Genomic DNA, 230,686 nt, shown 5'->3' on the forward strand with positions numbered 1-230,686 from the left:
ACTGTCTATACGATGAATGATGGTGGCATGGGTAGCATCCGATTTACCGATAATGATGATACCAGCGTTTATCAAAGAGACTTGGTTAATGCTGAGTGTACAGATGAAGATGGTGTACCAATATTTATTTCACTCAACTTGAACACTGGTAATAAGCTATATGAATTAGACATGTTTAAGGGTGATTTTAATCCGTTAAAAAGATTTCCTACGCCACATGATTTGCGTTCAATCAGGTAAGTAAGTTACTTTTCCACTCAGACGCTCACCCCACTCGCGGACGGCTTTACATAATGCTTGTACAACCAAATCACTTTTATCACCTTAGAAAAGTGAAAAGTCTTAACGCCTCATTAATATGCACAACGCTTATCTTAATGCTGTTACTAAGCGGTTGCTTTTCATTGTTAGGACCAGGACCAAATTCTTTAATAAGAAGGGCACTTAACTCGACAAAAACCAAGCAGGCTATACTGTTTTTAAAAGGCGGTAATGCAACCGCAGATGATTCTCTACAAATATCGATTAAAGACGCTAGTGATAGCTTAAATGAGACCGAAGTAGGCAACACTTTTACGACCGACTCTGATCATGGCAAAGCTATTCTCAACGCTTCAGCAATAAGCTTGTACTGGAAAGATAACGATCACTTGGTCATCAGCTACGATAAGCGGTTAAGAACATTCTTTAAAAACAAGAATGTGGAAGACGTTGAAATTATGTATCAAGCACGTTAGCTGTTGACGAAATCACCATACACTTCGACCATTCAGGCCATTTGCTATAATTCCACAAGAACGGTTCGCAAGGTTTGTTGTACCAGAGATCGGAGCTAATGACTTGTTATAATTGGTTTAAACCAGATTTCGGAGCAGAGCTTTGTTAATATACCACGGAGCAAGGAGGTAGGCACACATCTGTTTGGGCGGGTTACCGGCCTCAAGTAAGGTTTTCATTCACAAGCCCGTACCCTCATTCTACATACATATGGCTATCATATGCCGGTCGGGGTTAGCCGTTACGCAAATAGCGTTACTTTTTTTGGTTGTAAACTTGGTTGCGTTGGTTACCGGGTTATGGGACTAAGCGAAACTAAACGTAAAAATTCGTGAGTGCAGCTGAAAAGGTGTGACAAAAGTCAATGTTAAATTGTGTCATATCACTTCGTTTGGGGTGGGCGTTGCTGCTCATTTTTGTACAGGCGCTGCCATTAAAAGTGCCGGTACATTTAATCTTAAACAGAAAGACATGAAAAACCAAACAGGCAATACCGAGCCTATCTATTTTCAGGATGCTACTACACTCGCTCAATTGATCCGCAACCGCGAAATATCGCCAGTGGAGGTGATGAAAGCTCATCTTAACCGTATTGAAACCCTTAACCCCAAAGTGAACGCCATAGTTACAGTTGCTGCCGATGCCCTTACCGGCGCCAAGGCTGCCGAAGCTGCCCTTATGAGCGGCAAAGCAATAGGCCCGCTGCACGGCGTACCTTTTACGGTAAAAGACTCTATTGATACGGCAAACGTTCTAACGCAACGAGGTTCGCCCATATTTAAAGGGCGCACGCCCAATGCTGATGCCACCAGCGTTGCCCGCATGAAGCAGTCGGGCGGGATACTTTTGGCCAAAACCAACCTTCCCGAATTCTCTTACTGGATTGAAAGCGATAACCTACTCAGCGGCCGGTCAAACAACCCTTGGGACTTGACCCGTACACCGGGCGGATCAAGCGGCGGCGAGTCGGCAGCTATTGCAGCAGGAATGTCTCCGCTGGGCCTGGGTACCGATCTGGCCATTTCAGTACGTGGCCCGGCAGCCCAAACCGGCATTGTTTCGCTTAAACCTACGCACGGCCGCATACCCATGACCGGTGTTTGGCCACGAGAGCCCCGCCGCTTTTGGCATGTAGGCCCCATGGCCCGCACTATCAGCGATTTAAAACTGGCTTATGGCATACTTGCCGGGCCTGATGGCCAGGATGCTTTTGCCAGCAGCACCGTTAAGTTTGATGCCGGTACCGGCAACTTGCCCAACCGTGCGTTGCGGGTTGGCTGGATGACCGGTCCGGGCTTTGGCCCTGTTGACCCTGAGGTAGCCGCTACGGTGGCAGCCGCTGCCGAAGCTTTTAAAAGTTTAGGTGCACAGGTTGAGCAGGTGCGCATCCCTGCACTGGAGCGCGACTTTGCGCTGGACGTTTTTAACCGCATCCACGTGATGGAAATGAAAGAGGCATTTAAACAAGCTATTACAGGCCGCAGCGAAAATGAAATTTACAAAATGGCCAAAACCATGCTTTCGCTACCCGAAACCTCAATGAAAGATTTTATTGAGGCTGAGCAAGCCGCCGAGCGTTTGCGCGATGGTTTTGCCCAATACTTTGAACAATACGATGTACTGCTTACCCATGTGCTGCCCATCCCGGCGCATAAACACGGCGAGAGCGAATTTGTGATTGACGGTCAAAAAGTAGACGCCACCTATTTGCAGGGCGCTACCGTACCGCTTAACGTTACCGGTTTACCCGGCATTGCCATGCGCTTTGGCACCAGCCGTGAGGGCTTGCCTATTGCCATTCAGTTGGCAGGCAGCTGGCTGGCCGAATCTACCATATTGCACGCGGCTGCAATGCTCGAAAGCGTTAGTGAGGTCCGCAATTTGCATCCAAGTATTTAATGCTAACAAACCGCTATTGTAGTACTACAAACCCTTTCGTACCTATACCGAAAGGGTTTGTTTATTTCTTTACAAATGATGTACGCACGCGGCTTAACGTTTCCCTGGATATTCCTAAATAGGAAGCAACCATATGCAGCGGTACTTTATTAAAAACTTGTGGGTAAGTTTTTTGAAACTCCAGGTATTTTTCTTCTGCCGAATTACTGATCAGCGAATAAATACGCCGGTTACTCATCTCCAGGCTCCGGGCAAAAAGCTGCTCCTGAAAACTTTTAAGGGCAGGTATAGTATTAAGCAGTTCTTCCCATGCCGGTTTACTCCACAATACTACCGTGCTTGCAGCCAGGGCCTCAATATTGTAATCAGAGGGCTTTTCATGGTTATAACTTTCCTGGTCGGTTATCCACCAGTTGTCTATACCAAACCTGAGCGTATGGTCGGCACCATCGGGGCTAAACCGGTATAACCTAAAACAACCGCTGGTAATAAAACAGTTGGTTTTCCAAACCTCGCCGTCATGCAGTATAGACTGCCATTTACGTATCTTCTTTTCAGTACTGGCAGCGCGAATCAGCTCCATCTCCTCATCCGAGATAACAGTCCAGCTACGCAGATATTTTGCAAATACGTCAAACATAAGGCAGGCAAATGTAAATAATAGACGCGTTAAAACGTATTGCCCAACAACTTACGCTTCTACTTCTTTTTACTGTCCGGTGCTGCTATAATAACCTTGGCGCGCTGGTAAAAACTTTGCACATCCATTTGCTGCTCAACTTCCTCAATCGCTTTCATAAGGTTATTTTGGGTATCAATCAGTTGTGTTGTTGCAGCAACCATTACCTGCCAAACGGGTTCCATTTGCGCTGTTAACAATTCGCCTTTGGTAGTGAGCTGTATCAGCCGCTTACGTTCATCGGTTTTATCTTTGGCAGACTTAATGAGTTTTAGTTTCTCCAGTTCTTTTAAAAGCCCTATGGTAGATGGATGGCTATACCCTATTTCGGCAGAAAGCTCTACAACGCTTAGCTCCTTCCGGTGATACAAAGTATATATAACCGGGAACCATTTAGGCTCAAAGTCAATCCCGTGTGCCTGGTAAATCTGCGCACTGTCTTTTCGCATGCGTTCGGCAAGCCGTTGCAAGCGGGTGGCAATGGCTAAGACGCCCGACTCATCAATTACACTCATAATTTTTAGTTTTCGGCTAAATGTAATTCAAAAAACATGGTGTCGGTCAGCATCAGCGGAAAATGTGCAAGCAGATCTTTTTTATTAATTTGCTGAAAGCCGTTACGCTCATAAAAACGGTGTGCGGCCTTTAATGGCGCAACCGTACCGAGTTGTATATGCCCGATGTTTACACTACGGCAATACTGCAGCAATACATCCAGCAGTTGTTGAGCCGTGCCCCATTCCTTGCCCCGAAAGTCTTTTTTAACAAACATCTTACGGATGCATCCAGATTGTTGACCGGTATTTATTAAAGCGATAGTGCCCACCAATTCATCATCCACAAACGCGCCCCAAAAGCAGCCGCCACCCAAATGATAATGGGTATCAATATCTAAAAGATCGGGCTGCTGGTTGATGGTAATGCTTAAGCCAAATTCTGCTTGCTGAATATTTAATATGAGGTCAATAATCTGCCGGCAGCATTCGTTGTGAATGGGTTTAATATGGAGTAAAGAATTCATATAACAAACCTACGTAAAATTTTACGTAGTTTACTACATAAATAGCGAACTACGATTGGTTTATTTAGTTAAGCTCAAATTGGATAGCTGTCGGCAATTCTTTTTTAACCTAAAGCCATAGCCACCATCTAAAAAGCCGCTCTTTGGTGGAGCGGCTCTTTGTTAATCTAAAATGGGCTTAGTGATGGTCACCTCCCGGCTGTCTAATAGTGGAACAATCTGCCCGACTACAATACTTTGAAAATGCGATGATTCCCGGTGCTCGGCCAGAGCGCTTTCATCAATATAACCTTCAAACAGCACGATCGTATCCGGATCAGCAGTGCCCTGATGAACCTGATAAAAAAGATTGCCCTTTTCTTGACGGCTTGCTTCAGCCGCTTGTTTTAATAAAGCCAATACCTGACCAGTCTGGCCTTTTTTAACCTGCCATTTGGCAAATACATGGATATGATTTGTACTCATCACAGTAATGTTTAATTTTCTAAAATAGCAACTATCTTTTCTCCAACACCTTTTGCTGATGCCGGGTTCTGACCGGTAACAAGGTTACCATCGGCAATGCTATTGGCAGACCATGGGGCAGCGGCATGAAACTTAGCCCCTTGTTCGGTTAACGCAGTTTGCAGGTCGAATGGTACATCAGCTCTGGCATAGCTATCTTCTTCTTCGGTAGTGAACGATGCTACCTTTTTACCTTGAACCAGGTAAGATCCGTCACTTAATTTAACATTGAGCAAAGACACCGGTCCGTGACAAACGGCTCCTACCACGGCACCGCGTTCAAAGGTTTCGGCAATCACATTTTTAAGCAAAGGTGCGTCGGCCATATCAACCATGGGCGCTAAACCGCCCGGAATAAAAATGACATCATATGGTTTTACATCAATCGTTTCCAGCTTTACCGCTTTTTGCATAGCAGCCCAGCCCTCTCCTGTCAAAAATTTAAGATTTTCCGGATCGTCTGCCAGGTTAAGTGCATCCAGATATGGGGTATCGCCGCTTAAACTGGCGAAGTCTATCTCATAGCCGGCCTCTGTAAACACAGCGTAAGGGTGCGCCACCTCTGGTAAAAAGGTTCCTGTTCTTCTGTTATTAGAGCCGATGGCGTTGGCGTTAGATACGATGATTAAAATTTTCTTTTTCATGACTGTAAGTTTTTGTTGAATAACTACAAAGCAAATGTGCGTTGAAAAAGAAGGGTACCGTAAGGAAGCAAATCACTTTTATGGTGTGATTTAAATCACAAATTTAGCCGGCATACAGGCGGCTGAGGGTTTCACGGCTTACACCCAGGTATTCGGCAATGAGCTTTTTCGGGACCTGCTGCAGCAGTTGAGGGTATAATTTAGAGAAAGCATCATAACGTTGCTGCGGTGTGCTGGAAAGCAACAGCTTGATACGCTGCTGTTGGGCCAAATAGCCGTTAGTGAGCTTAACGCGGTAAAAATATGCCATGGCGTGCAACTCTTTAGACAGTTGTTCCCTCGTTTCTAAAGTTGAGCACAGCACTTCTCCGGGCACCAGGCACTCAATATACATCGTTGCCTTAACCTGTCTGAAAAAGGCTTCATAATCAGACATCCACCAATCAGGTTGGGCAAACTGGACAATAAACTCTTTATCCTGGTCGTCTACGTAAAACACTTTGTAAACACCTGACAAAACAAGGTATTCATGCTTCACATCCTCTCCCTCGTTAACCAGATACTGATGTTTGCGCACTTTTTTTAATGTAAAAAAGGTGCTGACGTATTCCAGTTCCGGGTCGGTCAAGGTAGCGATCTGCGTAATATGTTTTTTAAGTGGGTCCGTTAGCATTGCCGAACGAAGGTAGCAAGGAGAGGTTTGAATTGCAAGGTCCGGCTTAAAAGAGCAATTTAATTACGTAGCTACTAACCAGCAACGGCCGCGCTATTTAAAAGCTTACGTTAAGATCAACATCAAAAATGGCACAAGTAGCTCCAACAGCAACTATTTACGTTTACTGATCTTGTTTAAAGTGATTTGCCTTTGAAGGTTGCATTTAAATCTGGTGATGGTATTAGCCTGAAGCTCTCTATGTTTGGTTGACCTGCCCTGCACGCGCTGGCGCCACATTTTAAAACTGGATAGTTTCATTTCTCTGCGCATCAAATCAATCACGTTTTTTTCGGTTAAACCAAACTGCGCCAGTATGGCGTCAAAGGGTGTCCGGTCTTCCCATGCCATTTCAATCACCCTGTCCACTTCAGTAATGGTTAACGGCTTACCCGTTTTACTATCTCTCATGCCTATACAACAGATTAACATCTGAAGTGTTGGTGCAATTAGCTTGCAAGCATAGAGATAATGATTTTAAGATTACACGCCTCCAACTTAAATAAGTGCTAAACAGTCGTTTAAAACTTTCTACCTTTTACAAATCGCCGCTAACTAATTTATAAAACCGACATAAGAGTGCCCTTGTGCATCAATGTCATCCATCAAAAACAAGAAGTTATTAAAGCCTTTACGCTTTAAATACAAATTGCCGCTTTACACTACTGCGCAGTTGAACTTTAGTTATCTAAACGCTTTAAATGTTTTCTAAACTGCGCAACAAATATACGCGGTACAATACAGGCACCTAAAAATGGGATGGGCACGGTAAAAAGATGAGATGCAATTCGAAATATAGCCTCTTTATGGTAATAAAGCGATAACAGCTTGTCAATCCCGAAACAAAGCATCAGCAAGAGGTTGATAACTATCCAAAATTTACTTACCCAAACAACTTCGTGCTTAAGTAAGCCAATATAGCCGGTAAGTACCATGACCACTATCCATATAAATTTACCGATGTATCTGCCCTGTGGCGGCAATGTGCAGTGCCATGATAGATAGTAATGCCCGATGAAACTGAATATCGTCAGGATCAACATTACTATAACTTCCCGTTTGGTTAATCTCATTGTAAATGCACTACGCTAAAGTTACATTAGCTAAAATACTTAATTAGCGCAACATGCATGGCTATTTATTGACGCTAAAATTCATGATGGTAAACCCGTTTTTGATCACGCCGCTGGTGTTAAAGCTTTGAATTTTATTGTTTTGGATAATCATCAATACTGGTGTGGATGATGTTATATCGTAAAAGCTTTTAGATGATAAAAAGAATATTGGGTAATTAGGCTTTAATGCCGCTTCGTAGTTACGTTGTTCTTTCATCAAGTCGCCTGGGGCAAAAGCGATGGTTTCATCAACAAACTTAGATTCGGCCAGGCTTTTAATATTAGCTGTCGCGTCCCAGCAATGAAAACATGTCGGGCTATATAAAAACACGGCATACCGCTTTTTCGGATCGAATTTTTTGAAGCGATTTAAAAAGGTGGCCGATACATCCAGCCCGGTTAAATCCTGGTTATTGATAGCCTTTTTATTAATTAAAGGATTTGAATAAGATACCGATGATGCCGTAAAAGCCACCAGCCCAACCAAAGCGATGGCGGCTAACTTATAATTGCGGTATGCTGCTGATTCGGCCGGCGGAAAGCGATACAAAAAGTACGAGCCGCTGATGATAATCACGTTGCGCAATACAGTGGCCCAGGGCGGCATTTGTAAAAACTTAATCGACCCAAAACAACCGCAGTCTTCGATGCCCTTGGTTAAATACACTTCTAAAAAAACAGCAGTAAATAACAAAGTCGATATCATCATGATTAGTGCTGAAATTTTGGTTTCGATGTTAAACCATAAAAACAAACCTAAAATGATTTCTAACGGCGGGATGATGATAGCAGCGTAGGCTAAAAACCCAATATCATAACCCTGTATTAATCCAATAAACGCCTGCGTATCAACAGCCTTTGCCGTGCCCGAAACTATAAATATAGCGCCTAAAATAAACCGGATAACAGTTTTCATGCAATGTGTAAAATTAAGTTTGGAGCTTGGCCTTACTTCTTTATTTTAAGGCTCACTTTAAAAAAGTAAAACCACAAAATTAAAATAAAAGAGTACACCGCAATAGTAAAAACGTAGTGATGCATGCTATCGATGTAGCGGAAGTGATTAAAACTAAGTACAGACAATACAATACACCTGATCCAGTTTAAAATAAATATTCCGGATAGCCCTGCTAAAATGAACTGCGCCGAAGTTTTAAAGGGTGCGCCGTAACAGATAATAAATCCAACATAAAACACATACAGCTCAAGAGCATTACAACCGTCTAAAACTTTCAGGTTATACATACCGTCTATCAAAATCATTGGCGCAGATGTATGATAGGATAACGACAACACATGATCGGCGTATATTAATTTAACAACCTTATAGGTTAAAAAGGTTAAAGAATTGGTAAGCGGAGGATCGAGTACTTGACGGGGCTGTAAATAAAAGTGGTACAAAAATATCCATGTTAAATAAAAAAAAAGTGCCTTTACTAAAAACAGTAAGGCACTTTTAGGAATATTTTTAGTTACCGTATTTAAAATGTTCAAACCTGGCAAAATGGTTAGTTGACGGTACTCATTAACAATTACACAGTCAGATCAGATTGTTGTTTCTTTTTGATTATTAAGAAAGCACCTAAACCTGCACCGGCAATAATTAAAAAGATAAGACCAGAGTTTATTGGCGCTCCAGGAGAAAATCTGCAATTAGTAATTGAGTGTTTTGTATACGTACCGCCGCTGTAAATGTATGGACAAATAGTTTTGTTGCCATCAGCTGGGCTGTCGCTATAACCACAAGTATAAGTTCCTGCGCCAGAGTTTGGTGGATTTACAACGAAACCATTAGATGGATTGCTACAATCAGTGTTGTCACAAGATGGAGACCCAGTTGGCTGCGTACAGCTTAAGCTCTGAGCACCAACACCTGCAAAAGATGTAGTGAAGGTTGTAAAGGCCAAAACCAATAAAAGAAGAATTTTTTTCATAAAAAAGGTCGGTATATATTAGTACTTTAAACTCCAATAATCTGTATAGCAAATTTATAACAAAGAATATTAAAATGCAAATAAGTTGCTTTTTTTTTAACAAAAGTCTTATTTGGTAATAAATTTATCATATTTAAATGATATGCTTTAAAAAGCTGATCAAAAGTCAATTTATTTCTTGCTTAATAAATCAAGCTATCTTTCCTATCACTTATACGATTAAAACATAAACGGGTTACATTGAGTAAATTAAAAGATTGAGCTTCAATAAATCCGTAGGTACAAAACGTAGAATTATTTTATAAAACCGGCGGCACAATATCCTTAAGAGCAAACACTTAAACTATAATTAAAAAACTCTTTACGCTTGACTTGCCAACATCCTTCAATTTCCATCATAATATTAGAATATTTATCGCTATTGCACCTTTTGCCTCAAACCCGATATATATACATGCGTGAATAAATAAATAGGTTGTTTATAATTTTTTAATATATTGCAGCACCAATTGTAGCCGAAACGCAGCCCTTACGATTTTTTATAACTGTTGATCAGACATTTATTCGCGGTCTACGTCGCTACTTATAACTAATAATTTAAGTTATAGTCATGATGAAGCAAAGTGATGAAGAACTAATGGCACGTGCGGCTAGCGGTTGCCGTAATGCCTATGCTTTATTGTATTCGCGCTACGTTAACCAGCTTTACCGTTATGTTTTCCTGTTTTGCAAATCAAAAGAAACCAGCGAAGAAATTGTGCAGGATGCCTTTTTAAAGATTTGGGAAACCCGCGAAAAACTACAGACCATTAACTGCTTTAAAGCCTTTGTTTTTCGCATCACCAAAAACATGCTGCTTGATTACTACCGCCGCCGCAAAACAGAAATAAAAGCGTTTGAGGTGCTGGCTATGCAGCCCGAAACCGGTTCCGAATTTTCGGATAGTAAACTCATTTACAGTCAGCACTGCCTGCTCATTCAACAAGCCATCAGTAAACTGCCGCCCAAGCGCCGCGAAATCGTGGAGATGCGCACCCAAGAAGACTTGTCGTTAGATGAAATTGCCGGCCGCCTGGCTATTTCCAAGTCGGTAGTAAAAAAACAACTATACCAGGGCATGGCCTTCGTGCGTACGTACATGCATGGCGAGGTCAGCATCCTTATCATCTCCATCTGGTTATATTTGCATCATTAGTCTGTATCTATTACCGCTAATACTGTTTTCTCCACGGTCATTGATAATATTTAATACGCAACTGTAGCTTGTAAAAAATATTTTTATCCCGAGGGGTCCGATTGCTTAGGCTATTCGTCTTCTCTTTAAATGAACCGAAATTCTGCAGAAAAATTCCTGAAAAAATACGCAGCCGGTGATTACACCGAAGCCGAGCACGCGGAGTTTTTAAACTGGCTGGATTCGGCTTCTGATGCCGACACAGAAGAAATTTTGCAGCAAATGGCTCAGCATTTTGAGCATCAGCCGGCAGACGAGCACGAACCCAATACATTGTTAGTATCGGGTATCGAATCACAGTTGGATAAAGCCGACCAGCGTAAAAACCGGCGGTGGTACTCTTCCATTATTAATTGGGCTGCCCTACTTGTAGTAGTGTCTGGCGTAGGTTTATTTGCCTACACAAGTTTCTTTAAAACACCCGAAACAAAATTGATAGCCCGGCAACAAAAAATTGTACCTGGCACTAATAAGGGCTACTTGCAACTGGCCAGCGGTCGTCGCATTGTATTAAACCAGGCCGCTAACGGTTTGCTGGCGGTTGAGGGCAACATCCGTATTTATAAAACAGGCGACGGGCAATTAAAATACATCCAAAAAGGACGTAGTAAGCAACACGGCGCTAATGTGCTGATGACCCCACATGGCGGGCAATACCAGGTAACCCTGGTTGATGGTACCCATGTATGGCTTAATGCAGCATCATCCATCAGGATACCGTTAAGCTTTAACCCGCAAGAACGCCGCATAGACCTTACCGGCGAAGGTTATTTTGAGGTAACCAAAAATAAGCATAAACCTTTTACAGTGTGTGTTGACCGCATGGAGGTTAAAGTATTGGGTACCCACTTTAATGTTTGCGCCTATGCCGACGAGCCGAGTATCAATACTACACTTTTAGAGGGTTCGGTAAAAGTCTATAAAAACGGCAAGTGCAAAATGATAGTACCAGGCCAGCAGGCCAGGGTAACTGATGATATTAAAGTGTGCAGCGTAAATGTGCAGGACGTAGTAGAGTGGAAAAACGGCAACTTCAGCTTCTCTCACGAAGATATTCAAAGTATTATGCGCAAGCTATCGCGCTGGTACGATGTGGAGGTGAGCTATGTAGGCAAACCGACGCACGAAGGCTTTGTGGGTATGCTGCCCCGCTCATCAGAGATTAGCGAGGTACTTAACATGCTCGAATTAACCAAAGTAGTTCATTTTAAAATTGACGGAAGGAGGATCATCGTAATGAAGTAATTTTTTTACCTAAAAAGTAGATGATCCAAAAAAACGAAGGCCCGCAGTGCAGCGAACACCACGAGCCGGAGTATGGATTAACTATGGAATGCTTAAGTATTAACAACCAATTTATAAACCCAAACTTTTCAAATATATGAAAATATATGCTCTTAAAAGGCATAAGGGGCCTGCTATTGCCCGTAAAATCCTGTTAATAATGAAGTTAACCCTAATTTTGCTTGTTACTGTTTTGATGCAAATATCGCTGGCAGGCAGAGCGCAAAACGTAACATATACGGCAAAATCGGCTCCGTTATCACAAGTGCTGGCAGAGATACAGCACCAAACGGGTTACCACTTTTTATACACCGACCAAATGCTGGCCGATGCCCACCCGGTTGACGTAAATGTAAAAAACGAACCACTGAAAGAGGCACTGCGCCAATGTTTTGACGGGCAGCCTCTGTCTTACAGCGTTAAAAATAAAACCATTGTACTGCAGCGTAAAGAAATAACTATGCTGCCAGCATTGCCCGAGGCTCGGGACGTAAAGATTACCGGTACGGTAACCGACGAAACCAACCAGCCTGTTCCGGGGGTGACGGTAAAGGTGCTTAACTCAAACGCCGCTACCCAAACCGATGTACAGGGTAAGTATAGCATTAATGCCCCCGACGCAAACGCTACGCTGCAATTCTCGGCCGTAGGGTTTGCTACGCAGCAAGTAAAATCCGCCGGTACCACCTTAAATGTTACGATGAAGGCTGTACCTAACTCACTGAGCGAGGTAGTAGTAATTGGTTATGGTGCCCAGCGTAAAGGAGATGTAACCAGTGCCGTGGCTACCGTTAAATCAGAAAACTTCGTAACCGGCCCGGTTACCGATGCTGCCGCGCTGTTAAGAGGCAAGGTGGCTGGTTTAAACATCTCTAGCCCATCCGGCGACCCTAATGCCCAGTCGCAAATCTTATTACGTGGTACCAATACTATTAACGGTGCCAACACCAGTGTGCTGGTAATTATTGACGGTATTCCGGGAGATTTGCTAACGGTTTCGCCTGAGGATATTGCCGAAATTTCGGTACTTAAAGACGGATCTTCGGCCGCTATTTATGGCGTTAGAGGTTCTAACGGTGTAATTATCGTAACCACCAAATCGGGCAAAGGCCGGTCGGGTGCACACATTGATTACAGCGGCAACGTAAGTGTTGGTCAGATTACCCGCCGCCCTAAGCTTTTGACAGCGCAAGACTATCGCGACCAGATTGCCTCCGGAACGCGTGATGCATCGTATGATAAAGGGGCATCTACCAACTGGCTGGATGCTATCCTGAAAAAAGCACCGGTGTCTACCCTACAAAATGTAAGTTTAAGCGGTGGTAATGCCCAAACCAATTATACGGCTTCGGTTAACTATCGCTTTTTAAATGGTATGTTCTTACGGTCAAACCACGCACAGTTTACCGGCCGTGCAGACATCAACCATTCTATGCTCGACGGTAAGCTTAAGTTTAATTTTGGTATGATACAGACCAATTTTAACAGCTTAGGTTTTAATACCTACGATTACCGCCAGGCCCTGCGCATGAACCCCACTGCACCTGTAGTAATGCCTGATGGTTCTTACTACCAGGAGCCAAATAACTTTGAGTACCAAAACCCGGTATCTGATGCTTACAACACCGATGCTCCTAACAGCGCATTTAGCAGCAGGTACAATACTACTATATCTTTCTTGCCAGTTAAAGGTTTACGAATAGCAGCAACAGGTTCTTATACCAAAGCGGGATATCAAAATCTTTCTTACCAAAACCAACAAAACATTTCTACCCTGCGCGACCAGCAATTTGGTATAGCCAATGTTAACCAGGGACAAAGCATAAGCCGCTTCCTGAACTTATCAGCAGAGTATACCCGTTCTTTCCGCGATCATCGTTTTACTGCACTTGGCGGTTATGAATACCAGGATTACGACAGTTTTGGTTCTTCAATCGCTAATCACGGCTTTCCTACTGATATCTTTGGCTATAACCAGATTCAGTTAGGTACGGCTCAAAAAGTTGGTCAGGATGTGATCAATAGCGGCAGAACACAAACTAACCTGATCAGCTACTTTGCACGCGGTACCTACAGCTATAAAGAAAAATACCTGTTGCTGGCCAGCTTGCGTATTGACGGTGCCAGTCAGCTTTATGGTGCCAATAAACCTTACGGTAAGTTTCCTTCTGTACAAGCAGGCTGGCGTATCACCAACGAAAACTTCATGAAAAATCAGACCTTGTTTGATGATTTGAAGTTGCGTGCAGGTTACGGTGTTACCGGTAATCAGCCCTCTCAGGGATTTTTGGCGGTAGGCTTGTTAGGCTATGACCGTTACGTGCTGTACAACGGCCAATGGATACAGACTATAACGCCAAGCCAAAATGCTAATCCGGCATTGCGCTGGGAAGAAAAGCACGAAACCAACGTTGGTTTAGACTTCAGCATGCTTAAGAACCGGATTTACGGTACTGTCGATTTGTACAACAGGCGCATCACAGGCTTGCTGTATAATTACCAAGTACCCAGCCCACCCAACCTGTACCCTACTACCCAGGCTAACGTAGGCACCATGAACAACAAAGGTATTGAGGTGTCTCTTAACTTTGTAGCTGTTAAAACCAAAGATTTTAACTGGACAAGCACCATTAATTTCTCAACCAATACCAATAAACTCGTAAGCTTATCTAACGACCTTTACCAGGCAACGCTGCCTTATTTTACCGCGGGGGGCACTGGTCCGCCGGCAACCACCTTTACCCACATTGTACAAGTTGGCAAAAATATAGGCGATTTTTACGCTTTCAAGGTAGTGGGCGTAACTAACGATGGCTTCTGGATATACCAGGAACCTAATGGTACTACCGTGCCTTACAACCAATTTAAACACTCATTTGAAGACAAGCAAGTGGTTGGTAATGGTTTACCTAAGTATTATGCGGGCTGGAACAACACTATCAATTACAAAAACTTTGACTTTAGTGTAACCATGCGTGGCGCCTTCCACTTCCAAATTGCCAACTTGCAACGGGCTGATTTTGAGTTGCCGGGCATCATGAACTATAACCGTTTTGCCACTGCTTATGATAAAGTTTTTGGTACAGCAGTATTAAATAAAAACGTAGCACAGGAGTTTAATAGCTACTACATCGAAAACGGTGATTTTTGGAAGATTGACAACATCAACATCGGTTATACCCTTAAAAACCTGCGTTCTAAATACATCCATAATCCCAGAATTGCTTTTTCAACCCTCAACACCTTTATCATTACCAAATATAAAGGCAATGACCCCGAAGTTAGCACGGCTGGCTTAACACCCGGGGTAGATTACCGCGATGTTTACCCGTCGCAGCGAACTTATAACCTTAGTATATCAGCAAGTTTCTAAAGGATCCACCATTAAGAAAATTGAAATGAAAAAAGTATATTTTTTTAGCACGATTATCCTCATCCTGGTGGTGGGATACTCATGTACTAAACTGAACGACAATAACTACAACACCATAGTATCCAGCCAATTTAATCCCACGCCCAGTGATGTAGCTGCGCTGGTAGGCGTACCGTACACCACATGGCGTAAACTGGAACTGGGCCGCAGTGCCAACGCCATTTGGCGTACTAATGAGCTGGCTGGTGACGAAACAGTAATACCGGCGAGGCCAAATGGCTGGGTAGACGGTGGTATTTACCGCCGTATGCACGAGGCCAAATGGACGGCAGCTGATGACAACAGCAACGTAATTTGGACCAACGCATACCAAGGCATCACCAATTGTAACAGGTTGCTGTACCAGTTAGATAACAATCTTATTCCGGTTACCACTGGTAAAGAAAACCTGGTTGCAGAGCTTAAAGTATTGCGTGCATCGTTCTATTATGCACTATGTGACTTTTTTGGCAATGTGCCTATCATTACAAAGTTTGATGTGCCATCAGGCTTTTTGCCCGACCAAAGCACGCGCACAGATGTATATAATTTTATCGTTAGCGAAATTACAACCAACTTACCGTTGCTGAGCACCAATAATGATGGCACCACCTACGGCCGTTTTAACAAATGGGCAGCACTGGCACTGTTAGCTAAAGTATACCAAAACGCACAGGTATACACCGGCACTGCCCGTTGGACCGAATGTATTGCCGCCTGCGACCAGATCATACAGTCTGGCTTATACAACCTGGAATCGGTGCAGGCCAATGTGTTTGCTACCAATAATGCCGGTTCAAAAGAGATTGTATTTGCCATACCTTTTGACAATCTGTATACATCTGATGGTGAAACTGCCTGGACCCTGCACATGGAAACTTTGCAGCCCGAAAATCAGGCTACCTACAATTTCCAAAACACACCATGGGGAGGCATTTGTGCTGAGCCGCAGTTTATCAACACTTTTGACCCGGACGACAATCGATTGAAAAGCAATTGGATACAAGGACAACAGTTTACTGCCAGCGGTGCTGTTTTAATGGGAACGATGGATAAATTTAGCGGTAAGCCGTTAGCCTATGTTAACGATTTGCCAGGCGTAGATTCATCACAGGAAATACATGGCTACCGCCTGGGTAAATACCAGATACAGACTGGCGAGTTGGTAGGCATGAGCAATGATTTTCCACTATTTAGATACGCCGATGTGCTGATGATGAAAGCTGAAGCCGCTTTACGCAATGGCGATGGCAACACGGCAGCTACGCTGGTTACACAGGTGCGTCAGCGCAACTTTGTTAGTACACCGGCTAAGGCAGCCGTTACCGGAGCACAGTTGGCCGGACCAACAAAGTACGATTACGGCTTAAGAAACCACAATACCACTACACACGAATCTGTTTCCGATATTCAATACGGTCGCTTTTTGGACGAATTGGGCTGGGAATTTGCACAAGAGGGACGCCGCCGGCAGGACATGATCAGGTTTGGCTGTTTAACTACCAAATCTTGGTTATCGCACTCGCCCAACGGCTCATACCGCACGCTGATGCCTATACCTACCAGCGCTTTGCAAACTAACTCTAAGTTGAAGCAAAACCCGGGCTATTAATTTATTTATTCCAATCATTCGTACCACCGCAAAACAACAGCTATAGTTTTGCGGTGGTTTAATAACATACTGCTTATTGATACAATATTTACCAAATAACCACTTACATTCTACATGGCATCCCCGCATCTCAGCAAGTCTAAAAAAACGGTATTCAGGCTAATCGCTTTTATAGTACCGTTTGCCCTTTTAGCTTTGTTAGAGGGTGCTTTACGTTTAACCGGATACGGGCATGATACCTCACTATTTGTACCCTTACCGAATGATGTATCTAAAATGGTGATGAACCGCTATGCATCCGAGCGTTATTTTTCTGACACGGTTAACGCTACGAAAGGATATTACGAGCCCTTTAATAAACAAAAGCTACCGGGCACCTTGCGGCTGTTTGTTTTAGGCGAATCCACCGCTGCAGGCTATCCTTATTTTCATAACGGCTCGTTTCATCGTTGGTTGCAATACCGCTTAAACCACGAGTTGCCATCGCAGCGGGTAGAGGTCGTTAACCTAAGTTTAACGGCCGTAAACTCGTACACCGTACTCGATTTTGCCAAACAGCTTACCCCCTTTCAGCCTGATGCGGTGATGATTTATGTTGGCCACAACGAGTATTATGGCGCTCTTGGCGTAGCCTCTACCAGCCGGATAGGCAGCAACCCCACCATGATTGCCATGCTGCTCAAGCTCCGCAGATTGCGCTTGGTGCAGTTGATAGACAATTGGCTTTACCGCCTCAAAACAGGCAGCGGCAAACCGACCGATAACCGCGAAAACCTGATGAAACGCATGGCGGCTAAACAGTCCATTGCCCAAAACAGCGCCGATTACCAGGCAGGTATCCGCCAGTTTGATAACAACATGACCGCGTTGAGCCGTCTTTTTGCACAAAACAAAATCCCTGTCTTTATCAGTACGCTGGTGAGTAACCAAAAGGACTTAAAACCCTTTATCAGCGCAGGCACTGGCAGTGCATCGGCCAATGCTGCGTTTGCCGCAGCCGAACGCGCCTACAACGCCGGGCAATTTGATTTGGCCCGCAAAGAATACATTGCCGCCAAAGAACGCGATGAGCTCCGTTTCCGGGCACCGGAGGCCATAGATCAGATTATCCGTAAACTGGCCCAGAGCAATCCATACCTGCACCTGGTAGATGTGCGTACCGCTTTTGAGCAGGCTTCGCCCCACGCTATTTTAGGGCACGAAACCCTTTTAGAGCATGTACACCCCAACCTTTATGGTTACGCTTTAATGGCCGATGCGTTTTATCGGTCGCTTAAACAATATCACATTATAAAGCCGCAACCTCAAAACGAAATGACCTTTGCACAGCTGTGGCATCAAATGCCGGTTACCCAGGTTGATTCGCTGTTTGGCGCTTACCAGGTAATGATGTTGAAAGCCGGCTGGCCGTTTAACCAGCCTATACCGGCCGGTTACCAACGGGAGCAAACCGTTGCCGCGCAAATTGCCGGACCACTATCGGTAGGGAATATTACCTGGAACCAGGCCAACGATGCCCTCTTTAAAAACGGCATGGCCACCGGCGACAAGAAAACCGCATTGAAAGCAACCGAAGCAGCTTTGCTCGAAAATCCGGAAAATAACCAGTACTATTTATATGCTGCCAGGCTGAATTTTGACTTGGGTAACTACCCCGAATCGGAGTTTCACTTTACGCAGGCTAACCGCTTATTCCCGTCGTTCGAAAGTGCGCAAAACCTGTTTCTGTTCTACATTAAAGCCGACCAGCCTCAAAAAGCCCTGGCGACCCTTGATGAAGTGATAGAAAAAAACACCACCACACGCAACTTTGAGCCTTACCGCTCTATGTTAACCGGCATTGTGAGTAACCAGCAAAAGATAAATCAGCCCGGTGCACGCATGGCCATTGCCAATGATTACGCAAAAATGGGCGAACCCGGTCTGGCCGAAAAATACCGCAAACCATGAAAGCACCATTGAAAGAAAACCGGGACCTTGGTTTGCTGGTTGGAGCAGCGTTTATGGTAATAGCCCTTTACAAATGGCACAAGCACTCGTTGGCCATGCCATGGTTTGCCGCTATAAGTGGTGTATTAATATTTTCGGCATTGATAGTGCCGCAATGGCTCACATGGCCACGCAAAGGCTGGGAAGCCTTGGGCAAAGCGCTGGGTTACATCAATACACTGGTACTATTAACGCTGGTTTATGTAGTGATTGTAACGCCGTTTGGCCTGATAAGCCGGCTACTGGGCAACGACCCGCTCAAATTAAAAACAGGCCCAACTGCCGATAATTACTGGAAAATGATTGATAACGACCAGACACAGCTGGAACAACAATTTTAATGCTATGGGTATTTTAAGCGAATTTTGGATTTTTATGAAAACGCGTAAGCGCTACTGGCTATGGCCTTTTGTGCTTGTGGTACTGCTGCTTAGTCTTTTTTTGTTTGTGGCGCAAAGCACCGCCTTATCCACCTTTATTTACGCTTTGTTTTAGGCCAATGTACATCCTGGGTATATCCAGCTTTTATCATGACAGTGCTGCCTGCATCCTTAAAGATGGCATATTGATGGCCGCTGCCCAGGAAGAGCGTTTTACCCGCATTAAAAACGATGCGGCCTTTCCTGAAAAGGCCATCAAATACTGCCTCGATTACTGCAACATTACCCTGAAAGAAGTACAGCACATTGTTTTTTATGAGAAGCCCTTTCTAAAATTTGAACGGCTGGTAGAAACATTTTTTGCATTTGCTCCACGAGGATTAACCGCCTACCTGAAAGCCCTGCCCATTTGGGTGAAACACAAGCTTTTTTTAAAACGGGTAATAACTAAGGCACTAAAAAAAATAACACCCGACTGGGTGCCCGGCGCCAACACGCTGCTGTTTACCACCCATCACCAGTCGCATGCGGCTTCGGCATTCTTTCCATCACCTTTTGAGGAGGCGCTGGTTTTAACGCTGGATGGTGTTGGCGAGTGGGCAACCACCTCGGTAGCCGTTGGCTCGGGTAAACAGTTAAAAATGGTTCGGGAGATACGATTTCCGCATTCTATTGGGTTGCTTTATTCGGCTTTTACCTATTACCTGGGTTTTAAGGTAAATTGTGACGAATACAAGGTGATGGGCCTGGCACCCTATGGTAAACCGATATTTAAATTGCTTATTTATGAGCATTTGATAGATGTAAAACCTGATGGTTCTTTCAGGCTCAACATGCATTATTTTAATTATGCCACCGGCCTTACCATGACCGGGCGGCAATTTGACCAACTGCTTGGCCAGCCGCGCCGCAAACCGGCCGAAGCGCTCAGCCAGTTCCATATGGATGTGGCGGCATCCATTCAGCAGGTAACCGAAGAGATTATGCTTAAACTGGCGTTGGCCATGCACTCGGCCTATCCGCATCAGAACCTTTGCCTGGCTGGCGGGGTAGCCCTTAACTGCGTAGCCAATGGCCGTTTATTGCGCGAAGGTCCGTTCAAAAACATCTGGGTACAGCCCGCCGCCGGTGATGCAGGTGGTGCCTTAGGTGCAGCTTACTATACCTGGCACCAATACCACCAGCAACCCCGCCCGGCCAACAACACCACCGACCAAATGCAACAGGCCCTATTGGGGCCGGATTATACTCCTGATGACGTAAAACTGGCAATAGACAATGCCGGGCTTGAATACGTTACATTACCCGACGATGCTTTTTACACCGGGGTTGCCCGCCTTATTGCCGCCGGAAAGGTAGTAGGTTGGTTTAACGGACGGATGGAATTTGGCCCCCGAGCCCTTGGCGCCCGCAGCATCCTGGCCGATCCGCGCCATCCGGAAATGCAGTTGGTTTTAAACCAAAAAATTAAATTTCGCGAGTCGTTCAGGCCCTTTGCCCCTGCTGTGCTGTCTGATCATCAGCAAGAGTATTTCGACTTGGCCAAGCCGAGCCCTTATATGTTATTCACTGCCCCAGTAGCGGCTAAACAACGGGTTGATGCTAATGAAAGTACGTCCCAAACCGGCCTCGAAGCATTAAAGACTTTACGCAGTACCATGCCTGCCGTAACGCACGTTGATTATTCTGCACGTTTGCAAACGGTAACTCCGGAGCATACCGAATTTTACCGGCTCATTCAGGCTTTTTACCAGTTAACCGGCTGCCCGCTGTTAGTTAACACCTCCTTCAATGTAATGGACGAACCCATTGTTTGCTCTCCTGCCGATGCCATACGTTGTTTTTTGAGCTGTAACATGGATGTTCTGGCCTTCAAAAACATTGTTGTTTACAAACCGGATTCCCGACCTGACTATATTGTTCAAAATCATCAGCGATAACAGCATTATCTTTAAAAAAGCTGCATAAGGTTTATCTGCAAAACTTATTATAACGACATTTGTCGCTGTCAATTTGAATACAAACGTCATTATCTCCGAGAAGCTCCTTGATACTGATTGAGCACTTCTCAAACAAAATCCTGAAGTCAAAGACGCCTGTTTGATGTATCGCTTTTATTTCTTTACTTAGATAATAATATTCCTTTATCACTATGAACATATTTCGACCATCCATCAAGCTGGTGCTGCCCGCACTGATGCTGAATACCTTCTTTGTAAGCGCGCAGAAACTGCCTAACGTTCAAACTGCCAGCATATATGCGCCGACCGATATTAAAATTAACGGCAACACCAACGAATGGAACAATAAGTTTCAGGCGTATAACAAGGCGGTCGAAATATATTATACACTCTCTAATGATGATAAAAACCTTTACCTAACGGCCAAGGCCAAAGAGCGGGAGATTATTGACAAAATTATAAGAGGCGGCATTAGCCTAATTATCAGCCGGGAAAATGACAAGAAGAGTAAAAATACGCTTTCGGTAACTTATCCTGTACTTGAAGGCCCTGCTATGTGGGAAGTGGCCGATAAGTTTGCCCGGCAAAGCATCAATTATAAAAATAAAGAAACGCTCAACATCAACGATTTAAACACAGCGTTTGCCAAACGCGAAAAGCTGATCGGCGTTACCGGCGTAGCTGCCATCCCAGATTCGGCCATTTCGGTTTACAACAGCGACGGTATTAAAACAGCATTCCTGTTTGATGATAAATTGACTTATACTTACGAGTTAGCTGTGCCTATCAAATATTTAAACTTACCAGGCAACAGCGGAGGCAAGTTTAGTTATCAAATTAAAATTAACCCCGACCCAGGTTTCAAAAAGCCCATTGTTATTACCGCCAATATGCCGCCTCCACCCCCTCCGGTAATGGAAGGAACCCTGGCAACTACCGACTTTAAGGGGAGATATACCTTAGCGAAGAAACCTTGATTAGCATTATTTCCATACTCAGCAACCCATCAGCACCGAACAGGAGAATGACTATAAATAAATATCTTGTTCTGGATGTTTATTGAGAAGCTATTAACTAAGCTGCTTCTAATATAGCTATTGTAAACTAAAATCTTTGAGCTAATTGTAGGCTGGAACAATAACCGCCCTGCATAGCAAACTAACGTTAAGCATGCTCGCGTAAGTCGAACGGACGCAGTCAGTAAACAAAAAGGCCGCCCTGTCAATCACATTGACAAGACGGCCTTTATTAATTTATATTAATCCTGTTACTTCTTTTCAGGGTAAAGGACAAGTTTAATCAGGTTGTTACCACTCATGTACTTGTTGGCAGTTTCTTTGGTAGATTGTACCGTTACTTTCTGCAAATCGGTAATATGCTGCAATACGGCATCCGGGTTTTCCTGGTTTTGTGAAGCTAATGAAAGCTTGCCAATCCAGAAACTATTTTCTTTAAGCTGCACCTCCGTCGAGCGTTTCTCTTCGGCAGCAAACTTTTGAATGTCTGTGGCCTCAGCACCGTTTTGCCTAAGTTTTTCGATTTCTTCCATCGAGGCGTTAATCAGCTTTTCTACGTTAGCCGGTGCGCAGGTAAAGTAAACGGTGACGCTGTAGCGGCTTTGCGGCAACTTGTTGTACACGGCACGTACCCCCGGCGAGTATACACCGCCTTCTTTTTCGCGCAGACGCTCGGTAAGCTTAATATTCAGAATTTCCTCCAGCGCATCAATCTGCAGATTGTTGTCTTCGTTGTAAGCATAGTCTCCGCTAAACACCAGCTGTACAGTGCTCTTGTCGCCAATACCGCGGTAAACTTCTTTGGTTATTTTACCGGCAGGTGCATGGATGCCCAGGTTTTTGTAGGTTTCTTTGCTGTTGGTGGCAGGCAGGCTGCCTAAGTATTGCTCCAGCAATGGCTTAACTTTTTCTACATCAAAGTTGCCCACCAGCGTAAAGGTAAAGCCCGACGCATCGGCAAAGCGGGATTTATAAAAGCTGAAAGCTTTATCCTGGTTAGCCTGGTCGAGCAGCGCAGCGGTAACGGGCATGCGGCGGAGGTTGTGGTTACCCAATGTAGCAGCTACGGTGTCCTGGTATACGCTGTTTGGGTCGAGGCTGCGGTTGGCCAGAAACGATTTGGTTTGCGTAATGTTAGATTGCCATGTGTCGGCGTCTTTGCGCGGCTGGGTAAAATACAGGTAAATTAATTGCAGCGCGGTTTCAAAATCTTTTGGCGCGGCATATCCATTAATGCCTTCAGTAGCTTCGGCAATATAAGGCGATACTGCAACGTTTTTACCGGCCAGCATTTTGCCTAACTGTATTTGGGTAAAGTTGCCTACTCCGCTGCTGTTTACCGAACTTGCAGCTAAACTGGCCGACGGATAATCGGCATCGCTGGCTAATGAGGTTCCGCCAAAACTGTAACCGTTAATCAATATCTGGTCGTTTTTAAAGTCGGTTGGCTTTAACACTACCTTAACGCCGTTGCCCAGCTTAAGCGTGGTGGTGCCAATGGCGGCATCTTTGGTTTCGCTAACTACTTTGCTGCCGGTTGGGGTTTTAGCCAGTAAAGGCTCTTTGCTAACCTTATCTACATAAGCGCTTACCTGGTGGCCGGCTTCTTTAACCCAGCTTAACAGTGTTTGCTCGGTAGGCAGGTTAGCTTTATCTTTTTCGGGCGCCTGTACCACGATAGTACGGTTTTGGTCGCTAATGAATTTACCGGCCATGGCGTTAATATCGCTCAGCTTAATTTTGTCTATGTTGTCTTTATAAAAAGCATATTCAAAATCAAGTCCGGGCATGGCCTCCCCTTTTAAAAAGTTACGCTGGTACTCTTGTACAAAACGGGCTGATGGGGTTTTATCCTTTTCTTTATAGGCATTCTCCATACCGGTCAGCGCATCTTTTTTGGCTCGCTCAAACTCGGTTGCGGTAAATCCGTACTTACGTGCACGTTCTACCTCATTAAGCGCCGTAGTTAGAGCCGTTTTTAACTCGCCGGTGTTTTTAGCTACGGCAATGGTAGTAAAGGCATCCTGGTTACCTAAAAAACCGCTGTAGCTTGCCTGTGCAAATAAATACGGCGGATTAGGTTTTGCAACAGCTCGGCCATACGCGCGTTCATCATCTGGTTAAACAGGTTTACGCGGATATCCTGCAGATACTGATTTTTGGTTTTAGATACGGTTGACGGGTGCTTTACATAAATCTGCACTACATTGTACGGATACTCTTTATCAGTCACAATTTTTACTGCCGTACCCGCCGTAGATGGCACCTGGTATACCAAGCGCGGCTTTTCTTTAGCCGGGTTTTTAAGTTCAGCAAAATTTTGCTTAATCAGTTCCTCTACCTGCTTAGGGTCAAAATCACCAACGGCAATAACGGCCTGCAAATCCGGGCGGTACCAGTCGTGATAGAAAGCTTTGATAGTTTCGGGCTTAAAGTTTTTCAGGATCTCTTCTTTACCTATCGGCAAACGCTCGGCATAGCGCGAGTTGTTCAGCAATACCGGAAATATCTGGCGCTGCATCCGCTCGCCGGCATTTTTACCACGCAGGCGCTCCTCTTCGAGTACTACGCCACGTTCCGAATCAATTTCTTTACTATCAAAACTTACCATGCCCGCCCAGTTGGCCAAAATGGTAAAGCCCTTTTTAAAAACATTGAGGCTGTCTGTAGGCAGCGGCAATTGGTATACGGTTTCGTCAAACGAGGTGTACGCGTTAAGGTCGGCCCCAAACTTAACGCCCGCTTTTTGCAAAAAGTTAACCAGGTCATTCTTCGGGAAATCGCGCGTGCCATTAAAGGCCATGTGCTCGGTAAAGTGCGCCAAGCCCCGCTGCTCGTCAGTTTCCAGAATGGAACCAGCCTTATTAACCAGGTACAGTTCTGCACGGTTTTTAGGCTGGGTATTTTTGCGGATGTAATAAGTAAGTCCGTTGGGCAGATGACCGATAATTACATTGGCATCAACCGGCAATAGATCGCCCTGCGACCGGCTGGCTACTATCGGCTTTTTTTCTTTAGATGACGATACCGGTTTTTTGGATTGGGCAAAAGCTCCGCCGGTAGCCATCAGCAGAGCTAAAGCAGCAAGCTTGCTGCCATTATTTAAATTCATATAGGGTGGTTATTTGGTTTAGGACACTAAGATATTGGCTTTGTTACAACAAACTTAAGCTGATTTTAGATAGTTGCTTATTTTTATGATGTTAGTAACGTATTAGTGATTGGTGAGTGATTTTTAAATCTGTGTGAAGGTGTAAAATTTTAAATAAAAAGCACAACGGCGTCCACTGATATGATTACTATCATTAACTGGTTTAAAAAGAATGTTTTTGTTCGTTTTATTGGTTAAGGCAATCGTTAATTCTCTACCTTAAAGTTGCGTATGTTTAATCCATCATCAACCATAAAATGACCGCGCAAGAATATTTATCGATTTGGACTTCAACAGGAGACCAAGTTTCTCCTAACAGCCGACAAAAGCTTACAATCTTTAAATTTCAGCCATTTACTATTGATTATTTGGAGGTCGGCCTGCCCAAAGATGCTGCGCCATACTTGTCTTTTGCTGGTGAATGTGATGATGTATATGCACGCGTAACGAAGTTAGAAGATTTGTATGCACTATGCCCCGAACGTGATAAATATATTGTGATAGGTTCGGACGAAAGCGGAAATCCAATTGCTATTAATATACAAAAGAATGATTTGATAGAGTGGTTGGATCATGAGGATTGTTTTGCACCGGGCTACTGCAACCGGTCAGTGGAATGCTTACTTCAATTCCTCATTTTTTACCGGGATTTTATAAATGATATTATCGAATGCAATGGTCCCGAAGCATACATGGATGCCAATTTTACTGACAAACAGTATGATGTCATGAAAAATCGCATGTATATGGTTGACCCTGACGCTTTTAAAAAAGATCGCTTTTGGAAAGGAGTTTTGGAAGAGTTGTTGGTTAATAGGGACTACTATCAAAATCAGTAAGCGGTCTTGTTCTTATTAGATTTGAATCTAAGTGCTCCTGCTTACTGACCTGCTTATCTTAACATTTTATTGATTGAATGAAAATTACCATCGTCCTGCTTTCTGCCGCTTTAATCTTAGCTGGCTGTTTTGCAGACCCTTACGTAAGAGACATTTCTACCGAGCGTCCTGAACCAAAAAATATTTTGGGTACCTACAAGTTTAAGGAACAGAGCATTACCACCGAAGCTAATGCTTTACCAGCAAAGGAACCCAAGGCTTCGTCTATTACACTGTTTGCCGACGGCCATTAAAAAGCAGTAAATCTACCTAATGTTTTTAAAAACAGCGACTCTAAAGAGCCTGATTACGTGTCGGCCGAAGGAAAATGGCAGATAGACACAGCACAAGTGTCTTGGGAGCATTCTACCACTTACTACGGAATAAAGTTAACGGGAATAATCGAAAGTTTTGCCTCCTATAAACTAATGGGTAACGAACCACCTTACCAGTTAATGATCATGTATGACGACCCAAGCCTGGGTATGGTTATGATATTCAATAAACAACAGAAGTTTACTTGCCTTACCCGGCTATCGCCATCAGATAAGCCAGTTCGTTTATCTGGCTGGCTGCCTCCAAAACATGCTGATAGGGTTTGCCGGCCAGGCGCACGTCCTGTACACGCGTTAAACCTTTTAACCTGACGCTGCGTTTTTCGTGCGCGCTTACCTCATCGGCTAGTAAAGCATACGTTTCCTCGGCCACAATAAAATTGTTGTTTAAATTTTTTGTTTCGCCCTGTAAACGTGAGGCAATGTTAACCGGCAACCCCATCACCGATAGTTGCTGGTGAGCATCTAACCCAAATTGCCCAATCATTACCTTACCGGTATTCAGGCCCACCCCAACTTCGAGCGGTTGCCCGTAATAAGGCACGCCATAAATCCGGTTAAACAGGTCCATGGTTTCAAAAAGTTTATGCCCGGCCTGGTAAGCCTGTGCAGCAGCTTCGCGAATACCGGTACCTAAACCAAAAACAGCGTAAAGACTATCGCCGGCCATGGTTATTGTTTTGCCGTTATAGCTTTTAATGATCTGGTTAAATACCGAAAACAAACGGCGAACACCCGTAATTACCTCCCTTACCGGCCGTGCCTCCATCCACGAGGTAAAACCCCGGATGTCTAAAAACATAACGGCCAATTCGTGTTCCTGGTCATCTTCCGGCCATCCGGCTGCGCACGGATTAGGTTGTTGCAAAGCCTTTTGTGATACTTCTATCGCCTGACATTCTTCCGAAAAAAGTCCGTCTTTTAAAAATTGGGTATATAAAACTGTTGAGTTTTGATCTGAATTTGGAGTGTTGGTAGAGTTGGCTTGCATTGTTGTTAAGTTTAGTTGTTACTAACTAAGACGCTAAGCTTCCAAAAACATTTTAAATAAAATCACAAAAAAACAGAGCTGATAATTTACTGACCAAAATGGTAAGCTTAAATGACAAAACCGGCACTCTAAAGCGTTAGTTACACACTGGTTGATCGTGATAAATTAATTCGACGTTATCTTCGCGTCACCAAAAATCTACCAAGATCAATTCGGGTGTGTATGTTGCACAGGCCAAACCTTTGCTGATTAATACCCTATAAAGACTTGAGAGTAAGAATGTTTACCATATTGCTTAACAGCTATTTATAAAAATAAAGCTAAATTTGATTCTTTAAATTAAGCAAAATGCCTAAACCACTGCGTATTAACATCATCATTATAGCGCTTATAACAATGGCCGGACTAATAGCCGGCTGTAAAAAAAACAACCCTCAAGATGAAATACCGACTACCACTAAGCCAGTATCAACGCCCCTGCCCGACCTGGCCATGTTTGTAAATACTTTTGATAGCAGTTCGGGTACAACTACCTATTTCCTTAATGCTGCTACCGGTAATGTACTTACCCAATACACTTACCCGGCGCAAACCAACACTACCTGGTGCCAACCGGTGGCAGGCAACGGCTACTTATATAATTCAAGCAATAACAAAATAGATGCTATTAACATGAACACCGGTTCTGTAGTATGGACAGATGACGTGACTAACGTTAGCGCACCCATATTGCACGACGATACTTTCTACGGTGTATACACGAACGCTAATGACTCTTATGGCATTTATGCGCTGGATGCCACCAAGCCATCCAAAACTTTTTTATGGAAGTATGAGGTAAACAAAGCGGTTCAGACCCAGTATCCGGGTAATATCAACGTTGAAATTAAATATTACAACGGCTTAATCTATATCGCTGCTGCATACAAAAACATTGCTGCTGTAGATGCTAAAACGGGCGTACTTAAATGGCAGATGAATACGGTTAATTACGTAAGCAATTCGTTAATTGCTTTAAACAATGGCTTCATCATCAATGAGGATAAAGTGATTGATGCCGCCACAGGCCAACAAATATGGATGGCAAAGCCTGCAGCCCTTCCGCCTACCTTTACCGGTAATCAGGAACTAGCCAAAATAGAGTATGTTACCAAAGACTTGTATTTTGTAGCCACTACACACTATCCATCATCGCCGGGTAACAGAAAGTGCTTTTTGAGTGCGATTGACAAAACCACGGGTAACGAAAAATGGCATACTAATTATGGAGGTGGCTATAGTAACTATGACACCATAAATGCCGTTACTCAGGTTTGGAATAACCAGTTGCTCATTAAAAAACTGGTATATACCGGCGCAGGCAAGTATGGCGCTAACGTAGATGAACGTTACCTGCTGATGGACATAGCAACAGGCCGGATTATTGTAACCCTTAGTGATACAGGAGCCGGAACAACCAGCGGTGCATACATCATCAACAACGATATCTTTTTTTGCAAAAGATGGGAATCCACGTTGCACGGGGTCTTTGGCCCGGTATCTCCACCGGCTAACTATGTTTTTACTAACGATTTATTAACCGGCAAACAAAAGTGGAACAACAACAAGTTACTGGAGAATTACCAAGGCACTGCCTACAGTTGTGTTGTAACTGGCGGCAAAGCCTATTCGCCGCTTATTCATTAACTGTTAGTTGCTAAATTGAAATCTTGATTGTGTAGCTACCTGTGGCAAGTGGTTGGACTTGTTAAAGTTCATAAATGCATTTTTAGCTCATCTTTGACGTATATCTTTTTGCTAAAGTTAAATGGACTGAACTACGCTGGTAATATTTTAGGCCGCATTTAAACGCTTGATCATTAACCTGATATACTACTTTTTGATTATTTTGAAAACATTAACTGCTTTGCCCTGCAAAAGATGCATAGAGTAGATACCAGGTATCACTGACGATAAGTCAAGCTGCACAATGCCTGAACTATTGCTGAATTTATTACTCCATACTTTGTTGCCGTTTATTGTTGAATAAATATTTACTTCTGACATTGGCACAACGGCTTCTCCAAGATTTACGTACAAAACGTTCTCAACCGGATTGGGATATGGAATGCGGTTACCCGGATCATTAATAAAGCGCTCAACCACACCCTGACAGGGCTGATTAGTACTGACCAGCAGCCTGTTAGTACCTTTAGCCAAAGGCAAACTAATTGTGTTACTGCTGGTATTAAACACACTACCGTTTAGTGTAAGCGTATAGTCTGTTCCGCCCTGTAAATTAACGTTAAGCATGTTATTTTCTTTGTTTACTACCGCGTAAACTGCCAAATCTTTAGGCTCAGTTATCTTTAATTCAAAACATTGTTTATAATCCGGCTCTCCCTGCACCGTAATACAAAGATTATAAGTGCCTGCAACTAACGACGGAACCGTTACCTGTTGCACAAACGAAAAAGTCTTATCGATTCCGTTACCGGTTAATGTGCCTGTGTAAACTAACGACTGTGCTGCAGTGACACTGATTGTTCCGTTTGCCTGGCCTTTACAGCTAACATCCGTTGCCGACACCCTGAAGTTATCGGCCGGTAAAACATACTTTACTTTAACCTCAATGGGTTCGGTTTCAGTGCTATAGTCATCAACGCGCAATCTGGCTTGGTAAGAACCACTCTCTGTGACTGTAAATGTAGCGTTGTCTGTATTTTTTACAGTAACGCCGTTGCGCAGCCATTCATACACATAACCTTGCCCTTCGGTAGCCTGAAGCTTAACCCTGCTGCCTTTAGCAAAGGTAAGCGGCCCATCTGCAGTTAATACAGGTTTCGGAATAAACCTGAAACCATCAATCTTTGCTGCACCGGCTGGAGTAATGACAGAAGCCGCCCCGTTTGCAGCCACTCCCACTGTCGCAGTGATATTGGTAGAAGAATTTACTGTAAATGAGTTTGCCCGGGTATCAGCAAAAATTACGTTCTTCACTTCATAAAAATTGCTGCCGGTTATAGTTACCTGAGAGTTTTCGCCCACTGTGGCCGGTTTAATTGAAGTAATTTGAGGCGGAGGGATAAACATAAAATTAGCAATACTTGCTTTACCTGCAGGGCTGCTCACCTCTATCGGTCCGCTTGCACCATTCCCAACAATCGCAATTATTGTATTATCGGTAAGAATCTGAAAACTGGCAGCAGCCTGGTTACCAAAACTTACGGCTGTTACGGCACTCAAGTTTGTGCCGGTAAGTGTTACCGCAGTTGCTGGCGCACCACTCGCCGGAGCAACCGAATTGATAGCTGGGAGTGTCAGAAAGGTGAAGCCCTTGCTACCTGCCCAACCAGATCGCGACGTCACCTCTATAGGTCCGCTTTTACCGGTTCCCACATTGGCGGTAATTATTTCGGCCGATACAACCTTAAAAGAAGCTGCGGGGACACCGCCAAAGGTAACATCGCTTACACCAGTAAAATTAAAACCCTTAATAGTTACCGGTGCACCGGCTGCAGCACTTAGTGGACTAAATGATTCGATAATCGGGGATTCGATAAATATGAAGCCATCATAGCTTGCTGTACCTTTAGGCGTTTTAACAGATATTACACCACTTGCTCCTCTTCCTACAACTGCTGTAATTAATTCAGTTGAATTGATGGTAAATGATTGAGCAGACACGCCGCCAAAGCTTACCTCAATAAAATCCTTAAAATTCGTGCCTTTAATTAATATGGTGCTACCTGTATTTCCTTTAAGCTCGCTTACCGATGTGATGGTTGGTTTGTCGGATATGTAAGTGAAGCCAGCCAGCGTAGCTGAGCCGCCAGGGTTGTTAACCACAATATCGCCCGAAGCGCCATTGGCAACAACAGCGCTTAAGGTAGTTGCAGATATCAGTTTGAAAGATGCTGCCGGGATGCCGCCAAAACTCACCGATGTTACAGCGCCTAAGTTAGTACCTGTTAAAGTAACGGCAGTCCCTGTTTTAGCGCTCATTATACTGGCGGAAGCCAGTACGGGCGGGTTGTAAAAAGTAAATGATTGCTGAGCTGTAGCTGTACCACCCAACGTAGTTAACGCAAAATAACCTGAACGAGCATTTTCGTCTAAAACAGCGGTAAGGGTAGTTGCAGATTCTGCTTTAAAATTAAGAACAGAACTACCGCCTAACGTTAGGCGCGTTGCGCTGGTTAGGTTTGTGCCGGTAACTGTAATCTTTGTACCTGCCCCACCTTCCAGCGGAGAAATGCCACTAATAGTTGGTGATGAAACAAACTGAAACCCCGGCAATGTGGCAGTACCGGCAGGCGATACAACTTTAATATCGCCGGAGGCACCTCTGCCCACTATTGCGGTAATACTAGTTGCCGATTGTACATTAAAAAAAGTTGCCGCCACCCCGCCAAATGATACGGCTGTAGCACCGGTTAAATTTAAGCCAGTGATGGTTACCGATCCGCCCACACCGGCAGACATGGGCTGGCCGCCCGTTACAGATGCCGACAGTTTAACTGATTTGGCAAAAACGCCGCCACACTCATAAGCAACAATCACTTGATCATCAATAACACACATCCCCGAATTTGATATCTCGCCGGCAGATATTTTGTAATTACCTCCTACGTCTTCCCAGTCACTACCATTGGCATTAAGCCTGGCCACCGATAGTTTACCCTCGTTTGCCGAAGTATAAGTTACGTATGGTGTACTGCCATAAAAAGCAAGTTCCGCTTCGCTTCTGCCTCCATAACCAAGCACGCGTTTTCCAAGCTGAGACCAGCCGGTTTTTGCATCATTAAATTTATAAAGACCTAACTTATAAGAATCTTCTAAAAGCAAGTACAAAGATGACTGGTAAAACTTAAGTGCAGAAATTCTGAAAGACTGCCCGTAGGTAAAAGGCACTTCCACCATTTTTTCCCAAACGGCTGCGCCGGTTTTGAGGCGCATAATTACTACCTTATAATTAAGTGAATTGTAATAAGCCGCGTATACCGCGCCCTGGTCGGCAGCCAGGGTTACTTCTTTTGCTGTTGTGGGTATAAAATTGGCATCGCCGGCTACCTCCCAGGCACTACCATCTTCTTTAAGGCGCATCACCGTGCCTTTGTCATAATTGTTGTATGCCTGGTAGGCAACGTATGGTACATTACCATTTAAGGTTAATGATAACTTGCTATTATCAGATACAGCTTCGGTAAATGTCGGGTTGCCTACCACTTCCCAGTCGGTACCGGCAGCGTTTAATCTTTTTACGGTAGCCCGTTCAGAATCTCTATAATAAACGTAGGGTTGTGTTCCATTCATCGCGATGTCCATTTCATTAACCCAAGACTTGGAGACTGACGACGAACCTACTTTTTCCCAGGCAGCCTTTACTTTGTCATAGCGGGTAACGTATAAGTGCTGGTTATCACTAAAATCTGTATAGGCAAGATACGGAGACGTGTCATCGCTAACCATCTTCATGGTCCATGCGCTGCCTGGTAAAAATGAGGTAGTGCTGGCTTTTTCCCATCTGCTGCCATCATCGCTCAGTTTCGACGCCACTGCCCTGCTCAAATAACCGTAATCACGATAGACCAAAAAAGGTTTGGTACCTATAAAGTCGAGCGAGATGCCAGTAGCCTGCCCACTACTGAAAGCCTGATTGCCTACCCAGGACCATTTCGTACCCTCGGCGTTTAACTTTACCACCGACAGCCTGTAATCCTGACTTTGATCAGTGTAGGCCACGTACAGCGTCCCGTTGTTTGATTTCATTACCACGTTGCTTGCCATGCCTAATGAAACACCAGACTGCCCCAATGGCTCAAAAGATTTATTTGCCTGATTGTATTTAATGACTGATATTTTATCGGATAGTAAGGCGTCTGAAAAGGCTATGCATGGTACAGACCCCCAAAAGGCCAAACACGTATTTGTACTCGATCCCGAATTTATTGATGTGGATGCTAATGTTTCCCATTTGGTCTCTGCATCGTTTAAACATTGCAGCCTTATTGTAGAATAAAGGCTGTAATTTTGATAAGCAACGTAAGGCTTATTGTTGTAAAAAGCCAAAGAAGGGAAAGCCGCTTTATTTTCACTAAAATTGGCATTACCCACTGTTTCCCATTTGGTTTCGTCTGCACTTAAGCGCACAACCGATACCTTATCGCCAGCAAGTACATTTGTATAAATTAAATAGGGTGTATGGTTGTTTATAACCATCGACATATAAACCACCTGCGCCTTGGCCGCTGCAGTGTCACCCACCGTTTCCCATTTTGCAGCACCTGATTTTAACCTTTTTACATAAATACCCCCTAAACCATAGTAAGCAATGTACATATCGCCCTGATCTATCTTCATATTGAAAAGTGTAGGCACGTCAAACTTAGAGATATTAAAAGACGCACCGTACTGCACCCATCCCTTCCCTGTTTCAGAGGGCTTCTGTATGCTAAGCTTTTCATCACTGTACATAGCCACATACGGAACATCGTCTTTTAGCGTCATGGTAGAACTTAAAACCTTTCCAAAATCGAGCTGCTCGGATTCGTCAGGTCCTAATGGCTGCCAGGATTGTGCATAACTAAAAGCAATGGAAAAGGTAAGCAAGCAAAAAATTGCAGCAAAAAGAGGTGTTCTCAAACCTGCGAAATTATAATAAGATTAGAATGATATTAGCTTTGTAAATATATATACTTTTATTGACTAGCTGTAAATCACCATGATGCCATACAACGGCCATGGCGAGTAAGCCATTTTAGCAAACTAAAGCGTTGTACGTAAACTTGCTCAACAAGTTTACTGACGGCCTTTATCAAATAGGCATGATTTGAATTTTTAAATATGATTTTGAAAGAAGAAGAGCAATGCTATGTGTTTTCACAAATTTGACAGAATTTAATTTAAAAATTGACATTGGGGACTCCAAAAAAATTTAAATCATTGAAAAACTGATCAGCGTTAATTTTTGAAAATCAAACCAGCGACAAGTTATCTTTTACTAATTCGTAACATACCGTTGTAAGTTGATATGTATAACTTCCCTTTAAAATCCTGGGCAATTTGATAAATGCCTGTACTCGGCACCTTCGAATTTTCGGAATGGTACACCTGCCAGTCATTCGCGCGGTCAAAACGTACCAAGCCCGACTCGTTAGTTCCCATCCATAATACTTTTTCAAAAGGATCATAAAAAATGGAATTAAGGTGGTTTGATGGCAGGCCAGAATTATGATCATTATAATGCGTCCAGTTCCCGTTTTTGTCCAGTTTGGCAACGCCTTCACTGGTCCGGTCGCGGTTTTTACTTGGGGCATAATCATACAAACTAAAGTAAATATTACCTTCTTCATCTTCGGCAGCACCCGTTATGCAAATACCCTTTAGCGGCGTTTTGGACTGGTTTAACGCCGTAACCTTTTTTTGGTCGTCAATCATAATACTCCCGCTAAAGGTGCCAATCCATAAACGGCTTTGCTTGTCGCGGTAAGCATAATTAACCCGGTTTGACGGCATTACAGATACTGCACGTTTATCAATTTTTTCATATTTACCCTCTTTGTAAATCACTAATCCCTTATCATCGCACAACAACATTTCATTAGCAGCAGTAGGAACAATATCATATACGCCACCAATCCCTACGTTAGCGGTATTAAGCTTCTCGAAAGTTTTTCCATCAAACTTAAATATAGCATCGGCCGCCCCTATCCAAATATTGTTAGCCTTATCCATTGCCACTGCATTAATGGTCTGATTGGGCGTAAACGGAGAATTGGTTTTATCAAATGTCTTAAAAACACCATGCTCAAACCGAGTCAAACCGTCCAGCGTAGCATACCAAATGTCATCGTCGTTTCTGACCATTACATGCTGACTCATATCCTGAGGTAAAGCCGAATTTTCTTTTTGCCAGACATTAAACTGGTAGGCAGGCAAATTTTTATTGGTGTACTTGTAGGATGTATTGTAAATTTTTACCTCCCCACGGCTGGACATATTAGCTGTAATTTCTTCCTGATTTACACGCTCGATAGTGCCGCTTATACGATCATTAGCCAACCTGAACATCACGTTGATTGATGCTGTGGTTGGTTTTCCGTTTTCCATAGCCGGGAACCACTTACAGGCGTTTAGCCCGTCGATGATATCCTGGCTTATCTTGCTTTTGGTTGGGTCGGAATAACTGAGTGTACAACCTCGTCCCTGCGAGTCTACCAAAACCTGAAACATAACTGCACCGCTTGCGCCTTTAAGGTTATAGTTACTGTTGATTTTATCAGCAATTTGATTAAAACTTACCGAATCATAAGTAGCCTTGGGGCTGCCGCAGTCCAGGCAAAAAGCATCGGTTTTACAATTATCGAGCTTTTGAGTAAACAAATGTTGTGCACTGACAGCAAAGGGCTGCAAAATAACCGCAAATGGCACGGTCAGAGTTAAATAAAATGAGCGGATAAGGTTTAACATCGTTTCAAATATATTAATGCTACCGCATTTTTTTGGCACCCGGTTCGGAAATATAAGATTGTTTTAAACAGATTTTTATTGCGCTACAGTAACCCGGCTTAACGAATGCACCTCATTCGCAAGCTCGCCAACTTCTTTCACCTCCTCCCAGCACAATGGCTGACTGATAGCGATTGGCAACTGGCTAAAGCCTACCAGCGCAGGGCCGTCCAGTTCGTTATACAACCGCTGGATGTCACCCGGGTGGGCAGTTTGCTGAATAAGCCAATGTCCCTGGTGCTGCATAATGGTTTGGGCCTGGTGGCGGCGCAGGATATTTAAGGTTTCGCCGGTGCAGGATGATAAGCGATAAACGGCGTACTGCATAATAGCCCCGAACGATACCGTAACTTCCAGCACGCCGATTATTTTTTGAAGGCGTAGTACCATATGGTCTGCTTTGGATGCCGGGATGCGTACTTCAAGTGTAATCAACACCACTTCGCGCACATCCGTACGCGCCTGCGACAGGCTGACAACCGGGTAATTGGGTCTTGAAAACGTTTGGATAATACGACTCAGGATGCCGTCCTGGTCATGGCAGCTTAAACTGAACAATTTGGTGGTTAACGCTTCTTTTTTCATAGCAAAAAAAAAGCCTCCCTACTTTCGTGGGAGGCTTGCTTTATATCGGTTTGTTTTTTGATTATAGCATCAGTGCCTCCCGGTTTGAACAAACGGCGATAATGACAACAATAATAATGTTGTTAATCATGATGCTATTTATCGCAGTGCTGTTCATTCGAAGTGGTTGCAAGTACGTAATTAACTGCGGGTTTTACAAGCGGTTATTTATTATTTACGCTGCAAACCGTTTATAATATTGATATTTTATTCTGATGATACCTGATTATTCGCTTTTGGGTTTTAGTGTAACATCCAGGTAAACCGAATGGCGGCCGTACGAATCGTAAAACGGTTTGTAAGGCACACCATCTATGGTAAACTGCAGTTGCTGCGGGTTACCTTTAATGGTCTGGCCAAGATCCTGCGCGTTCAGCGTTACCTTGCGCCATTCTTTCCGGGCTTCGGGCTCTTGTGCGGCCAGCAGGATGGGGCCGTAAAATAAGCTGGCAATATTCTGCTGGTCCATCACCGGGTCGAGGTGAAACTGGAAAGGCATTTTCAGGTCGATATGGTCACCACTTTTCCAGTTGCGGGCTAATTTAAGGTAACTACCGGGCGTGGCCTGCATTTTTTGCGGCTTACCGTTAACAGTTACATAAAAGCCTTTAGTAGCCCAGCCCGGTACACGCACATACATATCAAACTTACCATTGCCTTTAATAGTAAGCCGGGTATGGTCTTCTTTAGGGAAAGCGGTCGTTTGCTCTACCACAACGTTCCGCTCCGGCCAACTCAGGGTCGACGGGATGTAGAGGTTAACGTACAGCGACTGGTTATTCCGGCTTTTAAAATAAATAGTATTTTGCAGCTTGGTGTTACTTTCCAGCGCGGTGCCGTTGCAGCAGGTAAACCCGCTCATCTTGGCATTGCTGAACTGTTTGGTTACCCCCGGCCTTAACGATACATGGTAGGTATTGGCCGGACTATCCTCGGCCACCGAGGCCAGGATATGATTATATAAGGCACGCTCGTAATAATCCATCAGTTCGGCCTGCGGGTTGTACATAAACAAATCGCTGGTGAGCTTGAGCATGTTGTAGGTAGCGCAGGTTTCGTTCTGACCGCCAGCCGAAAACCCGTTTTGGTACAAGGTACCCGGCTCACTGATAAAACACTCGGCATTGGCCGGGTTGCGTGCCCCGGCAACACCGCCAATGCTGTACATGTAATCGCTTACGGCTTTATGCCAAAAGTTATCGGCCACTTTATAATATTCCGGGTTGTTTGATGCCCGGTAAGTTTCGATACTGCCAATAATTTGCGGTATATGCTGGTTGGCATGCAGCCCCCTAAAGTTATCCAGGTTTTTAGCCAAGCCGTTAGAGTGTTCTTTGTCGCCAAAAAACACCCGGATGTTATCAAACAGTTGTGCGGTTTTTAAATACTCCGGGTTATTGGTAACGCGGTATAAACGGGCCATTACCTCGTTCATGCCGCCAAACTCGCCGGCAATGTAGGTGTTCCACATTTTGATGAGCGTGTCTTGCGGCAATTTGCTTAGGCGGGCATACACCCAATCGCCCATGCCGGTAGCTACGCTGAGCGCCTTTTTGTTACCTGTTACCTCGTACACATCCAGCAACCCGGCTAAAATTTTATGCAGGGTATAGTATGGCGCCCAAATCCTGTCGTTCTGGCCGCCGTACTTGGCGCCATGCTCCAGCATAATAAACTGGTCGGGCGGATAAGCGCTGATAAAGCCTTTGCCCCAGTTATTGTAATCAGTGCGCAGGCCTTTGTCGCTCAAGTCAGAATCGTACGCCGACTTACCTGGCCCAACAGGTACTTTGGCTGCGTCAGATACGAACGGACCACCGGCCGTTTTTGGCTTGCCCGACATTTGCGACAGATTATACAGCGCATTCGCCATATAATCCATTTTTTGGGCAAATTTAGCTTGCAAGGCCTTATCATAACCCGTACCGGCATAAGCCTGTGCAATGGCGGTTAGGTAGTGACCAGTGGCATGACCGCGCAGTTTGGTATCCTGGCTGTCCCATACGCCCAAAGGTTTGGCACCGGCAGGCTGCTTTTGGCCGAACGCCTCGCGAAACATGTACAGGAAAGAGTTAGGGTCGGTTTCGGCCAGTGTTCTCACAAACTTATCGCGGTTTTCGATAAACCGGGTGTTATGGCCGGAGGCATCAGTATGTAGTGCGACCTGATTTAGTTTAAATGCTTCGAGTTTGGCGGCAGGTGTGGTGGTCTTTCCGGCCTCGGTTACAATAACGGTAGCTTTGGGCTGTAGCGCCGTGCCGGGTATGCGGCCCGTTACGGTATACTGGCCGGGCTGTGCTACCGCGCTGTTACTGGTCGGGTTAGGCCAAATCACCCGTACTTTAGGGCCGTTAACGCCGTTTTGGTAAGTACCCGGCACATACTCGGGCAGGCGAGGTAAGCTGCCCGCTTCGGTTTGTACGGTTACATCGGCTACTTTGGTTAGATAGGCGTTGTATAATTGCGGGTCGGTCGACGGGAAGCGCTCCAGATCATCCTCAGTTTTGGGCGAAGTATTAACCATTACTTGGCTATTGCCCGAGGCACGGTTGTAAATACCGGCCACCTGACTACCGCTAAGCGGAACACGATAAATGCGAAAATCGTGCAGCAAAGCGTTCAGGTAACCGCCATCGGCCGTTAACGATTTACCGATGTAAAGCTGTTTTTTGAAAGATGGTTTACCAAAAACCGAAGCCAATTCTTTAGGTGTGCCTTTGGTTTGTGCTGATACTTTGCCGTTAATATAGGTGGTGATGGTGCCCGAAGGTATATCGGCCACCACGGTTAAATACGTCCATTGATTAACCGGAACAGGCGGCGTTGCCGTTGCGGATTTGTTGCTGTTTTTTGCCGTGAGCATGGCTGCGTCAAACCCTGGCTTTGCCGGTGTACCGGCGGGCAGGGCAAAGAAGTGGCGGCCGGCATCCTTGCCAAAATCAAACCAGTATTGGCCCGGCTGGCCCGAACGCAGGTTAATCCACCCCGAAATACTGATGGATTCCAAATCGGTTAAAGCCTCGCCCGGCAGGGTAATAAAGGCGTTAGTTCCGTTTAAGGCGAGCACCTTGCCAAAGCGGTCATTGGCCACAAATAGACCATCGCCCTGCAGCTTGCCGTGTAAGGTATTGCGCGACCAGTCTTTAACATCGCCGTTAAACACGTAACGTGCTACCAAGTCAGTTTCGCCTATGCCGTCCAGTATCTGGTCACCGTTTTGGGCCTGTGCGCTATTAGCCAACGGCAGGAAGATAACCATGAAAAACAGTAACCGAAATATATGTTGAGGTACTTTCATATTGTTGTTGTCTGTAAAACCTATTTAGGTTGGGTATTATTATTAACCGGGTTTGTTTTCTGCAACTGCTGTTGTACCTCGGCCTCGCTCAAGGCGTAATCGTACATTTTAAGCGATGCGAGGTAACCGGTGTAATTCTCGCCAGCATCTGATGCACCGATGATGAATTTGGCATTTTTAATGGCGGATGGTACTGTCATCATCTGCAAGTTATCTACCACACCGTCCACATAAATTTTCTCTACCATGCCGTCAAACGTAAGCACCAAATGGTGCCACTGGTTTGCTGCGGGTAGATGCTTAAACGGCATACCAAAATGATAGTCGAGGTGGGTAGCAGCGCCAAAAGGGGCGCTGTTAAATAATAGGGCATTGTACGAGTTAGCCAGCCGCATCACCTCGGTGAACGAGGGTACCTCCATGGTATAGTTATACCAATTTACAAAGTCTTTACTGTACCAAACGGTGGGTGCGCCCGAGGCCAGCATAATATTATAGGTAGTGGCGTAGATGTAATAAATATCGCCAAACTTTTTGATGGTAGGGTCGGCAAAATAGCCGGGCAACAGCGGATTGAGCCTGGCATTAGGCGCCGGGACACCTATGCCTGTCGTTGGCGTTTGAGCAATACTGTTAGCGCTAACCAAACACATGGCCAATGCCAGTGCTGTAGTAAACTTTGTTAATGCGCTATATTTTTTGCTCATATGCTATTACTCAGCTAAAATAACCAACGGCTCTTATGCATCCTGCGGAAAGCTAACCTAAATGCAACTGGTAGCTGGCAGCAAACGCCGACTAATGCGCTTCTATTTTCGGAAAACAATGCAGGGGTGGCTGGTTACGTCAAAATAAGCATTATTTTAAAAGGAGCTTATCTTAAAAATTACCCGTCACTAACTTTATCTTAACTGAAAAAGCTGCCAACATCAAAGAGCGGTTTAAACCCGTCAAATACGCTTCCGCGTTCTTGATATATCCATTTTGACAATTAATATACATTTATTTAAAAAAGTGTAACGTTTCAAAATTAGTGGCGTCTTATGATTAAACAACCAGAAAACAGGCTCTCATCAGCCCACCTAAATTAAAAATATCATGAAAACATTACACACCTTCTGCTTAGCATTCATTTTATTGGCCACCACCATTTGCGCCAAAGCCGACGAACCTACTGCCGCTAAATTTACCAGGTTGTACACTTTGTCATCATACGTTAATACCATAGTTAAAGGCCAGGTTGCGGGCTTCGAAGCTGCCCTCGACCCATCAGTTACCTTTAGCGTGATGCGCGGACAAAAAGTTGTAACTTACAGCAAAGAAGATATGCTCGACTTTATTAAAAAGAATAAAGGCGTAGTACAAAACTGCATCACAACCACTACTCAAATTCAAAGCAATAGCGATATGTGCGTGATGAAAGTAGATATGAAATACGAAAACTTTACCCGCAGCAACTACATCACCATGGCTAATACCGGCGACGGCTGGAAAATCACCAATGTGCACTCTGTGTTTAAATAGTAATAATCGTTTTGTTTTGTTCAGTTTAGTTGAAGATAATGGGCCGCTGTGAGAGCGGCCTTTTTTTTGTTTGGTGTTGGTTGAGTTTACAACACCAACCGTTAAAACTAATTTATGCTAATCTACAATTTGAAGTAAAGCTGCCCTGTAATGTATTGATAGGTACATACAAATAATACGATAGACAATGGCGAACTGGTTAAGTAGAACAAAAGCGTTATTCCTTTACTTTCACGCACGAAATCCTTTCGTTTAAACCAGAGTATAGCAATTACAATTGAAGCTATCGTAGAAATCAGGAGCCCATAAATAATATCTCCATAATTTTCATCATATTCATCCTGCCGCGCCCAATAAGTGTGCAACCAAATAATCACTATCAATAAGATGATTATGGTTCTGTAGATGAGTTTTCGGATAGTCATTTGTTAAGATTGTAGTAGTCAATCAGGCCGAAGTGGTATTTTTTTATTATTCACCGTAATATTGTTTTTCGTTAGGTCTTAAAATTCTTTTTTACACAAATGACATTTATAAACTGCCTTATTTTTAGAAAGCTGTTTGATTAATGCATAAATCACATTAACGGTACCAATAATAATTAATACTACGCCAAGGATAAATCCTAAAGCAATTATACGGTCAAATTCATGCTCGTCGAGCATTGCGGTGACGAAATAGCAGCCCAAAAGAATCGTTAAACAGCCTAATATCAAACGCTTATAATACCTGGCCTTATCAGCATGTTTAATGTAGTAACTTTTGCACTTAGGGCATTCAACATTGGTAATTACGGGCATTTTTCAGGATTAATTTAACATCTAATCAATCAATGTTTAAAAAAAAACAATTAGCATCAATAATAACTATCCAACAATCATAATCAGGAACTGCGCAAGCGTAACTGTTCGTTTCAGATAACCTAATCGTTTATAAGTTTTGTGTAAAAGCAAAGTAGTTACCAATGAAGCTAAACCTACAATAATACCCACGTACGCCATCAGCCCCAATAATATGCGCCAATATGGAGTATCGACAGCCGGCGCGGCTAAAAAAGGCATCCCCAGAAATATTATGGCTACCGTATTGACCAGCAATGCCATTATCGTTTTTGCTGATAAAATATCGCTGCTGGTGGATTGCTGGTTCATTATTGTAAGTTGGCACGGATTTGCTCTTTAATCATTGAATTTAAAAAAGGTAACCTCATCTGGCAATAAGAAAACGTTGTTGGTAACTTGTACATTAGCAGGGATACATGATAAAGCAATATGTCTGTTATTTTCTGTATGGATTTATTGTCTTCTGGATGAATCTTTTCATCTGGGGATTTTCGTACGGCACTACAGATTTCAGGTTGTATATCACTTTCATTTTTTCGTTCCTGCTGTTCGTCGTGGCCTCAGCATGCGCACTTTATAATGTCAGAATTTCGGCCATTTTAGGATGTATCGGTATTCTTGGTTCAACCCCGTTTGCAGGTTACTTAGTTTTTGATGAATTACGCGATGGCAAACCAATGTTTTTGGAGCATTTGTCATCATCATCGGTTTATCATTGTCATTTGTATTGAGCTCTTTGATAACGGTAAGGGTGTTGAACCACAAGAAAGCTTTGCATACAGTTATCATTAATTGGCGTATAAAACTTGCGCTTACGCTGCTTCCTTTTTGTATAATTATGTGGTGGATAATTAGTATTTACAAGCCGTAGTAATTAATTTTAATTGGTAAAAATGAATTATCAGAAATAATTAGCACACAAACTTTAGAAGCAACAGAGTTACTAATTTAGTTTATCAGCCAATTTACCAGAGGGCACAGATACATCCAGCCTTGCAAAAATTATTACCGATCACCCTACTCATTCCTACGTAATTCTTAACTTGGCCATCACCAAACAAACCCATTATGCAACGGCGTCATTTTATCCAGTTAGGGGCTTTAGGCTTAAGTTCGGTTATCAGCAGCAGGCTTACGTTTGCGGCAGCACCGGGCGAACGTATCATTAATCAACCTGATATGGCCTGGGCCTTACTAAATAACCAGTGGGTAAAACTGACTGGCACGGGGCAACAAGGCTTTACTTACCTGGATACCCGGGTATGGATTAAGCCGGATGGTAACGCACAGTCGGTGTATATTAATTCGCCGCAGAGCGCGTTGCAGGCGGTTAAACTGGGCTGGAAGTATGATACCACCCGTTATCATCAATCACTGGGCGACCATTGGGAACGCAGCTACGGCGACCTATCCTGGAAAGCCCCCACTGCCGGCATACGTTACCCTTGGTACATTTTACTACACGACGGTGCCAATACGGCTTGTTTTGGAGTAAAAACCGGACCGGCTACGCTGTGCTGGTGGGAAGCTGATGGCAACAGCCTTAGCCTGGTGATGGACACGCAATCGGGCGGGATGCCGGTAAAGCTGGGGCAACGTGAGCTGCACGCGGCCAGCATTGTTACCTACCAAAACAAACCCGGCGAAAACGCTTATGCCGCGCTCACCAGTTTTTGCAAGGTGATGTGCCCTAAGCCGCGGTTACCCAAACAACCGGTGTATGGCATTAACGACTGGTATTTTGCCTACGGCAACAACTCCGAAAAAACCATCCGCGAGCAAACGGCCGTCATGGCATCGTTCGTAACGTCAACCACTAACCGGCCGTTTTCGGTGATTGATGATGGCTGGGAACAGGCCGACGATTTTTCGATCTCGAATGCCAAGTTTCCGGACATGCACCAGATGGCCGAAACTATTAAAAGTTTGGGCATGCGCCCCGGCTTATGGACCCGGCCACTCATTGCCCGGCTGGACGACCCGGCCCATTACCTGGCCCCCCGCATACTTGGCCGCAATAACGCTAAAGACCCCATATTAGACCCTACCGTGCCGGAAACGCTCGAACGCATCCGTAAAAACCTGAAGCTGTACCGCAACTGGGGCTATGAAATGGTTAAACATGATTACAGCAGCCTGGATATTTTTGGACGCTGGGGCATGCAAATGCAAAATGGCTTTACCCAACCCGGCTGGCACTTTTACGACCAAACCCGCACCAACGCCGAAATTACTGCTGACCTGTACCACACCATTCGCGAAGCCGCCGGCGATATGTACCTGATTGGCTGCAATACATTGAGCCACTTGTCGGCCGGGGTGTTTGAATTGAACCGGATAGGCGATGACACCAGCGGCAAAGAATGGCCGCGCACCAAAAAAATGGGAGTAAATACTTTGGGCTTTAGGCTGCCCCAACACAACACTTTTTATGCAGCCGACGGCGACTGCGTAGGCCTGACCAAAGACATCCCCTGGGAAAAAAACAAGCAATGGCTGCAGTTACTGGCCGAAAGCGGATCGCCGCTTTTCATATCGGCAGATACCAGCTCGCTTACAGCCGAAAAGAAAGCAGCCATCAAAACTGCCTTTGCACAAGCAGCGAAAATACAGCCCACCGGCGAACCACTGGACTGGATGACCAACCCCTTCCCTACACAATGGAAACTGAACCATCGCACCGTAACTTTTAATTGGGATAAATAGCCCAATTTAAAAGATGAACAATTTTAGTTTTGAGTTGTCGACCTTAAATGAGTTCGGCATTTGTTAAAGAAGAAGATTACCAGCCCTTAAAAGAGGTAGCCCCTAACATGGCCTCGCTGCTTATTTACTTAAAGCGCGAAAATTGTTACCCGGTGTACGAATTGCACACCCGTTTTAGCCAGAAGCACGAATTGGAAGTACACGAAATGAGCGACGGTCTGGGCTATGCTATTAACCAAGACCAGCAATGGCAGGTTGTACTGGATTGAGGGGTGTTTAGTTTACGGCCCGGCAAATTTTCAGCATCTGCATTTCGCCTGGTAGATGCTAAGTCAGCTATTATTGCCTCACCAAGTGTAAAATAATGTAACGGGCGAGCTGACCGACATCAGCACTACGAGCATTGCTTTAATTACATATAAAAACGCGAAGTTTATACTTTAGATTGCAACACAACGCTACTCAACTTGATGCACAAGCCTGTGCATTTACTGTAACCTACTCTTCCTTACATCACCTTTTTAAACGAGGCGATTAATCCGGTTTTATCGTAGATGAGCAGGTTGCCTTTTTTGTCTACCTTATAAATTTCGTTAGGTTCGTTAACATTAATATAAATACCTTTGCTCTTCTTCAGTTCTACGGCCGACTCGGGATTGATTTCGGGCATATCGCTCACTTGTAATTTTTTACCGGCAAAGGCAATGGGCTGTATAAACACCTTGCCATTATAGCTGATAATCTCGTAGGCTATTTGCTGGCCCTGCTCAGTTTTCAGGCCTTCATCATACCAAACACCCAGCAAATGCCCTGTTACCCCTGCGGGGGCTGTAGGGTGTGCCAAGGGTTTTATGGTGTCGGTAGGTTTGGCAGCAACGCTGTCGGCTTTAGGTTTTTCTTTAGACTGACAGGCGGTAAACGCCATACCTACGGCAATGGCCAAGTTTGCGAGTTGTTTTCTCATTTATAACGCAAATATAGTTGATGCCATTTAAAAGCCGGCAGTATATCTCCATTTACACTCCTATAAGTGCTATATAACATATTTCAAACCAAATAAATAAATGTTTGTAAATAGGATGACCAATCACCTCCTAAATACATCATCTTGAATACTGATACGCTAAAAAAAGAACCCGCCAAAAAGGGAAATCTTTTGAATAATTTGTTGCTCATTTTTTTTCTTGCGCTTTTTTTGTGCGCCGAAGGCTGGTTCGCCTACCGCCTGCATACGCTTTCCGGTCAGCAGGAGCAGTTAAAAAAAGACTATTCTGACGCCAACAACATCACCCTGGGTTTATTTTCGATAGAGGAGTGGCACGATGAAATTGCAGGCATCCTTAACCACCAGGTTAAGCATTTTACCTTTACGGCCAAACAAAAAAGGCAGCTGCAAAAAGAGGTGGAGGATATTATAATTACCCTCATTAACAAAGCCGAGGCCATGATAACGCAGCCCAAAAAGAAAAGCATCGGCGGTAAACTCACCAAGTTTGCAGTAAAAACCTTTGTTAAAACCGACAAGATTAAAGCGCAGGTGCCTGCCTTTGCCCGCAAAATTATTGCCCAGGTAGATAACCCGGCCAATAAAAACCAGCTGAGCAAAATGGCCATGAGCAAAGTGAATCACCTGGAGCACACGCCCTACCTGGACAGCACCATTAAGGCCAACCATAAAATTACCGATCCTATTTATAAAAGATATGCCGTAAACGACCGCGATGCCCTTAACCAGAAGCTCAACCGCTCGCTGGAGCAAATCCGGGTTACTATGTACAAATACTCTACTTACATGTTAGGCTGCGTGGTGGTGGTTTTACTGCTGTGGTGGTTATTGCGCAAGCGCACCGAGCTGCATGTAACGCTGTTCATCATGTCTCTACTGTTTGCATTCATTTTGCTGGCAGTTGGCTTAACCGCCTCCATGATTGAGGTAGACGCCCGCATTAAATCATTGGATTTTATGCTGTTGGGCCAGCACGTAGTTTTTAAAGACCAGGTGCTGTTTTTTCAGAGCAAGAGCATAATGGATGTGGTACACGTGCTGATTAGTCAACCCAAAATAGACTCAATACTGGTAGGTGTGTTGATTATGGTTTTCAGTATCCTCTTCCCTATCATCAAGCTATCATCAACGGGTATACATCTACTCAGCAAAAAAAACATAGCCGAAAGCAAGTTCATCAAATACTTTGCATTCCAGTCGGGCAAGTGGAGTATGGCCGATGTGATTGTGATTGCCATTTTAATGACCTACATTGGCCTTAACGGACTGTTAGAAAGCCAATTGGCACTGTTTAATATTAAAAGTGATGCTTTAACCATCATCACCACCAACAATACAGCACTGCAACCCGGCTATATCATTTTTATCTGTTTTGTGCTGTACGGACTTATTCTATCTACCATTTTAAAGTTTATTACTCCGCACGATACACATTAAGTTACGCATCAGCATTTAAGATTATCCTAATCCACTCAATCAAACAATCGTGACCGACCATACCTCTTATAACACCCCATCAGCCGCTGGTAAAGGCAACATCATTTTGATGATTGTGCTTAGTGCGCTGCTTTGCATTGAAGGCTACTGCGGCTACCACCTCAGTGAGCTGTCTTTACAACAAGAACGGCTAAAAGAAGATTACAGCACCATTAATAATATCACGTTCGGCATATTCTCTATTGACCAGTGGCGCGAAAAGATTATGAACGTAGTGAACGGCCGGGTAGAAGATTTTAAACTGACCCGCCAGCAACGTAAGTCCATGCAAACCCAGGTTGAAAACCAATTGCATGCCTTGGTAGCCAAAACAGCTGCCACCATGAACAAGCCACAAAAAAGCCTGATGGGTAAGCTTAAAAAACTGGCTTTTAACGCCGTGGTTGACGTAGATGATATACAGGCGCAGGTACCCACTTTTGCCCGCACTATTATTACCAAAGTAAACAGCCCTGCCAGTACACGCCGGCTCAAAAATATTGCCACCAGCAAACTCGACCAGTTAGAGCGCCAAACTTACGACAGTACGGGCGAGGTGCATGCCGTGCTGGTGACCAAAATATACCGTAAATACCAGGTAAAAAGCACAACCGAACTTAACCAAAAGCTTACCCGGCAACTGGAAGATATCCGTACAGTGACTTATAATTACGCCTATATTATGTTTGGGTGCGTGGTTGTGGCCATTTTATTATGGTGGTTTTTGCGCAGCCAGGTACACTTACAAACTGTATTATTTATTCTGTCGCTGCTGATTGCCTTTGTGCTTTTGGCGGTAGGCGTAACGGCATCGCTTATTGAGGTTGATGCCCGCATTGGCTCCATGAGCTTTGCCTTATTGGGCGAAAAGCTGGGTTTTGAAAACCAAGTGCTGTTTTACCAGAACAAAAGCCTGCTCGAAGTTATACAGGTACTGGTGGCCCAACCTAAACCGGATGCAGTACTGGTAGGCGTATTGCTGTTTGTGTTTGTGATTGTACTACCTATCCTGATACTAGTAGCCACCGGCATACATGTACTGGCCGGCGACCGGCTGGCCGAAAATAAAGTATTGAAATACCTGGCCTTCGAATCGGGTAAATGGAATATGGCCGACGTGATGGTAGTTGGTATCGGGATGACCTACATCGGCCTCAACGGTATCCTTAAAAGCCAGCTTAGCAACCTTAACATTCACAACGAGGTGCTCACTACCGTAACCACCAACGACTCATCATTGCAACCCGGCTTTTTAATTTTTGTGGCCTATGTGGTTTACGAAATTGTACTCATCAGGATGTTTAAGCATATTACCTCACTTAAACAGCAAAACTTGGCCCTTGCGCAATAAACACAGGTAGATTAAACCGCCGGACTGCAAATCCGGCGGTTCAATTATTTACAGCAATTCGCAATGATAACTGTATGCAGCCTTGTTCTATTAAACAGCATCGGGCAGTAGTTTTACCGGGTCAATATTGTACTCCAGTTTCCAGCGGTTTACTACCGGTTCTTCTAATGGCAACTGGCGGTATTCATCTGGTGCCATAATGGGCACACCGTAAATAATGGGGTAATTGCGGCGGCAGGTGGTGCAGCGCAGCAGTCCCTCAATCACGTTGTAGTCAAGGTCTTGTGCGAGTATTTGTAATTGCAGGTCCTGCTTATCAAACGGGCAGCACAGTTTAGCAATGGTACTTAGTTTCATGATTTTGAAATATTTTCTGTTAAAGCGTTATGATATAATTTAACTTTTGACAAAGGGTCGTCGGCACTCATAATTCCGGAAATAACGGCCACCCCGTCGAAAGGAGTTTGCTGGCGAAGCATAGTCATGTTGGCCGGTGTAATGCCGCCCGATACAAACAAGGGCAAACCGGTCATGCTTTTAGCCTGCCGTACGGTTGCCGGCATCACGATATCGCAACTACCCGCTGATGGCGACGGAAACATAGCGCAAAACGATACATAATCCAACAGGTTCTCATCAGCCCATCGCACTACATCCAGGTTGCCCTGGCAGGTAATCCCGGCTATAAAAAGCTTATCAATTTTTTGCTTGATGAGTGCATAATCGGCCGGGATAGCATCAAAATGAATACCGTCGAGATAAGGCGACTGCAATAGCAACTCCCAATCGTTATCAATCAGCAAAGGCACGTTATGCTGGCGGCAAAGCTGGCCAACGGCCTCAATGCACTGCAGCTTATCATCACCGGGTGTCCAGTTGTTCCACAACTGCACAGCTTCGAGTTTGCCCTGCAGGGCAGATGCCAGTTTGGATAGCAGCACTGCCCTATTCATGGCCGGATCAATCACCAGGTAAACGCCGCCGGTTATTTTTTTATGATTTTTTACTTCCATCCCTGTTGGTAAGCTTTAAAAAATGCGGCCCAGTAAGGGTCTTTTTCGTAATAAGGCAGTGGTTGCGCTACGTTTTCATTATCAATCAGATGGCGGCCTTGCCCCTGCGGGATGAACTCACCTATGACGGTTGCCTTAATTTGCTTTGAGCGAAGCGCAGCCAAAACTATATGTTCGGCTCCGGGCTTTACCGCCATCACCATGGCCCCGGCACCAATGCAAAAGCGTGGGTCGATATCAAATAGTTGGGTTATTTGTTGCTGAGCATGCCCGATGGGCAACAACTCGTTGTAAACATTTACCCCCAGGCCCGATGCAGTTGCCATTTCGTACACGGCACCCAGCACGCCGCCTTCAGTTACGTCGTGCATAGCCGTCAGGTGCCCAGTTGCTGCGGCGGTCAGGGCGTCGGGTAACGAAGAGGTTTGCTCAAACAGCGAGCAGCAATCCTCATATACCTCTTTTCCCAATTTTTGCTTTACCGTTTCCGGAAAACTCATGGCCAGTATAGCTGCGGATGACAGGGCGCACTCTTTGGTAACAATAATGAGGTCGCCGGGTTGTGCCTTACTGCTGAGCAGGATGTTGTTTAAAGGTGCGGTTAGCAGCATAGTGCCGCCACCGGCAATGGTGGAGTTTTGCCCCTCAATACTGCCGGTATGCCCGCCGGTAATGGCCACGCCAATGGCTTTGCAATAGCGATGCACATGCTCCCAGTAAACTACAAAATCCTGCTGGGTAAGTGTGGGCGGCAAATTGAGCACCATTTGGGCATACATGGGCGAAAAGCCGGTGGTGGCCATATCATTAGCCATTAAGTGCACTGACAACCAGGCCGACTCGGCCAGCCCGAGCGACGGGATAATCGAGAGCGGGTCACTGGTGAGAGCCAGCCCCATCCCATGGCCTATGTCAACCACCGACACATCTACCCCAAAACCTGGTCCCTGGCTTACCTCCGGCCGGGTAAAACCCAATCGTGGCAAAATCAATTCATCAAAACCTCCGCCCGATATTTTTCCGGAAAATTGAGACATATTATATTTGATGATTAATCCAGAAACTTAACATACAGACCAAAAAAGTCGCCCACGGGCACGCTCCATTGCTGCACCGGGAACCACTCGGGCAAGCCGGTACAGGTCCACTCCAGGCTGTAATTGCGTCCCGTTAAAGCCTCATCAATTTTTTGAATGAGCATGGCAGGCGTGTAAAAGGTAGCCGTTACATAAAACGGGTTTTTACCAAACATTTGCTGCACCCGGCGGCGCAATACCTTGGGCGAATTGCGGTTCATCATCCCGAAGGCAATACCGTGTTTACCTACCCGCGCCGCCTCGCGGATTACCTGGACGGGGTCGCGGTAATACTCAAAAGTGGTGATGAAAGCCACGGCATCAAACGTGTGGTTTTTAAAAGGCATGTAATGCGAGTCGGCATTCACCAAATCGCCTTTAAACAGGTGCACAGCCTGGCCCAGCATAAACGGCGATAAATCGCCGCCGGTAGCCTCGATGCCTATTTCGTGCCACCAGCGGGTAAAGCGGGTAGTGCCGCAGCCAAACTCCAAGAGTTCTTTTACCCGCGGGTCTTTTTTAAGCAGCTGCCCCATAACCTTTTTTTGCCATACTTCGGCGCGTTTGTAACGGCCCTCGTACCATTGCTCGTAAGTGTCGGTGTGTTCGCGGTTAAAGAACCACTCTTTGCGCCCCTGCCAGTTGGTCAGGCTTTTGGTCATGACTCCAAAATCTCCTTTTTGCTTCAGTTCCATGGTTAAAATAGCTGTAAAAAGTAAAAGCCTTGCTACCGGCACCGCATCAACACGGCAACGGAAACAAGGCTTTATCTATAGGAACCAGCAGCCGCAAGGCCACCGCAAAGCTTAGATATTATGCCCATGCATCCCTACGCCGGTATTATCCGTATCAGGTTATCGGGTGTTATCTCAGCCTTTGCTATTTTGCAAAAGCACCCCGTGCAAGTATGCAGGCAAGGTATGCATTGCGGCTAAACAATGCAAGTACTTTTATTTGAAGTTTATTGAAGGAGTGCTTATTTGACGAGACTGTTTGTTGCCGGCGACTTGAATTAGATTTATTGCCTATATTTAAGCTGCTGAAAATCTTTATCAGACATGAAAAAAACCTTATCACTCATCGGTATCCTGTTTGCATTAACCGCCTGGACTTATTACGTCAAAACCGAATCGCCAACGCTACAAAAAGTAGCATCCCAATTAGACGGCATGAAGCGGGTGAGCTATCACTACCGGTTAGAAATCAACAATGTAAAAGACAACAATTTTTCTAAAGACTCGTCCGACTGCTATTTTGAGTTTGACCAGCAATCTAAACTGATTAGCCGTTTTAAGGCAGGCGATAAAGGTTATCAGCAGATTTATAACGGGACTGAACGTTTTACGCTGGATAAAACAGAAAAGACCTACGAGATAGATGATGACAGCAACCAGGAGCGCTTTAACAGCTTAATTATAATGCTAAATGCCATACCTATGCTAAAGCGCTGCCTGGATGACGTTATTGCCAACGACTCGATTAGCAAAACAGAACGCGACACGGTTTTAACCGGCAAAAAATATAAGGTGATTACTTTAGGCCTGCCTGGCAAAGGTTTAGATTATTATCACAAGTTCGAATCATACAATCCGAAAATTACCTTTTTTTACGACCTTATCGTTGATCCGGCTACTAACCTGCCCTACCAGGTAATTAGTCATAATAGCTCGGAAGGTAACACTTACACAGTGCGTACCACTTTCACTCACATCAATTTAACTCCGGCTGTGCCGCAGGCAAATACTTGGTATTACTCCAGTTACGAAAAAGAGTATAAACGCGCCAAAAAGAAAGAAGCCATTCCGTTGATTGCCGTAGGCAGCCTTTTTCCTGCCATTGCTTTGCCGCAAATAGGAAATAAAACTACAGCACCCGTAACGCCAACAACTAAAAACAAAGTTGTCTTGCTCGATTTCTGGATAAAAAACTGCGGCTACTGCATGGAGTCGTTTAAGTACCTGAAAGGGCTGCAAAGCAAGTATGGGCAGCAAAACGTGCAAATTATCACCGTTAATGCTAACGACAGCCGCGAGGATGTAGACTTTTTTTATAAGCGCGAAAAGCCGGCTTACCAAATGTTCTATAAAGGACAAGCTTTAGCTAAAAAATTAGGGGTAGACTACCGTGGTTACCCTACCGTAATATTGGCTGGCACTGATGGCAAAATAGTTTACGCCGGTAATTTTGATAAGGAAAAGATTGCACAGCTGATTGACAAAATGTTGTAGTTATAGGTCCGTATTTCGATGGTTTTTAGTCACAAATCCACCCAACAGCATCAGTATCATCATAGCTTTGCCGCTTTGTATCGTACTGCAACGACATTAGATGCAAGTAATTTTTTAACTCATTTTTTACTGCGCAAATAGGCTGCGCAGTGCAGAAATTACTTTGTCCTTGTTAGCACGAAAGTCAAGATTTGATACAAGCTTTTTACAAATTATTTACGCCGGTTAAGATAGCTTTGTTACCTACGGCATTAAAATCCGGCGTATGATTACAGCGTCGCGAGACCTTGTTAAAAGCCATCAGCCAGTTAATTGAAACAGATAAAGTCTTTCGGGCTTACTTTACTTGATCAATGCCGATATAAATTATGCAAAATAACCTATTCCTTAAAATGCTCAGACACCTCCGGCACGAAGAAGAGGTGATGCTGTTTGGCAATGTGATAGAAATAAGCCAACCCGAAGAAACCGAGGTTGTAAACTATCTCGAGGCAGAATACGAACGCGAATCCCTGGACTACCCTTACTCGCCGCCGCCTTTTAGCCGCGAAGCAGCACTGTGGGCCGCAAAAACTATCTACCTTGCCGCACAACTCATTCTTTATCGCGAAAGCAAAGTGACCCAGGTGCGCGAGCTCCTTTGCCATTACCCGATGGAGATGGATGCTTCGGCTATCCTGTCGGCCGACCTTTGCCTGCGATTTTTGCCCGATATCATCAGTCAGTTAAGCGTTATTGACCCTGATGATGGTTTGATTTTGCATTTGCTGGAATTACTTACCGCCTGGCATTATTCGGGCGTGCGCTACCCGCTACATCCTCAAAAAATTAATCCGAATGAAGCTTATGCTGATCGGTGCTTGAAACAACTGTATACCGACCGTATTATAAAACATACGCGATTACCGCTGGCTACGCATCCTTTTTTTACCGTTTCCGTAAGCGCAAGCCTGGGCATGTTTGCCGCCGATTTATGGAAAGACTTTAAACCTGAACACATCAATGAATAATCATATCCAAAGGCTTAACGCCGTACTCTCTTCTGTAAAAGAAACCTTTGTTGGTAAAAACGAAATTGTTGACCTGCTTGGTGTATGCCTCATCGCCAATGAGAATGCCTTTTTGCTGGGCCCACCCGGCACGGCCAAAAGTGCCATTGTACGGTCGTTGTCTAACTGTATCATCGATGGTAAAAACTTCGAATACCTGTTAACCCGCTTTACCGAGCCTAACGAAATTTTTGGCCCCTTTGATATCAGGGCGCTTAAAGACGGTAACCTGATTACCAATACCGAAGGCATGATGCCCGAGGCCTCTATGGTGTTTTTAGATGAGATATTTAACGCCAACAGCGCCATACTCAACAGCTTGCTGCTGGCACTTAACGAAAAAATTTTTAGGCGCGGCAAAGAAACCCGCAACCTGCCTGCTTTAATGTTTATTGGCGCCAGCAACGTGCTGCCCGAGGATGATGCACTCAACGCCTTGCTCGACCGATTTTTGGTGCGGGTAAAGTGCGATTACGTAGATACCGATTTGCTGGAGCATGTGCTGATGGCGGGCTGGAATTTCCAGAACAAAGAAGGTATTGAAAAGCCACAAATTACACCAACCGAAATAAGGGAATTGCAATCGCTCAGAAAAACGGTAGACCTCTCGCCCATCAGAAAGCAATACGTGGACTTAGTTCATAACCTGCGTAATACGGGCATCAAGGTATCCGACCGCAGGGCAGTAAAAATACAGAACCTACTGGCAGCCAGTGCTATTATTTGTGGCCGGCAAGAAGCCATTACCTCCGATTTGTGGGTATTAAAATATATCTGGGATACTGAGGAGCAGATAGAAATACTCTCGGGCATGGTGAATCTGATTATCGAAAAAGAAAGCCCGGCCAATGCACACCCGCAGGCGGTTTTAAATAACGCACCCAACGCCGAAGAGCTGATGAAAGAAGTAGTGCACCTAAAAGGCAGATTCGAGAATGACAACCTGTCTTTTGAAGAGCAAAACGTAATTAAAGATAAGCTGCGTTACATACAAACCCGCAGCAACTGGATAAAAAACGACGAGCACAAGCAGCACATCCAAACCGAAATTGAGTTACTATGGCACAAAATACTGCAGGCAGTGTAGTTTATTACCTGCGGCTAAACATCCGCAGCAAAGAGCACCTGGGCGCTATTCGCCACTGGAAAAACCTGAAGGCGGCACACGAGGATGATAACATTTGGGTAAAGGATTTTACAGCCGAGCAAATTAAAGCTGCGGAGGTGCTTAGCCTGCCCGAAAAGCAAATGTACGAGGCACGCGGCGGCAAGCTATTTTTTAAGGATGCTTACCTGCCCGAACGAAACATACCGGCTTTGCTATGGTCACCCATTGACAGGGCTTTGCCTGTTAAACTACCGGCTTATAATCATAATTATTTCGGCATACCCGACAAGGTAGCCGTGAAACTGGTGCAATCAGATCATGAAAAAATTGCTGCGGCGATGCTTGTTCCGCTTGGCCAGCTCCGGAGCTATGCAGATACGGCACCTGCCATCAGGTTAAGAAATATCAGGTGGACGATTGTTAATCAACAGGATGCATTTGTAGTTGGCCATCCGCTTTTGCCGCTGCAGGCCAGGGTATACTACACCGAGGGCGACTTCATGATTCCGGCCGGTTACAATTTTGATTTGTATGCGCTTTCATCGTCGTTAAACACGCTGCTTAACCCCAAAAGTTTATTTTGGATTGTGTTTAATCCCGACTCAAGCTATTTTACTATACCCAAAGCGCAACTGAGGCCCTTAACCATAGGCTCATGCCGCGTTAGCCTTAAACAATTACCGGAGGCTTTATAAATGACTTATCAGGACTATTTTCAGCCTTATCAGGACTACTTTTGGCAGTGGGAAGACCACAAAGAAGTGGTGGCCATTCCGGGCGGCAACACCATTGCCTACCGCGAACTGGTTGAGTCGGTTTTACAGCAGCTATCCATACAGGGTATTCCGCCTTTTGGCTCGGTGCTGTTGGCCATTATGGCAACCAACGCTAATGGTACAATGGATATACACCACGTACGTACCATCATTGCGCCTGATGTAGAGCGCGGCGATCAATCAGCAGAGCAGGCTTTTGCATTTCTGGAGATGCTATCTAAGTTACCGAGTGATTACAAACTGGGCACCAACCGGCTCATAGTTTTGCAAACTATATTTGAGTCGTGCCATAATCGGCTGTCGGCCAGGGCGGCAAAGCGTATTTTGAGCGATTACCGCACTATTAGAGCCGACCATCAGCAACCAGAGGCAAAACCCAAACTTAAAAAAGACCGCTACAAACGCGATCTGTTGCCTATTGCCTTGCTAAGCAAAAACTTTCCGGATGTGCCGACCCTGCTGTCTAAAGTAAGTTCGGCATTAAATGTAGACGAAGAACTTAAAGATTTAAACAGCAACCTACAGCAAAAAAAGAAAGATGACTGGTTGCAGCTACTTACCGACGAGCATGCCACCCGCCCGATTGGGGTGCTCATTAAGCACCTGTGGGGTGCGTTGCATATCCCGCTGCATAACTCATTACCCAGCACACAGCCACTGGGTGGTGTTTCTGATTTAACCAACAAAGGCGATTTTGATAAACTGCTGATTTCGGAATTTGCCAATGACGACTTGGTATTTCTATCAAGATTGGCCAATAACGAGGCGCTGTATCTTAACCGTGAGGTACCACCCATCAGCAATAATTTAAAGCGCGTTCTAATTATTGATGTTTCTATCAAAACTTGGGGAACACCTAAAACAGTTGCTTACGCGGTAATGCTGGCTATTGCCAGGCACCCTAAAACTGATATTGAGTGCGTTGCATTTTCGGCAGGTAATACCTGCCAGCCGGTTACCTTTAACACGGTTGACGATTTGATTGTAAGTTTGCGGCATGTAGACAGTTGCCTGCACCCCGCCCGCGGTTTGGAAAGCTTTATTGCAGCGTATAAAGGCAAAGCCGAAGTATTTTTTATCTCGGCAGCAGATAACATGCAGTCGCCGGAGATGCTGAAACTGATGAGCGACCATCACGATTTTTTCAGTTACTGGATATATATTACCACAAGGGGCAGAGTATCGTTGTACAGGCGGCAGCAAAACAATAAAAAGCATGTTCAGGATTTCCAGTTGCCGTTAGAAGAATTATGGAACCAGCCCGAGCGCAGCAAACAAGGTGGCCCGAGTGCTACCCGGTTACCTATTCTGCTTAAAATGCCTCAAATTCCGGGTACAATGATGAGCACTGCTGATGATGAAATTTATTTGCTGAGCACAGATAAAAAGCTTTACCGATTGTATGATGTAGAATCGAAGAAAAACGAAAAAGGCTGGGAACTGGTAGTTCAGGACCTCCCCTTTACTTCAGCAACCGGCGCAATGGGTTTAACTGACGACGGTACCCACGTTTTGCTTGTTTTTGCGCAAAAAGACAGAAGAATACTTTTGCTAAACCTAAGCAATAATGATCGGAAAATATTCCGGTTTGAGGTTTGGAGATATGCCTATAACGATTTTGTATTTTACGATAACCAATTTTATTACGTATTGCGCGAAAATAGCTGGGCTATTTCGCTCGACGGAACAATTACTAATAGCGCGGTACTCCCGAAGGTGATTTTAGAAAACCAGCAATCGCGCCAGAAAGACTTAGGCGTACTGCAGCAAAAGTTTTTTGATGCCTGGAAACAATTAAAAAACGTTCAGCAGCTAACCATTAATGAGAAAGGCAACTTTGTTTTTAATACGCACGAGTTGTACGTAAACAGTAACGGCATAATAAAGATGGATTCATTGTTTTCGAAAACAATAATACAGGCCGAAAAAATATCCAAAAGCAATTTTCTTTTCGCCGATGGCAGCATCATCGAAATTAAAAGCGCAGGTTATTTTATTTTTAAAAGCAGCGATAAAAAAATACCGCACATTTATGTGCCTGCCGTGTTAGATAGCAGCTTAGGCATAGCTACTGCCGGGGCATTTGCTGGCAACCCTTATTATTATAAATCGCCAAGGGTTAACATATTTTTAAAAGCAGTGGGCAGTAAGCCACTTGAAATAGTAAAGATTATTAAAGAGTTTACAGGTGTTGGTTTAAAAGATGCTAAAGCTTTGGTTGATCATGCCCCGCAATCCGTATGGCAAAATGCATCGCATCGTAAAGCGGCCGATTTTAAATTTAAGCTGGAGCAGGCAGGTGCTATAGTTACTATAGAAAGCATGGAAAACGACCCGAACGCCACCACAGAAATTTTGCACCCAACGCTGTTTTTTGAGCGATACATTCATCCATTTATCAAAACCATAAAAAATGGAACTAAAAATTAAACCGGCTGCATTAAGCAAATACCCGCTGTTGGGCGTGTTTATTAAAGGCTCTTCTATTCGTTATTGGATGGAACAGGTACAGCTGATGGGGCTATCGCTCCAAGATGTGGAAGCCTATGCCATACCCGGAACGGTCGCTAATACGGTTGCCGGCTGTTTGCTTATTACTACGCAAACCATCCGCGAAATTTACAGCAACGAATATTGCCAGTCGGTTTACCATACATTGTTTATTCCCGAAAAATCGCAGTTATTTCCGGCCATCGCCGTTGACGAAATACAAACACTTTTTGCCGGCAAAAAGTACTTTTTTCATCCGGTATATGGTTTTTGCGAACTTACCGAACCGATTGACTGGACGACCCTGATTGAGGCGCCGGTACACGTACCAAGGCAATTAACTATGCCCGCCGAAAAAGTGTTTATACCCGGCGAAATCCGGAGTTTCCAGGTGGAGCCTGTTGTACCCGAAGCATTCATCAAGCAGTTGCAGGATGCCGTTCCGGAGGAAGAGGATGAATCAAAATCTTTAACTAAGGCCGAGCAAATGAAGCTGGCTATGTACAAGAATCTTTTTGGTGATACCACGGGCAGTGGCGGTATACTTGGCGGAGGTGGTATGGGCATACTTGGTGGTTTAGGCTCCATGTTTGGCGGCTTGTTTGGTGGTGGCGCTAATTTTGGCGACACTATACAAAACGACTATCACGACCTGGAAAAACGAAACCAGAGCGAGGTTGACCGGTTGCTGGATCTATTTAAAACAGACCCTGATGAAGCGCTTAAACGCGCCATCCCTATAGACAATGATGGCACTAATCGCGGCTCAGGTTCGGGTGGTTTAAATTTAAATAACCAATGGTCCAACCTGTCGCTTGGTGGCAGTTACGGCAGCAGCGGACGCACGGGCGGCGGTTCGGCCAGTATTGGCAGCAAGCAGATCGAATTACAGGCTCAATACGAAAAAACGGCTCAGGATTTAATTAAGCAAAAAGACTATTACAAAGCTGCTTTTATTTACCTAAAGTTACTTAAAAACTATACGAAGGCGGCAGAGACGCTGGTTGAGGGCGGCTTTTATGCCGAGGCGGCAGCCATATATCTGCAATATTTACAAGACAAACAAAAAGCAGCCGAATACTACGAGAAGGCGAATGCTACCCTGGAGGCGATAGAACTTTACAAAGAACTTCACAATTATGAAAAGGTAGGCGACTTATACCTCACCTTGAGAAAGAATGACAAAGCTATGGAATACTTTGAGAAGGTGGTAGACCATTACCGGTACCGTAACCAGTATTTGAAAGCCTCACTCATTCGTAAACAAAAGATGAACGATATAGCCGGCGCTCAAGGCTTGTTGATAGACGGTTGGCGCAGCAACCATGACGCTTTTAACTGCCTGAACAATTATTTTAACAATATTGAAGACAATAAGCATTATGCTGTTGAACTTAACAGGTTGTACAAAGACGAAGTAAGCGCCACTAACCGCGAAGTATTTTTAAGGGTGTTGAAGCACGAATACAGTAAACAAAATGAATTATCGGGAACAATTAGGGATATGAGTTACGAAATTATATCCGAACATATAATGATAAACCCGGCCGTGGCTCAGGAACTGCAAAACTTTAACCCGCCCGACAGGCAGCTTAATAAAGATGTTTTCAGGTTTAACACTTCAAAATAAACAGTGGTTATACAGCTTTAGCAATACCCGAAAGCGATTGCTGAGATGAGTTCGTAAGTTTTGAAAAACAAATTGACAGAAAAAAATAAAGCCTTCCCCGCTCTTGCAGCTGGGAAGGCTTCAACCTAAACCTTATCACAATTTGTCGGCGAAGATTGCCGACACCACAAATGTGCAACAAACATGCCCATTTTGCAAATCGCATTTAATGATGGGCTATTAATAAAATTTATAACACAAATGTTACATTGCTTCTACCCATTATGACAATCGTTATATTTAACTGATTATCATGTAATTATACAAAACAAATCTATTGCCGGTTAGCTCATTCTTTCAACCAAAATCGCCACATTAAAGTTTTCTAATATAGATTTTACCATACGTAGACTTAAACGCATAGGCCGGTCCTTTGCCTGGTTGGGCCGTTATCGAGTTTAAAAAGTTCTGTTGCTGATGATCAGTCAGCTCCAAATTTAAATTTGAGTATATTTTTCCATACACTGTGGTTGCCTTAATTTGCCCGGCACGCGCTTTATCTAACGAGGCATCAATACCGCCGTAAACAGCATCAATAGTAACCGGGGCGTTAAAATTAGCCAACTCTACCATACCGTAAACCGAACTTATCTCGGTAGGCGTTCCGGCAGGTACTTTCACTTCAATTTTAATATCGATGTCTGTCCCGGTTGAGTAAGAATTAACGCTGCCAGCTTTACTTTTGTAATCTTTAAACTCAGCTTCGCTTTTAAATACTGTTTTTTTTCCGGCCTCCCAAACCGTGTAGCGGCGCGGCAGCTTATCCATATCTTTAATACGGCTGCTTATTTGCAGCACACCATTATTATTTTCATCCTGCAGTAAAAAAGCACTGTCGCTTTCGCCATCATTGATGCTTACTTTGGCTACGATTGATACTTCTTTCTGGTCCCAGGTGCTTACGCGCACCACCGGATAGTCAAACTTTAACAGTAGCTTCTCTCCTGATTTTAAAGAATAACTGCGGTTGATGACCGTTTGGGCAATGGTCGCCCCATGCGCCAGCAGCAGGGCCAGCACGGTTAATATTGCTTTCATGAAAAATTAATTTTAGTGATTGATGAGATTACATCGTTTTGCGCAGGTAAACCTTGCCGTAAGTAGAGCTCAGGCTGATGTCGGAACCGCCACCGTTCAGGGTGCCTTCAATATGGCCGGTGTATTCTACCATTTCGTCTTCCGTACGTTTTTTAAGGTCGATTTTCATATCCGAACCGGCAAACACTTTACCATAGGTAGTATTGAGCTTTAAATTAGCTTTGGTAGCCAATGGTACCGATACGTCTACTGTTGAATATATGGAAGCAATAGTGATCGGACCGGTAACCTTGTCTGTAAAACGGACTTTAACTGATGCGTACAGGGTATTAACACTTACCGGACCACTCACCTCATCCAGCTCTACCGCATTGTTTTTAGAGGATATGTCGATTTCTTTTTGGATATTTTTAAACGTGGCGTTACCCGAATGGTGCAGATCTTGCCAGTTGTAAGAAATAGCCAGACCTTTGGGCACTTTAATAGTTACCTTACCCATGCTTGGGTCAACGGCGGCAACCTCTAAATCTGTCCCTTTTTCGGTTGTACTGAGGCCGATACCGGTATTATCTTTTAACCCGGAGCCGCTGAGCAGCATCAAACCGGCAGCCCTTTCATCAGCAAGCTGCTTGCTTTGGCTCGAGAAAATAATTTCTTTACCGTCATAACCCTCTACGCTAACCGAGGGCATTTTGATAACCAGGCGGCCGGTGCTTTTGGCTATTTTGTATTCCTGGGCATAAGCCTGGCCCGTTAATAACGCTCCGATGAGCAGGACAAATAGTTGCTTTTTCATGTTGTATACGTTGAGCTTGAATAATTTATGAAGTTGACTTTTTTAATTTTGTTATAAACGGTGCGTGCCTGATGAACCGCGAAGCTCGAAGATGCCGTTATAGGCCGATTCTTTAACCGCATCTATCGTGCTGTCTTGCTTAACCAAGGTTTCGAGTTGGTTGAGTATGGCCGACTCGCGCATTTTGGTTAACAGGCTAATCAGCGCAATTTGTACCACCGGGTCCTGCTGTTTTTTGAGCGAGCTTACGAGTTGTTTTCTGACGTAGTTTTCGCGGTAAAACTTGGCCAAACCATCCATAGCTGCCAGCCGCACGTTCGAGTTAGGGTCGCTGTTTAGGGTTTTAACCAGCACATCTACCACATCGCGGCTTACGGCGCTACCACGGTCCATCCGCGAAAGTGCAGCAATACGACCAGCCGGCGATTCCGGGTTTTCCAGTTTTGCGAGCAGTACCTGCTTTACCTGCATCCCTCCCGGCTTACGCAATTGCGAACCGACCTGATTTTTCCTAATGGCCATATCCTGGTCTACGTCATTAAAGGTGTGAGGTTTAAGCGGTGACTGGTTTTGAGCCAGCATATCGGCGGGGGTATACTTTGTTTTTGTAACAGCCGTATCGCTAAGATTTTTTGGCGTGTTCTTGGTAAACTCCTGCGGCTTACCCTCCGGTTTTTGTTGCATCTTCCATAAAATAGCCACCGCAGCCATTAACACACACGCTGCCGCCAGCCAGCGTATCGCCCTAAACGACACCACGATACCGGTTTTGGGCGCTGGTTTACTTTCTATCACCTCCGGCTGTTTTATCTGCTGCAAAATGCGGTCCAGCACTGCCGGGTCGGGCATACGGTGATTGAGTTCTTCGCTATGTTTGTCTATAAACTTTTCTAACTTACCTTTCATACAATCCCTCCTTTAACATATCCAGTATTTTGGTCCTGGCCCTTAAATATTGCACCCGTGCCGTGCTGGCCGCCATGCCCAGCAGTTCGGCAATTTCAACCAACGGAATGTGCTCTACCGCATGCAGCTGAAACACCGTGCGGTAACCTAAAGGCAACCCGGCGATGGCCTGGCTAACCCGGCTCATGGTGTACTTAAAATCCTCTTCGTCAACCGTGGCTTCCTCTGGCATTACCGTATGGTCGGTATCCAGTTCGGTAAGCTGCAACCGCCTGCGGCGTAATGAGCTGATGGCTTTGTTAATACCAATCCGCTTTACCCAGGGGCCAAAGCGTTCGGCATCCTGCAGTTTGCCAATGGCGTGGTAGGCTTCCACAAAAGTTTCCTGCAACAAATCCTCTGCCTCGCCGGTATGATCTACGTACCGGCAAATGGCATTGTACACATTACGGGCATGCTGCTCATATAGCCGGGTATAGGCATGGGTATCCCCCTGTTGGCACCTGGCTATCAAATTTTGCGGCGTACTCATGTGTTTTCTAATACCTTTTTTCTGGTCAGCTAATATACTGTCGCATTAAATGCCTAAACGTTTCATCAATCGTTACAGAATTTTTATTTTTTTTAATGGTTTCTTCGTTGGCTTCTCGATGGTCATCTAAAAGAATTAGTTAGCAGGTGATGATACTGCAAACTATTTCATCAAGCAATTATGATATTGAAGCGCTGAAACAATAAAAAACCCTCCATACATCTGCAGGAGGGTTTTAATGAGATTATTGAACTACATACTCAACGGTATGCGCTTCCCAAGGTGCAGGAATTTCGAGCTTGTCAATCATCCTTTCTACCACTATGCTTGGAACTACCGCCTCGCGGCTACTGTTTTGTTGCAGCAACTGCGCGTAAGGCACTTCGATGTAAATGATTTTCACCTTCATTTTGTACGTCATAAACAGCTCTGTTAGCTGCATCCGCATCTGGCGGGTAATGTTGGTGGCGTTCCAAACGAAGGGCTGCTTTTTGCGCAGGTAAGTACGGGCCAGTTCTTTCGCTTCCTGGACAACCCGGCCATTGCCCGATTTATCTGTTGGGGCAATGCCTTTTTGCAGCCGGATATCATCTAACGAAACCACAGGCATGTTGCGGTAATGCCGCCAAACGTAATTGTCCTTTCCGGCGCCCGGCAGTCCGCTCATCAGTATCACCTCTGCCTTATGCTCTTTAAAAGGAACGTAATCAGGATAACTTTCCTCGTGTTGCAGGTAATACACTTTGGCCTCTTCGGTAGCAAATGCTCGTGCTGTGCCCCAGCATTGCTGCTCCTGGCAGAGGGCTTCAAAGCAGTCAATTTTATACAACATTTCGGCCTTATCAGCGCAGGTACGGCCCAGCACATCGGCACGGGCCAGCAGCGCCAGCCAAGCCGTATTTACTTCCATACCGGCCGTAATTGCGGCTTTAACCGGGTCGGGCTTATCAAACACCCAAAGCGGCAAGCCATGGTACCGTACCAGGCCAACCACCTGCTCCCTGATGGCAAAAGGCGCAGGCACCTCCCGGTAAAGTATCTGCCTTGCGGTTAAAGCGCCTTTTTTGGCATGCCCTTTAGAAGTGATGCGACCATCGGCTTCGGTAACGGTAGTGCTGTACTTTTCTACATCATGCAATAAAGCAGCAGTCCACAAAATCTCCTTTTGCTGCGGTGCTAATGCCTGGTAAGCAGGCTGTGCAATCAGCGCATCAAGCACCATACGGATATGTATTGCCACATTGCCCTCGGCGTGGTAAACAGGGTCCTGCGGTACATCGTTCATCCGTTTCACCCAGTCAAACCGGTTTTCTAAATAAGCCCAGTGTTTGTTATCGCTAAACTGCCACATGGTTACCTCCCTCATTCAGTAATTTGGCCCGGCGCCAGTTGCGCGTCCAGTGCTCATCGGTTTTAATGTGCCCTTTGCGCACGTATTTAAATACATTGTGCGAAAACTCATCAATACTATAGCCATCCGCATTGCGGGTAACTATACCTTCCATCGTTACCGGCTCGCTGGTAAAAGCGTCGTGAGGCTGCAAAAGTCCGGGGCCCGAGGCCATATCCTTTACGTTTTTTTCAAACGTCAGGCAATCAGCCGGTGTACTTGTTATTTTCAGCACCGGCACAGTTGGCAAATTGAGCATTGCAGCGTAAAATCGGGTTTCATCCCAACTTAGCCAGCGATTGTGCTCGCGTATGGCAAATACATAAAAGTGATTTTGCAGGTGCCGGTACTCGATGGAATGTACTGCATATAAATTCTCCAGAAATATTTCCAGCGAACCTAAATCGTGCTTTACCAGTTGCCAAAAACGGCGTAAACTTTCTGTCCAGGGCGATACGGTAGGTGCCGCGTGCGAACGGGCAAATACGCCGTACCTGTTCAGGCAGTTGTTTTCGCCATCCAGTTTTTCGGTATGTATAAGGGTCGAAATCTTTTGCAGATGCGCCCAGTAGTCGTGCTGTATCCTGTCATCGCTGGTAGTGCCCGGCGAAAACGGATAATGGTACGTACGACCATATTTTTGAGAAATAGCCATGTTGTCGTCATTAAAAAATAGAAATAAGAATTGCCTTTCCTCTCCATCGGGATGCGGAGAAGATTACTAATAATTAGTATGTGCAGGCAATTACATGACGCAAGACTTTAAAACGATTTGTTGCTGCAAATGTAGTGATTAAACCGCTAAAGCACTGTTAACTAACTATTTTTTAATGACCAGTTCTTCTTTGGCAGCCCATAAGGCGATATCCTGCTTGGTTAAAGCTGCGGCCATCAGGTTAGGAAACTTGTCGGGCGTGCAGGCAAAAACAGGTACCCCTAAATCCGCCAGAAACTGTGCGTTACGGTGGTCGTACGACGGTGCGCCATCATCATTTAAGGCCAGTAGTACCACCAGCTGCACGCCGGATGTAACCAGCTCAACCATACGCTTACGCATCTCGGCCACATTGCCGCCCTCGTACAAATCGGTTATCAGCACCATCACGGTATCGGCCGGACGGGTTACAATTTGCTGGCAGTAGGTTAAGGCGGCGTTAATGTCGGTACCGCCGCCTAACTGGACACCAAAAAGCAAATCTACCGGGTCGGATAAATCATCGGTCAAATCGGCCACGGCTGTATCAAACACCACCATTTTGGTTTTTACAGCGGGGATAGACGCCATTACGCTGCCAAATATGCCCGAGTATACCACTGACGAGCCCATCGACCCGCTTTGGTCGAGGCATAAAATTACATCCTTGAGCGACGACCGCTTACGGCCATAACCCAGCCGCGTTTCGGGAATGACGGTTTTGTATTCGGGCTGATAGTGTTTCAGGTTTTTTAAGATAGTGGCTCCCCAGTTAATTTCGTTATGGCGCGGCCGCGTATTGCGGACGCTGCGGTTTAAGCTGCCGGTGATGGCTTGCCGGGTAGGCTCTGCCAGTTTTTTCATCAACTCATCTACCACACGGCGCACTACTTGCCGTGCAGTATCTTTGGTTTTGTCAGGGATTACACGGCTCAAAGTCATGAGCGTGGCTACCAGGTGCACATCGGGCTCTACGGTTTCAAGCATCTCTTTTTCAAACAGCATCTGGGTAAGGTTGAGCCGCTTTAAAGCATCCTGTTGCATCACCTGCACCACGCTCGATGGGAAAAACGTTCGTATATCGCCAAGCCAGCGGCTTACATTGGGTGATGATGCGCCTAAGCCACCCTGGCGGTCGTTATCATACAAAGCCTCCAGCGTACGGTCAACTTTGATATCAGCCTCAGTTAGTTCGTGTTGTGTACCTTCCTGCTGATGGCCGCCCAGTATGAGGCGCCATTTGCGCAGGTGGTGTGATTCGGTTTCTGCCATTGTGGTTTACAGTTTAATCCCTAAAAGTTCCATAATTACGGGTATGCCCATTTTGGCCCTGTCGGCATCAAAGCCTGCTCCTGCCAAGGCCTGCTGCTGATTGCCACCACCCGAACGGGCCTTCTCCCCAAGCTTACGCCGCTCGGGTGCCGAAAAATTGGCAAAAGTGCGCCGTAACAGGGGCAGCACCTGCATAAAGGCATCTTCATTTAAGTTTGACACCCAGCTATCAATCAGCTGCCATAGGTTTTGATCGAGCAGCAGCAAGGTGCCGCTGCCCCGTAAAAACCCCTCAAGCCATGCAGCCGCTGTTGCCGGGGCCGCAGCAGACGACATTGCGTAGCTAAAATGCTGTACCAATTCTTCAGTCAACAGTTCCTTGCTGTCGTGCAATAAGCGGGTGCTGTAACCACCAATGACCGGCGATGTATTTTTATTATCAACCAATATATGCAGCACCTGTTGCCATTGTGCTATCAGCTCGGTCTGCTGCAGCAAATTCAGTCCGTCGTTTAATTGGTAAAACAGCTCGAGCAGGCGGTTGGCGGCATCTTCATCAATAGCCACACAAGCACTGGGCAAACTAACGCAAATACGGGTAACCATACTGCCTATAATGCCCTGCACCATGGCCGCATCCGTTTTACGCACGTTGCCGTAACGGGCTACGATGATGAGGTTGGGTATTACCTCCATCAGTTCCATCACATCTGCCGATGCTGCCGCCAGGTTGTTTAAACGCTCAATCAACTCGTCGATGGAATCAGGCAGTTCTGCCGGGATGGCTTGCTCGAGCAAACGGCTTACAGCTTTTAAATCAGTAGCTGCACGACCGGAGTTTAATACGCTGTTGCCAGCAGCCTCGGCCACAGTGTTGCCCAAGTTACCGCGTTCTACAATTTCTACCGAAAAACCAGGGTCCCATTGCAGGCGCCATTGTTCTTTAAAAGTGCCTTTGCCCGAGGTATGCTGCGGTTTACCCCAGTGAATACCCAGCAGGTGCAGGCGGTGCAAAAATACACTGCGTTCCAGGTCGGTATCCTTGCGCAGGTCGAGCGTGTAATCTTTAAAATCGGCCGTGGCTGGCAGCCTCAGTTTCTTTTGATGCTTTTCGATGTCCAGCTGCAGGGGCGGTTTGGGTATATCGGTGGGCACTTCACCAATTTGGTTACCTACAATTAGCTCCTCATGTACCAGTTTAAGCAAGATGCTTTCGCCGTTGCAAAGCACTGTCAGTGTGGCCTCGTTCAGTTCTTCTAAACCGGCTTTAGGCAAACCACGCAGCGCAGCCAGCGAGCCAGCCAACCTTACGGCCTCAATAATATGCGCTACCGAAGTATCCATTTGCTGTTTCCGGAACAGCTGCGCTACACCAGCCAGCCACAAAGTGCCATCGTCATGCGGATGATGCCACACGTGATTATACCAACCCGGCGAGTTGATGCCTGCACCATAACCGCTGTAAAAGCTTAATCGGTTAAACGTCCAGGGTATCCAGGTGCATTCGGTTTTGGTTTTAGGCAAACCTTTCAGCAACTCGTTATCTTCTTTTTGCGATACTTTGGCCTTTAGTGCCGGTACATGCCATGCCCCGCAAATAACCGCAATGGTATGAAACATCTCTTTTTCGGCCTGGCGGATGGTGCGGCGCATGTAGGCCTCACGCAGTTGCTCCAGCCGCTCATTTTTTTGCGGCAGATTTTCGCGCAGGGCCTGCATGGCTTCGGTAACGGCATCAAATACCTCATCGTTATTGAGGCGATACTCAAAGGTATGCTCCCACCAGTTTTCGCTGTCGGTAAAGCCGGCAGCATGTGCCAGATAACTGATCGGATTTCTACGAATATCTTCAACAGCAATCGCTTCCTCACTGATGGTTGCCAGTTCTTCGGCAGGCGCTTCTGGTGGTAAGGGAGGCTGCTTTTCAATCAGCATCTGGTTGCCCGCCGGCAAATCCATAAAACGTACATGGATTTGATGCGTACGGGCATACAAAATGGCCTGCCACTCGGGTGAAAAATCGGCGAAAGGATAAAACACGGAATGCTGCGGGGCGTCGGGCTGATAGCACAACAAGGCCACCGGCGGCTTTAATCCCTCGTTACCTACCCATTGCAACATTGCATCAGCCTCGGGCGGACCCTCCACCAATACAATGTCGGGCTTAACATTTTCGAGAAAAGCCTTGACGTTGCGGGCCGAACCCGGACCATGATGCCGTATACCTAAAATATGAACTGCCATGCTTACTGCTGATTACAAGTCGCGACAAGCACGGTAAATATCGCTCCATTCATCACGCGGCTTCACCACGGTTTCGAGGTATTCCTGCCAGATGAGCTTGTCCTGCACCGGGTCTTTGATTACCGAACCGATAACGCTGGCGGCCAGGTCGGCCGCCTTTAAGCGCCCATCGCCAAAATACGCCGCCATAGATAAGCCGCTGTTGACTACCGAGATAGCCTCGGCCGTACTTAGCGTGCCCGATGGTATTTTGATTTTGGTTTTGCCATCTAAAGTTACCCCGCTGCGCAACTCGCGGAAAATGGTAACCACCCGGCGAATTTCCTGCAAGGCAGGTGGTTCGGCCGGTAGCTCCATCACCTTTTCAAAGCTCTCTACCCGACGGCGCACAATATCAATCTCCTCTTCTACGGAGTCGGGCAAGGGTAAAATAACGGTATTGAAACGACGCTTCAGGGCGCTCGACAGCTCGTTAACGCCTTTGTCGCGGTTATTAGCCGTGGCAATTACGTTAAAACCTCTTACCGCCTGCACTTCGGTGTTCAGTTCGGGTACGGGCATCGTTTTTTCGGAAAGGATGGTGATCAACGTATCCTGCACATCGGCACCGATGCGGGTGAGCTCTTCTACCCTCACAATCTTACCATCTTTCATAGCACGCATGACCGGGGTTTCTACCAGTGCCGCGGCTGACGGGCCCTGGGCAATCAGTTGCGCATAGTTCCAGCCGTAACGGATAGATTCTTCGCTGGTACCCGCCGTTCCCTGGATGATGAGGGTGGAGTCGCCGCTTACGGCTGCTGTAAGATGTTCGCTCACCCAGCTTTTGGCCGTACCGGGCAAGCCGTACAGCAGCAGGGCACGGTCGGTAGTAAGTGTGGCCACGGCAATTTCCATTAACCGGCGGTTACCGATGTATTTAGGTGACACCTCGAAACCGTTGCTCAGCTTGCCGCCCACCAGGTAAGTAACCACGGCTTGAGGCGACAATACCCAGTTAGTTGGGCGTTTACCGCTATCCTGCTTTTTTAATTCTTCGAGTTCGTGAGCAAATAACTGCTCGGCGTGTTGACGTAATATTTGTGACATTGCGGAGGTTTTATATGTTAAATACCTGGGGTATCTGCTGTTTTAAGGTGAGTAGTTTTTGTAGATATTGCCGGTTCTTTTCCCACAAACTTTGCAGGTAAGGGTCTTTAGCTTCAATACTGTCAAGCTGCTTCTGTATTGCAGCCGGCATTATCGAAACGAATGTACTTAGGATAGTACGGCTATATTGATACGGATAATTGACCATAAAACGCAAAGCCTCAACTGCAAATGCCGGGCTCCATTCATGGTTGATGTGCAGCGCTTCCTGAATTACGGTTTTAGGATCGTCTTTTATAAAACGCATCAAATATTCATCTTGTTGCCGGGGCGACAGTTGATATAATAAGTGGGGATTAAACTGCTTTTGGTTCAAGACAAGCAGCAGCCATTCTGTACTTTTAAAATGCACGACAGCATTGCATAGTGCCTGAACTTTATCCGACGCGTACTTTTCAAAATATTCGGCGACTTGTTCGCGATTGGTCTGCAAATGACGCTCCCAAAACGAGGGTGTTACCGAGCTGATTAATTGGTAGAGAATATACTCTTCGTCGCTCATCTTCACATCCGGGCCGGCCAACTTTTCAATACCGGTGCTGAAAATTTGTGGATTCAGGTCGGCAGGCAAGTGAAACTGCAAGGTGGTTTTGCTAACTAAGCCCAGCAGTGCCTTTTCTTGCTTCAAAGTCACCGAGTGGCTCAACGCCTCTTCGTACAACCGTACGATGGACGAACCTGCCAGTTGTTTAAGTAAACGCTGCACCTGCTCTTTTACCTTTTGGCTTTTTTCATTTAATAAAGATTCGAGCCAGGGCAAATCTGCTACCGAGAGATTATTCTGTAAAGTTTTTAAAAGTTCGGGCTTGGTGGCAGCGCTCTCCTGTGGCCAGGTTTGTTGCAGCCACTCCAAACCTTTGGCCGCATCATCCTGCCTTACTTCGCGCAGTACCCGGAGTCGATCGTCGGCTTTACCGGTACGCCATAATTCTTCATTGGGTGTAACAGTAAAATACTCCCAATCTTTATTGTATTGGCTTAACCATGCACCGCGGTTGCCGCTGCAGTTAATAGATAGCTGTCTGATGGCGCCATGTTTGGCGGCTTTATCCAGCACAACCGGGATCATCCCTGGTGTGAGTAATTGATTACTGTACTCACATTGTGTTAACCAGAGTTGTAAGAGCGGCAAGTTATCTTCGTGCAAAATGGCAGTTAGCAACTGCGCGGCGGCAGCCGAACAATACGGCTTTGTATCGGCTCCGGCCGGTGCAAAGCTAAGTTCGCTTTTTTGCAGCGGCATAAAGCCGCATTGCCGGTAATTATAAACGACGGCTGCCTTTTGCAAAAACCGGCTTTCTTTGTCCTGCTCACCGGCCGACTCTATAGACTCGGCTATGTTTGCCAACTCCTGCGGCCATTCGTTGTTGCCGGACGATGGTTTATCCGTTCCCAGCATAGCGGTATGTACGATATCTTCCCAGATTTTCATTAGCCTAAAAATTGATAAGTGTTTTGATACCACACGCCCAGCGGCCGGTAAACGTTTTCTTTGCCGATGACGGCCATGGGCAAAGCTTCGCCACCACTCAGGGCCAGTAACTTGTATATCGACTTAAAACCGTCAGCTATCTTACACAAGTACCCCTGGTTATCCTGCAGCCACCATTGCTTTTGAAATTGCACCGGCTTTAAATCAGCTACTACTATGGGCATGGTATTGCCGAAAGGCAACTTTGTGTTTAACATCGCTTCGTATTCTGCCACCTGCGGCCAGGTGGTGCACGCCCTATGTGCTACCGACTGTGGCGGGTTAATGACTGTATGGTTTTTGATCAGGCACCGGTAAGGCACTGCAGAAGGGAAATAAACTAATTCTGCTTTGATGTACGACCCCGGCATCAGCGATACCTGGTTAACCTGCCCGCGGGCACTGAACTGCAAAAACAAGGCGTATTGACCAGACTGGATGCCATACAGCCAGTTTTCTTCGACGCTAAGCTGCTGCTCTTCGCGTACCTCTTTGCCAAGCACCAGCCAGTTGTCATGTATACCCTCCTGCTGTCGCAGCTCGTCCTGGTTAACCGTAAATCCAATGGCCGCCCGGATATCGGCCTGTAAATCCGGGTTCATATTACCAATGTGCTGATAGCCTTCGGTAACAAGGTATATTTGCAGCAAGTTGTCCATAAAACTACTTTGCCAGCCCTCGTTCCAAAACGGGGTAGCGGCCAGTTGGCGCACCATGGCGGCTAAACCCGGCGCTTGGGCATCTACCATGCGGCGTGCCATGTTTTCCCAAAATGCGGCGCCCTTTTCGGGCAGGGAGATGATACCGTTGCGAACAATATCTTTTATCCACATCAACAACTCCTGTATACCGGCATTTACCTTTTGTTCGCGGGCCTGCTGGCGCTTAGCCAGGGCGTTTTCGTCAACCGGCTTTTCAGCTTTTTCGGCTTTCTTTTCTTCCTTTTCCGAACGCTTACTGAGCCAGTCGCTTACCCAGCCAGGCATATTGGCAGTCTGAAAAAGGCCCGGCTGCCTGCTGTTTAATAGCAACAAGCCCAGACCATGCTTGCACGGAAACTTACGACTGGGGCACGAGCATTTGAACGCCACATTGGTTAAATCTACCTGGGTTTGGTAGGGCTTGCTGCCGCTGCCTTTGCACTCGCCCCAAAGGGCTTGCGCACTTACGCCCAGGCTTACCCACTTGGCGGGTGTGGCCAAATCGCGCCCGGCTTTTTTCGAAGCTTCGTCGGGCGCGAGTGAAAATATCTGGTCTTCGGTTAATTGCAATGGTTAATGCTTTACAGGTTAGGTTTACTTACCGGTTTTAAAAGTAAAATATTTAGTGATGGATGTAAACAAAAGATGAAAACTTTATCTACCCGGCAACACCTCCTTTTATAACGGCTGACGAATAGATTTAACCGCGTTGCCGCGCTCGAGGCTGTGATGGTTAAGCCATTGCTCTTGCTGCTGAGTAATCAAAGTTTCGGTTTGCCAGGCCATCACTTTAGCTTGCAAACGCTGCAGGCAAAGCTTTTTGTTTTCGAGCTGCGAGCGGCTATCCATAGCCAACACCTGTATGCCCGATGGCACGTGGGTGCCACGCACGGCAGTTTCTACTTTGTTTACATGTTGTCCGCCCGGACCGGAAGCCCTGCAGGTTTCCAGTTTGACTTCGGCATCCCGCCAAACCGGCAACTCGTTTAACGGCAATATGCTGATGCCCACAAACCAGTTTTTGCGCTTATGCTGCCTGCGAAACGGACTGGCCGATATCCATTGTACGGTGCCCTGCCACTCGTTGATATAGCTGTCTAAACCAACGCCCTCTGCTGTAAATGTGACTGACTTAAAAGTATTTGGCCCATCGGCCTCTACCCTGTCTAAAACTTCGGTTTTTATATTTTGCTGATGCGCTTGTGCCAGCATCAGATGCTGTACCCTGGCTACAGCCCGGCAACATTCGGCCGGGCCTTTACCAGAGGTAATTTGTATAATCATTTTTTTCATGAGGCTTATTCTTTACTCATTCTTACTATTTTGGGCGTAAACCGGCCCTGCACATCTACCAGCGCATGCTGTGCCTCCATCACCTGATCGATGTTCTTGTACGCCATCGGGTTTTCTTCTACACTGCCGCCAATCAGCGTTACGTCGGCTTTGTCCAGCAGCTTTTTCATGGCCGATACCGTGATGCTGTCTTTGGCTTTTTGCCGGCTCATGGCCCTGCCTGCCCCGTGCGAGGCGGAATACAGCGACTCTTCGGTCCCCTTTCCGCTTACCAAATAAGCCGGCGTGGTCATGCTGCCCGGAATAATGCCCAGCTCACCTTGATATGCTGGTGTGGCACCTTTGCGGTGAACAATTACCTCTTGCCCATCGGCCAGTGTGTCCTGCCAGGCAAAGTTGTGGTGGTTTTCTACCGTGCATAACCCTTTGAGGTCTAAAGCTTTTAACAGGTTAGCATGAATGCGCTCATGACAGGCGCGCGCATAATCGCCGGCCAGTGTCATGGCCAGCCAGTACTCCTGCCCGGCTTCCGTTTGCATGTCCAGCCAGGCCAGCGGCTGTGCATGGCGGGGTAATTTACAGGTATTCATGGCCAGTTGGGTATAGTGCTTAGCAATAGCAGCACCTAAGCCCCGGCTGCCCGAGTGCGACAACAGTGCCACGTACCTTTTGGCAGGCAGGTGCAAGGCATTGTTTTCAGCCAGTTCTATCACGCCAAACTCCACAAAGTGGTTACCATTGCCCGAGGTGCCCAACTGCCTCACCGCTTTGCCATGCAGCGGCCGTAAAAAAGCTAACTCGCGAAATATTTGGCTATCCAGCACCTCGTGTTCCTGCCGGGTGTCCAGTCCGCCTTCCATTCCAAAGTGTGTATGGTTTTTAAGGGCCTGTTTGGCCTGGTAGCCGTAGCGATTAAAATAACTGTCGCTCTCGTCAACAATGGTCAATGCCATACGGCAGCCAATATCCATCCCTACGGCATACGGAATTACCGCCTGCCGGGTAGCCAGCACGCCGCCAATAGGCAAGCCAAAGCCCATATGGGCATCGGGCATCAGCGCCCCTTTAACGCTTACGGGCAGTTGCATGGCCAGCTCCATTTGCTTGTGAGCGGCTTCCTCGATGTGTTTGCCACCATAGGTTTTGTAATGCAGCGGTTCGTTTAGCAGTTCGTGTACACTGAATGGAACTTCGGCAGGTTTGCCGATGATTTTTTCGGCTATTTTACCGGCAACCGGGTCGGTTAAATATTTTTCCGGCTGATTTTTAATATCTGTAAGCAAAGCAAGCAATGCCTCATGCGTGTGGTGCTTGAAATGCTTAGAAGCAATACCTATGACCAAACTGCGAAGCTGGTTATCGGTATAGCCTATTTTACTTAATTCTTTTATTTTTAAATTGCCCATGTGAGGGATACGTGTTTTTATCCGGCGATGAACAGGTATTCCTCTGCCTTGCCGGAAAGTTGACTAATCACCGTAGCGCTTGCAACAGGATTGGCAGCGTATTTCCCATAATTTGGAAACTGCATAATCATCCCAATGCACGCCAAACGGTGCGTTTTTTTAAATTAAATTTGATGAATGGGTCTTTAATCCATCCCGGAGAATGGGATATACCCTTTTGTGGCAGAATTACGTTACCACACTAACAGGTAGACCAAGGCAATACACAGTCGTTGCAACAGGCAACAAACCATGAAGTGTTTTCAGTAAAATAAAAACAGAATGCCGGCAGCCGGTTAGGCCAAAAGCGAAAGGGGCGATATTTGAATACGTGCAGTCATGATTCCTTGATGTTTAAAAAGATTTATAAATAAGGAATTGGTGCGAAGGTAAAACAAGTTTTTAAATATCCTGCAAATTATTTTGCAGACAGCTTACTGATGCTCCTGCTTTGTACGTTTCCAGATGAACCCGTCTAATATATAATGTGTGGATTGCGGCAATGACAGCAACGGCACCAGCAGCGCCAAGGCAGCAGAATCATGAATGAGAGGCAGATTTTTAAATATGGCAAATACCGGAGTATGCTCGCGCCAAACCAGTCCATCCCACAGGCCTTCTTCTACGTAAGCCAGCAGCACCAAACCCAACACAAAAATAAGAACGCCGGTGTAAGGCTTATAAACTGCTTTCAGCATTGTACGCTCGGCAAGGGCTCTATTCTTTACGCGCTGTTGCTCCGTAATCCAGATAAGGGCCATGTAAGGTATACCGTGCGAAACGACGTTGAGGGTGGTAAAGGCCATATCCCCGTTGTAATAAATGATGCCGAAATACCAGGATAATAGCGTGCCTGCAACGATGAGGTTACGAGGCAGATTAATTTTCCGGACACGCGCCAGCATCTGTAATTCTTTCAATGCATAAACTGCAATAACGCACCCATAGATATAGCCGCTGAGCTGCAGCAGGAATTCTGATTTAAACACCAGAAAATCACCATCTACAAACCAGTTGAACTGCCTGCCTCCAGCCAGGTGCCAGTAAAGCAAGGGATAAATAGTAGCTGTGTAAACGGCAAGCGCGTCAATAGAGCGGTGCAATTTTGATTGGCGCTCGTGCCTGCTGTACAACCGCATAAAACCGTACTGCTGCCTGATAAAATGGAACACGGCTAGGTAAGCCAGTATGCGCCAGAATATCAACCCGTCGACCGCATACAACAACACACCCGCAACGTAACACAACAGCGGGATAACCAACAACATGGGCCGCTGCTTTACCGACGACGAACGGAAATAAGTGCGATACAGCGTACTGTAAACGTGGGCCACATCCACCATCACCACTAACAGTACCCAATAGACCAGCGGCATGGTAGCGGTACTTTTAAACACACCAGGAAAACTGGCCACCAACAACAAAGCCAAGAACGGTGGCGAAAGGACGAACAAACCATCTACCCAGACCGAACTTAACCACGGCTGCTCTAAAGGTTTACCGGCGCTACTCATTTTTGTAAAACCTGTTTAGCTGCGCGTATGCCTTGATGAAAAGCTTCTTCAAACACCGATACGCCACTTAGATCGGTATGCGCAAAATAAATTTGATTGCCCAGTGGCTGGCGGGCTGCTGCGCGCCCACTGCCCCATATATAGCCTACTGCAGGACTGATCATGCCGTGCCCCCATAGCCAAAGATCGGCTTCCTCGATATAGGGAGTGATGCCGGGATGCATTTTTTCCATTTCGGGCATGATGATGTCCAGCCATTGTTCGCTGGTACGGGCATAAGCCGCCAGCCGGGCCACCCGTGGCTCCTGGTTGCTTAAGGGTAAGTAATAAGTAAGCACCCGTTTGTTACCTACTGCACTCACATTTTGCTGATTGGCATTTACATACCCTACTGATGCTGTACCATAAACCACATTATCCCAGCACAAGGGTGCGCCTTTAGCATAAGGTAAATCGTTCACCGACAAGTTAGCAATTAGCCAGGGGCTATAATGTAAGATATCAGCGTTGAAACCCGGCCGGTCGATGCCTTTCAACAATCGCTGGTTCACAAACTGGGGAGATGCCAGGATGACTTTTTCCGCATATAGCGTACTGGTTTGATGTTGCTGAACATCGTACACCGTCACTTCTACCCTGTTTGTTTCGGGTTTTATGGCGTAAGCCATCCGGCCAGTTTTAATATGGTCTTTCACCTCATCGCGCAGGCGGCTCATCAACCAGCCGTTGCCCTCGGGCCAGGTAAGCACTGCATTGTCTTCGGCATTAGCCGCCTTGCCCTTACGGGCCGCAAAATAATGCAGACCGGCCCAGGCAGATACCTTGCCTGCCAAAGCTCCATAATCGTCTTTACAGCAATAGTCCAGGTACCATAGCAGATACTCAGATGTATAACCGTTATTCTTCAGGTAATCTTTAAAGGAAATTTTATCCAACCGGCGGTAAGTATCATCGGCCGAACTTTCATCGAGCGGTAGGGTGAACGCATATTTGCCGTCGCTGCCTTTGGCCTGCCTGTAATCGTTAATCAGCTTAAAAAAACGCGTAATCTGCTGCTTGTCAGCGGCTATTACGCCAAAATCGGGCACCAAGCCTTCCTGCCATTCGCCGTTAATTAGTAAACGCTCCTCCGGGTCAAAGCACAAATAATACTCGTTGTAAAACGGCAGCCCTTTTGTGTTAAACCCCGTAATTACGTTATGCTGCTGCAAAAAATCAATCAGCAGGCAGTCGTTATTATTTACAATGGGCAGGTAATGCGCTCCCAAAGGATATTTAGAAACTGGGTTGCTGCCAAATGCGGCGTTGCCGCCGGCATGGTCTTCCAATTCCAGCACTTCAAAATCGTGCTCGCCCTGCATTTTTAACCACCGGGCAGCCGATAAGCCTGATATACCACTGCCAATAATTAAAGTTTTTACGGTACGTGAGGGGGATGATGGAGCCGGTATTTTGAGCTTGTCGCGCAGTACGTGCCCGGCCTTATGGTTGGGGCCACGCAGTTGAACTTTGATATGTTTATAGGCCTGCTGGTTACCGCTTACTTTTTGAACGCAGTTTTGCAGCATTACCCCGCCTACCGATAAACCGGCGCGCAGCAAAAACGAGCGGCGGTTGATACCGCTCAGTAATCCGCCTCGCTTATAAAACGGTAGACCACTCATCTTCAAAATATTTTACCAATATCTGGTTATTAAGCCGGTTTACGCTGGCTGGCAACCGGGCCATATCCCGCGGAAAGTACAGCATTTGCTGTAAGGTGCCTTTAGACATAAACCGCAAGCCGGGCAAATACGTGTTGGGCATTTGGTAACTGGGCTTGTACATGGCCATGATGTATCCCCACTCGCCGAACGAGGGCACATAATTATGGTAAGGCACCGTATGCAAACCGACAGATTGCAGCGTTTTTTCGACCGTCCAGTATGATTTAGGAGCCACAAATGGCGAGGTAGACTGCACTACCATAATACCCTGCGGCGAGAGCAAACGCTTGATGATGCTATAAAACTTGTTGGTATAAAGCTTACCTACCGAATAATTCGACGGGTCAGGAAAATCAATAATAATGGCATCGTAACGCGTTTGCTGCATCCGTGCCCAGGCAAAAGCATCGGCACTAATTACCTTTACCTTCGGCGATAGCAGCGAACGCTGGTTAAGCCGCAGCAGCATTTCGTTAGAGCGGAAAAGCTCGGTCATGCCCTTATCCAAGTCAACCAGGGTCACGCTTTTGATCTGCGGATATTTGAGTATTTCGCGCACGGCCAGGCCATCGCCTCCGCCCATTACCAATATGTGTTGCGCCTGCGGCAAAGCCTGTAACACCGGGTGTATAAGCGCCTCGTGGTAACGGTATTCATCTACCGAGCTAAACTGCAGGTTACCGTTTAAAAACAGCCGCAAGTCGCGGCCGCGTTTGGTTAATATAATGCGCTGGTAAGGTGTGCTTTTAGAGTAGATAATAGTGTCGGCATAATTCATGCTTTCGGCAAAACTGGTAATGGTGTCAGCCAGTATAAAGCCAGCAAGCAGAGCCACCAAGCTGATGATGGAGGCACTCCGCAGGTACCGCATGGATCTAATTTCTTTGGAAAACCCCAGGCACACCAGCAAAGCTACACCCACATTGAGCATACCAAATAAATAGGCTGTACGCACCAAACCCAGGTACGGAATAAGTATAAGCGGAAATACGAGCGATGCAATGAGCGCCCCGATATAATCGAAAGTAAAAACTTTAGAAACCAGGTCTTTAAACTCGTATCGGTCTTTGAGGATGCGCATCAGCAACGGAATTTCGAGCCCTACCAGTATGCCGGTAACCGATACCAGGCCGTACAGTACCGGCCTGAATGCGCTGACACTCTCGAAAACCATGAACAGGATGGTTGAACTGGTGCCACCCACCAAACCCACCAGAATTTCAATCTGAATAAACCAGGACAACAGGTTTTTATCGAAATATTTAGATAACCACGACCCGATACCCATCGAAAACAAGTAAACACCGATGATGGTAGAAAATTGCGTAACCGAATCACCTAACAGGTAACTGGCCAGTGTGCCGGCAATCAGTTCGTAAATCAGTCCGCAGGTAGCTATAATAAATACCGAAACCAGCAGCAGTACAGGAAGCCTTTGATTCATACGCTTTTATTTATGATTAAAGCCTGCACCGTACCCCACCACATGGCGATGGCCGCCAGTACTGTGATACGCTGTATTTTTAATTACGTTACTACTCTCCCAGTAAGCAATGCCGTTTAGGGTAGCGTAGGTAAACCACCCGGCAACGGCCAGGACAATGATGATGTAAAATTTATTGAGTTTAATCTGCTCGTATTTCATGGCGGTTAGTCTTCGGTGTCGTAAGGTGAGTAATCGCTGTTTGCCCAGCGTTGCTTTTCAAATTGCTGCATGCGGAACCAGCAATAAAGCGGGTACATGCACAAAAACAAAAGGGTAATGAAGATATTGCGCCACAAAATCACGTTTTCGGTAATGACAATTCTAATATTGGCCACCAACCTATTGCCCGCAGATGGATAAACGTTGAGATGATAAGTGCCTTTGGGGATACCCGATAGCAGCACGTTAGCCCTCTGATCGCCCTCCGACCAGTTTTCGCCATCCTCGTAACCATGGTAATATTCGATGCTTTTGGTCACTTCCCAGGTTTCGTTGGTTTTGTCATTTACCAGCACAATGGTTGCTTCGGTCCAATTATTATCCACTTCCGAACTGATGTCAAACTCGAGCGGCGTAGCGTTATCTACTTTAAACGCCTGTGTTTTGATGGGTTTAAACTCGATATTTTTATCGGCATCGGCAACGTACTGATTATTATTTTGGTTGTTTAGCGCACTATTGGTTACACCAAATCTGATGGCCGTATCAATTATTCCCGACACTATTTTTGCGGTGTCGCTGCTGGTTTGCGAGCCGGTAGTGAGCGGTAAAACCTCATCAAATATTACTGCACTTGGCCTATCAATACTCAACACCAGGGCCACCACCAGCATCAGCAAGACGATGAAAGGCGTTATCCAGGCAATCGACTTCCAGCGGGCGTAGTGCACAGACGGCTCATTGGGCTGCACACTAAGCTTAGGCGGAAAATTAGCTAATGGCAGTTTAAAGGCATCGGCTATTTCGCGAGCCTCCATGTATTCGCCTTTGTACCAGCTAACTATCGATTGGGCTTTCTTGTCTTGCTCTTTCACCAGCAGATAGGGCGGCGCAATAAATTCTGAAGCGCGTATTTTTTCGTCCAGTACGTTCCAGTCGTATTCGCCTAATAAGCCGGTAATAACAGGAGTATATTTGTTAAACAAGCTATACTCAATACCGTTACACTCGGCGCCATGCTCATCACTATAAACCTTTTCCAATTCAGGAAAATGCTCAATACCGGCTATAAAATTCCACTGGCCCTGGTACTCTGATAAAAATGCGTAGCCCTTGGTGTAATTGTAAAGCATATACTCGCGCCAAGCGTACTTAGTTCCGTTCTCTACCTTTTCCAGGTAGCCTATAACTTTATATGGCAAACCTTTCAGTTCAGCCTCAGTACCTAAAGGTATGAGTGGTTTTAGCTTTGGCTTTGGGGCAACGGTATGCACCAGGTGAAAGCCGCTTTCGGAGTAATTGATGTAAGAATCGCAAACGCTGCAAACAAAGTAATCGCACGATGATGCGTCGTACAGCGTAACGTTGTGCTTGCATTTGGGGCAGGTAATCTGCTGCTCCGGGGGAAATGCTTGTAACTTTACGGCAGCCATAATTATCGTGTAATTTCCCTCTTACCGGTTTCAGCACCCTTAAAAAACTCCAGTGTATCCTGGTAAATAGCACGAGCCTTAGCACTATTATCTTTCTGGTAATTCGATAAAAAAACATCGAAGGTAGCCATCTGGTACTCGGGCCAGGTGTGGATAGACAAATGCGACTCGGTTAAACAGATCACTGCCGTAAATCCCCCGCTCGGAAAATCGTGGTAGACCTCGCCAACGTTATACAGCTGGTATTTGGTAATCAGCTGATTGAAAAAAGCTTTGCAGTCCATTGAGGTTTGCAATAAAGAGGACTGAACAGTGGTAAATTCAGCCAGGATGTGAAGGCCAGGTCGGTAATGCATTTAAATCAATTAATCAGGCATTAAAGATATTTAAATAGTTAAGTCCTGTAAAATGATTGACCCAAGTATTTTAAACATTATTAATGATTTTACAGGGCTTAAAGATGGCTAACAGTGCTGGCCATCGCTTGTGCAAGTTTCAGCCGGAAATTATTGCCCGTTTACCGGCATGCCTGCTAAACACATAGTGTAGGTATAGGTGTATTTTCTATCCAGCAAGCAATATTGCTGACGCGGTATGGCTTCTGAGCTATCATAGCCGCCTATGCCGTGCTGGGCCAAATTAATATCCAAATCTACTTGGTTAGCGAAACGCAAACCGACCATCTAAGACTGCCCAATTAAATTTTCGCATTAGCCTTGCAAAACACTACCTTTGCGGCGCTTTTGGTTCCCGGAACGTCGTATTCTGGGATTAAAAGGGAATCCGGTGTAAGTCCGGAACTGTCCCGCAGCTGTAAGTTCTATAAAACCGGAGCCCAATCTTTAGTCACTGTACGCCAACGCGTATGGGAAGACGGGCCGAGGGGAACAAGTCAGAATACCTGCCTTTAGCTTTACTTATTCATAGCTTTCGCGGATTGAAGCTGAATGAAGATACTTTTCGTGTTTTTCATTTTTAGTGTACAATTTTCGGTTTGCTGTGGGGCTAAAACTCACATCACACATGAAATTATTGAAGCTTAACACGCCTTGGCGTAATGGCTTTTTATGGCGTTTAAAGTTGGCAGCAGCCCTTGGGTGGTTGATAGCCGGCTATGCCCTGCCGGTGTGTGCCCAACAGAAGCCGACAGATACACTGCGCACCCAACAGTTACAACCCGTTGAGATAACAGCCAAAATCAGTGCGCTGCCTGCCGCCTCGCCTACCCCTGCCCAAATACTGAAAGGCCCCGCTCTGCAGCGCCTCAACAGCCTATCGGTAGCAGATGCCATTCGTTATTTTTCGGGCGTGCAGTTGAAAGACTACGGCGGCGTTGGTGGCCTTAAAACGGTAGATGTGCGCAGCTTGGGCAGTAGCCAGGTGGCCGTGTTTTATGATGGAGTACAATTAGGCAACGCCCAGAATGGCCAGGTAGATTTAGGCAAGTTCTCGTTAGACAACCTGGGCAGCGTGGAATTGTATAACGCGCAAAAAAGCAGCATTTTTCAACCCGCACGCGGCTTGGCTGCCGGTAGCGCCATCTACCTTAATGCACGGCAACCAGAGTTTAGTGCAGGCAGTGCTAACACTTATAAAGCCGGGTTTCGCATTGGGTCTTTCGGCTTAATCAACCCTACTTTTTTGTGGCAGCATAAAATAAGCGGCCAGGTATCAGGCAGCATCAGCACCGAATTTATGCAGGCTAACGGGCGTTACAAATTCAGGTATACCAATGGCGTGTACGACACGACTGCCATCCGGAACAATTCGGACATTCAGTCTTTTAGGGCCGAAGCCGGCTTGCAGGGCCACTTGCGCGATAGCAGCCAATGGGATGTAAAAATTTATCATTACAACTCCGAGCGGGGACTACCCGGCGCCGTGGTGGCTAACAAGTTTGATTACACCCAGCGCGAGTGGGACCGCAACACGTTTGTGCAATCCTCCTATCACCTCAACGGCAAAATATACAGCCTGATGCTGCATGCAAAATATGCCGACGATTACCTGCGCTACCTTGACCCGGAGATTGTAACCCTGAGCGGCTTGTCAGACAGCCGCTATCATCAAAAGGAAGCCTATTTTTCTGCAGCCAATCTTTTTCAGATCAATTCATTCTGGATGGTGTCTGCCTCAGCCGATTATCAGCGCAATACTTTAAGAGCCAATATTTACCGCTTTGCCTACCCTACCCGTAATACCTGGCTCACTGCACTGGCTACCCAGTTTTACTGGCCCCGGTTTACCCTGCAAGCCAATGTGGTGAGCACTTGGGCTACCGAAACTACCGAGGCATTTGATGCTGCCCGGCCTATGCACAAGTATACGCCTGCGCTGCTGTTATCGTGGCAACCATTGGCTACAGGCACCTTTAGACTGCGCGGCTTTTATAAAAGCCTGTACCGCCTGCCTACCTTTAACGAGTTGTATTACACCTTTGTGGGCAGCGCCGATTTACAACCCGAGTTTTCGCGGCAATACGACGCCGGATTTACCTATCAAAAATACTTTAACCAGGGTGCATTAAGGCAAGTTAGTGTGCAGTACGATGCCTATTACAATCAGGTTAGCAATAAAATACTGGCTGTGCCGGGGCAAAACCTGCGCCGATGGGTGATGGAAAACATTGGCCGGGTAAATATTAAGGGCATGGAAACTAACGCACAGCTTACCTGGCTCGTGCATAACAATGTGCTGCTTAATACCGCCCTAAGTTATACCTACCAACAAGCCCGTGACGTAAGCGAAGGCAGTTTTTCTAACGGGCAAATTCCTTATACCCCTATACATAGCGGCTCGGCACGTGCTGGTTTGCTTTGGCAACGGTGGAGCATCAATTACAGCTACATCTATACCGGGCAGCGTTACAGTCAAAAAGCCAACATCCCCGAAAACTATGTAGCCCCCTGGTACACGCACGATGCCTCGCTGATTTGGCAGCCCGCTTACCATGGGCACCAGCTTAATATAGCGGCCGAGGTAAATAACCTGCTTAACCAGTATTACGACGTTATTAACAACTTCCCGATGCCGGGGCGCAATTACCGTTTAAAATTCAGCATCAACATTTAACGCATGAACAAACCATTCAACAGATACATATTTTTAACGTTTGCGCTGCTTGGGTTACTGGCTACATCGTGCCGCAAAGATGCACCGCCTACAGCCGAGCAGGTAAGCACCCTGTTTATCCCTAACCCGGCCAGCGTAGTAAAAGGTATTTACTTATTAAACGAGGGAAATTTTAATGCCAATAAAGCTACGCTCGATTATGTGAATTACACCACCGGGCTATACCGCAAAAACATTTACAACCAGGTTAACCCCGAGGTTACCAAAGGCCTGGGCGATGTGGGTAACGACATGGCCGTTTACGGCTCCAAGCTGTATGTGGTAGTCAACAACTCTAACAAAATAGAAGTGTTGAATGCCAAAACCGGCAAACGCATTACGCAGATTGATTTGCTTAACTGCCGATATATCACCTTCCGGCAAAACAAGGCTTACGTGAGTGCCTACCTGAGCGCCATTGGTAATGCTAATGCACCCAACGGCATAGTAGCCGAAATTGACACCGCCAGCCTGCAAATTGAACGCCGGGTTACCGTGGGCCGCCAGCCTGAGGAAATGGCCATTATCAATAACAATTTGTATGTGGCTAACTCGGGCGGCTATAGTCCGCCCAACTACGAGCGTACCTTATCGGTGGTAGACTTAGCCACATTTACCGAAACCCGCCGCATTGATGTGGCCATTAACCTCAATCAAATTAAAGCCGACCGTTACGGCGACTTGTACGTTACCTCGCGTGGCGACTATTTGAGCATTCCGCCAAAATTGTACGTTGTAAATGCACAAAGCGGACAAATCAAAAAAGTGATCGACCTCCCCGCCCGTACTATTACCCTTGATGATGACCAGCTATACATCATCAGCACCAACAGCGGCAACGCCCAACCAAAGTATAACTACCAGATTTTAAACGTGAACACCGAAACGCTGCTCAACCAGCCCTTTATTACCGACGGCACCGATCTAAGCATTTCCCAGCCTTACGGACTGGCCGTTAATCCGGCCACCAAAGAGGTATTGGTAACCGATGCCCGCGATTATGTAACACCGGGTACACTTTACTGCTTTGATGCCAGCGGCAAACAGAAGTGGAAGGTTACCACCGGCGATGTGCCGGCTCATTTTGCATTCATTTATTAATTATATAGTATATCCAACATGAAGATTAAATTTTTACGTTACTCCCCGTTTGCCTTTGTAGCATTAGCCGGCACTTTGTTATTGGGCTCGTGTAAAAAAGACAAAGACAGCCGCACCGGCGAAATTGAAAGCACTGCCGGCGTATATGTACTTTGCGAAGGTAACTTAGGCAAGGCCAACAGTACCATAACTTATTATAATACAGCTACTAAAACGGTTGACAACAATTATTATAAAACCGTTAATGGCACCAACCTGGGCGAAACCGCTAACGACCTGCAGCGTTATGGCAGCAAAATTTATTGTGTAGTAAGCGGTTTGCAGGGCACTGCGCAATCGTTTGTAGATGTGCTGGACCCCAAAACCGGAAAATCCATCAAACGTATCTCTTTCAATACCACTAACGATGGTTACATGCCGCGCAAAATTGCCTTTTATCAAAACAAAGCCTATGTTTCGAGGCTTGATGGCAAGGTTAGCCGTATTGATACAGCCAGCCTGAGTGTGGATGGCGAATTGGTGTTAAGCGAAGCTTTGGAAGGAATGGCAGTTTCGAAAGGAAAATTGTATATCGCTAACTCTGACTATAGCTATCTTTATAAAAACGGTAAGAACACCGTTGTAACGGTGGTTGACCTGGCCAGTTTTACTAAGATTAAAGATATTACTGTAAGCTGGAATCCAACCAAAGTGGCAGCCGCCCCTAATGGAGACATTTATGTGGCTTGCGATGGAAATTACGCCAACCTGAAACCATCATTAGATCGTATCAACACCATTACCGATACCAAAGTAAGCAGCAACACTGATTATGCCGGCTATGGCTCTTTAACCATTGGCAGCAACAATGCTTTTGTAACAACTTCATCATCAGTAATTCGTTCGCTTGATGTTTCGACAGGTACACCGGGTAATAATTTTATCACTGACGGTACAACGGTAGCATTAACTTACGGCCTTACCATCGACGGTTTTAACAACGATTTATATGTGTTTGATGCCATTAGCTATGCCAGCTCAACCGGCAAAACTTATTGTTATCGCACCGACGGCCGAAAAAAGTTTGAGTTTGCAACCGGCCAGTTGCCTAAAGCAGCCGTATTTGTTTATAACTACAGATAACAAACATGAAATTTAATCATCCTGTTAAGCGTATTCTACTGGCTGCCTTTTGCATGGCAGCGTTACTGTCATCCTGTAAAAAGGATGACGGTGATGTTACAGAAACACCCAATGTTGGCAGGCCGGTTACCGCTGGCAGTAGTGCTTATGTTACGCAGCTTTTTAGTTACAACCCGGCTCCAGGTCAGTTAATCAATACAACAGGCGGCAACCCCGATGCAGCTAAAAATGTGCTGAACGGCAAACAGGGCTTGGTAACTTTGGGCGCTTATGGCGGCAACCTGGTGCTGGGTTTTGACCATACCGTTATTAATCGCGACAACCAGGATGATTTCGTTATTTACAACAATGCCGCCACCGGTTTTGCCGAGCCGGGGGTAGTTTGGGTAATGGCTGATGATAACCGTAATGGCCAACCCGACGATACCTGGTACGAGCTGGCCGGGGCCGCTCAAAACTTACCTGGCTACAGCCGCAATTACGCCATTACCTATGCCCGACCAGCTATGGCAACTGCCGATGTGCCCTGGACAGATAACCGCGGCAATAAGGGCGCTGTTGAAACCAACACTTACCACCAGCAGGCTTATTATCCGGATTGGATTACTGCCAATACGTACACTTTAACAGGTACGCTGTTGCCATCGAGCAATATCAACGACACCAACCCAACTTACATTACCAGTAATGGGTTTACGTTTGGCTATGCGGATAGTACGCCGGGCGGCGACAAGCTGGATATTGCTAATGCCACCGATGCGCATGGCAACAAAGTAGCGCTTAAAGGCATCGACTTTGTTAAAATACAAACCGGCATTGCCTACAACCTAGGCTGGCTGGGCGAACTCTCTACCGAGGTGTGTGGTGTAGCCGATTTAAGCTTGGTGAAGTAGTTAATAAAAGTCGGGTTATAAAACGACGAAAGGCTGTCCATGCACATGAACAGCCTTTTGTCGTTTATAGTTATTACGTTGGTTATAGATGTTTTATCTTAGTGTAACCGCACGCGTCCCGAACAGGGCTTTATCTAACGAGAAACCTCCTGCGCCGGCTGCCACCAGCAATATCATAATACACAAATAAACGGCAGGCAACTCATACGACCCTGCACCTTTAGGGTTTACAAATGGGTCGCCTATTTTAACTGCATGCGTGTATACGGCTACCAACATGGTAACCAGCAAACCTAAACTGGCCAACCGGGTAACCAGGCCTAAAATAAGCGCGATGCCGCCCACAAACTCGGAGATAGCAGCCAGCGCCTGAAATACCGAAGGGAAAGGCGAATCTGGCCCCATCCACCCCATCGGGTTCTGTATCTTTCCCCATCCGTGCAAAATAAAAGCATAACCGCACACCAGCCTGATGAGCAGCAGCGCAATATCTACCGATTGCGGAAAATTATAGGGGGCAAAAAATCGTTTCATGACATCAGGTTTTATTGGGTTAGTGGTTGAGCTTCAAACTTAGCAGATATAAGTTGCAAAACAAATTTAACCACGAGGTAATCATTGTTTAACCCATTGCTATTTCACAATCAAAGTTTGATACAAAACAGGGTTTACTTCTTTTAAAGCCGGATTGGTGTCATCCGTTTCGGGCGTATTGCAGCCATTGTTAATGGTGACGATATAACTGCGTTTGTACGTCAACGGCGTGTTTTGAAATCCTAACATAATCATTTCCTCTTAAATCCGAAGCTATCCTATTTAGGACGAGCAATGCATCATCCCCACCTACACGCAAACAATTGAATATTTAAATACTTTTGTTTTACATAAACACTGTACCCCATCTGTTATGACCATTAACTATTTTGAGTTTTACAATATACCTGAGTCTTTCCATGTAGATGCTGCCGCACTTAAAAAGCAGTTTTACCAGCTAAGCAAGGAGTACCATCCCGACTTTTACGCCAACGAGGATGAGGCCAAGCAACAGGAAATACTGGAAATATCTACCCTGAACAATAAGGCTTACCAAACCCTGAGCGACCCCACCCGCAGGCTCGAATACATACTGAAACAGCACGATTTGGTGAACGAAGGCGCCAAGCCGCAACTGCCGGGCGACTTTTTAATGGAGATGATGGACCTCAACGAGCGCCTGATGGAGGCTGATGATGCCCAACAGATAGCAGATATACGTGCCGAAGTGCTTGATGTGGAAAATAATTTGATCGAACAGCTACAGGCTTTGACTGCTGACTATGAAACACTTAATGACACCGCCAAAGAAGACCGGCTGAATGGCGTGGCAGATATTTACTACAGACAAAAATATTTGTTGCGAATTAAGGAGAGTTTAGATACATTTGCGTCCCGCTTCTGAAGAAGTGGTGAACAACAGGCCCAGATGGCGGAATCGGTAGACGCGCTGGTCTCAAACACCTGTGGCTGCAAGGCCGTGCCGGTTCGACCCCGGCTCTGGGTACCTGAGTAAATATCCGTCAGTCGCAAGACTGGCGGATATTTCATTTAAACGCATTCTAAGGCGTTTTTTAAGTTGCTTGATCTGGTATGCTGAAGTATTCTGCTCCGAGTTTGCTCCGAGATGAAAAACCAAAGCGAAATGTACAGCTTCAGTTCTAAACTGTGGTACAACAAACGTTGTATATCTAAAAAAACCGGTGATGCATCTATTTACATTCAAGTAACTATAAATAGAGTTCACGACGAATTTCCCTTAAAGCTTAGGTGGCCTGCCGATAAAATCGATTTGGACAAAGGCGAACTTGTGCGCAGGCGAAAACCTGACCCTGACGTTGACGATTACAACCTATTAATCAAGATTGAGCAGGCTAAACACACAGAAATTTTGCGTACGTACCGATTGCGAAAAGCTCACATCGATATGGACAAGTTCAAAAGTGAACTAATGATCTTTGATAATAGGGAAAGTTTCTCGGGCTTTATGTTTCGTTTTAATAGACAACGTTACGAAGACAAACTCATTGAGCGTAAAACGTTCCAAAATATACGATCGACGGTTAAACTTATGATGGAATTTGATATGAGCTGGAGGTATGATACCCTTTGCATCTCATTCATGGATCGCTTTAAGGCTTTCTTACGAAACAAAGAATATCATAAGAGTAAAAACTATACACCTGGCCAGATATGGACAAAAATTCGTGACGTAAAGTCCCACATGGAGTTTGCATCAAAAGAACCGATGGTCTATATAAATCAAGATGTTATCTCCTATCCTAACCCGGAACCGGAGTGGGAAACAACATTTTTGAACCGTGATGAAATTGGCAGATTGATTAAAGTCTACAATAGTGAACCCTTAAACGGCCCGGATTATCAAATATTAAGTGCGTTTCTATTTACGTGCTTTACCAGCCTTCGCATATCTGATGTTTACCGTATTAATAGCGAATGGGTGATTGGAGAAAGCTTCATCAAATTTATACCCAAAAAAAATTACAAAAAAAGAAAGAGCTTAACCATACCAATCATGCCACTGGCCATGAACCTAATACTAAATTTAAAGGGCAAGTATTTTGAGTTGCCCTCACAACAAGAATATAACCGCACTTTAAAGCAATTGGCAAAAACGGCTGGCATACATAAAAAACTTACCAGCCATGTTGGTAGGCATACGTTCGGCTTCTTATTCATGACTACTATTGGAAACTTAAAAGCTTTGCAAGAAATTTTAGGTCACACCAAAATTGCCACTACCGAACGCTATGCCCACTTAGATGAAGACTACAAACTTGAGTCAGTAAAACAAATGCAAGGTAGGTTTACTGATTTGCTTATGTGGAAGGCAAAATAATATTTATGCATTAACCTCATCCTTAATCTGCATACGCCGGTTTTGCGATTCCTCAAACGCCCGGTTACTGAAAATAACCGGCTGGCTTTGCACTGCAGTCGCAAAATCATCGAACTTGCTGGCCAAAGCGTCAAAGGCGCCGGCAAACTCGGAACGGGAAACACCGGCAGCACTGGCGGCGCTCCTATCGTCATTTGCCAATGATAGATTACTCAGGCGCCGCTCCCTGTTATAAGTTGCATCCTGGATACGGTTTAGGTTAAGCTGCCGGCCACCGGATGACATTAGCGCATCAACCAGGCCACGGTTATTGGCGTAGGTCGACCGGCTTAAAATCGGCTCACCACCTTCCATCTCGCCCAAAATTAAACCATATGGGTTAACGAGCTTCAGACCGCCGGCGCCGTGGCTCGGGCCGTCAGGAGCAAAACCACCATTGGCAAACTTTTTACCGCCCGAATCGCCTTGCGTAATTCCGACAGCCTGAGCCAGGCCGGAAGCAATAATATTGGCAATACTTAATCCCGATCTTACTTTTGCCATAGCAGCCAGGCCCGATGCAACACCAGGCCCGACAATAGGGCCGAACTGCAAAACAGACTGCGCATAATAAGCAGCGATTTCAATACCCTCCTGCGCCAGGATCCGGCCAACAGCAATAGCTTTCTCCACGGCCAGCTGAGCCATCATCACACCTTTGCTGCGTCCAAAAACACTAAACAGTAAGGCTACGCCGTTTTCTGCTAATTGGGCTTTCTCATCAGCTATTTGCTGTTGAATCCGCGCATAATCCTGGTCAGTTTTAGTCTGCTGCTTAATGGTAGCCAGGTGTGCATCGGCCACCCTTTTATCATTTTTAATTTTACCGTCAGCCAGCAATGTTTCAAGATCCAACGTATCCATACCGAATACTTGCCGAATATCATACAAGTCTTGCAGGCGCTTTTGCTCGATATCATATTCTTGTTGCGCCTTTTCTTCAGGAGTTAACTCGCTGTTATTATTATCGTTTTTTTGTCGCTGCGCATCGTTATTGACGGTTTTTTCCATTGAGTTATAACTAAACTCAGCTTTTGCACCGTCTATCTCGTTATCCCGCAGCTTTCCAGCTGCGGTAATATCTTTGCCAAGACCTTTACGATCAGCATCTGTAGCATATTTACTACCACTTAACTCTTTTAATTTATCTACCAGCTTTTGATATTTATTATTGATCACCTGGAGCTGGGCATCCAGGTTACCTGCAGTACCTTTTGTTGCAGCGGCGATCAAGGTATCCACTTCGGCCTGGGTATCCTTTACATTACGTTGAAACGTTTTAATTTCTCGCGCTGATTTTTCCGCTTCCTTTTTTGCTTTATCGGCCGCTATTTTAGCAGCCGCGGCCGCATCACGCGCTGCCTGATCAGCCCTAATTTTACTCATCTTGGCCTCATTCAGGTTTTGCGAATCAATGGTTTCCTTTAAGGCTTCACCCTCAGCGATCAATGTTTTCCAATGTTTGATCCTATCTTCCAAGCCGGCTTCGGGTCTCCAGGACATTCCCATTGGTTTATCCGGCTTCATCCGCTTTTCCATTTCGGCCAACTCTTTTTTGAGTTTAACCAGGTCTATATTATTACCATCATAAAGTGCCTTTTTATCAGACGCACTCATTTTGTTGTACCTGGTCATGGTATCAGCGGCTGAGTTATTAGCAAACTCCTGAAGCTTCTGCTCAGTAGTCATAAATGCATCAGCAAGGTTAGATAGAAACTGGTTGATGTGATTTGTTGCCCAGTACGTGAAACCACCAGTATTTTGGCCCATCCGCGTCAATACACGTTCCCAGTTATCGCCCATATTGGAAATATTCCCCCCTACCGACTCCGACATTTTTTTCATACCGTCAGCAACACCGTCCATCTTACCGAAATTCATCAGTGCTTCCTTAATAGCTTCCGCACTGTTTTTAACATCTACAGTCATTCCTTTAAACGAAAGGCTAACCATATCGCCGTTTTTTTTAGCGGTAATGCCGAGTTCCTTCAAGCGTTCAAACTCGCCGGTAACGGCATCCAGGAGGGCTTCGGTAAGCTGGTCGAATGATTTACCCTGTGACGAAGCAAGATCACCCATAGCACGCATTTCGGCCATTGTCGGCTGCATGCCGCGGTTTACCAGTTTAACATAACTTTCGGTAAGCTCAGATAATTGGAATGGTGTTTCGGCTGCAAACTTTTGCAAAGAATTTAATGCCCTGAAGCTGGCACCCTTGCTGCCCAAAGCGTTTGTTAACACGATATCGAGCTTTTCAAATTCTGTATAGGTATGCACCACTTCCATGGCAAAACCTTTCAAAGCAGCCATACCATTACTGAATGCATCTGCCAAAAGATTACCGGAAAACACCGGACCGCTGCCGGAAAAGAAGCCCTTGATTTTAGCTAAAAAGCCTTGTGCCTCCTGTCCGGTACTGTTGATCTCTTGGCGCAGCGCAGCCTGCGCGGCCGACATTTGCCTAAGCTGCCGGATCCGCTCTTCGTAAAGTGCCGGGTTATCTTCCCTGCGCATGCGGCTTAGCTCGGAGCGCAGGGCATTAACCGTACCGGTAACCTCCCTGAGCGAGGTTTGTGCCTGCTGACCATTGATCACCAGGTTAATAATGGATTGTTCTCTGTTGTTCATTATAGTGGGTTTAGGTTGATTGAGCCGCTTAAACTGTTCTCAATTTCAGTGGCCAGCCGACGGCCGAATATTTCTTCGTAGAGTTCTGAAAGGCGCAGCACCTGGTGGCGATAGGTTTTGCTGTACCAGGCTTTGCGCTGCCGGCCATGCCGGCCTACCATCCTGCCCTCGGTATTGCGGTAAACATCGAACCGGCGATTAAGCACCTGCTCGCCCAGCGAGTACCCCCGGCCGGCGCCCATATCCACGAAGCGCCCATATTTGGCAAACTTGATGATCACGGCATTGATGTTACCGCCCGATCCGCGCAGCTCTTTTTCAAAAGAGTTCCACAAATCACCGTTGCGCACACCGCGAAACCGGCCGTTTTCTACGTAACCGACGCGCTTTTTAATGATGGAATTATAAAAGGCCTGGATGGCATAATTGGTCCAGTCTTTAACGACCTGCTCATTACTGACCTGCAGGTTTACGTTATTATCAAAAGCTGCCATCTTATTTTATAGTATAATCAGGGCCACCGGCAGGATCCAGCTTATACTCTTTAGACCAGTAGTCGCCGCCACCGTTGAAATAAAAAATCTCTTGGATATCGGGTATCTGGTAGGATGAGCCGTTTGCCCTGACCTCATAGCGCTGGTCAATAATGTAATTGCGCTCGTTTTCGCCCCGGTAATTGTAAAGCATATAAACAGGGAAATTGGTCACGTTACGGGCCACGGTACAAGCCGGGTCACTGTAAAAATCTAAAAAGGCATTTACCTTAATAGATGATACCTGAGCCGAACCTTTATAGTACTCGCGGCTGGTTTCAACCTGGCGATATCTGACATAAATGCTGCCGGCATTAATTACCTCGCCCTGCCCGATCTCGGTATACTCCTGCACGTCACTGGCCGATTGGTTATAAACCGGGTATATTTTGATTTTAGCGGAAAGCTTATCGGCATTGCGGCCGGTACCCTGCTCGAAGCTTACCTGGCTGATCATGGCCGGGATGAGCGCCCGGCTGCGCGTAGTAAAGCGCAGCTTTTTAACCGGCTGCAGCTGCAGCAGCAAATCGGGCGGTAGATGGGCGGTTATTTCAACCTCCTCGGTACGCAAAAAGTATAATAGCCATTCTTTTACAAACCGGTTGATCAGGCCGTTTGAGCCGCCCAGCCAGCAGCTCACCGCGCCCGGGCTTTCCGTCAGGTCACGCTCGCGGCCGTCGCTGGTAGCATACGGGTAAGGATAATTACTGCTATCGTTACGCATGCCCAGGTAATTTAGCAGCCTGAAATCAAAGTCGTTTTTACTGTAACCGGTGCCGTTGTAGCTTTCACTACCCTGCGCCGGCGAGGCATAGCCATTGCCCACCTGCGATTTACGCGGGATGCGCCAGGTAGTGCCATAGCCCGGCCGCGGCTCGTTCGTACCGGTCATGAAGCAGGTACCTGTAAAGCTGTCGAGCTTTTTGGGTTCGTCCTGGTCTCCGATAAAAAAGCTTTCGGTATACTCGAACGTTTTAAACAAATCGTCTTTATCGTCTACCGGCTGGATGAGCGTGTAACCGGTCGGCACATAGCTTTTAATCACCGGGCGCGGCTCGGTAAAGCCTGAGATATCCACGGCATCGCGGCCATTAACGATTGCCGGCGCATACTCAAAATGCGCTTTGCGCTCACCGCTATCAAAATAGATCACCACTTTGAACGTGGCCCGGATCATTTTCAAAAAGTCGGCTATCTTGATTTTAGGCAGGTGCCTGGCCGGCGCAATACGGCAACCCAAATCGCTGAAAATGGACTGCATACTGTAAAAGCCGGTATTATCAATGACCAGCGTCCGGGTGCCCGAATCGGTGAAAAAATCACCGGTGGCCTCAAAGCCTAACCAGGTACAAACCTGCCGGATCACCCAGTGCAGGTAGTAGCTCGGATTGTAAAAGGCGATCGTATCATTAGCCAAGGTATTTACATAATCTTTAAACGCCGGCTCAGCATTAAAGTAATTGAGCATGTAACTGCTGTCATAGTGCTGGCCCTCACTCACCGAGCCAAAAAGGGAATCGTTTTTTTGAGGGAAAAACACGCAGCTGCGTTCGCCCGGGTGAGCGGCGCGGTACACCAGCTCATCAATGGCGCCCTGCACGCTGCCGGCAAGCTCATCGAAAATAAAAGTATCTTCTTTGCCGTCCTTAAAATTGATGAACACCTGCGGCAAGGTTTTCTCTTTGAGCTGTTTGGCAAACTCACCGCTATCGATCAGGCAGGCCAGCTCGTAGCCATCGGCCGTTACGTCAAACATCAATTTGCATTGCTTCCAGGTTTGGCCGAAAACCTCCAGCAAGCCGGTAGTAAAGCCCCTGGCCGACCGGTTTTCGAGCATATAGGCGTTACCGAGCAGCGCATTATTGTTGTCGGTAAAAGGCGCTTTTACGCTCCAGGTATAACTGCCGTTAAAATCGGTGTCATCGTTAAATAAGGTACTCACCCACTCGGTGGTTACCTTTTCGCCATCGGCCAGGTCGAAATATCGACCGTCTTTTTTAATTTTGATCATGATTTACTGGATAAGGAAAGGTTGATACTGATCGTCCTGGCTGTCTACCGTGTACAGCTCATCGCTGAACCGGTACCCAAACTCAAAACTCACCGCATACAGGCCGGCGCCGTCTTTAAACTCTTTTATAGAATTAGTGGATAGTGCGACCGGGTAGATGCGCCCTTTGCGCCATAGCAGCTGATCCAGGCTAAGCGCCAAATCACGGAATTGCCTGATCACCGCTTTGCCCTGGTAGCCGCTGGCCACACTTTCGGAATGCACGAGGCTGCTGGCGTAGTTTACCTGCTCGCCGGCAATGAGCTTAAAGCCGGCCGGACTAACCCGCTCAGCGCTTTGCATTGTCAGCTCGTACTGGGTGCTGCCTTTGCCGTAGGTCGTCAGCGTTTCATAGGCACCTAAACTGCCCAGGTAAACGAACTGGCGCAGGTAGGGCAAATAATCGTAATTAACCTGGTAGTTACGGGTTTCGGTTATAACACCGCTTTGATCAGCGGCCAAAACTTCGTACCGTGATATGATTTTATCTGGTTGATAGGTATGCAGGCCGTTTTGCATCAGGCCTACCGGAAAGGTTATTTTATTATATTTTTCCTGGTAACCTACCTCATGCCGGCCGACAATTTGCGAGCTGCCATCTGTAAAATATATTACAAATCGCAGGTGTAAATCATACGATGCACTGTTTAGTAATACCAGCGTTAAGTATTGCGCCTGCTCAGGTACGACGCTCATGTATGCAGGTGCTGCAGTAAAAAATTTAAGCAGGCTACCGGCCTGGAATGCCGATGGCAGACTAAGCCCGGCCTGCAGCTCCTTACTGAAACCGCCGAGCAGCGCAACGCGGGTGGCTGTTGACTTGAGCTGCCTGATCACCTGGACGCTGCCATATACTTCAGCATACCGCAAATAGTACCTGCAAACCGATTTTTGATTAACCAGCGCATTGGTATAGTCGGGCTGATCAAAGCCACCAGCCTGGAGCATGCCGCTGAGCTGGTCGCCCAGGTCGATGCTGGCCACGCCGTTATCGTCAACATCGAGGTAAATCCCGCATTGCATGGCCGGTACTGGGCTTTCGGGCGTATAGGTCCAAAGCTCATAGTAAATCCTAAAATTTGGATTAGGTATGCGCTCCTCGGCAGCTTGCAGCTGGTTAAACGCAAAATAGCCATCGGTCGGACCAGTGGCAGTAATGGTGTAGACGGCGCCAGGCCTGCGCGCAGTGATCACCACCCAGTAATCGGTGCCATTACCATCAACGGTAGCCAAAAAATCACGGTTTAAATTAAAATTACCGTTCAGGCCATCGGCGATTTGGTTCATCCAGGCCTCGGCCGTTGGAGTATTACCACGTGCCGGCAGCTGGTACCCGCTGTCGTCCGGATTGGGTGCTACCGTAACCTGCAGTTTTTGATCGCCGTAAGCCAGCGAAAAGGTAAAAAAGTCAGGCGCGTAAAAATCAATAAACAGTTTGCCGGTAAATGGCTTGCCGGCCTGCTTGTAAAGCGCATCACTTTTAAGCTGGTAAACTACTGGGTTACGGCTAAATGATAAGTCGGCAGGTTGTTTTAGAAAGGAAATTGACATGAACTGGGCTGTAAATACAGCCAAGTTCGGGCTAACCTACAGGGAAAGAAAGGACCGCAAAAGGCGTAAAGAGCAGGCAAAGACTGCCTACTCTTTACTTCAAAGGTTCATTTGGGGTTTTATTCCTTTAACTATATACTCTGCAACCCATGTCGGAACCTCATTATATAACATTTCTGGGGGATATATTTGATCTTCAAGTTGTCCTATAGGATTAAGGTTTTGCAGACGCCACGTTTGGGTTGCAAACTCTGTTTCAGCTACTGAGCTGCTAATAATTACTAACTTCTCTTCCTTAAGATTAAGACTTTCAGCATATTTTAACACTCGTTCACTATATTCTATAAGAAGGTTTAAATTTATTGAGTTCTTCAAACCAACAACATGTAGCCTTTTAATTATCTCAAACAGTTCTTTTATATAATCAACTAAATCAATTCTATCACCGAGGGTTGTAAGCTCATCTCTAACAATTGCCTTAAATGTATAACTGGCGTTTAAGTTGTTTTTATGCAGAATCAATTTGTATATCGTTGTGTTATCTTTAATTTCATTTTCAACGCTTAGCGGCAAGGGACCAAAATGTTGATTATAATTTCTCAAAGCATACAATAATCTGTAAGCAAAAGACGAATCATATTCTTCAGAAGTTGCTTGTTTAAAATTTAGATAATTATTTGAGTCTTTACCATAGGTCCCTTTTAGGTACTGTTCCCAAAAATTCAGGAAAGCACTGAATGCAGCAAGGAAATCGCCCAATAAACGCATTACATCGGCCTTCCTATCACGTTCAAATAACTCTGGCCATTGGCGAATAGGAGCTTGAACGTTATAAAAACCAGTTGTTAATGCATTAAAGGATGCAATTCCATCAAGGATGTCTTTAAAGAATGTGACTTCTTCTTCTGATAATTGGTGAAACACGGTCAATTCGTGATTCGGACTGTTATATTTAGCCAAATTATACATACTGATAAATATAGATAATTAAAGCTTATTCTTTTTAATTGAAATTTGGCTTATAATTGGTAATGAGCTTTTATAGACTATTATTTTTTTATTCCTTTTTTGCATAGCAAATTATAAGCCCGGCATTGCGCCGGGCTTATAATCTTAAACTATAAACCGTACTTGTTTTTTAAGTAAGCATAGTTACTTGACCGTTCCTGCTCGCTGTTATCATCGCGGATGATAATTTCTGCTATTTTTGCATTGTTCAAATCTCCCAAACCGAGTCTACCTTTTCCAACGGTTAAAGGTGATCCACTCAGCATATTAGTAGACGGGTAATTACCTGATACTTTTGTGTCATTCATATAAAAATCAACATTACCATTGCCATCAGCTAACAACGTCAGGATGATAAAACTGTAGGGCACATTATCAATATTTGCACTCTTATCATACACGTTATACAATGCCTGGTTGTTATAAAAGGCGAGGTCGGCAAATAGGCCGGTTTGATCGCCCGTTAAAGAACCACCAGTGCCAATACTCATAATGTTCTGACCTTCCATTCCCTTACAAATAACCATCATATAAGTGCGTGGGCTGTTGGCTTTAATGCCGATAGGAACGGTCGTGCATAAAGGCGAGTTATTAAACTTAATAGTCGGCAAGCCGTTTAAATCAGCGGCGAGTTTAACCGGCAAAGCATTGCCCATATTAAACAAATGTTTGTTATTGCCCGATTGGTCGGCCCAGGTGAATGATGAACCGGTTACGGCAACGCCCTGGTCGGCCATATAGTGCGCAACCTTACCTACCGATGGCGTAACACCGCCATTAGCCTCCTGCGACCTGATGCCGTTGTTAATGTAGTATGGACTATCAGTTTTTCCTGCTCCCTGCGCTTTGACAAAGTACCAGTAAGGGTTACCAGGTATCATAGTAGTATCATCGAAAGACAATTCTGGACCACTATGTACCTCGACTGCATCATTAATGCTATTCCTGGTATTGCGCATGATGACGTAATTTGTTGCACCGGCTACCGCTCCAATGTTTACCGTTATCTTATTAACACCAGCAACTAATGCAAATGCCGGCGCTTTATGCTGCTGCTCTTCAGTACCGTAATATTTCCCCTTAACCACTGCCTCAATAGCTAATTGGATCTCATCCGTTTTCAGCACGTAGCCGGCATCGTTTAAATGCTGCCCATCACCTGAAAAGTAGTTTTGGTTGAAAGCGGGATCATACACACCCAAAATTGGATGACGGCCTAAATCTACCAATGCATTACATCCAAATTCGCTTTTCCATACTTGCCGCATGATCCTGTTACACTCTTGCCGCTGATTTTCGCCCGCAATAACACCTATTCCATAAGGCTTCATACAGGCCGTCATCGTCAATACAACGGTTTTAAAACCGGCATCTTTAGCAGTTGTAAAATACTGCTTAAGGTTATTGTACGTGTCCTGCACGCTTGTACCGTTCCCTATAATATCATTCACGGGGTCACCCATAAACAATACATTTTGATCGGCATCGCTTTTGTAATGGATCAGCACAAAATCGTTAAAACGTGCAATCATTTGCTCAACGCTTTGCCCTGATACAGCGGCGTTGAAAAAGCCAGTGTAATTTGAAGGTAATCGTGTTTTTAAAACGCCTATCGGGCTTTTGGTTGCCGGATCACTCGAGCCTTGTCCAAAGTTTAAGCTATTGCCGTCACTACCTAAACTAACATTACCCACTGGTGTTACTATCTCAGGCAGTACCGCAAAATTTACTGCCGCGTCATCAGCGGCTAAAAAATGATCAGTTTCAGCCTGGCTTAAAATCAAGCCGGCTGAACTTATCTCGGCTACCCCGGTAAGCTGATAAATGCCGTTAACCAATGATAGCTCTAACTTACCCTCGCTGCCTGGTGCCACAGTAGCTACCACCGGCGCTTCGGTATTGGTTGAGCTGATATTGAGCAATAACGGCTCATCACCAACCCGCGGCGGGTCAAAAGGCTGAATAGTTATAACAGCCTTTTGCTTCACCGGTGCCGGGTTGGTTTGCTGCGTACTTGCCGCAATCAAAAGTATTTGAAATGGTTTCATAGTCTACAGTCCCCATTTTGTATTTAGGTAATTCAGATTCTTCAGGCGGGCAGCATCGCTGATATCTTCGCTGATAATGATTTCAGCTATCAAGCCTTTAAAGTTTGGAATGTTGGCAGTATGTCCACCGCCCACTCTTAATGTTGCACCATCAGGCATATTTTCAGTAGATGCGTTTCCTGTTACCTGGGTATCATTGACGTAAAAGGTAATATTTCCGCTTCCGTCGTCAATCACAGTAGCTACTTGCCAGTCTAATCTATCCACGTTATTGCTTAACAATGGTCCATTCACGTGATACCCCATGCCAGGAGGATAAACGGCGATATCGGCAAACACATTTTTAGGATCATCTCCGGTTTGACCTGTACCAATACCCATAACGTTTCCGGCGCCTACCTGCGTTCTTTTGAATAGCACCATTAACATCTTTGGCGTTGCTGCTTTTATGCCAATCGCTTCTAACGAATTTAATGGTGAATTATCAAAGCTTAATACAGCTCTTCCATTTAGCCCATTAGGAACAACAACCGGCACGGCTGCGCCCTCCGCTTTCAAAGTAATATCATTGCCGGACTGGTCAAACCAGGTAAAGCCATCTGCCGAACTAACACCGGTATCTGCTCCATAATAAGCCAGACTGTTTAAAGCTGGTTGCAGTGCTGAAGTAAACGGCTCGTCGTTGGTAGCCCAGGGTGAAGCATCCAGAGTGATCGTTTCCTTAAGCCTAATACCGGCTTTATGAGCGGCTAAGAACATATCACCGATGACCAGCTTCATAACCTTGCGTACAGAATCATAAACAACAGGCACCGGCACTGGGCTGTCTACCGTAACATCTAACGATCCTTCATAGCGCAACGCCTCCGTAGCACTACCGCCAGTGATGGATAGAAAACTTTGCGGGGTGTTGTCATCCATGGTAACAGTCGGTGCCACTTGGGATTGCTTAATAGGCTTAAGCGTTGCGGGATTGCCCGGATCGGTAAAGGTTTTGTACTCAAATTTGGTTGTAGCCGGCGTTTTTACGGTCACGCCATCGGCCTCATAAGTTGCCGGTACCTCTACCTCTACTTTGTACCGGTTAGTAGCCACAGGCCTGAAAACTCCGGTGTAGAATACATCGGTGGTAAACTCTTTACCGCTGATCCCGGTTGACTCCCATTGACCGTTAACATTCTTTTCCCAGTCGATACGCGACGTTGGTGTACCGGCAGCATCTGTTTTTAAAGTTGCAGTTGATCCTGCCGGAACATTTGCACTGATGGCCTGCAAAGAAATTTTAGCTGGTTCAGCCTCAGCCAGTACAGCCGACATTTCATCTGACCAGATAGTTTGCCCGTCTGCACTTTCCAGCTCAAACTGATAGCAGCCCTCATTCAGTTTACTGGCCATCCGGAACTGGAATGACGGGCTTACTTTTTCTTCAACTAAGGAACCATCTTTATAAACGCGAACCTTTTTAATATTGAAGCCTCGCACAAAGAACTTAACCAGGCCATCAACAATAGTAGTAATGCCCTCCGATTGCGTTAAAATATGCGGTGCCAGCGCGGTGGCTGAAGCCTCGCTGATGTATTTTTTACCAAAGCCACCCACAGCAACTATAATAGTGGTCACCTCTAAAGGGTTTAAAAGCATCGGAAAGCCATCAATAAACAGTGTTTTGCCGCCGTTGACTGGCTGCTTCACATCTAACACGTATACCCCGGCCGGTCTACCGCCCTCAGTAAACAATACAGCATCATCGGTCAATTGCAGCTTTTTAAAATTGCTGCCTGACTCCAGTTGCCATACGTCACCGGTAAGCGGCTCGTAATCTTTCGGCACGAGGTTGGCATCTCCCAACGCTTGGGCGATGTATGTTAAACTGGCATCCACATCCTGGATAGTGATGGGAGCGCCCTTTGTCTCATTTGTGATAATTGACATAAATATAAATTGGGTTTAGGGGTTGCGTAATTAAGGTGCTACAAAGCCGGCGTTTACCAGGCCGCGCTCAATTTGTTCTTCCCCTTTGGTAAGGCGATTTTTCAGTTCTTCGATAACTTCATCTTTTTGCAGGAGCGCTGCCTGCATGGCGTCGATAAAGGCGTTATGTTTGGCAACTACTTCGTTGGCGTCCTGCGCATTCCATTTAGCCGGGTTATACTTACCGTCTGCCGGCTTAAGGGCATAATTAATTTTAAACTCTTCCATAGGTTAGGTTGTAGGGTTTAGGTCGTATGGGAAAAACTCATTATCAACATCGAGCCAGGTATCATGTGATACTACCATGTCGATCGGAACTTTAAGAGTGAACTGGAATGTGTACCCGTAGTGGCATACCTCCATGGGCCCCACCGGTTCGTAAGGCAAAGCAGCAATAGAGAAAGAAACAAGCGGTTTGATCAGCTTTTTGTGCCGGGCATCGTTTTTCATTTTGGCCAGCATCTGCCGGCCTATGGCCAAACACTTATCCTGAGCCTGGCTGATCGTTGCCAGGTCGGCGAGATCAACTTTTTCCAAGATAGTAAACTGGCCTTCGATCTCCTGCAAGTAGCTGTCGCTCCGGTTTTCATCAAACTTACCGCGCATGGCATCCAAGGCAACCATGGGCGTGGATCCGGTGTTGCGGATAGCCTCATCAATGGCGCTCAGGTCCCAGGGCATCGGCACAAAAAAGAAAGCGTCCTTTTCTTTAGGGATATGCCGGATATCTTTGTGCCTGATAGCCAGTGCCGTGAAGTAATTGATATATTCTTGCTCGCTGATCATGTTAACTGGCTTTTTTAAGGTTCTCTTCGCGCTCAATCAAGTTCTCCAGGTGGGCTAAAAAGTCGTATATATTTACTGCCCGAGTATACCTGAGGTCACCCAATGGTCCACCAGACAGTGAAAGTGTGATATCGAAGCGCTTTTTTGATGGCTTTCCCTTACTGGAAAACGCCTTTTTATGGGCTGCAGTAATGAAATTCCGGCATCCTTCATAGTTAAAAAGCACCGATATTTTTACGATCAATGGCAGTTTTGCTACCATTTTAGCCCGTTTTGCCACCCCGGCATCGGTTAATGGTACCCGAATGTCATTATTTACACCAGCGACGCGCTTTTCACGGTACAACACGGCGATAAGTGCATCCAGGGCGCCCACATCCAGCGTGGTTTTATATTGCCAATACAAAAGCTCTGTATAATTAAAGAACTCATGCGCTGTAAGGTTACTGAGCTTATCGGCAGGCCCGTAGAGCGTAGTAAGCCAGTTTAGCTTCAGCTTTGGGGCCAACCACCGGTCGAGCTGGTTTTTTTCGGAAAGAAAGCGCAGCGCTGCGGCCAGTTGTACCCGTAATGACTCAGGGAACCGGGCGAGCAGCGCAGGTTTCATCTCGTAAAACACCGGTACGGCCAGCTTTAGCTTATCTGAATCGGGCATGGCGGACTGGAGCACCACCAGCCAGGCCTGCAGCTGAGCGAACGAAACTTCGTTCCAGCTCGCCGGCGCCTGCAGGTGGTGCGTTTTACCGCGCAGCTCAAAGCTTGCTTTGTTCATTTAGGCAGCTGCTTTAAACTTTTGCTTGTAATACCACTCCAGCACATAAGCGCCGTCGCTCCAACTGAGCTTACCATCAGCTGCCACCTGGGCAATTAAAATGGAAAGGTTATGTAGCATAGCGCTTTTTATGTTACCGTCGAGCGATTGCAGCGCCTTGATGGCCGATGCCGTGATGACCTGCGGATCATCCTGGCCGGCGACCGCTTCAGCCAGCTTGAGTTGCAATAAAATTTTTGGTAATGCCAGGCGCAGCGCTTGCTTTAACTTATCGTCGACCGTTGTTTTGGTAAGCGAGGTTAAGGCATCGGCAAAAGGCGAATCGACAAAGTTTTTAATAGCCTCGGTAATAACCACACCGGTGTGAATGGCATCTTGCAGATCCGGGTGGATACCGGTAAAAAAGGCTTGTATGCCTTTCCATAAATTACTCAGGAACTTTTTCATTGGGTTTAGGGGTTTTGCGTTTGGATAAATAGCCGTCGATCTGTTTAGAGAACCATATCGCCAGCGTTAAAAATGCCAGGGCACTACTGCAGCAAGTGCCAAAGCCTGCCACCATCTTCATCAAAAACTCATCGGTAAGTAAGGCTTGAAACTTGAAGAAAAAGCCGGAACTGAAACCGGAGATGATACCGGTTTTAGGATTGTGGCGTAAATGCCAGTACAGGTTCACTAATAAGGTCATAGCCGGTTTATTGGATGGTGATAAAAATTTGCTCTTTTTTGATAACTGCCTGGTGTAAAAGTGCCATCAGTCCGGTCATAGCCATACGGCTTTGACCTACCCAGTCAGTATTCTGCTCATAGCCTACCAGGATGCAGCCTTCGGTATCTTTATCGGTGTTACCGGAGTGGATCCGCACCCCTTCGTAACCGGGTACGTTAACCAGTAAAGGCAAATCTTTCTGAAACCGGTTAGAGAAGGTAATAACAACCTGGTACCGGCCTTTCGGTATTGCAGTTTTGGCGTGTACTTTGATTTTGGCAATGTCGGCCGGCTTCATGGTTTGCACCAGGTCGCGGTCCTTGTCTTCCAGTGTGTAGCAGGTAAAGTGGCTGTTTACAAGCAGCTGGCCGAGCGTAGTGGTGTCGGATTTTGCTTTCCGAATTAGGGTTAACTCCATTATGATAAGGTTTAGGTATTAGACAAAATAAAAACCGCGATCGTCGTCGTTTAAGGTCGACCGGGTGTCGAGCGTAACAGGACGGACACCGGGCAGCTTAGTGCTGTTATTGTATATGTATTCGCGCAGCCTGGCCAGGCTTGTTTCGGATTGCTCCTCCATTGCCGTCATGGCCATCACCAGGCGCCGGGTATCAGCCGAGGTTTGCCTTTCGACATTTTCAGCGCCGGCGCTCAAGCCTACGGAATTAACAAAAATCCCGTTGGCATCCATCTTAACCGCCTGGTAAGGTATAGCCTCAGCAATAGCGGCAGGCGCCACCACATCAGCGATGTACCGGTGCAGCGTCAAATCATCTTCGGTTAGCTGCTGGGCAAGCATCCGGCTTTTAAAGCCGGTAGTGAACTCATTACCCAGCAATGGCTCAATATACTGGCGCTCAGCATTCCTGATGAAAGACTTTAACGAACGGAACAAAACAGGGTTATTATCAATGTATTGTGCCTCGTTAAAGATAAGCGTACTATGCACAAAGCCGTTTAAATTGCTTCTACGTTCCGGGCTATCAAAATATTTGGTAAACGTTCTAGGCTCACGCTCCATGTACTCCAGCAGGGAGTCGAGCGCCCGGTACCCAGCCATGCGGGAATCATTCACCAGGGCAGCGATCTTTTTATCTGAAGCAATTTTATACTTCTCATCCTGGAATACCATGGTACCCATTTCACCGAGCTTTACGCTTCCGGACGATACATAGCCGGCAATTGCCAGGTTAGCCTCAGCCGTCCTGGCCAGGCTGGCGGCGTGGCCTATCAGGTCTCCACCTCCAGCCACCAGGATAGTGTAAGTGTCGCGGCCAATAGCCTTGTGCAGTTCATTGAATGCAGTATCCCGGACAAAGGATGCAATGCTTTCAAATTTCATATTGTGGACCACGGAGCTGTTGGCTCCCTTTAATTGGTCTATGTTGCTGATCAGGATCATTAGGCAGCTTTAAGTTGTGAGGTTTGGTGTGATTTATCCAGGGTTTCCAGCTCCACTTCCACAGTTTTGAAAGTGAGCGTCGGGTATTTTTCTTTCCAGCCGTTGTAATCGGCGATAAAGTGGAACGGCTCCAGCACTACGTCCCTGTAAGGGTTTTGCAGCGCGCAGTATAAATTGAAAGCGATCCGCTTATCAGAGCCGCTGCCGGCGCCCATGTTCTTACCGGGTCCCTGGCCCACCAATGTAGGATCCAGGCCGAGCGCGCGCATGAGGTGGGCGCTGGCCTCCTGGCTGTCTTCCAGGTAAGCGCCCTCTTTAAACTTATCATCGATCACCTCGATTTTCCATCCGGGCTGCACTTTACCCTCAGCATCAATGCTCACCTCGTTCATAATCGACTTGCCGGCATTTTCTACGTTGGTCAGCCTGTCGTTAATCTCGGTGAGCGTTTTTCTTTTAAGCTGCATTTGCTCCTCTTCGGATTTATTGTGCCAGCCCTCGTAGTGGTTCTCCCAGTGATTGGACGGAATGGTAATCAGGTATTTGATGTGCATCTGATTTTTCATCAGGTGCTGCTTAAACACCGGTATTTTTTCGGCAATGGCCATCCAGCCGGATGTGCGGAAACCGTCCCAGGTGGAAAGCTGGTAATACGTCTTACCAGGTGAGGGAAACGATATCGGATAAACAAACCGGTTCGATGTATTTTTCTTTATGTCCTCGACCGCATTCCAGTTGTAAGGATCAATCACCGGCAGGATTAGTGCATTGTCTTCTTTGACCATACCGGTTCCCCAGTTAGGACTGATCCAGCATTTTTCGATGATCCCTTTATCGTTTTGAACGGACCAGCGGCAGTGTGCAGCTTCGTTCACCCCGATGTAAGCTATCTCGTCACCGCCCTTACTTTTGATCAGATCAGGAAACACGTTCCAAAACCAAAAGAAATCGTTGTAAGCCTCGCGCATATAGCGCTTGGTGGGTATCGAAGACAGAAAAGCCAGGATTTTTGGATCATTACAGAACTCATCTTTGAGCGTACCGGTCGCGGCATCGTAGGACCTGGTAAACGGCAGCACCTCTTTACCCAAGGCAGCGCGTGCCTTCCACTCCAGTAGCGATGGCAGCTCCGTACTCCTGCTCGACATCTCAATGATGTTTTGCGGAAACAGGTTATCGTCGCCCCAACTGGCGTAAGGCGTGATATTATTGAGCAGCTCAATCTTTGGCTCCGATGGGCGCACGGCCGGCATCGGGCCGGCGCCCATAAAAACGCCTGCCCGTATGCCGGGCAGGTAAGCTACATCATCAGAAATAATAAGGTCCAGGCGTTTACTCATAAAATCACGGTTTTACCGTTGAAATACTCAACTAATAGCGGATGAAACTTCCGGATCTCGTTTGTGCCTACGCCTACCAGGTTGCGGGTATAATTAGCATGATGCGCAGGATTGCGTATCGTACTGTTACTTTTTGCAAAGCCGTAAAGTACTGCAGCCTCGTAACTGATACGCTGGCCACCGGTACCCTCTTTTTTGTTGGCGGTTACAAACGTGATCGAAAAAGGTATCAGATTACCGTCATCACTGCGCATTTGCATGATCTCCAGCATATCGGCTACCCTGATCAGGTCATTCATAGCACAAAGGTGCAGGCACCGCACTGGGAAAGAAAGGACCGCAAAAACCGCTGAAACGTTTGCAGTCAAAAAAACACTAAAACCATATTGTTCAACCTGTTAAACCTGAAACGTGACGATTTTTGCTGCACTTTCGCGGAGTTGAGCACGCCACGCACTATCGCGACAGGGAAAGCGGCGGGCCAAAATTTACGATATATGACAAAGGGGGTGCCTGCCTGGTCGGCGGGCACCCCCTGGAGGCTTGGAGGTAAGGAGTTAGAAACCTCCTTTAAAGATAACTTTGATACCAGATGTATTAAATAACTTATTGGCGAAGTTTGATGCTGCTTGGTCAGCCAACGCATCAACGCTTATGTGTGGTCTTAATTCCATCAACTTTACCGCTTCGGGATACCACTCATCCTCAGTTATATTATCAATCTTATCATCAACGAGCTCGTGGAAGCCGTCAGGTATATCTGTGTCGTAGTCTATTTCATAATGTTGAGAATTGAATGCCCGCTCCCATGCCGACTCAAGCTTTGTCTCTTCAGATGTTTGTCTTTTTGTCATACTTGAAATTACTTAAATAACAACAAATATTTAAACTAAAACCTTCATCTTAGCTAAAGAGCAGCGATGTCTTAGGCATTACATACCCTACCCTTTGCTTGAAGCGGCCCAGGTACAGCGTATCAAAGGCATCACTATGGTGCGTCGTATCTTCGGGTGGCATCAGCTTGTTACCTTCGTCACGCTTATCCTTTTGGTGCAGTTTGCCCGACATATACATGCCGGCACGTTGCAGGCTAATGAGCATTTGTGCGCAGTTACCCTTGTTGATCCGGATCCGCTTAAACTTCTCGGTATCTTCTTTGAACACCATGCCCCACATCCGGAACCTGGTATCATGCAGCGGCTGCTTACCGATGTTGTTACGGATCACCTTCCAACCTGCAGCGCGCAGGGTATCGGTGATCACGTCAGCATAGCTCTTTATGCGCAACGCATCGGTACCCACAAAGGTGTGGTCAAATACAAAGGTTACTTCCTTTTTAGGATGGTACTTATAGTAAGCTATCCATTTGGCCAGCAACTCCTGCAGGCGGTCGTTATCCTTAACAAACATAGAGCTGAGCACCCGGTACTCACCTGGGCGCTCCTGCCCTGTCACCACACAGTTGTGCCTGGCATTGGCATCAAAGGCAATGTCCAGGCCTTTACGCTTATCGATATCGTTATCAAACCTGCAGTCCTGGATGGTGTCACGGTTGAGTGACAAGCCAATGCCATCTATAAAGCTGTAGTTGTAGCTATCATAGGTGTGCTTCTCCAGGTCGAGCAATGGGTAAAACCCGTTCTCGACATGGATAATGCGCTTATTAAGCACCGAGGCCTGGTAGATATGCGGCTTCAGTTCGCGTTTCCACTGCTTGAATTGCTCCTCGCCCAGCACTTCGATATTAGCCAAGCTACTGGCCTCACTATAAAAAACGCTGTTTTTACGCAGGGTATTGAGCGCCTCACCAATAGCCTGGAGTTTGCGCCGGCTATGGATGCTGCATTTATCGCCCTCCAGTTTATTTTTTATTTTAAGGTTATTGTAGGCCAGCTGCAGGTTAAGCAGTTCGGTGCATTGCTGCCGGTCCATTTGCTTTTCTTTTTCCAGGATCCACTTTCCGGTCTGGTCGGTCGGCATATCCGTATAAAACGTAATGGCATGATGCAGGGCCAGGTGACCGAATACCTCACGGTTACCACGATTAGTGGGCGCGATATCGTCCATGTACCTGGTATAATTAAGGAACCGCGCTTCATCACCCATGATCGCGTCGACGGTTTTACCGTTGGCCAGTCCCGGACGGTCCAGGCTCATAAAATGGAAAGCGTGACCATTCCACCAAAATATAGTATGCTCAGGATTGCGCGGGTTATAAATGGCGTCCTTAATTTTTAAATGCTTAGGCGGTTTTTTACCGATCCAGTAATGCACGCCAGGCTTGTAGCCGTAACGCTGCCAGCCTTTTTCGAGAGCCGGCAGCGTCCTGGTCAATATCTGCATATAAGTAGCGCCGACCATACCGGTCGCGCCTCGAGGCATCATATTAGCCAGGGCAATGGAGCGCATGGCCATCGGACCTTCAGTCTTACCGGTACCACGTCCCCACACGCCGTATTCCTCTTTGGCCATAATGAGGTTAGCCGTTTGTTGAGGCTTATTGAGCCATATTGTGCTACTCATCGTCAACCTCCTCAGCATCTACGGCCTCACTTTGCAAAAACTCCAGGCGTTTCTCGCCCAGGATCCGCTTAGTAGCGGCCTCCGCATCAACGTACTCAAAGCCCAGGTCAGTGGCGCTGGTCGTGATCGTAAATTCAGGTGGTTGAAACTCTGAGTAATCGGGCGCCTCGATGCTTTGCTCGTGCAGGCCTTTGATCACATTGACCTCTTTAAATACTGCAGCTGCAGCTTTCATATCGCCCTTTTTGATGCACAACTCCCGCAGTTCATCGCCGATCAGTATGGCAATATTTCGTTCGTATTCAATTTCAGGTCTGCTCTCCAGAGATAGAAAAAAACGCTTTGTGTTATGGATATCTTCGTAAGCGGTTCGCTGAGAAATACCATAATTCTCGACGAGCCATTCGACAACCATCGAGACATTGAAGCGTTGATGATTACTCTCTATACCCTCGGTAGTGATTTTTTTTACCAGCTCGCCGTTACGCAGCAGCCGGTCGGCCTGTTTCCAGCGCTCGAGCATTCTTTGCTGCTCATCCGGCAGTTGATCTACTTTGTGAGCAAGCCACGCGCGCATAATGATATCGTAGGCGGTATTGCCTTTAATATCACCCGGACGCACATATTTGCTTAATCCGTTCATGATAAGGTTAGGTTAGGTTTAGGTATTAGAGGAGCTTTGCCAGCTCATCCTGTTTATCTTTAAGCAGACGCTCGGTCCGTACCCGGTTCCGGCATCCGGGCTGTTTGAGGCGCTTTTCCGCTTTGCTGATAGATACACGCAGGTATTGTATTTCGACCTTTTTATCCCTTACAGGCTTTTGCTTCGCAACAGGGAAAGTTTCATGCTCCTGGTAGTGATCAATCATTGTCCAGCACTCCACAATTTTTTGGTGAGTGCTTAGAATGGCAAAGGCACAATCGCGCAGCTTATCGCCCACTTGCAGAAACCGCTTTTCAACGTGCAGGTGATCCAGGTTGCGGTAAAGCAGGTCGCGCTTTTTAAGCAGGTCCAGGTAGCGCCGGTTTTCGCCATCCTTGTTTGGCGGCGGTGTGGTAGCAGCTGCAGCAGGCCTGGGCTTTACCGGTGCCGGATCAGGCGCAGGTACCGGTACGCTGCCGGCGAACTTCTCCAGCTCAGCGGCGAGCTTTGCCTTGTTGGCCGGTGTTGCGCCGGTGTTGGCGAACATACGCTGGTACAAGGCGCTGCCGCCCAGCTGAGCGTACAGCGCTACACCGGCTGCAAAATCACGGCTGCCGTTCAGCCAGTCGTGTACTGCGGCCATTTATGCAGCTTTACGGGCATAGCGCAACCGGTTAGACTTATGTTTCCTGTTTTTTCCGTTACCATAGCGCTGGCCGTACTCTCTGGGCGACATGCCATATTTTGGGAATAAATGGGTGATCGGGATCCCGCCGATCGTATTTACCACACCGGTTGTTTTCCTTTTGGTTGATTTTGGATCCGCTTTGATGGAAACATCGGTTTTGGTGTTAAGGCTTTCAGTATTTGCTTTGGATGCTGATCCAAGACCTACAAGGCTGGCCAATGCGGCCGCGTATGCAATAAGGCGTTTTTTCATACCGGCAAATGACAGGGAAAGTGGATAGGAAAAAAAGGACCGCAAAAAGCCGGAAACATTTAAATATATTTCCAAAAAAAGCTATGCGAAGACATGTCGAAAAGAGAGGCGACTTACCTCTTACCTTTAACTATTTATTGTTTTCACTGGAACAATATCACACTACGTATATGATGATGCTTTATAGTCAAATGTTTTTTTACAAAGACATATCAGATGTATCGTCCGGACAAATTCCTGATAAAACAGTGGACTACATCAGTTTTGACCATGATAATATGGAAAAGCATATGAATAAGGAGGTCGAGCCAAATCAAGACGACATTTATACAATAAGCTTACGTGATCACGCTATAAACCTCCAACTTGGACGCTTTCAGTTTATTAGCGGTAAGAATTTTGATGATGCGCTTGACACAATAAATATGCAGGTAGGACATCAAATTAGGTTAAGTTTTATCAACAGTATTTATGAAACCTTGGATTTTTATATAGGAAAATACCAAGAAGAATGTGACAATTTGCATAAAGGAGGTGGTAAAAGGGAACATTTGAAAGTCACCTTGCGAAAGCAGCCTTGGTACATTATGCTCTATATTCTTCGTAATAACGTTTCACATGCACATAATTTGCATAAAGCATTTGTAAAGGAAAAATGGTTGAAAACACTTCCACAAAACGAATTCAAGTGGCGAACCATAAGTGTTAAGGTAGGTATGTACGGACATCAAATAAGATATGACAATAAGGAATTAAGCCTGTTGTACAATGACATGTCGAAATTTATTATAAATAATGAAGACCTCTTTACGAAAGATGTAAAAGGGAACATATTGCCTGGACTGTTGCCTTAATTAGGAGAAACGCAAAAAGCCCGGCTCGCCCGGGCTTGATGATCATTTCAAACAAAAATCAACTGTATAAAATTAACGGGTAGTCACAAAAGTATGCAGCTACCATTTAATAATTAAGGACCGCAAAAATCACATATACTTACTGTTTTTCTGCGACTTTAAACAAATATTAGTAAGTTCAACTATGCATATTTTTTTAGATACAAACGCAGTAAAAGAAGATCCACTCTGGAGACACAACTTTCCCAGCGCGTTGCTCAGTGAGCTCAAAAAAAACGATAAGTTTCATTTGTATATTTCTGACGTTGTGATTGCTGAAATAAACAAAAATTATGAACTTGACGCTTCTGAAGCTCTAACGATTGCTTCAAAAGCAGCCAAATCTCTACAAGGCTCTGTAAGAGGATTAAATAAGTTTCTCAAAGAAGAGCTAAAAATATCAGTGACCGAAATCAATCCGGAGTTAGGCGATTTGAATTATTTCTATGATGCTTTGTTTAAATTTCCCAACTTTCATTTGATAGAAACTTCAAACGAAACCTTGCAAACGGTACTTGGTTGGGTAAAATTATATAAGCCACCTTATTTTACAAAAACGCAGCCAGGTCAAAAAAAACCATTTGAGTATAAAGATGCTGTCATTTGGCAATCGTACAAAACTTATTGTTTATTAAATGGAATAAAGGAGGCTCATATTCTGACTAATAACATATCCGATTTTCTTACTGAAGAAGAAACTCAAGCCAAAAAAACAGGAGAACCGTCAGACTTAAATAATGGATATTTTATAGATGGTGTTTCGTACCATTTCCATAGCAAAATTCAAGACTTTATTGAGCTATACCCGCAAATCTTTGTTACACAACTAAAAGAACAACCTGAATGGCTAAATACAATTATAGCAGATAAAAATGGTGGGCTACTTGGAAGATTTGCTCATGGATATAATCATGTCTTACGAAGTTTCGTGCGCCACTTTTATCAAAGTGGCCTTCATTCAAAAATAATAGGAAACATAAGTTTTGGCTTTTTCGAAATCTCGTTAAAGGTTATACATAATCAGTTTGAGATTGTATATGGTAATACACCAAGAATTACCGCTTTCAACGAATACGCAATAATATCTTATGATTGTAAAGGCAAGTACTATGCAACTATTGAAATTACTCAACACAGAGTTGTGGACCGTGAAGGGTCAAGTGAGCCGATTGTAAAATATCAGTCTCTTGAAAGACAATTTAGCTTGAGCTTTATTATTTCTAAAGATAGCGATGTAACTAATGTCGAAGTCACCTTGGATGACGGTATTTCAAGAGACTTAACATATCCCTATAATTTACCGAACATTGAATCTCCGTTGGTAGAATAAGAATCGCAATTCATAATGCTGCCTTGGATATCCCATTTATTCATGGTCATTACAATGGTCTTATAGTTCGTAAAAAAATGGTGAGCAGATCTGCTCGCCATTTTTTATGCTCTTTTTTTTACCTTTTTGAGGTAGCCGGTGCCGGCGGCGATCAGCTGCTCGGCCTGGGCTTCGGTCATAGTCCGAAAGTCCAGCCGGCCGAGCAGCGGGTGATGAAGTATGGGTAGCTCAGTGGCCACCACCCGGTATTTGCCCTTGAGTGCAGGGCTGATCTTAACGCCAGGCATAGCTTAAGCAGCTGCCGGTAATTCGCCTTTGTAGATGTAGAAAGGCATCACTGAAGCAGCCTCACCTACGAACTCGATCCCAGGTGCGCCGGTCGGGCCATCACCAAACTTAACCGAGCCTTCTTTTACAGTAGCTAAAAGGCCTTTAGTGCCGACCTGAGTAAAGAACTCATCACCCGGACGCTTAATCAAAAAGATACCGCGCAGATTGGCAACAATAGCAAAATTCGCGGCGTTGGCCACGGTAGGCTGTGGCTGAAACAATTTTACGTTAGGCTGAAACATCTTACTATACTTCTCACCAACCAGGGCCGAATCCATTCCGGATTTGTCTTGAGCAGTGAATAAAGGAATCGGCGACTTGCCGGCCTTTAAAACGTGATTTCCGGTAATGGTCATCGCTTCAACGGCTGTGGCCGGATTGGTTACTGGTACCTTCAGGTCAGCTATCCATGCGTAAGGAATAAACCAGGCATCCTCTTCGATACCTGATGGGTTTTGAGCACCCTCAGACAGGATAAGCCCTGCCAATGCAATATTTGAAAAATCCATAAATTAAACCTCCTTTACTACCGAAATGGCAGCACTTTTAATGTTGATCAAATGCTCAAGGACCTCCGGAGTATTCAGGATTTCCTCAGCTGTAAACGTGCCCTCAAACTCAGCAATGTGAACCGGGAAATTCACTTTGTATTTTGCCTGTTCGGCCGCTGCCGGTTTTTCCGGAGCGATAAGCGCCTGGTAGATCTCATCGATCTCAGCCGGTGGATAAGCCTTATCATCGGCAGCAAGCAACGCTTTAACCTCCTCTTCAGACTTACCAATACTAAGCGGCAGGTACTTAGTAACTGCCGCTTGTTTTTTTAAATTGTTCATTGAGGTTTAGGCTGCGATAAGGTTATCACTGAATGAGATACATTCTAAGTCTTCAAACTCAAGACCTACAGGCATCATTAAGCGAACTTCGATGATGTTACGACGAATTGAGGCCGCAACCTGGATAGTATTTCCATCGGTACCAAATGCCAGGGCATCATATACAACACCTAAAAGGCCGTCATTTTTAATCCAGCTTACCGGCTCCAGGTAAACATTTGCAAAACCGTCCAATTTGTATTGGCCAGAAGCATCCGGATCGAAAGTATAACCGAAGCTTGCACGGTAGTGCTTTTTGTAATTGTCAAAAGTGGCCCATGAACATTTAATCACAAAGCCCTCTTCTCTCCACCAGTCCTGTTGAGACGATGCAAACGTTTCAACTTTAGTAACTGCATTAGTAGCATCGATGGCACCGATTGCTTTGGCGGTAATTTCCGGCTGTGGTTTCGCAGCTTCAGCAGTCAGGATCGTGATCCAGCCATCGGCAATATCAGCAGCACCCGTGCCGGCAGCATTACGCTTTCCTTTACCAATGGTTTTGTTATTAATAGCAGCTAAGTACTCAGTACCTACCTGGTCAAGGATGTATTCGTAAAATGGTGCCTTGGTACTTGATGCCAGGTATTTGTTACGGTATCTTTCCGGATCCACGTCAAAATCCCACATCGACTGGTAAACAGTTAGGGTACGGTCCGTAAACTCAACACCATTACCATCAGTTTGGTCTCCTTCTTTGTAAGGGCCCGGCTCACCTTTGGCGCTCAGTTTTACCATCGCGACAGGTGTAGTTACGTTTTTGTAAGTGGTTACGCCGCTTTTTAAATTAAGCTTGTTAACATGCTTACGCAAAATATTACCGCCCCAGGTTACAAAGGCAGTGGTAAGTTTAGACAAATCCGGCGTAGCGGTGTCAGTGAACGAGTAACTACCTTTTGGTATAAAGGCAGCAGCAAAAAGGCCAGCGCCAAAGATGTTCCCCAATTGAGGAGCGCCAATAGCCTGCGCCATAAAGCCACCCATCAGCACGCTGAATACAGCGGCGCAGGCAACTAAAAATAGAGCTTTAGTGGTTTTCATGTGATAATTTAAAAGGTTAGGTTTTAATAAGTAAAGTGATAAGGTTTAGGCAATTATAGGTTAGAAGTTCTGCGCTTGCTTTTCTTTATCTACCGATGTCAAAAACGCATCAGCGGCGTTATCGCCACCTGGTATTTTTTCGGTTTCTGCATCAGCTTTAGGCGTGCTCGCGTCTTCAGCCGGCTTACCTAACTTTGCAGCCTGGTTAACGATGGTTTTTTTGTGGTCCGATATGATGGCATCTTTTGCCACGATCTCGCCTTGTAATTTTGTTACCTCAGCGGCTGCGTTGCTCATCTCATCAATTTGAGAATCCAATACCAGGGTAATACCAGGTATTTTATTGGCTACGATCTGGGCGTTTACTGCAGCTACTTGCTCGGCAGTCACGGTTTCCTTGCCCATTAACTCAGTAAGGGCTGAAAAATAATCAACGAAAGGGTTTTTCATATTATTAGGGTTGTCTATTGTGCTTATTGAATCAGCGCCCATATCAATGGCGCCGGCCAGTACCTCCTCAAAACTTTTAATACCGTCAATAAGCCCTATCTCCAGCGCTTGCTGAGCAGGGTACATTTTACCGGTAAATGGATCTTCTTTCGAGGTGTCGAGCCTGTCACCGCGGTTCGCAGCAACGGCTGCAGCAAAGGCCTGCTGCAAAAAATTAAGCTCTTCTTTTTTCAGCTTATAATCGCCATTCATGGCGTCCAGGTAAGATTTATTTTTATCCTGGGAAAAATCAGAGTAGATGTCGTGGATTTTGAGGCCTTGCTTCTCAAAGTAGCTTTTCATATCCGGCAACTGGCAGTAAACGCCGATGCTGCCGAAACTATCGGTCTGCTTAGTAGCGTACATTTCGCGGCAGGCAGAAGCAATCCACATGGCAGCGCTGGCGCACATACCATCGTTAACGACGCCAATTACCGGAATAGATAAATTTTTTATGGTATCAGCTAACAGCTGTGTACCGTCGGCCTGGCCTCCAGGGCTGTCGATATCCAGTATAACCGAATTAAATTTACCTGAAGCAGCTGCACGGTTTAATATCGATGCTTTATCGACCATACCATAACTGCAGCCGTCGCCGTACTTTAAAACAGGACCAAAAAGATTTACAATGGCCACCGAGCCGGCCGGGATCCGCTCATAATCGGTATACATGCCCACGCCGTAGGCGGCCAGCTGAGCGCCGTTATGTTGGCAGGCCACCAACTGTGGCAGGCCTTCCAGCTTCAGCTCCTCATCACGCTCCGAAATACCGAAATCAACCTTTTGCCCGGTGATTAGCCCATGTATAAGGGAAAGGTGCGAATGCACGAACGCCTGGTCAATCGCAAAGGTACCACGAAGAATAGCAGAGGCAGTTCTAAAACTCATGGTGCAAACATACCCTGAGCAAAAAAAACACGAAAGGACCGCAAAAACCTCTACTTTATTCCTGTGCTGGTTCGACTTTTACCACTATCTCATTATTGGTGTAAGTGATCTTATGTACTATAACATACCTGGGCACATAATCACCGTTTGAGTTGCTGACGATGATATTTTCCTGATCATAGCCTCTATGTACCTCAACGCCTTGAAATACTAATGTTCTGATAGCTGAGATGTTATTCATCAAAAACATCCGTGCGGCCCACATTTCTAATGTTTTAATTAGATAATAAGGGCAGAAAATCACTAAGCTATCTTTAGGAAAATCTTGATATAGAATATCATTAATTGCCCAACGTATACGATCAAAGAGTTTTTCGGCATCCGCTTCGGGTAAGTTATGAAGTATATAAGGCATAATTAAATTACCGGCGCCGGCTCGTTATTGGTCCAGGTGATAGTGATTTTAAAAAAGTTCATATCGGTCGGGTCGTTACCGGTATCACTTTCAGTTTTAACGGTTACCGGATTATCCAGCCGGCCGAGCAGCCGGGTCACGCCATTGTTGTCGGTGTACCTGGTCACACCCACCTGGCCCAGGTAACGCTTAAAAGCGTCATACATGGCCTGTGCCTGCTTGTTAAAGCTAAACACCAAGGAATAGCTGTGCTCCGGACCGTTATCGCCTGCCGAGCTGCTTTCTTTGACTGATGAGCTATCAGGCAGAAAGTCCATCACCGACCAGTCGCGGCCTGGCTTGAAGCTTACCGGGTTAATGCTGCTCAGCTCATAGCTGTAAGCCATCAGTACCTGACTGACGCCTCCAATATTAGCTCCCTGGCTAAATGTAATGTTTGCCATGCTTAACCTCCAAAACCTAAAAGTGACATCTCAGCGCCCATCGACTGATATGGATCAGCAGGTATTACTTTTTCTTCATAGAATGTGGCCACCATTGCCGGCACCTTCGAATGGTCCAGCATTTTCTCCACGGATTTGCGTTTACGCAATTTGTAAAACTGACGTTTAGCATTTTCGAAAGACAAATCGTCTTCGGTAAAATTATACATCGACAGGAAACTGCGGATACTTGCATCAATCTGACACCCGCTTTCGCTCAGCATAACCACGAACTGGTACAGCTGCTCATATAGGGCATCAGTCACCACCTCGTTAAAAATCCGCACGTTTTCGCTGGATAATAGCTGGCCCTTTTTGCGCGCAGTACTGGCGCCAATGCTTACATGTATAAATTCACCATACTCAATTTGAACTCGTTTTGGGATTGCAGCCGGATGAACTTTAACCGGCTTTTCTAAAGCGTTAAGGATAAAACCAGGTGCGAAGCCACGATCCGTGGCAAAGAAAGGTTCGGAATAATTGCGCACCAAAAACTTTTTGACATACGGACGCACCGATATGCGGATAAGGCAGGACTGTGACATTAATCAGGAGGTAAATTAGTGAGGTAAATATAATACACTTTAGTATTATATACTATACACTGCCTCAGAAAGTTACAAACAGATAGAAAATAATTTCTTTAGGTAATATTAAAGGATAATTAGAAGTGACTAAGATTTGGCACAGCTCATCGGATTAGCCATAAGTACTTTAACTTCAGGCAGTCCTACATAAGCACCAAACCATAAAAGCGCTGCCGTCACGTCTTCAAGCTCGGCCCGGTTAAGGTCAGTCTCAAACGCAAAAGCCCTACCCGACTCGTGGCAATAAAAATCCATCCGGCCTGGAGTAGGTTCAAATTGCTCGTTGCTCAGGTCGTAAACATCAACCTGCAGGTTTACATCCGGGTTAGCGATGTATGTTTTATTTTGAGCGTGTACCAGGTAGAAGGCCATAGCACAAAGATAGGCGATGGCACCATTCGCCGACCGTCTGCGGTCCTTTTTTGTACACCAGCAGTTTACCACCTTTATATTACCCTCATTCCCTCTTTTAAAAGAAAAAAGAATAAAAATAAAAGAACTTTTTTTTGCTGTTACAACTGTTACAGCGTTACAAACCTTGTTACTTTATTATAAATCAATAAGTTAATGCTGTAACAAGTCCGTAACAGTTGTAACAGCTTGTAACGTTACCGTAACAGCTTAAAGCCCATTTGTTACAATTTGTTACAGCTTCTTTTTTCTTTAAAATTATGATATTCATAATACTTATATTCCTTATATAAATTAAAGTTATAGGTATGTAACAGTTGTAACGCAATTTTCCAGACTTTTTTTTTCAGCAAAAAAACCGAATTAAATTTTGCACCTTTTCAAAAATTTCGCCGGGGTTCCTCGTCTCTCTGATGAAGTAGAAGAAAGCGGCGTTTTACGCGATCGGTGTAGGTAATATGGTATTTAGCCGATAGCCATCGGCTTCATGAGTGCGTTGTTCCTATGCTGCGCAAAGTCATGAACGCCTAATCGGAGCGTCTTTACAAAGAGGATTTAGTGTATATATCAAATTCGTTATTTATTGAACCTTGCTTTACTTTCAATATGTATCTTGAAAACATAAAAGTAACCTGCCGTATTAATACATCAGAAACCGGTAGTGATCTGTCTTACGAAGTTTACTTTGATGAAAAGCTGTCCTTGCTTTTAGCGCATAATTAGCTCCTTTAGGTTTCCATTTAAAAATTAACGAAGGATAAGGATATTGGAATGAAAATTACAAGCCTACTTACCTATAATTTAATTTGAGAAATTTTTAGCATTTAGTGTAACGAATTAAAAAAGTAGTTATCTTTAATTGCTTGATTGAGAGCAATTAACCGATTATTAACCTATAAAACTAAATCTTAAATGACACAGCAATTTTCAGCCCAAGACAGAGTTACTGACATACAAGATGGCATTCGTAAAATGCGCCGTCTTCATGCAACTTTTGGCGTCTACAGATATAAACTTAATCCAAATGACAATGTAACAATTAATGTAGGAGGGTTGGAGGACTTAACTCCTGCCACTGGCTGGCACTTAGATTTAAACGAGAAACGTAACTGGGATGTGTATTGCTACAATGGTAGCCAAAATGACTATTTAGTACTCCGTTGTAAGCCCTATACAACCTATTGGAAAGTAGTAAGTTGTTTTAAAGTACCTGCGCAAGCCAATGATGTAAAAATTGAGACATTCTTGCCTGACAATGAAGATCAATGGTGGATATTGTATATTTTAGATGCTAATGGTAGGCCACAATTATGTAATGGAGAGCCGGGAGGTTCAGATGCATCCCTTGCTTCGGATAGTTACAGTGCTACTTTTAGGTGGCTTCAACCAAACGAATTTGACATTAAAGTGGTGGCCAAGTAAATATATTAACGTTATTAAGGAAAAGCGTTGAACTCGTTCATAGATTGCGTATTCATTTTTGCAAAATTAAAAAAGCCGGTTAACACCGGCTTTTTTAATTTATAGGTGTGGCCACAGCTACAAATCATAGATATTCGTAAATCCATCCAGGCGTTGCAAATCGGGCAGACCCGCCAAATTTCGTGATTATAATGTTTCATAGTTAAAATGGTAGCCGGTACTGCAGCTTTGCATAGTTCCGGCCGTATTTTATTTTACTGATATTGACCAGGCGATCGTTGTTGAGATGGCATCTTTGGCACAAGGCCCGGAGCCGCTCGTCACTTACCTCCCAGTTTTCCGGATCGTGATCCAGGTGAGCGACGGCGAGCCTAACCAGGTAACCACCGTCGCAAACTGTATAATTATTTGCTTGGCATATTTCGCATTGATCACCGGCCCTGTGTAGTATTCTTTCCCTTCTTTCCGGCCAGTCGGGCGGGTAAACTTTATAATCGATTGGCATCTCACTTTCCCTCTTTCCCTGATTATTTAGCAGCCGGTATAGGCGGCACAAATTTTACGAGCCTGCCGGCATCAAAATGCCCGATCATCACCTCCCAGGTTAAATAAGTGGTCTCCGAGCGGTAAACCTCCAGCAGCTCCACGCCGGTCGGTACCAGCTCCTGCTTACATTCCGGATCCGGGAAATCCCAGTGGATCCGGACAATGGCAAACAGGCGCCTTAAATCCTCACTTCGCCACCAGCTGTACTCAGCAAAAATTGCGACGTAATTGATGACCGGCGTTGTAGCTTCCGGCTGCTCCTGGAGATTTACTTCGGGTTTGTCCATGGTAAGGTGATTAAAATTCGAGCGTTGTTTTTTCGCTCGATGGGCGTTTGCGGATATCTTTCAGATCATCGAAATTGATGTAGTCAGAAAGCTCGTTTCTTATTTTTGCTTCAGACACAAAGTCTTCAATTCTAAACTCGTAACACCGGCCATGCTTTTCGGAGGTAAGCGATAGACCTTTACTTGGATCGTTGGGGTGCTGATGCCTGGCCAGGCGCGGCTCGAGCTTGAGTTTTTCCTGCAGCTGGTCCGAAATATCAGCCTTGCGAAACTTTGTGCCGGCATTGCCACCATTCAAAATTTCGAAAAGCTCGGTCAGCGTATAGTAGAGCGTGTGGTACCGGTAATGAAAGAATAGCTCTTCCATTACTTTTTGCAGTTCGCCGATAAACCAGCCACGTGATTTTTCTTTGATTTTACGAAGCGCATCGGTCTCCAGTAATTCCTTTTTGAACCAAAAGCGGCTCGACTGCTCATGTACCAGCTCGCGCTGCTGCAGGTAATGCAGAAAGTACGGAATCTCCTCAGTCATTTTACGAAGCAGGAACGGATCCTCCTCGGTGTAAGGATTAACCTTAACCACCCAAAACCTGATCTCCTCCTCATCGATGGCCATGAAGTTGGTCTCATCGTTCGAGGTCAAAATAAACCAGCCGAAAAAGCTTACATCCTGCCGGCCGGCATACATACCGCGTAGCTTAATTTTATCGTTAGTGGACTGCGATTTTATTTTCTCCAGTACGATCTTTTTATCAATAAAGCCCTCATCAATACCGACTACTGCTTTAGATGCCCAGTCATCATTGTACATGTCATTGATTTCCTGGTTACCGATCACCGTTGAGTTTTCCTCAAAAATTTCGCGCATGAGCCACAAAAAGGTAGACTTACCGGTGTTACGCTCTTTACTTACCAAACACAGGATCGGCAGCTTCTGCGTAGGCTTAAGGTATTTAAGCTGGATACAGTCCATCGCCAGGTCCAGGCTGGTCGTTTTGCCGTCACCGATCGGATTTTCGCCAAAAACATGGGTCAGGTATTTTTTAATGGATGGCCATTTTCCCTCTTCAGGCTCGTGGTCTAATTTGTAGTAAAGGTTATAACAATCGTTGATGATTTGCTGGTAATCGGATGTATTGCAAGGCACGTTGCAAAACGTGTCATATTTGGGGATGCTATCGAAAAAATTATCTACGCCTTTTTTTACGTAGTCCATCGTAATTTCGCCTTTGCTCCACGGGATGCGGCGCTTTTCAAGTACGCCTTTTGAGTTAGGTACCTGGATTTCCTTGAAATAATCACAGGCCACCCGGATAAACTTGAAACTGTCTTGGTGAGCAACCAGGTGCAAACCCTTTTCTTTATCGCGCACGAATCGGGCGCCCAGGAAGGTAAACTCGCGGTCGCCGATAATACCTTCGTTGTATGCGTAAAAAGCAGCCGGGATGCCTTGATGCATCGTTAACCTGAAATAACCCTTTACCTTGTTTATGCTCTCGGTCGATAGATTGATGGTATGGAAGTAAGTACGCGCAGCAGTAAGTTTACCGAGATCAGTGGTAATCTTCTCCTCCTGGCCACGCATGTGCAGCAGCAGGTCATCCAGGCCTTTAGCCTCTTTAAGCCAGGTATCCTTGATATGCGAGAAGTAAATATCTTTTACTTTCCCTTTAGTCAGTTCCCTAAAATTTTTAACGCTGCCATAAAACGAGTAAAGCCGCTTTGACAAATCTTTGTTAGGCTCATCCTCATAATTCCAGTTAAGCTCAAACACATCGGCGTCCAGCAGCAGTACCAGGTTCTCTACCTCACACGCTTTAATGATCGCCTGGATATCGGCATGCAAACCGCCATCCGGGTCTTTAAATAAATCCTTGCCTCCCAGGCCAACGATATCGAGGCCGGCCAGGCTGCCGGCAAACGCCTTAAACTCACCTTCTACTATGTAAAGTGTTTGGATAGTCTGCTTTTTGTTAAACTTTTGGATGATAGCCGGCGGGTGAAAAATATGTATGCCTGAATTTGCCGGCTGAAAGTATTTATAATCCGCTTCACGCTGATTTTCCGGGTTGATACGGATGCGCCAAAAGGGCTCCTCGGTATTTCCGATGGCCTCAAAGCCACCGTAAAGGCATGGGTAATTGATCTGGATATCGCCATACTCTTTTTTGGCAAAAATCGGTTGCCGGCGCGACGGCTGCGGATGCTCACCATCCACTTTAAAATAATAATCGGCAGTATTTTTAATGCCGATTTCGTGCATGCGCTTTTTAAAATAAGTGTCGAGGTTTTCCGGGTCGATCTCGGTAGTAGTTTTATGCTGACGTGGAGCCATTGTTGGATTAAGGTGTGTGATTAGATTATTAGTGTTTTACCATTTTGTTGCGCTGGCGATTATAATCGCGCAGCCGCCGGTCATTGGTTTGGTCAGCACTGTAAACGCGCGCAAACCAGGCGAAAGCAGCAGCTATGCAAAGGCCGGCTATGATGATGTATAAGTCCATGGCTTAATAATCTATCTTTAGGTTATAGGGATAAAGCCGGTTGAAAACGACTTGGTCGAGGTTTTTTTGATTGCCTATACTTACATGGCAGTCGAGGCGCCTACGTAGCTCCAGCAGCTGATTAGCCTGGTCAACAGTTAGGTTGTCAAATTGGACCAGTACACCGTCAGCGCCGATGCCCGGTCTTAAATTGGTAAACTCGACTTCCGGTACCGGCGTCTGAGCATCTGCCCATTCTACAATAACCTGAATGTCGGTAGGTGATAATAAAGCGTCCATATATTGGTTAATTAGTGGCTTAATAATGGCCGGATAGCGCCCCGGCCGGCGGATCGTGCGGTAACCCGCTGTAATACCGGCAGGGCTGGCCGGTCCTTAAACATTAAGTTTGCTTATACGTCAGAGTTAAAGAACGAATGCCCAGTGCCGCCGGAAGTGATTAACCGGCTTACTCAAAGTTGCTTGAACTGGTAGCTGAAGCACTGCCCGGCTACGAGGTTCGATAAAGAACTATCCTTCACTTTTTAGTGCATTACTGCCGGCGTTATCCTGCTGGCAGTATTCTATAATTGGTTTGATGAAATTGACATAGTAGTTGTACTGGATGGACAATGGCACAGGCGCCAGGCTCTCAAAAGCAGATTGGTTATCAGCCACGAACTTGTAAATGCTATTGCCTTGTTGCCGGTCAAGCGTACCAAGTATTACAATTAGCTTGGCTGTAGAAACTGAAGCCGGCAAGGCGAACCGGCGCTGTTGTAACCACGACCTGAGCTTGGTGATTATGTATTGCCTATCTAAAAAGTTAACGTACTGTTGAGCGATGGCGATGTTACGCAGCTGCTGTACTACGTGATGCTTCTGATCGGGGTAAACGATGTCCAGGCGTACGTAGCCATGGGCGTGAGTAACTTGTGCTGTGATCATATGAGTTTTTTTTGAAAGGCGAGTTTGATAAGTTCCTTTTTGTTGTCGAGGCCTGACTTACGCCTGATGCCGCGCTGGTGTATTTTGACAGTTTCGACACTGATATTGAGATCAGCAGCAATTTCTTTGTCCAGTTTACATTGAGCAATGAGAGTGAAAACGGCGGTTTCTCTTGGTGAGAGCGTTCCGTTTGGTAATGTTAGAGGGCTGCACAAAATACCAGCAGCGTCGCAGTGTAAACGCTTAGGACAAGGCCAATACTCCGAGTGACTGAGTACCCCATCAATGGCATCCGCCTCGCCATCAAAGGCACCGAAACAGCAGCTGCAGTATTTTTCCAGTTGTTGCTCAATTGACAAGTAACCCATACTGACAAGTGCTTGCACTTTGATGGGATTCTTTTGCATGTCGAATAATACAGTTGCTATCACCTCAGCTGGAGCATCATTAACCCTGGTCACACGACCATTTGTTAAACAGTAGCATACTTCGAGGTTGGCTGGATCATTAAAAAATTCAATGTTGCCGTCTATTAACCCGGCAGGTAATTGACAGATCATAAAGCGTCAATTTGTGCGGTTAACGATTCTACACCAGCCTTATGTGCTTTGGCCAAAGCCACTGCAGCGTTCAATACATCGAAGTTATTTTGGGTACCATACAGAACATTTCGTACAGTTCCAATAGAGAGTCCGGTTTTACCAGCTAACTCCAAAGCCCAACCCTTAGGCAATGAGCTTCTTAACTTTTTGAGTTTAGCAACCTCTTCGGATTTATCGTGACTTAAAGGCATACCACTAATAGGTTATTGCGTGATGAATAATTATGTAATACTTATGCACAAATAATGCACTATAAATTCATTTTTGCAATAAAATGTCTTTATTTATGATTGAAAAACTCACAAGTATTTAAGCATCAGATGAATAAAAATTTCAAATTTTGTACAATGGAAGTTCACATTGGGCAAGAAATTGAAAGACAGTTTCAAAATTCAGGACTTAAGATCGGAGCTTTTGCTGAACGCATAAATACCGGGGACCGAAATGTTTATTCCATATTTCAGAGAAAAGATATCAGCGCTGAAATGCTGGTCACAATTTCTAACGCTTTAAACTTTAATTTTTTCAAACTCTACGAACAAAACTTACCAACTGAGTTTGGCGAGGCAAAGGATAATTACATCAAAAACGATAAATCAATTACAATCTCTATTGATGTGCGCGGAACATTTACAAGCATGGCTGAATTGCCGGAATTTTTAAAAGACGTGAATGAGGCCGCTGCTAAAAGAGGTTTACAGATAGTTTAACACCGTTACCTAAACCAGAAGATGGATTTTAACATAGAGGAAGTAGTTGAAAATATAAGAGTAGTTGACCAAGAGCGCGATTATTGGTTTTTCCGGACATACAGCGGTCATCTTTTTGATGAATTTTATGAAAGAAATTACATTGGGCTCGGCCTCAATGAGATCCCATATCAGTACATTAAGGAAGCATCAAAAGCGGATGAAGCAACTTTCACCCGACTACGCACTTCTATCGAATCGAAATATAATTTTCCTGCAAGTGAAGTAACAAGATGGGCTAACCAGCTTATTGACTTCGAGAAAGGTGTTAAAGTTGGCGACATGGTAATCTCGCCAAGCGGTGGCTCTGAAAAATATGCTTTCGGAATTGTAGAAAGTAAGACTTTTGTTGAGAAAGATTCACGCGTTTTTCAATTTCGGGATAGATTTGAACCTTACCCTGAGAAAAGAAAGCACATCAAGTGGCTTAAGATTATTGATAGCGAGGATCTTAATGGAGACCTCAAAGCTTTGAGTAGTACACGGATGCCTTTAACAAACGCTTTTACTTATCGTGAAGCGATAGAAGGAAACCTTTCTACCGTCTACATTAAGGAAGGACGGATGTATTTGACCATCCAAATTAATCAAGACGACGATATAAATGCGTTCGCTTTTGCCGAGTTTTTGTCTGGCTTAACCTACTTCTACAAAGAGTTTTGCAAAGAAAACGGCGATGAGGATAACGAAGATCTTTTTTTAAAGATAAAGGTTCAATCCAGGGGTAAAATGTTTTTAAAAGCCTTAGCAATTACAGGCGGCATTGGACTTGCGGGACTTATAATTATGAGTAGCAATCATGAGGTCAAGGTGAAGCTACTCAAAGACATTGTTGAGGTTGAAGGGAAGTCAACAGGCTTTTTAGAATCATACACCAAATTTTTGGATGCAAGTCAAGAAAGACAATTTCGCCAAGAAAGGTTCGAAGACAGCATGGCCCGTTTAAAGGCTCAGCCGTTACAGAATTCCGTAACGCCAAAAGAGGATGAATTTAGTGATCCGCAAAGCACTGAGGGGGCAGGAAAGACCGATCCGCATCACGCAAAGAAAGGCACAAAGCAGAAAGATGTTCAAAAACCCACCAAAACTGCATCGAAATTAAAAAAGGAATAAGCCTGCATAGACGGCAGTAGTGTAAGGAAGCGCTAATACAGAAAGTATTAATGAAAACAAAATAAGAACAGTTGTCAACCTGCTGTCTCCAATTTTTTTGTCAATCTTAAAAACACAATAACATAGATAGTAGAGCGGGCTGTATACCAGCATCACTTCAACCATCAACATGCACGCGCAAAAGATTAAAAAAATAGCTGACATCAAATACAAATATACTAAACGCAACAATGATAGAGAAATTTTGTGCTGAGGCTTACAATGCTATGTCAATATGCAACAGTAGCCTTAAAAAAATTCTTTTTGCTACGACATTTAATTTTCTCGTTCCGAGAAAAATCATAAATGATTAACCAACAATACATTATAGGGGCAAAATCCTTCGGCTCTGGGTACTTAAAAGGCAAAATGGAACATGTGTAATGCATGTTCCATTTTTGTTTTAGCCAGAATTTAATGATATTGTAGTACACTAATTTGTGCCGGTTTTATGGATGCGCTGATTGTATACCCTCAAAATAAGGAACAGCTTGATGCTTTGAAAGCTGTAATGAAAGCAATGAAAATTTCATTTAAACAAACCGAAACGGCTTATCCTGAAGCCGTAGTACAGGGCGTTAAGAATTCGCTACAGCAAGCCGAGAATGGGAATCTAAGTACTTACACGGGAATTAAAGACATGCTTGAAGCAAAGTGAGCTTAATTGTTTTCTATACCCCCGCAGCAAAAGATACACTTCAAGCTCTTTATACTTTTCTGACTGACAAGTTTAGTTCGCGGGTAGCTAATAAATTTGTTATCAAAATCGAGCAAACCATTGCGTTGCTCACCACACAGCCTCTTATATTTAAAGCCTCCCCTTTCGATGAACAGGTAAGAATAGCGACACTCAACAAGAATTGCTCACTATTTTATCGTGTTACAGATACACAGCTGCAGTTATTGTACTTTTGGGACAATAGACAAGACTCGTTATTTGATGCTGAAATTTAGTTTCAAATAGCATTTTTAATATCTATTCTTCAAAAACCCGCTTCATCAATACCCGCCCATGATAGACGATTTAAATTCAATACTCAGCTTGAGGCGTTATATCGAAGAGCACCTCCATGAAAACGGCGAGGCTTGGGAACATCAACATTTACCTTTTATAATAGGGATAGTTAGTGCTTTCAACAAAAGCGAAGCTAACTTCTTCAGCCAGACTATTTGGACTTGGCCGCCTAAAGTGCTTTTTGAGTTAGCTGATGCAATACTCAATGGAGGCAATCCGCACCTGGACGAAAATTATATTTACTGCAAAATTTTCAGCCTTACGGACGATATTGAAGATTTGGACTATTTAGCTCAAAACTTGGGTGCCTACTTCTATTCTGCTAAACCGCAAAGCTTCGACGCCGAACTTTTAATTGCTATTAAATTAAAGCTTATCCAAGTATTAGATATAACCAGAGACCAAACTTGGGAAAAGAATTTTCAAGACCTAAACAAAGATATCGACAGACGCCTCTTGGAAATAAGAAGCTCAGACAATTAAATCAAATATCTTATTAGGCATAAATATAAAGAGTTGCTTTATGCAATTCTTCTTATGACATGTCTATGTGAGATTCGCATTCACTTCTATGAAAGTATATTCAACGTAGATTTCTCTGCAATCACCGTCTCGGCAAAAGATTTTAAAACAGGATAATAAAATCTCGTGAATTCATAATCGTTAGAACTACCACACGGAGAGTTTTTAACGACTTCGAGGCTTTTTAAAAAATCACTGATGTCAATTATATGATTAGGCCCGGTTTCGAAATCGCTCCAGCCTGTCATTTCATTGGACTGCCTGATAAATTCCGGAAGGTTAAGATATTCACTTTCCTTAATTTCTTCACAATCCCAGCAACTGTAAAAAAAGGATGAAAAAGAAGTTTCACCCATGTAAATAGCCAATTTTTCGCCGCCGATTTCTGCCCATAAATAAACTTCTTCTTCATAATAAGGACAAAGAGAATATTCTGTTAAATCAGCAACAATTTTGAGTTGTAGCCTAAATTCCTTCAAAACATAGTCGGCTTGCCGAATTTGAGTACGATATTCGAAATACTCTCCTTCTTGTAAATGGAAAGCCTTAGAGGAGTAATCCATTATTATTAATTAAATGAGAACATTATATAAATACTTAACCTTAAGCCATAATTCACAACATTGAGCCTTCGACAAGCTGCATGGTTTACCAATTTACGTTTGATTGTTGAAGAATTTTCGTCGTTTATTTTTTGAAGTGATCGCAGCTAATTGTTTTACTCCGCCCCTCTACTCCACCAAATTCAATCCCCGCAAAATATTCAGCTCCGCAATCACTTCCTTCAAATTTTTGAGGCTATGGCATGCTGCGGTGCCTAATACCGATAAGTCTTGCAGCCTAACGGCTGTACCGGCCATGCATACCATGAGCATACCTTTCATGGTACCAACTTCGGCGTAGTCTATGTCGGTACCGATAACGGCGTTAGCCCCTAAGGTGGCGGCCTGGTAGCGCAGTTGGTTAAAGCAATCGTTTTCGCCTTGCTTGAGTTTGCTACCCATGCGGGCAGAGGTGGCGCCTAATAAGTCGCTCCAGCCCGAGGCTATCTCGGTAAGCACGCCGGTGCCGGTTACGGTTTGGGCAGTCACCATACCAATGATGCTATAATCCCAACCCTGGGGCTGCTGCAAGCTGATGACCGGGATGAGCGGCAGGGCCGCAGCCAGGTCGGCCTGCAACTGCGGGAAACGGAAATTACCAATCTGCATTACTTCTTCCACCAACTTGTCCGAGCAATTGCGGCAGTGGGCCTCGGCCTTATTTTCGGTAAAGTAGTTGATGGCTTTTGACATATGCTCGCTCATTAAGGTGTTAGACGAAAAGAAACCGCCGTTGAGCGATGAGCGGCAGTTAGGGCAATGCGTTAAGGTTTCCATGTTTATTTCAGGAACCTAAAATAAAGCACTCTGCCGAAAATTCCGTCATAACATCGCATATTTAGTTTTAAGCCGCCGCGTTAGCGCTGTAGCCTGCACCGCCATGCTCCTTTGTATTAAAAATTCTACCTTTGCGGCATGAACCTTTTTGAGCAAATACAGCAAAAGCCTTTTTTTATTTTGGGTCCGTGCGTAATGGAAAGCCAGGAATTGCTTTACCAGGTGGCCGAACAGGTGGCCCGCATCGGCGAGCAGTACCAGGTGCCGGTGGTTTTTAAATCATCTTTTGATAAAGCCAACCGTACGTCCATTCATTCGTACCGCGGTCCCGGTTTGGATAAAGGTCTGGAGATGCTGCAAAAAGTAAAAGACCGGTTTAACCTGCCTGTACTTACCGACATACACGAGAGCCACCAAGCCGCAACGGCAGCCCAGGTGGTTGACGTTTTGCAAATCCCGGCATTTTTATGCCGCCAAACCGATTTGCTGGTGGCCGCTGCCCAAACCGGCAAAATAGTCAACGTTAAAAAAGCGCAGTTTTTGTCGGGTCAGGATATGTACTACCCTGCACAAAAAGTAGTGGAGGCCGGCAACAAGCAGGTTATTTTGACCGAGCGCGGCAACATGTACGGCTACAACAACCTGGCGGTAGATTTTAGAAATATACACGACATGAAAGCCTTTGGTTACCCTGTTTGTATGGATTGCACCCATTCGGTGCAACGCCCCGGCGGTGCGGGCGGCAAAACCGGCGGCGACCGTACCTTTGTACCCATGATGGCGCTGGCCGCCAAAGCTTTTGGTGCCGACGGCTACTTTATGGAGATACACCCAGACCCGGACAATGCCCTGAGCGACGGACCAAATATGGTAAAATTGCAGGATCTGGATAAAGTAATTGCCCCGCTACTGGGTTAACTGTTAGTCAGTTAAGCCACGCCGTGCCGTTTAAACAAATACTAACATCACATCAATCTATGCTTGATATTGCCCGCCGGGTTTTTAATGATGAAATTGCATCGCTGCAAGAAGCTGCCGCTTTAATAGACGACCAGTTCACCCAGGCCGTCAATGCCATTTTACAAAGCAAGGGTAAGCTTATTATTACCGGTGCAGGTAAATCTGGCTTAATCGGCAAAAAAATAGCGGCTACGCTGGCCAGTACCGGTACGTCAAGCTTTTTCATGCACCCGGCCGAAGCCTTTCATGGCGATTTAGGCATGGTAGGCACCGACGATATGGTGTTGCTCATCTCCTACTCGGGCGAAACCGATGAGCTCATTAAAATAATTCCGTATTTAAAATGGAATAAAAATCCAACTATCAGTATTACGGGTAACCCCAATTCTACCATCGCTAAAAACAGCAGTTGGCACCTTAACGTGCATATTACGCATGAGGCTTGTCCGCTCAAACTGGCGCCTACCTCATCAACCACGGCTACGCTGGTAATGGGCGATGCTATTGCGGTGGCGCTGATGGAAGCCCGGCAGTTTCAGCCGGAGGATTTTGCCCGCTTTCATCCGGGCGGCAGCCTGGGCCGTAAACTGCTGGTGCGGGTTAAAGATGTAATGCGAACGGATAGTTTGCCTTTTGTGGCCGATGACATCAGTTTTACCGATTTGCTGTTGCGCATGTCTGAAGGCCGCTTAGGGATGGTGATTGTAGGCCATCCCGAAAATATACAGGGTGTGGTAACCGATGGCGACTTACGGCGAGCTTTAATGCGCAACCCGGATACCACGGCACAGTCCGTAAAAACCATGATGAGCCCGACCCCCATCACCGTGAGCGAAGACGCGCTTATACATCAGGCCGAGGAGTTAATGTTGAGCCGACGAATTACCACTATTTTAGTTACCTCGGCAGATAGCGGCGCGCTCAAAGGCATTTACCAGATATACAACCGGTAAGAATACTTTTTTGTCAACAAGTGCTAAGGGATGATGTTATTTGATAAAACAATAACATTAGGCCATGAGCAATCCTATAGACGACAAAGACAAAAAAGAGATCTACGACGAATTTAAATCGCTGGTAAATATGCCGGCTTCGGCACTCGAGAAATGGTTAAAAACAGATGAATCGAAAAAGGTAGGCTTTGACAGCGGCGACGGCGAGTCGGTAGGCCACAAATCTGGCGCGAAAATTATCGATATCCTGCACAAGAAAAAAGCCGACCTCAGCGAAGCCGACTATAAGCATATGCAAAAAGTAGTGGGTTACATTAAGCGCCACCAAGCGCAAAAACCGTCGGGCGATTTAGAATCGACACCCTGGAACTACTCTTTAAAAAACTGGGGTTACGATTACAGTAAAAAGTAGTACTGCAATTATGCCCCCGGATAATATTGTGAGTGATTATAAAATGTAAGCAACAATGGCAACAAAGCTTAAAATCACTAATATCATGCCTTGCATTTTTTGTTCAATAGTTAAGTTACTCATTTTAATTATTGGGTTTAATCAGTTAGTAAATCAATAGTTGTTATTTCAAATATAAAATCGGGAAAATGCGTTTGCAAGGAGCAAACGCATTTTTAGTAAAAATTCAATGTTGCTATATTTTTAGTGTATTTTCTACACCTAAATTCCAATTTGCTTCAATTTTTATTAGCGACGGTTTAATATAGAATTTATAAACCTGGCTGCTCTTAAAACTTATAGTGCTATAAAGTGGCATAATCCGCGTACAAATACGTGATATTTTGTCTTTCACAATAAGAAATTTTAATTTAAACAAAACCATATCTTCTTGCCACCTGCTATTACTACATGGCAATTACATCAATCAACCCGGCCAACGGCACCATAATCAAATCCTACCAACAATTGAGCGACGAACAAATCGCTCACAAAATAAATCAAACTCATGAGGCCTGGCTTTTGTGGAAGCATACCGATTTAAGCGAGCGCAGTAAACTATTAAATAAGCTGGCTGAGGTATTGCAAAGCCGCAAAAATGAGTTGGCACAATTAATGGCACTGGAAATGGGCAAACCCATAAAGCAAGGCGCTAGCGAAATTGAAAAGTGTGCCGCCGTGTGTACCTACTATGCCGATCACGCTGCTGACTTTTTAAAAGATGAGCTAATTGCTACCGATGCCAGCAAAAGTTACGTCACCTATCAGCCTATTGGCGTTGTACTGGCCATCATGCCTTGGAATTTTCCGTTTTGGCAGGTCTTCCGCTTTTTGGCACCTGCTTTGGCTGCCGGTAATAGCGGAGTGCTCAAACATGCATCTAACGTACCAGGCTGCGCTTTGGCTATCGAGGAGATGGTACAGCAGGCGGGTTTCCCGGCACATGTTTTTCAAACCTTACTCGCCGGCAGCAGCCAGGTTGATGCCATGATTGAAAACCCCTTAATCAAAGCCGTTACGTTAACCGGTAGCAACCAGGCTGGTATTAAGGTAGCACAAAAAGCAGGCAGCCTTATTAAAAAGACGGTGCTCGAATTAGGCGGAAGCGATGCCTACATCATACTGGAAGATGCTGACCTGGAACTGGCAGCCACCACCTGTACCGACAGCCGTTTAATTAACAGCGGTCAAAGTTGTATTGCCGCCAAACGCTTCATCGTGGTGGAGGCCGTTGCCGAACAGTTTACCCAACTGATGCTGCAAAAAATGAGCGCCAAAGTGATGGGCGACCCAATGAATGAAACTGCAGACGTTGGTCCGCAAGCCCGGGTTGACTTACGTGATGAATTACATGAGCAGGTGCAGCGCTCTATACAAGCCGGAGTCCAATGTATTTTGGGAGGCAAGGTTCCGGAAGGCAACAACGCTTTCTACCCGCCAACCATCCTAACAAAGGTAACTAAAGGTATGCCTGCATTTGATGAAGAAATGTTTGGTCCTGTGGCAGCCATCATCAGTGCTAAAAACGAGGAAGAAGCTATAAAATTAGCCAATGACAGTATCTTTGGTTTAGGCGGTGCTATATTCACAGGGGATGTAGCACGTGGCGAACGCTTGGCAGCTACGCAACTGGAGGCTGGCTCATGCTTTGTAAATTCGCTGGTAAAATCAGATCCTCGCCTGCCGTTTGGCGGTGTCAAACAATCAGGCTACGGCCGCGAATTGGGGATGATTGGTATGCATGAGTTTGTAAATATCAAGACCGTATATGTTCGTTAAATACATCATCAACATATTATTTTGATTGAGATAACGTTTACTAAACATCTCATTCACAATAGCTATTTACTATCAGTTAAATCCACTATTGGCATGTAAACAGGTTTTACCTGCGCCTGACATGCTTATTTCAAGCTAAACCTGTTAATGCTTATCTTTGTACCCTTATGAGTAAGCACGGTAGAATCTTAGTAGCCATGAGTGGTGGCGTTGATAGTTCGGTAGCATCTATTATGCTGCATGAGCAGGGCTACGAGGTAATCGGGCTTACCATGAAAACCTGGGACTATGCCTCGTCGGGCGGCAGTTCTAAAGAAACTGGCTGTTGCAGTCTAGACAGTATCAACGATGCACGGGCATTGGCGGTAGGTTACGGCTTTCCGCACTATATACTGGATATCCGCAACGAGTTTGGCAATTACGTAATCGACAATTTTGTAGATGAGTACTTGGCTGGCCGCACCCCTAACCCTTGCGTACTTTGTAACACCCACATTAAATGGGAAGCCTTATTAAAGCGCGCCGATAAACTGGATTGCGAATTTATTGCCACCGGCCACTATGCCAACATCCGTCAGCAGGATAGTGGGCGCTACGTAGTATCTAAAGGTCGCGACGAAAATAAAGACCAGTCTTACGTGCTTTGGGGCGTATCGCAAGAAAACTTGGCACGTACACAGTTTCCGTTAGGCAGTTTTACCAAAGCCGAAATCAGGCAGATGGCCTTGGAAATGGGCCAGGCCGAACTGGCAGGTAAAAGTGAAAGCTACGAAATCTGCTTTGTACCTGATAACGACTACCGGTCGTTTTTACGCCACAAAGTAGAAGACTTAGAGCAACGTGTTGGCCCTGGCAATTTTGTGCTTACTGATGGCACTGTAGTGGGTAAACACCAGGGTTATCCATTCTATACTATTGGTCAGCGTAAAGGCTTGGGCATTGCATTTGGGCATCCTATGTTTGTTACTCAAATAAACGCTGCTAACAACACCGTAGTTTTAGGTACTGCCGATGAGTTGCAGCGCAAACAGGCGTGGGTGCGTAACCTTAACCTGGTAAAATACGAAAGTATTACAGAGCCTATACAAGCTGTAACAAAAATACGTTATAAAGATGCCGGCTCCGAAAGCACCATTGTACAGATGGGCGACCACATGAAGGTAGATTTTCATCACCAAGTGTCGGGCATAGCTCCGGGTCAGTCGGCTGTTTTTTATGAGGGGAACGATTTGCTGGGCGGCGGTTTTTTGATGTAAGAGCTACCAAAACATAAACTGCTTTTAACCGAACATTTCTATTTATTTACTGTTGCCCTTTAAAATTAATAGGCAGTGTGAATTTGCGTTTCACATTCTTTGTGTTTTATTTGCAGAAAATTAAGAGCATTAATGGCTAAAAATCTACTCATTGTTGAATCTCCGGCTAAAGCCAAAACGATTGAAGGGTACCTGGGCAAAGACTTTACTGTAAAGTCGAGCTATGGTCATATCCGGGATTTGGTAAAATCCGAGGACGCCATCGATATACCCAATAACTTTGCACAAAGGTATGAGGTACCTGCCGATAAAAAGCAGATTGTTAGTGAGTTAAAGAAATTAGCTAAAGAAGCCGAAATGGTTTGGTTAGCTTCCGATGAGGACCGGGAGGGTGAAGCGATCTCCTGGCACCTGTTCGAAACCTTAGGCTTAAAAGAAAACAAAACCAAGCGCATCGTTTTTCATGAAATTACCAAGCCTGCCATTATGCGGGCTATTGACAACCCGCGTACTATCGATTATAACCTGGTAAATGCCCAACAGGCACGCCGGGTACTTGACCGGTTAGTGGGTTTTGAACTGTCGCCCGTGTTATGGAAAAAAGTAAAGCCATCACTATCTGCGGGCCGGGTACAATCGGTAGCGGTAAGGTTGATTGTTGAGCGCGAACGCGAAATTAATAAATTTAAACCCGAGGCTGCCTACCGTATCGTAGCCATATTTGGTAAAGGCCGTGAGGCGTTTAAGGCCGAACTGCCCGAACGCTTTACTCAACAACAGGAGGCAGAGCAGTTTTTGAAAGATTGTGTTAACGCAGCTTTCACAGTTAAGTCGCTTGATACACGGCCAACCAAGCGCTCGCCTGCCGCACCCTTCACTACGTCAACCTTGCAGCAAGAGGCCAGCCGTAAGTTAGGGTTTTCGGTATCGCGCACTATGTCGGTCGCTCAGCGGTTGTACGAGTCGGGTAAAATTACCTACATGCGTACTGATAGTGTTAATTTATCTGACACTGCCTTAAATGCTGCGCAACAGGAGATTACATCATCATACGGCGAAAAGTATCATCAGTCGCGTAAATATAAAACAAAGTCGGCAAGTGCTCAGGAAGCTCACGAAGCCATCCGCCCTACTTACTTTAATGAGCATACCGTTGATGGCGAAAACGCCGAGAAACGCTTGTACGAGTTGATCTGGAAAAGAGCTATTGCCTCGCAAATGAGCGAAGCACAGTTCGAAAAAACGACGGCTAAAATTGATGTGTCTACCCGTAGCGAAGATTTGGTAGCTAATGGTGAAGTGATGAAGTTTGATGGCTTCCTGAAAGTTTATCTTGAATCTAACGATGACGAGGATGATAACAACCAGGATGGTGACAATGCCATACTGCCGCCGTTAAACAAGGGCCAACAACTGGCCTTGCAGGAAATGACAGCTACTGAGCGTTACTCTCGCCCGCCTGCACGTTATACTGAGGCCAGCTTGGTAAAAAAACTGGAAGAGTTGGGTATCGGTCGTCCGTCTACCTATGCGCCAACCATTTCTACGGTACAAAACCGCGGTTATGTGGTTAAAGAAGACCGCGACGGCAAAACCCGCAACTTTAAGGTATTAACGTTAAAAGACCAGCACATTAAGCTGGATGAAAAAACCGAAAATACAGGTGCCGAACGCGGCAAGCTCTTCCCTACCGATATTGGCGCTGTGGTGAATGACTTTTTAGTACAGCACTTTAAAGGTATTGTTGATTTTCATTTTACCGCCAATGTGGAGAAGCAATTTGACGAGATTGCCCAAGGCTTGAAAGAGTGGACGGCCATGATAAAAAACTTCTATTACCCTTTTCATGAGGGGGTAGAAAGCACCATACAAACAGCCGACAAAGCTCGAGGCGAACGCGACTTGGGTGTGCACCCCGAAAGTGGCAAAAAAATGTCGGTACGCATTGGCCGCTATGGTCCGTTTGTGCAACTTGGCGATAGTGATAATGAGGAAGAGAAACCTCAGTATGCCAGCCTACGCACCGGGCAAATGATAGAAACCATTACGCTCGAAGATGCGCTGGAACTGTTTAAACTACCTAAAAAGGTAGGCTTATACGAAGATAAGGAAATGACGGTAGCCATTGGTAAGTTTGGTCCGTACATCAGGCATAACAGCAGCTTTTATAGTTTGCCTAAAGGCGTTGACCCAATGAGCGTAACCGAACAGCAGGCCATCGAAATTATTGATGAGAAACGCAAGAAAGACGCTGAAAAGCTTATCAAAACTTTTGAAGAAAATGCCGACGTTAAGATATTAAACGGACGTTGGGGTCCTTACATTGAGTTTGAGAAGCTTAACGTAAAGATTCCTAAAGGCAAAGAACCACTGGAACTTACTTTTGAAGAGTGCAAGGCACTGGCCGAAGCCACAGAGAAAGAAGGAAAGAAACCTAACGGAAAAAAATCAGCAGCCAAAAAACCTGTTGCTAAGAAACCGGCAGCCAAAAAAGCAGCCAAAGCAAAATAATATAATACGCTCGGGAACGGGCGTTTTAAAGTAATGATAAAAGACCTGCCTAAAAATTTAGTAGAAGATGTTGCCGTAGCTGTTGCGCTTGAGGGCGAAGGTCCTGAAAGTAAAACCTGGTATGTTTATGTCATAAACTTAAAAGACCAGCCTATCGAGAACGTAATGATCACCTCCAAAGGTTATGGCGAAAAGGATGGTGAGCAGGTAAAAACTTCGGTATTACGCCACATGATGCCTAAAGTAGAAAGCAATGCATCGGCGCTTATTGAGCCTATTGACGAGCAAACATTCGGTCTGAACAATGAGTATTGGGTGAGCTATTATGTCGGTAAAGAAATATTTGATAAAAAGTTTATTTTCCTTCCCGAAAGCATTGTTGAGTCGAACTTTATCAAATTACCCGTGGTTAATAAGCCTGGAGTAATGATAAAGTAACATACAAGTACCGAACTGTTATTTTTAAAACCATTGAATGAATTTTTCAATGGTTTTCTTTTTTTAGCAAATTATAGCCCGATATAAGCGATACCAGAGGCCTGTAACTCAATATTTAAAAAATTTACATTATTTTGCAGTTGTATTAATAAATTAAGGCAAATATGCTGGAACATCTGGAGTGGAATAATGTGATGGTGATAGATATCGAAACGGTACCGCAGTACAGCAGTTTTGACCAGGTACCGCATCACATGCAGGAGTTGTGGGATAAAAAGACCCAAAAGCAGCGCCCTCCCGACGAAAGTCCGGCCGAGTTTTACAAATGTGCCGGTATACAAGCCGAGTTTGGCAAAATCATCTGCTTGTCGGCTGGAGTATTCACCAAAAACGGCGATTTCAGAATAAAATCTTTTGCTTCGCATGATGAGGCATCTCTACTCCGCAAATTTTCGGATATGCTGGCCAACCGCTCGCCAAAATTGATACTGTGCGGCCACAATGCTAAAGAATTTGATATACCTTACATTTGCCGCCGTTTGCTTATCAATGGCATCCAACTGCCGGCCCAACTCCATATCTCCGGCAAAAAGCCATGGGAAATATGCCACCTGGACACGATGGAGCTCTGGAAATTCGGTGATTTTAAAAACTATACCTCACTTAATTTACTGGCAGCTATATTTGGTATCCCTACCCCTAAAGACGACATTGACGGCAGCCAGGTAGCCCATGTATACTGGATTGATAATCAGCTGGAACGCATTTGTAACTATTGCCAAAAAGATGTAATTACTACCGCCCAAGTACTTAAACGCTTTAAAGGCGAGCCATTACTCACCCCAGAACAGATAACGGTTGTTGACCAGGAACTAAACTCGCCTATAAACTTCGGTTCTTTTAACGCTAATTAAGTATATTGAGCCACTAAGTTTGCCTGGCACTGTATGCTTGAAATCAGTAATTTAAAAGTTCAGTTTCGCACATCCAACGGATGGTTTGAGGCGGTTAAAGGCATTTCCTTTAACCTGGCTAAAGGGCAAACGTTAGGTATTGTGGGCGAATCCGGCTCGGGCAAATCAGTCACAGCGCTCACCCTGATGCGTTTGCTCGACGAGCAGCACACTCAAATTTCGGGCGAGATCCGGTTTGACGGCATGGATTTACGGCAGGCATCCGAAAAAGAAATGCAGGCCCTGCGCGGCAACCGCATAGCCATGATTTTTCAGGAGCCCATGACCTCGCTTAACCCGGTGATTACCTGTGGCAAGCAGGTTAGCGAGGCTATCAGGCTACACCGTAAACTTAGCAAAGCAGAAGCAAAAAAAGAGGTCATTGATTTGTTCAATGAGGTGCAGTTACCCCGCCCCGAAGCTATGTTTGACAGCTACCCGCACCAACTATCGGGAGGGCAGCGGCAACGGGTAATGATAGCGATGGCTTTATCGTGTAATCCCGAAATGCTGATTGCCGACGAGCCTACCACCGCCTTAGATGTAACCGTACAAAAGACTATTATTGATTTACTGCTTAGGCTGAAGGCCGAGCGCCAAATGAGTTTACTGTTTATCTCGCACGATTTAGGTGTCATTAGTCAGATTGCCGACGAAGTTTTGGTAATGTATAAAGGTAATGTGGTTGAACAAGCCCCGGTAAAAGATATATTTTTAAGCCCGCAACATCCCTATACCCACGGCTTGCTGGCCTGCCGGCCTTCTGTAACGCAGCCGCTCAAAAAGCTACCCGTCATCGGCGATTTTATGCATGTTGATGTTCACGGGCAGCTCAGCGGCACCGGCATGGCAGTTAACAGCATCCGGGAACAATTTTCTTATCTGCCTGATGAAGTTGACCAACGCCGCCAGATACTTTACCAACAAGCGCCACTGCTTAAAGTAGAAAACTTATGCACTTGGTATCCGGTTAAATCCGGCTGGTTTGGTGGCTCAAAGCAATACGTAAAAGCCGTTGACGACATCAGTTTTGATGTCTTCCCTGGCGAAACATTGGGATTAGTGGGCGAATCGGGCAGCGGTAAAACCACTTTGGGCCGCAGCATATTACGGTTGATCGAGCCTACCGCTGGCAACATCACTTTTAAAGGTGCCAACCTGCGGGAGCTTAACGCTGCCGAACTAAGGCAGATGCGCAAACATGTTCAAATCATTTTTCAGGATCCTTACTCTTCCCTCAATCCTCGGTTTACCATTGGTCAGGCACTGATGGAGCCTATGCAGGTTCATAACCTGTATAACAACGACACCCAGCGCAAAAAAAAAGTACTGGAGCTATTACAGCGGGTAAGCTTATTGCCTGAGCATTTTAACCGTTACCCTCACGAGTTTTCGGGTGGGCAACGGCAACGGGTGGTTATTGCACGGGCGTTAGCCCTGGAGCCCGAATTTATTATCTGCGATGAATCGGTATCAGCGCTGGATGTATCGGTACAGGCGCAAATACTTAATTTATTAAGGCAGTTGCAGCAGGATTTAGGCCTCACCTACATATTTATCTCGCACGATTTATCCGTCATCAGGCATATATCCGACCGCATCATGGTGATTAACAAAGGCCGGATGGAAGAGATTGCCGATACTCATGAGCTATTTACTTATCCGCAAAGTGCTTACACAAAAAAACTGATTGCCTCTATCCCCCAAATCAGTATTACGCAATAAATTTTTCAACTTTATACGGTGCTGATTGTTAAATTCAATACTCACCGGCCGTGCTCATAACTTTACAAGTGTTATGTATATTAGCGGCATTACCTTTTGCTAAATGGCTAACAAGAAAAATATAAATAATTCTGTTAAACAAGTACTCACCCAGTTGGTACTGGACGTATTTGAGCAGAATGCGACCGAAACGCTTAATTACAAACAAGTATCTTCTAAACTCAATATCCGCGAACCTGAATCGCGCGAAACTATACTGGAAATTTTAAAGGACGAGGCGCGTAATAACGTCTTACAAGAAGTATCTCCCGGCAAATTTAAAGTGCTTGAACTTAAAACGTTTGTTGAAGGGCGGGTAGATATGACCAATGACGGCTCTGCCTTTATTGTGACCGACGACGAGTTTGAAAATGACATTTACGTAGCGCCGCGCAAGGTACGTACCGCGCTGAATGGCGACCGTGTAAAGGTTTATGTATACGCTAAAAATAAAGGCAAACGTAAAGAAGGCGAAGTGGTTGAGATCATTAAGCGCGCCAAAATGGAGTTTACCGGTATTGTAAAACTGTCGGAAAGGTTTGCATTTTTTATACCCGATGACCGTAAGATGCTGCATGACATCTTTATCCCGATAAGCGACCTGAATGGAGCCAAAAACGGGGTGAAAGCCATTGCCGAAATTACCGATTGGCCGCCACAGGCAAAAAACCCGATTGGCCGTGTAAAAACTATTTTAGGCACCCAGGGCGAAAATGATACCGAGATGAACGCCATCCTGGCCGAATACGGTTTCCCGCTATCATTTCCACCTGAGGTAGAGCGTGATGCAGAAGCTATATCCGACGTTATCTCGGAAGAAGAAATCAGCAAGCGGCGCAATTTCAGGGATACGCTAACATTTACCATCGACCCTTTTGATGCTAAAGATTTTGACGATGCTATATCCTACAAAAAGCTGGAGAATGGGAATTTTGAAATTGGTGTTCATATTGCCGACGTAGCCCATTACATCATCCCAGACTCGGCATTGGATAAAGAAGCTTTTGAGCGCGGCACCTCAGTTTACCTAGTAGACCGTGTAATACCAATGCTGCCGGAACGACTGTCTAATGGGTTATGTTCGCTTCGTCCGCACGAAGACAAATTATGTTTTGCAGCTGTGTTTGAAATGGATGAATCTGGCAAGGTGCTTGACCAGTGGTTTGGCAAAACCATCATCCACTCTAACCGCCGTTTTACATACGAAGAGGTGCAGGAGATAATTGAAACCGGCCAAGGCGACTATGTACAAGAAATACAGCAGTTGAATGCCATTGCTTATAAACTACGCGACGCTAAATTTAAGAATGGTGCCATCAGCTTTGAGAGCACCGAGGTTAAATTTAAACTGGACGAGCAGGGCAAACCTGTAGGCGTATACGTTAAAGAACGCAAAGATGCCCATAAATTGATTGAAGATTTTATGCTGCTGGCCAACCGCAAAGTGGCCGAATTTGTGAGCAAAAAAGGCAAAGGCAAAAAGAAATACACCTTTGTTTACCGCGCTCACGACGCACCTAACCCCGAAACCCTGGGCAACTTTGCGCAGTTTGCGGCTCGGTTTGGTTACAAAATCAGCATGAAATCTGACCGGGACATTGCCCGCTCGTTAAACCATTTGATGCATGATGTGGAGGGCAAAAAGGAACAAAATGTATTAACCCAACTGGCCATACGCTCTATGGCAAAGGCTGTGTATACCACCAAAAGCAGCAGCCACTACGGCTTGGCATTTGACCATTACACTCACTTTACCTCGCCCATACGTCGTTACCCCGACGTGATGGTGCACCGCTTGCTGTTCCATTACCTCAACGGTGGTGAATCGGCCAATGCAGAGCATTACGAGGTACTGTGTAAGCACAGTTCAGACATGGAAAAGAAAGCTGCTGACGCCGAACGTTCATCAATTAAATATAAACAAGCCGAATATTTGCAAGACAACATTGGCACCGAATATAACGGCGTTATCTCCGGCGTTACTGAATGGGGCATGTATGTACAGATTATTGAGAATAATTGTGAAGGAATGGTACGGTTACGTGATATATCAGACGACTTTTATACCTTAGACGAGAAAAACTACGCCATTATCGGGCAACGAAAAAAGAAAGTATATCAGTTGGGTGATGAAGTCCGGATTAAGGTAAAAAACGTAGATCTTACTAAAAAGCAAATCGACTTTTCGCTGGTGCTGGATTAACCAGACCGCCGGCCTACTTTTATGAACAAAATACAAGATTTACAGTTGCTGATTGAAAAAGCAGTCAGCAACCTCAACTACCCTGCCTCTCCTGCCGAATTATACGAGCCTATCACCTACATCTTGTCTGTTGGCGGCAAACGTATGCGCCCTGCCCTGTTGCTTATGGCCTGCGATCTATTTGGCGGAAACGTAGAGGCCGCACTAAACCCCGCACTGGCCATAGAGGTATTTCACAACTTTACCCTGGTGCATGATGACATTATGGATAATGCACCATTACGCCGCGGCAAAGCCACCGTACACGAAAAGTGGAACACCAACATCGGCATCCTCTCGGGCGATGTAATGCTGGTTGAAGCTTATAAGCTGATGATGCAGGTAGAAACCCCTATACTGCGCCAGGTGCTTACCATATTCAGCAATACAGCCGTCGGAGTTTGCGAAGGCCAGCAAATGGACATGAACTTTGAGCTTCAAAACGAGGTGGCCATTGATGACTACCTGACCATGATTACCCTGAAAACGGCCGTCCTGTTAGGTGGAGCACTAAAAATAGGCGCTCTGATTGGCGGTGCCGGCGATGCCGATGCCGACTCACTGTGCACATTTGGTGAGCAGTTGGGCACAGCCTTCCAGCTCCAGGACGACATTCTGGATGTTTACGGCGATCCGGATAAGTTTGGCAAACAGGTAGGCGGCGACATCATTTCCAACAAAAAAACATTTTTACTCATCAAAGCACTGGAACTGGCCGAAGGTGATGCCAAAAAGGAGCTGAATCGCTGGCTGCAGACTACCGATTTTGATAACACTGAAAAGGTAACTGCCATTACTAACTTATACAACCAGTTAGACGTTAGAAAGCACGCTGAAAAAGCCATGCAAACCTTTGCCGAGCAAGCGTTTACTGCCCTTAACCAGTTAAGCCTGCCGGAAGAAAGAAAGCAATACCTGCGGAATTTTGCTGACAGCTTGCTGATTAGAGAAAAATAAGGATGAATAAGAAATTTACCTATCTGTTAGCGCTGGCGCTGGGTTGCTGCCTCAGCGTAAAAGCACAAATTCATTCGGCACCACCTTCAAGCACTGATAGCGTTTTTCGCCGGGTTGATCAGCTTCCGCAGTTTCCTGGAGGCATTAAAGCTTATTACCAGTATTTAACAACCTCATTAAGATACCCAAAGGCAGCGTATGATAAACGCTTAGAAGGCCGCACCGATGTAGCTTTGATTATTGAGCGTGATGGTACGGTAACCGGAGTAAAAGTAAAAAATAGCAGCGGATCGGAGGATTTGGACGCGGAAGCTGTGAGAGTAATTTCTAAGTCTCCGAAGTGGGTGCCGGGTGTACAGAACGGAAAGACCGTTCGGGTTGCCTATATGCTTCCCATCGTTTTTTCACTAAAAAAGCCATAAATAAAAAGGCTTGCATACTTATGCAAGCCTTTTTATTTATAATATTTAACTGAGCTTATTCAGCTACAACTTCTTCACCTTCAGTAGCAGTTTCAGCTTTAGGAGCTTCTTCTACAGGAGCAGCAACTGGCTGAGCTGTACCGTTAGCTGGTTTAGCAGCAGCTTCAGTTTGTACGTTTACTACAGGTTTTGCTTCAACAGCAACCTCAGCAGTTTCGTAAGGTAATACCGACACGTATGAACGGTCATCACCCTTCTTTTTGAATACTACCTGACCGTCAATTAAAGCAAATAAAGTATGGTCGCGGCCAATGCCTACGTTAAGACCCGGATTATGACGGGTACCACGCTGACGAACGATGATGTTACCGGCAATAGCAGGCTGACCACCAAAAATCTTGATACCTAAACGTTTACTATGCGATTCGCGGCCGTTTTTGGAACTACCCGCACCTTTTTTGTGAGCCATGTTTTAATATTTTATCAAAGCTTTCGGCTTTGCGTTAAACCTTCAATTATAATGTAATGCCTGTGATGGCTATTTTAGTGAACTGCTGACGGTGACCGTTTTTCTTTTTGTAACCTTTTCTTCTTTTCTTTTTGAAAACAAGAACTTTTTCACCTTTTACATGAGACACTATTGTTGCTGATACTTTAGCACCTTGCAGAGCGCTACCTAACGAAAATTTACCGTCGTTTTCAGCTAACAATACTTTGTCAAATTCAATACTAGCGCCTTCATCTCCCTGTAAGCGGTGTACAAAGATTTGCTGGTCTTTTGCAACTTTAAATTGCTGTCCGGCTATATCTACTATTGCGTACATTGTTTGTTAATTAAATTGTTTAAAATTTTGAGGTGCAAATATAAGCATCATCTTACAAATAAGCAATACTGCATTAGTATATAATTGTGGCTTCTTTGCGCCTTAATTATTTTTTCATAAGCTCTTCACGCTCGTCAAGTTTCATTTGTATCTCTTTGATTAAGCGCATGTTAGCATCCTTCAACTGCGGATCACCGGCGTATGAGGCATCGAACAACACCTTCTTGGTCTTGTTTTTATAAACAAATTCCATCAAATACTTGGGTGCCTTGTCCTTACCGGTGCCAAAGCCATCCCCTTCTTCTTTTTCCGGAAAGTTCCAAAAACCTAAATCGGCCGCTTTGCGGTGCAGGTACAACAGGTCGTCTTTAGTGAGGTGTAACTCCATATTTTTGATGGCACCGCTACGTGTTAAGTACTGGTAAGCCCCGGTTTTAGAGTTGTATTTATTTTTGAGTGTATCGCCGGTACCATATTCCAAACGCAAGTACTGAAAATCAGAAAAACGATAAGGCGCGTTTTTAATCATCATGCCATAATAGTAAGCGCAATACAGCAGAATAGGCACTACAACGGTCAGTGCAAAAAATATCTTCTTGGTTTTATCGGACATGAGGAGCTAATGAGTGAATTTTGAATGAGTGGATGAGTGAATATTTTAAGCACAAAAGTAACAGTTTTCGAAAATTTTAATGTTTCACTTTTGCCATATTAAAAACGAACGAACAAATTAAAGCATGATAAAAAGTTCGTTAATACAAACCACTTTCATTGCCTTTCAGCTCTCCTTCCCACTTGCTTACCACAGCAGTAGCCATAGCATTACCTAACACGTTGGTAGCCGAGCGGCCCATATCCAGTAATGGGTCAATACCAATTAACAGCGCTAAACCTGCTTCGGGGATGTTAAACATGGCAATGGTTCCGGCAATAACTACTAATGAGGCACGCGGTACACCAGCAATGCCCTTACTGGTTAGCATAAGTACCAGCAGCATAGATAACTGCTGACCAAAAGCTAAGTGGATACCGTATGACTGAGCCAAAAACAGTGATGCGAAGGTCATGTACATCATAGAGCCGTCCAGGTTAAAAGAATAACCCAAGGGCAGTACAAAGCTTACAATCTTGTTGTTACAGCCAAAGCGCTCCAACTCCATCAGTATGCGCGGATAGGCCGCCTCGCTGGTTGATGTACTAAAGGCAATTAGCATGGCATCTTTAATACGGTTAACCAGGTTAAACACCCGGGTACGCAAAACAAAGAAACCAGCTAGTATTATAACCAGCCAAAGTACAATCAACGAAAAATAAAACTCGCCTATAAAGATGGCATAGGTAGACAGAATACCCAAGCCCTGCCGCGCTACTACAGCGGTAATAGCACCAAACACCGCTAAAGGCGCAGCCAGCATTACGTAGCTGGTAACCTTTAAAATAACGTGTGCAAAGGCATCCATGGCCTTTACTACAATTTCACCTTTTTCGCCTATGGCAGCGGTGGCTATACCAAAAAACAAGGCAAACACTACAATCTGTAAAATCTCATTGTTAGCCATGGCCTCAAAAAAGCTTTTCGGAAACACGTGTGTAATAAAATCACGCAGGGATAAAGCAGCTTTTTGTATACCACTACTTAAATGACTATCTGGCAATGGTATATGCATCGATTCGCCTGGTTTAAAAAAATTAACCAGCACCATACCCAATAATAACGAAACCAGCGTGGCACTTAAAAACCACACCATAGTTTTGCCGCCAATGCGGCCAACCGCCTTTACATCGCCCACCTTAGCCACGCCTACCACCAGCGTAGTAAACACCAGCGGGGCCACAATCATTTTAATAAGGCGTAAAAATATATCACTTAGTATGCTAAAACCTACCAGTTTATCTTCGCGGGTGGTGTCACTTTCTTTACGGGCCTTTACTACGGCAATACGTTCTTTTTTCAAACCGGCATACTCAGTAACCGTAGTATCGGTTAACTGCACCAGGCGTGTGTCAATAGTTTTAACTTTGGCATCGGCAGCGGTAATTTCGCTGTTATATTGGTTTATGACGTAAACGTTGTACAGGTAACCAGTAATAACGCCGGCCACCAGTGCAATAAAAATAAAAAGGGTAAGTTTACTTTGTTTCATGAAACGGATTAAACAGCTAAACTACAACTTATTACTATTTTGCTAAAATTTAAGTAGAGGGATGGGGATAAATACCTATAATTTACAGTCGGTAAAAAAAGAGTTACAGCATATGAGCAGCAGTCAGTTAACTGATTTGTGCCTGCGCCTGGCTAAATACAAAAAGGAGAACAAAGAGCTATTATCTTACCTGCTTTTTGAAGCGGGTAACGAAGCAGGATACATCCAGGGCATTAAAGAGGAAGTAGAAGACCTTTACAAAACGCTGCCTAACCATAGTTATTACCAGGCTAAGTTGCTGCGCAAAATTTTAAAACTGGTTGCTAAACACGCCAAGTTTATGGCATCCAAACCGGCGGAGATTGACCTGCTGATGCATTTTTGTGAGCAATATTTAAACCGCATCGAAAAAAAGATTACTTACAAACCCTTACGGCAGTTGCTAAGCAAACAGCTGGAAAAAGCTGGAAAAATGATTAGTGCGCTGCACGAAGACCTGCAGTTTGATTACCGGACTGATTATGAAAAACTGGTTACCCGCGCTGCCGAAACCATGACCTGGATAAATAAACACGATTATGTGTAACAAACTACACCTTCGGCACATCTAAACCATACAACTTAATACTACATCAGTGGCTGATAAAGATGCTGCCTTCAGGCAGATATTTGAATCGAACTCAAAAAAAATTTTCCGCCTTTGTTACGGTTACACCGGAGACGAAGACGCGGCCCACGACCTGCTCCAGGAAACCTTTGTGAAGGTTTGGCAAAACCTGAACAAGTTTCGTAATACGGCCATGATTTCGACCTGGATATACCGTATTGCAGTAAATACCTGTTTAACCTATTTGCGGTCGGAAAAGCGACAGGCCAAAGAAGAACTGACGCCCTACCTGGCCGAAACCCGTAAAGAAGAACTATCAGAAAAAAACGAACAAGTAGCCTTGCTATATAAGTGTATAGCCAAGCTCGAAGAATCAGAAAGGATTATTATTACCATGGTGCTTGATGAAGTGCCTTATCCGGAGATTGCCGAAATTTCGGGTATCTCCGAAGGAAATCTACGTGTAAAGATTTATCGTATAAAACAGAAGCTAACCGATTTATATAATCATTATGAAAGACTTTGAACACCTGCTATCGGTTTGGCAAGAACAACCAAAGCAACCCCGGCTTTCGGTAGATGATGTGCTGAAACAGGTAAAAAAGGGAATTAACAAACTGGGGATACAGGTTTATTACAGTATTATTGCCACCATCGTAGCCATCGCCTTTACGGCGGGCTTAACGCTTTTTGCCGTGTTTGAGCAACGCATGAGCTATATTGGTTTGTTTGTATTGTTGTTTGGCATGATAGCCTATCTTATTTTACAAATAGGCGATTACCGCACTATCCATAAACACGATGTTACCCTCAACCCGGCTGCTTATCTAAACGACTTAAAAGAGTACCAAAAACGCAGGGCTTACTTAAACGGAAGATTCTATTATGTATTTGCCGTGATGATTTCATTGGGCATATCATTGTATACCATTGAGGTGTTTGAGAACAAGCCTATCGTGTTTCGCATTGTATATTACAGCTTTTGCATCCTCACTGTGTTGTTTACCACTTTTTATTTAAGGAGCCGTTTTATTGAGCGCGAAGAGAAAAAAGTGAGCTACCTGATTGAACGGCTGGAACGCCTGCAGGCACAATTTGAATAACGCTTTGTGTTACCTTTGCCGCCATGACACCAGCTATTAATATGGTAAAAGTAACCGAGGCTGATATAGCAATGCTAAGCACGATCAGCCGCGAAACATTTTTTGCAGCTTTTTATTATTTAAATAACGCTGATGATATGGAGGCTTATGCTGCGTCATCTTTCAGCCATCAAAAGCTATCAGCAGAACTGCGAGCGCCCGGCGCCGAATTTTACTTTGCGATGCTGGATGGTGAAGTGGCCGGCTTTATAAAAATAAACACCGGCGAAGCGCAAAATGAGTATAAGCAAGATAACAGCCTGGAGATTGAACGGCTGTATGTACTGGCTAAACATCAAAACAAAAAACTGGGCAGGCAAATGCTAAACTTTGCATTTGATAAAGCTGCAGATAAAAAAGTTGACTTTATATGGCTGGGCGTTTGGGAGCACAACCTGCGGGCCATTAAACTTTATGAGAGCCTTGGCTTTACCCACTGCGGCAGCCACGATTTTATGTTGGGCACCGACCGGCAAACAGACCTGCTGCTAAAAAGAGCCATATAATACAAAAGCCCCAGGGTTATAAAGTTAAACTGGGGCTTTGTATTTTAAGCGTTTTAAACTTTTTTAAACACCACCACCGCGTTGTGACCACCAAAGCCGAATGTATTGCTCAAAGCTACATCAACAGGCTTTTCCTGTGCTTGTCCGGTTATAATGTTTAGTCCCTCAGGAATTTGCGGATCAAGTTGGCGGGTATTGATGGTAGGCGGCACAACACCGTTCATCACCGCTTTTACCGAGATGATAGCCTCGATGGCACCTGCCGCGCCCAGTAAATGGCCCGTCATGGATTTGGTTGCGCTTACCGATAAACGTTTACTATCACCAAAAGCCGCGTAAATGGCTTTAGCTTCGCTGATGTCGCCCACCGGGGTTGACGTGGCATGGGCGTTCAGATAATCAACTTCATGGTGGTTTAAGCCTGCATCCTGCAAGGCCAGTTCCATGGCTTTTATGGCCCCTTTGCCTTCGGGATGGGTAGCCGTAATATGGTAGGCATCACCGGTCATGGCGGCTCCGGCAACTTCGGCATAAATGGTAGCGCCGCGTTGTACGGCATGCTCATATTCTTCCAGCACCAACACACCGGCACCTTCGCCCATCATAAAACCGTCGCGCTCCACATCAAACGGGCGTGAAGCCGCCTGCGGGTCGCTGTTACGGGTAGATAGTGCTTTGAGCGCATTGTAACCACCCATGGAAGCTGGTGTGATAGGCGCATCGGCACCACCGGTAATAATAATTTTGGCTTTGCCCCAACGGATGTAATTCAGGGCATCCATCATAGCGCTGTTAGCACTGGCACAGGCTGTAACCGTGGTAAAGTTTACCCCCATCAAACCGTATTTGATAGAAATTAATCCGGCGGCCATGTTTACCAGCGTTTTAGGGATAAAAAACGGGTTAAAATGCGGTTCGCCTTTGGCAGCGTACTCTTCTACCTGCTCCTCAAAGGTTTGCATACCGCCCTGCGCCGAGCCAAATATTACGCCCACATCATAAGGCGACATGCCAGCGATATCAAAACCTGATTCTTTAATGGCTTGGTCGGCCGCAATGAGTGCATACTGGGTATATAGGTCATTGCGCTTAATTTCGTTACGGTCCAGGTATTGCAAAACGCTAAAATCGTCGGGCATTTGCGCTGCGAATTGCGTTTTAAACTTTTCTGCATTAAAACGGCTGATGGGTCTTGCCCCGCTCCTGCCATTTTTAATATTGTCCCAAAAGGTATTTAAATCATTTCCCAACGATGAGACTACGCCCATGCCGGTAATAACAACTCTCTTCATAAATTATTAATGGCCGCTGCTGCTTGTGACAGGCTGGCCGGATGTTTAGCTTATTCTGACAGAAATGATTAGCCTGTTTGCCAACCCGCTGTGGTTTAAAAGGTGCAAATATAGAACTACTTTAAAATTACTTTAGTGGCGCCGTAACCAAATTTTTCTTTACGGGCATCCATAAAGGTTTGTACTTTATGATGCTTGCTTAATTGCTTGTGCAGTTCGTGTTTTAAAATGCCGTTACCTGCACCGTGTATAAAAGTAATTTCGGGCAGTTGGTGTACAATGGCGGCATCCAGAGCCTTTTTAAAATGATCGAGCTGTAGGCGTAAAATTTCGGCACTATTAATAAACTGGTAGTCGTCCCGCAGTTTTTCAATATGCAGGTCTACTTCTTTTTGAGGTTTATCTACCTGTTGCTTTTCGGCTGCAGGCTTAAAAAAGCTTTCTTTCAGCTTTTCGGCGTTTATAACCACTTCGGGTTGGTCGAGCCGGATGAGCCAGCCCTGCTGTTTAATTACCGGTAACGGTTTTTTGGCATCGGCAAAATCTTTAGCCTTAAATTTCTCGCTAAAAGTTAGCGGTGGCTGCGGTTTTATATCCTGTGCGGTAAAAAACAAAACCTGAATGTTAAATTTAGGCCATAACTGTAAATCAGCCAGTTGAGCGGAGTAAATAGCTGCTGCCGATCCCGGATTAATAATACCGGCATACTCTCCTTTAAATTGTTGTTTTTCGGTAGTCAGCGTAATGAGTAGCTGGTACGAAGTATCATTAATTACGTTAAAATGCACTACCGATGCTGCCCGGGCATCACTTAGCACACCCAAATAAACACCATTGCTTTTAAAAGCTGATGCATCAACAACCGGCATAGCGGTAGCCTGCCCAGCACCTGTTTGTGCCGACGAATGATGGCCATGTACAGTAGTTACCTTACTGGCCAATACCGGAATCTCAAAATCATCATCACCGGTTACGCCTATCATCTCCTCATCGAAAATGCGGGTAACGTAACCTTCCCTCTTCTCTTCAACAAAGCGAACAAAATCGCCGAGCTTGTATTTCATGGTATAAATATTTCGGGTGCAAAAGTAGTGTAATAAATGGTACAGTTTTTAGGCTCTAACAGTTTATTAATAATCACATTAAAATGATTTAACATATTAAACTAAAGCATTACTTTTGCAATCCTATTTTTATTTTAAACGGTGAACCGAAGCGAATCTGTATCTTTTAAAAAAAACTGGAAAGCCGCCTGGGGCTCTGTATCACAACGCACGCTGATGCTTACGGGTTCGGCTGTGGTTGCGGTCATCCTGTCGGCCATGCCATTTTTCTTTAAACACATTGAGTTAAGGCCGGGCATACAAATACACGATTTTGTATTGTCGCGCATCCCTGCGCACAACGTATCGTTGTTTATATTCTTAATTATATGGAGTATGGGTTTGCTTACGCTCGTTAGGGCTATTCAAACTCCTGGTGTGTATGTACGCTATATTTGGCTATACAGTTTAATATGCCTCACCCGTTTGTTAACTATTACCCTGGTTCCGCTGGCACCGCCTGCCGGTTGGCTCGAACTGGTTGACCCTTTAACCGGCGTATTTTACGGGCACTCAATCATCACTAAAGATTTGTTTTACTCGGGTCATACATCTACCCTGGTAGCTATGTATTTTTGTTTGCCTAAAAAGTCAGACCGGATATTGGCTGTACTGGCTACAATAATAGTGGGATGCCTTTTACTGGTACAACACATACATTACACTATTGACGTGCTGGCTGCACCGGTGTTTGTTTACCTGCTTAACCAGGTGGTTAAATCAACAATCTTTATCAACAAAGGCTCTAATGCTTCTAAATAAAACAACAATGGCTTTCAGAATACTGAAAGCCATTGTTGTTTAAATGAGTTTTATAAGCCTTTATCCCGTTTCAAGACCATATTATAGTCAAGGCCCTGGTAATTGATTTTGAGGTTAATGGAGTCGGCAGATACCCTACCCACATGGGTAACGGTTTCGCCGTTAAGATCCGCTTTAAAAGTGAGCATATCTTTCTCAAGTTTACCCTGCTCAATAGGTACAACACCTACAGGCGTTTCGGCAGTGCCGGTTACCTTGCTGCCTTCTGTCTTAAATTGGTAACTTACGGATACATCCCGGCCGTTATAATCAATAACTCCCCTCCACTTACCGTTAACATCTGCTGCAATGAGGCAGAAGAGCACTCCGCAAATACAGAGTACAATAGCATTAAAAATTTTTGTGTTCATTAGGTTTAATTGGTTGTACACTAAGTTAAAACAAAATAAATCATACAACGAAATATATTTGCTAACACCTTGATTAATTTAAATAAGCGATCCAACCGATTGCTGTAACACAGATTTTAAAAGAAGCCATTTTTATTATGAAAGATAATTTTTCGACCCGGTCTGATTTATATGCTAAGTTTAGACCGACTTATCCTGATGGGCTGTTTGCGTTCCTACTGTCGCAGGTTTTGCACCGGGAAAACGCCTGGGATTGCGGTACAGGCAACGGGCAGGTTGCCGGACAGTTAGCTACGTATTTTAAGCAGGTTTACGGCACCGACATTAGCCAGCAGCAACTGGATAACGCGGTACAACTGCCAAACATAACTTACTCCAAACAACCGGCCGAACAAACCAATTTTACCGCTAACAGCTTCGATTTAATTGTAGTGGCCCAAGCCATTCATTGGTTTAAGTTTAACGAGTTTTACGCCGAGGTTAAACGTACGCTGAAGCCTGGTGGTGTGCTGGCAGTAATGGGATACGGCGTAATTAGCATTACGCCAAAAGTTGATGCGGTAGTAAACAAATTATACAGTAACATTATCGGCCCTTTTTGGGATACAGAGCGCAGGTATATTGATGAAAATTATCAAACAATTCCTTTTCCGTTTGAGGAATTGACTTTTCCGCAATTCACAATTAATCAGCACTGGACAGTTCAGCATTTAATCGGGTATCTCGAAACATGGTCGGCCGTGAAGCATTACCAGAAACAGAACGGCACTAATCCGGTAAACCTGATTAAAGATGAACTAATAGAAGCCTGGGGTAAACCAATGGAACGGCAAATCACATTCCCGGTACTGCTTCGAGTAGGTAAAACCACTGCCTGAAGCGTAGCCTATTACATTAATGGCTGTTTAAAGGGCAAACAAATATTTGCAAAAACTATTACTAACAGAACCACAGTGGGTTGTTTTGTGGCTATTTATAAATTTTAATAATGTTAAGTTATTTTTTTTGTAAATTTTATGATTTAAATCAAATTAACTCACCATTTTAATGAAGTACAACGTAAATTGCGCATACATTTGCACCGTTCAAATTAAAAATGACTAACACCGAAAATACTCAGAAATCTGCAACTGATGTGGTACTAATTGGCGCCGGCATTATGAGCGCCACATTGGGCATCATGCTAAAAGAACTGCAGCCCGATCTCACCATTGAAATATTTGAAAGGCTGGACGTAATGGCGGCCGAAAGCTCGGACGCGATGAACAACGCCGGTACGGGGCACTCTGCATTTTGCGAATTAAACTACACGCCGCAGTTGCAGGATGGCTCGGTAGATATTTCAAAAGCTATTAAGATTGCTGAGCAATTTGAGGTTTCAAAGGAGTTTTGGTCATTCTTGATTGAATCACAGATTATTAAATCGCCAAAATCCTTTATTTACCCGGTGCCACACATGAGTTTTGTTTGGGGCGAGAGCAACGTCTCTTACCTAAAGAAACGTTACGAGGCACTGGTAAAACACCACTTTTTTAAAGATATGCAGTACTCGGATGATGCTGCAAAATTAAAAAGCTGGATACCGCTGGTGATGGAAGGCCGCGACCCGAACGAAAAAGTATCGGCCAACCGTATGGATTTAGGTACCGACGTAAACTTTGGCGCCTTAACCAACAGCCTGTTTAACTATCTGAAACAGCAGCCTGGTGTTAGCCTGCACCTGCAGCACGAAGTGCGCGATTTAACACGCGCTAAAGACCAAAACTGGGGCGTACGTGTGAAAGACCTGGCCACTGGTGCCAAGCGGAAGCTTAATGCAAAGTTTGTGTTTGTTGGCGCCGGCGGCGGTGCACTGCACTTACTGCAAAAATCGGACATACCAGAAAGCAAAGGCTTTGGTGGTTTCCCGGTAAGCGGCCAGTGGCTGGTTTGCCATAATCCACAGGTGATTGACCAGCACCAGGCTAAAGTGTATGGTAAAGCCTCGGTAGGTTCGCCGCCTATGTCGGTACCTCACTTGGATACCCGGATGATTAATGGCAAACGAGCTTTATTGTTCGGCCCGTATGCAGGCTTTTCTACCCGTTTCTTAAAACAAGGCTCATTGCTGGATTTGTTTACCTCTATTAAGCCAAGCAACATCTTCCCGATGATGAAGGCCGGTATTGATAATATTCCGCTTACCAAGTATTTGATTAGCCAGGTTACACAATCTGAGGATGACCGTTTGGCTGCCTTGCGTGACTATTTCCCGAACGCTAAAAAAGAAGATTGGGATTTAGATATTGCAGGCCAGCGCGTGCAGGTAATTAAAAAAGACCCTAAACGTGGCGGTGTGCTTGAGTTTGGTACCGAAGTGGTAACCGCTGCTGACGGTAGCATTGCAGCCTTATTGGGTGCATCTCCTGGCGCTTCAACCTCTGTATCTATCATGATACAGCTCATTGAACGCTGCTTTAAAGCGCAGGCACAAACCCCTGAATGGAAAGAAAAATTAAAACACATGATTCCGTCTTACGGACAGTCATTATCTAAAAATACCGAACTGGCCGTGCAAACACGTGAGCGTACCAGTAAGGTATTGGATTTGGTATAATAACGCGACAAGCATCGACTAAAGACATCATAAAAACGCCTTACTCTGTTTAATTAGAGTAAGGCGTTCTGCTTTACAGGTGAAACTGAAATTGACTGTTACGTCCAGTACAAAGTTTTGCTTTGTGGAAACCGCTGCTGTATCTGCTGCTCAAAAAAACTTTTCATATAAGTCATCTGCTCGCGGGTATACACATATTTTATACCGCCAAATTTGTTACGCTTAGTTGAGCGCGTACTTTCTTCCATATCTAAACTGGTGTTAGGGTACCAACTCATCAATATATCTTTAGACCCCAGTGTAAAACGGTGTGTAATTAACTCAAAGGTCAAGTCGGTTTGAAAGTTCAAGGCCTGCTGCAGTTCTTCAAATAAATCTATATAAGCTTCTTCCCAGTTAGGAATGGGCATAATGGGTGCCAGCACCACACCAATTGGGTAACCGCCTCCGCCCTGCGCCTTAGGCAGGGCCATTTGCCGTAACGCCTGTATACGCGCTTTTACACCGGGCGTGCCGCCTTCTAATCGCCTTGCCACCGCATCAGCATTTAAACTGCATCTAAAACGTGTACGGCCGTTGTGGTTAAGATTGATTAATGAGTTTACCGCATCAAACTTCGTCACAAAACGTAGATGACTCATCGGTCGGCTGCCGAAAAACTCGATAGTTTTAGCAAGACCGCCGGTGATGTGTTCAAGACTGAGAGGATCGGTATAGCAACTTGCCTCATAGGAGGTAATCTGATTAAGCCGCTCATATTTAATTGTGTTTTCTAAAATTGCCGGAAGATTGGCAAACACCCTGATGGTTGGCGGCCCTTGTAAACTACCGGCCAGATAACAGTATTGGCAATGCGCCGGGCAACCTTCGGCTAAATGAAACTGCCAATCGGCCGAGGGCGGGATGGGCCTCAAGTTAAAGGCGCTTTTGGGTGCGTTAACAACAGCTAAAGTATTTTTGGCTATTTTATAAGTTTCGCGGTCTGTAGCACCACGCAAACCAGTTATCCGGTTGTTTTTAACTAAATCTATGTTTAAGTTGAGACTTTCGGCACGTTTCAGTATTTCCTGACCGTAAGGCTCATCTAAGGCGTCGGGTGTAAAAACTATTCGTTTAGGCATCCAGGCTTTATATCCTGCACGATTAACGGTTTCTATTATTTTCGCTTCCTCATCAATCTGCTCTAGCACGTTTAACAACTCCATGTATTATGCTATACAAAGAGTATTCCACTATTAGTTGATTAGTTAGTTTCTTGTATCTTAACCTCTTCCACTGCTCAACTAATTAACCAACCAACCTCTCCTGTAACTTTTTCATCACTACCTTTAATAATAGCTGGTTTTTACGCATTTTTAGTTGCTATTGACTTAATTCAACAAATAAATGCGTAAAATTTTACTGTTAAGCTTGTTTTCGGCAAGTGCATTGGGCGCTTTCGCTCAATCAGCTTCCAAAAAGCCGCTCGACCATTCGGTTTACGACGGTTGGCAAACCGTGACCAATCAAAATATAACCAATAATGGCAAGTGGGTAATTTATGTGGTTAAACCCCAGCAGGGCGATGCCAGCATGGTAATTACAACAGCCAAAAACACTAACAAAATTTTGGTACCCCGGGCAGATACGGCCCGCTTTACCAGCGATTCTAAATATGCCGTGTTTTTGATCAGGCCATTTTACGCCGCTACCCGAACGGCCCGCATCAAAAAGAAACGTCCGGACGAGATGCCTAAAGACACCTTAGGCTTTATGTTGCTGGGCAACCAGGCCATTACTAAAGTACCGGGTGTGCGATCTTTCAAAATGGCCGAACGGGCTCCGGTAATTGCTTATCTGGCACCATCCGACACCGTGCGTAAACCAGCAGCCGGTGATACCAGCAAAAGAGCTATTGCCACCACCATTGCACCACCTACCCGCGAAGGTGCCGACCTTACTATTAAGCAATTGCTCAACGGCAAGCAACGCACCTTTAAATATGTAACCGAATACCAAATTAGCAAAGATGGAAAAACACTGGCTTATGCTGTCACAGCTCCGCGTCGGTCGAAAGAGGTAAAATCAGGTGTATATTTATACGATATTGAAAAAGATGCTGTAAAACTTCTGAGTAGCGGCCGCGGTACTTACCGTAACCTGGTGTTTGACGACGCCGGACAACAATTGGCTTTTACAGCCGAGAAAAATCCTGAAAAGGCACCTGTTAAACCTTTTAAACTATATTACTACAATACTGGTAGGGATAGCGCTATGGCTATTGCAGGCCCTAATATGGCAGGCATTACTCCTAAATGGTCGGTAAGTGGCGATGGCCGGGTATATTTTAGCAAAAGCGGCGCTAAACTGTATTTTGGTACGGCGCCTATTCCTAAACCGATAGATACTACGCTGGTAGATTTTGAAACAGCAAAACTGGATATCTGGAATTACAAGGACGACTACCTGCAGCCGCAGCAGCTTAAAACCCTGCAGCGCGATTTACGCCGCAGCTACGTAGCTGTTATACGCCCAGACGATGCTAACGCCAAAGCAGTTCAGTTGGCCGACCAGTACATTGAAAGCATATCGCAGCCCATGGGTAACGATTCGCGCTATGCTTTAGGTGTTACCGACACCGGAGCCCGCGTGCAGGCCCAGTGGGAAGGCAGCAGCAACCAGGAAGCTTATTTGATTGATACCAAAACCGGTGAGCGCAAAAAAATAATGGGCCGTACCAAAGCCCGGTTTATGTTTAGCACCGGCGGCAATTACATTGTTTGGTTTGATAGTAAAGACCAGAATTATTACAGCTATAGCCTGGCCACCGGTAAAAAAGTAAATTTGACTAAAGCTACCGGCGTTAAAATGGGAGAAGAAGATAACGACGTACCCGATGATCCGAATGCGTATGGTTTAGCTGGCTGGACTGCCGGAGATAAAAACGTGTTAGTTTACGACCGGTACGACATCTGGAGCATTGACCCCGAAACAGGTAAGGCCGTAAACTTTACTAATGGAGCAGGGCGTAAAAACCACTTCATATTCAGGTACCCAATGCCGGGTGGCCGTTTCGCAGCGATGTCTGGCGGCGATGATGATGATAAGTTTATCCCGACTAAAAAACCGCTATGGCTGCTTACTCAAAACGAAAATAATAAGCAATGGGGGTATTACAAACAATCGTTCGGATCTGCTAAAGCGCCTGAAAAAATTGTAACAGCGCCCTACAGCTACAGCATGCTTACCAAAGCTAAGAACGCTGATGTATACATTTACACCAAGCAAAGTTTTGATAAATCGCCGGACCTGTATGTCTCTGCCGACTTAAAAAAAGAAACTAAATTAAGCGCTATTAATCCACAACAATCGCAGTATAACTGGTTTACTGCCGAGCTGGTTGAGTGGACTACGCCTAAAGGTTATAAGTCGAAGGGTGTTTTATACAAACCTGAAAACTTTGACCCAAATAAAAAATACCCGATGCTGGTGTATTTCTACGAAAAGGTTTCTGAAACTATTTATGGCTATCAGTCACCTGCACCTACGCCGTCGCGCCTGCCTATCTCCTATTTTGCCAGCAATGGTTATTTAGTGTTTACGCCGGATATCAGCTATGAGGTAGGACATCCGGGCGCATCAGCAGTAGAGTTTATTAATTCGGGTGTCGAAGCCTTGAAGAAAAACCCGTGGGTTGATGGCAAACATATTGGTATACAAGGCCAAAGCTGGGGCGGCTACCAGGTTGCATATTTGATTACCCAAACCGACATGTATGCCGCAGCCTGGGCAGGTGCACCCGTAGCCAATATGACATCGGCTTATGGCGGTATCCGTTGGGAAAGTGGTGTAAACCGCCAGTTTCAGTACGAGAAAACCCAGAGCCGTATCGGTGCTACCCTATGGGAAAAGCCCGAACTGTATATTGAAAACTCTCCTATTTTCCAGTTTCCGAAAGTGCACACCCCTGTGGTGGTAATGTCTAACGATGCTGACGGCGCTGTGCCGTGGTATCAGGGTATTGAAATGTTTACTGCACTACGCCGCTTAAATAAACCTGTATGGCTGCTGCAATACAATAACGAGGCACATAACCTGATTGAACGCCGCAACCGCAAGGATATCACTATCCGCGAGGCGCAGTTTTTTGATCACTTCTTAAAAGGCGCCCCAATGCCGGTTTGGATGTCGACAGGCGTACCTGCCGTTGACAAAGGCCGCGACTGGGGTCTGGCGTTAAGTAAATAGATGATTGATTGAATGTCAGATTGATTAAATGATGTGCCAATTTGTGAATTGGTGATTTAGTGAATGAGTGATTGGATCAAATCCAATCACTCATTTTATTTTCAGGATACTTAGTTTGGCATGAATAGGTTTCACACCTTTGATAATGAGCCGTTTAACCTACTAAGTATCGCTTATGACCAAAAGAATTAAAGAGCTTCTAGATAGTTCTATAACCTATTCATCAGTTTTAAACTTTGTTGCAAATTCACGAACATACTGAGTCAGGAACTTAATAACTCATTAATTTCTGACTTTGTATCAACTCACGGATTTGCTGGCTTAACGACTTAAAACTCAAAAAGCTTATTCTAAATAATAATGCCTGATCTGGTTTAGGCGGTCGTCCAGTTCATATACCCACGGGGTGGCGGTGGGTATGTCGAGTTTGGTTACTTCTTCGTCGCTTAAATTATTAATATACTGTACCAGTGCCCGCAAACTGTTGCCATGTGCACAGATAATTACCTTTTGGTTTTGCCGCAATTGTGGCACAATACTTTCGTGCCAAAAGGGTAAGGCGCGAGTCATGGTCTCGCTTAGGTTTTCAGTAAGCGGCAACTCGCGGTAAGTAAGGTCGTTGTAACGCAGGTAATGCCCCGGAAAGCGGTCGTCTGCCTCGGTAATTGCCGGCGGGTGTTCGGCCGGGTCGCGCCGCCATTTTTGAACCTGTTCCTCACCGTATTGCTTAATGGTTTCGTCTTTATTGAGGCCTTGCAAGGCACCGTAAAAACGCTCGTTTAACCGCCAGGATTTGTGTACTGGTATCCAAAGCATATCCAGCTCTTCTAAAACATAATGTAATGTTTTGATAGATCGCTTTAAAACTGAGGTAAAGCCCACATCAAACGTAAAGTTGTGTTTGCGCAGCAGTTGCCCGGCATAGATGGCCTGCCGCACTCCTTCTTCAGATAAATCAACGTCTGTCCATCCGGTAAAACGGTTCTCTTTGTTCCAAACGCTTTCACCGTGTCTTAATAATACTAATTGCAAAGCCATAATGCCTAAACGCAATTATGCCATAAGCGTTTGTAAAATGGCCGTCAATAATTTATATTGCACTACAAACCAATTCGTAACCTTAATAAACCATGATCCCTACTACAACTGTAGTGGTAAAGGATGGCTTTGCCAACCCTGCACCGCTTGGCCTTTGTGCCTTTGGCCTTACTACCATTTTATTAAACGTACACAACGCCGGCTTTACCGAGCTAAGTTCCATGATATTGGCCATGGGCATATTTTACGGCGGACTGGCACAGGTAATTGCCGGTGTTATTGAAGCTAAAAAGAATAATACGTTTGGCCTTACTGCTTTTACCTCATATGGCTTTTTTTGGCTATCGCTGGTAGGCTTATTGGTGATGCCCAAACTGGGTTGGGCCGAACCGGCCAGTAACGGCAGCATGGTAGCTTATTTGAGCATCTGGGGAATATTTACCTTCTGCCTGTTTTTTGGCACATTACGTTTAAACCGCGCCCTGCAGTTTGTATTTGGCTCGCTTACTATTTTGTTTGCATTGCTGGTGTGGGGCGATGCCTCCGGCAATGCAGGCATAAAGCACCTGGCAGGGTATGAGGGTATTGTTTGCGGTGCATCGGCAGTATACACCGGTATGGCCGGAGTGCTTAACGAAGTTTACGGTAAAACTATTTTACCAATTGGCCCTGTTAACGCCAATTAAGCCGCATAATTGCTAATTTTAGGGCGTGAAAGATTATAAAAAGTACTACAGCATCAACGCAACGCCACAGGAGATTTACGCCGCTATCACCAATCCGCTCACTCTGCAGCTTTGGACCGGCGAACCTGCCGAAATGTCGACCGAACCAGGCAGTGAGTTTAGCCTTTGGGATGGCGCCATTGTGGGCAAAAATCTGGAGTTTGAAGAGGGCAAGAAAATAGTGCAGCAATGGTATTTTGATGGGCAGGATGAGCCATCAATTGTTACCATAAAACTTCATGCCGACAAAAACGGCACCTCGGCCGAATTACGCCATAGCAACATCCCCGACGAAGCCTATAATGAGATTGTAGAAGGCTGGAACGATGTATACTTTGGTGGTATTGCCGAATTTTACGAAAGCATTTAACCTTAATAAGTGTATAAAACAAAAAATGCTGCCTGTTTATCACAGGCAGCATTTTTTTACTTTGTTAAGTTACCCTGCTATTAATACAAGGTAAATTCAACACGACGGTTTTTCTGACGACCGGCTTCTGTTTTGTTAGAAGCAATAGGTTGGTTTTTACCATAACCTACAGCCTCGATGCGAGATGGGTTAGCACCTTGCTCAACTAAGTAAGCTTTTACAGATTCTGCACGATCTTTAGATAACTTCATGTTAGCCTCGGCCGAACCTACATTATCAGTGTGACCAGCCAGTTTTAAGCTAAAGTTTTTATCAACTAAAATTTTAGCTACACGCTGTAAGCTTGGGAACGATTTTTCGCGGATAGTAGCTTTACCAAACTCAAACTCTAAGTTTTTAATAGCTTCACGTACAACACGACGATCTTCTTCGGTTACTACCACACGTACAGGAGTTACCGGAGCTGGCAGCGGACAACCAGAACCATCAACTTTAGTACCTGCAGGTGTGTTCGGACATTTATCGCTGATGTCAACCACACCATCACCATCGCTATCAGTAGTTAAACGGGCAATGTTAGCATTGGTAGCGTCCAGGTCGCTGCGTAAACGGCGGTTATCTGCTTTTTGAGCATCAATTTCGCCTTGTAAGCGGCGTTGCTCCATCAAGTATTCGTAACGCATTGAGGCTACCGGGTTATGTGCAGCTAATTGTGGTTTTGAACTTTTGCCTAAAACAAACTCTAAACCGGCATGTGCCATACCATATTTATCGCGTTTATCACCGCGGTAGTATTGGTCTAAGTTATCGCCGTTAACAAAGTTTACCTGGTAACCTAAATCAAGGTTTACTACCGGGCCTAAGTTAAATTTAAAACCTGTACCTACCGGGATATACCATTGGCGGGTGTTTCCAACGCTTGAGGTAGTACCGTTGTTAGCATAAAGTGTTGAAGCGAAATTCATGTTACCAGCACCAAAGCTTATGTAAGGCTGAATGAAGCTTTGCTGACTGCGCCAGTTGATATTGGCTAAGGTGATTACCGCTTGCAAATCAACTGCATATTTAATTTCGGTATCAAAACGCTGAATTGGATAACTTGCGTCGCGCGGACCTGAACCTTGCAAGTGACCTCTCATGAAGGATGCTTGCACACCCAGCCCGTGTAATAACTGCTTTTTGATATAACCACCATACATTAATTTCTCATTGGCAGTAACGTAGTCTGTTTTGTCTTGAAACAGGGTGTTAATTGAACTCATACCAGCCTGCAAACCTACCGACCATGTGCGGAAAGGGCTTCCGCCCGCAAAAGGTTGAACATAATTTTTAGTACTGTCTGTAGTTTGTGCCATAAGCTGCGAGCCCATGGTGAGGCCTGCTATAAGTAAGCCTGTTTTTTTTAGATGTAGCTTCATATTAAATAATGTTAAGGTAAATGCTATACTCCTAAACTTATTTGGAGTAGTGTTGCCCTCAACAGGCAACATCAATGCCAATTTACATACGCGTGTTTGAAATACGGATAAGTACACATCTCAATAACAGCACAACTCTTTGTAATACAAATATTACCGTCTAAACAATGTTTTTGATCATTTACGCCTTACACCTATACTTTTACTATATAATGTAAATCATGTATAAAAACTGATACAAATTAAAACGGCCTTGTACTAAATGTCGGCAAATGGCACGCCTGGGCAACCTATATTTTTATCGCATCCGACGTATTAAATTTCAATTAGAAATTAGCAGGGCACAAAAGTGGCTGTTGAAATAGGCTTTTTACGGCCATAATTTTTAGCTCAGTTCCGTTTTAAGCTACAGTAATAATATTGTAAGGGATGGATGATGGTTATATCCATATAAACCAAAAGAGCTTGCGAAATAAAATTTGCAAGCTCTTTTTATAGAATAGCTAACAGCTTAATTAAACGCTTTTGGCAAGCGCTTGTGTAATGTCGGCAATTATATCGTCCACTTTTTCTAAACCGGCCGAGATACGGATTAACCCCGGCGTAATGCCAACGGCCGCCCGTTGCTCGTCAGTCAATTTAGAGTGTGTGGTACTGGCTGGGTGCGAAGCTATACTGCGCGAGTCGCCAAGGTTGGCCGTTACCGACAGCAGTTGCAGGTTGTCCAAAAACTTACGGCCGGCTTCCAATCCGCCCTTAATTTCTAAACAAAGTACGCCGCCGCCTAAGCTCATTTGCTTTTTAGCAATGTCGTACTGCGGGTGGTTGGGTAAAAACGGATATTTAACCCAACTCACGTTAGGGTTTGACTGCAACGTTTCAGCCAAGGTTAAGGCATTGCTGCAATGGCGTTGCATGCGCACGTCCAGCGTTTCTAAACTTTTACTCAACACCCAAGCGTTAAAAGGCGAAAGTGCCGGACCGGTATTACGGCAAAACAGATAAATTTCTTTTACCAGGTCTTCGCGGCCAACAATCACACCGCCCATTACGCGGCCCTGCCCATCTATCCATTTGGTAGCCGAGTGTACCACCAGGTCGGCACCAAAATCGGTAGGCCGTTGCAGCAATGGCGTGGCAAAGCAGTTATCTACGTTTAAAATCAGGTTGTGCTTTTTTGAAAATTGCCCGGCCCACTCTAAATCAATTAATTCTAACTGCGGGTTGGTAGGCGTTTCCAGGTACACCATTTTGGTGTTTGGCTGTACGGCGGCTTCCCAGGCGGCTTTGTCGCTGGCCGGTACTAACGTGCAGGTAATGCCGTATTTAGGCAAATACTTGGTTACAATAGTAAATGTACTGCCAAATACCGAGCTGCAGCAAATCAGGTGGTCGCCTTGCTGCAGCAATGCAAAAATCGACGAAAAAATGGCGCTCATGCCGGTAGATGTTGCAAAACCGGCCTCTGCGTTTTCGAGTTCACACATTTTGGTTATAAACTCATCAACATTCGGGTTGCTAAAACGGCTGTAAATATTATCGTTAGTCTCGTCGGCAAATGCAGCGCGCATAGCCTCAGCTTCATCAAAGGTAAAGCTGCTGGTTAAATACAAGGGTGTAGAATGCTCGTTCTGCAAAGTTTTTGGAGAACGTGTACGCACCGCTTTGGTTAAAGGGTGCAATTCCTGATCTGACATAGTATAATGTTTTTTAAGAAAGTGTAGCATCAGCAGGGTGTATAAACACCTGCCAGTTTAATTCGGCACCGGCTTTTTCTAAGGTGGCCGCTACCGAGCAATATTTACCTATCGACAACTCTACCGCCCTCTTGGCTTTATCTTCGTCGATGTTTCCTTTTAAATGAAATTCGATCGTAATGTTTTGCCATAACGATGGTTCTACACCCGGTTCGCGGTCGCCGCTTATTTTCATGCGGTAATCAAGCACTTCCTGACGTTGCTTTTTAAGAATGCTGATCACATCAATGGCCGAGCAGCCGCCCAACCCCATCAATAACATTTGCATCGGGCGTACGCCAAAATTCTGACCGCCGCTTTCGGCACTGGTATCCATGTTTACCGTGTGGCCATACTCGTCGTTAGCTTCAAAACCGTAATCGCCGCTTACACGCGCTAAATTTATGGTAGGCATAGTTTTAATAATTATGAAAGGCTAAATTATTATTTTGAACCGAAAGTTTTGTTTGCGCCGTATAAAAATGATAGTTTTAGACTCTCACTTAACATTTAAATGAAGAAGGGTTTACTACTTTGGGCTTTATGCTTAGCTGCGCTGGCCAGCCATGCACAACAAAAACTGCTGGCTTACGACGACTTTGTGTACATCATCAATAATAACCTGCAAAAATCAGACGATTTTATGATTTCAAAAGGTTATACCAAGGTTAAAACTAAAAAGCAGGGTAACCAAAAATACCATCTGGATTTACCGGGCAACAGTACGTCTGATGTTGAGATACGGGTTGATGGTCGCCGCATTTATATCTATGTAGCAACCGACGAGTTACAGCAACTAAACCTGGTGAACAATTCTATCGCTCCCTTCCTTCTTAGTAAAGAAGATATATCAGGCATTACTAATTACCGGGTAAGAGACTTAGGCAACGTTTACGAACAGATCATTGATAAAGTGCCTTTTAATCCCATCAAAAAAGATTACGATATCCGCATCGTATCCGACAAAAACATTACTACTTACAATTAATTTTCGCCCTTTTTTAGTTTACTATGGCCCTCAATTATATCTGGATTGGATTTTTCGTTATTGCTTTCGTTATTGCACTCATTAAGCTGATATTTTTGGGCGATACGGAGATTTTCAAAATATTGATTGATGGTGTTTTCGACTCGTCTAAAGCTTCGGTGATGGACATAGCGCTCCCTTTAGCCGGAACCATGGCCTTTTGGTTGGGCATTATGCGTGTTGGAGAAAAAGCAGGGGCCATCAACTTTCTGTCGCGCATCGTAAGCGGCTTTTTTCAGCGGCTTTTTCCCGAAGTTCCTAAAAACCACCCGGTGGCCGGACAAATGATGATGAATTTTTCGGCTAACCTGCTTGGTTTAGATAATGCAGCTACTCCGCTCGGACTAAAAGCAATGGCCGGCCTGCAAGATATTAACCCTAATAAAGAAACTGCATCCAACGCACAGATAATGTTTATGGTGCTTCATGCATCAGGGCTTACCATATTGCCCATAAGTATTATTGCACAACGGGCCATTATGGGTTCCAAAGACCCGTCGGATATTTTCATCCCCTGTATCATCGCCACTTATGTTGCCACATTAACCGGTTTGCTGGTGGTTGCGGTTAAGCAAAAAATTAAGCTAACCGATTCTGTGGTTTTAAGCTGGCTGGTTGGCTTAACAGCATTTATAGGCTTAGTGGTGTGGTATTTTGCGGTGTTTTTAAGTAAAGAGCAAATTAGCACGGTATCCAAAATATCGAGCAACCTAATGCTGTTTGCCATACCTGTAATGTTTATAGTTGGAGGCCTATTTAAAAAAGTGAATGTTTTTGAGGCCTTTATTGAAGGGGCTATTGGCGGGTTTGAAACTTCCGTTAAAATCATCCCCTATCTTGTAGCTATGCTGGTTGGGGTAAGCGTTTTCAGAAACTCAGGAGCCCTGCTTTACATGGCAGATGGCTTTAAATGGTTTTTCAGTCATTTCAACATAGACACCCGGTTTACAGATGTGTTGCCAATAGCTTTTTTACGCCCGCTTAGCGCTTCGGGCGCACGCGGACTAATGTTAGATAACATGAAAGTGTACGGCGCTGATAGCTTTATCGGCCATTTATCGAGCGTGCTGTATGGCGCAGCAGATACTACCTTTTATATTGTAGCGCTATACTTTGGTTCGATTGGTGTGAAGGCGACGCGTTATGCGATTCCGGCAAGCTTAATAGCTGATTTTGCCGGAGTTGTAGCAGCCATTTTAGTGGCTTACCTATTTTTCGGATAAAGAAATCTATACCAATTTTTAATTTATTGCTGACGGGAATATCAATGTACTACTAAACCGAAACGCCGTCTTATTTAAATAATCTCCCGTCTTGAAAACTAAATTATTTAAAGATTAAAAAAATTACAGCCCCTTAAACCTTTCTGTACACTTCCCGTAAAACGACTTTAACCGCTGCCTGGTAAAGGGCCGGCTACTTACCAGGGAGTGTTAATGATTAGATTTTTTACCAGATTTGTAGTTTTTTTAGGAATGGTGGTTTTTTGGGTACTTGTTTGCGCCCAAATCATAAACGCCCAAACCATCACCATCAGAACTGTAGACGCCGGCCCTTACGGGCAAGGATCGAGCATTACCGCACCTATAACGGTTGACGAAACCTCGGCTCAAATAAAGATAGGCAATCGCTTTGATCTTTACCTTTCGGACGCTAACGGAAATTTTGGTTCAGCCACATTAATTGGTTCATTTGCCGGACATTATACCGGTTTTGTAAACGGCGTTATACCTGGCGGTACCCCTGCCGGAACCGGCTATAAATTAATGGTGCGCAGTAGCATGCCAGCGGTTAGCAGCTCAGTTTCACAGCCCTTTACTATAACGGCAGACGTAGGCATCGAAGCCAAAGCAGCCTCCAGCAGTACTTCAGTTACCTCTACCGAGGTTTTTGGTCCGTGTGGCGGTGGTTATAACGGCAACATCATTACCTTAACTACGCCGCTAACATCAACGCAATCTGTTACTGCTACCCTTTTTAACGATATGACTCAGCAAACTGAAAAAACGTTTGCTTTAGCAGCCAATAGCCTATCACCGGCCCTCGGCGCTTACTCTTACACTGTAATTGTTAAAGCTGTTAATAGCGCCGGCATTGTTGGTACAAAGTCCTATCTGCTCAACAACTGTCCAACAACTAAAAACTTTGGTTCTACTGACTCTGGCGCTAAATGTTTGATTGACGGGCAATCGAACGTAAGCTTTGATATTGCTATAACTTCAGAAAAAGGTGTTCAATTAAACTATCCCGGTTCGTTATATTCCGTTAGCTGGGGCGATGGCTCAACCGACGTTTTTACATTTGCACAAATTAAAGCGCTCAACGGCAGGCTTTTGCATAATTATAAATCGTCTTCATGTGGAGTTGTGAATGCACAGGGCGTGATTACAAACCAGTTTACAGTTGTACTTACAATTACCAATCCATACTGTCCAACTGTAAATCCTAATACAGTAACAGTAAATCAAATTATTTTGGTGCCGGCTAAAAACGGCATGAACGGCCCCGATAAGGTTTGTGTGAATACAGAAGCAACTTTCATCAACACCTCTAATCCAGGCCAAACAGAAAACCCCTCTAATAATAATCAATGTGAATTTGGCGATGCTAAATATACTTGGTGGGTTGACGGGGTTGTTGCAGAGGTAGGAAAGCGACTCAATGAAAACTTTGTATGGACATTTACCACCCGTGGCCAGCATACGGTAATGCTTAGCATGGAAAATGCTCCCAGCGGTTGTCAGCCCAATAATGTAACCATGACCGTTTGTGTGCAAAATCCGCCAAAACCCGATTTTACTATAGTTAGCAAACGATGTGTGAGCGATGGACCGGTTACCCCTGTTGACAAGTCGGTATTAGACGACATCTGTAATGATAAATACAATTACAAATGGACAGTTACGCCTTCGGCAGGAGTTACTTATGCCAATGGCACTAACGCCAATAGCGTAGCCCCGCAGTTTATGTTTGCTAATCCTGGCAAATACCAGGTTTATTTAAGCACTGTTAATTCTCCCTGCGGCGATTTCAAAAGCGAAACCAAAGAAATTGTGATCACTACTGCACCACTTGCTACTTTATCACCCGATTTTAGTTTATGCGGAAAAGGGCAGACTTTAACGTTTGATACTACGGCGGTTAGTACTACCAAAACGATTCTTTTCGGAACCGTAAACGAAGTAAGCGGCACTTACCAGTGGACAGTAACTGGTCAAAACGGTATAGCAGCTGCTACCTTTGCCGGCGGAACCACGGCTAACAGTAAATATCCTCAGATAAATTTCCCTGATTTCGGCACCTATGAAGTAAGTGTTAAACACACCAATGATTGCGGAACCGTTACATCTAATATTCAACATATTACTTTTAAACAAGCTCCCACTGTTTTAGCAGGACCAGACCTGGTCATTTGTACTAATGATGTAGTGACCCCACAAGGATCAGTCACCGGAAATTTTGACACCATTACCTGGACTACCAGTGGTACAGGTTCGTTCTCAGACAGCCATGCGCAACAGCCTGTTTATACACCAAGCGCTGCAGACCGCACGGCCGGCCAGGTTACATTAACGCTCAATATTACCACATCACTTCCTGGTGACTGCGCAAAAATCACCGATGCCATGCTGGTAAAAATAAACCCGGCAAACACCGTTACATCAGCAGCCGTCGAAGCAATTTGTACCAACGGCAACGTCAACTATGTTCCAGTATCTACAGTGGCCGGCAGTACCTTTACCTGGACGGTTGCTCAAAACTCCAGTAATATCACCGGCTTTACCCAAAGCGGTAACGGCAGTATACAAGATATTTTAACCAACACATCGGCTACCGCCATTGGTACGGTAACTTATAACATAGTACCGCACGCCAACAACTGCGATGGTACACCATTTACGTTCACTGTAACCGTAACTCCCAAACCCGAATTAACTATTAGCGGTCCTGCCAACAACAGCATTTGCAGCGGATCACCGGCAGGTATTGGACTTACTGCTAACCTAAGCGGCACTAAATTTATCTGGACAATTGCCGTTAGTGGTGGCGCTACCGGTGCAACGGCACAAAACACCCCGGTTGCCTTAACCGGCATTGATCAGGTTTTAGTTAATAACACATCAACCCCGGCTACAGTAACTTATACCATCACACCAATCAACGGCCTTTCGGCAGATAACTGTGATGGCGCTGCCAAAACCATTATCATTACTGTACAACCTCAGGTTCCCCCTGCTTTTGCTGGTAATGACGCCATTTTGTGCGATCAGCCTGCGTATGTATTAAAAGGTAACGACGCCGGCAACTTTACCGGAACATGGACACTTACATCGGGCCAAACCGGCGTTATTTTTGCCGACGCGCATCAGCACGAAACTCAGGTAAGCGGCCTGCAAAACGGACAAACTTATACCTTTAGATGGACCATCAGCAATGCAGCCGGCTGTGCACCGCAGTATGATGAGGTGAGTATTGTTAATAACCCACCTGTTACCAATAACCAGGTAACTTTAATTAGCCCGATGACCTGCTCTGGTCAGACGATATCTGTGCAAGGATCTACGCCTGCCGGTGGTGACGGTAATTATGCCTATGTATGGGAAAGTAGCATTGACGGCAACAACTGGACTTTACTCTCCAACCAAACCGGCAAAGACCTTACTATTCCGGTAGCTGTATCTACTTACTTCCGCCGGTCGGTAAACTCGGCTACCTGTACCGATTTAAAAAGTAATTCGATACAGGCATTAGTACAGCCACCTATCAGCAACAATATCATTAGCAGCACTCAGCAAAGTGTTTGTATCAATAACTCCATCGGTACTATTACCGGTAGCACACCACAAGGTGCCGATGGCAACTTTTTGTACCAATGGCAAAGCAGCACCGATGGTGGTGCTAATTGGACTAACATAGCAGGCGCAACATCGCTCAGCTACGCTACGCCTGCCCTAACCGTAAATACGCAATACCGCAGGTTAGTAAGCTCGGTGTTATGTACAGGTCTGCAAAGTAATATCAGCAACATTATATCAATCACGGTGAATCCTAATGCCAAGGCAGAATTTACCTGGACCAAGGATGCCAACTGCGTACCATTTGTTATTAACGACCAAAACATCAAAGCCGTTGCTTACCCCGACCGCAATGCAGATTATACCTGGTATGTAAACGGGCAAAAATTTAGTACCGGTATTGATTTTCCGGGGTATACCATCAATACAGATGGTGAATCAATTGAAGTTAAACTGGTTACCACCAGCAAATTCGGTTGCGAGTCATCAACTTTTACACATACGTTTAATACCATTAAAAAGGTAACGCCAAGCTTTACACAAACTGTTACTCAAAATTGCGGTACGGTTACGGTAACCTTTACCAATACCTCTACACCTTTGGCCAGCGGCACCTACCTATGGAACTTTGGCAACGGCGAAACCTCAACCAAAGCACAGCCCGATCCGGTAACTTTCAGAGCAACAACTGATGGTAAAGACGTTACCTATAACATTACTTTAACCGCAAGCACACCTTGCAGCGACCTTACGGCTACCAGCGCAGTAACTATAAAACCACCGGTACCGGTGGCCCGCATATCGCCAAGAGCAACCAGCGGTTGTGCACCGTTTAACCTGGTGGTTGATAACATTTCGCCGGGTACCAACGATAGCTACACCTATCACATTACCGACTTAAACGGCAAGGATGTGGTTAACCCTGTAACTACCGACAGCCGTTCGGCACAAACTATCACTATACCGAACGAGGGTAACTACATTCTTTACCTGGACGCCCGCAACCCTTGTAACACCGGTAAAAGCGCTTCTATTCCAATCACGGTTACTACACGTACCTTATTTTCGGGCTTAACTACACCAAGCACAGCCGAGCGTATTGGTTGCGCACCGCACACGGTTAATTTCTTAAATACCAGCCAGGGCGGTACATCTTTCCGGGTAGAGTGGAACGACGGCACACCAGCTACCACTACTTATAATACTGCTGCGCTGGTACACACCTTTGCTAAACCTGGTATTTATAAAGTAGTACTATATGCCAACAATGACTGTGCTCAAGATTTGGCTTCGCAAATTGTTACCATTACAGTTACTGCAAAGCCTACCCCCATGTTCACGATGGATAATGGCGTAGGTTGTAAAGAGTTAAAAGTAAACTTTACCAACCTTACCCCTGCACCGGTTAACGGCCAAGAGTCTGATTTGCTATACAGTTGGGATTTTGGCGACAGTAAAGCCACCGTTGCCAACCCTAACACCTCAACCTTGCGCACGCCGCAGGCACATACTTTTGGCTATGTTGGCTCGCCTTATACTGTTACCCTAACCGTCACTAACCGCACCACCGGCTGTGCCGAAACCGTTACGCGTACTATAACAGTAAATCCACCGGCTATGGCAGATTTCAGGGCCAGGCCGGATAGCGTACAAACCTATCCAAATTATCAGTTCTCGTTCGAAGACTTAAGTGGTAACAAGCCCACTAAATGGCGCTGGAACTTTGGGGATGGCAGCATGTCAATGGCTCAAAACCCATCGCATACTTATGCAGATACCGGCCTGTATAAGGTGACTTTAGTAGCCGAAAATCAATATTGCGGGTCAACTAAAGTTCACTATGTCCGTATAACAGGTACACCAGGCCAACTATTTGTGCCTAACGCATTTACGCCGGCCAGCACCAATCAGCAGCTCAATACTTTTGCTGCCAAAGGCTCCGGTTTAAAAGAGTGGCACATGCGCATCTTTAACAACTACGGACAGCTGGTTTGGGAAACAAATAAGCTTGATGAGCGCGGCAGCCCGGTTGATGGATGGGACGGAACGTACCGCGGATCGCCGGTGCCTCAGGGTGTTTACATCTGGCAAATTGATGCCACTTTTATTAATGGTAACGAATGGAAAGGAATGTCGTATAACAGCTCAAACCCAAAACGGACCGGCGCTATACACATCATAAGATAATAAACGATGAGAAGGATAAACTATTTTTTAAGTGTGATGATCAGCTTGCTTTGTTTTAAAGCTAATGCACAAGACCATCAGTACTCGCAGTTTTTTAATGCGCCGGTATATTTAAACCCGGCCCTTAACGGCCAGTTTGAAGGAGATGTAAGGCTGAACATGATTTACCGTAATCAGTGGTCAACCCTACCCGGCTCACTTACTTATATGACAGCTACTGCCGAACTTAATATTCCTAAATTTGGCGGTGGCGTAGGCCTAATGTTTACCCGCGGCAACGAGGGTACGGCTTACTACGTGCGTAACAACATCTCGGGTATTTACTCTTACAGCGTAGGCTCAGACAATTTTGTATTATCGTTTGGTTTACAAGCAGGTATAGGCAACCGTACTATTGATGCCGGCAAACTGGTATTTGGCGACCAGATTGACCCGCGACTGGGCTACATTCCAGGCTCAAGCACCTCGGCAGATTTGGGTCAGTTAAATAATAAATTTTACTTTGATTCGGGTGCAGGCGTTAACCTGGTAGCCGGCAACTTTATGGCTGGTGGTGCCTTACAGCATTTAAACCGGCCGGATCAGTCTTTTACAGGCGCAACCGCAAAGTTGCCTATGCGTGCTACCGCACACGTAAGCTACCGCTTAGATTTAGATCCGTTTAACGATCTGGACAATGGTCAAAAATCATATGTGGTACCTTCGGTAGTAATGTATCGGCAGGCAAATATTACCTCAGTAAGTGCGGGTATACAATACAAACGCCGTGCGGTTAATGCCGGTTTATGGTACCGCGGCGGCGGCGTATCAGGCCCAAGCTCATTTGTAATGTCGTTTGTGTTCGATTTATTCATCAGCCACGAGGGCAACGAAAAACTGCGCTTTGGTTTAAGCCACGATGCACCTACCTCTAAACACTTAAATTACAGCAACACCAGCGGAACCACCGAGGGCAGCTTAGGTTACGAAACCACATTGCCATCGCGTTACGGTACATCCAAGTTTCAGACTGCACGCCGCTGCTATGACTTTTATTAACAGGCAGTTACCTGGTTTACTCAAACACATAGACAGGTATAGCGTTACAGCTATACCTTTTTTGTTTTTATGGATACCGATAAAAGATCAGTGGCCAAGGCCGTAGCAAATATTGGCCGGCAGCACTACCAAACTACAGCCACCAGTGCCAATCACGCTATTATAGTTGATGAACCTAAAGAAATGAACGGTTCTGACACCGGAATGAGTCCGTTTGGATTATTGCTTTCGAGTTTGGGTAGTTGCACGGCAATTACGCTGCGCATGTACATCGACCGAAAAATGTGGCCGGTAGAAGAAATAAATATCGAGCTGGAAGTATTTGCCGTACCGAAAGGACACCTCATCGAAAGCAGGATCAGCGTAAAAGGAGATTTGGAACACCAGCAGATTAGCCGCCTTATTGACATTGCCAACGCCTGCCCCATACACCGACTGTTAGCAGGCAACATTATGATGAATACTATTGTAGCCTGATAAAAAAACAGGCCGGAAAAATAAATTCTCCGGCCTGCTTCAATCACTCTAAAACAATCACCTCTACCTTTAGAAGTATTTTTACAAATGCAAATATCACTATCTGCATTTATGTTACATCATGAAATTATTAACTATTTGTTAATTAAACAACAGCAATCTGTTCTGTTTACGTGATAATGACAAAGCCTTTATATATCCTGTGTGAGCCACATTTTTTATACAACTCTTTATCGAAGCGTCTCATTTTTACTTAACTACAAGAATTGAACATCATGCGGCTTTAGCCAAACCTGCGCTTGCTCCTACTACTAATGCATCTTCAATGCTGCCAATGATGGGATCCATCAGCTTGGTAGCCTTTACGGTAGCTTTGCGTAGATAAAAAGACCCGAAGGTAGCCAGTATTGCAGCACTGCCGCCTAATATAGCACCGACGTAGGCGTTGTTGCCGCTGGCTTTGTAAACGCTTGCTCCGGCAAGGCCGCCTGCCAAAGCCCGGCCAACAATACCGGCTGCCTGGATACGATTGGGCGCCGCAGGTAACTTATCGCCTATAAACTCAGTGACGGCTAATAATTTAAACGCGGTAGCCACTTTTTGAGACTGAATGAAATTAAGTGGCGAGTGCGCTAAAGCCTGCGAATGATGCTGGCTTAAAATATGGCTGGTGATGGCCGGTGCCGACATAGAGCGGAAGCCTGCGATGGTACCTAAGCCAATGGCCTGCCATAAAGGTTTTGAAATTTTCATATCTGGTAAATTAAAATATTTAACTTTTAGTGATCATAGTAACAAACAAGCCGGGATTTGTTGTTATGGAAATAATTAAATCAATACTGGTAAAAGCTTGTTAATAAATTAAATAACCAGTAATAACATGAAGATACGCGAAGAAAATGCATTTGGCGAACTGGCAGGAGCTATTGGTAAAGGTTTATTAGCTGGCTTGGCCGGTACTGCAGCCATTACACTATCACAAATGATAGAAATGAAGATTACAAAACGCGAAGCCAGTGATGCACCTGTAAAAGTAGCGTCGGAGGTTACCGGGGCGGCACCAGCAAATGATAACCAGAAAGAAAAGCTTAACAATGAAATACACTATGCCTACGGCACCTCCTGGGGTGTGGTACGCGGCCTGTTAGGTTTAGCCGGACTAAAAGGTTTGCCTGCTACACTGGTACATTTCGGCGCCATTTGGGCCACAGAGTTAATTATGCTGCCTAAGTACGATGCTGCGCCCCCGGTTAACGAGCAGGAACCTAAAAGCGTAGCGATTGATGCCCTGCACCACGCAGTATACGCCATAGCGGCAGGCTTGGCCTATGATGCCCTGGATGCCGGCAGCGATAACCAACGCAAGCTCGAAGCATTGATTGAGCGCTTACACCTTAAAAAACTACTGAGCTAATACCTAAATCTTAATATATGTTATAAGTTTTGTAAGGGCTGCTTCTGTGTAATACAGGGGCAGCTTCTTTTTTGGATGTACCTGATAGCCCAACAACGGTGTGCACATTCGGGCTACTTTGTTAACTTTGCCAAAACTTTAACGCTATGTCGCTTACTCCGCTTATGGCCATCTCTCCGGTTGATGGCCGTTACCATAACGCCACTGCAACCCTGGCCCCCTATTTTTCTGAATATGCTTTAATCAAATACCGGGTATTTGTAGAGGTTGAATATTTTATTGCGCTTTGCCAGCACCCGTTGCCGCAATTGCAGCAGTTTGACCATAATCTGTTTACTGATTTAAGACACATTTACGAGCAGTTTTCGGAGAGCGACGCCCAAGCCATCAAAGATATTGAGAAAACAACTAACCACGATGTAAAGGCGGTTGAGTACTTTATTAAGCAAAAGTTTGATGCACTAAACCTGCAGCCTTATAAAGAATTTATTCACTTTGGCCTGACGTCGCAGGATATCAATAACACGGCCATACCCTACTCTTTTAAAGCCGCTTTACTGGATGTTTATTTCCCGGCGTTAGATGAATTGGTAGCACTGCTTAGAAAGTTTGCTGCAGAGTGGAAGCAGGTACCCATGTTGGCGCATACCCACGGGCAACCGGCATCGCCTACCCGCTTGGGCAAAGAAATTGAAGTTTTTGTTGAACGTTTAGAGGGGCAGCTTGCTGCTGCCAAAGCAGTGCCATACTCGGCTAAATTTGGTGGCGCTACGGGTAATTTTAACGCCCATCACGTGGCTTATCCGGCTATCGACTGGACGGCTTTCGGCAACCGTTTAGTTAATGATATTTTAGGTTTAAAACGTTCGCAGCGTACCACGCAAATTGAGCATTATGATAACTTTGCGGCACACTGTGATGCACTTAAACGCATTAATAACATCATCATGGATTTAGACCGCGACATGTGGAGCTATATATCCATGAATTACTTTAAGCAAAAAATTAAAGCCGGCGAGGTAGGTTCGTCGGCTATGCCGCATAAGGTTAACCCTATCGATTTCGAAAACTCGGAAGGTAACGTGGGTATAGCCAATGCCTTGTTTGAGCATTTAGCCGCTAAGTTACCGGTATCCCGCCTGCAACGCGACCTTACCGACTCTACTGTACTACGTAACGTTGGCGTGCCGGTGGCACACTCACTAATTGCTATAAAATCAACTATCCGGGGGTTAAACAAATTATTGTTAAACGAATCGGCAATTAAACAAGACCTGGAAGCCAACTGGGCGGTAGTGGCCGAAGCAATCCAAACCATACTACGCCGCGAAAATTATCCTAACCCTTACGAGGCCTTAAAAGATTTAACCCGCACCAATCATCAAATTAATGCCGAAAGTATAGCGGCTTTTGTAAGCAACCTGGAAGTAAGCGACGCAGTAAAGGAAGAATTAAAGCAAATCACACCGCATAATTACACCGGGGTGTAAGTCATGTTGAGGTCAAAACAAAAGGCGGGCTGCCGTTAAATCAAAAACCTCATTAAATTTGTTTCTATTCAAAACAGCATACTCATGAATATCAACGTATATACCGAATCTACCCCCAATCCAGCTACTATGAAATTCATAGTAAATAAGCTGCTGATTAATGGCAGTGTGGATTTCCCGACCCGCGAAAGTGCCGATCATTCGCCTTTTGCTAAAGAGCTTTATAAATTCTCGTTTGTTAACGGCGTTTTTTTTGCAAGCAACTTTGTTACGGTAACTAAAACCGAAGGCACAGAATGGGACGACATTGAGCCTATCATCAAAGAATTTGTAAAAGGAGCTGTAGAATCAGAACTTAAAGTTCAGGAAGAGGAACAGGAAGACGTAAATTTTGAAGGTACCGAATCAGAAATTAAAATTCAGCAGATTTTACACGATTACGTGCGTCCGGCTGTTGAGCAGGATGGTGGTGCCATCAGCTATAAATCATTTAACGATGGTATTGTAACTGTCGAACTGCGTGGCTCATGCAGCGGTTGCCCCTCATCCACCCTTACGCTAAAATCAGGTATCGAAAACCTGCTTAAACGTATGGTGCCTGAAGTACAGGAAGTTGTATCAGAGGCATTATAACTCATTTTTGATTGAGATTGATACAAGCTTGATTTCACCGATGAGCTTTACATTGCCAAACTCGAAGATTTTATCGACGCTTTGAGCTTACTGTATTTACGCTCAAGATAATAACAAAGCAAAAACGCCGGCTACATAGTCGGCGTTTTTGCTTATTGAATATTTTAGTCGATTAATTTACTTCGTTATCTTAAAATGCTTTTGAATAATCTGCAGCATTTCGGCAGTAATAAGGCCGTTGGTAGCCAGTAGCTCGCGGGCGTTCATTACCTCGTCGCCTCCATTAAAGTTTACTACATCGCCCCCGGCTTGCCTTACAATCACTACGCCCGCGGCTACATCCCATGGATGCAGGTTATACTCGTAAAACGCCTCGAAACGTCCGCAGGCGGTGTATACTAAATCAACCGCGGCAGAACCCATCCGGCGCAGGCCATGGCAGCCTTTCATCAGTTCTGTTAGCAAGTTTAAATATTCTTCCTGCTTACCAAAATCGTAGTAAGGAAAGCCGGTAGCCAGCAGGCTATCCGCAACTTTGGGTGCTTTGCTTACTTTGATTTCGGTGCCGTTTAGATACGCAGGACTATCAGAACTGGCGTAAAAGCACTCGTCCTGGTTTATCTCATATACTACGCCACCAACCAGTTTATCATACTCCTGCAAACCAATACTCACCGAAAACACAGGCAGGCCGTGTATAAAGTTTGTGGTACCATCCAGTGGATCAATTATCCAATTATAGCGTTCGCCTATTTTGGTAGTCGTTTTTTCTTCGGTGATGAAACCAGCTTCAGGTAAAATCTTTTGCAGGGCACTTACAATCTTTTGCTCGGCTGTTTTATCAACGTATGACACCAAATCGTTCAAACCCTTATACTCAATTTTTTCGGGGTCAAAGCCTTTACGTTCCTGACGGATAAAATCGCCTACTTCGCGGGCAACCTCGGTAACCTGATTAATGATTGGTTGTAGCATTATTACGTAACGATAAGTTGAAAGAAAAGATTTTGTGAATAAAAAAACTGGCAAACGACAAGCTTAACGCTGCAGTTATTAGTGCAACTGTTGGTGCCAAACGCAAGTATTTGATAAATAACTTCAATACCTCCAGATTAGCAAAATAGCCTACAACAGCTACCGCTCCGAAACGCATAAGCTGCTTACCAAAAGGCAACCTCGACTCGTCAAAAACAAGGTAACGGGTACAAATAAAATTAACAAATACTCCAAGTGAAAAGGAAATCAAAAGTGATAGCGCATGATTACCCGTACTATGGCCTAAAATATTGTAGCTTGGTTTAGTAAAAACAAATGTATCTAATAAATAAAAAGCAATAAGGTTTATTAAAAGGCCCGTACCAGCCGAAAGCAAAAAGCGTAAAAACTTATTCTGTTTCAGGCGGTGCCACAACGTATCTTCAGCCATTTTGCGTGCGGTATTTAGAGGCATTTTTTTGCACCATCAGGATCATGGTAACGCCGGTAAGTACCAAAAATAACGAAATCATTTCGGCCTGAGTAAACGAGATGCCTGCTACATGATACTTAGTATTCACCCGGATTAACTCAACAAAGAAACGCTCAATACCGTTTAAAATAAGATAAATGCCAAACATCACACCCGGTGTTTTAATGCGGTCGCGGATGCTCCATAAAAAGGCAAACAGCAACAAACACACTACGCACTCATAAAATGGCGTAGGGTAAACCGGCAATTTAAGTTCGAAACAATATTTGCCTACACAACCCGGAATGGGGTTATCGTGGTCGGACATACTAACGTTATGCGGATATTTGAAAGCCCACATCCAGTCGGGAGCCCAGCTCAACCAACTTGGCTTAGGTGCCAGGTTAGGGATGCCCCAGTCGCCATCGCCTGCCATCTGGCAGCCTATGCGGCCCACAGCATAGGCAAGCATCATGCCCGGTCCGCCAATATCAAGCATGGTTAATGGTTTAACACCATGTTTGTTAGCGATGTATAAAACAGCCGCGCCACCACAGATTAAACCACCATAAAAGGTAAGGCCGCTAAAACCAATCAGCATACCTACCGGATCGGCCATAAAATCATCCCAGTTTTCGAGGGCGTTGAATAGCTTGGCACCTGCAAAGCCAAATATGGCTGCCCATACCAGTATTGTACTCATCAACTCGTGCGGATGTACAGTAACTTGCCTGGTAACCGGTTCGGCCAGTTGCTCTTTCTTTTTTTCGTAATAGGCCCAGTAAGCAATGCCTGCGGCGCCCAAAATACCCCCTAATAAGTTACCTCGTGAGGACAGCAAAAAATCCTGCAGATCCTGAACAGCAGTGCTGTAGTTAACAATAATATCAACCAGTTTATAGCCCAATATAAACCCGAACACCGCATTACCAATCAACTCAACTGCCGAAGCCGGCTGGCCGACGGTCACCGTTTGCTGAAATGGGTGCACATAGCCTAATTTTTCCTTCCGTTTAAACTCCTGCACAAAAGCCCAGTAAGCCGCCATAAATGCCATAGCTACAAAAAAACCAAAGGTTTGTATGGGCAGTGGTGGTATGTTAAGGCCGGTTAAATAATGAAGAAGGTCAGTAATGGTTGGAAACATCAGGTAGTTATTTGCGGCGAATATAAGTTTAATGCACTAATATTTCTTCGCCTTCGGTTATTTCAACATCGCCATCTGCGGCAATGGCTGTTAATTTTACTTGTTTAATTTCGTTAACCAGTACCGGGTCAAACTTGGCTTTTACCTTAACATAGTTGCGGGTAAAACCGTGCATCATACCCTCTTTGTTGTCGCCTTCAAACAATACCTCATCCGTTTTGCCTAACTGCAACTGGTAAAAAGCACGGCGCTTTTTGTCTGACAGGATGTGCAGCATTTTGCTGCGATCGGCTCGGGTTGACCCCGGTACTACGCCGTCCATCTCGCTGGCCAAAGTATTTTCGCGCTCTGAGTAAGTAAATACATGCAGGTACGAGATATCCAGATCGTTTAAAAAATTGTACGTATCAATAAAATCTTCGCGCGTTTCGCCCGGGAAACCTACAATTACATCCACGCCAATGCAGCAATGCGGCATAAGCTGTTTAATTTTAGCCACCCTGTCAGCATAAAGCTCACGGCGGTAGCGGCGGCGCATTAATGCCAGTATTTTATTACAGCCCGATTGCAGCGGAATATGAAAATGAGGCACAAAACGTTTAGATGTAGCCACAAACTCAATAATCTCGTCGGTAAGCAAATTAGGCTCAATGGATGATATACGGATGCGGTCAATACCTTCTACGTCGTCCAGCGCATTTACCAGGTCATAAAACTTGTCTTCGCGTTGACCGTTACGTATACCAAAATCGCCGAGGTTAACCCCGGTAAGCACAATCTCTTTAACACCTGATGCGGCAATTTCGCGGGCTTGTGCTACGGCGCTTTCAATGGTATCGCTCCGGCTGGCACCACGTGCCAGGGGTATAGTACAAAATGAACAGGAGTAATCGCATCCATCCTGAACTTTAAGAAACGTGCGGGTACGGTCGCCAAATGAATAAGAAGACACAAACTGGTTGGCTTCTGATACCGGCTGGTTATAAACGCTTGCTTTTTGCTGCTTGGTTAAATCGGTGAGGTAATCTACCAGCATAAATTTTTCGGCAGCACCTAAAACCATGTCTACGCCTGGTATTTCGGCAATCTCCTGTGGCTTTAACTGCGCATAACAACCCACAATAGTAACGTAAGCGTTAGGCGAAATTTTAAGCGCTTCCTTAACTATTTTTTTACACTTCTTGTCGGCATTTTCGGTTACCGAGCAGGTGTTAATTACATAAACGTCGGGTACGTCGGTAAACTCAACAGTTTCAAAGCCGGCGTTATTAAGCAACCGGCCTAATGTTGAAGTTTCGGAGTAGTTGAGCTTGCAACCTAAAGTATAAAAAGCAACTTTCTTGTTCATTATCAGGTGCAAAGATAAGAATTTTAGCCCGCGCTAAAAAACGGCCTTACTTACGTGACCAACAACAGACAATAATTAAGCTTAAATGTGCTGGGCAATAACGCGGTTCTATTGCTCGCTCCAGCGATAACTCTGTTGCTCCAGACCTATCAAGTCAATAACACGGTTCACCACCGTCATGGCTACCTCATCTATGTTTTGTGGCCTGCTGTAATATGATGGCACGGCCGGACAGATGATGCCACCGGCCTCGGTTACGGTAACCATGTTACGCAGATGAATAAGGTTTAAAGGTGTATCGCGTGCCACCAGGACGAGCCTGCGGCGCTCTTTTAAAACCACATCTGCTGCGCGGGTAATTAAATCATCAGATGTGCCTGCGGCAATGCGACCCAATGTCCCCATTGAGCAGGGTACAACAACCATGGTATCATAACGGGCCGAGCCTGAGGCAAACGGCGCCATAAAATCAGTTTTGTCGTAAAATTTAAAGGGGAGATTTTGATAATCGGTATTACTCAACTCGTATTCCCAAACCTGTTTGGCATTGGCCGACATTACCACGGCAACGTCGCTGATTTGATTTTGCAGATGCTGCAGCTGCTCTAATAAAAGTTTGGCATAAATGGCACCACTGGCACCGGTAACAGCAACTACAATTTTTTTAAGCATAAGCTCAAGTAACAACGCAAAGGTAAAAAAGTTAGTGCATAAAAAAGGGTCGAATAACTCGTACTCGACCCTACATCTACCTATGAAAAACATGCCCTTGAGAGGGCATTACAAATGTAGAATTAATTATTAATTATTGAAATTTATTTTATTAAATTTTTTTCGATCAAAGTTTGAATAATTCCATCGGCCATACCTACAGTAGGCACGTAAATCTGCTTGATATTTGCCCACTTCATTACGGTAGTGTAAATCTCGCAAGCCGGAATAATGACATCTGCCCTATCCTGGTTGAGCTTCAGTACATTAATACGATCTTTTAATGAATAAGATGCCAGGAAACTATAAAGCGATTTAAGTTTGGCGTAGCTCATTGGCTCGCCATCTTTTTCTTCGCTCAGCTTAAACAATTTATTGATGTTGCCCCCCGTACCTACGCCATATACCACTTTATGATGCTTGGTATGCAGGCGCACAAAATCCTGCATTTCTTTCCAGGTTTCATCTTTATCCTGATTGTCCAATATACGGATGGTACCGATATTAAATGACTGTGATGCTACCAGTTCGCCATCAGCAAATAAAGACAGCTCGGTACTACCTCCGCCTACGTCAATATATAAATAGGTTTTGTTCTCGTCCAGATCGGTGCCGGTATGGCTGGCGTAAATGATGCCGGCTTCGCGCTCTCCATGAATAATTTCCAAGTCCAGTTTAGCTTCTTCTTTAATACGCTTAATAATTGCATCGCCGTTTTTAGCTTCGCGCATGGCTGATGTGGCGCAGGCCATATAATCTTCCACCTTGTATACGTCCATCAGGTTTTTAAAAGCAATCATGGTTTTCACCAGGTCGTCGGCTTTGCGGTCTGATATATGCTGCTGCAAAAAGGCATCATCGCCAAGGCGCAGCGGCACACGTACCAATGTATTTTTTTTGTAGGTTACCGTACCATCATTCTGAATAATGTCGGCAATCAGCAGTCGTACTGCGTTGGAGCCGGTGTCTACTGCAGCGTATCTCAAGTTGTTGTGGGGTTAAGTTGTTTTAAATAATCATAAATTTCTACCTGCGCCCGGTGATGTGTGTCTGAGTGGGTACGGTGATATTTATTGTTGTTACTCTTGTTTATATCACGCGATTTGGTGTTGTCGCGCAGTTGTATATCTATTATATCCCTGATCTGCTTTTGCAAACCCTCATCGTAAACAGCAAAGCCAACCTCTACCCGGTTGTCAATATTGCGGGTCATTAAATCGGCCGAGGTAAGGTACATCAACTCTTTACCGCCATTGGCAAACATGTAAATCCGGGCATGTTCCAGGTATTTATCTACAATGCTAATGGCCTTAATGTTTTTACTGAACCCGTCTACGCCCGGCACCAGGCAACACATGCCCCGCACAATTAGTTGTATTTTTACCCCGGCATTGCTTGCATCGTACAGCTTGGCAATAAGCTCTTCGTCAGCCAGGCTGTTCATTTTTAAAATCATGTAAGCCGGCTTACCTGCTTTGGCGTTTCTTATTTCGGCATCAATTAACCTGTTAAGTGTAGGGCGCGAGTCGATCGGAGAAACAATCAGATGCTTTAAATCTTTAGGCAACTGCCCGCGGTTAAGCGCCCTGAAAACCTGCAACAAATCTGCAGTTATCTTTTTATTGGCTGTGAGCAGCGTGTGGTCGGCATAAATCTGCGCTGTTTTTTCGTTGTAGTTACCTGTAGATAAACAGGCATAATAAGCCGGACGACCTTTTTCCATGCGGGTAATCATGCAAATTTTTGAATGCACTTTATACCCCGGAATACCGTGCAAAACTTTAATACCCTCGTCTTCCAACTTGCGGGCCCATTGGATGTTGTTTTGCTCATCGAACCGTGCACGCAGCTCTACCAAACAGTTTACTTTTTTTCCGTTTTGTGCCGCGTTAATGAGGGCATGCATTACCCGGGAGTTTTCGGCCAGGCGGTAAACCGAAATATTAATCTCAACTACTTTAGGATCAATAGCCGCCTCGCGTAACAGGTGGATAATATAATCAAACGACTGGTACGGCGTACTGATGAGGTAATCTTTAACGGCAATCAGGCCCATTAAACTTTTACCAAAAGAAAGGCCATCCACAGGCAGCGAGCGCTGGCGCTTGTACTCAAGTTCGGGGCCACCTACATTAGGAAAAGCAATAAAATCTTTAAAGTTATGGTAACGGTTACCCGGTATTAAGTTAGACGATTCGAGGCCTAACCGTTTAGACAGGTAATGCACCTGGTCGTGAGGCATGTCTGCATCATACAGTAAACGCATGGGCTTACCCTTGCGGCGTTTTTGCAAGCTGCGCGACAATGCATCGATAAACTTCCCACTTACTTCTTTGTCCAAATCCAGCTCGGCATCACGGGTAAGCTGTATCGAGTAAGCTTCAATGCTATCATATTCAAAAACAAAAAAGATGTCTTCGAGGCTGTAACGGATAATATCATCAACCAGAATAATAAATTTCAGCTGGTTAGTTTCTGGCAGAACCAAAAAGCGCGACAGATTACCCGGCAACTCAATTAATGCCAGGCGAGACTTTTTACCCTTGGTTAGTTTTACAAAAAAATAGATGGCACGGTCGTGCAGCTCGGGCATCGGCTTGTCATCGTCAAGCATAATGGGTACCAGTGTCGATAATAGCTTTTCGCGAAAATGTTTTTTCACAAAGGCACCACGAGATACGTTTAACTGCTTTTCGTTCAGGATAAATATCTTTTCTTCGGCCAGCTGCTTAACAATAATGTTTTCGTACAAATTGTTAAACTTTTTCTCTTGCTTAACAACCAAGGTTTTAATTTGACTGAGCACCTTTTTAGGATTATAACCCAACAAAGATTTAGCCTTGTCGTTTAAATTAGCCAAACGGCTCAGGGTGGCCACCCGTACGCGGTAAAACTCGTCGAGGTTAGACGAAAATATTGCCAAAAATTTGATCCTTTCAATCAGCGGCACAGTAATGTCCGCGGCTTCTTGCAGCACGCGGTCATTGAAATAAAGCCAGCTAATTTCGCGGTTAATTAATGGGATGTCTTTCTGCGTCATAATAAAACACCACATAGCCATGCAGTGCTTTGCAAAGCTGCTATTTTAGATGTTAAGTTAGTATTAACTATAAAATTTTCAATAGGTTTTAGCCATTTACTTTACACATCTCTTAACTTTACACCTTAAACATTTATACATATACCTATGCCCTCTTTTGATATTGTAAGTAAGATTGATGCGCAAACTTTAGACAATGCCATCAACAACGCGAAAAAAGAAATTTTGAACCGCTTCGATTTTAACGATTCTAAAAGTACAGTAGACCTCGATAAGAAAACCAATCAACTTACCATCGTTACCGAAAACGATATGCGCCTGAAAGCCATCGAAGATTCTATTATCAGCCGGATGGTGAAACAACAGTTAGACCCCAAGGCGCTCGATTTTGGCAAGGAGCAGTATGCATCGGGTAACATGGTGAGAAAAGAAATCAATATTAAAGAAGGGATTGACAAGGAAGTAGCCAAAAAGATTGTCAAAAAAATAAAAGACAGCGGCCTTAAAGTGCAGGCCTCCATTATGGACGACCAAGTACGCGTACAAGCCAAAAAAATTGACGACCTGCAAGCCGTCATCAGTTTATGCCGCACCGAAGATTTTGGCCAACCCCTTCAATACATCAACATGAGAGCATAGTTAGATTTATTAATTCGGTTAATTTGGGGAGTTATTTCGTTGATTTTGTTTGATGAATAAAAGTCACCCCTAAAATTAGTGGAACCATACCCCACAAAATAAAGCCGCTCTGCGATATCACAGAGCGGCTAATCAATCTAAACCAATACTTACTATATGAAAACAAATTTTTGTTTGAAGCAATTACTTCACCGAAATTTCGCGGGCTTGTAATTTAGCTTCTTCTTTTTTAGCAACTGCTAATTTTAAAATACCATCGGCATACTCAGCCTCAATTTTAGTTTGATCAACACTTTCGGGTAAAGTGAATGAACGGCTGAATGAAGAAAAGCTAAATTCTTTTTTAGTGTAGTTTTTAGCTTCGGCAGCTTCGTCTTTTTTTACTTCGGCAGCTACAGTTAACAGGTTTTTATCTAAGTTAACTTTAAAGTCTTCTTTTTTCAAACCCGGAGCAGCTAATTCAATCACAAAGCCAGCTTCAGATTCGGTGATGTTAACCGCAGGCACTTTACTAACTGCTGCAGGGGCAAAAAACTGTTCATTAAAAATTGAATCAAATGCATCAACAAAGCGTGGTGCAACTACATTTCTTCTTTGTCCGTTGTTAAATTTTACTAAAGTCATTTTTATATCCTCCAAAAAGTTTCTTTTAATTATTTTCGTTGTAACATCATATACAAGTGTTGTACCAAGCACAAAAACAAGCTTTTTAACGACATTTTGTCTTAAACAAAATTTACGAAGAGACACTTTGACATATAATGACTGAAAATTTAGCTAATTACCGATACAGCACCTCCATACCGATCCGATTTTCTGATATTGACGCTTATGGAAATGTAAGCAACACGATATATCTTACTTTTTTTGAGATAGCCCGCTTAAGCTACTGGCGGGAGATTGTAGAATGGGATTTTAAAACCAACGGCGTTATTTTAGGCCGTTCGGAAATTAACTACCTGAAACCTATAGCGGTTGGAGACCAGATAGCCTGTTACCTACGCACCTCGCGTATTGGCAACAGCAGTTTTGATGTAACCTATGTATTGGTTAAGCATACACCTAATGGTGAAGAAATTTGCACAACTGGCAAATCGGTATGTATTAGTTACGATTATGCCAACAACAAATCAATCCCTATCCCACAGCGCGAACGCGAACGCATGATTGAGTATGATCAGCCTGGGCTGATTACCAATACTAATTAAAATCTAAAGTGATACCGTTACGCTTGAGGCAGCTACCTTGCCTTTAAGCGGCGGGTTACGTTTTTTAACGGTTACTACCGCGCCGGTGATGTAATCAAAATCGCGCTTAATGGTATCGGCAATACTTTGGGCAACGGTTTCGAGCAGCTGGCGGGTTTGTTTCATTTCGTGGGCAGCAATGGCATAAAGCTGCTCATAGTTTAGGGTATGCTGCAGGTTATCATCACTCAACGGCCCGTGCGGATGAAAAGACACCTCAATGTCAACCACAAAGTAGTTACCCAATATTTGCTCTTCGGCATAGTAACCGTGCCGGGCAAAAAATTCGGCACCGTGCAGTCCAACTTTAATCATAGCAGTAGTAATAGAATTTCAGGTTTGATTGGCACACAAATATATCAGGTAATTTGACTTTACCTAATGGTTAAACATAATTTGCAGATTTAACGCTTATTATTTCTGCAAGAAACTTTTATACCAGTGTCCGGATTGTTTTACGATGCGCTGCTGCGTGGCAAAGTCTATGTATATTAAACCGAATCTCGGGCGGTACCCTTCGGCCCATTCAAAATTATCAGTTAACGTCCATGCAAAATAACCGTTTACCGGGCATCCTTCATTTTTAGCCTTTAACACTTGCTGTAAATTATCATGCAGGTATTGGGTGCGCAAATCATCTTTAATTAGCCCATTGGCAGTAACTACATCCGGAAATGCAGATCCATTTTCTGTGATCAGTATATTTTTGATTTGCGAGTAAGCACTGAATTTTTTGATGACTTTATAGATGGCCTCCGGATAAACCTCCCACCCCATATCGGTGGTAGGCACTTTACGGTCTTTAGCTTCTATTAACTTAGCGCTGATGTAGGGCGTAAAAAATGAGTATTTTACCACCTCACGCGTGTAATTCTGCAAACCTATAAAATCAAAATCGGTAGCTAGGCTTTCCAAATCGCCCGGCTTGATATATTTTTCAATCTTTTTGAGTACCGGTAAATCAGCTATTGGATAACCCATGCCTAATAATGGTTCGATAAACAAACGGTTAATCAGCACGTCGGCCCGGCTTGCCGCCGCCACATCATTGGCCTGCGTACTGTAAGCATCAATATGCGAGCACGAAAACGTGGAACCTATAACAGCCTCTGGCAGTAAATTGCGTAGTAATTTTGCACCTGCTGCAATGCTTAACGTAACGTGGTGCACGGCCGGCAAAAAACTTTTGAGCCCTGTACGACCCGGGGCATGCAAACCCAAAAAATAACCCGCACCGGTAAACACCGCGGGTTCGTTCATCACCATCCAGTGCTTTACACGATCGCCAAAATGCTCGGCGCAAATGGCGGTAAAAGCGCTAAACCATGATACACTATCGCGATTTGTCCAACCGCCTTGTGCTTCCAAGGCCTGTGGCAAGTCCCAGTGATAGATGGTTAACCAAGGCTCTACGCCCCGTTGTAAACAATAATTAATAACACGGTTATAAAAATCGATGCCAGCCTGATTAACAAGCCCGGTGCCCTGCGGCAGTATGCGCGACCAAGCTACCGAAAAACGAAAATTAGGAATATTAAGCGCTGCTATTAAATCAATATCCTGCTCGTAGCGATGGTAAAAATCACAGGCCACCTCGGCATGCTGCCCTTGGTGTACTTTACCTTTACCATGGGTAAATGTATCCCAAATAGAGGCACCTTTGCCATCAACGTTCCAAGCCCCCTCGGTTTGAAAAGCCGCAGCCGATATGCCCCAGCTAAAATCTGAGCCAAATAGTTGATGGTTGAAAGAGTCTGTAGTTTGCTTATGATCCATTTAAGTAAGGCCAACTAAGCTCAAGCAAAATTGTTCTGAAAAAAAACGGATAAAAGCAGATGGGTAAGCAACACTTAGTGTATAAACGATGATTTAAGACTGCGTAAAACTAACCACTCCTTAAAATTAACCAGCGCTGATTTAATAACCTTTAAAGTTTTCATAACCTGTGCATTTAATTACTGCAAGCTACAGGTTATGTATAAACTTAAGGTTAACCCGGCATGATACTTACATCACCTCCTGCTCTTGTTCAACCGAGTAAACGCTTTGTACATGGTCACGCAGGTTATAACCCGAGGCCATTACCTCACCATAGGCACCGGCGGTTCTTACAGCAATTAAGTCGCCGCGTTTAGATTGCGGCAAAGCCACACCCGTACGGAAACAGTCGGTACTTTCGCAAATCGGTCCTACAACATCATAATTTACCGTAGCAGTATCTTCATTTTGTTGCCGGCTGATGTTTTCAATGTGATGATAAGCCTGGTACAGCATGGGCCGAATTAATTCGGTCATACCTGCATCCAGCACCAAAAAGTTCTTTTTCCGGCCATTTTTAACGTAAAGAACCCTCGATATTAAAGAGGCGCTTTGCGCTACCAAAGCACGGCCTAACTCAAAATGAACTTCCTGACCGGCTTTTACTTTTAAATATTGTTTAAATACGTTAAAGTAGCCCTCAAAATCGCAGATGTTGTTAGTGTCGGGCTGGTAATAATCTACCCCCAAACCACCACCTACGTTAAGTACCCGTACAGGCATTTGCTGTTGCTCAAACCATTCGCTCAGTTCGTTTACCCGCAAGCAAAGGTTTTTAAAAACTTCCAGGTTGGTAATTTGCGAACCAACATGAAAGTGCAGACCAGCAAATTTAAGGTTAGCGCTTGTTTTGAGGGTAGCTACCACCTCATCTAATTGCCAGGTATTGATACCAAACTTATTTTCTTCTAAACCGGTAGTAATGTAATGATGGGTGTGCGCGTCAACATTAGGGTTAATGCGGATTGCCACCTGTGCTGTTTTATCTTTGGCTGCAGCCAGCTCGTTAATCACTTCCAGCTCCTGAACCGATTCTACATTAAAACAAAATATATCGGCATCCAGTGCAGCGTTAATTTCGCGGTCTGATTTACCTACACCTGCAAATACCACCTTGCCTTTATCAAAGCCATGCGCAATAGCCGCCTTTACTTCGTTACCGCTCACACAATCGGCTCCCATACCGGCTGCTTGTATGGCTTGCAAAACCTTGGAGTTAAAGTTTGCCTTTAACGCGTAATGCACATGAAACTGATGCTGGCGTGCAGCTTGCAAACAAGCCTCAAGCGTTTGCTGCAACAATTGCAGATTGTAATAGTAAAACGGTGTTTCGAGTTGATTAAACCGGGCTATGCTGGCTGTAGAAAACATGCTGTATATTATGTAAAAAGGTAAACCACCAGGCCTACCAGCTATTGTAAAATTAAGTATGGTAAAAGTAGCAAAAATTTAATACTGCAAGATATTTTGCCATACATAGCACCGCAGATATATTTGCCTTACAACACCGGCCTGCCATCATGAAAAATTACTTCGTTAAACTATTTAAATACGACCGCTTTGCCAATTTGCAAATGCTGGATTGCCTGACCGCCGCCAACCAGCCGCTTAAAGCTGTACAGCTGATGGCCCACCTGCTGGCGGCACAGCAAATTTGGCTAAAGCGATGTAAAAAGCTACCGGCCCCGGGCGGGCCTGTTTGGCCAGACTGGCCCGCAAGTGAGCTTAAAGCGATCATCGAAAACAATCATGCTGAGTGGATCAGTTTTTTAGAACAAAGTGATGATGTTGATCTTAAAAACCTGGTTACTTATCAAAATTCGAAAGTTGATACATTTGAGAACAGCCTGACCGATATACTTGCGCATTTAATTAACCATGGCACACACCATCGGGCACAAATTGGGCAGCAACTTAAACTAAATGGAGTTGAGCAATTGCCGGTTTCTGATTATATACATTATCTACGCAGCTAAAAATATAATTATTGTACGGGTTTGAGGCTTAAGTATTAGCTTTGCCCTAATGTTTAAACGCTTTTTAGCCTTACTGCTCACCGTACTGATCATCTCCGCCAATTTTACGCGGTTGTTCATCTACGCAGGCTACGAAGTAAATCAGAAATACATTGCCGAAAAGCTTTGCGAAAACCGTAACAAACCCTGGCTTAATTGCCACGGCCGGTGCTACCTGATGAAAAAAATTAAACAAGCAGAAGATAAGGAACGCAGCACCGAGCGCCAGATACAGAAAAGCCTTTTTCAGGATGCTGTTACAACTGCTGCCTTCAGCCTCAAATTTCATGCAGTATTGTTGCAGCAAATTAGCAGCAATTACGCATCAATGCAGCCGCAGCAAGTATCTCCTTCTTTATTTCACCCTCCGCAAGCCGCGTAAGTGCCCGGCAGTTTCAAATTACTTATACTTTATTTTGATACTTACTGGTAAGCAAAATGCGATCCCTTGAGTATACGCATTAAAAATCAGTTAGTTAACTATACAGACCAAACTGCCGGTTTCTGAATAACAAAGGCCAAAACCCGCATTTACTTAAATTTATATTTCGACTTAACCTATGCCGGCAAAGGCATCAGAGATATCACTGCCGGGCTTACTGCAACGGGTATTTTAGTTGTATCTTTGTTTGGTTTTGCCGCGTTCTTTTATTTAAATAACATGAAAAAACTAAGTATATTTTGCCTGATCATTGGTTTTGCAGCCTGCAAACCAGCGCCTGTTTCAACTACTCAAACTCCTTCTCACAGCGGGCAAACCCAAACGGTGTATACGTGCAGTATGCACCCCGAAGTACATGCAAGCAAGCCAGGCGTTTGCCCTAAATGTGGCATGCAACTAACCAAAAAATAGAATTGATATTTCTTTATCTCATGAATATAAAAACACTGGCCCTGCTGGCCGCCTCTGCATTACTATCAAGTGCCTGCACAGATACTAAAAAGCAGGAAAAAGATGCACTTAACGATGTGATTAAAATACATGACGAGGCCATGGCGAAAGATGAGCAGGCCGTTAAAAACAAAATGCTTTTAGATAGCCTGATAAAAAACAAAACCATCACCGACACAGTTCAAAGCGGCGTTGCTATCAAAGCCTTAACCGAAGCCGACCAAGGCATGGAGAAATGGATGCATCAGTTTAATGCTGATTATACCGGTAAATCGCACGAAGAGATTATACAGTATCTGCACGATCAAAAAAAACAGGTTAATCAAATGAACCAGCGTTTAACTGAAGCTGTTAATCAATCAAACCAAGTAATAACTACTACAAAAAATGAAATTAATTAATATAAGCATCGTTGGGCTGCTATTGTTAGCCGCCTGCAGCAACAATAAATCTGCCGACAAAACACTACCCATTTATGGCGAACGCGAACCGGTAACTAAAACCGTTAACGGAAAAACGGTTACCGATACTGTTTACCAAACCATACCTGCATTTAAATTTATAAATCAATACGGTACTGAGGTTACAGAGAAATCATTGGATAACGATATTTATGTGGCCGATTTCTTTTTTACCACCTGTCCGTCTATCTGCCCCATTATGCATCGTAATATGCTGAATGTATACCAGGAGTTTAAAAACACACCCGATGTTAAGATACTTTCGCATACCATAGACCCTAACCACGACAGTGTGGCTGTATTAAAAAAGTATGCTGATAATTTAGGCATATCGGGCAGTAGCTGGTGGTTTTTACAGGGGCCTAAAGAAACTACTTACAAACTGGCCGAAAGCTACTTGGTTACCGTGGCCGAGGATAAAAATGCCGCCGGCGGTTTGGTACATGCGGGTTATTTTATTTTAGTGGATAGACAAAAACGCATACGCGGCACCTATGATGGCACTAAACCCGAAGACACGCAAAAGTTGATTGCAGATATTAAAACCTTACAGGCCGAATACAAGAACAATAAAACAACATGAAGTTTAAGATCATAGCGGTGCTTTTGGGCTTTATCGGCATCATGGCCTACTCGTGCCAAAGCGAAGAAAAAATTGAGTTTATGCGCTATTATACCGCAGGGCAAGAACTTTACAAAACTCATTGCCAAAACTGCCATGGCCAAAACGGAGAAGGTTTGGCCGCTTTAATTCCGCCATTGACGGATGCGGCTTACCTTAAACAGCACCGCACCCAGTTGGCCTGCTACGTAAAAAATGGATTAAAGCTCCCTATTTTGGTAAATGGCAAAGCTTATAATGGCCAGATGCCACCTGCCACTCTGGCCTCTGTTGAAATTGCCCAAGTGCTCACCTACATTCAAAACTCGTTCGGCAACAAGGCCGGCCTGCACAATATTGAAGAGGTAAATACCGAGGTGAGCAAGTGTGAGTAGTTCGTTGGTTCGTTGGTTAATTAGGCAAATCAACTCACTTTCTTCATGTTTGATTTCTGACACACTGTTTCACTAATCAATTAATGAACTAATTAACCAATGAACCAACTTACTTTAACGACACATACTCAGACTTAACCGGCGCCGAAAAAAACATGGAGGCGTGCTGGTCGAAGTCGGCGGTGTCGTCACTGCTGGTGAAGAAATGACGGGTACCGTTGCGAGTAATTTGATCGTTGATTTCGGGGTGGCGGTGCAAATAGTCTTGCAGGCTGGCAGCTACAATATCACCCTGGGCAACTACCTGTATGCTCTCGGGCAAATGAGCTTTAATTTTATCCTGCAATAACGGATAATGTGTGCAAGCCAGCAATAGTGTATCAATATCAGCCGAACGGCTTAACAACTCGTCAAGATACTGCTTTACATAATAATCAGCACCGGGTTTATCATATTCTCCGTTCTCAATTAATGGTACCCACAAAGGGCAAGCCTGTTGATAGACTTGTACCTCCGGAAAAAACTTTGCAATTTCAATAGCATACGATTCGGATTGTACGGTGCCTTTAGTACCCAGTACGCCAATGTTGCCGGTTTTAGTGTAGTTGCCTATCACTTCTGCCGTAGGCCTAATTACACCCAAAACCCGCTTGTCATTATACCTGCCTGGCATATCGCGTTGCTGTATGGTGCGCAGGGCTTTAGCCGATGCGGTATTACAAGCGAGAATAACAAGAGGACACCCTTGCTCAAATAACCATTGTACACACTCCCAGGTGTATTGATGAATGGTTTTGAACGAACGATTACCATAAGGTGCACGGCTGTTATCGCCCAGGTAGATATAGTCGTACTGCGGCAACTGCCCGGCAATAGACCGAAAAACCGTCAGTCCGCCAATACCTGAGTCAAATATGCCGATAGGGCTTGTAGCTTGCATAGGCCAAAAATAAAAAAAGCGGAACACAATGTTCCGCTTTCATTTGTACCGTGTTGGTTAATACTATTTGATACCTAATTTCAGTTTCACAGCTGCTAACAAATCGTCGCCGGCAGGTGATACCAAAAGGTTAGTTGAGCCTGAGTCGATTACATAAGTATAGCCTTTTTCTTTAGCTACGGCGTTAACAGCCAATTTAGCTTTATCAAAAAGCGGTTTACCTAACTCGTTTCTTTTTTGCTCTACTTTTTGAGTAGCAGTTTGGTTAAAATCCTGTAATCTCTTGTTGATGTCGTTTAATTCAGTCTGAGCAGCTGTACGGGCAGCATCAGTCATCGTAGCTTGGCTTTTTTCGTAAGCAGCGCCTTTAGTTTGCAATTCATTTTGCATGTTTTGCATTTGGTCCATAAAGGTTTTTGAGTATGCCTGTAACTGAGTGCTTACTGTTTTAGTTTCTGGCATGGCATCAATTACCTGGTTAAAGTCAAGGTAACCAATTTTGCTTTGTGCTTTCGCGAAACCCGCCGTCAACATCATGAAACCTGCAACTAAAGCAACTTTAAATAATTTTTTCATTCTTCTTTCGTCTGTGTTTAATCGTGTGCTATTTTAATCAAAATAAATTTACTTTGCAAAAGTACCTGGCTTTAATCCAAGTTTGGTAATTACCGCATCGCTTTTGTTATAACGCGGATTGGTGTACAGCATTATCACCTCGCTGTTTTTATCAAATACCATATCCAGATTTTCGCCTTCGGCCATTGCTTGTATAGCTTTAGACACTCTTTCCTGAATTGGTTTAACCAGTGTACCACTGCGTTGAGCTAATTCGCCATCCGGACCAAATTTAGAGCGCTGAAAATCTTTGGCGGCCTTCTCTTTATCTACAATTTCTCCTTCGCGGCGTTTTCTCATATCAGCTGTCATCAGCACCTGGTCGGCCTGGTAGGCTTTATACAACCGGTCAATCTCCTGAAAACGACCGTCAACCTCACGCTGCCATTGTTCAGATAGTGCTGCTAACTGTTTTTGTGATGACGCATACTCCGGGATATGTTTCAGAATGTAGTCAGAATCTACATAGGCAAACCGCTGTGCAAAGGCACCAGTTAAGCCCAATAAGATAAGCGATAACGTTATTAATATTTTTTTCATCATTAATTAATTAAATCCTCCGTTTAAGCTTTGTGCGATAGAGAAGTGAAACTGCCCTTTGTTAGCACCTGGTATACCTGGTATAGCATCGAAACCATAACCATAATCCAAGCCCAGCAAACCAAAAATAGGCAAAAATATACGTGCTCCCACACCGGCCGAACGACGGATATTAAACGGATTATAATCTCTAAAATTGTTCCATGCGTTACCGCCTTCAGCAAAAGTAAGTAAGAAAATTGTGGCCGACTGACTTTGAATAACAGGGTAACGTAACTCAAGCGTAAACTTGTTATAAATAGGGCTACCAGGGTTGGTATCAGCATTGTAATTACTGCCTACCGGCACGATAGAGAAGTTTTGATAACCGCGTAAACCGATGATCTCGCTACCCTGTAAAAACTGATAAGTTGCCATACCGTCACCACCCAGTTTAAAACGCTCAAAAGGCGACTGGCCAACTAACTTGTTATAGCTACCTAGGAAACCGAAACGGGTTTGCGACATCAGCACCAGTTTACCAGCAATACGGGTAAACCATTGTGCGTCAAATTTCCATTTGTGATACTCTACAAATTTGTAACGCTCCTCTGGTGTTGCAATACGGTAGTTGGTGTTATTAAACAACGAATATGGAGGCGTAACCTGCAAAGTGAAACGGATATTTGATCCGCTGGTTGGATAAATTGGCACATCCAGCGAGTTACGGCTTAACTCTTGCGTTAATTTGATGTTGTAAGACGTACCGGTAGTAAATAAATAGCCCGGGTAACGGTCCAGGTTGTAATGGTCAAAGTTTAATGAGTAGTTTAACTGGAAGTAGTTATCAGGCCAGTTTAAACGCTTACCTAAAGTTACACCAATACCGTTGATGCGCAGATAATTGTACAAAGGGTTATCTTTAGCATAAAATCGGCCTGATGAGCTTAACTGCGTATAGGCCGACAAGCTGAAGAAGATAGGCTTTTTACCACCTAACCAGGGCTCAGAAAAAGTAAATGAAAAGTTTTGGTAGTTTTTACCGTTAGCCTGGCCACGTAAGCTTAACTTTTGGCCATCGCCTTTGGGCAGCGGTTTGTAAGCCTTACCATTAAACAAGTTGCGTACCGAGAAGTTGTTGAACGTTAAGCCCAACGTACCTACCAGCTGACCACCACCAAAACCACCCGAAAGCTCAATTTGATCTGATGGCTTTTCAACTACGTTATAAATAATATCTACCGTACCATCATTAGGGTTAATGTTAGTTGGCTTAGGGTCCATCTTCTGCTCGTCGAAGTTGCCTAACTGCGAAAGCTGACGGGTACTGCGTACAATAGCAGTTTTAGAAAACTTTTGACCAGGTTTGGTGGCTAACTCACGCAACACTACCCTATCGTTGGTTACATCGTTACCTTTTACCGATACGCGGTTAATGGTGTATTGTGCACCCTCATATATACGGATGTTAAGGTCGATGGTATCATTATAAATACGGGTTTGTACCGCTTCTGAGGTAAAGGTCAGGTATCCGTCGTCCAGATAAAGCGAGTTTACATCTTGTCCGTCCGGACCGCCGCCGCTTAGACGTTTGCCCAAATCTTCTTCACTAAATACATCTCCTTTTTTGATGCGGAGCACACGGTTCAAAAATTCTGTAGGGTAACGCGCATTGCCGGCCCAGGTAATATTACCAAAATAATATTTAGGTCCTTCGTATACTTTAATCTTTACATTGACTGACTCATCATCATGACGCCAAACCGAATCGCTCAAAATTTCGGCATCACGGTAACCCTTCGATTGCATTTTCTCTACCAGCGCTACCTTATCTTCTTCGTACTGGTCTTGCTTAAACTTTTTAGAACCGAATATATTATAAAACCGGCGTTTACGGGTTTTAGGCAAAAACTTGCGCAAGGTAGCCACGCTAAAAGCTTTGTTGCCCTCAAAAATAACGTCGTTTATTTTTACCTTTTTCTTTTTATCAACGGCAACGTTCAAGATTACGCTATTAGAGTCGGCCGGGTCACGTTGTTGTTTGATATTAACGGTTGTGTTTAAATAGCCTTTTTCATTAAAATGTTTTTTAATGATAGCTGTAGTAGTGCTTAACAGGTTTTCGTTTACAATTTTACCGGTTTTATCATTCAGCTTTTTCTGCACATCCTCAATCTCACCCTTACGTAAGCCGCTTAATCTTAAGCGGGATAAACGTGGGCGCTCCGATACCTGTATTTCCAGATAAACAGTATCCAGGTTAATTTTGGTGATGTTTAACTGCACATCATCAAATAAACCCTGTGACCACATGTTTTTAAGCACGTTGGCCGATGCCTCGCCAGGCAGGTTAATACGATCGCCTTTGCTTATTTTGGCAATCTGCAGCAACACGTCTTTATCCAAATACTTTGTACCGGCAACAGATACACCGCCAATAATATAATCTTTAGGATTGAGATAGCTTAAGCTGTCGGCCGGGATTGACTTTTGCAGCCTGATGCTGTTGCTCACTTGCGCAAACGTCGCCGTGCTTATTATAGAAAAAAGAATAGCAAAAAAGAATTTATTCATCCGAATATTTTGTGGCGCTAAAGTAATTTAAACGTTTGTTAAAATTTGTTAAAAGAAAATTTAGTTACACCTGTTCGCTGGTTTTACCAAAGCGGCGCTCGCGCTTTTGGTAGTCTAAAACGGCCTCAAACAGGTCCTCGCGTCTGAAATCGGGCCAAAGCTTTGGCGTAAAGTAAAGCTCTGCATAGGCTATCTGCCATAAAAGGTAATTGCTAACCCGGTACTCTCCGCTGGTTCTGATCAGCAACTCCGGATCGGGCAAATCGTGAGTATATAAATTTTGTGCAAATACTTCTTCGGTAATATCTTCAGGGTTTAGTTTTCCGTCTTTTACCTGCTGCGCAATGTTTTTTGCTGCCACCGTCATTTCGCGCCTAGAGCCATAGCTGATGGCAAGCGTCATGGTGATGCCGGTGTTATCTTTGGTTTTCTCTTTGGCGTTATCCAGCTCTTTTAAACACCTTGGCGGGAGCTGATCCAGGTCGCCGATAGCACTTAGCTTAACGTTATTTTTCATCATCTGCGCAACCTCCCTGCTTAGAGCGGTTACCAGCAATTCCATGATAGCGCTTACCTCGAACTTCGGGCGGTTCCAGTTTTCGGCCGAAAATGTATATAGCGTAATGTACTTTACACCGATATCATCAGCGGCCTCAACCGCTTCCCTAACCGACTTTACGCCATTATGGTGACCAAATATCCGGAGTTTACCAAAGCCTTTGGCCCAGCGGCCATTGCCATCCATGATAACGGCTATATGTTTTGGAACCCTCGATAGGTCTATTTGATCCTGATAACCCATAATTTTAATAATTGCGGCCGTTTAGCTTCCCGGTGCGTTAGCTGGCTCACTATAATATATGAGCACGGCAACCGGCGCCAGTGTGTTTTTTAATTAATTTCCTTGCTTAATAATGAGTTATGTGCACAGGACATACCTCGCCAAATCTCAATTTTTCAGGGTACAAAGGTAAAACTATACTTTGATTTTTTTATTATGCTTAAACAAAAAGAATGTAGCATTGTAACAGGCAAACCGGCAGCGCGCCTGTCATAAAAAAAGGCAGCCCCTCTTTAGAAAGGCTGCCTTGCAATAGAACTACTATATTACTAATAAATCGCTTTTTCTTTAAGCAGGTTTACATCCTCGCCGCTGATGTTCACAATAGCATAACGGTCACTGTTGGTAATGTTCAGTTCATCAATAGCATCTACCAGGTTGGCATAGATAGAGTGGTCGCTCGGTTTTATAAGTACCATCATGTCTTTACCTGTATTTGCTAATATTTAATCACGGTTTTCAATCAGCACCTTGCGTAAGCCTGCTTTGGTAAAATCTACCACTGCGGGTGATGCCTTTTCGGCAAGCCCCTGGTACCACATTACTTTATTATTACTGCCTAAACATAAAGTTACGGTACGCTTATCGCTTACCTGCCCCCTATCCGGTCCGTCGTCGGGCATGGCTAACGGCATTGCCTTAGATTTAGACAAGGTAGTGGTCAGCATAAAAAAGGTGACCAGCAAAAACGCTAGGTCAACCATGGCGGCAAGGTCAACCCGGATGTTTTTAGGTTGACGCACATTTTTACCATCATTTTTTCCGGGGGAAGAATTTAGCTCAGCTATAATGTTATTGGTTATTGGTTATTGGTTATTGGTTATTGGTTATTGGTTATTGGTTATTGGTTTAAGCCAATTTAAAGAATATAGTTTTAATTAATTGTCTTTTACAGAATTTTATTCTGATAATAAATTTATCTTAGGATAAAATTTTATTTTGAGATAAATTATCACGTCATGTAAGAAAACATGGCTTTGCCGGCCCGCTTGGACTTGGAACTCTAATACATCAAACAGGAAATCAGTAAATATCCCGGTTAAGTTACCGGTAAAAGCATTTGGAGTTGAGGATGGTATAAGTGATACCGATAGAATAGACCATATAAGTATCAAAATTGCGCAAGTCGCCGCGTTGGGTACCGGGACCACCTATCTTGTTAACTGACCGGTCCGACAGATCATAAGCTGTCCGCGTGCTATAGGCCGACTGTGGTGCATAATAACCACTCACATCATCGAGGTAATCGGTCATGGCAGTGCGATAACCAATGTCAAACGTTATCCCTAAACTGCGCCAGGGATTGTATTTAATGCCGGCACCTATAGGTATTGACAAAACAGTGCTTTTATATGGCTTAATCTGGCCTTCGGTCATCAGCGGCGCCAAATCATACGTTTGGCCCTGGTATATGGCTTGCGGCTTATAATTTACAGCTGCAATACCGCCGTATATAAAAGGTGTAAATTTATGAATGCCGTCGCCGGGCAAGTACTCAAAAAAATTAAATTCGCCTACCAGCGCAACTTCATTTAAGGGAGTAAAAAAGCTAAGGTTACGGTCGCGCTGCTGCTGGTATGCAGATGTACTGTCGGCGCCTTCTATCTGTGCTCTGATGTAGCTGGCTTTGAGCGACAAATGACTGTTAAAGTTGTATCGCAGAGACACGCCGGCGGCAATACCACTTACCTGCAACACATTGCGCTGATTTAGATCTCCCTGGTAGCCCGAAGCGCCTAACTGGGCGCCTACCTCCCATTGCTGGGCGTTGAGCCGCACGGCGCTTATCAGCAAGAGCAAAAAAAGGCATACAGCTATACGGGGCATGCCACAAATTTAATAATTACGGGCATCCAAACCCCATAATAATTTATTTCTCAGGGTGGTTAAATAACTTTCATTGTTCAGGCGGATTAAGTTTAACTGAAACCCTGCCTTGCGGATATCAAACTTAATGTTAGTATCAATTACTGCCGTGCGCGAATCGCACGAAATTAAATAATTGGCGCTTCGCGTTTCAACTTCAAAGGTGAGTGTACAGGAGTCGGGTAACACAATAGGCCTCACATTAAGATTGTGAGGCGATACCGGCGTAACCACAATAGTGTCAGTTTGGGGATAGATGATGGGCCCCCCGCAACTTAGCGAGTAAGCCGTAGAACCTGTGGCCGTAGAGATAATAATACCATCGCCCCAGTAAGTGTTTAAAAACTCCCCATCGAGGTAGGCATGCATGGTAATCATGGCCGAGTCGTCGCGCTTATGGATGGTGATATCGTTAAGCGCAAAGTTGTTCTCACCAAAAATCTCGGCGTCAGAGCAAATGCAGATCAGCTCGCGTGCTTCGGTAGTAAACTGCTGGGTGAGCACTGCATGCATGGCCGCAGCAATGTCGTTTTTATTAACGCTGGCTAAAAAGCCCAACCGGCCAAAATTGATACCAATAACCGGTATACCGCTATCGCGAATCAGGGTTACCATATCCAGTAAGGTACCGTCGCCGCCCAAGGTGATCACCAAATTAATCAAGCCGGCCAGTGGCTGGCCTTTTTCTAACACGCAACAGGTTTGCATGTTAATGCGGCCTTCTAAAATACCTTTGAGCTGGTAATGCACGTATACCTTCGCGTCGTGTTGTGCCAGGGCATCAAACACCTGCTGTATGTAAGGTAAAACGGTGTCGTTAAACTGCCTGCCGTATACTAATATATTCATGCAATTACATGTTGAGATAATTCATGAACGACTCAAAACGGTTCATCGAATCATCATCTCCATCATTATGATTAAAGGTTGCCTTTACGTCATACCCGTAACGTAAAAAGGCGGCATTAATTGAAGATATATCGGGCTTGTTTAACTTCAGGGTAACCTCCAGCCGGGTTGATTCGGGGAATGCCTTAACGTAAGAACTTAATATCTGTGCATTATCAGACTCTACAATCTGCGCCATTTGCGACATGGCGTTGTTGTTGTTGCTTACTTCGAGCACAATAATACCGCCGGGCTGTGCTATGGCTGCAATGTCGGCAAAGAAGCTGTTCATTGCCGCGGCATTAATTACGCCTGTATAATTTTTAGCGGCATCCAGCACGGGTACTAAAGTCAGCTGTCCTTCGTAAAACAAACGGACTACATCATAAGCATGCTGATCTTCGTACACAAAATTATTAACGTGCAGCTGCGGTACCGATGATACCGGCATCAGATGATCGGGTTCGGTTATATCTGCCTCGGCTAATAAACCTAAAAACACATGATCGTTCACAACAGGCAGATGCCGTACACGAAATTCAACCATACGGTCAAGCGCAAGCTGTATGGTGTCGGTAATGGTTACCGCTGGTATCTTATCGGCAGCTAACTCTATTGCAAGCATATGTTAAACTTTTAATTTAATGTGTTCTAAATAATCTCTTAAATTGGCGTTAAATTCTTCGGGACGCTCCATCATAGGAGCATGACCGCAATGATCAATCCAATATAATTTAGAATCGGGGAGCAATTGGTTAAACTCAACCGCTACCTCAGGTGGTGTAATTTTATCATTCCGCCCCCAGATAAGACCAACAGGTATGGTTATCTTGTGCAGCTCTTTGCCCATATTGTGCCTGATAGCCGACTTTGCCATAGCCAGCAAACGCACTACTTTTGACCGGTCGTTGATGAGGATAAATACTTCATCAATTAAATCTTTGGTAGCCGTAGCCGGATCGTAAAACGTATATTCTACTTTTCCTTTCACAAACTCGTAATTCTCGCGGCGCGGAAAAGAACCGCCAAAAGCGTTTTCATACAAGCCCGAGCTACCGGTTAAAACCAGCGACTTCAACCTTTCCGGATGATTTACTGCGTAAATCAAACCTGCATGCCCTCCTAATGAATTGCCTACTAAGGTAATATTATTCAGGTCTTTATGTTTGATAAAGCGATGCACCTCTTTTGAAATAGTTCTGACACCAGTGGTTATCAAAGGCAAATCAAATATGGGCAGCATGGGCAAAATTACCCGGTAATCATCTTTAAATTCATCAATTACAGCTTCCCAGTTGCTTAAAGACCCCATCAGGCCGTGCAGTAACAACAACACCTCCCCCTGGCCTTCGTCTATATATATAAATCCTTTTTCTTCCTTAAGCACGTATTTCATGTCGGGGCGCGATAATCTTATATAACTTCAAATTCAATGCATTACGACAACTGTTACCAGCAACCTGCACGGCAATAAAATTAGTTTTTTGTAGCAGAGTTTTAACAATTAAACAAATTATTTAGGCAAGCAATTGTTTTACCACCTCAGATATAGTTTTACCATCGGCTTTGCCGGCCAGTTCTTTATTGGCCGTCCCCATCACCTTGCCCATATCTTTTACTGATGTTGCACCTACCCTGCTGATCACATCTTTTATAAATACTTCAATCTCGGCCTTATCCATCTGCTTGGGCAGGTAAGCTTCAATTACTTCCATTTCCTCTTTCTCTATCTGGTACAAATCAGGGCGGTTTTGTGCCTCGTAAATGTCCGCAGACTCCTTGCGTTGTTTAACCAGCTTTTGCAGCACCTTAATTTCGGTTTCTTCATTGATATCTTCGGTCGCACCCTTTTCGGTTTTTGCGAGTAAAAGGGCAGATTTAATGGCACGCAAACCACGCAGCTTAGCTTCCTGCTTAGCCAGCATGGCCTGTTTAATATCCTGATTTATTCTATCGGTTAATGACATTTTATGTTTAGTTGATTGGTTTATCAGTTAATTAGTTGAGTAGTTGCTTTTGATTGATAAGCTTGTAGAGGTAAGTGCTTCATTAATTACATAGACAGATATCCATGCAGGCAACAACTCAACTACTCAATCTATCAACCGCCAAACTTACTTTCTATGAATTAATGTTCCGGTTGCCTGTGCAGTTGGCATCAGCACCAAATCGTTGATGTTAACGTGTGCCGGGCGCGAGGCTACGTACCAAATCGTTTCGGCAACATCGGCCGGTGTAAGCGGCGTGAAACCTTCATATACTTTTTTTGCACGGTCTTTATCGCCTTTAAAACGCACTTCAGAAAACTCGGTTTCTACTGCGCCGGGATGCACGGCGGTTACCTTAATACCATGCGGCAATAAATCAATCCGCATGCCCTGGTTAAGCGCATCAACGGCAGCCTTGGTAGCGCAATACACATTACCATTAGCATATACGTTTTTACCTGCAATCGAACCCAAATTAATAATATGCCCGTAGCCATTATCAATCATCCAGTTAGATACAATTTTGCTTACATAAAGTAAACCTTTAATATTGGTATCTATCATGGTATCCCAATCTTCGTATGTGCCTTTTTGGATAGGGTCTAAGCCCTGGCTTAAGCCCGCGTTGTTCACCAGCACATCTACCTTCTTCATTTCATCGGGCAACGTGTCTAAGTGGTGCATTACCTGCTCTTTTACCCGAATATCAAACGCAGCTACGGCAATGCGCACATTGTAATCAGTGTTTAAACGCTGCGCCAGCTGGTCGAGCCGGTCTTGACGGCGGCCTGTTAAAATCAAGTCATACCCTTCGCGGGCAAAAAGGTGTGCACAGGCCTCGCCTATTCCGGCTGTAGCTCCTGTTATTAATGCAATTTTAGCCATAGGTGATTAACTAACACCGGCGAAATTATGTTTTTTATTAAATAAAGAAGCGTGCGGATTACCTTATGCGCCGGATTAGTTTACCTGCGAACACATAAATGACTGTTAAATAACATTTTGAGCAGATGTTGATTTCTGCACATTCAACAAAAGCTTTTTGGACTGTTGCAAGGCTGCGGCTTGCGGCGTGATGACTCGTCGGACTTTACCTGAAACTTAAACCCTCTACTCAAAGTGCAGGCTAAACATAATTTGGTGCAGAAACAACTTATCAATAGGCGACGACAGCGGGTTAGTGCCCTGTATCAAAAGATTACCCATCGAATTGGCTATTTTTAATTCGGGCGACATTTTAAAATACTGGAAATAAATGTCACAACCGATGCCTGCTTCGTACGATGCAAAATTGCGGGTGTTTAATATTTTGCGTTGCAGAAAGTCCTGATTTAAATCTTCTTTTTGCTTGCTGATGGCCATCGAATATTTTACACCGCCCACCAGATAAGCCCTGACGTTGCCCACTTTGTCCGATTTAATTTTTAAAAGCAATGGCACATCTACAGTAGTAGCCTGCACCTGGCGTACGGTGTTATCGGACGGGTTGTAAAACGTATAATTTAATTCGCGGTCGGCAAAAACCAGCGCGGGCGTTAATCTTGCTTCTAAATGCTCGGTCAGGCTATATCTGCTAATGAAGCCAACAGCAAATCCGGGCGTTCTGCGCGAACTGATCGCAGCTATACCACTGGTCAAAGGGGGGCCGTAAGGGTCGTCTGGATTTTGTAAAGGCTGTTGCCAGTATGGTTGCCTGATTACCTTATAATATTGTTGAATAGCCTGAAAAGAGAAGCCGAAACTGATTTTGTTTTGGTCGGCACCACCACCCCAGCCTTGTGCCCTGGCCTGCGTAAACGAAGCCAGCACCAGTACCCACAGAATGACTTTTTTAAATTGCATTTATTTTACGCCTGTATAAATAGAACAGATGCCAAAGGCCAGCGGCCGGTTTTTAGTTTGCTTGTAACCCACTTTGTTCATCAGCGCCACAAAATCTTTCCCGTCCGGAAAAGCGGCTACCGACTCGGGCAGGTACGAGTAAGCACGCGAATCTTTTGAAAAAAGCTTACCAATACCTGGCGTAATATAATGAAAGTAAAAGTTATACAATTGCTTAACCGGAAAAACACGGGGTTTAGAAAACTCCAGTACTACCACCTTTCCGCCCGGCTTTAAAACCCGCAGCATATCGGCCAGGCCGGTTTCCAGGTTTTCGAAGTTACGCACACCGTAAGCTACTGTGATGGCCTCAAATTCGTTATCGGTAAAAGGCAGCTTTTCAGAATCGCCCAAACGCACTTCAAACTTATCGCTCAAGTTGCGCTTTTTTATTTTTTGCTTCGCGACATCCAGCATTCCGGCCGAGATATCAACACCCACAATTTTTTCGGGTTTAAGAATAGACAGCGCCTCAAAGGCAAAATCGCCGGTGCCAGTGGCCACGTCTAATATGCGTTTAGGCTTCAGGGTCTTTAGCTCGTTAATGGCAATTTTACGCCAGATGATGTCGATACCCAAAGACATAAAATGATTTAAAAAATCGTATGTTTTGGATATGTTGTTAAACATATCAGCTACCTGTTCTTTTTTGGTAACCTGCGTATTTTGATATGGCGTTACAGACTTACTCATTGGGCAGTAAAGATAGCGAATTATATGGTTTGAACTTTAATAATGCACACCCAACAGTATGCCCTATTTAAAGTTTGACGCATCATTCACATACCCACCCAAAACGACAATGCCGCCTGAACAAACCGTTAAACGGTCGCTCAGGCGGGCATCATCCATCAACAAACACAAGCTATTTAATTTCCTGACCTTCTTTTAATTCATCGCCGGGGTTGAGCACAATTTTATCTCCGGCTTTCAGGTTACCAAATACCTCGGTATTAGTGTCGTTTACAATGCCTTCTTTTATATCGGCATATACGGCTTTACCGTTAATTACTTTAACCACGTAAATCCTTTCGGTAGAGCGTACAATAGCATTGTTAGGTACCAGTAGCGATTTTGCTCCAAACAGCAAAGGCACCTTCACCTCGCCATACATGCCGGGCTTTAGTTGCTGATTTTTATTGGCTACATCAATCTCAATAGCCTCCGACCGCTGCGAGCTTAACGCATTAGATGACCGGCTGATGTAGGCTTTGTTAGACTGGCCGGGCAGCGCGTTAAATACAAACGTCACCGGCTGCTTCAGGTCTACCTTTTCAACATAGTTTTCGGGTATCATTACCTCCAGGCGCAGCTTGCGGGTACCCTGCAACACCAGCATGGGCTGGTCGGTTGATTTGCCTGGCCCTACCAGCGCCCCTGCCGATACATTACGTTGCACAATCATGCCATCAAACGGTGCCCTGATGTTTAAATAGGCCTGCACATCTTTAACAGAGGTTGCATTAGACCGTTCGGACAAGGCAACCGCCTCATCTGCCTTCATTTTAGACGACGCGTTATCCAAGTCGAGCGGCGACACCGCCCCTTCTTCTTTAGCAGCTTCTTTTAACCTGCGGTACTTTTCGCGGCTGGCGTTAGCAGCTTCCTGCGCCTGCAGGTAGCGGGCATTAGCCGATTGTACCTGCGATGCCATCTCTGGCGCCTCCAGCGCGGCCAGTAATTGCCCTTTATGAACTATGGAGCCGCGGTCAACATTCAGTTGCTTCACAAAGCTGTTTATTTTAGCAAATATATTTACCTCATTAAACGGCTTAAGCTGCCCGGGCAGCCTCACGTAGCTAGACAGGGCCTTTTCAGTAACGGTGGCAGTTTCCAACTTATCGTCGGTTTTTGCCTTGCCGGCAGTAATATCAACCGGCTTATCAGCGTGCGAGCACCCAAAAAGGGTTGTCGCAACAAAGGCTATAGTGATTAATTTATACTTCATGGGTTTCGGGATGATTTACGATTAGATCTGTAGAAGATGATGAGTTTTCGGGCATGAGCGATGGCGAATTGTAGGTGGTTTTATTTTGCACCCAGGCAAACACCAAAGGCAAAATAAATAAAGCCGCAATGGTAGAGGCAAACAGCCCCCCAATTACCGCCCGGCCCAGCGGTGCCGATTGCTCGCCGGCTTCGCCCAGGCCCGATGCCATGGGTATCATACCGGCTATCATGGCCAAACTGGTCATTAAAATTGGGCGTAAACGGATGGAAGCACTGGTTACAGCCGCCTTAGTAGCATCGCGGTAATCCAGGCGCAGCTTTTCGGCGTTGGTCACAATCAGGATAGCGTTGGCTACCGATACCCCTACCGACATAATCATGCCCATATAGCTCTGTAAGTTAAGCGTTGAGCCGGTAAGCAGCAAAGCGCCGATAGAACCTAATACCACTGCAGGCACAGTTGATAATACTGTGAGGGATAATTTTACAGACTGATAGTTAGCTGCTAACAACAGGAAGATAACCAGAATGGCAAACAGCAACCCATTCTGTAAACTCGACATTGTATCGGTTAACAAACTCGACATCCCTTGCACCTGCGTAACCACACCCTTAGGCGGCTTGCCCAGGGATTGGATGGCCTTTTGTACGGCAGACGTAGCACGACCTAAGTCTTTATGATGGATATTGGCGCTCACCGTCAGGTAACGCCTTGGCCCCATACGGTCGTACTCGCCCGGAACATAAACCGTTTTAAAACTGGCAACATCGCCCAGTACGGGACTGCTTTGCCCTTTAATTAAAGGGATTTCGCGTATCTCGTCCATGTTGTTCATCACATACTCAGGTATCTGCACTTGTACCTGGTAGGTATTAGCGGCCTTTTCGTCCAGCCACTGGTTTTTTTCGGAAAAACGGCTGGATGAAGTACTGGCTGTTACCGAGCGCGATATCTCGCTTACACTTAAACCCATCTGCGCCAGTTTGAGCCGGTCGAGCGTAATTTTTACTACCGGGAATTTGAGCGGCTGGTTAATCTGCACGTCACGCAGGTAATCAACTTGCTTAAGTTTATCTACCAGTTTATTGCTGTAAGCCTCAATTTGGCCCATATCCTTACCGGCAACGGTTACCTCAATAGGCGTAGCAGCGCCCTGACTCATAATTTTCTCGGTCATGTCAATCGGCTCAAAGGTTACCCGAAGTTCCGGTATGGCGTAGGCAATGTTCTTTCGCAGCGCTTCTTTAAAGTCGTCCATATTTACATGGTAATCTTCGTCTAGGTTTACTTGTAAAATGGCCTCGTGCGTACCGGTGTTAAATACATATAGGTTACTAACTCCATAACTGCTCGGTATCAAACCTACATAACCCGAACTGATGGCTACATGATGATTGGAGGTACTATCAATGATTTTTAAAACCTGCTTCAGCTTAGCTTCGGTTCGCTCCAAACGGGTACCGTCTGGCTCTTTAATGCGGATCTGGAACTGACCGTTGTTTAGCTTCGGCATCATATCTTTACCGATTATCAAAAAGCCCCCTAATGCCAAGGCCAGCACCACCAACAAATACACCGGCACAATCAGCCGCTTGTTCGGCATCCAACGGTCTAAGATTTTTACAAAACGCAGCTTAATCCGCTCAAACAAATCATTCTCCTGCGGGTGTTCTTGCTCATTTTTTAAATGGCTTTGCACCTGCCCGTTTTCTTTAAAGTCTAATGCCTCGCCGGCATGGGCGTGCAGCTGCCCGTGGTGACCGTGCTGGTATTGCTCGGCATTGATGAGCCAGTTGCTGAGTATCGGCACCAGCGTTTGTGCAATAATGTATGACACAATCATGGTTAAGCCAATGGCTAACGACAATGGTAAAAACATAGCCTTAGGCACACCCGTCATCAAAAACGAAGGTGCAAACACAGCCAGTATACAAAGCAGGATAAGCAGCAGCGGGAAAGAAATTTCCTCGCAGGCGTCATAAATAGCTTCCTTTTTACTTTTGCCCATCTCCAGGTGCTGGTGTATGTTCTCGATGGTTACCGTGGCCTGGTCAACCAAAATACCGATAGCTAGCGCCAGTCCGCTTAAGGTCATGATGTTGATGGTTTGCCCAAAAAAGCCCAACAGCATCACCCCGATAACGATAGACACCGGAATGGTAATCACCACAATTAAGCTACTACGCCAGTCGCGTAAAAACAGCAGCACCATCAGCCCGGTTAAAATAGCACCCAGGCCGCCCTCAGTAAGCAAGCTTTTTACGGCGTTGATTACAAACACCGACTGGTCAAACTCGTACGATACCTTAACATCATCGGGCAATAAACTTTGTATATCCGGCAGTTTACTTTTAAGCGCCTGTACCACCGCCCAGGTAGAGGCATCGGCGGTTTTAACCGCAGGGATGTATACCGAGCGTTTACCATTAATTAAGGCATAGCTTACGGTCACGTCGGCACCGTCAGACACTCTCGCTACATCTTTGATAAACACCGGACTACCATTTTTGCTGATAACAGGGATGTTGCCAAAATCATCCACGTTGCCAATCAGCGAGTTCATGGTGGTTACGTACATGGTGTTATCCATGCGCAGGTTACCCGAGGGCGACATCACATTGTACTTAGCCAGCGAGGCTACCACTTCGTCGGGTGTTAAACTGTAGCTCCGCAGTTTGTTAGGGTCAACATTAATGATGACCGAACGCGAGTTGGCCCCGAACGGCGGCGGCGCGGAAAGCCCGGCTACCGACGAGAACGTAGGCCGCACCCGGGTGGTGGCCAAATCGTAAATATCTTTTAAGCTGCGGGTTTTTGAGGATAGCACCAGCTGCCCTACCGGCAGCGATGAAGCATCAAAGCGTAGTACCTGCGGCGGCAACGCACCGGGCGGAAAAAATTTCATGGCGCGGTTTACCTGCAAGGCCACCTGCGCCGAGGCCTCGCCCATATCGGTCCCCTCGTAAAAGCTTAACTTTAGCAGGGTAAGCCCCTGTATATTTTTACTGGTGATAGATTTGATACCGTTGACGTACAAAAACTGGTCTTGCAAACGGGTAGAAAAGAAGCCTTCCATCTGCTGCGGCGACATCCCTCCGTACGACTCAATAACGTACATAGTAGGCATATTGAGCTGCGGGAATATATCTATCGGAATTTTTATTGCACTAAGCACCGAAAAAAGCAGCAGGCTGATGGTAACAATCACTATTGTAACCGGCTTTTTCAGTGCGGTGGTAACCATTGACATAATTATATTAATTTAACTGGTTAAGAACTTGACTGACCTGATTTTCGGTAATGGCCTTTTGAAAAAGCGCCTGCGTGTAACTGTTTTTGGCTGATATAAAATCGGTTTCGGCACGGTATAACAGGTTTAGCGCCGCATTGAGCTCAATAATATCGGTGAGCCCGCTTTTATACAGGGCAAACTTTTGGCGGTAGGCGGCATTTGCGGCCTTTACCTGCCGCGGTATTTCCTGCAAACGTTCCAACGCGGTAGCCACGTTGGCATCAGCCTGGCTGGCGTTTGCCGCTAACAACACCTTTTGCTCGTTAAGTTTAGCCAGCGTATACTGCGACGTAATTTTTTGGGTGTTGAGCTTTAGCTGCCGGCGCTTTAAATCGAACAAATTATACGTGATGCCCAAACCCACTACATAATTTTCGCGCTGAAAGCCCCAGCCGTTATACAGACTGGTAAAGCCGTTGTTTGCATCTAAACTGGCGGCACGCCCCCAGGCAGCGGCCTGCAATGATATTTTTGGATTATAACTCTTTTTTACCAGGGCTTCGCGCTCCAGGCTATTGTCGTACAATGAGCGGTAATACCTAATGAGCGGATGGTTAGCCGTGTCGGGCATCAGCAGGTTGCCGCTCACAGAGTGTAAAATCAAATTATTTTCGGATACGGTATCGGGTACAATGCTGTTATATGGCATGCCGCTGATAACCGCCAAACGGAGCTGGATCTGTTTAACCTGGTTTTTAAGTTCGATGTAGTTTAAGCGCGATTTAGATAATTCGGCTTCGGCAATACTGGTATCTACACCGGCCCTGATGCCGCTGCGGGCCAGCGCCCTGATAGAACGCCTGATTTCCTGGTTACGTTCAATATTACGCGCCTGCACCGTTAAAAAAGCCTGCAGTTTGAGCAGTTGCAGGTAGTTATCAATGGTATAAGCCTGCAGGTTATACTTTGATGCTGCAAACTGGTTCTTTTGTACATCAACCTCGGCTTCGGCTACTTTATTCTGCGCCTTGTAGGCACCGAAATTATAAAGTTCCATATCAAAGGCGGCAATGCCTAAGTTAGACAGTACGGCCGTGGTATTGCTCTCGTTGCGTACACCGCGATTGTTAGAGGGCACAATGCCGAAACCGAAGTACGCACCGCCCACATTGTTATTGGTACCTATATTGGCCTGGTAATTAAGCTTTATATTAGGTAGCCAGTTGTAGCTAGTTTCGCGGGCCTGGGCTTCTTTAATCAGTATGGCCGACGAGTCGGTAACCAGCGTGGGCGCGTTGGTGGCTACCCGGTTCAGCAACTCATTAAGCTTAACGGTGCTGTTTGGATTTTGCGCATATAAGGGGCCGGCCACCAGCAGCAATAATGCCAGGCACCAGCCATGTTTAAAACAAAACATGTATTTAAAAAACTATTGTAGATAAAAAGGATATTGTACTGCCATCAGGCAGTTCATTTTCTGTAGATGAAAAAACTTCCTTTTAAATCAGATAGTAAATTGCCGGGTAAGCAGATAAATGGGCTCTGCCGAGGTACGGAAATATCGTTGAGACCGTAAAAAGCGGTTAACAGTGCTGATGCTTAAAATTGCGAACAGCGAATATAAGCAGGCCAGTAAGGCATTAATGGTAAAAGCAAACTCGCGGGCCTTGTTACGTAGCAGGGTCTGAAAAACTACGGATTTGGCTGCCACCTCTTCCATAAATTCAGGCTTGCGTTTGGCAAATACTTTAACCAGTACATTGGTTTCGTGCGGACTCTCGTGCAAAGCGCTGTACACGCCAAAGCCCACAAAGGGTTTCGCAATAAAAAATATTGCGGCAATGGCTAAAATCAGCTTATATGTTTGCAGTTGGTTCACTTTAGCATTAATACCTTTTACAACGGATAAAGTTGCAGCTATTTTATAAAAATGCTACTGAGTAACATGAATGTTGCATTTATTAATTACTGATTGAATTTAGCAGTAACTAAGTTAAATTCACGACGTTTGCATATCAACTATGGAACATTTATTACGTCAGCAAATTGAAAAAATTGTAAAGCTAACTGATGATGAATTTACGTTTGCGCTTTCGCATTTTACACCCCGCCAATTTAAGAAACACCAGTATGTAGTGCAGGCAGGTAACGCTGCGCCAAACGATTACTTTGTGCTGGAAGGCTTGCTCAAATCATTTTACCTGGATGAGCAGGGCAAGATGCACATTTTGCAGTTTGCCATGGAGGACTGGTGGATATCAGACCCGCAGGCTTATCACAACCAAACGCTGGCCACGTTAAACATCGATTGTCTGGAAGACACCTCTACCCTTTATATCTCCATTGATAACCGCGAAAAACTCTGCGCCGACCTGAAAAAGATGGAGTACTTTTTTATGAAGAAAACTACCGCCGGTTACATTGCCCTGCAGCGGCGTATTTTATCATTAATGAGCCAAAAGGCCGATGAGCGCTACCAGCAGTTCATCAACCTATATCCTTCGTTACTGCAACGCCTGTCCAAAACGCTGGTAGCCTCCTATCTGGGAATTTCGCGCGAAACCCTGAGCCGCATCAGCGCGGTTTGATGTGACATAGGTCACGGTTATTTTGTGAGCTATGTCCTGTGCAGGCCGTTACACAATTGCGACTATTGCGTGTTTAGTAATTACACACAGAAGTAACTCAACATGGATAATATAGCATTAGTAGTAGGTGCCAGCGGCATTACCGGCAGTAACCTAGCCGAAAAGTTAATTGAAAAAGGATGGACCACCTACGGTTTGGCCCGTAACCCGAACACTAATTTGCCTGGCTTACAACCTATAGCAGCGGATTTGCTACAGCCTGAAAGTTTAACAGAAGCATTGGCCGACATTAAACCAACCCACGTGTACATCACCAGTTGGATGCGTAACGATACCGAGGCAGAAAACATCCGGGTGAACAGCCTGATGGTACGTAATCTATTGCGTGCCTTATCGGGTAAAGGCTCGGTACAGCACGTGGCCCTGGTTACTGGTTTAAAGCATTACCTCGGTCCGTTTGAGGCCTATGCCAAAGAAGGGTTTTTGCCAGTTACACCTTTGCGCGAAACGCATCCCCGTTTAGACATTGAAAACTTTTATTACGCACAGGAAGATGAAGTGTATGCCGCTGCCGAACGCGATGGTTTTACCTGGAGCATACACCGGCCGCACACCGTGATTGGCAAAGCCGTGGGCAACCTCATGAATATGGGGACTACCGTGGCCGTTTATGCCAGCATCTGTAAAGAAACGGGCAGGCCTTTCAGATGGCCCGGATCACAAGCCCAGTGGAATGGCTTATCGGATGTTACAGATGCTAGGGTACTGGCCGAGCAGCTGATTTGGGCATCTACCACTGATGCCGCCCGCAACCAGGCCTTTAATATTACCAACGGCGATGTTTTTAGGTGGAGTACGTTATGGCACCAGTTAGCGGGTTGGTTTGGCATTGAAGCAGTCGGCTATGATGGCACAACGCATCCGCTTGAAAACGAAATGGCTACTGATGCCGACCTATGGCGTAATATGGCCGCTCAATACCAGTTAAAAGAGCCCGATTTAAACCGGCTGGCATCACCCTGGCATACCGATTTGGATTTGGGCCGACCAATTGAGGTGATGACCGATATGTCTAAAAGCCGCAAGCTGGGCTTTACCGTTTACCAAAGTACCGAAGACTCTTTCTTTGACCTGTTTGCGCAGTTGCGGAACGAACGGTTAATACCTTAATTTATTTTTTACTCCGATTGGTGATAAGCGTCGTTTAGCGCAAACCGATAATGCGTTGGTGTGTTACCCACTTACATACCAACGCATTACCTCCTGATGAGCGACGAAAACCAAAACCCCGACCTTACCGACGACGAAAAGAGACTATTTGCCGACCTGATGCCGGAAGACCTGAACGAAATAATGGATTCCGGTTTTAACCGTCGACATTTTTTAAAGCTGATGAGCGTTGGCGGCGCCACTGTACTGGCGGCTAATTTGTTGGGTGCCGAACAGGTACTGGCACGCCCCTTGGCACCCGAAGAGGCCGCGACAACCGCAGCGATTGAAAACGGCGTCAAGATATCCTTTAACATTAACGGCGCTACGCGCAGCCTGACGGTAGACTCGAGAATGACTTTGCTGGACACTGTGCGGGAAAGGTTGCAGCTCACCGGATCTAAAAAAGGATGCGACCACGGGCAATGCGGTGCTTGTACCGTAATGATTAACGGGCAACGGGTGCTATCATGCCTTACCCTGGCTGCCACCTGCGAGGGTAAAACCGTTACTACCATTGAGGGTTTAGCCAATGGCAACCAGCTGCACCCCATGCAGGAGGCTTTTATTAAACACGACGGTTTTCAGTGCGGTTACTGCACGCCAGGCCAAATATGCTCGGCCGTGGCTTTATTGGGCGAAGCTCAAAAAGGTGATGCAAGCTACGTGACATCTAACATTAAACAAACCGGTGCGGGGCTGTCTTTATCTGAGGATGAAATCAGGGAAAGGATGTCGGGCAATATTTGCCGGTGCGGGGCTTACCCTAACATTGTGGCTGCCATTATGGAGGTACAATCGGGTAAACCGGTAGAACAGCATTTCAATTTTGCAGGCTAAAACCAAGGTATATTTTAACTAAACCATTATGAGACCATTTAAATATACCCGAGTCGATTCCCTCAAGTCAGCTATCAAAGAGCTAAACGGCAATGCACAATCGCGCATACTGGCCGGCGGCACCAACCTGCTCGATTTGATGAAGGAGGACGTGGAGCGACCGGAGGAATTAATTGACATTACCCACCTGCCATATAGTTCTATAAGGTCACTATCGCAAGGTGCTGCTAAACCCGGCGTTTTGTTAGATGCTTTGGGCAAAAATGCGGGAACCGCCAATCACCCGCTCATCCGCAGCCAATACCCTATGCTAAGCCAGGCTATATTGGCCGGGGCGTCGGCACAAATACGTAATATGGCCACCAACGGTGGCAACCTGTTGCAACGCACACGCTGCCCTTATTTTTACGACGTAGCCATGCCCTGCAATAAACGCACACCTGGTTCGGGCTGCGGCGCTATGGAGGGATTTAACCGTATGCATGCCGTTTTTGGCTGGTCGGACAAATGTATTGCTGTACACCCCTCAGATATGGCAGTAGCCCTGGCCGCATTGGATGCTAAAGTTTTGGTACAAAATCGGTCGGGCCAGCAAAGGCGCTTAACTTTTGATGAATTTTTCCGGCTGCCTGGCGATGCCCCGGAGAAGGACAACAACCTGCAACACGGCGACCTGATTACCGGCATCGAGTTACCGGCCAGCAACTTTGCCGACCATTCTTACTATGCCAAGGTGCGCGACAGGTCTTCTTACGCTTTTGCACTCATATCGGTAGCGGCAGGTTTTCAGCTTAACGGTAAACAAATTAGAGATGTGCGCATTGCCATGGGTGGCGTGGCGCATAAACCCTGGCGGGCCTTAACAGCAGAAAAAATGCTGAAAGGTAAAGAAGCCAACGAAGCCAATTTTAAAGCAGCCGCCAAAGCCGAAATGGCCGCCGCTAAACCACACGAATACAATAAATTTAAAATAGAACTGGGCGAGCGCGCTATTGCACTGGCATTAACCAAAGCACTTAATTATGGAAGCTAATCCAATTACCGGCACCCCGTTAAACCGTATTGATGGTTTGCTCAAAGTAACCGGTAAGGCTGCCTACGCTACCGATTACCCGGTTAAAAACCTGGCTTATGGTTATTTATTTAAAAGCACTGTAGCGTCGGGCACTATTACCCAGATTGATGATGCCGCAGCCAAAAAAGCGCCGGGTGTAATTACCATCATCACCCATCTTAATGCGCCTAAGTTGAACGTAAAAGGTGGCTTACGGGGCGGCGCTTTGCTGCAAGGCCCTGAGATAAAATTTAACGGGCAGCACATCGGCATCGTAGTGGCCGAAACATTCGAGCAGGCCCGCTATGCCGCCCGCTTAGTTAAAGTGCAATACAGCAGTGATGCCCAGGCCAAAACAGATTTCGAAAAGCTGGCACCCCAAGCCGTGCCTGCCAAAGAGCCCGAAGTACGGCGCGGCGATATAGACTCGGCCATGGCCGGTGCACCGATTACGGTTGACCAGGTTTACGAAACACCTATTGAGCATCACCACCCCATGGAGCCACATGCTACCATTGCCCTATGGGAAGGCGATAAACTAACTTTATATAACAGCTCACAAATTGTTAACGGTGCGCAAAGTGCAGCCGCCAAAACGCTTAATATCGCGCCAGAAAATGTGCGTATCATCACCCCTTACATAGGCGGTGGCTTTGGTTCTAAAGGCGGCCAGTGGGCTAACCTGGCGCTGGCAGCCGTCGCGGCAAAAATGGCTAACCGGCCTGTGCATTTAGCGCTGAGCCGGCAGCAAATGTTTAACTCGGTGGGTCTGCGGCAGCACAATATCCAGCATATTAAACTGGCAGCCACCAAAGACGGTAAGCTACTTGGCTTAGGGCATCAAACCACTACGCACACCGCTATTGATGATGAATATACTGAGCCTTGCGGCGATTGCTCAAAAGTACTGTACGCGGTACCGAATGCACTCATCAATTACAAGGTAGTGCCTATGAACGTAATTATGCCCACCTATACCCGCGGACCGGGCAAATCAACGGGTAGCTTCGCGCTTGAGTCGGCTATGGATGAGCTGGCTTATAAGCTGAAAATGGATCCTATTGCTTTAAGGCTTAACAACGAACCAGCACAGGATCCTACCACCAGCAAACAATGGTCGTCGCGTAAGCTGGTAGAATGTTTAAAAGAAGGCGCCAAGGCATTTGGCTGGGATAAGCGCAACCCGCAGCCCGGCCAAAATATACAGGGCGATTACCTGGTGGGACATGGCGTAGCCTGTGGCACCTACCCAGCCAAGCAGCGCGACAGTTCGGCTGTGATTAAATTAAGCAATGATGCCGGCAAGGTACAAGCCGTGGTAGAATTAGCCGCTGCCGATTTAGGAACCGGTACGTACACCATTCTGGCCCAAACCGCCGCGGATGGTTTAGGGCTTCCGGTTACCCAGGTGCAGATTAAACTCGGCGATTCGGATTTACCGCCGGCGGCAGGTTCAGTAGGTTCGGTGGGTGCCACCAGTTATGCCAACTCGGTTAATGATGCTTGCTCTAAAATAACCACGGAACTGATGATGAAATCGGGCAAGCAGTTTTTTGTGCGGCCAACCGCAGCACAATTAATGGCCTCGGAGCGGCTGAGCACTTTTGAAACGCGGATGGATGCCAAGCCGCTTGCCGATGCCGACAATTACTCGGCCCATAGCTTTAATGCCAACTTTGCCGAGGTTTGGGTAAACCGCTATACCGGCATGGTTAAAATAAAACGTTTATTAGCGGTTACCGCAGCCGGCAAAATTCTCAACCCTAAAACAGCCCGTTCGCAGATTATTGGCGGCAATGTTTGGGGTATAGGCATGGCCCTTACCGAAGAATCGGTTATTGACCCGCGCTGGGGCAACTTCATCACCCGGTCTTTTGCCGATTACCATGTACCCGTAAACCTGGATGTGGGTAACCTTGACGCCATCTTTATTAATGAGGACGATAAGCACGCCAATAAATTAGGCGTTAAAGGTATTGGTGAAGTAGGTATTGTTGGCGTAGCCGGCGCCATTGCTAATGCCGTATTTAATGCTACGGGCAAACGGGTTAGAGAACTGCCTATTACGCCTGATAAGCTGATCTAATATCATAATCCCCGGTGCATTCTTGAAGCCACCGGGGATTTTTACAATACAACTATTACTTACCTATCGCCAATCTCCTGCCCTCGCTGTGCGCACTAAACTCGGGAGCATACACACTTTGTACGGTGCTTATGCCAGTAGCAAACTTACCGGGCTGTGCTACCCGAAGCTCGTACTCAAACACATAACTACCTTTATTTAACCTGCTGATAAAGAAGTTAGTGGCTACATCTTTAGTAACCTGGTAGTAGTACAACCCGTCCTTGTATTTATAGTCCGACAATACATCTACGGGCTCGGTGCCTGACGGGCGCATGTCTTTTAAGTGGACATAGTCATAATCTCGGCCGGCTTTGAGGTAAACCACCACTTTAAGCAAATCGCCCACTTTGGGCTGATGCCGGGCATCAACCTCGGTAACTACCTTACCCTGGGCGTCTGTTTTTACAATAAAGTATTTACGCTCCAGTTTCAGGTCGGCGGTTGCAGGTGTAATTTTATCCAGTTGCTCAGTGTATTGCCAGTACAGGGCTCCCCAGCTTACCGTTTTACCATTGTTGCTTATTTGTACTTTGCCCAGCGCAGGCTTAACTGCTTCGTTGGCCCAGCTTGTTTTCAGGTAACCGGTTCCGGCCTCGGCTTTAAGGTCAGGCTTTAGTTCAGTCAGCGGCTTACCACCCAGGATGATAGCCGGCAAAACATCATCAGTGGTAAGCAAATCGGTGCCTTTCATCAGCAGGGCATAACAGGCAGCAGCGGTGGCTTTGGTGGTGCGCCAGTTGGTGGTTTGCTTGTTGCGCAGCAGCCATATCTTCATCTCCTCTACCGCTTTAGGGTTGCTGCCGGTTTCGGTAAATAGCTCAATGAGCAAAGCCTGCGTTTCTACCGGCGACTGGTACCAGTACCAGCCTGAGCGGTTTTCAGGCCAGTACATGCCCATATCCTCGCTTTGCTGCGCCCGCTCTAAAAGCGACCTCGTGATGGCTTTGGCAATTTCGGGCTTGCCCAGGCGCTGCATGGTTAATGCAATCAGAGCCTGCTGATAAATATCCTGCCGCAGCCACAATTTAGCAGCTTTGTTTAGGTATTTGGCACGGAGGTCAGTTAGTCCTTCACTCAATGGTTTGTCTTTAAAATAACTGCGGGCGTACCAGGCGTGGATGTCGATGGCACTCAAATAATCGGCACTAACGCCCGGAAGTTTAGCATCGGCTAATATTTCGGCATCGAGGTAGGCAATGGCTTTGCCTGCGATGTTGTTTAATTTTTGATCACCGGCTATCCCTATGTAATTTAACTGACCGATACCTGCCACAATGTGTTGGGTAATGTAACGGTCGGCCGTGTTACCGCCAAACCACGGGAAACCACCGCCGGGCAGCTGTTTGCTTTGCAGCTTGTTTAAAATCTGCTCCTGCTCATAGGTCAGTTTGTTTAGGTCAAACAGTAAGGCAATGCGTTTTTTCTGCTCCGCTTCGTCCATGGCATCGCGCAGCCAGGGTGTTTCCTCGAGCAGGGCTGTTTTCAATTTCTGATTTTTTTCCAGGTTAGATAGTAGCTCTTTGCTGTCAGCCGCTTTCCAGCGCTCAAAAATAGTTTTGATGCGCGGGTTGTTGTTTACAATAGCGGCCGACAAGCTGTTAGACAAATACCGGCTAAACGTTTGCTCCGAACACTCGTACGGAAACTCCATTAAATAAGGCAAAGCCTGCACGGCATACCAGGCCGGGTTCTGTGTATATTCTAACGTCAGGGTTTTATTAACCAGCGTTTTGCTTTGCTCATTAACCAGCTTGTCAAAACTAAATGCTTTGCTTTGCCCTGAGCGTACCAGCATCGGCATACTTTCGGTAACCAACATGCGGTTTGGTAAAACGGGCACCGTGTTTTCTTCGCCATCGCCGGCGGTGCTGCTGCTCGCTGTTAGGCGATAGGTCAACGCATCCAGTCCTGTTGGAATAATCACTTTAAAAGATATAGCCTGGTTGGTGTTAGCCGCCAAATCTACGCTTTGGTTGGCATCGGCAGGGTTGGCCAACAAACTTACCGGCTGCATGCTTATGGCATTAAACAACTGCAAGTGCACCTTGGCCTTTACCGGCTGCAAATCAAGATTACTTACCCTGGCCGACACGGTCACGGTATCGCCCTCTCTTAAAAAACGGGGCATGTTAGCACTAATCATCAGCCGTTTTCGGGTAATCACATCCTGCTGCACAAAACCAATGGCCAGTTGAGGTGTGTGTGCCAACGCCCGGAAATGCCACTTGGTAAGTGCCTCCGGGATGGTAAAATCAATGGTGACCTGCCCGTTCTCATCGGTGTGCAACTGCGGGTAAAAGAAAGCGGTTTCGTTAAAGTTTTTGCGGATAACGATGGGCAGTTTGCTTTGCGCACCGGCCTTTGTAGTTACCACCACCACGCCGTTAGCCCCCCGTGCACCGTAAAGCGCAGTAGCTTTCGCCCCGTTTAAAACATCTATCGAAAGAATATCATTGGGGTTGACGGTAGTCAGTCCGCCTTGTTCGGTTATTACGCCATCAATGACAAACAATGCCGCATTACCTGCAGCAATAGAGCTGTTACCGCGTAATGTAATTTCAGTTCCGGGCGAGCTTGATAGCTCTCTTAAGGTAACCCTATCTTGACTTATAGCCACACCAGGAACAACACCCGCCAAATACCCATAAACTGTCGATACAGCCCCTGTTACGTTAGTCCTTTTTTGAACGCCATAGTTAACCACTACCACCTCATTTAGCGCCTTTCCGTCTGGCTTAAGCTTTACATTTACTGTAGCCGACTTAGTAATCTTGACTACCTGGTTGGAATAGCCAATAAAAATAAATAAAAGTGAATCTCCGGCAGGCACTTTAATTTTGTAAAAACCTTTTGAGTTAGTGCTTGTACCAATGCTGGTTCCATTAATACGAACCACTACTCCCGGAACCGTTTGTCCGCCTTCGTCAGTGACTACGCCACTGATATCGTAACCATTTTTTATCAGGGCAGCGTTAGACTTATAAACTGTTTCCAATCTTAAATCATCGGTTTGATAGCTTATTGCGCGCCTTAGCTTATTTAGATGGTTATGATAAATACTATTATAACCACCAAAATAATTGTAGCCCAACCAATCAATCTCCTCATATTGACGGCTTACCGGGTTAAAATAATTTCTGTTGTTTATAAAAGATTGTGTCACGCTTTCATCGATAAAACGATTACCACTCCAGGTATAATACCGGTGTTGCCTATTAGGTAACTCTAAAGCCGGTTGCCAGTTTCGGGGTGGTGCAACGTCATCCAGCGAGGCATCGTACATGCTGGCCAGCACCTCGGCCTGTTGCTTATCGTTTTTAAAGCCGCTTACCTGTAACTTCCACTGCTCCTTTTGGCCGGGCTGCAACAAGTTACGAAACGAGGTTAGCTTTACATCCAGTTGCTTTTCGGGATGCTGCATCAATATTTGCTGGTAGCTGCTCAGTAACCGGTTATGATACAACATCAGGTATTGCATAGCCACGTTATCACTGTCTTTAAAGGTAACGGGCACCTTGAGGCTTTGCTGCCCACGGCTATGCATCCAGTCTGACGACACCATTTTAACACCGCGATACCGCTCGGCCAGTATATAAGCATCAGTTCCGGTCCCTGCCAAGATTTCGGCCTGTTGGCCTGCCTTTACGTAAGTTTTTACCGGTACGAGCCAATTGGCGAGTGCAGCAGGCTTGCCCGAGCTTTGGAGCAAATTGATGTATTGCGTTACCGCTGCCGTATCGCCGTTTGCAGCAACCGCTTTAATAATTACGCGGTATACACCGCCAGGCTGCTTATATAATTCGGTTAAGTTTACCATAACGGGCCTATTGCCCGGCATCTCAACAAAACGATTACCAAGCGTTGCACTTACCAGCCAGTTATTATACTGGTCCTGATTACGGTAAGCATAGTCGGGAAATTGATTTTGATATTCGGAAGCGCTTAACGTATAATATTCGGGCTCGGCCCACAAACGGTTAATGAACAAGCGGCCGGGACTTTGCAGCGCATACACCTGTACGTGCACCCTGCCTTTTAAGGGCTGATTATTTAACGTGGTTAGCCTTACCGGCACCTTAACCGAGTCTTTGGCCCATTGCAATCCGGGTATTGATGCCTGCAGGCTAATGTCGCGCGTACCAATGCTAAACCTGGTATTTCCTGAATGTGTTTCGCCGCTGGCATCGGTTACATCGGCCGTTACCTGGTATTGGTGTATAGTATTGGCCCCTGCCCGCTCATCGCCAGGCAAAGCTTTGAAACGTATAGTGTAGTTGCCTTGCGCGTCGGTAGTAACGGTATCTGTAGCGACCTCTACCGGCGGCTGGTAAGCGTACCTGTTATTAAAACCTTTGCCCTGTGTATTGGCAAATGTAACCAGGTTTGATGTACGCTGAACGCGGTAAGCCACGCGGGCCTGCGTTAGGCCATAACCGGCAAAAGCCATCACCGTGCCTTTTATTCTAACACTGTCGTTAAAACGGAAAGTCTCTTTTATATCTTTAAATTCTACCTTAAACGTAGGCCGTTTATACTCTTCTACCTTAACCGTTAAATCGCCATCATCAGTATAAAGCTCAAAATCGCCAGGAAGAATATTTTGAGGGATGATGAAACTACCGGCGAAAGTGCCAAACTCATTGGTGGTAAACTTTACTTTCTGCAACGTTTTTCTGTTAGCACCTTTCAATTCCAGTTCAATTTCTTCACTCGCTTTTATCTTAGTCTGACGATTAAATGTTTCGATGCGCAACCCTTTAAAATACATAGTTTGGCCGGGCCGGTAAATCTGACGGTCGGTAAACAAGATGGTTTTGGCTTCAGGCTCAACATCGTCATTGTCGCTTTCGCTTCTTATGTATTCTTCTTCACGGGTCAATGTGTCGTTACCCCAAACCAACCGAAAATTAAAATTGCCGTTTTGTTGGTTGGGAATTAAATATTTCCCGTTCTTATCGGTTTTGCCCTCATAGGTTTTTCTAAACGTTTCGTTACGCTTTAATTTTTCTGAATACCTACTACCATAACCTTCAACAGTTATGTTAATACCACTCATCGGCTTGCCAGAATAGCGGTGCATCACCAGCAGTTCAAAGTCCTCTTTGGGCGTAGTGCGTACCGTGTAAGCAAGGTTACTTACCGAAAATGAGGCGTATTGCTTAAAGCTCATCTTAGTAGTATCGGCACCATTAACCTGTAAAACGTACCGCCCTGCCAGCATGGCATCCAGTTTAAACTCTGTGGTATGAGTACGGTAATCGATTTTGCCAGGCAAGGTTACCAACTGCTGTTGCACGGGATTTAATAGCTTAAAAAATTCCCGTAATTTTTGCTGATATTGCTTCGGCATCATGTCCGACTGCCAAAGTTCCTGAAGTGCTTTAGTATACATCACCTGGTATTCTTGCATTTGCTTTACTGAAAGCCGGAATACTTTCACCTCTGCGGCAGTTACATTTTTATAAGTCATCAAAGCCAGCATAGGCCTGCCGGGTACGTTATCTTCTTCTACCCTGGCCGACAACGTTTTTTCATCTAACTGCGACAAGCCGGCTGCCGCGTTTTTGCCGCCAATGCTTCCCGGAAAGCGCTCTTTAGCTGTCGTGTAGGCCTTGTGTGCATCAATGAGACTGTTGTTGGCCTGGTAGTATCGGCCCAGTAAAACCCAGGCATCCGCACTGATGGGCTTATTGTTAAATTTCTGAGTGATGGTTTTCAGGGCGTTTTCGTACAGTGAATCCTTTTGCGCCGTGGTGCTTTTGTTGTACACCAGTTGCAGGCGCTTCAAATCTACATCCGTTAAAGCTTCGGCATTGTTATCATCCAGATGCAGCCGGGTAAGTTGCTGCAGCAGTTTGATGCCCTGGTAAAGTATGGCGGTAGTGTCGGTACTTTTTAATTTTAAAAACGCAAATGTACGGCTGTCGGACAGCAGTCGGTCATCGTTCAGGTTAAAGGCATCACGCGGGCGATTCAGGGATGATTCATCGCTCAGATAAAATTCGAGGGCGCGGTGGGCCAGCAAATCGTACAAGGTGGGCCGCAGGTAGCGGGTATTTTTGTCGCCTGTTAAAACATCGTCAAGTACGCTTACTGGTGTACGCTGCGATTGCGAAGCGTTGGTTAGCGAAGCCTGGTATAAGGAACTCACTTTGGCCAACAACGTGGCCAAATCCCAGCGGGTAAAGTCCGGATCGGGTTTCAGCAGACGGCTTCGCTCTTTCATCTGCCAGCGGTTTTGCTGATAGTATCTCCAGTAAGTTTCGGCCAGGAGCGATTGTAAAACGGGCTTGCCCGGGTAACCCGACCGCCTAACATCATCTTTAAGTGTATTGATGTTGGTGGCCAGTACATTTTCCTTAAGGTAAGCCTGAAAGGTAAGGCGGTAAATAGCAGCCCTGATGATCTGCGCGGCGCTACCGTTTTTACGGGCTAATTTATCAAGCTTACCTACCTCAACCAAAGCCGATTTAGGCAAACCATGTGCGGAAAGGGAATCTATGCGCGAGCTGATTTGCAAGTAATTATTTTGAGCCAATGCCGGCAATAAGCTGCAGCAGAATAGCACCAGGCAGGCCAGTTTGAGGTATAGGTTGCGCATATAACAGCGGATATAATGTGGACAGAAAGGTAGTAAATTTTGAACGCTAACAGTATAGCGGTGATTACAAAAAATAAGGCAGATGCTTTTCATATCATAAGGATGCCGGCAAGCTCTTGTTTCCATAATTTCTTTTTACTTTTTTGTATGGATGCCCGAATGTTCTGTATATCAACCTTTAACATACTAAGTAGACTCGCTAATAAGGTCGTTTTTTTGCAGTCGGGTAAAACTTACCCAAACAGACACCGCTACCGAGGCATACGATAGTTCAACTCAATTTGGTAACAACAAGCAAACATCGCTTCTCCATCAAGCGTATTGCGATTTTGCCTTTTTAGGCTTATTTTGGCTGCCAGACTACGTTGTTAAACACTATGATATTTTTGAAAAGGCTGCCCGTATTTTTAACGACAATGCTGGCTGTAATGCACCTGTTAACCGCCTGCAGGCAAAGCCCGCCAGCCCAAAAAACAGCAGCTTCTAAAAGTGTTAAACCTGTTAAAAAAGTATCGTTTAAAAAAGTGCATGGTATTGCTTTTACCGAGGTGCGCCGGGAGTATAACAACCGTTTAGGCTTTAACAACGCAGGCTATCATCTCGAACCCGAATGGCAGGTGACTTTTTTATCGGACGATACGGTAAGAATTTTCAGTATCGTGCTACAGAAATTTATTAAGCAGGAGGTTATTTTAGATCACGGTTCGGTAGTTAATGTAGCTCACTCGTGGCTTAAAGTAAAACACCTGAGCAAAGACAGTATCATTTTTCAGGTGCTGTACGTGCGCAGCATGCACATTGACGAAGATAACAGTAACATTTACATGAAGCTGTACAGCAACGATTACATCAAAAATGTACTGCACACTACCCCTGCCCGGCTGCAGATACCACCACGCCGCGATACTTTGCTTGTACAAAAAATGGTAAGTGAATCTTTAAAGGACATCAATAAAGCCTTTGCCGCAACTGATCCTGTAGTGATGCAAAGCTTGAGCAAAAATGTAACGGTTAAGAAAAAACAATTAGACAGACCCAATCCACTAACCAACGAATTTGTGTCAGACAATTACCTCTCGCCCGAGTACACCATAACCATACACAAAGCTTACGCAGATTTTTCTGATAAAATGCAGTTAATCGTGGACGAAAAAGGTAAACTGCATTTTGCCAAGCCGCTAACCGTAATTTATGACGATGAGGAAAACCGAATTAAAGTAATGAAAGGCATTGTAAGCGGCTATCTAAGTTATTATGTAAAAACTTATCCTGGCAAAACATTAGGCATGCCGCACCCAAGCCGTATTATGGTAAATGTTGAAGGTATAAAAGATTAACGTTGAACGTTTTTAAAAGCAAACGGGGATGCGTCTTGTAAGACGCATCCCCGTTTGCTTTTATACTTACAGTAGCGCTTATACTACAGTAGTTGATGACGGGCCTCTGAACATGCCTAAAACTAAAGATATAATGGCCAGCACCAGTAAAATGTGGATTAAACCTGATACCGAATAGGCAAATACACTGATAGCCCATCCAATAATTAAAACTACAGCGATAATATACAGTAATGATCTCATGGTAGATAATTTTTAATGTTTGTAGTTAACAAGGATTCAAAATCGTGCCAAAAGCAAAAATTTTTATCAAAAATAGAATGCCAACATTTGAAAAAATCCAAGACCTACCGAATTGATCGGTTTGAAAAAGCTTATAAAAAGCAAAGCCCCCTGATGGGCAGGGGGACTTTTACTAACCAATTATAAACCTAAATTATGAGAAGAGCTGTAGGAGAAGGAGTCGAACCTTCATGGAGTGGTTATGCTTATTGCTAAACGGTTCCCAAACTCTCCGCCACCGGGACAAGGAGGTGTGTCTGCCAAATTTCACCATCCTACAGTGTTTTTTCTTTTTGTTATTACAAATGTAAGGTAATCACCAATACCTTGCAAATATTTTATTAAAAAAATTTAATTATTATAAAATCATCAAAATTATTGCAAGTCATTTATCAACCCACTAAAAACAGGCATGATACCATCGCTTCTCTTACCACATTTTTAATGTCAAGTAAAAGTTTAGTTGGATCGCTCTGCTTATTTTTTGTTGATTCGTGATTTTGTCTTTATTATTAACTCAACTGGCCGGCCCTTTATTTTCCCAATGGTCTTTTATAATTGCTCCATCTGGTCCGGTTTGTAGCCGACGAGCAAAACGTTCACCTTTAATTTGGCCTTTTTCATCTTTTTTGCCTATAAAAAGTAAAATCGGCCTGCCTGCATCATCCGTTTTAAATGCCAAATCATAGCGTTTAAAGGGCATTTCAATAAGGGTTAATGGCTCATAACTTTTGCTCAATAACTTTTGCAACTCCTCTCCTATCTTCATCACTTTCATCCTTTTATATAGCAACCTGCTCAGCAACGGATAGTTTAAGATAATTATAGATTGATCAATAAGCACTCGTAGGGTAATATATACTTTGCGCTTATAAATGTTACAATAAGGCCTAAGAAAATACTGTTTATACTTCTGCATAATAAGCCTCATTAAGCTGCGTTTAAGCTCAACACTTAAACACCACAATTTAATGATTATCAAAAATTTATTGCCGCTGCTGGTTAGTGTTCTTTCTGTAAGCGTAATAGTTGCCGCTCCGGCTTTACCGGCGGATTCCATTAAAACATCGGTTAATTCAACAAAAAAAATCATTTTAAAAAACGAACGCTACCAGATTCGGCACATAGTCCGCTAATTGCCGTAAAGCGGTCGGCCATGCTACCTGGTTACGGCCAGTTGTATAACCACCAGTGGTGGAAACTACCTGTAATTTATGCTGGTTTGGGTACCCTGATAGGCTCAGCCATTAATAATTACCGTTACTATAAGCAACATCTCACCGTTTACAAATACTACCGCAACGCGACACTTGTAAGTAAAGATATGCCCGAATACCAGTTGTATACTGATTACAAGAAAACAGGAATTACTTTAAACCAGTTGGAAAGTGCTGTAAATGGTGCACAACGCGATACACAATTTTACTATCTCTGTTTTGCCGGTGCATGGGGCTTACAAATTATTGATGCTTATATTGATGCAAAATTTATTCATTCTTATTCTATGAGTCCTGACCTGAGTGTAAAATTTAAACCTAAATTGCATATGCAGCCAACAAGTGCTGATGCACTTAATAAAGCCACGTTTACACCAATGCTGTGCATGAGTGTAAATTTCTAAACATTTGTTATGCTCTACTGTAATCATCAATAAGCGCTTAAATATATGACTACCCTTAAAATTTTTGGATTAGTAATGGTATTAGGCCTGGTATCATTTAATGCATCTGCACAAAGCCGCGAGGTTCCGGGAGTATCTCCCATCATCAGGCCCGGCTCCACAGCATTAATGCAATATCATACAGTGCCTAAATTTACAGTTATACAGTCGGGCAACCAGCAGTATTTGATTAGCTCAGAAGGTTTGAAGCACATGAAAGCTGATTGGGTAACTACCGTCAAAATTTTGAAGGACAGTAGCTCAGTAAAGCCATATGGCATTGCAGCTGCTAAAGGCGTAGCTATTTGCGTGCTGGACGATGCCTACCACCCAGAGGCCATAAAGACACTCAAGCCATGGTTAACTCCATTCAAGCCAAAAAACAATAGTTGATTAATGACAAAGCGGAGCGACTAACTACATTTTAACCAAAATGTTACACAAACGGGTTAAAATGTGCTGGTTTCAACAAACAAAACCAATATATTTTAAGTTTAGGATTAAACAAACTAAACTTATTTATTATGGCTAAGGCTAAGAGTGAGAAACCTGCATCGAGTGGTATTACTGCATATTCGGTAAAAACCAAAACTAAAAACGTACCAATGGTTGACCCAGTTATCGACGTTAAATCGGGACGTTACATTGCAACCGGCAAAGATAGCGACGGCAACAAAATGGCTGCTATTATGAGCAAAGCCACTGCCGAAGAACATATCAAAAGCGGTCATGCTAAAAAAGGTGCTGGCTGGGAGTAATTGTTACTCAATAACAGTTAATACGCACCGGTAGCATTAGCATACTTTATAGAGAGCAATCTGGATATTCAGGTTGCTTTTTTTTGCATAATTAAGACGCCGCTATTTCTTTTAAATTAAACAATTTTAATTTATA

General features: G+C 45.0%; 221 protein-coding genes, 1 tRNA gene and 2 riboswitches (1 of these 224 only partly in view). Of the genes, 89 read left to right on the top strand and 133 right to left on the bottom strand.

The window, feature by feature from the left end; all coding sequences use genetic code 11:
* The 3 genes from AAGR14_RS14315 to AAGR14_RS14325 all read left to right on the top strand — a co-directional run.
* Positions 1 to 240, top strand: the 3' portion of a protein-coding gene (locus AAGR14_RS14315; RefSeq protein WP_342644909.1) for a hypothetical protein. Its footprint begins 105 nt before the window's first position; 240 of the gene's 345 nt are visible here — the last part of the coding sequence; its start codon lies off the left edge, out of view; it ends in the stop codon at positions 238 to 240.
* A gap of 92 nt (positions 241 to 332) precedes the next feature.
* The gene (locus AAGR14_RS14320; RefSeq protein ID WP_342644910.1) at positions 333 to 737 is read left to right on the top strand and encodes a hypothetical protein; all 405 of its coding nucleotides are present in this window, start codon (positions 333 to 335) and stop codon (positions 735 to 737) included.
* Positions 738 to 1,248: 511 nt separating this feature from the next.
* On the top strand, positions 1,249 to 2,676 hold the full coding sequence (locus tag AAGR14_RS14325) for an amidase (protein ID WP_342644911.1): 1,428 nt from the start codon (positions 1,249 to 1,251) through the stop codon (positions 2,674 to 2,676).
* 61 nt (positions 2,677 to 2,737) lie between these two features.
* On the opposite strand, the gene AAGR14_RS14330 is transcribed toward AAGR14_RS14325, so the two are convergent.
* The 11 genes from AAGR14_RS14330 to AAGR14_RS14380 form a co-directional block, all read right to left on the bottom strand.
* Positions 2,738 to 3,316, bottom strand: coding sequence for a Crp/Fnr family transcriptional regulator (locus AAGR14_RS14330; protein WP_342644912.1), 579 nt, complete (start codon positions 3,314 to 3,316; stop codon positions 2,738 to 2,740).
* Positions 3,317 to 3,375: 59 nt separating this feature from the next.
* Positions 3,376 to 3,870, bottom strand: a complete 495-nt coding sequence (locus AAGR14_RS14335) for a MarR family winged helix-turn-helix transcriptional regulator (protein WP_342644913.1) — start codon at positions 3,868 to 3,870, stop codon at positions 3,376 to 3,378.
* A gap of 5 nt (positions 3,871 to 3,875) precedes the next feature.
* Positions 3,876 to 4,376 (bottom strand): GNAT family N-acetyltransferase, encoded by a 501-nt coding sequence (locus AAGR14_RS14340; RefSeq protein ID WP_342644914.1) that lies wholly within the window; start codon positions 4,374 to 4,376, stop codon positions 3,876 to 3,878.
* A 162-nt stretch (positions 4,377 to 4,538) separates the two neighbouring features.
* Entirely contained in the window at positions 4,539 to 4,841 is a 303-nt protein-coding gene (locus AAGR14_RS14345) for a putative quinol monooxygenase (RefSeq protein ID WP_342644915.1), read from the bottom strand.
* Between the two features lie 11 nt (positions 4,842 to 4,852).
* Positions 4,853 to 5,524, bottom strand: coding sequence for a type 1 glutamine amidotransferase domain-containing protein (locus AAGR14_RS14350; protein WP_342644916.1), 672 nt, complete (start codon positions 5,522 to 5,524; stop codon positions 4,853 to 4,855).
* A 103-nt stretch (positions 5,525 to 5,627) separates the two neighbouring features.
* Positions 5,628 to 6,152, bottom strand: a complete 525-nt coding sequence (locus tag AAGR14_RS14355; RefSeq protein WP_342644917.1) for a Crp/Fnr family transcriptional regulator — start codon at positions 6,150 to 6,152, stop codon at positions 5,628 to 5,630.
* A 198-nt stretch (positions 6,153 to 6,350) separates the two neighbouring features.
* Positions 6,351 to 6,647: a TIGR03643 family protein gene (locus AAGR14_RS14360; protein ID WP_342644918.1), complete on the bottom strand. Its 297-nt coding sequence runs from the start codon at positions 6,645 to 6,647 to the stop codon at positions 6,351 to 6,353.
* A 269-nt stretch (positions 6,648 to 6,916) separates the two neighbouring features.
* On the bottom strand, positions 6,917 to 7,309 hold the full coding sequence (locus AAGR14_RS14365; RefSeq protein WP_342644919.1) for a hypothetical protein: 393 nt from the start codon (positions 7,307 to 7,309) through the stop codon (positions 6,917 to 6,919).
* Between the two features lie 61 nt (positions 7,310 to 7,370).
* Positions 7,371 to 8,267, bottom strand: a complete 897-nt coding sequence (locus AAGR14_RS14370) for a MauE/DoxX family redox-associated membrane protein (RefSeq protein WP_342644920.1) — start codon at positions 8,265 to 8,267, stop codon at positions 7,371 to 7,373.
* 32 nt (positions 8,268 to 8,299) lie between these two features.
* Positions 8,300 to 8,845 (bottom strand): hypothetical protein, encoded by a 546-nt coding sequence (locus AAGR14_RS14375; RefSeq protein ID WP_342644921.1) that lies wholly within the window; start codon positions 8,843 to 8,845, stop codon positions 8,300 to 8,302.
* A gap of 38 nt (positions 8,846 to 8,883) precedes the next feature.
* Positions 8,884 to 9,285 (bottom strand): hypothetical protein, encoded by a 402-nt coding sequence (locus AAGR14_RS14380; RefSeq protein ID WP_342644922.1) that lies wholly within the window; start codon positions 9,283 to 9,285, stop codon positions 8,884 to 8,886.
* A 610-nt stretch (positions 9,286 to 9,895) separates the two neighbouring features.
* Between AAGR14_RS14380 and AAGR14_RS14385 the strand changes: the two genes are divergently transcribed.
* The 9 genes from AAGR14_RS14385 (at position 9,896) to AAGR14_RS14425 (ending at position 22,134) form a co-directional block, all read left to right on the top strand.
* A complete protein-coding gene (locus AAGR14_RS14385) occupies positions 9,896 to 10,480 on the top strand; it encodes an RNA polymerase sigma factor (RefSeq protein ID WP_342644923.1) in 585 nt (194 codons plus the stop codon).
* A gap of 129 nt (positions 10,481 to 10,609) precedes the next feature.
* Positions 10,610 to 11,764, top strand: coding sequence for a FecR domain-containing protein (locus AAGR14_RS14390; protein ID WP_342644924.1), 1,155 nt, complete (start codon positions 10,610 to 10,612; stop codon positions 11,762 to 11,764).
* A gap of 136 nt (positions 11,765 to 11,900) precedes the next feature.
* Positions 11,901 to 15,176 (top strand): SusC/RagA family TonB-linked outer membrane protein, encoded by a 3,276-nt coding sequence (locus AAGR14_RS14395; RefSeq protein ID WP_342644925.1) that lies wholly within the window; start codon positions 11,901 to 11,903, stop codon positions 15,174 to 15,176.
* A 25-nt stretch (positions 15,177 to 15,201) separates the two neighbouring features.
* On the top strand, positions 15,202 to 16,827 hold the full coding sequence (locus AAGR14_RS14400; protein WP_342644926.1) for a RagB/SusD family nutrient uptake outer membrane protein: 1,626 nt from the start codon (positions 15,202 to 15,204) through the stop codon (positions 16,825 to 16,827).
* 114 nt (positions 16,828 to 16,941) lie between these two features.
* Positions 16,942 to 18,777: an SGNH/GDSL hydrolase family protein gene (locus tag AAGR14_RS14405; RefSeq protein WP_342644927.1), complete on the top strand. Its 1,836-nt coding sequence runs from the start codon at positions 16,942 to 16,944 to the stop codon at positions 18,775 to 18,777.
* On the top strand, positions 18,774 to 19,157 hold the full coding sequence (locus AAGR14_RS14410) for an SxtJ family membrane protein (protein WP_342644928.1): 384 nt from the start codon (positions 18,774 to 18,776) through the stop codon (positions 19,155 to 19,157). Before AAGR14_RS14405 ends, AAGR14_RS14410 begins: the two co-directional genes overlap by 4 nt.
* 34 nt (positions 19,158 to 19,191) lie before the next feature.
* A complete protein-coding gene (locus tag AAGR14_RS14415) occupies positions 19,192 to 19,311 on the top strand; it encodes a DUF5989 family protein (RefSeq protein ID WP_342644929.1) in 120 nt (39 codons plus the stop codon).
* A gap of 4 nt (positions 19,312 to 19,315) precedes the next feature.
* Complete coding sequence (locus tag AAGR14_RS14420; RefSeq protein ID WP_342644930.1) at positions 19,316 to 21,136, top strand: carbamoyltransferase; 1,821 nt, start codon at positions 19,316 to 19,318, stop codon at positions 21,134 to 21,136.
* Positions 21,137 to 21,348: 212 nt separating this feature from the next.
* The gene (locus tag AAGR14_RS14425; RefSeq protein ID WP_342644931.1) at positions 21,349 to 22,134 is read left to right on the top strand and encodes a hypothetical protein; all 786 of its coding nucleotides are present in this window, start codon (positions 21,349 to 21,351) and stop codon (positions 22,132 to 22,134) included.
* 290 nt (positions 22,135 to 22,424) lie between these two features.
* On the opposite strand, the gene AAGR14_RS14430 is transcribed toward AAGR14_RS14425, so the two are convergent.
* Entirely contained in the window at positions 22,425 to 24,050 is a 1,626-nt protein-coding gene (locus tag AAGR14_RS14430) for an insulinase family protein (protein ID WP_342644932.1), read from the bottom strand.
* A gap of 19 nt (positions 24,051 to 24,069) precedes the next feature.
* Between AAGR14_RS14430 and AAGR14_RS14435 the strand changes: the two genes are divergently transcribed.
* Complete coding sequence (locus AAGR14_RS14435; protein ID WP_342644933.1) at positions 24,070 to 24,222, top strand: hypothetical protein; 153 nt, start codon at positions 24,070 to 24,072, stop codon at positions 24,220 to 24,222.
* Here the strand turns inward: AAGR14_RS14435 and AAGR14_RS14440 are convergent.
* Positions 24,206 to 25,285, bottom strand: a complete 1,080-nt coding sequence (locus AAGR14_RS14440) for a pitrilysin family protein (RefSeq protein ID WP_342644934.1) — start codon at positions 25,283 to 25,285, stop codon at positions 24,206 to 24,208. The two genes, AAGR14_RS14435 and AAGR14_RS14440, sit on opposite strands and share 17 nt — an antisense overlap.
* 296 nt (positions 25,286 to 25,581) lie before the next feature.
* On the opposite strand from AAGR14_RS14440, the gene AAGR14_RS14445 reads away from it, so the two are divergent.
* Positions 25,582 to 26,163, top strand: a complete 582-nt coding sequence (locus AAGR14_RS14445) for an SUKH-4 family immunity protein (RefSeq protein ID WP_342644935.1) — start codon at positions 25,582 to 25,584, stop codon at positions 26,161 to 26,163.
* Between the two features lie 77 nt (positions 26,164 to 26,240).
* Positions 26,241 to 26,456: a hypothetical protein gene (locus AAGR14_RS14450; RefSeq protein ID WP_342644936.1), complete on the top strand. Its 216-nt coding sequence runs from the start codon at positions 26,241 to 26,243 to the stop codon at positions 26,454 to 26,456.
* A 271-nt stretch (positions 26,457 to 26,727) separates the two neighbouring features.
* Here AAGR14_RS14450 and AAGR14_RS14455 read toward each other — a convergent pair whose 3' ends face one another.
* Positions 26,728 to 27,528 carry an adenylate/guanylate cyclase domain-containing protein gene (locus tag AAGR14_RS14455; protein WP_342644937.1) on the bottom strand — a complete coding sequence of 267 codons (801 nt, stop codon included), beginning with the start codon at positions 27,526 to 27,528 and terminating at the stop codon, positions 26,728 to 26,730.
* A gap of 348 nt (positions 27,529 to 27,876) precedes the next feature.
* Here AAGR14_RS14455 and AAGR14_RS14460 point away from each other — a divergent pair, with 348 nt between their 5' ends.
* A complete protein-coding gene (locus tag AAGR14_RS14460; RefSeq protein ID WP_342644938.1) occupies positions 27,877 to 29,214 on the top strand; it encodes a PQQ-binding-like beta-propeller repeat protein in 1,338 nt (445 codons plus the stop codon).
* A 186-nt stretch (positions 29,215 to 29,400) separates the two neighbouring features.
* On the opposite strand, the gene AAGR14_RS14465 is transcribed toward AAGR14_RS14460, so the two are convergent.
* The 5 genes from AAGR14_RS14465 to AAGR14_RS14485 all read right to left on the bottom strand — a co-directional run bounded on the left by AAGR14_RS14465 (position 29,401) and on the right by AAGR14_RS14485 (position 40,647).
* Positions 29,401 to 34,152 carry an IPT/TIG domain-containing protein gene (locus tag AAGR14_RS14465; RefSeq protein ID WP_342644939.1) on the bottom strand — a complete coding sequence of 1,584 codons (4,752 nt, stop codon included), beginning with the start codon at positions 34,150 to 34,152 and terminating at the stop codon, positions 29,401 to 29,403.
* Between the two features lie 348 nt (positions 34,153 to 34,500).
* On the bottom strand, positions 34,501 to 35,979 hold the full coding sequence (locus tag AAGR14_RS14470) for a two-component regulator propeller domain-containing protein (protein WP_342644940.1): 1,479 nt from the start codon (positions 35,977 to 35,979) through the stop codon (positions 34,501 to 34,503).
* A 75-nt stretch (positions 35,980 to 36,054) separates the two neighbouring features.
* Complete coding sequence (locus AAGR14_RS14475; protein ID WP_342644941.1) at positions 36,055 to 36,603, bottom strand: hypothetical protein; 549 nt, start codon at positions 36,601 to 36,603, stop codon at positions 36,055 to 36,057.
* Between the two features lie 265 nt (positions 36,604 to 36,868).
* On the bottom strand, positions 36,869 to 39,940 hold the full coding sequence (locus AAGR14_RS14480; protein ID WP_342644942.1) for a beta-L-arabinofuranosidase domain-containing protein: 3,072 nt from the start codon (positions 39,938 to 39,940) through the stop codon (positions 36,869 to 36,871).
* A gap of 20 nt (positions 39,941 to 39,960) precedes the next feature.
* The gene (locus tag AAGR14_RS14485) at positions 39,961 to 40,647 is read right to left on the bottom strand and encodes a LamG-like jellyroll fold domain-containing protein (RefSeq protein WP_342644943.1); all 687 of its coding nucleotides are present in this window, start codon (positions 40,645 to 40,647) and stop codon (positions 39,961 to 39,963) included.
* Positions 40,648 to 41,038: 391 nt separating this feature from the next.
* Between AAGR14_RS14485 and AAGR14_RS14490 the strand changes: the two genes are divergently transcribed.
* A complete protein-coding gene (locus tag AAGR14_RS14490; protein ID WP_342644944.1) occupies positions 41,039 to 41,464 on the top strand; it encodes a nuclear transport factor 2 family protein in 426 nt (141 codons plus the stop codon).
* A 503-nt stretch (positions 41,465 to 41,967) separates the two neighbouring features.
* Here the strand turns inward: AAGR14_RS14490 and AAGR14_RS14495 are convergent.
* Both AAGR14_RS14495 and AAGR14_RS14500 read right to left on the bottom strand, forming a co-directional pair.
* Positions 41,968 to 42,129: a hypothetical protein gene (locus AAGR14_RS14495; protein WP_342644945.1), complete on the bottom strand. Its 162-nt coding sequence runs from the start codon at positions 42,127 to 42,129 to the stop codon at positions 41,968 to 41,970.
* Positions 42,130 to 42,330: 201 nt separating this feature from the next.
* A complete protein-coding gene (locus AAGR14_RS14500; RefSeq protein ID WP_342644946.1) occupies positions 42,331 to 42,615 on the bottom strand; it encodes a hypothetical protein in 285 nt (94 codons plus the stop codon).
* Between the two features lie 158 nt (positions 42,616 to 42,773).
* Here AAGR14_RS14500 and AAGR14_RS14505 point away from each other — a divergent pair, with 158 nt between their 5' ends.
* The 3 genes from AAGR14_RS14505 (at position 42,774) to AAGR14_RS14515 (ending at position 45,281) form a co-directional block, all read left to right on the top strand.
* The gene (locus AAGR14_RS14505; RefSeq protein WP_342644947.1) at positions 42,774 to 43,037 is read left to right on the top strand and encodes a hypothetical protein; all 264 of its coding nucleotides are present in this window, start codon (positions 42,774 to 42,776) and stop codon (positions 43,035 to 43,037) included.
* A gap of 337 nt (positions 43,038 to 43,374) precedes the next feature.
* Entirely contained in the window at positions 43,375 to 45,012 is a 1,638-nt protein-coding gene (locus AAGR14_RS14510; RefSeq protein WP_342644948.1) for a hypothetical protein, read from the top strand.
* A gap of 47 nt (positions 45,013 to 45,059) precedes the next feature.
* A complete protein-coding gene (locus tag AAGR14_RS14515) occupies positions 45,060 to 45,281 on the top strand; it encodes a hypothetical protein (protein WP_342644949.1) in 222 nt (73 codons plus the stop codon).
* Positions 45,282 to 45,520: 239 nt separating this feature from the next.
* Here AAGR14_RS14515 and AAGR14_RS14520 read toward each other — a convergent pair whose 3' ends face one another.
* Positions 45,521 to 45,976: a hypothetical protein gene (locus tag AAGR14_RS14520; RefSeq protein ID WP_342644950.1), complete on the bottom strand. Its 456-nt coding sequence runs from the start codon at positions 45,974 to 45,976 to the stop codon at positions 45,521 to 45,523.
* A 144-nt stretch (positions 45,977 to 46,120) separates the two neighbouring features.
* Here AAGR14_RS14520 and AAGR14_RS14525 point away from each other — a divergent pair, with 144 nt between their 5' ends.
* Complete coding sequence (locus AAGR14_RS14525) at positions 46,121 to 47,455, top strand: paraquat-inducible protein A (RefSeq protein ID WP_342644951.1); 1,335 nt, start codon at positions 46,121 to 46,123, stop codon at positions 47,453 to 47,455.
* Between the two features lie 49 nt (positions 47,456 to 47,504).
* On the top strand, positions 47,505 to 48,845 hold the full coding sequence (locus AAGR14_RS14530; protein ID WP_342644952.1) for a paraquat-inducible protein A: 1,341 nt from the start codon (positions 47,505 to 47,507) through the stop codon (positions 48,843 to 48,845).
* A 90-nt stretch (positions 48,846 to 48,935) separates the two neighbouring features.
* On the opposite strand, the gene AAGR14_RS14535 is transcribed toward AAGR14_RS14530, so the two are convergent.
* The 4 genes from AAGR14_RS14535 to AAGR14_RS14550 are packed head-to-tail and all read right to left on the bottom strand — an operon-like array spanning position 48,936 to position 51,629.
* Entirely contained in the window at positions 48,936 to 49,202 is a 267-nt protein-coding gene (locus AAGR14_RS14535; protein ID WP_342644953.1) for a Trm112 family protein, read from the bottom strand.
* Positions 49,199 to 49,858: a thiamine phosphate synthase gene (locus tag AAGR14_RS14540; RefSeq protein WP_342644954.1), complete on the bottom strand. Its 660-nt coding sequence runs from the start codon at positions 49,856 to 49,858 to the stop codon at positions 49,199 to 49,201. The genes AAGR14_RS14535 and AAGR14_RS14540 overlap by 4 nt, the downstream gene beginning before the upstream one ends.
* Complete coding sequence (locus tag AAGR14_RS14545) at positions 49,849 to 50,895, bottom strand: AIR synthase family protein (protein ID WP_342644955.1); 1,047 nt, start codon at positions 50,893 to 50,895, stop codon at positions 49,849 to 49,851. Before AAGR14_RS14545 ends, AAGR14_RS14540 begins: the two co-directional genes overlap by 10 nt.
* 14 nt (positions 50,896 to 50,909) lie before the next feature.
* Entirely contained in the window at positions 50,910 to 51,629 is a 720-nt protein-coding gene (locus tag AAGR14_RS14550; RefSeq protein WP_342644956.1) for a class I SAM-dependent methyltransferase, read from the bottom strand.
* Between the two features lie 114 nt (positions 51,630 to 51,743).
* Positions 51,744 to 51,844: riboswitch (TPP riboswitch) on the bottom strand.
* A gap of 148 nt (positions 51,845 to 51,992) precedes the next feature.
* Between AAGR14_RS14550 and AAGR14_RS14555 the strand changes: the two genes are divergently transcribed.
* From AAGR14_RS14555 to AAGR14_RS14580, 6 genes are all read left to right on the top strand, one after another.
* A complete protein-coding gene (locus AAGR14_RS14555) occupies positions 51,993 to 53,162 on the top strand; it encodes a TlpA disulfide reductase family protein (RefSeq protein WP_342644957.1) in 1,170 nt (389 codons plus the stop codon).
* Positions 53,163 to 53,554: 392 nt separating this feature from the next.
* Entirely contained in the window at positions 53,555 to 54,172 is a 618-nt protein-coding gene (locus tag AAGR14_RS14560) for a hypothetical protein (protein ID WP_342644958.1), read from the top strand.
* Positions 54,165 to 55,298 (top strand): AAA family ATPase, encoded by a 1,134-nt coding sequence (locus AAGR14_RS14565; RefSeq protein ID WP_342644959.1) that lies wholly within the window; start codon positions 54,165 to 54,167, stop codon positions 55,296 to 55,298. Before AAGR14_RS14560 ends, AAGR14_RS14565 begins: the two co-directional genes overlap by 8 nt.
* Positions 55,271 to 56,014 (top strand): hypothetical protein, encoded by a 744-nt coding sequence (locus AAGR14_RS14570; RefSeq protein WP_342644960.1) that lies wholly within the window; start codon positions 55,271 to 55,273, stop codon positions 56,012 to 56,014. Before AAGR14_RS14565 ends, AAGR14_RS14570 begins: the two co-directional genes overlap by 28 nt.
* Positions 56,015 to 58,525, top strand: coding sequence for a ribosomal protein L7/L12 (locus AAGR14_RS14575; protein WP_342644961.1), 2,511 nt, complete (start codon positions 56,015 to 56,017; stop codon positions 58,523 to 58,525).
* Positions 58,509 to 60,215, top strand: coding sequence for a hypothetical protein (locus AAGR14_RS14580; protein WP_342644962.1), 1,707 nt, complete (start codon positions 58,509 to 58,511; stop codon positions 60,213 to 60,215). The genes AAGR14_RS14575 and AAGR14_RS14580 overlap by 17 nt, the downstream gene beginning before the upstream one ends.
* A 354-nt stretch (positions 60,216 to 60,569) precedes the next feature.
* Here the strand turns inward: AAGR14_RS14580 and AAGR14_RS14585 are convergent, their stop codons facing one another.
* From AAGR14_RS14585 to AAGR14_RS14680, 20 genes are all read right to left on the bottom strand, one after another.
* On the bottom strand, positions 60,570 to 61,292 hold the full coding sequence (locus AAGR14_RS14585; RefSeq protein WP_342644963.1) for a hypothetical protein: 723 nt from the start codon (positions 61,290 to 61,292) through the stop codon (positions 60,570 to 60,572).
* Positions 61,293 to 61,320: 28 nt separating this feature from the next.
* Complete coding sequence (locus AAGR14_RS14590; protein WP_342644964.1) at positions 61,321 to 62,088, bottom strand: hypothetical protein; 768 nt, start codon at positions 62,086 to 62,088, stop codon at positions 61,321 to 61,323.
* Positions 62,089 to 62,139: 51 nt separating this feature from the next.
* Positions 62,140 to 62,994 (bottom strand): HEAT repeat domain-containing protein, encoded by an 855-nt coding sequence (locus AAGR14_RS14595; RefSeq protein WP_342644965.1) that lies wholly within the window; start codon positions 62,992 to 62,994, stop codon positions 62,140 to 62,142.
* Positions 62,984 to 63,526 carry an RNA polymerase sigma factor gene (locus tag AAGR14_RS14600; protein WP_342644966.1) on the bottom strand — a complete coding sequence of 181 codons (543 nt, stop codon included), beginning with the start codon at positions 63,524 to 63,526 and terminating at the stop codon, positions 62,984 to 62,986. The genes AAGR14_RS14595 and AAGR14_RS14600 overlap by 11 nt, the downstream gene beginning before the upstream one ends.
* 244 nt (positions 63,527 to 63,770) lie before the next feature.
* A complete protein-coding gene (locus AAGR14_RS14605; RefSeq protein WP_342644967.1) occupies positions 63,771 to 64,892 on the bottom strand; it encodes an AAA family ATPase in 1,122 nt (373 codons plus the stop codon).
* Positions 64,864 to 65,571, bottom strand: coding sequence for an RNA ligase family protein (locus AAGR14_RS14610; protein ID WP_342644968.1), 708 nt, complete (start codon positions 65,569 to 65,571; stop codon positions 64,864 to 64,866). Before AAGR14_RS14610 ends, AAGR14_RS14605 begins: the two co-directional genes overlap by 29 nt.
* A 165-nt stretch (positions 65,572 to 65,736) precedes the next feature.
* A complete protein-coding gene (locus tag AAGR14_RS14615) occupies positions 65,737 to 66,882 on the bottom strand; it encodes a VWA domain-containing protein (protein ID WP_342644969.1) in 1,146 nt (381 codons plus the stop codon).
* 6 nt (positions 66,883 to 66,888) lie between these two features.
* Complete coding sequence (locus AAGR14_RS14620) at positions 66,889 to 69,126, bottom strand: DUF5682 family protein (RefSeq protein ID WP_342644970.1); 2,238 nt, start codon at positions 69,124 to 69,126, stop codon at positions 66,889 to 66,891.
* A 12-nt stretch (positions 69,127 to 69,138) separates the two neighbouring features.
* Positions 69,139 to 70,215 carry an AAA family ATPase gene (locus AAGR14_RS14625; RefSeq protein WP_342644971.1) on the bottom strand — a complete coding sequence of 359 codons (1,077 nt, stop codon included), beginning with the start codon at positions 70,213 to 70,215 and terminating at the stop codon, positions 69,139 to 69,141.
* Between the two features lie 10 nt (positions 70,216 to 70,225).
* Positions 70,226 to 71,707 carry a DUF5691 domain-containing protein gene (locus AAGR14_RS14630; protein WP_342644972.1) on the bottom strand — a complete coding sequence of 494 codons (1,482 nt, stop codon included), beginning with the start codon at positions 71,705 to 71,707 and terminating at the stop codon, positions 70,226 to 70,228.
* Positions 71,707 to 73,017, bottom strand: coding sequence for an SWIM zinc finger family protein (locus AAGR14_RS14635; RefSeq protein WP_342644973.1), 1,311 nt, complete (start codon positions 73,015 to 73,017; stop codon positions 71,707 to 71,709). Before AAGR14_RS14635 ends, AAGR14_RS14630 begins: the two co-directional genes overlap by 1 nt.
* A 108-nt stretch (positions 73,018 to 73,125) precedes the next feature.
* Entirely contained in the window at positions 73,126 to 73,740 is a 615-nt protein-coding gene (gene prfH, locus AAGR14_RS14640; RefSeq protein WP_342644974.1) for a peptide chain release factor H, read from the bottom strand.
* Positions 73,741 to 73,745: 5 nt separating this feature from the next.
* Positions 73,746 to 75,146 carry an RtcB family protein gene (locus AAGR14_RS14645; protein WP_342644975.1) on the bottom strand — a complete coding sequence of 467 codons (1,401 nt, stop codon included), beginning with the start codon at positions 75,144 to 75,146 and terminating at the stop codon, positions 73,746 to 73,748.
* A 473-nt stretch (positions 75,147 to 75,619) separates the two neighbouring features.
* Entirely contained in the window at positions 75,620 to 76,699 is a 1,080-nt protein-coding gene (locus AAGR14_RS14650) for a hypothetical protein (RefSeq protein WP_342644976.1), read from the bottom strand.
* Positions 76,696 to 78,363, bottom strand: coding sequence for an NAD(P)-binding protein (locus AAGR14_RS14655; RefSeq protein WP_342644977.1), 1,668 nt, complete (start codon positions 78,361 to 78,363; stop codon positions 76,696 to 76,698). Before AAGR14_RS14655 ends, AAGR14_RS14650 begins: the two co-directional genes overlap by 4 nt.
* Entirely contained in the window at positions 78,341 to 79,849 is a 1,509-nt protein-coding gene (locus AAGR14_RS14660) for a polyamine aminopropyltransferase (protein ID WP_342644978.1), read from the bottom strand. The genes AAGR14_RS14655 and AAGR14_RS14660 overlap by 23 nt, the downstream gene beginning before the upstream one ends.
* Positions 79,850 to 79,855: 6 nt before the next feature.
* The gene (locus AAGR14_RS14665; protein WP_342644979.1) at positions 79,856 to 80,050 is read right to left on the bottom strand and encodes a hypothetical protein; all 195 of its coding nucleotides are present in this window, start codon (positions 80,048 to 80,050) and stop codon (positions 79,856 to 79,858) included.
* A gap of 5 nt (positions 80,051 to 80,055) precedes the next feature.
* Positions 80,056 to 81,483, bottom strand: coding sequence for a DUF4178 domain-containing protein (locus AAGR14_RS14670; protein WP_342644980.1), 1,428 nt, complete (start codon positions 81,481 to 81,483; stop codon positions 80,056 to 80,058).
* Positions 81,484 to 81,485: 2 nt separating this feature from the next.
* Positions 81,486 to 81,839: an S-adenosylmethionine decarboxylase gene (locus tag AAGR14_RS14675; protein ID WP_342644981.1), complete on the bottom strand. Its 354-nt coding sequence runs from the start codon at positions 81,837 to 81,839 to the stop codon at positions 81,486 to 81,488.
* Positions 81,840 to 81,989: 150 nt separating this feature from the next.
* The gene (locus AAGR14_RS14680) at positions 81,990 to 82,133 is read right to left on the bottom strand and encodes a hypothetical protein (protein WP_342644982.1); all 144 of its coding nucleotides are present in this window, start codon (positions 82,131 to 82,133) and stop codon (positions 81,990 to 81,992) included.
* Positions 82,134 to 82,210: 77 nt separating this feature from the next.
* Positions 82,211 to 82,407: riboswitch (cobalamin riboswitch) on the top strand.
* 99 nt (positions 82,408 to 82,506) lie between these two features.
* Here AAGR14_RS14680 and AAGR14_RS14685 point away from each other — a divergent pair.
* From AAGR14_RS14685 to AAGR14_RS14700, 4 genes are read left to right on the top strand one after another with little or no spacing between them, the layout of a single operon-like run.
* A complete protein-coding gene (locus AAGR14_RS14685; protein ID WP_342644983.1) occupies positions 82,507 to 84,555 on the top strand; it encodes a TonB-dependent receptor in 2,049 nt (682 codons plus the stop codon).
* A gap of 3 nt (positions 84,556 to 84,558) precedes the next feature.
* On the top strand, positions 84,559 to 85,695 hold the full coding sequence (locus tag AAGR14_RS14690) for a DUF5074 domain-containing protein (RefSeq protein ID WP_342644984.1): 1,137 nt from the start codon (positions 84,559 to 84,561) through the stop codon (positions 85,693 to 85,695).
* Between the two features lie 18 nt (positions 85,696 to 85,713).
* A complete protein-coding gene (locus tag AAGR14_RS14695; RefSeq protein WP_342644985.1) occupies positions 85,714 to 86,817 on the top strand; it encodes a DUF5074 domain-containing protein in 1,104 nt (367 codons plus the stop codon).
* A 5-nt stretch (positions 86,818 to 86,822) separates the two neighbouring features.
* The gene (locus AAGR14_RS14700; protein ID WP_342644986.1) at positions 86,823 to 87,710 is read left to right on the top strand and encodes a cell surface protein; all 888 of its coding nucleotides are present in this window, start codon (positions 86,823 to 86,825) and stop codon (positions 87,708 to 87,710) included.
* A gap of 93 nt (positions 87,711 to 87,803) precedes the next feature.
* Here AAGR14_RS14700 and AAGR14_RS14705 read toward each other — a convergent pair whose 3' ends face one another.
* Positions 87,804 to 88,244: a DoxX family protein gene (locus AAGR14_RS14705; RefSeq protein WP_342644987.1), complete on the bottom strand. Its 441-nt coding sequence runs from the start codon at positions 88,242 to 88,244 to the stop codon at positions 87,804 to 87,806.
* Positions 88,245 to 88,343: 99 nt separating this feature from the next.
* Entirely contained in the window at positions 88,344 to 88,499 is a 156-nt protein-coding gene (locus AAGR14_RS14710; RefSeq protein ID WP_342644988.1) for a hypothetical protein, read from the bottom strand.
* Between the two features lie 118 nt (positions 88,500 to 88,617).
* Here AAGR14_RS14710 and hscB point away from each other — a divergent pair, with 118 nt between their 5' ends.
* From hscB to AAGR14_RS14725, 3 genes are all read left to right on the top strand, one after another.
* Complete coding sequence (gene hscB, locus AAGR14_RS14715; RefSeq protein WP_342644989.1) at positions 88,618 to 89,148, top strand: Fe-S protein assembly co-chaperone HscB; 531 nt, start codon at positions 88,618 to 88,620, stop codon at positions 89,146 to 89,148.
* Positions 89,149 to 89,166: 18 nt separating this feature from the next.
* Positions 89,167 to 89,250 (top strand) — tRNA-Leu (locus AAGR14_RS14720).
* A gap of 120 nt (positions 89,251 to 89,370) precedes the next feature.
* The gene (locus tag AAGR14_RS14725; RefSeq protein ID WP_342644990.1) at positions 89,371 to 90,603 is read left to right on the top strand and encodes a site-specific integrase; all 1,233 of its coding nucleotides are present in this window, start codon (positions 89,371 to 89,373) and stop codon (positions 90,601 to 90,603) included.
* A gap of 3 nt (positions 90,604 to 90,606) precedes the next feature.
* On the opposite strand, the gene AAGR14_RS14730 is transcribed toward AAGR14_RS14725, so the two are convergent.
* From AAGR14_RS14730 to AAGR14_RS14830, 21 genes are all read right to left on the bottom strand, one after another.
* Positions 90,607 to 93,270 (bottom strand): tape measure protein, encoded by a 2,664-nt coding sequence (locus AAGR14_RS14730; protein WP_342644991.1) that lies wholly within the window; start codon positions 93,268 to 93,270, stop codon positions 90,607 to 90,609.
* On the bottom strand, positions 93,270 to 93,764 hold the full coding sequence (locus AAGR14_RS14735) for a hypothetical protein (RefSeq protein ID WP_342644992.1): 495 nt from the start codon (positions 93,762 to 93,764) through the stop codon (positions 93,270 to 93,272). Before AAGR14_RS14735 ends, AAGR14_RS14730 begins: the two co-directional genes overlap by 1 nt.
* Before the next feature lies 1 nt (position 93,765).
* Positions 93,766 to 95,814, bottom strand: coding sequence for a hypothetical protein (locus AAGR14_RS14740; protein WP_342644993.1), 2,049 nt, complete (start codon positions 95,812 to 95,814; stop codon positions 93,766 to 93,768).
* 3 nt (positions 95,815 to 95,817) lie between these two features.
* A complete protein-coding gene (locus AAGR14_RS14745) occupies positions 95,818 to 97,404 on the bottom strand; it encodes a hypothetical protein (protein WP_342644994.1) in 1,587 nt (528 codons plus the stop codon).
* 99 nt (positions 97,405 to 97,503) lie between these two features.
* A complete protein-coding gene (locus tag AAGR14_RS14750; RefSeq protein WP_342644995.1) occupies positions 97,504 to 98,373 on the bottom strand; it encodes a hypothetical protein in 870 nt (289 codons plus the stop codon).
* Positions 98,374 to 98,522: 149 nt separating this feature from the next.
* Complete coding sequence (locus tag AAGR14_RS14755) at positions 98,523 to 100,460, bottom strand: SGNH/GDSL hydrolase family protein (protein WP_342644996.1); 1,938 nt, start codon at positions 100,458 to 100,460, stop codon at positions 98,523 to 98,525.
* Positions 100,461 to 100,463: 3 nt separating this feature from the next.
* Positions 100,464 to 102,392: a hypothetical protein gene (locus AAGR14_RS14760; RefSeq protein ID WP_342644997.1), complete on the bottom strand. Its 1,929-nt coding sequence runs from the start codon at positions 102,390 to 102,392 to the stop codon at positions 100,464 to 100,466.
* A gap of 30 nt (positions 102,393 to 102,422) precedes the next feature.
* Positions 102,423 to 102,659, bottom strand: coding sequence for a hypothetical protein (locus AAGR14_RS14765; RefSeq protein ID WP_342644998.1), 237 nt, complete (start codon positions 102,657 to 102,659; stop codon positions 102,423 to 102,425).
* A gap of 3 nt (positions 102,660 to 102,662) precedes the next feature.
* Positions 102,663 to 103,217 (bottom strand): hypothetical protein, encoded by a 555-nt coding sequence (locus AAGR14_RS14770; RefSeq protein ID WP_342644999.1) that lies wholly within the window; start codon positions 103,215 to 103,217, stop codon positions 102,663 to 102,665.
* Position 103,218: 1 nt separating this feature from the next.
* Positions 103,219 to 103,989, bottom strand: a complete 771-nt coding sequence (locus AAGR14_RS14775) for a hypothetical protein (protein WP_342645000.1) — start codon at positions 103,987 to 103,989, stop codon at positions 103,219 to 103,221.
* Positions 103,990 to 104,436: a hypothetical protein gene (locus AAGR14_RS14780; RefSeq protein WP_342645001.1), complete on the bottom strand. Its 447-nt coding sequence runs from the start codon at positions 104,434 to 104,436 to the stop codon at positions 103,990 to 103,992.
* Positions 104,417 to 104,677: a hypothetical protein gene (locus tag AAGR14_RS14785; protein WP_342645002.1), complete on the bottom strand. Its 261-nt coding sequence runs from the start codon at positions 104,675 to 104,677 to the stop codon at positions 104,417 to 104,419. Before AAGR14_RS14785 ends, AAGR14_RS14780 begins: the two co-directional genes overlap by 20 nt.
* A 7-nt stretch (positions 104,678 to 104,684) precedes the next feature.
* Entirely contained in the window at positions 104,685 to 105,116 is a 432-nt protein-coding gene (locus AAGR14_RS14790; protein ID WP_342645003.1) for a DUF5675 family protein, read from the bottom strand.
* Positions 105,117 to 105,134: 18 nt separating this feature from the next.
* Positions 105,135 to 106,100: a DUF6712 family protein gene (locus AAGR14_RS14795; RefSeq protein ID WP_342645004.1), complete on the bottom strand. Its 966-nt coding sequence runs from the start codon at positions 106,098 to 106,100 to the stop codon at positions 105,135 to 105,137.
* Complete coding sequence (locus AAGR14_RS14800) at positions 106,100 to 107,440, bottom strand: hypothetical protein (protein WP_342645005.1); 1,341 nt, start codon at positions 107,438 to 107,440, stop codon at positions 106,100 to 106,102. The genes AAGR14_RS14795 and AAGR14_RS14800 overlap by 1 nt, the downstream gene beginning before the upstream one ends.
* Complete coding sequence (locus tag AAGR14_RS14805) at positions 107,437 to 107,739, bottom strand: hypothetical protein (protein WP_342645006.1); 303 nt, start codon at positions 107,737 to 107,739, stop codon at positions 107,437 to 107,439. The genes AAGR14_RS14800 and AAGR14_RS14805 overlap by 4 nt, the downstream gene beginning before the upstream one ends.
* A gap of 258 nt (positions 107,740 to 107,997) precedes the next feature.
* Positions 107,998 to 108,294 (bottom strand): hypothetical protein, encoded by a 297-nt coding sequence (locus tag AAGR14_RS14810; RefSeq protein ID WP_342645007.1) that lies wholly within the window; start codon positions 108,292 to 108,294, stop codon positions 107,998 to 108,000.
* Between the two features lie 49 nt (positions 108,295 to 108,343).
* The gene (locus tag AAGR14_RS14815; protein WP_342645008.1) at positions 108,344 to 109,963 is read right to left on the bottom strand and encodes a hypothetical protein; all 1,620 of its coding nucleotides are present in this window, start codon (positions 109,961 to 109,963) and stop codon (positions 108,344 to 108,346) included.
* Positions 109,956 to 110,606, bottom strand: a complete 651-nt coding sequence (locus AAGR14_RS14820) for a hypothetical protein (RefSeq protein WP_342645009.1) — start codon at positions 110,604 to 110,606, stop codon at positions 109,956 to 109,958. The genes AAGR14_RS14815 and AAGR14_RS14820 overlap by 8 nt, the downstream gene beginning before the upstream one ends.
* A 25-nt stretch (positions 110,607 to 110,631) precedes the next feature.
* Positions 110,632 to 111,249, bottom strand: a complete 618-nt coding sequence (locus AAGR14_RS14825) for a hypothetical protein (protein ID WP_342645010.1) — start codon at positions 111,247 to 111,249, stop codon at positions 110,632 to 110,634.
* Positions 111,250 to 111,546 carry a hypothetical protein gene (locus AAGR14_RS14830; protein WP_342645011.1) on the bottom strand — a complete coding sequence of 99 codons (297 nt, stop codon included), beginning with the start codon at positions 111,544 to 111,546 and terminating at the stop codon, positions 111,250 to 111,252.
* An 8-nt stretch (positions 111,547 to 111,554) separates the two neighbouring features.
* On the opposite strand from AAGR14_RS14830, the gene AAGR14_RS14835 reads away from it, so the two are divergent.
* Positions 111,555 to 112,400 (top strand): hypothetical protein, encoded by an 846-nt coding sequence (locus tag AAGR14_RS14835; protein WP_342645012.1) that lies wholly within the window; start codon positions 111,555 to 111,557, stop codon positions 112,398 to 112,400.
* Between the two features lie 184 nt (positions 112,401 to 112,584).
* The gene (locus AAGR14_RS14840) at positions 112,585 to 113,769 is read left to right on the top strand and encodes a PIN domain-containing protein (RefSeq protein WP_342645013.1); all 1,185 of its coding nucleotides are present in this window, start codon (positions 112,585 to 112,587) and stop codon (positions 113,767 to 113,769) included.
* A 104-nt stretch (positions 113,770 to 113,873) separates the two neighbouring features.
* Here the strand turns inward: AAGR14_RS14840 and AAGR14_RS14845 are convergent, their stop codons facing one another.
* The 9 genes from AAGR14_RS14845 to AAGR14_RS14885 form a co-directional block, all read right to left on the bottom strand.
* A complete protein-coding gene (locus AAGR14_RS14845; protein WP_342645014.1) occupies positions 113,874 to 114,056 on the bottom strand; it encodes a hypothetical protein in 183 nt (60 codons plus the stop codon).
* Positions 114,057 to 114,059: 3 nt separating this feature from the next.
* Complete coding sequence (locus AAGR14_RS14850; RefSeq protein ID WP_342645015.1) at positions 114,060 to 114,608, bottom strand: hypothetical protein; 549 nt, start codon at positions 114,606 to 114,608, stop codon at positions 114,060 to 114,062.
* A gap of 3 nt (positions 114,609 to 114,611) precedes the next feature.
* Positions 114,612 to 114,932, bottom strand: a complete 321-nt coding sequence (locus tag AAGR14_RS14855) for a hypothetical protein (RefSeq protein ID WP_342645016.1) — start codon at positions 114,930 to 114,932, stop codon at positions 114,612 to 114,614.
* A 6-nt stretch (positions 114,933 to 114,938) separates the two neighbouring features.
* The gene (locus AAGR14_RS14860; protein ID WP_342645017.1) at positions 114,939 to 116,012 is read right to left on the bottom strand and encodes a hypothetical protein; all 1,074 of its coding nucleotides are present in this window, start codon (positions 116,010 to 116,012) and stop codon (positions 114,939 to 114,941) included.
* A gap of 60 nt (positions 116,013 to 116,072) precedes the next feature.
* A complete protein-coding gene (locus AAGR14_RS14865; protein ID WP_342645018.1) occupies positions 116,073 to 117,389 on the bottom strand; it encodes a S49 family peptidase in 1,317 nt (438 codons plus the stop codon).
* Positions 117,390 to 117,444: 55 nt separating this feature from the next.
* On the bottom strand, positions 117,445 to 117,804 hold the full coding sequence (locus AAGR14_RS14870) for a hypothetical protein (RefSeq protein WP_342645019.1): 360 nt from the start codon (positions 117,802 to 117,804) through the stop codon (positions 117,445 to 117,447).
* 2 nt (positions 117,805 to 117,806) lie between these two features.
* Positions 117,807 to 118,247, bottom strand: a complete 441-nt coding sequence (locus tag AAGR14_RS14875; protein WP_342645020.1) for a hypothetical protein — start codon at positions 118,245 to 118,247, stop codon at positions 117,807 to 117,809.
* Between the two features lie 2 nt (positions 118,248 to 118,249).
* Positions 118,250 to 118,831 (bottom strand): hypothetical protein, encoded by a 582-nt coding sequence (locus AAGR14_RS14880; protein WP_342645021.1) that lies wholly within the window; start codon positions 118,829 to 118,831, stop codon positions 118,250 to 118,252.
* A gap of 129 nt (positions 118,832 to 118,960) precedes the next feature.
* Positions 118,961 to 119,245 carry a hypothetical protein gene (locus AAGR14_RS14885; RefSeq protein WP_342645022.1) on the bottom strand — a complete coding sequence of 95 codons (285 nt, stop codon included), beginning with the start codon at positions 119,243 to 119,245 and terminating at the stop codon, positions 118,961 to 118,963.
* A 951-nt stretch (positions 119,246 to 120,196) separates the two neighbouring features.
* On the opposite strand from AAGR14_RS14885, the gene AAGR14_RS14890 reads away from it, so the two are divergent.
* Entirely contained in the window at positions 120,197 to 120,706 is a 510-nt protein-coding gene (locus AAGR14_RS14890; RefSeq protein WP_342645023.1) for a hypothetical protein, read from the top strand.
* Positions 120,707 to 121,233: 527 nt separating this feature from the next.
* Here the strand turns inward: AAGR14_RS14890 and AAGR14_RS14895 are convergent.
* The 7 genes from AAGR14_RS14895 to AAGR14_RS14925 form a co-directional block, all read right to left on the bottom strand.
* The gene (locus tag AAGR14_RS14895) at positions 121,234 to 121,539 is read right to left on the bottom strand and encodes a hypothetical protein (RefSeq protein ID WP_342645024.1); all 306 of its coding nucleotides are present in this window, start codon (positions 121,537 to 121,539) and stop codon (positions 121,234 to 121,236) included.
* 10 nt (positions 121,540 to 121,549) lie between these two features.
* Positions 121,550 to 123,874, bottom strand: coding sequence for a primase-helicase family protein (locus AAGR14_RS14900; RefSeq protein WP_342645025.1), 2,325 nt, complete (start codon positions 123,872 to 123,874; stop codon positions 121,550 to 121,552).
* A gap of 28 nt (positions 123,875 to 123,902) precedes the next feature.
* Positions 123,903 to 124,043 carry a hypothetical protein gene (locus AAGR14_RS14905; RefSeq protein WP_342645026.1) on the bottom strand — a complete coding sequence of 47 codons (141 nt, stop codon included), beginning with the start codon at positions 124,041 to 124,043 and terminating at the stop codon, positions 123,903 to 123,905.
* A gap of 3 nt (positions 124,044 to 124,046) precedes the next feature.
* The gene (locus AAGR14_RS14910) at positions 124,047 to 124,322 is read right to left on the bottom strand and encodes a hypothetical protein (protein ID WP_342645027.1); all 276 of its coding nucleotides are present in this window, start codon (positions 124,320 to 124,322) and stop codon (positions 124,047 to 124,049) included.
* A 231-nt stretch (positions 124,323 to 124,553) separates the two neighbouring features.
* On the bottom strand, positions 124,554 to 124,970 hold the full coding sequence (locus tag AAGR14_RS14915; protein ID WP_342645028.1) for a hypothetical protein: 417 nt from the start codon (positions 124,968 to 124,970) through the stop codon (positions 124,554 to 124,556).
* A complete protein-coding gene (locus tag AAGR14_RS14920) occupies positions 124,967 to 125,530 on the bottom strand; it encodes a helix-turn-helix transcriptional regulator (RefSeq protein WP_342645029.1) in 564 nt (187 codons plus the stop codon). The genes AAGR14_RS14915 and AAGR14_RS14920 overlap by 4 nt, the downstream gene beginning before the upstream one ends.
* The gene (locus AAGR14_RS14925) at positions 125,527 to 125,763 is read right to left on the bottom strand and encodes a hypothetical protein (RefSeq protein WP_342645030.1); all 237 of its coding nucleotides are present in this window, start codon (positions 125,761 to 125,763) and stop codon (positions 125,527 to 125,529) included. Before AAGR14_RS14925 ends, AAGR14_RS14920 begins: the two co-directional genes overlap by 4 nt.
* 156 nt (positions 125,764 to 125,919) lie before the next feature.
* On the opposite strand from AAGR14_RS14925, the gene AAGR14_RS14930 reads away from it, so the two are divergent.
* The 4 genes from AAGR14_RS14930 to AAGR14_RS14945 all read left to right on the top strand — a co-directional run bounded on the left by AAGR14_RS14930 (position 125,920) and on the right by AAGR14_RS14945 (position 128,971).
* On the top strand, positions 125,920 to 126,282 hold the full coding sequence (locus tag AAGR14_RS14930; RefSeq protein ID WP_342645031.1) for a hypothetical protein: 363 nt from the start codon (positions 125,920 to 125,922) through the stop codon (positions 126,280 to 126,282).
* A gap of 21 nt (positions 126,283 to 126,303) precedes the next feature.
* Entirely contained in the window at positions 126,304 to 127,434 is a 1,131-nt protein-coding gene (locus tag AAGR14_RS14935) for a hypothetical protein (RefSeq protein WP_342645032.1), read from the top strand.
* A gap of 490 nt (positions 127,435 to 127,924) precedes the next feature.
* Complete coding sequence (locus AAGR14_RS14940) at positions 127,925 to 128,131, top strand: DUF2683 family protein (protein WP_342645033.1); 207 nt, start codon at positions 127,925 to 127,927, stop codon at positions 128,129 to 128,131.
* 354 nt (positions 128,132 to 128,485) lie between these two features.
* Positions 128,486 to 128,971: a hypothetical protein gene (locus tag AAGR14_RS14945; protein WP_342645034.1), complete on the top strand. Its 486-nt coding sequence runs from the start codon at positions 128,486 to 128,488 to the stop codon at positions 128,969 to 128,971.
* A gap of 86 nt (positions 128,972 to 129,057) precedes the next feature.
* On the opposite strand, the gene AAGR14_RS14950 is transcribed toward AAGR14_RS14945, so the two are convergent.
* A complete protein-coding gene (locus tag AAGR14_RS14950) occupies positions 129,058 to 129,573 on the bottom strand; it encodes a hypothetical protein (RefSeq protein WP_342645035.1) in 516 nt (171 codons plus the stop codon).
* A 168-nt stretch (positions 129,574 to 129,741) separates the two neighbouring features.
* Entirely contained in the window at positions 129,742 to 130,389 is a 648-nt protein-coding gene (locus AAGR14_RS14955; RefSeq protein WP_342645036.1) for a heavy metal-binding domain-containing protein, read from the bottom strand.
* Positions 130,390 to 130,527: 138 nt separating this feature from the next.
* On the opposite strand from AAGR14_RS14955, the gene kdsA reads away from it, so the two are divergent.
* The 12 genes from kdsA (at position 130,528) to AAGR14_RS15015 (ending at position 145,075) form a co-directional block, all read left to right on the top strand.
* Positions 130,528 to 131,307 carry a 3-deoxy-8-phosphooctulonate synthase gene (kdsA, locus tag AAGR14_RS14960; RefSeq protein ID WP_342645037.1) on the top strand — a complete coding sequence of 260 codons (780 nt, stop codon included), beginning with the start codon at positions 130,528 to 130,530 and terminating at the stop codon, positions 131,305 to 131,307.
* Between the two features lie 59 nt (positions 131,308 to 131,366).
* Positions 131,367 to 132,302 carry a KpsF/GutQ family sugar-phosphate isomerase gene (locus AAGR14_RS14965; protein ID WP_342645038.1) on the top strand — a complete coding sequence of 312 codons (936 nt, stop codon included), beginning with the start codon at positions 131,367 to 131,369 and terminating at the stop codon, positions 132,300 to 132,302.
* 64 nt (positions 132,303 to 132,366) lie between these two features.
* Positions 132,367 to 132,714: a DUF3140 domain-containing protein gene (locus AAGR14_RS14970; RefSeq protein WP_342645039.1), complete on the top strand. Its 348-nt coding sequence runs from the start codon at positions 132,367 to 132,369 to the stop codon at positions 132,712 to 132,714.
* Between the two features lie 450 nt (positions 132,715 to 133,164).
* On the top strand, positions 133,165 to 134,532 hold the full coding sequence (locus AAGR14_RS14975; protein ID WP_342645040.1) for an NAD-dependent succinate-semialdehyde dehydrogenase: 1,368 nt from the start codon (positions 133,165 to 133,167) through the stop codon (positions 134,530 to 134,532).
* Positions 134,533 to 134,699: 167 nt separating this feature from the next.
* Positions 134,700 to 135,788, top strand: a complete 1,089-nt coding sequence (gene mnmA / locus AAGR14_RS14980) for a tRNA 2-thiouridine(34) synthase MnmA (protein ID WP_342645041.1) — start codon at positions 134,700 to 134,702, stop codon at positions 135,786 to 135,788.
* A gap of 132 nt (positions 135,789 to 135,920) precedes the next feature.
* Complete coding sequence (gene topA / locus AAGR14_RS14985; RefSeq protein ID WP_342645042.1) at positions 135,921 to 138,299, top strand: type I DNA topoisomerase; 2,379 nt, start codon at positions 135,921 to 135,923, stop codon at positions 138,297 to 138,299.
* 33 nt (positions 138,300 to 138,332) lie between these two features.
* The gene (locus tag AAGR14_RS14990; protein ID WP_342645043.1) at positions 138,333 to 138,737 is read left to right on the top strand and encodes a hypothetical protein; all 405 of its coding nucleotides are present in this window, start codon (positions 138,333 to 138,335) and stop codon (positions 138,735 to 138,737) included.
* Between the two features lie 164 nt (positions 138,738 to 138,901).
* A complete protein-coding gene (locus AAGR14_RS14995; protein WP_342645044.1) occupies positions 138,902 to 139,651 on the top strand; it encodes a 3'-5' exonuclease in 750 nt (249 codons plus the stop codon).
* A gap of 33 nt (positions 139,652 to 139,684) precedes the next feature.
* Positions 139,685 to 141,415: an ABC transporter ATP-binding protein gene (locus AAGR14_RS15000; protein ID WP_342645045.1), complete on the top strand. Its 1,731-nt coding sequence runs from the start codon at positions 139,685 to 139,687 to the stop codon at positions 141,413 to 141,415.
* Between the two features lie 103 nt (positions 141,416 to 141,518).
* Positions 141,519 to 143,657: a ribonuclease R gene (rnr, locus tag AAGR14_RS15005; RefSeq protein WP_342645046.1), complete on the top strand. Its 2,139-nt coding sequence runs from the start codon at positions 141,519 to 141,521 to the stop codon at positions 143,655 to 143,657.
* A 21-nt stretch (positions 143,658 to 143,678) separates the two neighbouring features.
* Positions 143,679 to 144,653 (top strand): polyprenyl synthetase family protein, encoded by a 975-nt coding sequence (locus tag AAGR14_RS15010; RefSeq protein WP_342645047.1) that lies wholly within the window; start codon positions 143,679 to 143,681, stop codon positions 144,651 to 144,653.
* 2 nt (positions 144,654 to 144,655) lie between these two features.
* Positions 144,656 to 145,075 carry an energy transducer TonB gene (locus AAGR14_RS15015; RefSeq protein ID WP_342645048.1) on the top strand — a complete coding sequence of 140 codons (420 nt, stop codon included), beginning with the start codon at positions 144,656 to 144,658 and terminating at the stop codon, positions 145,073 to 145,075.
* 55 nt (positions 145,076 to 145,130) lie between these two features.
* Here the strand turns inward: AAGR14_RS15015 and rpmA are convergent, their stop codons facing one another.
* The 4 genes from rpmA to AAGR14_RS15035 all read right to left on the bottom strand — a co-directional run bounded on the left by rpmA (position 145,131) and on the right by AAGR14_RS15035 (position 148,043).
* Positions 145,131 to 145,544 carry a 50S ribosomal protein L27 gene (gene rpmA, locus AAGR14_RS15020; RefSeq protein WP_342645049.1) on the bottom strand — a complete coding sequence of 138 codons (414 nt, stop codon included), beginning with the start codon at positions 145,542 to 145,544 and terminating at the stop codon, positions 145,131 to 145,133.
* Positions 145,545 to 145,590: 46 nt separating this feature from the next.
* Positions 145,591 to 145,899: a 50S ribosomal protein L21 gene (gene rplU / locus AAGR14_RS15025; RefSeq protein ID WP_342645050.1), complete on the bottom strand. Its 309-nt coding sequence runs from the start codon at positions 145,897 to 145,899 to the stop codon at positions 145,591 to 145,593.
* Positions 145,900 to 146,005: 106 nt separating this feature from the next.
* Positions 146,006 to 146,512 carry a hypothetical protein gene (locus AAGR14_RS15030; RefSeq protein ID WP_342645051.1) on the bottom strand — a complete coding sequence of 169 codons (507 nt, stop codon included), beginning with the start codon at positions 146,510 to 146,512 and terminating at the stop codon, positions 146,006 to 146,008.
* 139 nt (positions 146,513 to 146,651) lie between these two features.
* On the bottom strand, positions 146,652 to 148,043 hold the full coding sequence (locus AAGR14_RS15035; RefSeq protein ID WP_342645052.1) for a dicarboxylate/amino acid:cation symporter: 1,392 nt from the start codon (positions 148,041 to 148,043) through the stop codon (positions 146,652 to 146,654).
* A 61-nt stretch (positions 148,044 to 148,104) separates the two neighbouring features.
* Between AAGR14_RS15035 and AAGR14_RS15040 the strand changes: the two genes are divergently transcribed.
* From AAGR14_RS15040 to AAGR14_RS15055, 4 genes are read left to right on the top strand one after another with little or no spacing between them, the layout of a single operon-like run.
* Positions 148,105 to 148,629, top strand: coding sequence for a hypothetical protein (locus tag AAGR14_RS15040; RefSeq protein ID WP_342645053.1), 525 nt, complete (start codon positions 148,105 to 148,107; stop codon positions 148,627 to 148,629).
* 49 nt (positions 148,630 to 148,678) lie between these two features.
* Positions 148,679 to 149,176 (top strand): RNA polymerase sigma factor, encoded by a 498-nt coding sequence (locus AAGR14_RS15045; RefSeq protein ID WP_342645054.1) that lies wholly within the window; start codon positions 148,679 to 148,681, stop codon positions 149,174 to 149,176.
* Complete coding sequence (locus AAGR14_RS15050; RefSeq protein WP_342645055.1) at positions 149,163 to 149,753, top strand: hypothetical protein; 591 nt, start codon at positions 149,163 to 149,165, stop codon at positions 149,751 to 149,753. Before AAGR14_RS15045 ends, AAGR14_RS15050 begins: the two co-directional genes overlap by 14 nt.
* A 23-nt stretch (positions 149,754 to 149,776) precedes the next feature.
* Positions 149,777 to 150,298 carry a GNAT family N-acetyltransferase gene (locus tag AAGR14_RS15055; protein WP_342645056.1) on the top strand — a complete coding sequence of 174 codons (522 nt, stop codon included), beginning with the start codon at positions 149,777 to 149,779 and terminating at the stop codon, positions 150,296 to 150,298.
* A 53-nt stretch (positions 150,299 to 150,351) separates the two neighbouring features.
* Here AAGR14_RS15055 and fabF read toward each other — a convergent pair whose 3' ends face one another.
* Complete coding sequence (gene fabF, locus AAGR14_RS15060; RefSeq protein ID WP_342645057.1) at positions 150,352 to 151,590, bottom strand: beta-ketoacyl-ACP synthase II; 1,239 nt, start codon at positions 151,588 to 151,590, stop codon at positions 150,352 to 150,354.
* 116 nt (positions 151,591 to 151,706) lie between these two features.
* Positions 151,707 to 152,654, bottom strand: coding sequence for a Smr/MutS family protein (locus tag AAGR14_RS15065; protein WP_342645058.1), 948 nt, complete (start codon positions 152,652 to 152,654; stop codon positions 151,707 to 151,709).
* Between the two features lie 141 nt (positions 152,655 to 152,795).
* Here AAGR14_RS15065 and AAGR14_RS15070 point away from each other — a divergent pair, with 141 nt between their 5' ends.
* The gene (locus AAGR14_RS15070; RefSeq protein WP_342645059.1) at positions 152,796 to 153,455 is read left to right on the top strand and encodes a phosphatase PAP2-related protein; all 660 of its coding nucleotides are present in this window, start codon (positions 152,796 to 152,798) and stop codon (positions 153,453 to 153,455) included.
* A gap of 50 nt (positions 153,456 to 153,505) precedes the next feature.
* On the opposite strand, the gene AAGR14_RS15075 is transcribed toward AAGR14_RS15070, so the two are convergent.
* Positions 153,506 to 153,865: a hypothetical protein gene (locus tag AAGR14_RS15075; RefSeq protein ID WP_342645060.1), complete on the bottom strand. Its 360-nt coding sequence runs from the start codon at positions 153,863 to 153,865 to the stop codon at positions 153,506 to 153,508.
* A gap of 137 nt (positions 153,866 to 154,002) precedes the next feature.
* On the opposite strand from AAGR14_RS15075, the gene AAGR14_RS15080 reads away from it, so the two are divergent.
* Positions 154,003 to 154,743 carry a class I SAM-dependent methyltransferase gene (locus tag AAGR14_RS15080; protein WP_342645061.1) on the top strand — a complete coding sequence of 247 codons (741 nt, stop codon included), beginning with the start codon at positions 154,003 to 154,005 and terminating at the stop codon, positions 154,741 to 154,743.
* A 218-nt stretch (positions 154,744 to 154,961) separates the two neighbouring features.
* Entirely contained in the window at positions 154,962 to 156,461 is a 1,500-nt protein-coding gene (locus tag AAGR14_RS15085; RefSeq protein ID WP_342645062.1) for a malate:quinone oxidoreductase, read from the top strand.
* 98 nt (positions 156,462 to 156,559) lie between these two features.
* On the opposite strand, the gene AAGR14_RS15090 is transcribed toward AAGR14_RS15085, so the two are convergent.
* Positions 156,560 to 157,666, bottom strand: a complete 1,107-nt coding sequence (locus AAGR14_RS15090; RefSeq protein ID WP_342645063.1) for a spore photoproduct lyase family protein — start codon at positions 157,664 to 157,666, stop codon at positions 156,560 to 156,562.
* A gap of 181 nt (positions 157,667 to 157,847) precedes the next feature.
* Between AAGR14_RS15090 and AAGR14_RS15095 the strand changes: the two genes are divergently transcribed.
* A complete protein-coding gene (locus AAGR14_RS15095; protein WP_342645064.1) occupies positions 157,848 to 160,688 on the top strand; it encodes a prolyl oligopeptidase family serine peptidase in 2,841 nt (946 codons plus the stop codon).
* 345 nt (positions 160,689 to 161,033) lie between these two features.
* Here the strand turns inward: AAGR14_RS15095 and gpmA are convergent, their stop codons facing one another.
* Positions 161,034 to 161,726: a 2,3-diphosphoglycerate-dependent phosphoglycerate mutase gene (gpmA, locus tag AAGR14_RS15100; protein ID WP_342645065.1), complete on the bottom strand. Its 693-nt coding sequence runs from the start codon at positions 161,724 to 161,726 to the stop codon at positions 161,034 to 161,036.
* A 92-nt stretch (positions 161,727 to 161,818) separates the two neighbouring features.
* On the opposite strand from gpmA, the gene AAGR14_RS15105 reads away from it, so the two are divergent.
* Together AAGR14_RS15105 and AAGR14_RS15110 are read left to right on the top strand one after the other, a co-directional pair.
* Positions 161,819 to 162,412 carry an acetate uptake transporter gene (locus tag AAGR14_RS15105; protein ID WP_342645066.1) on the top strand — a complete coding sequence of 198 codons (594 nt, stop codon included), beginning with the start codon at positions 161,819 to 161,821 and terminating at the stop codon, positions 162,410 to 162,412.
* Positions 162,413 to 162,437: 25 nt separating this feature from the next.
* Positions 162,438 to 162,821 (top strand): SRPBCC domain-containing protein, encoded by a 384-nt coding sequence (locus tag AAGR14_RS15110; RefSeq protein WP_342645067.1) that lies wholly within the window; start codon positions 162,438 to 162,440, stop codon positions 162,819 to 162,821.
* A gap of 80 nt (positions 162,822 to 162,901) precedes the next feature.
* On the opposite strand, the gene AAGR14_RS15115 is transcribed toward AAGR14_RS15110, so the two are convergent.
* From AAGR14_RS15115 to AAGR14_RS15125, 3 genes are all read right to left on the bottom strand, one after another.
* Positions 162,902 to 164,239, bottom strand: coding sequence for an OmpA family protein (locus AAGR14_RS15115; protein ID WP_342645068.1), 1,338 nt, complete (start codon positions 164,237 to 164,239; stop codon positions 162,902 to 162,904).
* Between the two features lie 515 nt (positions 164,240 to 164,754).
* On the bottom strand, positions 164,755 to 165,936 hold the full coding sequence (locus AAGR14_RS15120; RefSeq protein ID WP_342645069.1) for an aminotransferase class I/II-fold pyridoxal phosphate-dependent enzyme: 1,182 nt from the start codon (positions 165,934 to 165,936) through the stop codon (positions 164,755 to 164,757).
* Between the two features lie 13 nt (positions 165,937 to 165,949).
* Positions 165,950 to 166,390, bottom strand: coding sequence for an OsmC family protein (locus AAGR14_RS15125; RefSeq protein WP_342645070.1), 441 nt, complete (start codon positions 166,388 to 166,390; stop codon positions 165,950 to 165,952).
* 99 nt (positions 166,391 to 166,489) lie between these two features.
* On the opposite strand from AAGR14_RS15125, the gene AAGR14_RS15130 reads away from it, so the two are divergent.
* The 5 genes from AAGR14_RS15130 (at position 166,490) to AAGR14_RS15150 (ending at position 175,500) form a co-directional block, all read left to right on the top strand.
* Positions 166,490 to 166,963, top strand: coding sequence for a hypothetical protein (locus AAGR14_RS15130; RefSeq protein WP_342645071.1), 474 nt, complete (start codon positions 166,490 to 166,492; stop codon positions 166,961 to 166,963).
* Positions 166,964 to 166,986: 23 nt separating this feature from the next.
* Positions 166,987 to 168,225 (top strand): nucleoside recognition domain-containing protein, encoded by a 1,239-nt coding sequence (locus AAGR14_RS15135; protein WP_342645072.1) that lies wholly within the window; start codon positions 166,987 to 166,989, stop codon positions 168,223 to 168,225.
* 213 nt (positions 168,226 to 168,438) lie between these two features.
* Positions 168,439 to 173,985, top strand: coding sequence for a PKD domain-containing protein (locus AAGR14_RS15140; protein ID WP_342645073.1), 5,547 nt, complete (start codon positions 168,439 to 168,441; stop codon positions 173,983 to 173,985).
* 6 nt (positions 173,986 to 173,991) lie between these two features.
* Complete coding sequence (locus AAGR14_RS15145) at positions 173,992 to 175,023, top strand: PorP/SprF family type IX secretion system membrane protein (protein WP_342645074.1); 1,032 nt, start codon at positions 173,992 to 173,994, stop codon at positions 175,021 to 175,023.
* Positions 175,024 to 175,092: 69 nt separating this feature from the next.
* Positions 175,093 to 175,500, top strand: coding sequence for an OsmC family protein (locus tag AAGR14_RS15150; protein WP_342645075.1), 408 nt, complete (start codon positions 175,093 to 175,095; stop codon positions 175,498 to 175,500).
* A gap of 273 nt (positions 175,501 to 175,773) precedes the next feature.
* Here AAGR14_RS15150 and AAGR14_RS15155 read toward each other — a convergent pair whose 3' ends face one another.
* The gene (locus AAGR14_RS15155) at positions 175,774 to 176,253 is read right to left on the bottom strand and encodes a DUF4126 family protein (RefSeq protein WP_342645076.1); all 480 of its coding nucleotides are present in this window, start codon (positions 176,251 to 176,253) and stop codon (positions 175,774 to 175,776) included.
* Between the two features lie 127 nt (positions 176,254 to 176,380).
* Between AAGR14_RS15155 and AAGR14_RS15160 the strand changes: the two genes are divergently transcribed.
* From AAGR14_RS15160 to AAGR14_RS15170, 3 genes are all read left to right on the top strand, one after another.
* Positions 176,381 to 176,914: a hypothetical protein gene (locus tag AAGR14_RS15160; protein WP_342645077.1), complete on the top strand. Its 534-nt coding sequence runs from the start codon at positions 176,381 to 176,383 to the stop codon at positions 176,912 to 176,914.
* Positions 176,915 to 177,060: 146 nt separating this feature from the next.
* Positions 177,061 to 178,404 (top strand): adenylosuccinate lyase, encoded by a 1,344-nt coding sequence (purB, locus tag AAGR14_RS15165; RefSeq protein WP_342645078.1) that lies wholly within the window; start codon positions 177,061 to 177,063, stop codon positions 178,402 to 178,404.
* A gap of 84 nt (positions 178,405 to 178,488) precedes the next feature.
* Positions 178,489 to 179,037 (top strand): NifU family protein, encoded by a 549-nt coding sequence (locus AAGR14_RS15170; RefSeq protein ID WP_342645079.1) that lies wholly within the window; start codon positions 178,489 to 178,491, stop codon positions 179,035 to 179,037.
* 177 nt (positions 179,038 to 179,214) lie between these two features.
* On the opposite strand, the gene AAGR14_RS15175 is transcribed toward AAGR14_RS15170, so the two are convergent.
* From AAGR14_RS15175 to ppk1, 7 genes are all read right to left on the bottom strand, one after another.
* Positions 179,215 to 180,012, bottom strand: coding sequence for an inositol monophosphatase family protein (locus AAGR14_RS15175; RefSeq protein ID WP_342645080.1), 798 nt, complete (start codon positions 180,010 to 180,012; stop codon positions 179,215 to 179,217).
* A complete protein-coding gene (locus AAGR14_RS15180) occupies positions 179,993 to 180,463 on the bottom strand; it encodes a GtrA family protein (protein WP_342645081.1) in 471 nt (156 codons plus the stop codon). Before AAGR14_RS15180 ends, AAGR14_RS15175 begins: the two co-directional genes overlap by 20 nt.
* On the bottom strand, positions 180,456 to 181,631 hold the full coding sequence (locus AAGR14_RS15185) for a prolipoprotein diacylglyceryl transferase family protein (RefSeq protein ID WP_342645082.1): 1,176 nt from the start codon (positions 181,629 to 181,631) through the stop codon (positions 180,456 to 180,458). Before AAGR14_RS15185 ends, AAGR14_RS15180 begins: the two co-directional genes overlap by 8 nt.
* Positions 181,632 to 181,659: 28 nt before the next feature.
* The gene (gene mtaB, locus AAGR14_RS15190) at positions 181,660 to 182,979 is read right to left on the bottom strand and encodes a tRNA (N(6)-L-threonylcarbamoyladenosine(37)-C(2))-methylthiotransferase MtaB (RefSeq protein WP_342645083.1); all 1,320 of its coding nucleotides are present in this window, start codon (positions 182,977 to 182,979) and stop codon (positions 181,660 to 181,662) included.
* 108 nt (positions 182,980 to 183,087) lie between these two features.
* On the bottom strand, positions 183,088 to 183,651 hold the full coding sequence (locus tag AAGR14_RS15195; RefSeq protein ID WP_342645084.1) for a UbiX family flavin prenyltransferase: 564 nt from the start codon (positions 183,649 to 183,651) through the stop codon (positions 183,088 to 183,090).
* Between the two features lie 143 nt (positions 183,652 to 183,794).
* Positions 183,795 to 184,676 carry an exopolyphosphatase gene (locus AAGR14_RS15200; RefSeq protein WP_342645085.1) on the bottom strand — a complete coding sequence of 294 codons (882 nt, stop codon included), beginning with the start codon at positions 184,674 to 184,676 and terminating at the stop codon, positions 183,795 to 183,797.
* On the bottom strand, positions 184,673 to 186,730 hold the full coding sequence (gene ppk1 / locus AAGR14_RS15205) for a polyphosphate kinase 1 (RefSeq protein ID WP_342645086.1): 2,058 nt from the start codon (positions 186,728 to 186,730) through the stop codon (positions 184,673 to 184,675). Before ppk1 ends, AAGR14_RS15200 begins: the two co-directional genes overlap by 4 nt.
* Before the next feature lie 147 nt (positions 186,731 to 186,877).
* Here ppk1 and AAGR14_RS15210 point away from each other — a divergent pair, with 147 nt between their 5' ends.
* Complete coding sequence (locus AAGR14_RS15210; protein ID WP_342645087.1) at positions 186,878 to 187,369, top strand: YajQ family cyclic di-GMP-binding protein; 492 nt, start codon at positions 186,878 to 186,880, stop codon at positions 187,367 to 187,369.
* Positions 187,370 to 187,552: 183 nt separating this feature from the next.
* Here the strand turns inward: AAGR14_RS15210 and AAGR14_RS15215 are convergent, their stop codons facing one another.
* Positions 187,553 to 188,119: an Hsp20/alpha crystallin family protein gene (locus AAGR14_RS15215; protein WP_342645088.1), complete on the bottom strand. Its 567-nt coding sequence runs from the start codon at positions 188,117 to 188,119 to the stop codon at positions 187,553 to 187,555.
* A gap of 11 nt (positions 188,120 to 188,130) precedes the next feature.
* On the opposite strand from AAGR14_RS15215, the gene AAGR14_RS15220 reads away from it, so the two are divergent.
* A complete protein-coding gene (locus tag AAGR14_RS15220; RefSeq protein WP_342645089.1) occupies positions 188,131 to 188,577 on the top strand; it encodes a thioesterase family protein in 447 nt (148 codons plus the stop codon).
* A 3-nt stretch (positions 188,578 to 188,580) separates the two neighbouring features.
* On the opposite strand, the gene folB is transcribed toward AAGR14_RS15220, so the two are convergent.
* From folB to lysA, 3 genes are all read right to left on the bottom strand, one after another.
* On the bottom strand, positions 188,581 to 188,931 hold the full coding sequence (folB, locus tag AAGR14_RS15225; RefSeq protein ID WP_342645090.1) for a dihydroneopterin aldolase: 351 nt from the start codon (positions 188,929 to 188,931) through the stop codon (positions 188,581 to 188,583).
* Between the two features lie 99 nt (positions 188,932 to 189,030).
* Positions 189,031 to 190,392 (bottom strand): GH1 family beta-glucosidase, encoded by a 1,362-nt coding sequence (locus AAGR14_RS15230; protein ID WP_342645091.1) that lies wholly within the window; start codon positions 190,390 to 190,392, stop codon positions 189,031 to 189,033.
* A 231-nt stretch (positions 190,393 to 190,623) separates the two neighbouring features.
* Positions 190,624 to 191,805 (bottom strand): diaminopimelate decarboxylase, encoded by a 1,182-nt coding sequence (gene lysA / locus AAGR14_RS15235; protein WP_342645092.1) that lies wholly within the window; start codon positions 191,803 to 191,805, stop codon positions 190,624 to 190,626.
* Positions 191,806 to 191,954: 149 nt separating this feature from the next.
* On the opposite strand from lysA, the gene AAGR14_RS15240 reads away from it, so the two are divergent.
* The 6 genes from AAGR14_RS15240 (at position 191,955) to AAGR14_RS15265 (ending at position 194,798) form a co-directional block, all read left to right on the top strand.
* Positions 191,955 to 192,410, top strand: a complete 456-nt coding sequence (locus AAGR14_RS15240; RefSeq protein WP_342645093.1) for a DinB family protein — start codon at positions 191,955 to 191,957, stop codon at positions 192,408 to 192,410.
* Positions 192,411 to 192,459: 49 nt separating this feature from the next.
* Positions 192,460 to 192,831, top strand: a complete 372-nt coding sequence (locus AAGR14_RS15245; protein ID WP_342645094.1) for a hypothetical protein — start codon at positions 192,460 to 192,462, stop codon at positions 192,829 to 192,831.
* 279 nt (positions 192,832 to 193,110) lie between these two features.
* Positions 193,111 to 193,302, top strand: a complete 192-nt coding sequence (locus AAGR14_RS15250) for a heavy metal-binding domain-containing protein (protein WP_342645095.1) — start codon at positions 193,111 to 193,113, stop codon at positions 193,300 to 193,302.
* Positions 193,303 to 193,322: 20 nt separating this feature from the next.
* Positions 193,323 to 193,742: a hypothetical protein gene (locus AAGR14_RS15255; RefSeq protein ID WP_342645096.1), complete on the top strand. Its 420-nt coding sequence runs from the start codon at positions 193,323 to 193,325 to the stop codon at positions 193,740 to 193,742.
* Complete coding sequence (locus AAGR14_RS15260) at positions 193,729 to 194,385, top strand: SCO family protein (RefSeq protein WP_342645097.1); 657 nt, start codon at positions 193,729 to 193,731, stop codon at positions 194,383 to 194,385. The genes AAGR14_RS15255 and AAGR14_RS15260 overlap by 14 nt, the downstream gene beginning before the upstream one ends.
* The gene (locus AAGR14_RS15265) at positions 194,382 to 194,798 is read left to right on the top strand and encodes a cytochrome c (protein WP_342645098.1); all 417 of its coding nucleotides are present in this window, start codon (positions 194,382 to 194,384) and stop codon (positions 194,796 to 194,798) included. Before AAGR14_RS15260 ends, AAGR14_RS15265 begins: the two co-directional genes overlap by 4 nt.
* 109 nt (positions 194,799 to 194,907) lie before the next feature.
* Here AAGR14_RS15265 and murI read toward each other — a convergent pair whose 3' ends face one another.
* The 19 genes from murI to AAGR14_RS15360 all read right to left on the bottom strand — a co-directional run bounded on the left by murI (position 194,908) and on the right by AAGR14_RS15360 (position 213,972).
* Entirely contained in the window at positions 194,908 to 195,738 is an 831-nt protein-coding gene (murI, locus tag AAGR14_RS15270) for a glutamate racemase (protein ID WP_342645099.1), read from the bottom strand.
* A 63-nt stretch (positions 195,739 to 195,801) separates the two neighbouring features.
* Positions 195,802 to 196,314, bottom strand: coding sequence for an OmpH family outer membrane protein (locus tag AAGR14_RS15275; RefSeq protein WP_342645100.1), 513 nt, complete (start codon positions 196,312 to 196,314; stop codon positions 195,802 to 195,804).
* Positions 196,315 to 196,362: 48 nt separating this feature from the next.
* The gene (locus tag AAGR14_RS15280; RefSeq protein WP_342645101.1) at positions 196,363 to 196,893 is read right to left on the bottom strand and encodes an OmpH family outer membrane protein; all 531 of its coding nucleotides are present in this window, start codon (positions 196,891 to 196,893) and stop codon (positions 196,363 to 196,365) included.
* Positions 196,894 to 196,899: 6 nt separating this feature from the next.
* Entirely contained in the window at positions 196,900 to 199,446 is a 2,547-nt protein-coding gene (gene bamA / locus AAGR14_RS15285; RefSeq protein WP_342645102.1) for an outer membrane protein assembly factor BamA, read from the bottom strand.
* Positions 199,447 to 199,510: 64 nt separating this feature from the next.
* Complete coding sequence (locus AAGR14_RS15290) at positions 199,511 to 200,248, bottom strand: isoprenyl transferase (protein WP_342645103.1); 738 nt, start codon at positions 200,246 to 200,248, stop codon at positions 199,511 to 199,513.
* Between the two features lie 308 nt (positions 200,249 to 200,556).
* Positions 200,557 to 200,709 carry a hypothetical protein gene (locus AAGR14_RS15295; protein ID WP_342645104.1) on the bottom strand — a complete coding sequence of 51 codons (153 nt, stop codon included), beginning with the start codon at positions 200,707 to 200,709 and terminating at the stop codon, positions 200,557 to 200,559.
* A 24-nt stretch (positions 200,710 to 200,733) separates the two neighbouring features.
* Positions 200,734 to 201,030: a biopolymer transporter ExbD gene (locus AAGR14_RS15300; protein ID WP_342645105.1), complete on the bottom strand. Its 297-nt coding sequence runs from the start codon at positions 201,028 to 201,030 to the stop codon at positions 200,734 to 200,736.
* 301 nt (positions 201,031 to 201,331) lie between these two features.
* Positions 201,332 to 202,114, bottom strand: a complete 783-nt coding sequence (locus AAGR14_RS15305) for a DUF6089 family protein (RefSeq protein WP_342645106.1) — start codon at positions 202,112 to 202,114, stop codon at positions 201,332 to 201,334.
* Positions 202,115 to 202,123: 9 nt separating this feature from the next.
* A complete protein-coding gene (locus AAGR14_RS15310; RefSeq protein ID WP_342645107.1) occupies positions 202,124 to 203,002 on the bottom strand; it encodes an NAD kinase in 879 nt (292 codons plus the stop codon).
* Between the two features lie 4 nt (positions 203,003 to 203,006).
* Positions 203,007 to 203,666: a CBS domain-containing protein gene (locus tag AAGR14_RS15315; RefSeq protein WP_342645108.1), complete on the bottom strand. Its 660-nt coding sequence runs from the start codon at positions 203,664 to 203,666 to the stop codon at positions 203,007 to 203,009.
* A gap of 3 nt (positions 203,667 to 203,669) precedes the next feature.
* The gene (locus AAGR14_RS15320; RefSeq protein ID WP_342645109.1) at positions 203,670 to 204,437 is read right to left on the bottom strand and encodes an alpha/beta hydrolase; all 768 of its coding nucleotides are present in this window, start codon (positions 204,435 to 204,437) and stop codon (positions 203,670 to 203,672) included.
* Positions 204,438 to 204,558: 121 nt separating this feature from the next.
* On the bottom strand, positions 204,559 to 205,008 hold the full coding sequence (locus AAGR14_RS15325; protein WP_342645110.1) for a GatB/YqeY domain-containing protein: 450 nt from the start codon (positions 205,006 to 205,008) through the stop codon (positions 204,559 to 204,561).
* Positions 205,009 to 205,155: 147 nt separating this feature from the next.
* Positions 205,156 to 205,914: an SDR family NAD(P)-dependent oxidoreductase gene (locus AAGR14_RS15330; RefSeq protein ID WP_342645111.1), complete on the bottom strand. Its 759-nt coding sequence runs from the start codon at positions 205,912 to 205,914 to the stop codon at positions 205,156 to 205,158.
* Between the two features lie 225 nt (positions 205,915 to 206,139).
* A complete protein-coding gene (locus AAGR14_RS15335) occupies positions 206,140 to 206,871 on the bottom strand; it encodes an outer membrane beta-barrel protein (RefSeq protein WP_342645112.1) in 732 nt (243 codons plus the stop codon).
* On the bottom strand, positions 206,872 to 207,603 hold the full coding sequence (gene ubiE, locus AAGR14_RS15340; protein ID WP_342645113.1) for a bifunctional demethylmenaquinone methyltransferase/2-methoxy-6-polyprenyl-1,4-benzoquinol methylase UbiE: 732 nt from the start codon (positions 207,601 to 207,603) through the stop codon (positions 206,872 to 206,874). It abuts the gene before it with no gap.
* Positions 207,604 to 207,775: 172 nt separating this feature from the next.
* A complete protein-coding gene (locus AAGR14_RS15345; protein ID WP_342645114.1) occupies positions 207,776 to 208,858 on the bottom strand; it encodes an efflux RND transporter periplasmic adaptor subunit in 1,083 nt (360 codons plus the stop codon).
* Positions 208,848 to 212,111, bottom strand: coding sequence for an efflux RND transporter permease subunit (locus tag AAGR14_RS15350; RefSeq protein WP_342645115.1), 3,264 nt, complete (start codon positions 212,109 to 212,111; stop codon positions 208,848 to 208,850). The genes AAGR14_RS15345 and AAGR14_RS15350 overlap by 11 nt, the downstream gene beginning before the upstream one ends.
* Positions 212,112 to 212,118: 7 nt before the next feature.
* Entirely contained in the window at positions 212,119 to 213,510 is a 1,392-nt protein-coding gene (locus AAGR14_RS15355; RefSeq protein ID WP_342645116.1) for a TolC family protein, read from the bottom strand.
* Between the two features lie 87 nt (positions 213,511 to 213,597).
* Positions 213,598 to 213,972 (bottom strand): hypothetical protein, encoded by a 375-nt coding sequence (locus AAGR14_RS15360; RefSeq protein WP_342645117.1) that lies wholly within the window; start codon positions 213,970 to 213,972, stop codon positions 213,598 to 213,600.
* 142 nt (positions 213,973 to 214,114) lie between these two features.
* Here AAGR14_RS15360 and AAGR14_RS15365 point away from each other — a divergent pair, with 142 nt between their 5' ends.
* From AAGR14_RS15365 to AAGR14_RS15385, 5 genes are all read left to right on the top strand, one after another.
* Positions 214,115 to 214,681, top strand: a complete 567-nt coding sequence (locus AAGR14_RS15365; protein ID WP_342645118.1) for a Crp/Fnr family transcriptional regulator — start codon at positions 214,115 to 214,117, stop codon at positions 214,679 to 214,681.
* A 102-nt stretch (positions 214,682 to 214,783) separates the two neighbouring features.
* Complete coding sequence (locus tag AAGR14_RS15370) at positions 214,784 to 215,851, top strand: SDR family oxidoreductase (RefSeq protein ID WP_342645119.1); 1,068 nt, start codon at positions 214,784 to 214,786, stop codon at positions 215,849 to 215,851.
* Between the two features lie 96 nt (positions 215,852 to 215,947).
* Positions 215,948 to 216,730, top strand: a complete 783-nt coding sequence (locus tag AAGR14_RS15375; RefSeq protein WP_342645120.1) for a 2Fe-2S iron-sulfur cluster-binding protein — start codon at positions 215,948 to 215,950, stop codon at positions 216,728 to 216,730.
* 28 nt (positions 216,731 to 216,758) lie between these two features.
* A complete protein-coding gene (locus AAGR14_RS15380; protein WP_342645121.1) occupies positions 216,759 to 217,763 on the top strand; it encodes a xanthine dehydrogenase family protein subunit M in 1,005 nt (334 codons plus the stop codon).
* Positions 217,753 to 219,870 (top strand): xanthine dehydrogenase family protein molybdopterin-binding subunit, encoded by a 2,118-nt coding sequence (locus AAGR14_RS15385; protein ID WP_342645122.1) that lies wholly within the window; start codon positions 217,753 to 217,755, stop codon positions 219,868 to 219,870. Before AAGR14_RS15380 ends, AAGR14_RS15385 begins: the two co-directional genes overlap by 11 nt.
* A gap of 55 nt (positions 219,871 to 219,925) precedes the next feature.
* On the opposite strand, the gene AAGR14_RS15390 is transcribed toward AAGR14_RS15385, so the two are convergent.
* Positions 219,926 to 226,513 carry an alpha-2-macroglobulin family protein gene (locus AAGR14_RS15390; RefSeq protein ID WP_342645123.1) on the bottom strand — a complete coding sequence of 2,196 codons (6,588 nt, stop codon included), beginning with the start codon at positions 226,511 to 226,513 and terminating at the stop codon, positions 219,926 to 219,928.
* A 377-nt stretch (positions 226,514 to 226,890) separates the two neighbouring features.
* Between AAGR14_RS15390 and AAGR14_RS15395 the strand changes: the two genes are divergently transcribed.
* Positions 226,891 to 227,850, top strand: a complete 960-nt coding sequence (locus tag AAGR14_RS15395) for a hypothetical protein (protein WP_342645124.1) — start codon at positions 226,891 to 226,893, stop codon at positions 227,848 to 227,850.
* A gap of 78 nt (positions 227,851 to 227,928) precedes the next feature.
* Here the strand turns inward: AAGR14_RS15395 and AAGR14_RS15400 are convergent, their stop codons facing one another.
* Complete coding sequence (locus AAGR14_RS15400; protein ID WP_342645125.1) at positions 227,929 to 228,093, bottom strand: lmo0937 family membrane protein; 165 nt, start codon at positions 228,091 to 228,093, stop codon at positions 227,929 to 227,931.
* 556 nt (positions 228,094 to 228,649) lie between these two features.
* A complete protein-coding gene (locus AAGR14_RS15405) occupies positions 228,650 to 228,901 on the bottom strand; it encodes a hypothetical protein (protein ID WP_342645126.1) in 252 nt (83 codons plus the stop codon).
* 387 nt (positions 228,902 to 229,288) lie between these two features.
* Between AAGR14_RS15405 and AAGR14_RS15410 the strand changes: the two genes are divergently transcribed.
* The 3 genes from AAGR14_RS15410 (at position 229,289) to AAGR14_RS15420 (ending at position 230,550) form a co-directional block, all read left to right on the top strand.
* Positions 229,289 to 229,753 (top strand): DUF5683 domain-containing protein, encoded by a 465-nt coding sequence (locus AAGR14_RS15410; RefSeq protein ID WP_342645127.1) that lies wholly within the window; start codon positions 229,289 to 229,291, stop codon positions 229,751 to 229,753.
* 45 nt (positions 229,754 to 229,798) lie between these two features.
* Positions 229,799 to 230,185 carry a hypothetical protein gene (locus tag AAGR14_RS15415; RefSeq protein ID WP_342645128.1) on the top strand — a complete coding sequence of 129 codons (387 nt, stop codon included), beginning with the start codon at positions 229,799 to 229,801 and terminating at the stop codon, positions 230,183 to 230,185.
* Positions 230,186 to 230,316: 131 nt separating this feature from the next.
* On the top strand, positions 230,317 to 230,550 hold the full coding sequence (locus AAGR14_RS15420; RefSeq protein WP_342645129.1) for a hypothetical protein: 234 nt from the start codon (positions 230,317 to 230,319) through the stop codon (positions 230,548 to 230,550).
* The last annotated feature ends 136 nt before the right edge of the window (positions 230,551 to 230,686 follow it).

Source organism: Mucilaginibacter sp. CSA2-8R, from assembly GCF_038806765.1.
Lineage (GTDB): Bacteria > Bacteroidota > Bacteroidia > Sphingobacteriales > Sphingobacteriaceae > Mucilaginibacter.

Bases quoted from the DNA above. Each gene is read 5' to 3' on its own strand.
- AAGR14_RS15325 (WP_342645110.1), bottom strand. From the start codon at position 205,008: ATGTCATTAACCGATAGAATAAATCAGGATATTAAACAGGCCATGCTG.
- AAGR14_RS15405 (WP_342645126.1), bottom strand. From the start codon at position 228,901: ATGAAGATAGGAGAGGAGTTGCAAAAGTTATTGAGCAAAAGTTATGAG.
- AAGR14_RS15310 (WP_342645107.1), bottom strand. From the start codon at position 203,002: ATGAATATATTAGTATACGGCAGGCAGTTTAACGACACCGTTTTACCT.
- AAGR14_RS14620 (WP_342644970.1), bottom strand. From the start codon at position 69,126: ATGGCAGTTCATATTTTAGGTATACGGCATCATGGTCCGGGTTCGGCC.
- AAGR14_RS15135 (WP_342645072.1), top strand. From the start codon at position 166,987: ATGGCCCTCAATTATATCTGGATTGGATTTTTCGTTATTGCTTTCGTT.
- AAGR14_RS15315 (WP_342645108.1), bottom strand. From the start codon at position 203,666: ATGCTTGCAATAGAGTTAGCTGCCGATAAGATACCAGCGGTAACCATT.
- AAGR14_RS15185 (WP_342645082.1), bottom strand. From the start codon at position 181,631: ATGTTTCCAACCATTACTGACCTTCTTCATTATTTAACCGGCCTTAAC.
- AAGR14_RS15180 (WP_342645081.1), bottom strand. From the start codon at position 180,463: ATGGCTGAAGATACGTTGTGGCACCGCCTGAAACAGAATAAGTTTTTA.
- AAGR14_RS14505 (WP_342644947.1), top strand. From the start codon at position 42,774: ATGAATCTTTTCATCTGGGGATTTTCGTACGGCACTACAGATTTCAGG.
- folB (WP_342645090.1), bottom strand. From the start codon at position 188,931: ATGATTAAAGTTGGACTGCACGGTGCCGAATTTTTTGCCCGGCACGGT.
- AAGR14_RS14380 (WP_342644922.1), bottom strand. From the start codon at position 9,285: ATGAAAAAAATTCTTCTTTTATTGGTTTTGGCCTTTACAACCTTCACT.
- mnmA (WP_342645041.1), top strand. From the start codon at position 134,700: ATGAGTAAGCACGGTAGAATCTTAGTAGCCATGAGTGGTGGCGTTGAT.
- AAGR14_RS15320 (WP_342645109.1), bottom strand. From the start codon at position 204,437: ATGAAATACGTGCTTAAGGAAGAAAAAGGATTTATATATATAGACGAA.
- AAGR14_RS15210 (WP_342645087.1), top strand. From the start codon at position 186,878: ATGCCCTCTTTTGATATTGTAAGTAAGATTGATGCGCAAACTTTAGAC.
- prfH (WP_342644974.1), bottom strand. From the start codon at position 73,740: ATGAAAAAAATGATTATACAAATTACCTCTGGTAAAGGCCCGGCCGAA.
- AAGR14_RS14545 (WP_342644955.1), bottom strand. From the start codon at position 50,895: ATGTCTCAATTTTCCGGAAAAATATCGGGCGGAGGTTTTGATGAATTG.
- AAGR14_RS14940 (WP_342645033.1), top strand. From the start codon at position 127,925: ATGGATGCGCTGATTGTATACCCTCAAAATAAGGAACAGCTTGATGCT.
- AAGR14_RS14490 (WP_342644944.1), top strand. From the start codon at position 41,039: ATGAAAACATTACACACCTTCTGCTTAGCATTCATTTTATTGGCCACC.
- AAGR14_RS14745 (WP_342644994.1), bottom strand. From the start codon at position 97,404: ATGTCAATTTCCTTTCTAAAACAACCTGCCGACTTATCATTTAGCCGT.
- AAGR14_RS14850 (WP_342645015.1), bottom strand. From the start codon at position 114,608: ATGGATTTTTCAAATATTGCATTGGCAGGGCTTATCCTGTCTGAGGGT.
- AAGR14_RS14785 (WP_342645002.1), bottom strand. From the start codon at position 104,677: ATGACCTTATTAGTGAACCTGTACTGGCATTTACGCCACAATCCTAAA.
- AAGR14_RS15415 (WP_342645128.1), top strand. From the start codon at position 229,799: ATGACTACCCTTAAAATTTTTGGATTAGTAATGGTATTAGGCCTGGTA.
- AAGR14_RS14880 (WP_342645021.1), bottom strand. From the start codon at position 118,831: ATGTCACAGTCCTGCCTTATCCGCATATCGGTGCGTCCGTATGTCAAA.
- AAGR14_RS14360 (WP_342644918.1), bottom strand. From the start codon at position 6,647: ATGAGAGATAGTAAAACGGGTAAGCCGTTAACCATTACTGAAGTGGAC.
- AAGR14_RS14350 (WP_342644916.1), bottom strand. From the start codon at position 5,524: ATGAAAAAGAAAATTTTAATCATCGTATCTAACGCCAACGCCATCGGC.
- AAGR14_RS15175 (WP_342645080.1), bottom strand. From the start codon at position 180,012: ATGCTACAACCAATCATTAATCAGGTTACCGAGGTTGCCCGCGAAGTA.
- AAGR14_RS15145 (WP_342645074.1), top strand. From the start codon at position 173,992: ATGAGAAGGATAAACTATTTTTTAAGTGTGATGATCAGCTTGCTTTGT.
- AAGR14_RS15095 (WP_342645064.1), top strand. From the start codon at position 157,848: ATGCGTAAAATTTTACTGTTAAGCTTGTTTTCGGCAAGTGCATTGGGC.
- AAGR14_RS14805 (WP_342645006.1), bottom strand. From the start codon at position 107,739: ATGAATGACCTGATCAGGGTAGCCGATATGCTGGAGATCATGCAAATG.
- AAGR14_RS14630 (WP_342644972.1), bottom strand. From the start codon at position 71,707: ATGAAAATCTGGGAAGATATCGTACATACCGCTATGCTGGGAACGGAT.
- AAGR14_RS14405 (WP_342644927.1), top strand. From the start codon at position 16,942: ATGGCATCCCCGCATCTCAGCAAGTCTAAAAAAACGGTATTCAGGCTA.
- AAGR14_RS14560 (WP_342644958.1), top strand. From the start codon at position 53,555: ATGCTCAGACACCTCCGGCACGAAGAAGAGGTGATGCTGTTTGGCAAT.
- AAGR14_RS14510 (WP_342644948.1), top strand. From the start codon at position 43,375: ATGCAACGGCGTCATTTTATCCAGTTAGGGGCTTTAGGCTTAAGTTCG.
- AAGR14_RS15150 (WP_342645075.1), top strand. From the start codon at position 175,093: ATGGATACCGATAAAAGATCAGTGGCCAAGGCCGTAGCAAATATTGGC.
- AAGR14_RS14590 (WP_342644964.1), bottom strand. From the start codon at position 62,088: ATGAAAAAGCAACTATTTGTCCTGCTCATCGGAGCGTTATTAACGGGC.
- AAGR14_RS14885 (WP_342645022.1), bottom strand. From the start codon at position 119,245: ATGGCCTTCTACCTGGTACACGCTCAAAATAAAACATACATCGCTAAC.
- AAGR14_RS15050 (WP_342645055.1), top strand. From the start codon at position 149,163: ATGAAAGACTTTGAACACCTGCTATCGGTTTGGCAAGAACAACCAAAG.
- AAGR14_RS15420 (WP_342645129.1), top strand. From the start codon at position 230,317: ATGGCTAAGGCTAAGAGTGAGAAACCTGCATCGAGTGGTATTACTGCA.
- AAGR14_RS14995 (WP_342645044.1), top strand. From the start codon at position 138,902: ATGCTGGAACATCTGGAGTGGAATAATGTGATGGTGATAGATATCGAA.
- hscB (WP_342644989.1), top strand. From the start codon at position 88,618: ATGACCATTAACTATTTTGAGTTTTACAATATACCTGAGTCTTTCCAT.
- AAGR14_RS15295 (WP_342645104.1), bottom strand. From the start codon at position 200,709: ATGATGGTACTTATAAAACCGAGCGACCACTCTATCTATGCCAACCTG.
- AAGR14_RS15250 (WP_342645095.1), top strand. From the start codon at position 193,111: ATGAAAAAACTAAGTATATTTTGCCTGATCATTGGTTTTGCAGCCTGC.
- AAGR14_RS14555 (WP_342644957.1), top strand. From the start codon at position 51,993: ATGAAAAAAACCTTATCACTCATCGGTATCCTGTTTGCATTAACCGCC.
- AAGR14_RS14675 (WP_342644981.1), bottom strand. From the start codon at position 81,839: ATGCATTACCGACCTGGCCTTCACATCCTGGCTGAATTTACCACTGTT.
- AAGR14_RS14725 (WP_342644990.1), top strand. From the start codon at position 89,371: ATGAAAAACCAAAGCGAAATGTACAGCTTCAGTTCTAAACTGTGGTAC.
- AAGR14_RS14650 (WP_342644976.1), bottom strand. From the start codon at position 76,699: ATGAGTAGCGCCGGTAAACCTTTAGAGCAGCCGTGGTTAAGTTCGGTC.
- AAGR14_RS15220 (WP_342645089.1), top strand. From the start codon at position 188,131: ATGACTGAAAATTTAGCTAATTACCGATACAGCACCTCCATACCGATC.
- AAGR14_RS14920 (WP_342645029.1), bottom strand. From the start codon at position 125,530: ATGATCTGTCAATTACCTGCCGGGTTAATAGACGGCAACATTGAATTT.
- AAGR14_RS15055 (WP_342645056.1), top strand. From the start codon at position 149,777: ATGACACCAGCTATTAATATGGTAAAAGTAACCGAGGCTGATATAGCA.
- AAGR14_RS14870 (WP_342645019.1), bottom strand. From the start codon at position 117,804: ATGCCTTATATACTTCATAACTTACCCGAAGCGGATGCCGAAAAACTC.
- AAGR14_RS15350 (WP_342645115.1), bottom strand. From the start codon at position 212,111: ATGTCAATGGTTACCACCGCACTGAAAAAGCCGGTTACAATAGTGATT.
- AAGR14_RS14730 (WP_342644991.1), bottom strand. From the start codon at position 93,270: ATGAACAACAGAGAACAATCCATTATTAACCTGGTGATCAATGGTCAG.
- AAGR14_RS14790 (WP_342645003.1), bottom strand. From the start codon at position 105,116: ATGGAGTTAACCCTAATTCGGAAAGCAAAATCCGACACCACTACGCTC.
- AAGR14_RS14645 (WP_342644975.1), bottom strand. From the start codon at position 75,146: ATGGGCAATTTAAAAATAAAAGAATTAAGTAAAATAGGCTATACCGAT.
- AAGR14_RS14475 (WP_342644941.1), bottom strand. From the start codon at position 36,603: ATGAAAAAAGAAGCGTTAACCACCAAATTGTTCAGTTTAAGCTGCCAT.
- AAGR14_RS15410 (WP_342645127.1), top strand. From the start codon at position 229,289: ATGCTACCTGGTTACGGCCAGTTGTATAACCACCAGTGGTGGAAACTA.
- AAGR14_RS14655 (WP_342644977.1), bottom strand. From the start codon at position 78,363: ATGAGTGGTCTACCGTTTTATAAGCGAGGCGGATTACTGAGCGGTATC.
- AAGR14_RS15330 (WP_342645111.1), bottom strand. From the start codon at position 205,914: ATGGCTAAAATTGCATTAATAACAGGAGCTACAGCCGGAATAGGCGAG.
- AAGR14_RS15075 (WP_342645060.1), bottom strand. From the start codon at position 153,865: ATGAACACAAAAATTTTTAATGCTATTGTACTCTGTATTTGCGGAGTG.
- AAGR14_RS14485 (WP_342644943.1), bottom strand. From the start codon at position 40,647: ATGAGCAAAAAATATAGCGCATTAACAAAGTTTACTACAGCACTGGCA.
- mtaB (WP_342645083.1), bottom strand. From the start codon at position 182,979: ATGAACAAGAAAGTTGCTTTTTATACTTTAGGTTGCAAGCTCAACTAC.
- AAGR14_RS15160 (WP_342645077.1), top strand. From the start codon at position 176,381: ATGAAGATACGCGAAGAAAATGCATTTGGCGAACTGGCAGGAGCTATT.
- AAGR14_RS14905 (WP_342645026.1), bottom strand. From the start codon at position 124,043: ATGGACTTATACATCATCATAGCCGGCCTTTGCATAGCTGCTGCTTTC.
- AAGR14_RS15395 (WP_342645124.1), top strand. From the start codon at position 226,891: ATGATATTTTTGAAAAGGCTGCCCGTATTTTTAACGACAATGCTGGCT.
- AAGR14_RS14340 (WP_342644914.1), bottom strand. From the start codon at position 4,376: ATGAATTCTTTACTCCATATTAAACCCATTCACAACGAATGCTGCCGG.
- AAGR14_RS14540 (WP_342644954.1), bottom strand. From the start codon at position 49,858: ATGGAAGTAAAAAATCATAAAAAAATAACCGGCGGCGTTTACCTGGTG.
- AAGR14_RS15035 (WP_342645052.1), bottom strand. From the start codon at position 148,043: ATGAAACAAAGTAAACTTACCCTTTTTATTTTTATTGCACTGGTGGCC.
- AAGR14_RS14770 (WP_342644999.1), bottom strand. From the start codon at position 103,217: ATGATCAGCGAGCAAGAATATATCAATTACTTCACGGCACTGGCTATC.
- AAGR14_RS15120 (WP_342645069.1), bottom strand. From the start codon at position 165,936: ATGTCAGATCAGGAATTGCACCCTTTAACCAAAGCGGTGCGTACACGT.
- AAGR14_RS14595 (WP_342644965.1), bottom strand. From the start codon at position 62,994: ATGAAAGGTAAGTTAGAAAAGTTTATAGACAAACATAGCGAAGAACTC.
- AAGR14_RS14855 (WP_342645016.1), bottom strand. From the start codon at position 114,932: ATGAACAATTTAAAAAAACAAGCGGCAGTTACTAAGTACCTGCCGCTT.
- AAGR14_RS14440 (WP_342644934.1), bottom strand. From the start codon at position 25,285: ATGAATTTAAATAATGGCAGCAAGCTTGCTGCTTTAGCTCTGCTGATG.
- AAGR14_RS14610 (WP_342644968.1), bottom strand. From the start codon at position 65,571: ATGGCTATTTCTCAAAAATATGGTCGTACGTACCATTATCCGTTTTCG.
- lysA (WP_342645092.1), bottom strand. From the start codon at position 191,805: ATGTTTTCTACAGCCAGCATAGCCCGGTTTAATCAACTCGAAACACCG.
- AAGR14_RS14495 (WP_342644945.1), bottom strand. From the start codon at position 42,129: ATGCTCGACGAGCATGAATTTGACCGTATAATTGCTTTAGGATTTATC.
- AAGR14_RS15370 (WP_342645119.1), top strand. From the start codon at position 214,784: ATGGATAATATAGCATTAGTAGTAGGTGCCAGCGGCATTACCGGCAGT.
- AAGR14_RS14775 (WP_342645000.1), bottom strand. From the start codon at position 103,989: ATGAACAAAGCAAGCTTTGAGCTGCGCGGTAAAACGCACCACCTGCAG.
- AAGR14_RS15375 (WP_342645120.1), top strand. From the start codon at position 215,948: ATGAGCGACGAAAACCAAAACCCCGACCTTACCGACGACGAAAAGAGA.
- AAGR14_RS14865 (WP_342645018.1), bottom strand. From the start codon at position 117,389: ATGAGTTTTAGAACTGCCTCTGCTATTCTTCGTGGTACCTTTGCGATT.
- AAGR14_RS14925 (WP_342645030.1), bottom strand. From the start codon at position 125,763: ATGCCTTTAAGTCACGATAAATCCGAAGAGGTTGCTAAACTCAAAAAG.
- AAGR14_RS14370 (WP_342644920.1), bottom strand. From the start codon at position 8,267: ATGAAAACTGTTATCCGGTTTATTTTAGGCGCTATATTTATAGTTTCG.
- AAGR14_RS15170 (WP_342645079.1), top strand. From the start codon at position 178,489: ATGAATATCAACGTATATACCGAATCTACCCCCAATCCAGCTACTATG.
- AAGR14_RS14695 (WP_342644985.1), top strand. From the start codon at position 85,714: ATGAAGATTAAATTTTTACGTTACTCCCCGTTTGCCTTTGTAGCATTA.
- AAGR14_RS14660 (WP_342644978.1), bottom strand. From the start codon at position 79,849: ATGAATCAAAGGCTTCCTGTACTGCTGCTGGTTTCGGTATTTATTATA.
- bamA (WP_342645102.1), bottom strand. From the start codon at position 199,446: ATGAATAAATTCTTTTTTGCTATTCTTTTTTCTATAATAAGCACGGCG.
- AAGR14_RS15355 (WP_342645116.1), bottom strand. From the start codon at position 213,510: ATGTTTTGTTTTAAACATGGCTGGTGCCTGGCATTATTGCTGCTGGTG.
- AAGR14_RS15275 (WP_342645100.1), bottom strand. From the start codon at position 196,314: ATGAAAAAATTATTTAAAGTTGCTTTAGTTGCAGGTTTCATGATGTTG.
- AAGR14_RS14830 (WP_342645011.1), bottom strand. From the start codon at position 111,546: ATGAAAAAACGCCTTATTGCATACGCGGCCGCATTGGCCAGCCTTGTA.
- AAGR14_RS14565 (WP_342644959.1), top strand. From the start codon at position 54,165: ATGAATAATCATATCCAAAGGCTTAACGCCGTACTCTCTTCTGTAAAA.
- AAGR14_RS14780 (WP_342645001.1), bottom strand. From the start codon at position 104,436: ATGAAAAAGTTCCTGAGTAATTTATGGAAAGGCATACAAGCCTTTTTT.
- AAGR14_RS14795 (WP_342645004.1), bottom strand. From the start codon at position 106,100: ATGATCCTGATCAGCAACATAGACCAATTAAAGGGAGCCAACAGCTCC.
- AAGR14_RS15105 (WP_342645066.1), top strand. From the start codon at position 161,819: ATGATCCCTACTACAACTGTAGTGGTAAAGGATGGCTTTGCCAACCCT.
- AAGR14_RS15305 (WP_342645106.1), bottom strand. From the start codon at position 202,114: ATGCCCCGTATAGCTGTATGCCTTTTTTTGCTCTTGCTGATAAGCGCC.
- AAGR14_RS14935 (WP_342645032.1), top strand. From the start codon at position 126,304: ATGGATTTTAACATAGAGGAAGTAGTTGAAAATATAAGAGTAGTTGAC.
- AAGR14_RS15015 (WP_342645048.1), top strand. From the start codon at position 144,656: ATGAATAAGAAATTTACCTATCTGTTAGCGCTGGCGCTGGGTTGCTGC.
- AAGR14_RS14915 (WP_342645028.1), bottom strand. From the start codon at position 124,970: ATGATCACAGCACAAGTTACTCACGCCCATGGCTACGTACGCCTGGAC.
- AAGR14_RS15390 (WP_342645123.1), bottom strand. From the start codon at position 226,513: ATGCGCAACCTATACCTCAAACTGGCCTGCCTGGTGCTATTCTGCTGC.
- AAGR14_RS14410 (WP_342644928.1), top strand. From the start codon at position 18,774: ATGAAAGCACCATTGAAAGAAAACCGGGACCTTGGTTTGCTGGTTGGA.
- AAGR14_RS14930 (WP_342645031.1), top strand. From the start codon at position 125,920: ATGGAAGTTCACATTGGGCAAGAAATTGAAAGACAGTTTCAAAATTCA.
- AAGR14_RS14570 (WP_342644960.1), top strand. From the start codon at position 55,271: ATGGCACAAAATACTGCAGGCAGTGTAGTTTATTACCTGCGGCTAAAC.
- AAGR14_RS15400 (WP_342645125.1), bottom strand. From the start codon at position 228,093: ATGAGATCATTACTGTATATTATCGCTGTAGTTTTAATTATTGGATGG.
- AAGR14_RS14670 (WP_342644980.1), bottom strand. From the start codon at position 81,483: ATGGCTGCCGTAAAGTTACAAGCATTTCCCCCGGAGCAGCAGATTACC.
- murI (WP_342645099.1), bottom strand. From the start codon at position 195,738: ATGCAAGCTACAAGCCCTATCGGCATATTTGACTCAGGTATTGGCGGA.
- AAGR14_RS14415 (WP_342644929.1), top strand. From the start codon at position 19,192: ATGAAAACGCGTAAGCGCTACTGGCTATGGCCTTTTGTGCTTGTGGTA.
- AAGR14_RS15240 (WP_342645093.1), top strand. From the start codon at position 191,955: ATGAAAAATTACTTCGTTAAACTATTTAAATACGACCGCTTTGCCAAT.
- ubiE (WP_342645113.1), bottom strand. From the start codon at position 207,603: ATGAGTAAGTCTGTAACGCCATATCAAAATACGCAGGTTACCAAAAAA.
- rpmA (WP_342645049.1), bottom strand. From the start codon at position 145,544: ATGGCTCACAAAAAAGGTGCGGGTAGTTCCAAAAACGGCCGCGAATCG.
- AAGR14_RS14625 (WP_342644971.1), bottom strand. From the start codon at position 70,215: ATGTCACAAATATTACGTCAACACGCCGAGCAGTTATTTGCTCACGAA.
- AAGR14_RS14425 (WP_342644931.1), top strand. From the start codon at position 21,349: ATGAACATATTTCGACCATCCATCAAGCTGGTGCTGCCCGCACTGATG.
- AAGR14_RS14515 (WP_342644949.1), top strand. From the start codon at position 45,060: ATGAGTTCGGCATTTGTTAAAGAAGAAGATTACCAGCCCTTAAAAGAG.
- AAGR14_RS15380 (WP_342645121.1), top strand. From the start codon at position 216,759: ATGAGACCATTTAAATATACCCGAGTCGATTCCCTCAAGTCAGCTATC.
- AAGR14_RS14330 (WP_342644912.1), bottom strand. From the start codon at position 3,316: ATGTTTGACGTATTTGCAAAATATCTGCGTAGCTGGACTGTTATCTCG.
- AAGR14_RS14950 (WP_342645035.1), bottom strand. From the start codon at position 129,573: ATGGATTACTCCTCTAAGGCTTTCCATTTACAAGAAGGAGAGTATTTC.
- AAGR14_RS14535 (WP_342644953.1), bottom strand. From the start codon at position 49,202: ATGAAACTAAGTACCATTGCTAAACTGTGCTGCCCGTTTGATAAGCAG.
- AAGR14_RS14395 (WP_342644925.1), top strand. From the start codon at position 11,901: ATGAAAATATATGCTCTTAAAAGGCATAAGGGGCCTGCTATTGCCCGT.
- AAGR14_RS15245 (WP_342645094.1), top strand. From the start codon at position 192,460: ATGTTTAAACGCTTTTTAGCCTTACTGCTCACCGTACTGATCATCTCC.
- AAGR14_RS14765 (WP_342644998.1), bottom strand. From the start codon at position 102,659: ATGGAAGAGTTTAAAATTAATTATGCCCTTAAGCCGGCAGACGGTAAG.
- purB (WP_342645078.1), top strand. From the start codon at position 177,061: ATGTCGCTTACTCCGCTTATGGCCATCTCTCCGGTTGATGGCCGTTAC.
- AAGR14_RS14810 (WP_342645007.1), bottom strand. From the start codon at position 108,294: ATGACAAAAAGACAAACATCTGAAGAGACAAAGCTTGAGTCGGCATGG.
- AAGR14_RS14755 (WP_342644996.1), bottom strand. From the start codon at position 100,460: ATGAAACCATTTCAAATACTTTTGATTGCGGCAAGTACGCAGCAAACC.
- AAGR14_RS14385 (WP_342644923.1), top strand. From the start codon at position 9,896: ATGATGAAGCAAAGTGATGAAGAACTAATGGCACGTGCGGCTAGCGGT.
- ppk1 (WP_342645086.1), bottom strand. From the start codon at position 186,730: ATGACGCAGAAAGACATCCCATTAATTAACCGCGAAATTAGCTGGCTT.
- AAGR14_RS14445 (WP_342644935.1), top strand. From the start codon at position 25,582: ATGACCGCGCAAGAATATTTATCGATTTGGACTTCAACAGGAGACCAA.
- AAGR14_RS14825 (WP_342645010.1), bottom strand. From the start codon at position 111,249: ATGGCCGCAGTACACGACTGGCTGAACGGCAGCCGTGATTTTGCAGCC.
- rplU (WP_342645050.1), bottom strand. From the start codon at position 145,899: ATGTACGCAATAGTAGATATAGCCGGACAGCAATTTAAAGTTGCAAAA.
- AAGR14_RS14665 (WP_342644979.1), bottom strand. From the start codon at position 80,050: ATGAAATACGAGCAGATTAAACTCAATAAATTTTACATCATCATTGTC.
- AAGR14_RS14335 (WP_342644913.1), bottom strand. From the start codon at position 3,870: ATGAGTGTAATTGATGAGTCGGGCGTCTTAGCCATTGCCACCCGCTTG.
- AAGR14_RS14750 (WP_342644995.1), bottom strand. From the start codon at position 98,373: ATGTATAATTTGGCTAAATATAACAGTCCGAATCACGAATTGACCGTG.
- kdsA (WP_342645037.1), top strand. From the start codon at position 130,528: ATGAACCTTTTTGAGCAAATACAGCAAAAGCCTTTTTTTATTTTGGGT.
- AAGR14_RS14970 (WP_342645039.1), top strand. From the start codon at position 132,367: ATGAGCAATCCTATAGACGACAAAGACAAAAAAGAGATCTACGACGAA.
- AAGR14_RS14390 (WP_342644924.1), top strand. From the start codon at position 10,610: ATGAACCGAAATTCTGCAGAAAAATTCCTGAAAAAATACGCAGCCGGT.
- AAGR14_RS14900 (WP_342645025.1), bottom strand. From the start codon at position 123,874: ATGGCTCCACGTCAGCATAAAACTACTACCGAGATCGACCCGGAAAAC.
- AAGR14_RS14890 (WP_342645023.1), top strand. From the start codon at position 120,197: ATGACACAGCAATTTTCAGCCCAAGACAGAGTTACTGACATACAAGAT.
- AAGR14_RS14520 (WP_342644950.1), bottom strand. From the start codon at position 45,976: ATGAGAAAACAACTCGCAAACTTGGCCATTGCCGTAGGTATGGCGTTT.
- AAGR14_RS15365 (WP_342645118.1), top strand. From the start codon at position 214,115: ATGGAACATTTATTACGTCAGCAAATTGAAAAAATTGTAAAGCTAACT.
- AAGR14_RS14580 (WP_342644962.1), top strand. From the start codon at position 58,509: ATGGAACTAAAAATTAAACCGGCTGCATTAAGCAAATACCCGCTGTTG.
- AAGR14_RS15065 (WP_342645058.1), bottom strand. From the start codon at position 152,654: ATGAAATACAAGCTCGGCGATTTTGTTCGCTTTGTTGAAGAGAAGAGG.
- AAGR14_RS15195 (WP_342645084.1), bottom strand. From the start codon at position 183,651: ATGCTTAAAAAAATTGTAGTTGCTGTTACCGGTGCCAGTGGTGCCATT.
- AAGR14_RS14955 (WP_342645036.1), bottom strand. From the start codon at position 130,389: ATGGAAACCTTAACGCATTGCCCTAACTGCCGCTCATCGCTCAACGGC.
- AAGR14_RS14400 (WP_342644926.1), top strand. From the start codon at position 15,202: ATGAAAAAAGTATATTTTTTTAGCACGATTATCCTCATCCTGGTGGTG.
- AAGR14_RS14815 (WP_342645008.1), bottom strand. From the start codon at position 109,963: ATGAGTAGCACAATATGGCTCAATAAGCCTCAACAAACGGCTAACCTC.
- AAGR14_RS14875 (WP_342645020.1), bottom strand. From the start codon at position 118,247: ATGGCAAACATTACATTTAGCCAGGGAGCTAATATTGGAGGCGTCAGT.
- AAGR14_RS14500 (WP_342644946.1), bottom strand. From the start codon at position 42,615: ATGAACCAGCAATCCACCAGCAGCGATATTTTATCAGCAAAAACGATA.
- AAGR14_RS14480 (WP_342644942.1), bottom strand. From the start codon at position 39,940: ATGAAAGTACCTCAACATATATTTCGGTTACTGTTTTTCATGGTTATC.
- AAGR14_RS14735 (WP_342644992.1), bottom strand. From the start codon at position 93,764: ATGGCAGCTTTTGATAATAACGTAAACCTGCAGGTCAGTAATGAGCAG.
- AAGR14_RS14550 (WP_342644956.1), bottom strand. From the start codon at position 51,629: ATGGAACTGAAGCAAAAAGGAGATTTTGGAGTCATGACCAAAAGCCTG.
- AAGR14_RS15140 (WP_342645073.1), top strand. From the start codon at position 168,439: ATGATTAGATTTTTTACCAGATTTGTAGTTTTTTTAGGAATGGTGGTT.
- AAGR14_RS14820 (WP_342645009.1), bottom strand. From the start codon at position 110,606: ATGAACGGATTAAGCAAATATGTGCGTCCGGGTGATATTAAAGGCAAT.
- AAGR14_RS15280 (WP_342645101.1), bottom strand. From the start codon at position 196,893: ATGAAAAAAATATTAATAACGTTATCGCTTATCTTATTGGGCTTAACT.
- AAGR14_RS15010 (WP_342645047.1), top strand. From the start codon at position 143,679: ATGAACAAAATACAAGATTTACAGTTGCTGATTGAAAAAGCAGTCAGC.
- AAGR14_RS15030 (WP_342645051.1), bottom strand. From the start codon at position 146,512: ATGTCCGATAAAACCAAGAAGATATTTTTTGCACTGACCGTTGTAGTG.
- AAGR14_RS14700 (WP_342644986.1), top strand. From the start codon at position 86,823: ATGAAATTTAATCATCCTGTTAAGCGTATTCTACTGGCTGCCTTTTGC.
- AAGR14_RS15385 (WP_342645122.1), top strand. From the start codon at position 217,753: ATGGAAGCTAATCCAATTACCGGCACCCCGTTAAACCGTATTGATGGT.
- AAGR14_RS14420 (WP_342644930.1), top strand. From the start codon at position 19,316: ATGTACATCCTGGGTATATCCAGCTTTTATCATGACAGTGCTGCCTGC.
- AAGR14_RS14685 (WP_342644983.1), top strand. From the start codon at position 82,507: ATGAAATTATTGAAGCTTAACACGCCTTGGCGTAATGGCTTTTTATGG.
- AAGR14_RS15230 (WP_342645091.1), bottom strand. From the start codon at position 190,392: ATGGATCATAAGCAAACTACAGACTCTTTCAACCATCAACTATTTGGC.
- fabF (WP_342645057.1), bottom strand. From the start codon at position 151,590: ATGAAGAGAGTTGTTATTACCGGCATGGGCGTAGTCTCATCGTTGGGA.
- topA (WP_342645042.1), top strand. From the start codon at position 135,921: ATGGCTAAAAATCTACTCATTGTTGAATCTCCGGCTAAAGCCAAAACG.
- AAGR14_RS14975 (WP_342645040.1), top strand. From the start codon at position 133,165: ATGGCAATTACATCAATCAACCCGGCCAACGGCACCATAATCAAATCC.
- AAGR14_RS15125 (WP_342645070.1), bottom strand. From the start codon at position 166,390: ATGCCTACCATAAATTTAGCGCGTGTAAGCGGCGATTACGGTTTTGAA.
- AAGR14_RS14460 (WP_342644938.1), top strand. From the start codon at position 27,877: ATGCCTAAACCACTGCGTATTAACATCATCATTATAGCGCTTATAACA.
- AAGR14_RS15345 (WP_342645114.1), bottom strand. From the start codon at position 208,858: ATGAAGTATAAATTAATCACTATAGCCTTTGTTGCGACAACCCTTTTT.
- AAGR14_RS15040 (WP_342645053.1), top strand. From the start codon at position 148,105: ATGGGGATAAATACCTATAATTTACAGTCGGTAAAAAAAGAGTTACAG.
- AAGR14_RS15000 (WP_342645045.1), top strand. From the start codon at position 139,685: ATGCTTGAAATCAGTAATTTAAAAGTTCAGTTTCGCACATCCAACGGA.
- AAGR14_RS15255 (WP_342645096.1), top strand. From the start codon at position 193,323: ATGAATATAAAAACACTGGCCCTGCTGGCCGCCTCTGCATTACTATCA.
- AAGR14_RS15260 (WP_342645097.1), top strand. From the start codon at position 193,729: ATGAAATTAATTAATATAAGCATCGTTGGGCTGCTATTGTTAGCCGCC.
- AAGR14_RS14605 (WP_342644967.1), bottom strand. From the start codon at position 64,892: ATGAGGGAGGTAACCATGTGGCAGTTTAGCGATAACAAACACTGGGCT.
- AAGR14_RS14840 (WP_342645013.1), top strand. From the start codon at position 112,585: ATGCATATTTTTTTAGATACAAACGCAGTAAAAGAAGATCCACTCTGG.
- AAGR14_RS14740 (WP_342644993.1), bottom strand. From the start codon at position 95,814: ATGATCAAAATTAAAAAAGACGGTCGATATTTCGACCTGGCCGATGGC.
- AAGR14_RS15130 (WP_342645071.1), top strand. From the start codon at position 166,490: ATGAAGAAGGGTTTACTACTTTGGGCTTTATGCTTAGCTGCGCTGGCC.
- rnr (WP_342645046.1), top strand. From the start codon at position 141,519: ATGGCTAACAAGAAAAATATAAATAATTCTGTTAAACAAGTACTCACC.
- AAGR14_RS14860 (WP_342645017.1), bottom strand. From the start codon at position 116,012: ATGAAAACCACTAAAGCTCTATTTTTAGTTGCCTGCGCCGCTGTATTC.
- AAGR14_RS15115 (WP_342645068.1), bottom strand. From the start codon at position 164,239: ATGAAGCTACATCTAAAAAAAACAGGCTTACTTATAGCAGGCCTCACC.
- AAGR14_RS14455 (WP_342644937.1), bottom strand. From the start codon at position 27,528: ATGCAAGCCAACTCTACCAACACTCCAAATTCAGATCAAAACTCAACA.
- AAGR14_RS14990 (WP_342645043.1), top strand. From the start codon at position 138,333: ATGATAAAAGACCTGCCTAAAAATTTAGTAGAAGATGTTGCCGTAGCT.
- AAGR14_RS15265 (WP_342645098.1), top strand. From the start codon at position 194,382: ATGAAGTTTAAGATCATAGCGGTGCTTTTGGGCTTTATCGGCATCATG.
- AAGR14_RS14470 (WP_342644940.1), bottom strand. From the start codon at position 35,979: ATGTTAAACCTTATCCGCTCATTTTATTTAACTCTGACCGTGCCATTT.
- AAGR14_RS14365 (WP_342644919.1), bottom strand. From the start codon at position 7,309: ATGAGATTAACCAAACGGGAAGTTATAGTAATGTTGATCCTGACGATA.
- AAGR14_RS14450 (WP_342644936.1), top strand. From the start codon at position 26,241: ATGAAAATTACCATCGTCCTGCTTTCTGCCGCTTTAATCTTAGCTGGC.
- AAGR14_RS14345 (WP_342644915.1), bottom strand. From the start codon at position 4,841: ATGAGTACAAATCATATCCATGTATTTGCCAAATGGCAGGTTAAAAAA.
- AAGR14_RS14615 (WP_342644969.1), bottom strand. From the start codon at position 66,882: ATGGCAGAAACCGAATCACACCACCTGCGCAAATGGCGCCTCATACTG.
- AAGR14_RS14835 (WP_342645012.1), top strand. From the start codon at position 111,555: ATGACAGGGAAAGTGGATAGGAAAAAAAGGACCGCAAAAAGCCGGAAA.
- AAGR14_RS14965 (WP_342645038.1), top strand. From the start codon at position 131,367: ATGCTTGATATTGCCCGCCGGGTTTTTAATGATGAAATTGCATCGCTG.
- AAGR14_RS15085 (WP_342645062.1), top strand. From the start codon at position 154,962: ATGACTAACACCGAAAATACTCAGAAATCTGCAACTGATGTGGTACTA.
- AAGR14_RS14600 (WP_342644966.1), bottom strand. From the start codon at position 63,526: ATGAGTACGCCGCAAAATTTGATAGCCAGGTGCCAACAGGGGGATACC.
- AAGR14_RS14760 (WP_342644997.1), bottom strand. From the start codon at position 102,392: ATGTCAATTATCACAAATGAGACAAAGGGCGCTCCCATCACTATCCAG.
- AAGR14_RS14430 (WP_342644932.1), bottom strand. From the start codon at position 24,050: ATGGAGAATGCCTATAAAGAAAAGGATAAAACCCCATCAGCCCGTTTT.
- AAGR14_RS14575 (WP_342644961.1), top strand. From the start codon at position 56,015: ATGACTTATCAGGACTATTTTCAGCCTTATCAGGACTACTTTTGGCAG.
- AAGR14_RS15080 (WP_342645061.1), top strand. From the start codon at position 154,003: ATGAAAGATAATTTTTCGACCCGGTCTGATTTATATGCTAAGTTTAGA.
- AAGR14_RS14705 (WP_342644987.1), bottom strand. From the start codon at position 88,244: ATGAAACGATTTTTTGCCCCCTATAATTTTCCGCAATCGGTAGATATT.
- AAGR14_RS15290 (WP_342645103.1), bottom strand. From the start codon at position 200,248: ATGGGTTATCAGGATCAAATAGACCTATCGAGGGTTCCAAAACATATA.
- AAGR14_RS15335 (WP_342645112.1), bottom strand. From the start codon at position 206,871: ATGCAATTTAAAAAAGTCATTCTGTGGGTACTGGTGCTGGCTTCGTTT.
- AAGR14_RS14325 (WP_342644911.1), top strand. From the start codon at position 1,249: ATGAAAAACCAAACAGGCAATACCGAGCCTATCTATTTTCAGGATGCT.
- AAGR14_RS14945 (WP_342645034.1), top strand. From the start codon at position 128,486: ATGATAGACGATTTAAATTCAATACTCAGCTTGAGGCGTTATATCGAA.
- gpmA (WP_342645065.1), bottom strand. From the start codon at position 161,726: ATGGCTTTGCAATTAGTATTATTAAGACACGGTGAAAGCGTTTGGAAC.
- AAGR14_RS14895 (WP_342645024.1), bottom strand. From the start codon at position 121,539: ATGGACAAACCCGAAGTAAATCTCCAGGAGCAGCCGGAAGCTACAACG.
- AAGR14_RS15155 (WP_342645076.1), bottom strand. From the start codon at position 176,253: ATGAAAATTTCAAAACCTTTATGGCAGGCCATTGGCTTAGGTACCATC.
- AAGR14_RS14585 (WP_342644963.1), bottom strand. From the start codon at position 61,292: ATGAAAGCAATATTAACCGTGCTGGCCCTGCTGCTGGCGCATGGGGCG.
- AAGR14_RS14690 (WP_342644984.1), top strand. From the start codon at position 84,559: ATGAACAAACCATTCAACAGATACATATTTTTAACGTTTGCGCTGCTT.
- AAGR14_RS14710 (WP_342644988.1), bottom strand. From the start codon at position 88,499: ATGATTATGTTAGGATTTCAAAACACGCCGTTGACGTACAAACGCAGT.
- AAGR14_RS14800 (WP_342645005.1), bottom strand. From the start codon at position 107,440: ATGAGTAAACGCCTGGACCTTATTATTTCTGATGATGTAGCTTACCTG.
- AAGR14_RS14910 (WP_342645027.1), bottom strand. From the start codon at position 124,322: ATGGACGCTTTATTATCACCTACCGACATTCAGGTTATTGTAGAATGG.
- AAGR14_RS15090 (WP_342645063.1), bottom strand. From the start codon at position 157,666: ATGGAGTTGTTAAACGTGCTAGAGCAGATTGATGAGGAAGCGAAAATA.
- AAGR14_RS14845 (WP_342645014.1), bottom strand. From the start codon at position 114,056: ATGCCTGGCGTTAAGATCAGCCCTGCACTCAAGGGCAAATACCGGGTG.